At 73.9% G+C, this 208,494-nt stretch carries 176 protein-coding genes, 3 tRNA genes, 2 pseudogenes and 1 riboswitch; of the genes and pseudogenes, 64 read left to right on the top strand and 117 right to left on the bottom strand.

Annotated elements, in window-relative coordinates:
- Nucleotides 1-122 (bottom strand): acyl-CoA dehydrogenase family protein (locus IE287_RS24295; RefSeq protein ID WP_189851301.1); only part of this gene is annotated, 122 nt, incomplete at its 3' end.
- 126 nt (nucleotides 123-248) lie between these two features.
- Here IE287_RS24295 and IE287_RS24290 point away from each other — a divergent pair.
- Nucleotides 249-1,583 (top strand): UDP-glucose dehydrogenase family protein, encoded by a 1,335-nt coding sequence (locus tag IE287_RS24290; RefSeq protein WP_189851284.1) that lies wholly within the window; start codon nucleotides 249-251, stop codon nucleotides 1,581-1,583.
- Nucleotides 1,584-1,661: 78 nt separating this feature from the next.
- Here IE287_RS24290 and IE287_RS24285 read toward each other — a convergent pair whose 3' ends face one another.
- The 4 genes from IE287_RS24285 to IE287_RS24270 form a co-directional block, all read right to left on the bottom strand.
- Nucleotides 1,662-2,585: a membrane dipeptidase gene (locus IE287_RS24285; RefSeq protein ID WP_189851283.1), complete on the bottom strand. Its 924-nt coding sequence runs from the start codon at nucleotides 2,583-2,585 to the stop codon at nucleotides 1,662-1,664.
- Between the two features lie 259 nt (nucleotides 2,586-2,844).
- Nucleotides 2,845-4,041 carry a dipeptidase gene (locus tag IE287_RS24280; RefSeq protein WP_189851282.1) on the bottom strand — a complete coding sequence of 399 codons (1,197 nt, stop codon included), beginning with the start codon at nucleotides 4,039-4,041 and terminating at the stop codon, nucleotides 2,845-2,847.
- Nucleotides 4,038-4,535, bottom strand: a complete 498-nt coding sequence (gene purE, locus IE287_RS24275) for a 5-(carboxyamino)imidazole ribonucleotide mutase (RefSeq protein ID WP_189851300.1) — start codon at nucleotides 4,533-4,535, stop codon at nucleotides 4,038-4,040. The genes IE287_RS24280 and purE overlap by 4 nt, the downstream gene beginning before the upstream one ends.
- 19 nt (nucleotides 4,536-4,554) lie before the next feature.
- Nucleotides 4,555-5,694, bottom strand: a complete 1,140-nt coding sequence (locus IE287_RS24270) for a 5-(carboxyamino)imidazole ribonucleotide synthase (RefSeq protein WP_189851281.1) — start codon at nucleotides 5,692-5,694, stop codon at nucleotides 4,555-4,557.
- A gap of 184 nt (nucleotides 5,695-5,878) precedes the next feature.
- Between IE287_RS24270 and IE287_RS24265 the strand changes: the two genes are divergently transcribed.
- Nucleotides 5,879-6,421, top strand: a complete 543-nt coding sequence (locus IE287_RS24265) for a GtrA family protein (RefSeq protein WP_189851280.1) — start codon at nucleotides 5,879-5,881, stop codon at nucleotides 6,419-6,421.
- A gap of 72 nt (nucleotides 6,422-6,493) precedes the next feature.
- Here IE287_RS24265 and IE287_RS24260 read toward each other — a convergent pair whose 3' ends face one another.
- Both IE287_RS24260 and IE287_RS24255 read right to left on the bottom strand, forming a co-directional pair.
- Nucleotides 6,494-7,765, bottom strand: a complete 1,272-nt coding sequence (locus tag IE287_RS24260) for a sensor histidine kinase (RefSeq protein ID WP_189851279.1) — start codon at nucleotides 7,763-7,765, stop codon at nucleotides 6,494-6,496.
- A gap of 356 nt (nucleotides 7,766-8,121) precedes the next feature.
- Nucleotides 8,122-8,799, bottom strand: a complete 678-nt coding sequence (locus tag IE287_RS24255; RefSeq protein ID WP_043232119.1) for a response regulator transcription factor — start codon at nucleotides 8,797-8,799, stop codon at nucleotides 8,122-8,124.
- A gap of 440 nt (nucleotides 8,800-9,239) precedes the next feature.
- Between IE287_RS24255 and IE287_RS24250 the strand changes: the two genes are divergently transcribed.
- A complete protein-coding gene (locus IE287_RS24250) occupies nucleotides 9,240-10,745 on the top strand; it encodes a peptide MFS transporter (RefSeq protein WP_189851278.1) in 1,506 nt (501 codons plus the stop codon).
- Nucleotides 10,746-10,815: 70 nt separating this feature from the next.
- On the opposite strand, the gene IE287_RS24245 is transcribed toward IE287_RS24250, so the two are convergent.
- The 6 genes from IE287_RS24245 to IE287_RS24220 all read right to left on the bottom strand — a co-directional run bounded on the left by IE287_RS24245 (nucleotide 10,816) and on the right by IE287_RS24220 (nucleotide 15,692).
- A complete protein-coding gene (locus IE287_RS24245) occupies nucleotides 10,816-12,135 on the bottom strand; it encodes a hypothetical protein (RefSeq protein ID WP_229883686.1) in 1,320 nt (439 codons plus the stop codon).
- Nucleotides 12,132-13,145: a hypothetical protein gene (locus IE287_RS24240; RefSeq protein WP_189851277.1), complete on the bottom strand. Its 1,014-nt coding sequence runs from the start codon at nucleotides 13,143-13,145 to the stop codon at nucleotides 12,132-12,134. The genes IE287_RS24245 and IE287_RS24240 overlap by 4 nt, the downstream gene beginning before the upstream one ends.
- On the bottom strand, nucleotides 13,142-13,960 hold the full coding sequence (locus IE287_RS24235; RefSeq protein WP_189851276.1) for a COG1470 family protein: 819 nt from the start codon (nucleotides 13,958-13,960) through the stop codon (nucleotides 13,142-13,144). The genes IE287_RS24240 and IE287_RS24235 overlap by 4 nt, the downstream gene beginning before the upstream one ends.
- Nucleotides 13,957-14,646: a peptidase gene (locus IE287_RS24230; RefSeq protein ID WP_229883685.1), complete on the bottom strand. Its 690-nt coding sequence runs from the start codon at nucleotides 14,644-14,646 to the stop codon at nucleotides 13,957-13,959. The genes IE287_RS24235 and IE287_RS24230 overlap by 4 nt, the downstream gene beginning before the upstream one ends.
- Nucleotides 14,647-14,812: 166 nt before the next feature.
- A complete protein-coding gene (locus IE287_RS24225) occupies nucleotides 14,813-15,232 on the bottom strand; it encodes an ATP-binding protein (protein WP_189851298.1) in 420 nt (139 codons plus the stop codon).
- 79 nt (nucleotides 15,233-15,311) lie between these two features.
- The gene (locus IE287_RS24220; RefSeq protein WP_189851274.1) at nucleotides 15,312-15,692 is read right to left on the bottom strand and encodes an STAS domain-containing protein; all 381 of its coding nucleotides are present in this window, start codon (nucleotides 15,690-15,692) and stop codon (nucleotides 15,312-15,314) included.
- 206 nt (nucleotides 15,693-15,898) lie between these two features.
- Between IE287_RS24220 and IE287_RS24215 the strand changes: the two genes are divergently transcribed.
- The 3 genes from IE287_RS24215 (at nucleotide 15,899) to IE287_RS24205 (ending at nucleotide 20,323) form a co-directional block, all read left to right on the top strand.
- Entirely contained in the window at nucleotides 15,899-16,792 is an 894-nt protein-coding gene (locus IE287_RS24215; protein ID WP_189851273.1) for an RNA polymerase sigma factor SigF, read from the top strand.
- Nucleotides 16,793-16,985: 193 nt separating this feature from the next.
- Nucleotides 16,986-18,185, top strand: coding sequence for a DegT/DnrJ/EryC1/StrS family aminotransferase (locus IE287_RS24210; protein ID WP_189851272.1), 1,200 nt, complete (start codon nucleotides 16,986-16,988; stop codon nucleotides 18,183-18,185).
- Complete coding sequence (locus IE287_RS24205; RefSeq protein WP_229883684.1) at nucleotides 18,182-20,323, top strand: lipopolysaccharide biosynthesis protein; 2,142 nt, start codon at nucleotides 18,182-18,184, stop codon at nucleotides 20,321-20,323. The genes IE287_RS24210 and IE287_RS24205 overlap by 4 nt, the downstream gene beginning before the upstream one ends.
- Nucleotide 20,324: 1 nt before the next feature.
- Here the strand turns inward: IE287_RS24205 and IE287_RS24200 are convergent, their stop codons facing one another.
- The 11 genes from IE287_RS24200 to hutU all read right to left on the bottom strand — a co-directional run bounded on the left by IE287_RS24200 (nucleotide 20,325) and on the right by hutU (nucleotide 33,786).
- On the bottom strand, nucleotides 20,325-21,389 hold the full coding sequence (locus IE287_RS24200) for a glycosyl hydrolase (protein WP_229883683.1): 1,065 nt from the start codon (nucleotides 21,387-21,389) through the stop codon (nucleotides 20,325-20,327).
- Nucleotides 21,386-21,838, bottom strand: a complete 453-nt coding sequence (locus tag IE287_RS24195) for a hypothetical protein (protein WP_229883691.1) — start codon at nucleotides 21,836-21,838, stop codon at nucleotides 21,386-21,388. Before IE287_RS24195 ends, IE287_RS24200 begins: the two co-directional genes overlap by 4 nt.
- 114 nt (nucleotides 21,839-21,952) lie before the next feature.
- Nucleotides 21,953-23,986, bottom strand: a complete 2,034-nt coding sequence (locus IE287_RS24190; protein WP_189851271.1) for a hypothetical protein — start codon at nucleotides 23,984-23,986, stop codon at nucleotides 21,953-21,955.
- A gap of 112 nt (nucleotides 23,987-24,098) precedes the next feature.
- Nucleotides 24,099-24,908, bottom strand: coding sequence for a polysaccharide deacetylase family protein (locus IE287_RS24185; protein WP_229883682.1), 810 nt, complete (start codon nucleotides 24,906-24,908; stop codon nucleotides 24,099-24,101).
- Nucleotides 24,905-26,182 (bottom strand): glycosyltransferase family 2 protein, encoded by a 1,278-nt coding sequence (locus IE287_RS24180; protein ID WP_373307885.1) that lies wholly within the window; start codon nucleotides 26,180-26,182, stop codon nucleotides 24,905-24,907. The genes IE287_RS24185 and IE287_RS24180 overlap by 4 nt, the downstream gene beginning before the upstream one ends.
- Before the next feature lie 29 nt (nucleotides 26,183-26,211).
- On the bottom strand, nucleotides 26,212-27,303 hold the full coding sequence (locus tag IE287_RS24175; RefSeq protein WP_189851270.1) for a GNAT family N-acetyltransferase: 1,092 nt from the start codon (nucleotides 27,301-27,303) through the stop codon (nucleotides 26,212-26,214).
- Nucleotides 27,304-27,460: 157 nt separating this feature from the next.
- Nucleotides 27,461-28,228: a hypothetical protein gene (locus tag IE287_RS24170; protein ID WP_189851269.1), complete on the bottom strand. Its 768-nt coding sequence runs from the start codon at nucleotides 28,226-28,228 to the stop codon at nucleotides 27,461-27,463.
- An 85-nt stretch (nucleotides 28,229-28,313) separates the two neighbouring features.
- Nucleotides 28,314-29,483 (bottom strand): imidazolonepropionase, encoded by a 1,170-nt coding sequence (gene hutI, locus IE287_RS24165; protein WP_189851268.1) that lies wholly within the window; start codon nucleotides 29,481-29,483, stop codon nucleotides 28,314-28,316.
- A gap of 48 nt (nucleotides 29,484-29,531) precedes the next feature.
- A complete protein-coding gene (locus tag IE287_RS24160) occupies nucleotides 29,532-30,869 on the bottom strand; it encodes a formimidoylglutamate deiminase (RefSeq protein WP_189851267.1) in 1,338 nt (445 codons plus the stop codon).
- Complete coding sequence (locus tag IE287_RS24155; RefSeq protein WP_189851294.1) at nucleotides 30,860-32,050, bottom strand: allantoate amidohydrolase; 1,191 nt, start codon at nucleotides 32,048-32,050, stop codon at nucleotides 30,860-30,862. Before IE287_RS24155 ends, IE287_RS24160 begins: the two co-directional genes overlap by 10 nt.
- Nucleotides 32,051-32,067: 17 nt before the next feature.
- Nucleotides 32,068-33,786, bottom strand: coding sequence for a urocanate hydratase (hutU, locus tag IE287_RS24150; protein ID WP_189851266.1), 1,719 nt, complete (start codon nucleotides 33,784-33,786; stop codon nucleotides 32,068-32,070).
- Nucleotides 33,787-33,970: 184 nt separating this feature from the next.
- Between hutU and IE287_RS24145 the strand changes: the two genes are divergently transcribed.
- The 6 genes from IE287_RS24145 (at nucleotide 33,971) to IE287_RS24120 (ending at nucleotide 38,022) form a co-directional block, all read left to right on the top strand.
- Nucleotides 33,971-35,296: a type III PLP-dependent enzyme domain-containing protein gene (locus IE287_RS24145; protein WP_189851265.1), complete on the top strand. Its 1,326-nt coding sequence runs from the start codon at nucleotides 33,971-33,973 to the stop codon at nucleotides 35,294-35,296.
- Nucleotides 35,297-35,328: 32 nt separating this feature from the next.
- The gene (locus tag IE287_RS24140; protein ID WP_189851264.1) at nucleotides 35,329-35,796 is read left to right on the top strand and encodes an SRPBCC family protein; all 468 of its coding nucleotides are present in this window, start codon (nucleotides 35,329-35,331) and stop codon (nucleotides 35,794-35,796) included.
- A gap of 172 nt (nucleotides 35,797-35,968) precedes the next feature.
- The gene (locus IE287_RS24135; RefSeq protein ID WP_189851263.1) at nucleotides 35,969-36,373 is read left to right on the top strand and encodes a hypothetical protein; all 405 of its coding nucleotides are present in this window, start codon (nucleotides 35,969-35,971) and stop codon (nucleotides 36,371-36,373) included.
- Nucleotides 36,370-37,137 (top strand): transcriptional regulator, encoded by a 768-nt coding sequence (locus tag IE287_RS24130; RefSeq protein WP_189851262.1) that lies wholly within the window; start codon nucleotides 36,370-36,372, stop codon nucleotides 37,135-37,137. Before IE287_RS24135 ends, IE287_RS24130 begins: the two co-directional genes overlap by 4 nt.
- Nucleotides 37,137-37,571, top strand: coding sequence for a roadblock/LC7 domain-containing protein (locus IE287_RS24125; protein WP_189851261.1), 435 nt, complete (start codon nucleotides 37,137-37,139; stop codon nucleotides 37,569-37,571). The genes IE287_RS24130 and IE287_RS24125 overlap by 1 nt, the downstream gene beginning before the upstream one ends.
- A 79-nt stretch (nucleotides 37,572-37,650) precedes the next feature.
- Nucleotides 37,651-38,022, top strand: a complete 372-nt coding sequence (locus tag IE287_RS24120; RefSeq protein WP_189851260.1) for a hypothetical protein — start codon at nucleotides 37,651-37,653, stop codon at nucleotides 38,020-38,022.
- A gap of 10 nt (nucleotides 38,023-38,032) precedes the next feature.
- Here the strand turns inward: IE287_RS24120 and IE287_RS24115 are convergent, their stop codons facing one another.
- Nucleotides 38,033-38,881 (bottom strand): MurR/RpiR family transcriptional regulator, encoded by an 849-nt coding sequence (locus IE287_RS24115; RefSeq protein ID WP_189851259.1) that lies wholly within the window; start codon nucleotides 38,879-38,881, stop codon nucleotides 38,033-38,035.
- A gap of 279 nt (nucleotides 38,882-39,160) precedes the next feature.
- Between IE287_RS24115 and IE287_RS24110 the strand changes: the two genes are divergently transcribed.
- Entirely contained in the window at nucleotides 39,161-39,871 is a 711-nt protein-coding gene (locus tag IE287_RS24110; RefSeq protein ID WP_194690239.1) for a DUF4232 domain-containing protein, read from the top strand.
- Nucleotides 39,872-40,230: 359 nt separating this feature from the next.
- On the opposite strand, the gene IE287_RS24105 is transcribed toward IE287_RS24110, so the two are convergent.
- Nucleotides 40,231-41,619 carry a cystathionine beta-synthase gene (locus tag IE287_RS24105; RefSeq protein WP_189851257.1) on the bottom strand — a complete coding sequence of 463 codons (1,389 nt, stop codon included), beginning with the start codon at nucleotides 41,617-41,619 and terminating at the stop codon, nucleotides 40,231-40,233.
- 130 nt (nucleotides 41,620-41,749) lie between these two features.
- Here IE287_RS24105 and IE287_RS24100 point away from each other — a divergent pair, with 130 nt between their 5' ends.
- The 3 genes from IE287_RS24100 to IE287_RS24090 all read left to right on the top strand — a co-directional run bounded on the left by IE287_RS24100 (nucleotide 41,750) and on the right by IE287_RS24090 (nucleotide 45,458).
- A complete protein-coding gene (locus IE287_RS24100) occupies nucleotides 41,750-42,814 on the top strand; it encodes an SGNH/GDSL hydrolase family protein (protein ID WP_229883681.1) in 1,065 nt (354 codons plus the stop codon).
- A gap of 111 nt (nucleotides 42,815-42,925) precedes the next feature.
- Entirely contained in the window at nucleotides 42,926-44,146 is a 1,221-nt protein-coding gene (locus IE287_RS24095; protein ID WP_189851255.1) for an acetyl-CoA C-acetyltransferase, read from the top strand.
- Nucleotides 44,147-44,630: 484 nt separating this feature from the next.
- Nucleotides 44,631-45,458 carry a hypothetical protein gene (locus IE287_RS24090; RefSeq protein ID WP_189851254.1) on the top strand — a complete coding sequence of 276 codons (828 nt, stop codon included), beginning with the start codon at nucleotides 44,631-44,633 and terminating at the stop codon, nucleotides 45,456-45,458.
- Between the two features lie 33 nt (nucleotides 45,459-45,491).
- Here the strand turns inward: IE287_RS24090 and IE287_RS24085 are convergent, their stop codons facing one another.
- Together IE287_RS24085 and IE287_RS24080 are read right to left on the bottom strand one after the other, a co-directional pair.
- Nucleotides 45,492-45,821, bottom strand: a complete 330-nt coding sequence (locus IE287_RS24085) for a hypothetical protein (RefSeq protein ID WP_189851253.1) — start codon at nucleotides 45,819-45,821, stop codon at nucleotides 45,492-45,494.
- 53 nt (nucleotides 45,822-45,874) lie between these two features.
- Nucleotides 45,875-46,747 (bottom strand): alpha/beta fold hydrolase, encoded by an 873-nt coding sequence (locus IE287_RS24080; protein WP_189851252.1) that lies wholly within the window; start codon nucleotides 46,745-46,747, stop codon nucleotides 45,875-45,877.
- Nucleotides 46,748-46,850: 103 nt separating this feature from the next.
- On the opposite strand from IE287_RS24080, the gene IE287_RS24075 reads away from it, so the two are divergent.
- Nucleotides 46,851-47,408: a TetR/AcrR family transcriptional regulator gene (locus IE287_RS24075; RefSeq protein ID WP_189851251.1), complete on the top strand. Its 558-nt coding sequence runs from the start codon at nucleotides 46,851-46,853 to the stop codon at nucleotides 47,406-47,408.
- A 73-nt stretch (nucleotides 47,409-47,481) separates the two neighbouring features.
- On the opposite strand, the gene IE287_RS24070 is transcribed toward IE287_RS24075, so the two are convergent.
- Both IE287_RS24070 and IE287_RS24065 read right to left on the bottom strand, forming a co-directional pair.
- Complete coding sequence (locus IE287_RS24070; protein WP_189851250.1) at nucleotides 47,482-48,384, bottom strand: Bax inhibitor-1/YccA family protein; 903 nt, start codon at nucleotides 48,382-48,384, stop codon at nucleotides 47,482-47,484.
- A gap of 154 nt (nucleotides 48,385-48,538) precedes the next feature.
- Nucleotides 48,539-48,624 (bottom strand) — tRNA-Leu (locus tag IE287_RS24065).
- Between the two features lie 378 nt (nucleotides 48,625-49,002).
- Between IE287_RS24065 and IE287_RS24060 the strand changes: the two genes are divergently transcribed.
- Nucleotides 49,003-49,773 carry an ABC transporter ATP-binding protein gene (locus IE287_RS24060; protein WP_189851249.1) on the top strand — a complete coding sequence of 257 codons (771 nt, stop codon included), beginning with the start codon at nucleotides 49,003-49,005 and terminating at the stop codon, nucleotides 49,771-49,773.
- Nucleotides 49,774-49,854: 81 nt separating this feature from the next.
- Nucleotides 49,855-52,386, top strand: a complete 2,532-nt coding sequence (locus tag IE287_RS24055; protein WP_189851248.1) for an ABC transporter permease — start codon at nucleotides 49,855-49,857, stop codon at nucleotides 52,384-52,386.
- Nucleotides 52,387-52,455: 69 nt separating this feature from the next.
- Here IE287_RS24055 and IE287_RS24050 read toward each other — a convergent pair whose 3' ends face one another.
- The 9 genes from IE287_RS24050 to IE287_RS24010 all read right to left on the bottom strand — a co-directional run bounded on the left by IE287_RS24050 (nucleotide 52,456) and on the right by IE287_RS24010 (nucleotide 63,167).
- Complete coding sequence (locus IE287_RS24050; RefSeq protein WP_189851247.1) at nucleotides 52,456-53,760, bottom strand: SAM-dependent methyltransferase; 1,305 nt, start codon at nucleotides 53,758-53,760, stop codon at nucleotides 52,456-52,458.
- A 161-nt stretch (nucleotides 53,761-53,921) separates the two neighbouring features.
- Nucleotides 53,922-55,313 (bottom strand): NAD(P)/FAD-dependent oxidoreductase, encoded by a 1,392-nt coding sequence (locus tag IE287_RS24045; RefSeq protein WP_189851246.1) that lies wholly within the window; start codon nucleotides 55,311-55,313, stop codon nucleotides 53,922-53,924.
- Between the two features lie 370 nt (nucleotides 55,314-55,683).
- Nucleotides 55,684-56,598, bottom strand: a complete 915-nt coding sequence (locus IE287_RS24040) for a Ppx/GppA phosphatase family protein (protein ID WP_189851245.1) — start codon at nucleotides 56,596-56,598, stop codon at nucleotides 55,684-55,686.
- Nucleotides 56,595-57,137, bottom strand: coding sequence for a DUF501 domain-containing protein (locus IE287_RS24035; protein ID WP_189851244.1), 543 nt, complete (start codon nucleotides 57,135-57,137; stop codon nucleotides 56,595-56,597). The genes IE287_RS24040 and IE287_RS24035 overlap by 4 nt, the downstream gene beginning before the upstream one ends.
- A gap of 22 nt (nucleotides 57,138-57,159) precedes the next feature.
- Entirely contained in the window at nucleotides 57,160-57,630 is a 471-nt protein-coding gene (locus IE287_RS24030) for an FtsB family cell division protein (protein ID WP_189851243.1), read from the bottom strand.
- A 119-nt stretch (nucleotides 57,631-57,749) separates the two neighbouring features.
- Nucleotides 57,750-59,036, bottom strand: coding sequence for a phosphopyruvate hydratase (eno, locus tag IE287_RS24025; RefSeq protein WP_189851242.1), 1,287 nt, complete (start codon nucleotides 59,034-59,036; stop codon nucleotides 57,750-57,752).
- 289 nt (nucleotides 59,037-59,325) lie between these two features.
- Nucleotides 59,326-60,051 (bottom strand): LysM peptidoglycan-binding domain-containing protein, encoded by a 726-nt coding sequence (locus IE287_RS24020; RefSeq protein ID WP_189851241.1) that lies wholly within the window; start codon nucleotides 60,049-60,051, stop codon nucleotides 59,326-59,328.
- Nucleotides 60,052-60,056: 5 nt separating this feature from the next.
- Nucleotides 60,057-60,232: riboswitch (cyclic di-AMP (ydaO/yuaA leader) on the bottom strand.
- 264 nt (nucleotides 60,233-60,496) lie between these two features.
- A complete protein-coding gene (locus IE287_RS24015; protein ID WP_189851240.1) occupies nucleotides 60,497-61,633 on the bottom strand; it encodes a LysM peptidoglycan-binding domain-containing protein in 1,137 nt (378 codons plus the stop codon).
- Between the two features lie 142 nt (nucleotides 61,634-61,775).
- A complete protein-coding gene (locus IE287_RS24010; protein WP_189851239.1) occupies nucleotides 61,776-63,167 on the bottom strand; it encodes a cytochrome P450 family protein in 1,392 nt (463 codons plus the stop codon).
- A gap of 122 nt (nucleotides 63,168-63,289) precedes the next feature.
- On the opposite strand from IE287_RS24010, the gene IE287_RS24005 reads away from it, so the two are divergent.
- Nucleotides 63,290-64,507, top strand: coding sequence for a globin domain-containing protein (locus tag IE287_RS24005; RefSeq protein WP_189851238.1), 1,218 nt, complete (start codon nucleotides 63,290-63,292; stop codon nucleotides 64,505-64,507).
- Here the strand turns inward: IE287_RS24005 and IE287_RS39145 are convergent.
- The 4 genes from IE287_RS39145 to IE287_RS23985 form a co-directional block, all read right to left on the bottom strand.
- Nucleotides 64,504-64,770, bottom strand: a complete 267-nt coding sequence (locus IE287_RS39145; RefSeq protein ID WP_189851237.1) for a hypothetical protein — start codon at nucleotides 64,768-64,770, stop codon at nucleotides 64,504-64,506. The two genes, IE287_RS24005 and IE287_RS39145, sit on opposite strands and share 4 nt — an antisense overlap.
- Complete coding sequence (locus tag IE287_RS23995) at nucleotides 64,767-65,726, bottom strand: nucleoside triphosphate pyrophosphohydrolase (RefSeq protein ID WP_189851236.1); 960 nt, start codon at nucleotides 65,724-65,726, stop codon at nucleotides 64,767-64,769. Before IE287_RS23995 ends, IE287_RS39145 begins: the two co-directional genes overlap by 4 nt.
- A 25-nt stretch (nucleotides 65,727-65,751) precedes the next feature.
- Nucleotides 65,752-66,444: a SurA N-terminal domain-containing protein gene (locus IE287_RS23990; RefSeq protein WP_189851235.1), complete on the bottom strand. Its 693-nt coding sequence runs from the start codon at nucleotides 66,442-66,444 to the stop codon at nucleotides 65,752-65,754.
- A 122-nt stretch (nucleotides 66,445-66,566) separates the two neighbouring features.
- Nucleotides 66,567-67,562 (bottom strand): glycosyltransferase family 2 protein, encoded by a 996-nt coding sequence (locus tag IE287_RS23985; protein ID WP_189851234.1) that lies wholly within the window; start codon nucleotides 67,560-67,562, stop codon nucleotides 66,567-66,569.
- 126 nt (nucleotides 67,563-67,688) lie between these two features.
- Between IE287_RS23985 and IE287_RS23980 the strand changes: the two genes are divergently transcribed.
- Nucleotides 67,689-70,121 (top strand): YfhO family protein, encoded by a 2,433-nt coding sequence (locus IE287_RS23980; protein WP_189851233.1) that lies wholly within the window; start codon nucleotides 67,689-67,691, stop codon nucleotides 70,119-70,121.
- A gap of 14 nt (nucleotides 70,122-70,135) precedes the next feature.
- On the opposite strand, the gene IE287_RS23975 is transcribed toward IE287_RS23980, so the two are convergent.
- The 6 genes from IE287_RS23975 to IE287_RS23950 all read right to left on the bottom strand — a co-directional run bounded on the left by IE287_RS23975 (nucleotide 70,136) and on the right by IE287_RS23950 (nucleotide 76,788).
- Nucleotides 70,136-70,678 carry a GNAT family N-acetyltransferase gene (locus IE287_RS23975; RefSeq protein WP_189851232.1) on the bottom strand — a complete coding sequence of 181 codons (543 nt, stop codon included), beginning with the start codon at nucleotides 70,676-70,678 and terminating at the stop codon, nucleotides 70,136-70,138.
- 72 nt (nucleotides 70,679-70,750) lie between these two features.
- Nucleotides 70,751-71,923: a hypothetical protein gene (locus IE287_RS23970; RefSeq protein ID WP_189851231.1), complete on the bottom strand. Its 1,173-nt coding sequence runs from the start codon at nucleotides 71,921-71,923 to the stop codon at nucleotides 70,751-70,753.
- A 150-nt stretch (nucleotides 71,924-72,073) separates the two neighbouring features.
- On the bottom strand, nucleotides 72,074-72,463 hold the full coding sequence (locus IE287_RS23965; protein WP_189851230.1) for a VOC family protein: 390 nt from the start codon (nucleotides 72,461-72,463) through the stop codon (nucleotides 72,074-72,076).
- A gap of 58 nt (nucleotides 72,464-72,521) precedes the next feature.
- Complete coding sequence (locus IE287_RS23960) at nucleotides 72,522-74,090, bottom strand: serine/threonine-protein kinase (protein ID WP_189851229.1); 1,569 nt, start codon at nucleotides 74,088-74,090, stop codon at nucleotides 72,522-72,524.
- Nucleotides 74,087-74,617, bottom strand: coding sequence for a hypothetical protein (locus IE287_RS23955; protein ID WP_189851228.1), 531 nt, complete (start codon nucleotides 74,615-74,617; stop codon nucleotides 74,087-74,089). Before IE287_RS23955 ends, IE287_RS23960 begins: the two co-directional genes overlap by 4 nt.
- A gap of 113 nt (nucleotides 74,618-74,730) precedes the next feature.
- Nucleotides 74,731-76,788, bottom strand: coding sequence for an N-6 DNA methylase (locus IE287_RS23950; protein ID WP_189851227.1), 2,058 nt, complete (start codon nucleotides 76,786-76,788; stop codon nucleotides 74,731-74,733).
- A 187-nt stretch (nucleotides 76,789-76,975) separates the two neighbouring features.
- On the opposite strand from IE287_RS23950, the gene IE287_RS23945 reads away from it, so the two are divergent.
- Entirely contained in the window at nucleotides 76,976-77,707 is a 732-nt protein-coding gene (locus tag IE287_RS23945; RefSeq protein WP_189851226.1) for an Rv1352/Rv1906c domain-containing protein, read from the top strand.
- A gap of 145 nt (nucleotides 77,708-77,852) precedes the next feature.
- Here IE287_RS23945 and IE287_RS23940 read toward each other — a convergent pair whose 3' ends face one another.
- The 3 genes from IE287_RS23940 to IE287_RS23930 form a co-directional block, all read right to left on the bottom strand.
- Nucleotides 77,853-78,614 (bottom strand): N-acetyltransferase, encoded by a 762-nt coding sequence (locus IE287_RS23940; RefSeq protein ID WP_189851225.1) that lies wholly within the window; start codon nucleotides 78,612-78,614, stop codon nucleotides 77,853-77,855.
- A gap of 74 nt (nucleotides 78,615-78,688) precedes the next feature.
- On the bottom strand, nucleotides 78,689-79,429 hold the full coding sequence (locus IE287_RS23935; RefSeq protein WP_189851224.1) for an HNH endonuclease family protein: 741 nt from the start codon (nucleotides 79,427-79,429) through the stop codon (nucleotides 78,689-78,691).
- A 42-nt stretch (nucleotides 79,430-79,471) separates the two neighbouring features.
- Nucleotides 79,472-80,320 carry an SCO6745 family protein gene (locus IE287_RS23930; RefSeq protein ID WP_189851223.1) on the bottom strand — a complete coding sequence of 283 codons (849 nt, stop codon included), beginning with the start codon at nucleotides 80,318-80,320 and terminating at the stop codon, nucleotides 79,472-79,474.
- A gap of 97 nt (nucleotides 80,321-80,417) precedes the next feature.
- On the opposite strand from IE287_RS23930, the gene IE287_RS23925 reads away from it, so the two are divergent.
- Nucleotides 80,418-80,987: a TetR/AcrR family transcriptional regulator gene (locus IE287_RS23925; protein WP_189851222.1), complete on the top strand. Its 570-nt coding sequence runs from the start codon at nucleotides 80,418-80,420 to the stop codon at nucleotides 80,985-80,987.
- Nucleotides 80,988-81,039: 52 nt separating this feature from the next.
- On the opposite strand, the gene mfd is transcribed toward IE287_RS23925, so the two are convergent.
- The 3 genes from mfd to IE287_RS23910 form a co-directional block, all read right to left on the bottom strand.
- Complete coding sequence (mfd, locus tag IE287_RS23920; RefSeq protein ID WP_189851221.1) at nucleotides 81,040-84,567, bottom strand: transcription-repair coupling factor; 3,528 nt, start codon at nucleotides 84,565-84,567, stop codon at nucleotides 81,040-81,042.
- Nucleotides 84,568-84,988: 421 nt separating this feature from the next.
- Nucleotides 84,989-87,562, bottom strand: coding sequence for an ABC transporter permease (locus tag IE287_RS23915; RefSeq protein ID WP_189851220.1), 2,574 nt, complete (start codon nucleotides 87,560-87,562; stop codon nucleotides 84,989-84,991).
- The gene (locus IE287_RS23910) at nucleotides 87,559-88,347 is read right to left on the bottom strand and encodes an ABC transporter ATP-binding protein (RefSeq protein ID WP_189851219.1); all 789 of its coding nucleotides are present in this window, start codon (nucleotides 88,345-88,347) and stop codon (nucleotides 87,559-87,561) included. The genes IE287_RS23915 and IE287_RS23910 overlap by 4 nt, the downstream gene beginning before the upstream one ends.
- A gap of 196 nt (nucleotides 88,348-88,543) precedes the next feature.
- Between IE287_RS23910 and IE287_RS23905 the strand changes: the two genes are divergently transcribed.
- The gene (locus tag IE287_RS23905) at nucleotides 88,544-90,058 is read left to right on the top strand and encodes an MFS transporter (protein ID WP_229883680.1); all 1,515 of its coding nucleotides are present in this window, start codon (nucleotides 88,544-88,546) and stop codon (nucleotides 90,056-90,058) included.
- 9 nt (nucleotides 90,059-90,067) lie between these two features.
- On the opposite strand, the gene IE287_RS23900 is transcribed toward IE287_RS23905, so the two are convergent.
- The 5 genes from IE287_RS23900 to IE287_RS23880 form a co-directional block, all read right to left on the bottom strand.
- Nucleotides 90,068-92,350 (bottom strand): FG-GAP repeat domain-containing protein, encoded by a 2,283-nt coding sequence (locus IE287_RS23900; RefSeq protein WP_189851218.1) that lies wholly within the window; start codon nucleotides 92,348-92,350, stop codon nucleotides 90,068-90,070.
- 53 nt (nucleotides 92,351-92,403) lie between these two features.
- A complete protein-coding gene (locus IE287_RS23895; protein WP_189851217.1) occupies nucleotides 92,404-92,781 on the bottom strand; it encodes a VOC family protein in 378 nt (125 codons plus the stop codon).
- Nucleotides 92,782-92,968: 187 nt separating this feature from the next.
- Nucleotides 92,969-94,000 carry a cellulose-binding protein gene (locus IE287_RS23890; protein WP_308436879.1) on the bottom strand — a complete coding sequence of 344 codons (1,032 nt, stop codon included), beginning with the start codon at nucleotides 93,998-94,000 and terminating at the stop codon, nucleotides 92,969-92,971.
- Nucleotides 94,001-94,254: 254 nt separating this feature from the next.
- Complete coding sequence (locus IE287_RS23885; protein ID WP_189851216.1) at nucleotides 94,255-96,609, bottom strand: SUKH-4 family immunity protein; 2,355 nt, start codon at nucleotides 96,607-96,609, stop codon at nucleotides 94,255-94,257.
- 7 nt (nucleotides 96,610-96,616) lie between these two features.
- Entirely contained in the window at nucleotides 96,617-97,615 is a 999-nt protein-coding gene (locus tag IE287_RS23880) for an SMI1/KNR4 family protein (protein WP_189851215.1), read from the bottom strand.
- A gap of 308 nt (nucleotides 97,616-97,923) precedes the next feature.
- On the opposite strand from IE287_RS23880, the gene IE287_RS23875 reads away from it, so the two are divergent.
- The gene (locus IE287_RS23875; protein ID WP_189851214.1) at nucleotides 97,924-98,442 is read left to right on the top strand and encodes a YwqJ-related putative deaminase; all 519 of its coding nucleotides are present in this window, start codon (nucleotides 97,924-97,926) and stop codon (nucleotides 98,440-98,442) included.
- Nucleotides 98,439-98,930, top strand: a complete 492-nt coding sequence (locus IE287_RS23870) for an SUKH-3 domain-containing protein (protein WP_373307886.1) — start codon at nucleotides 98,439-98,441, stop codon at nucleotides 98,928-98,930. The genes IE287_RS23875 and IE287_RS23870 overlap by 4 nt, the downstream gene beginning before the upstream one ends.
- Before the next feature lie 28 nt (nucleotides 98,931-98,958).
- Here the strand turns inward: IE287_RS23870 and IE287_RS23865 are convergent, their stop codons facing one another.
- Entirely contained in the window at nucleotides 98,959-100,278 is a 1,320-nt protein-coding gene (locus IE287_RS23865) for a sensor histidine kinase (RefSeq protein WP_189851212.1), read from the bottom strand.
- 129 nt (nucleotides 100,279-100,407) lie between these two features.
- Here IE287_RS23865 and IE287_RS38685 point away from each other — a divergent pair.
- The 8 genes and pseudogenes from IE287_RS38685 to IE287_RS23830 all read left to right on the top strand — a co-directional run bounded on the left by IE287_RS38685 (nucleotide 100,408) and on the right by IE287_RS23830 (nucleotide 106,946).
- Nucleotides 100,408-101,113 (top strand): annotated as a pseudogene (locus IE287_RS38685) (hypothetical protein).
- 6 nt (nucleotides 101,114-101,119) lie between these two features.
- A tRNA-Gln gene (locus IE287_RS23860) sits at nucleotides 101,120-101,193 on the top strand.
- Nucleotides 101,194-101,300: 107 nt separating this feature from the next.
- A complete protein-coding gene (glmU, locus tag IE287_RS23855) occupies nucleotides 101,301-102,749 on the top strand; it encodes a bifunctional UDP-N-acetylglucosamine diphosphorylase/glucosamine-1-phosphate N-acetyltransferase GlmU (protein WP_189851211.1) in 1,449 nt (482 codons plus the stop codon).
- 121 nt (nucleotides 102,750-102,870) lie between these two features.
- Nucleotides 102,871-103,845, top strand: a complete 975-nt coding sequence (locus tag IE287_RS23850) for a ribose-phosphate diphosphokinase (RefSeq protein WP_031007234.1) — start codon at nucleotides 102,871-102,873, stop codon at nucleotides 103,843-103,845.
- 246 nt (nucleotides 103,846-104,091) lie between these two features.
- The gene (locus IE287_RS23845) at nucleotides 104,092-104,688 is read left to right on the top strand and encodes a 50S ribosomal protein L25/general stress protein Ctc (protein WP_189851210.1); all 597 of its coding nucleotides are present in this window, start codon (nucleotides 104,092-104,094) and stop codon (nucleotides 104,686-104,688) included.
- Nucleotides 104,689-104,775: 87 nt separating this feature from the next.
- A complete protein-coding gene (pth, locus tag IE287_RS23840; RefSeq protein ID WP_189851209.1) occupies nucleotides 104,776-105,372 on the top strand; it encodes an aminoacyl-tRNA hydrolase in 597 nt (198 codons plus the stop codon).
- Nucleotides 105,373-105,421: 49 nt separating this feature from the next.
- Nucleotides 105,422-105,865: a hypothetical protein gene (locus IE287_RS23835; RefSeq protein ID WP_189851208.1), complete on the top strand. Its 444-nt coding sequence runs from the start codon at nucleotides 105,422-105,424 to the stop codon at nucleotides 105,863-105,865.
- 142 nt (nucleotides 105,866-106,007) lie between these two features.
- Nucleotides 106,008-106,946, top strand: a complete 939-nt coding sequence (locus IE287_RS23830; RefSeq protein WP_189851207.1) for an LAVTG motif-containing sortase-dependent surface protein — start codon at nucleotides 106,008-106,010, stop codon at nucleotides 106,944-106,946.
- A gap of 67 nt (nucleotides 106,947-107,013) precedes the next feature.
- Here the strand turns inward: IE287_RS23830 and ppc are convergent, their stop codons facing one another.
- The gene (gene ppc / locus IE287_RS23825) at nucleotides 107,014-109,743 is read right to left on the bottom strand and encodes a phosphoenolpyruvate carboxylase (RefSeq protein WP_189851206.1); all 2,730 of its coding nucleotides are present in this window, start codon (nucleotides 109,741-109,743) and stop codon (nucleotides 107,014-107,016) included.
- A 241-nt stretch (nucleotides 109,744-109,984) separates the two neighbouring features.
- Here ppc and IE287_RS23820 point away from each other — a divergent pair, with 241 nt between their 5' ends.
- From IE287_RS23820 to IE287_RS23805, 4 genes are all read left to right on the top strand, one after another.
- Nucleotides 109,985-110,968 (top strand): acyl-CoA desaturase, encoded by a 984-nt coding sequence (locus tag IE287_RS23820; RefSeq protein ID WP_189851205.1) that lies wholly within the window; start codon nucleotides 109,985-109,987, stop codon nucleotides 110,966-110,968.
- Entirely contained in the window at nucleotides 110,965-111,660 is a 696-nt protein-coding gene (locus IE287_RS23815; protein WP_189851204.1) for a TetR/AcrR family transcriptional regulator, read from the top strand. Before IE287_RS23820 ends, IE287_RS23815 begins: the two co-directional genes overlap by 4 nt.
- A gap of 199 nt (nucleotides 111,661-111,859) precedes the next feature.
- The gene (locus IE287_RS23810) at nucleotides 111,860-113,572 is read left to right on the top strand and encodes an FG-GAP-like repeat-containing protein (RefSeq protein ID WP_229883679.1); all 1,713 of its coding nucleotides are present in this window, start codon (nucleotides 111,860-111,862) and stop codon (nucleotides 113,570-113,572) included.
- Between the two features lie 246 nt (nucleotides 113,573-113,818).
- Entirely contained in the window at nucleotides 113,819-115,471 is a 1,653-nt protein-coding gene (locus IE287_RS23805; protein ID WP_189851203.1) for an FG-GAP-like repeat-containing protein, read from the top strand.
- Between the two features lie 60 nt (nucleotides 115,472-115,531).
- Here the strand turns inward: IE287_RS23805 and IE287_RS23800 are convergent, their stop codons facing one another.
- Nucleotides 115,532-116,368, bottom strand: coding sequence for a trans-aconitate 2-methyltransferase (locus IE287_RS23800; RefSeq protein ID WP_189851202.1), 837 nt, complete (start codon nucleotides 116,366-116,368; stop codon nucleotides 115,532-115,534).
- Nucleotides 116,369-116,529: 161 nt separating this feature from the next.
- On the opposite strand from IE287_RS23800, the gene IE287_RS23795 reads away from it, so the two are divergent.
- Complete coding sequence (locus IE287_RS23795) at nucleotides 116,530-117,027, top strand: MarR family winged helix-turn-helix transcriptional regulator (protein ID WP_030494707.1); 498 nt, start codon at nucleotides 116,530-116,532, stop codon at nucleotides 117,025-117,027.
- Here the strand turns inward: IE287_RS23795 and IE287_RS23790 are convergent.
- The 8 genes from IE287_RS23790 to IE287_RS23755 all read right to left on the bottom strand — a co-directional run bounded on the left by IE287_RS23790 (nucleotide 116,986) and on the right by IE287_RS23755 (nucleotide 127,873).
- Nucleotides 116,986-117,747, bottom strand: a complete 762-nt coding sequence (locus tag IE287_RS23790; protein WP_229883678.1) for a LuxR C-terminal-related transcriptional regulator — start codon at nucleotides 117,745-117,747, stop codon at nucleotides 116,986-116,988. The two genes, IE287_RS23795 and IE287_RS23790, sit on opposite strands and share 42 nt — an antisense overlap.
- Before the next feature lie 276 nt (nucleotides 117,748-118,023).
- Nucleotides 118,024-119,163 carry a galactokinase gene (gene galK / locus IE287_RS23785; protein ID WP_189851200.1) on the bottom strand — a complete coding sequence of 380 codons (1,140 nt, stop codon included), beginning with the start codon at nucleotides 119,161-119,163 and terminating at the stop codon, nucleotides 118,024-118,026.
- Nucleotides 119,160-120,134, bottom strand: a complete 975-nt coding sequence (gene galE, locus IE287_RS23780) for a UDP-glucose 4-epimerase GalE (RefSeq protein ID WP_189851199.1) — start codon at nucleotides 120,132-120,134, stop codon at nucleotides 119,160-119,162. Before galE ends, galK begins: the two co-directional genes overlap by 4 nt.
- Entirely contained in the window at nucleotides 120,131-121,174 is a 1,044-nt protein-coding gene (gene galT / locus IE287_RS23775; RefSeq protein WP_189851198.1) for a galactose-1-phosphate uridylyltransferase, read from the bottom strand. Before galT ends, galE begins: the two co-directional genes overlap by 4 nt.
- Nucleotides 121,175-121,355: 181 nt before the next feature.
- Nucleotides 121,356-122,039, bottom strand: a complete 684-nt coding sequence (locus IE287_RS23770; RefSeq protein ID WP_189851197.1) for a helix-turn-helix transcriptional regulator — start codon at nucleotides 122,037-122,039, stop codon at nucleotides 121,356-121,358.
- A gap of 170 nt (nucleotides 122,040-122,209) precedes the next feature.
- The gene (locus IE287_RS23765) at nucleotides 122,210-124,090 is read right to left on the bottom strand and encodes an outer membrane protein assembly factor BamB family protein (protein ID WP_189851196.1); all 1,881 of its coding nucleotides are present in this window, start codon (nucleotides 124,088-124,090) and stop codon (nucleotides 122,210-122,212) included.
- A gap of 13 nt (nucleotides 124,091-124,103) precedes the next feature.
- Nucleotides 124,104-125,954: an outer membrane protein assembly factor BamB family protein gene (locus tag IE287_RS23760; RefSeq protein WP_189851195.1), complete on the bottom strand. Its 1,851-nt coding sequence runs from the start codon at nucleotides 125,952-125,954 to the stop codon at nucleotides 124,104-124,106.
- 113 nt (nucleotides 125,955-126,067) lie between these two features.
- A complete protein-coding gene (locus tag IE287_RS23755; protein WP_189851194.1) occupies nucleotides 126,068-127,873 on the bottom strand; it encodes an ABC-F family ATP-binding cassette domain-containing protein in 1,806 nt (601 codons plus the stop codon).
- Between the two features lie 227 nt (nucleotides 127,874-128,100).
- Here IE287_RS23755 and IE287_RS23750 point away from each other — a divergent pair, with 227 nt between their 5' ends.
- Nucleotides 128,101-128,394 (top strand): hypothetical protein, encoded by a 294-nt coding sequence (locus IE287_RS23750; protein WP_229883677.1) that lies wholly within the window; start codon nucleotides 128,101-128,103, stop codon nucleotides 128,392-128,394.
- Between the two features lie 233 nt (nucleotides 128,395-128,627).
- Here IE287_RS23750 and IE287_RS23745 read toward each other — a convergent pair whose 3' ends face one another.
- The 7 genes from IE287_RS23745 to rsmI all read right to left on the bottom strand — a co-directional run bounded on the left by IE287_RS23745 (nucleotide 128,628) and on the right by rsmI (nucleotide 135,685).
- Entirely contained in the window at nucleotides 128,628-129,914 is a 1,287-nt protein-coding gene (locus tag IE287_RS23745; protein WP_189851193.1) for an acyltransferase family protein, read from the bottom strand.
- Nucleotides 129,915-130,044: 130 nt separating this feature from the next.
- The gene (locus tag IE287_RS23740) at nucleotides 130,045-130,941 is read right to left on the bottom strand and encodes a 4-(cytidine 5'-diphospho)-2-C-methyl-D-erythritol kinase (RefSeq protein WP_189851192.1); all 897 of its coding nucleotides are present in this window, start codon (nucleotides 130,939-130,941) and stop codon (nucleotides 130,045-130,047) included.
- Entirely contained in the window at nucleotides 130,938-131,810 is an 873-nt protein-coding gene (rsmA, locus tag IE287_RS23735) for a 16S rRNA (adenine(1518)-N(6)/adenine(1519)-N(6))-dimethyltransferase RsmA (protein WP_189851191.1), read from the bottom strand. Before rsmA ends, IE287_RS23740 begins: the two co-directional genes overlap by 4 nt.
- A 52-nt stretch (nucleotides 131,811-131,862) precedes the next feature.
- Nucleotides 131,863-133,161, bottom strand: a complete 1,299-nt coding sequence (locus tag IE287_RS23730; protein ID WP_189851190.1) for a resuscitation-promoting factor — start codon at nucleotides 133,159-133,161, stop codon at nucleotides 131,863-131,865.
- 161 nt (nucleotides 133,162-133,322) lie between these two features.
- Nucleotides 133,323-134,192 carry a TatD family hydrolase gene (locus IE287_RS23725; RefSeq protein WP_189851189.1) on the bottom strand — a complete coding sequence of 290 codons (870 nt, stop codon included), beginning with the start codon at nucleotides 134,190-134,192 and terminating at the stop codon, nucleotides 133,323-133,325.
- Between the two features lie 40 nt (nucleotides 134,193-134,232).
- Nucleotides 134,233-134,646 (bottom strand): hypothetical protein, encoded by a 414-nt coding sequence (locus tag IE287_RS23720; RefSeq protein ID WP_189851188.1) that lies wholly within the window; start codon nucleotides 134,644-134,646, stop codon nucleotides 134,233-134,235.
- Nucleotides 134,647-134,839: 193 nt separating this feature from the next.
- A complete protein-coding gene (gene rsmI, locus IE287_RS23715; RefSeq protein WP_189851187.1) occupies nucleotides 134,840-135,685 on the bottom strand; it encodes a 16S rRNA (cytidine(1402)-2'-O)-methyltransferase in 846 nt (281 codons plus the stop codon).
- A gap of 262 nt (nucleotides 135,686-135,947) precedes the next feature.
- On the opposite strand from rsmI, the gene IE287_RS23710 reads away from it, so the two are divergent.
- The 3 genes from IE287_RS23710 (at nucleotide 135,948) to IE287_RS23700 (ending at nucleotide 140,840) form a co-directional block, all read left to right on the top strand.
- Entirely contained in the window at nucleotides 135,948-137,705 is a 1,758-nt protein-coding gene (locus IE287_RS23710; protein ID WP_373307882.1) for a dolichyl-phosphate-mannose--protein mannosyltransferase, read from the top strand.
- A 911-nt stretch (nucleotides 137,706-138,616) separates the two neighbouring features.
- Complete coding sequence (locus IE287_RS23705) at nucleotides 138,617-140,248, top strand: penicillin-binding transpeptidase domain-containing protein (RefSeq protein WP_189851186.1); 1,632 nt, start codon at nucleotides 138,617-138,619, stop codon at nucleotides 140,246-140,248.
- A 100-nt stretch (nucleotides 140,249-140,348) separates the two neighbouring features.
- On the top strand, nucleotides 140,349-140,840 hold the full coding sequence (locus IE287_RS23700) for a YbaK/EbsC family protein (protein ID WP_189851185.1): 492 nt from the start codon (nucleotides 140,349-140,351) through the stop codon (nucleotides 140,838-140,840).
- Between the two features lie 36 nt (nucleotides 140,841-140,876).
- Here IE287_RS23700 and IE287_RS23695 read toward each other — a convergent pair whose 3' ends face one another.
- The 6 genes from IE287_RS23695 to IE287_RS23670 all read right to left on the bottom strand — a co-directional run bounded on the left by IE287_RS23695 (nucleotide 140,877) and on the right by IE287_RS23670 (nucleotide 145,700).
- A complete protein-coding gene (locus tag IE287_RS23695; protein WP_189851184.1) occupies nucleotides 140,877-141,110 on the bottom strand; it encodes a hypothetical protein in 234 nt (77 codons plus the stop codon).
- A gap of 81 nt (nucleotides 141,111-141,191) precedes the next feature.
- Entirely contained in the window at nucleotides 141,192-141,935 is a 744-nt protein-coding gene (locus IE287_RS23690) for an SDR family NAD(P)-dependent oxidoreductase (RefSeq protein WP_373307881.1), read from the bottom strand.
- Nucleotides 141,935-143,095: a serine hydrolase domain-containing protein gene (locus IE287_RS23685; RefSeq protein WP_189851290.1), complete on the bottom strand. Its 1,161-nt coding sequence runs from the start codon at nucleotides 143,093-143,095 to the stop codon at nucleotides 141,935-141,937. The genes IE287_RS23690 and IE287_RS23685 overlap by 1 nt, the downstream gene beginning before the upstream one ends.
- Nucleotides 143,096-143,135: 40 nt before the next feature.
- Nucleotides 143,136-143,882: an energy-coupling factor ABC transporter ATP-binding protein gene (locus tag IE287_RS23680; protein ID WP_189851182.1), complete on the bottom strand. Its 747-nt coding sequence runs from the start codon at nucleotides 143,880-143,882 to the stop codon at nucleotides 143,136-143,138.
- 5 nt (nucleotides 143,883-143,887) lie between these two features.
- Complete coding sequence (gene cbiQ, locus IE287_RS23675) at nucleotides 143,888-144,649, bottom strand: cobalt ECF transporter T component CbiQ (RefSeq protein ID WP_189851181.1); 762 nt, start codon at nucleotides 144,647-144,649, stop codon at nucleotides 143,888-143,890.
- A 1-nt stretch (nucleotide 144,650) separates the two neighbouring features.
- A complete protein-coding gene (locus IE287_RS23670; RefSeq protein WP_189851180.1) occupies nucleotides 144,651-145,700 on the bottom strand; it encodes an energy-coupling factor ABC transporter permease in 1,050 nt (349 codons plus the stop codon).
- Nucleotides 145,701-145,867: 167 nt separating this feature from the next.
- On the opposite strand from IE287_RS23670, the gene IE287_RS23665 reads away from it, so the two are divergent.
- Nucleotides 145,868-146,215, top strand: a complete 348-nt coding sequence (locus IE287_RS23665) for an SsgA family sporulation/cell division regulator (protein WP_189851179.1) — start codon at nucleotides 145,868-145,870, stop codon at nucleotides 146,213-146,215.
- A 94-nt stretch (nucleotides 146,216-146,309) separates the two neighbouring features.
- Here IE287_RS23665 and IE287_RS23660 read toward each other — a convergent pair whose 3' ends face one another.
- Nucleotides 146,310-148,475 (bottom strand): MMPL family transporter, encoded by a 2,166-nt coding sequence (locus tag IE287_RS23660; RefSeq protein WP_189851178.1) that lies wholly within the window; start codon nucleotides 148,473-148,475, stop codon nucleotides 146,310-146,312.
- A 103-nt stretch (nucleotides 148,476-148,578) separates the two neighbouring features.
- On the bottom strand, nucleotides 148,579-149,151 hold the full coding sequence (locus IE287_RS23655; protein ID WP_189851177.1) for a TetR/AcrR family transcriptional regulator: 573 nt from the start codon (nucleotides 149,149-149,151) through the stop codon (nucleotides 148,579-148,581).
- A 168-nt stretch (nucleotides 149,152-149,319) separates the two neighbouring features.
- Between IE287_RS23655 and IE287_RS23650 the strand changes: the two genes are divergently transcribed.
- Nucleotides 149,320-152,610: a S41 family peptidase gene (locus tag IE287_RS23650; RefSeq protein ID WP_189851176.1), complete on the top strand. Its 3,291-nt coding sequence runs from the start codon at nucleotides 149,320-149,322 to the stop codon at nucleotides 152,608-152,610.
- Here the strand turns inward: IE287_RS23650 and IE287_RS23645 are convergent.
- The 5 genes from IE287_RS23645 to IE287_RS23625 all read right to left on the bottom strand — a co-directional run bounded on the left by IE287_RS23645 (nucleotide 152,553) and on the right by IE287_RS23625 (nucleotide 156,813).
- Nucleotides 152,553-153,083: a GNAT family N-acetyltransferase gene (locus IE287_RS23645; RefSeq protein WP_189851175.1), complete on the bottom strand. Its 531-nt coding sequence runs from the start codon at nucleotides 153,081-153,083 to the stop codon at nucleotides 152,553-152,555. The two genes, IE287_RS23650 and IE287_RS23645, sit on opposite strands and share 58 nt — an antisense overlap.
- A gap of 117 nt (nucleotides 153,084-153,200) precedes the next feature.
- Nucleotides 153,201-153,386, bottom strand: a complete 186-nt coding sequence (locus IE287_RS23640; protein WP_189851174.1) for a hypothetical protein — start codon at nucleotides 153,384-153,386, stop codon at nucleotides 153,201-153,203.
- A 120-nt stretch (nucleotides 153,387-153,506) separates the two neighbouring features.
- Nucleotides 153,507-154,388 carry an SDR family oxidoreductase gene (locus IE287_RS23635; RefSeq protein ID WP_189851173.1) on the bottom strand — a complete coding sequence of 294 codons (882 nt, stop codon included), beginning with the start codon at nucleotides 154,386-154,388 and terminating at the stop codon, nucleotides 153,507-153,509.
- Complete coding sequence (locus IE287_RS23630) at nucleotides 154,385-155,278, bottom strand: alpha/beta fold hydrolase (protein ID WP_189851172.1); 894 nt, start codon at nucleotides 155,276-155,278, stop codon at nucleotides 154,385-154,387. The genes IE287_RS23635 and IE287_RS23630 overlap by 4 nt, the downstream gene beginning before the upstream one ends.
- Entirely contained in the window at nucleotides 155,275-156,813 is a 1,539-nt protein-coding gene (locus IE287_RS23625; protein ID WP_189851171.1) for a flavin-containing monooxygenase, read from the bottom strand. The genes IE287_RS23630 and IE287_RS23625 overlap by 4 nt, the downstream gene beginning before the upstream one ends.
- Nucleotides 156,814-157,012: 199 nt before the next feature.
- Between IE287_RS23625 and IE287_RS23620 the strand changes: the two genes are divergently transcribed.
- Complete coding sequence (locus tag IE287_RS23620) at nucleotides 157,013-157,636, top strand: MerR family transcriptional regulator (protein ID WP_189851289.1); 624 nt, start codon at nucleotides 157,013-157,015, stop codon at nucleotides 157,634-157,636.
- Nucleotides 157,637-157,687: 51 nt separating this feature from the next.
- On the opposite strand, the gene IE287_RS23615 is transcribed toward IE287_RS23620, so the two are convergent.
- A complete protein-coding gene (locus tag IE287_RS23615) occupies nucleotides 157,688-158,491 on the bottom strand; it encodes an exodeoxyribonuclease III (protein WP_189851170.1) in 804 nt (267 codons plus the stop codon).
- 50 nt (nucleotides 158,492-158,541) lie between these two features.
- Between IE287_RS23615 and IE287_RS23610 the strand changes: the two genes are divergently transcribed.
- Both IE287_RS23610 and IE287_RS23605 read left to right on the top strand, forming a co-directional pair.
- A complete protein-coding gene (locus tag IE287_RS23610) occupies nucleotides 158,542-159,024 on the top strand; it encodes a GNAT family N-acetyltransferase (RefSeq protein ID WP_189851169.1) in 483 nt (160 codons plus the stop codon).
- 153 nt (nucleotides 159,025-159,177) lie between these two features.
- Nucleotides 159,178-160,395, top strand: coding sequence for an MFS transporter (locus IE287_RS23605; RefSeq protein ID WP_189851168.1), 1,218 nt, complete (start codon nucleotides 159,178-159,180; stop codon nucleotides 160,393-160,395).
- A 15-nt stretch (nucleotides 160,396-160,410) separates the two neighbouring features.
- Here IE287_RS23605 and IE287_RS23600 read toward each other — a convergent pair whose 3' ends face one another.
- The 8 genes from IE287_RS23600 to galU form a co-directional block, all read right to left on the bottom strand.
- The gene (locus tag IE287_RS23600; protein WP_189851167.1) at nucleotides 160,411-161,640 is read right to left on the bottom strand and encodes a helix-turn-helix domain-containing protein; all 1,230 of its coding nucleotides are present in this window, start codon (nucleotides 161,638-161,640) and stop codon (nucleotides 160,411-160,413) included.
- Nucleotides 161,641-161,740: 100 nt separating this feature from the next.
- Nucleotides 161,741-161,817 (bottom strand) — tRNA-Ala (locus IE287_RS23595).
- An 87-nt stretch (nucleotides 161,818-161,904) separates the two neighbouring features.
- Nucleotides 161,905-162,960 (bottom strand): divisome protein SepX/GlpR, encoded by a 1,056-nt coding sequence (gene sepX, locus IE287_RS23590; RefSeq protein WP_189851166.1) that lies wholly within the window; start codon nucleotides 162,958-162,960, stop codon nucleotides 161,905-161,907.
- A gap of 168 nt (nucleotides 162,961-163,128) precedes the next feature.
- Nucleotides 163,129-163,749 (bottom strand): GNAT family N-acetyltransferase, encoded by a 621-nt coding sequence (locus IE287_RS23585; protein ID WP_189851165.1) that lies wholly within the window; start codon nucleotides 163,747-163,749, stop codon nucleotides 163,129-163,131.
- Nucleotides 163,746-164,333: a MogA/MoaB family molybdenum cofactor biosynthesis protein gene (locus tag IE287_RS23580; protein WP_373307880.1), complete on the bottom strand. Its 588-nt coding sequence runs from the start codon at nucleotides 164,331-164,333 to the stop codon at nucleotides 163,746-163,748. The genes IE287_RS23585 and IE287_RS23580 overlap by 4 nt, the downstream gene beginning before the upstream one ends.
- Complete coding sequence (gene moaC, locus IE287_RS23575; protein WP_189851164.1) at nucleotides 164,330-164,815, bottom strand: cyclic pyranopterin monophosphate synthase MoaC; 486 nt, start codon at nucleotides 164,813-164,815, stop codon at nucleotides 164,330-164,332. The genes IE287_RS23580 and moaC overlap by 4 nt, the downstream gene beginning before the upstream one ends.
- Before the next feature lie 57 nt (nucleotides 164,816-164,872).
- Nucleotides 164,873-166,231, bottom strand: coding sequence for a molybdotransferase-like divisome protein Glp (glp, locus tag IE287_RS23570; RefSeq protein WP_229883676.1), 1,359 nt, complete (start codon nucleotides 166,229-166,231; stop codon nucleotides 164,873-164,875).
- Between the two features lie 4 nt (nucleotides 166,232-166,235).
- On the bottom strand, nucleotides 166,236-167,147 hold the full coding sequence (gene galU / locus IE287_RS23565; RefSeq protein WP_189851163.1) for a UTP--glucose-1-phosphate uridylyltransferase GalU: 912 nt from the start codon (nucleotides 167,145-167,147) through the stop codon (nucleotides 166,236-166,238).
- A 117-nt stretch (nucleotides 167,148-167,264) separates the two neighbouring features.
- Here galU and IE287_RS23560 point away from each other — a divergent pair, with 117 nt between their 5' ends.
- Nucleotides 167,265-167,849 carry a 5-formyltetrahydrofolate cyclo-ligase gene (locus IE287_RS23560; protein ID WP_189851162.1) on the top strand — a complete coding sequence of 195 codons (585 nt, stop codon included), beginning with the start codon at nucleotides 167,265-167,267 and terminating at the stop codon, nucleotides 167,847-167,849.
- A gap of 31 nt (nucleotides 167,850-167,880) precedes the next feature.
- Here the strand turns inward: IE287_RS23560 and IE287_RS23555 are convergent, their stop codons facing one another.
- Nucleotides 167,881-170,613 (bottom strand): penicillin acylase family protein, encoded by a 2,733-nt coding sequence (locus IE287_RS23555; protein WP_189851161.1) that lies wholly within the window; start codon nucleotides 170,611-170,613, stop codon nucleotides 167,881-167,883.
- Nucleotides 170,614-170,883: 270 nt separating this feature from the next.
- On the opposite strand from IE287_RS23555, the gene IE287_RS23550 reads away from it, so the two are divergent.
- From IE287_RS23550 to mscL, 6 genes are all read left to right on the top strand, one after another.
- On the top strand, nucleotides 170,884-172,410 hold the full coding sequence (locus IE287_RS23550; RefSeq protein WP_229883675.1) for a potassium/proton antiporter: 1,527 nt from the start codon (nucleotides 170,884-170,886) through the stop codon (nucleotides 172,408-172,410).
- 264 nt (nucleotides 172,411-172,674) lie between these two features.
- Nucleotides 172,675-173,967: an MFS transporter gene (locus IE287_RS23545; RefSeq protein ID WP_189851160.1), complete on the top strand. Its 1,293-nt coding sequence runs from the start codon at nucleotides 172,675-172,677 to the stop codon at nucleotides 173,965-173,967.
- Nucleotides 173,968-174,035: 68 nt separating this feature from the next.
- Nucleotides 174,036-174,353: an FmdB family zinc ribbon protein gene (locus IE287_RS23540; protein ID WP_189851159.1), complete on the top strand. Its 318-nt coding sequence runs from the start codon at nucleotides 174,036-174,038 to the stop codon at nucleotides 174,351-174,353.
- Between the two features lie 284 nt (nucleotides 174,354-174,637).
- On the top strand, nucleotides 174,638-175,507 hold the full coding sequence (locus IE287_RS23535; RefSeq protein WP_189851158.1) for an S-methyl-5'-thioadenosine phosphorylase: 870 nt from the start codon (nucleotides 174,638-174,640) through the stop codon (nucleotides 175,505-175,507).
- Between the two features lie 100 nt (nucleotides 175,508-175,607).
- On the top strand, nucleotides 175,608-176,144 hold the full coding sequence (locus IE287_RS23530) for a hypothetical protein (protein WP_189851157.1): 537 nt from the start codon (nucleotides 175,608-175,610) through the stop codon (nucleotides 176,142-176,144).
- Between the two features lie 138 nt (nucleotides 176,145-176,282).
- Entirely contained in the window at nucleotides 176,283-176,741 is a 459-nt protein-coding gene (gene mscL, locus IE287_RS23525; protein WP_229883674.1) for a large conductance mechanosensitive channel protein MscL, read from the top strand.
- Nucleotides 176,742-176,760: 19 nt separating this feature from the next.
- Here mscL and IE287_RS23520 read toward each other — a convergent pair whose 3' ends face one another.
- The 10 genes from IE287_RS23520 to nirB form a co-directional block, all read right to left on the bottom strand.
- A complete protein-coding gene (locus IE287_RS23520; protein WP_189851155.1) occupies nucleotides 176,761-176,979 on the bottom strand; it encodes a hypothetical protein in 219 nt (72 codons plus the stop codon).
- Nucleotides 176,980-177,036: 57 nt separating this feature from the next.
- Nucleotides 177,037-177,450: a hypothetical protein gene (locus IE287_RS23515; RefSeq protein WP_189851154.1), complete on the bottom strand. Its 414-nt coding sequence runs from the start codon at nucleotides 177,448-177,450 to the stop codon at nucleotides 177,037-177,039.
- Nucleotides 177,447-178,088 carry a QcrA and Rieske domain-containing protein gene (locus IE287_RS23510; RefSeq protein ID WP_189851153.1) on the bottom strand — a complete coding sequence of 214 codons (642 nt, stop codon included), beginning with the start codon at nucleotides 178,086-178,088 and terminating at the stop codon, nucleotides 177,447-177,449. Before IE287_RS23510 ends, IE287_RS23515 begins: the two co-directional genes overlap by 4 nt.
- A complete protein-coding gene (locus IE287_RS23505) occupies nucleotides 178,085-178,732 on the bottom strand; it encodes a 4Fe-4S dicluster domain-containing protein (protein ID WP_189851152.1) in 648 nt (215 codons plus the stop codon). The genes IE287_RS23510 and IE287_RS23505 overlap by 4 nt, the downstream gene beginning before the upstream one ends.
- 6 nt (nucleotides 178,733-178,738) lie before the next feature.
- Entirely contained in the window at nucleotides 178,739-181,051 is a 2,313-nt protein-coding gene (locus IE287_RS23500; RefSeq protein ID WP_189851151.1) for a molybdopterin oxidoreductase family protein, read from the bottom strand.
- Nucleotides 181,052-182,176, bottom strand: a complete 1,125-nt coding sequence (locus tag IE287_RS23495; protein WP_189851150.1) for a TMEM165/GDT1 family protein — start codon at nucleotides 182,174-182,176, stop codon at nucleotides 181,052-181,054. It abuts the gene before it with no gap.
- Between the two features lie 87 nt (nucleotides 182,177-182,263).
- Complete coding sequence (gene pflA / locus IE287_RS23490; RefSeq protein WP_189851149.1) at nucleotides 182,264-183,082, bottom strand: pyruvate formate-lyase-activating protein; 819 nt, start codon at nucleotides 183,080-183,082, stop codon at nucleotides 182,264-182,266.
- A gap of 96 nt (nucleotides 183,083-183,178) precedes the next feature.
- Entirely contained in the window at nucleotides 183,179-185,449 is a 2,271-nt protein-coding gene (pflB, locus tag IE287_RS23485; protein WP_229883673.1) for a formate C-acetyltransferase, read from the bottom strand.
- Nucleotides 185,450-185,649: 200 nt separating this feature from the next.
- Nucleotides 185,650-187,071, bottom strand: coding sequence for an MFS transporter (locus IE287_RS23480; RefSeq protein WP_229883672.1), 1,422 nt, complete (start codon nucleotides 187,069-187,071; stop codon nucleotides 185,650-185,652).
- Nucleotides 187,072-187,470: 399 nt separating this feature from the next.
- The gene (gene nirB / locus IE287_RS23475) at nucleotides 187,471-190,233 is read right to left on the bottom strand and encodes a nitrite reductase large subunit NirB (RefSeq protein WP_189851147.1); all 2,763 of its coding nucleotides are present in this window, start codon (nucleotides 190,231-190,233) and stop codon (nucleotides 187,471-187,473) included.
- Nucleotides 190,234-190,765: 532 nt separating this feature from the next.
- Here nirB and IE287_RS23470 point away from each other — a divergent pair.
- The 4 genes from IE287_RS23470 to IE287_RS23455 all read left to right on the top strand — a co-directional run bounded on the left by IE287_RS23470 (nucleotide 190,766) and on the right by IE287_RS23455 (nucleotide 194,739).
- On the top strand, nucleotides 190,766-191,470 hold the full coding sequence (locus IE287_RS23470; RefSeq protein ID WP_189851146.1) for a sirohydrochlorin chelatase: 705 nt from the start codon (nucleotides 190,766-190,768) through the stop codon (nucleotides 191,468-191,470).
- 34 nt (nucleotides 191,471-191,504) lie between these two features.
- Nucleotides 191,505-192,683: a low temperature requirement protein A gene (locus IE287_RS23465; protein WP_189851145.1), complete on the top strand. Its 1,179-nt coding sequence runs from the start codon at nucleotides 191,505-191,507 to the stop codon at nucleotides 192,681-192,683.
- A 15-nt stretch (nucleotides 192,684-192,698) separates the two neighbouring features.
- Nucleotides 192,699-193,820, top strand: coding sequence for a P1 family peptidase (locus tag IE287_RS23460; RefSeq protein ID WP_189851144.1), 1,122 nt, complete (start codon nucleotides 192,699-192,701; stop codon nucleotides 193,818-193,820).
- 142 nt (nucleotides 193,821-193,962) lie between these two features.
- Complete coding sequence (locus tag IE287_RS23455) at nucleotides 193,963-194,739, top strand: DUF6227 family protein (protein WP_189851143.1); 777 nt, start codon at nucleotides 193,963-193,965, stop codon at nucleotides 194,737-194,739.
- Between the two features lie 199 nt (nucleotides 194,740-194,938).
- Here the strand turns inward: IE287_RS23455 and IE287_RS23450 are convergent, their stop codons facing one another.
- Nucleotides 194,939-196,495, bottom strand: a complete 1,557-nt coding sequence (locus IE287_RS23450; RefSeq protein WP_189851142.1) for an MFS transporter — start codon at nucleotides 196,493-196,495, stop codon at nucleotides 194,939-194,941.
- Between the two features lie 62 nt (nucleotides 196,496-196,557).
- Between IE287_RS23450 and IE287_RS23445 the strand changes: the two genes are divergently transcribed.
- The gene (locus IE287_RS23445; protein ID WP_189851141.1) at nucleotides 196,558-197,514 is read left to right on the top strand and encodes a helix-turn-helix transcriptional regulator; all 957 of its coding nucleotides are present in this window, start codon (nucleotides 196,558-196,560) and stop codon (nucleotides 197,512-197,514) included.
- A gap of 123 nt (nucleotides 197,515-197,637) precedes the next feature.
- Here IE287_RS23445 and IE287_RS23440 read toward each other — a convergent pair whose 3' ends face one another.
- On the bottom strand, nucleotides 197,638-198,642 hold the full coding sequence (locus IE287_RS23440; RefSeq protein ID WP_189851140.1) for a sigma-70 family RNA polymerase sigma factor: 1,005 nt from the start codon (nucleotides 198,640-198,642) through the stop codon (nucleotides 197,638-197,640).
- Nucleotides 198,643-199,171: 529 nt separating this feature from the next.
- Between IE287_RS23440 and IE287_RS23435 the strand changes: the two genes are divergently transcribed.
- Entirely contained in the window at nucleotides 199,172-200,182 is a 1,011-nt protein-coding gene (locus IE287_RS23435; RefSeq protein WP_189851139.1) for a questin oxidase family protein, read from the top strand.
- Nucleotides 200,183-200,236: 54 nt separating this feature from the next.
- Here IE287_RS23435 and IE287_RS23430 read toward each other — a convergent pair whose 3' ends face one another.
- Nucleotides 200,237-201,025, bottom strand: a complete 789-nt coding sequence (locus IE287_RS23430; protein WP_189851138.1) for a dioxygenase family protein — start codon at nucleotides 201,023-201,025, stop codon at nucleotides 200,237-200,239.
- Nucleotides 201,026-201,123: 98 nt separating this feature from the next.
- On the opposite strand from IE287_RS23430, the gene IE287_RS23425 reads away from it, so the two are divergent.
- A complete protein-coding gene (locus IE287_RS23425; protein WP_189851137.1) occupies nucleotides 201,124-201,630 on the top strand; it encodes a MarR family winged helix-turn-helix transcriptional regulator in 507 nt (168 codons plus the stop codon).
- Nucleotides 201,631-201,753: 123 nt separating this feature from the next.
- On the opposite strand, the gene IE287_RS23420 is transcribed toward IE287_RS23425, so the two are convergent.
- Together IE287_RS23420 and IE287_RS23415 are read right to left on the bottom strand one after the other, a co-directional pair.
- A complete protein-coding gene (locus IE287_RS23420) occupies nucleotides 201,754-203,295 on the bottom strand; it encodes an MFS transporter (protein WP_189851136.1) in 1,542 nt (513 codons plus the stop codon).
- 141 nt (nucleotides 203,296-203,436) lie between these two features.
- The gene (locus tag IE287_RS23415) at nucleotides 203,437-204,117 is read right to left on the bottom strand and encodes a TetR/AcrR family transcriptional regulator (protein ID WP_229883671.1); all 681 of its coding nucleotides are present in this window, start codon (nucleotides 204,115-204,117) and stop codon (nucleotides 203,437-203,439) included.
- A gap of 269 nt (nucleotides 204,118-204,386) precedes the next feature.
- Here IE287_RS23415 and IE287_RS23410 point away from each other — a divergent pair, with 269 nt between their 5' ends.
- Complete coding sequence (locus IE287_RS23410; RefSeq protein ID WP_189851134.1) at nucleotides 204,387-205,658, top strand: M6 family metalloprotease domain-containing protein; 1,272 nt, start codon at nucleotides 204,387-204,389, stop codon at nucleotides 205,656-205,658.
- On the opposite strand, the gene IE287_RS23405 is transcribed toward IE287_RS23410, so the two are convergent.
- On the bottom strand, nucleotides 205,645-207,267 hold the full coding sequence (locus IE287_RS23405; RefSeq protein ID WP_189851133.1) for a class I adenylate-forming enzyme family protein: 1,623 nt from the start codon (nucleotides 207,265-207,267) through the stop codon (nucleotides 205,645-205,647). The two genes, IE287_RS23410 and IE287_RS23405, sit on opposite strands and share 14 nt — an antisense overlap.
- A gap of 192 nt (nucleotides 207,268-207,459) precedes the next feature.
- On the opposite strand from IE287_RS23405, the pseudogene IE287_RS23400 reads away from it, so the two are divergent.
- A pseudogene (locus tag IE287_RS23400) lies at nucleotides 207,460-208,494 on the top strand (RHS repeat protein); the annotation flags it as partial.

Raw genomic sequence — 208,494 nt, 5'->3', positions numbered from 1 at the left:
TCCTCGTCCACCGCCGCCGCGAACGGGGCGATCTTCGCCTCCGCCAGCGCACGCACCGACTCCCGGAGCATCTCGTGCTCCTCGGAGGTCCGGTACAGGTCGAAATCAGCAGATCCCGCCACGATCATCCACTCCCACGCTTGCTAACTACCGTTAAGTAACTCGAAGGGTAGGGCGTGACGGGGGGCTCTGTCAGGGCCCGACTATGCTCGGGCAGGCAGTTCCGCCCGACGTCCCTGGAGTCCCGCATGGCCCTGAAGATCACCGTGATCGGCACCGGATACCTCGGCGCCACCCACGCCGCGGCCATGGCGGAGATGGGCTTCGAGGTCCTCGGCCTCGACGTGGTGCCGGAGAAGATCGAGCTGCTCGCCTCCGGACGCGTCCCGATGTACGAGCCCGGCCTGGAGGAGCTGCTCGCGCGGCACGTCGCCGGGATCGAGGGCTCCAGCGGCCGGCTGCGCTTCACCACCTCCTGGGAGGAGGTCGGCGCCTTCGGCGACGTCCACTTCGTCTGCGTGAACACCCCGCAGAAGCACGGCGAGTACGGCTGCGACATGAGCTACGTCGACGCCGCCTTCGCCGCGCTCGCCCCGGTCGCCCGCGAGGGCTCGCTGGTCGTCGGCAAGTCGACCGTGCCGGTCGGCTCGGCCGAGCGGCTGGCGGGGGTGCTGCCGGAGGGCGTGGCGCTGGCCTGGAACCCCGAGTTCCTGCGCGAGGGCTTCGCCGTCCAGGACACCCTGCACCCGGACCGGATCGTCGTCGGCGTCCCCGGCGACGACGGCGGGCGGGCCGAGAAGACGCTCCGCGAGGTGTACGCGGGGCCCGTCGGCGAGGGCTCGCCCTTCGTCGTCACCGACTTCCCCACCGCGGAGCTGGTGAAGACGGCCGCGAACTCCTTCCTCGCCACCAAGATCTCCTTCATCAACGCGATGGCCGAGGTCTGCGAGGCGGCCGGCGGCGACGTCGCCAAGCTGGCCGAGGCGATCGGCCACGACGACCGGATCGGCGGCAAGTTCCTGCGGGCCGGCATCGGCTTCGGCGGCGGCTGCCTGCCCAAGGACATCCGGGCCTTCATGGCCCGCGCGGGCGAGCTCGGCGCCGACCAGGCGCTGACCTTCCTCCGCGAGATCGACTCCATCAACATGCGGCGGCGCGGCCAGATGGTCGAGATGGCCCGCGAGACGCTCGGCGGGAACTCCTTCCTGGGCCGCCGGGTCGCCGTCCTCGGCGCCACCTTCAAGCCCGACTCGGACGACGTCCGCGACTCCCCCGCGCTCAACGTGGCCGGCCAGATACACCTCCAGGGCGGCCAGGTCACCGTCTACGACCCCAAGGGCATGGAGAACGCCCGCCGGGTCTTCCCGACCCTCGGCTACGCGGACTCGGCCCTGGAGGCCGTCCGGGGCGCGGACGTGGTCCTGCACCTGACCGAGTGGCGCGAGTTCCGCGAGCTGGACCCGGCGGAGCTGGCCGCGGTCGTCTCCTCCCCGGTCGTCCTCGACGGGCGCAACGCCCTGGACGGCGAGCGGTGGCGGGCGGCCGGCTGGACGTACCGGGCGATGGGCCGCCCGCGCGCCTGACGGCACGGAACACGGGAAGGGGCGCCCCGTCGTGGACGGGGCGCCCCTTCCGGTACGCGCATCCGGTGCGCGCACGGGTCAGGCGGCGACCGGCCTGATCCGGTTGGTGCGGGCGAGGAACTCGGTCTCGCGCAGGGCCCGGGTGGCGTTGCCGTGGGCCAGGCCGACCAGGTCCCGGGCGGGCCAGTCGCGCCGCAGCAGCTCCGCGAAGAGCGGTACGTAGCCGGCCGCCGGGTCCGCCAGGTGGGAGAGGCCCGTGGAGCCGGGGCCGGCCCCGTCGCGCACCCGGTCGAGGAGGTCGGCGGTGGCCGCGGGGTCCTCCCCGACGGGGACCATGCAGACGGCGCCGTTCTCGCCGAGGAGACGGAGCACGTCGTCCGGGAGGGCGTCCGGGGCGGCCCGGGTGACCAGGGCGGGGGCCCGGGTGACGGCGAGGACCTTGCGGACGGTGTCCTGATCGGCCCCGGTGAGGTCCACCGCGAGGCCGATGCGGTTCATCTCCCGGACCGCCTCGCGGGCGAAGCGGTCGTAGCGGGTGAGGTTCACGGCCCGGACGCCCAGGGCGTGGTAGGCCCGCAGGGTGGCGGCGGAGCCGCCGAGCGCGGTCCAGCCCACCGGCCCGAGGAGGGCGGCGACCCGGCCGCAGTTGCGCGCGTGGACCATCTCCGAGACGGTGTGCGCCAGGCGCAGGTCCTCGGGGCAGGCGGCGACGAGCGCGCGGATGAGGTCGATGCGGCGCAGGGTGCCGATGGCCCCGTCGTCCGCGTCCACGTGCAGCGACCAGAACTGGGCGCCGGCCTCCTGGGCCCGGGCGGGCGGCAGGTCCTCGGGGTCGAGGAGCACGGGGAGTTCGGTGTGCCCTTCGAGGACGGGCTGGGCGGCGAGGATCGCCCGGGCGCGGGCGGTCTCGTCGAGCGGCTGGGGTGGTGGCTCCGGGGGTTCCAGCGCGCCGACGGCGCCGGAGGCGGCAGAGAAGGGGGGGTGGTCGTCTAGGTCTGCCATGGCACTACTCACACTTCCGAACTCGGTGATGCAGTACTACCCCGCCGAAGGGGCGGGGCAGTACGGTCCACCGTGCCAGCGGCCCCGGCCGGGGGCCCGCCGGGCTGCGCCGTCCGGGTGACGGGCCCGGGGTGCGGGCCGGGGCCGCGGGGCCGGCCCGGAGGAGGGGAACCGCGACCGGATGATCGACACCCGGACCGCCGCGCGGCCGCCGGCCCGGACCGCCGTGGCCCGGATCCCCCTCTCCCGGTCCGGGGGCTCAGGCCCCGTCGAGCTGCGCGATCGTCGCGTGCGACGGGGCCGTGCGGGCGGCCAGGTCGCGGGCGGTGTCCTCCGCGTCGCGCAGGACGCGGAGCGCGTTCGACCACGTCAGCTTGGCCAGGTCGGCGCGGGACCAGCCGCGGTGCAGGAGCTCCGCGATCAGGTGGGGGTAGCCGGCGACGTCGTCGAGACCGGCCGGGGTGAAGGCGGTGCCGTCGTAGTCGCCGCCGATGCCGATGTGGTCGACGCCGGCGACCTCGCGCATGTGGTCGAGGTGGTCGGCGACGGTGGCGGCGGTGGCGATCGGCCGCGGGTGCTCCTGGGCGAAGGCGGCGTGGATCTCCCTCGCCCGCGGGGTGGTGTCGAGGTGGTGCAGGCCGTGGGCGCGGAGGTTGGCGTCGGCGCGCAGGGTCCACTCGACGGCCGCGGGGAGGATGAACTTCGGGACGAAGGTGGCCATCGCCACGCCGCCGTTGCCGGGCAGCCGCTCCAGGACGTCGTCCGGGACGTTCCTCGGGTGGTCGCAGACCGCGCGGGAGGAGGAGTGCGAGAAGATCACCGGCGCGACGGAGGCGTCGAGGGCGTCGCGCATGGTGCCGTCGGCGACGTGCGAGAGGTCGACGAGCATGCCGCAGCGGTTCATCTCGCGGACGACGGCCCGGCCGAAGGCGGTGAGGCCGCCGTGCCGGGGCTCGTCGGTGGCGGAGTCGGCCCAGTCGTTGTTCTCGTTGTGCGTGAGGGTCATGTACCGCACGCCGAGGGTGTGCAGGGCGCGCAGGGTGGCCAGCGAGTTGTCGATCGAGTGGCCGCCCTCGGCGCCCTTGAGGGAGGCGATCCGGCCTTCCGCGCGGGCCTTGACGACGTCGTCGGCGGTGCGGGCGGGGGCGAGGTCGGCCGCGTACCGCTCGACCAGCCGGTCGACGGCGTCGATCTGCTCCAGGGTGGCGCTCACCGCGTGGTCGCCGGCGAACCGGCCCGGCACGTAGACCGACCAGAACTGGGCACCGACCCCGCCGGCGCGGAGCCGGGCGAGGTCGGTGTGGAGGGTGGCCGAGCGGTCGCCCGCGATGTCGAGCTTGTCGAGGTCGTAGCCGCACTGCTCGCGCAGGGCCCACGGGAGGTCGTTGTGCCCGTCGGCGACGGGCGCCTCCGCGAGCAGGGCACGGGCCTCGGCGAGCCGCTCGGCCGCGCTCACCGGGCGAACCCGAAGGACTCGGTGCCCTCGACCTTGGCGCGGAGCCGCTTGCCCTTCTCGGTGGCCTGGGCGTTGAGGTCCTGGAGGAACTCCTCCATGCGGGCCCGGAGCTCGGGGTCGGAGGCGGCGATGATCCGGGCGGCGAGCAGGCCCGCGTTGCGCGCGCCGGCGACGGAGACGGTGGCGACCGGGATGCCGGCCGGCATCTGCACGATGGAGAGCAGCGAGTCCATGCCGTCGAGGTACTTCAGCGGCACCGGGACGCCGACGACGGGGAGCGGGGTGACGGAGGCGAGCATGCCCGGGAGGTGGGCGGCGCCGCCGGCGCCGGCCACGATCGCCCTGAGGCCCCGGCCGGCCGCCTGCTCGCCGTACGCGATCATCTCGCGCGGCATCCGGTGCGCGGAGAGGACGTTCACCTCGTACGGGATCTCGAACTCGTCCAGCGCCTGGGCGGCGGCCTCCATGACGGTCCAGTCGGAGTCGGACCCCATGGCGATGCCGATGAGCGGGTTACTCAACGATCGTCCCTCGCAGGTAGTCGGCGGCGTGGCGGGCGCGCTCCAGCGTCTCGTCCAGGTCGTCGCCGTAGGTGTTGACGTGGCCGACCTTACGCCCGGGCTTCACGTCCTTGCCGTACATGTGGATCTTGAGCTGCGGGTCCCGGGCCATGCAGTGCAGGTAGCCCTGGTACATGTCGGGGTAGTCGCCGCCGAGGACGTTGCACATCACGGTCCACGGGGCGCGCGGGCGGGGGTCGCCGAGCGGCAGGTCGAGGACGGCCCGGACGTGGTTGGCGAACTGGCTGGTGATCGCGCCGTCCATGGTCCAGTGGCCGGAGTTGTGCGGGCGCATCGCCAGCTCGTTGACGAGGATCCGCCCGTCGGTGGTCTGGAAGAGCTCCACGGCCAGGTGGCCGACGACACCGAGCTCCTTGGCGATCCGCAGGGCCAGCTCCTGGGCCTGCCCGCCCAGCTCCTCGTCGAGGTCGGGGGCGGGCGCGATCACGGTGTCGCAGACGCCGTCGACCTGGCGGGACTCGACCACCGGGTAGGCGACGGCCTGGCCGTGCGGGGAGCGGACGATGTTCGCCGCGAGCTCGCGGACGAAGTCGACCTTCTCCTCGGCGAGCACGGGCACGCCGGCGAGGAAGGGGTCGCGGGCGTCCTCGGCGGTGCGGACGAACCAGACGCCCTTGCCGTCGTAGCCGCCGCGGACGGTCTTGAGGATGATGGGGAAGCCGCCGACCTCGTCGGCGAAGGCGACCGCGTCGGCCGCGTCGGCCACGATGCGGTGCCGGGGGCTGGGCGCGCCGATCTCGTCGAGCTTCGCCCGCATCACCCCCTTGTCCTGCGCGTGCACGAGCGCATCGGGCCCGGGGCGGACGGGGATGCCGTCGGCCTCCAGGGCGCGCAGGTGCTCGGTGGGGACGTGCTCGTGATCGAAGGTGATCACGTCGCAGCCGCGCGCGAAGGCGCGGAGCGTGTCCAGGTCCCGGTAGTCGCCGATGACGACCTCGCCGGCCACCTGCGCCGCCGAGTCCTGCGGGGTGTCACTGAGGAGCTTGAACTTGATGCCGAGGGGGATGCCCGCCTCGTGCGTCATGCGGGCGAGCTGCCCGCCGCCGACCATGCCTACTACCGGGAACGTCACCCTCTTAGGGTATCCGCACCATCGATGAACACGTTTCCGGCTGTGGATTGACACAAGGCGTGACGGGGTAAGGCTCGGTTTTCCACAGGTTTCTCGCCTACCCGGGCGGGTGACAGGGGAGGCTGGTTAGCATGAGTGGGTTGACGTCACCCGGACGTCACCCGACGGACGGACCGACCCCACCATGAGCGAACCCGGCGCGCTGCGCATGCGACTCGCCCTGCTCGGCCGAGAGGTCGCCAAGTTCGGCGTGGTCGGCGGCCTCGGTGTCCTGGTCAACCTGGCCGTGTTCAACCTGGTCCGGCACACCACGGAGCTTCCGGTGGTGCGGGCCAGTCTGATCGCCACGGTCGTCGCCATCGCCTTCAACTACGTGGGGTTCCGCTACTTCACGTACCGCGACCGCGACAAGTCGGGCCGGACCAAGGAGATGACCCTCTTCCTGCTGTTCAGCCTGGTCGGGCTGGTCATCGAGAACGGCATCCTCTACGCGGCGACCTACGGCCTCGGCTGGAACTCCCCGCTGGCCAGCAACTTCTTCAAGTTCTTCGGCATCGGCGTGGCGACCCTGTTCCGCTTCTGGTCGTACCGCACCTGGGTGTTCCGGGCCCTGCCCGCGAAGGAGGCCGTGCAGACGGCCGAGTCCTTCCTGGAGGCGGACGCGCGCAAGCGGGCCGAGCCCGCGACGCCGCGGCAGGCCCGCCGCCGGCAGCCCGATCGCGTCTGAGCCGCCCGCTCCGCGAAGGACCCGGACCGTCCTCGGTCCGGGTCCTTCGCGTTGCCGGGGGCGGGACGGCTCCTAGCGGACCGGGCGGTCCCGGGGCTCGTCGGAGGGGCTGCGGGCCTCGCGGCTGAGGAAGAGGGCGAAGACGGGCGGCTGCTGCTGGAGCAGCTCCAGGCGGCCCCCGTCGGCCTCGGCGAGGTCCCGGGCGACCGCGAGGCCGATGCCGGTGGAGCTGCGGCCGCTGACCGCCCGCTCGAAGATCCGCGCGCCGAGGTCGGCGGGGACGCCGGGGCCCTCGTCGGTGACCTCGATCACCGACTGGTTGCCGGTGACGCGGGTGCGCAGGGCGACGGTGCCGCCGCCGTGCATGAGGGAGTTCTCGATGAGCGCGGCGAGGACCTGGGCGACCGCACCCGGGGTGCCGATGGCGCGCATGCCCTGCTTGCCGGAGTGGACGACGGCCCGGCCGGCGCTGCGGTAGGCGGGGCGCCACTCCTCGATCTGCTGCTTGACGACCTCGTCGACGTCGAAGGCGACGGCGGAGCCCGAGCGGGGGTCGCGGGAGTTGGTGAGGAGCCGCTCGACGACGTCGGTGAGCCGCTCGACCTGGGTGAGCGCGATCGTCGCCTCCTCCTTGACCGTGTCGAGGTCGTCGGCGAGGGCGACCTCCTCCAGGCGCATGGAGAGGGCGGTCAGCGGGGTGCGGAGCTGGTGGGAGGCGTCGGCGGCGAGGCGGCGCTCGGCGGTGAGCATCCGGGCGATCCGCTCGGCGGAGGCGTCGAGCACGTCCGCGACCCGGTCGAGCTCGGGGACCCCGTACCGCTTGTGCCGGGGCCGGGGGTCGCCGGAGCCGAGCCGTTCGGCGGTCTCGGCGAGGTCGGTGAGCGGGGACGCCAGCCGGTTGGCCTGGCGTACGGCGAGGAGGACGGCCGCGATGACGGCGAGCCCGGCGACGGCGACGATGATCAGGGCCGTGCTGCCGACCTCGGAGGTGACGGCCGAGCGGGACTCCTCGACGACGACCGTCTCCCCGCGCTCGCCCTCGGCGTAGCCGCGGATGACGCTGCCGGTGGGGCGGGCGCCGATCTCGATGGAGGGCCGGCCGGGGATGGTGACCAGCGCGTACCGCTTGGCGCCGCTCTGCTCGGCCAGGATGTCCGGGTTGACCGGCTCGCCGCCGATCAGCCGGCTGTCGACGATCGACACGATCCGCAGCGCCTCGGCGTCCACGCTCTCCTGGGCGCTGCTGGTGATGGTCCTCGTCTCGACGAGGACCAGGGAGACCCCGAAGACGGCGATCACGACGAGGACGACGGCGAGGGTGCTGGTGATGAGGCGGCGACGCACTTGCCCTCCCGGGCGGGGGTACGGGGGTGGGTGGCGGGGCCCCCGTGCCGCGCGGGCTTCGGGAGGGGGCCCCGGCGCACGGGCCCCCGGCCGCGCGGGGCCGGAGGCCGGGGCTGCGGCCCCCGGGTCGTGGGCCCCTGGGTTCCGGGGCCGGGGCTCTGGGCCCCTGGGTTCCGGGGCCGGGACTCTGGGCCCTGGGCCCCGGGCCCTGAGCTCTGGGACGTGCGGGGCCCGGGGTGCGGGGACGGGGGTGCGGGCCCGGGGACGCGCGGCGGCCTCGGGCGCGGGCGGGGTGCCGCTCGGGGCGCCGTCACGGGCGGACGCCCGCCCCCGGGGAGGCGGGGCGCCCCGGGCCGTCAGCTCTTCTCGAAGCGGAAGCCGACGCCGCGGACGGTGGCGATGTAGCGGGGGTTGGCCGCGTCGTCGCCGAGCTTCTTGCGGAGCCAGGAGATGTGCATGTCGAGGGTCTTGGTGGAGGACCACCAGGTGGTGTCCCAGACCTCGCGCATCAGCTGGTCGCGGGTGACGACCCGGCCCGCGTCCCGGACCAGGACCCGCAGCAGGTCGAACTCCTTCGCCGTGAGCTGGAGCTCCTCCTCGCCCATCCAGGCCCGGTGGGACTCGACGTCGATGCGGACGCCGTGGGTGGCGGGGGCGGGGGCGGGCTCGGTGGCGCCGCGCCGGAGCAGGGCCCGGACCCGGGCGAGGAGCTCGGCGAGGCGGAACGGCTTGGTGACGTAGTCGTCGGCGCCCGCGTCGAGCCCGACGACGGTGTCGACCTCGTCGGCGCGGGCGGTGAGGACCAGGATCGGGACCGTGTGCCCGTCGGCGCGCAGTCGCCGGGCGACCTCCAGGCCGTCCATGCCGGGCAGGCCCAGGTCGAGCACGACCAGGTCGACGCCGCCCTGGAGGCCGGTGTCGAGGGCGGTCGGCCCGTCCTCGCGGACCTCGACCTCGTACCCCTCTCTCCGCAGGGCGCGGGCCAGCGGTTCCGAGATGGATGCGTCGTCCTCGGCGAGCAGTACACGGGTCATGGGGTGATGGTAGTCCGCACGGGTGCCGGGCCGGGGCGAGATCGCGCGGCGCCCGCGACCGGCTCCGGCCGCCTCCGAAGCAGGGCGCGTAACCTGGCTATCACCTTGGAATAGCGCTTGTTGGTTCCATGGTCACCTGTGATCCATCTCTCAAGTCCTTCCATATCCGGCACTGTCGTGTCGTATGGTGGCGAGACGTCTGTGGCGGTAATCGGGGACCTTTGGACTGCTTCGTCAGCCAAGGTCCTCTTTTCTGCTCAGGGTCGGCTCGGCCGGCCCGGTAGACGGTGAACGACCTGTGGGCCGGGTCCCGCGGCGCGACGACGCGCGGCGGGGCGTGGATCCCGGGCGGGGCTCGTACGTCCCGGCCGGTGCCGGCCACCCCCCACCGGGCGCATCACGCTCACGAGGCGTCGCGTCCCGACAGAGCAAGGATCGACATGGCGGCAACGACCGTTCCCGCGGGTTCGGAGAAGACCTTCTTCGGGCATCCCCGCGGCCTCGCCACCCTCTTCATGACCGAGATGTGGGAGCGTTTCTCCTACTACGGCATGCGGGCGCTTCTCGTCCTGTACCTGGTCTCCGGCGGCGCCGACGCGGCGACCGGCAGCCAGGGTGGCGGACTGGCCATGACGGCCGCTACGGCCACGGCGATCTACTCCGTGTACGTGTCGATGGTCTACCTGATGGCCATGCCGGGCGGCTGGTTCGGCGACCGCGTCTGGGGCGCGCGCAAGACCGTCGCGATCGCCGGTTTCGTGATCATGGCCGGTCACCTGTCCCTGGCGCTGCCGGGTCAGGCGATGTTCTTCGTCGGCCTGGCGCTCGTCGCCGCCGGCTCCGGTCTGCTGAAGGCCAACATCTCGACGATGGTCGGCCACCTCTACGACGGCCCGGACGACCCGCGCCGTGACGGTGGCTTCACCCTCTTCTACATCGGCATCAACCTCGGCGCCTTCGTCGCCCCCTTCGTCGTCGGCACCGTCGGCGAGAAGGTCAACTGGCACCTCGGCTTCGCGCTCGCCGCGGTCGGCATGGGCCTGGGCCTGGTCCAGTTCCTCATCGGCACGAAGAACCTGAGCCCGAAGAGCAACGTCGTCCCCAACCCGCTGAGCCCGGCCGAGCGCAAGAGCGTCCTGGTCAAGGTCGCCACCGTGCTGGTCGTCGCCGCCGTCTTCTACGGCGTCGTCGTGGCCCTGGGGATGTACACCCTGAACTGGGCGATCGTCCCGATCACCCTCGCCGGCCTGATCATCCCGGTCGCCGTCCTCGTCCGCATCAAGCGCGACAAGGACCTGTCGAAGACCGAGCAGTCGAAGATGACCGGCTACATCTGGTTCTTCGTCGCCGCCGCCGTCTTCTGGATGATCTACGACCAGGGCGGCTCGACCCTGTCGCTCTTCGCCGACGGCAAGACCGCCGACACCGTCCTCGGCTTCGGCTTCCCGGCCACCTGGTACCAGTCCCTGAACCCGCTCTTCGTCATGGCGCTGGCCCCGGTCTTCGCCTGGCTGTGGCTGTGGCTGGCCCGCAAGAACCAGGAGCCGAACACCATCGTGAAGTTCGCGATGGGCCTGGTCCTGGTCGGCGCCTCGTTCTTCGTCTTCGTCGTCCCGATGAACATGGCGGGCGACGGCACCAAGGTCTCCCCGATGTGGCTCGTCTCGATCTACATGATCCAGACCATCGGCGAGCTGTGCCTCTCCCCGGTCGGCCTCTCGGTCACCACGAAGATGGCGCCGCAGAAGTACGCCTCCCAGATGATGGGCGTCTGGTTCCTCGCCGTCACCGCCGGTGACTGCACCACGGGTCTGCTCTCGCTGGCCGGTGTGGACCTCAACGGCACGGGGGTGATCGCCATGGAGGCGAGCCTCGCGGTCGTCGCCGGCCTCGCGGTCTTCATGTACCGCAAGAAGGTCCAGGCGCTCATGGGCGACGTCCACTGACGCCGGACGCCACGCGCGGGACGGCCCCGGCACACCCCACGGTGTGCCGGGGCCGTCCCGTGTCCGCGGCCTAGCGCGCGCGCCGGGCCAGCCCGCGCCACGGCGTGAAGGTGAAGACCGCGCCGCCGAGGAGGATCACCGTGCCGGCGACGAGGCCGAGGGCGCGCAGCGCGCCGTCCCCCTCCGCGCCGGTCTCGGCGAGGTTCCCGCCGCCGCCCGGGCCGTTGCCCCCGTTGCCGTCGCCTCCGTCGCCGTCCGAGCCGCCGTTGTCCGATCCTCCGTTGTCGGAGGAGCCGGAGGCGCCGCCGGACTGCTTGGCGGTGTCCAGGGTGAGGGAGGCGGCGACCGCGCCCTTCACCTGGCAGGGGATCTTGATCGGGTCGGCGCCCGCGGCGAGGACCACCGAGATGGTGAGCGTGCCCGGGGAGAGCGTCGCCTTGCCGGTGGCGCCCGGGCGGTAGGTGCCCTTCATGTCGGTGAGGCTCACCGGGTCGTTCATCTTGAGCGCGGTGGGGTTGGGCGCGCCGGTGACCTTGACGGTTCCGCCGTCGTCCCCGCCGATCCTGATGTCCATGGTGGGCGTCAGGGCCTTCGCGGGCAGCGGGGCCGGGCTGTTCATGACGTTCTTGGCCGTCTTGACCGTGAGGTCGTAGGCGCCGCCGTTCTTCCGGGCGCTGATGGTGACCTTGGAGTCGATCGTGGCCGGGCCGGGGGACGTACAGGTGAAGGCCACCGCGACCTCCTTGCCCGGGAAGTCGGTCTGCCCGCCCCCGGAGCCGCCGCCGTCGGAGCCCCCGGAGCCGGACCCGGAGCCCGAGCCGCTGCCGGAGCCCGAGCCGCCCCCGCCGTCGGTCACCTTGATCGTGGCGCCGACCGGGACCTGCTGCTTCGGCGTGCACGTGGTGTCCGTGGACATCGGCTTCGACACGTTGATCGTGTAGGCGTCGGGCGTCAGGGTGACGTCGCCGGCCTCGGTCAGCTTCAGGGTGCCCTTCATCTCGGGCAGCTTCATGTCGGTGTTCTTGGGGATCGGCGGGTTCTGCCGGGGGCCCGTCATGGAGACCGTGCCGCTCTGCGCCCCGCCGACCTTCATGGTGCCGGTCGGCTTGACGGTGTTCTCGCCCAGGTCGATGAAGCCCGGGTTCTTGGAGGCGGGCTTCACGGTCTTCCAGACGACCTCGACGGTGTCGCCGACCTTCGCGGTCGCGGGCGCGGTGACCAGCACGGTGGTGGTGCCCTGGACCGGCGGGAGGCCGGAGATCGACGGCGGGATGCACTCCGTCGCGAACGAGATCTGGGCGGCCCGGGCGGGGCCGGCGGACAGCAGGATCCCCGCACCGCCCAGCATCAGCGCGACCCCGGCCGCGATCGTCCTCCGTTGCGTGCTCACGAATGTCCCTTCGTCGTCGGACTGTTCTCGGACGGTGCGGAGTCGGGGAGGAACCACGGCAGGACCGCGGTCGTCCCGGGGCCGTCCGCGTCCGCCGGTACGGGGACGGGGACGGAGTGGCGGTTCCGGCCGCCGGCCCGGTCGACGAGGACCATGCCGATCCGGAAGAGGGCGGCGGGCACCACCACGGCGAGCAGGGCCCAGAAGAGGACCACTCCCCAGGGGCGGCCCACCCGCCAGGGCTGTTCGGCCAGCAGTTTCCCGCCGTAGGAGACGGAGACCCGGTGGTCGCCGTGGGCTCCGGCGGGGAGCTCGACCTCCAGCTCGATGCGGGCCTTCTGCCCCGGCGCGATGGTGCCGCTCCACCGGTGCTCCTCGTCGGTGGGGGCGAGGACGCCGCGGGCGGTGCCGACCGTGAAGACCGGGTCGCGGACGGGCGCGGTGCCGAGGTTCCCGACGGTGAGGACGAGGGTGCGGGCCGGTGGCGCGCCGAACCAGGTCAGCACGCCTCCGGAGCCGTCGAGCCGGGCGGCGGTGAGGACGGCGAGCCGCCCGTCGCCGGCGGCGTCGGGGAGCGGGGCGGTGGCGTGCCCGGCGACGGCGAGGGCCGCGTCGACGACGTCCTGCTGTCCGGTGACGCCGGAGACGTGGACGACGCAGGGGCAGGGCCGGGGCGGGGCGACGACCGGCAGTTTGACGCTGAAGGCGCCGCGCGGGTCGACGGTGGCGGCCCGGCCGTCGGTGTTGGCGCAGGAGTTGGTGCCGCCGACGACGCCTTTCTCCGGGGTGCCCTGGCCGCAGAGCAGCACCATCAGCAGCGCGCCGGCCTTCCAGCCGGTGCCGCTGACGGTGATCTCGCCGCCCTTGGCCGCCTCGTTCTGCGAGACGGCCACGGCGGGGTCGCCCTCGGCGGGGGCGGGGTGCGCGGGCACGGCGGGGAGCAGGGCGAGGGCGAGGGCCGTGAGCAGCGCGGCCAGGGCCGCACGGGCGCGGGGGGCGGCCGGTCTCATGCGGGTGCTCCCTTCGTGCGCCGCCGGTCCCGGTCCCGGCGCCGGACCGCGCGGGCCGCGCCGCCCGCCGCCGCGAGCAGCACCGCGGCGGCGGAGGCGAGGGCGGGCCCGGAGGCGAAGACGGTCTCGGCGGTGGCGGTGGCGGGGGTGGCTCCCGGGGCGGTTGCGGTGAGCCGGACGGTGACGGAGTCGAGCGCGGGCGGGTCGGGCCAGGGCGCGGTGCGGGCGGCGCGCTCGCCGGGGCGCAGGGTGAGCGGCAGGGCCTGGCCGGGGCGGTCGAGGAGGGTGCCGAGGAGGCCGTCGGCGCGGACGGCGAGGCGGGGCCGGTCGAGGACGGTGCTGCCGCGGTTGACGAGGGTGTAGTGGAGGGTGCCGGTGGCGCGGTCGACCCGGGCGTCCTCGACGGTGAGGGCGGCGAGCCGCGGGCCGCTGACCTTCAGCCGGAGGTCGACGTCGGTCCGCCGGCCGCCGGCCGAGGCCCGTACCGTGCCGCGGTGTTCGCCGGGCGGGGTGGCGGCGGTGAGCGTGACGGCGAAGGGCACGTCGGCGCGGGTGCGGGCGGGCACGGTGACGGTGCGGGCGGCGAAGGCGACGGCGGCGGGGCCCTCGCCGGTGAGGGTGACGGTGAGCGGGCGGGCGCCGGGGTTGGTGACGGAGAGGGTGTCCTCCAGGACGCTGCCGGCCGGTCCTTCGAGGTAGGCGTAGGGCCGTCCGGCGGCGGGGGCCGCGGTCCACCCGTCGGGCGCGGGGGGCGCGGCGGCGAGCGTGCCGAGGACGGCGGCGGCGGCGAGGAGCGCGTACCGGGCCCTGGTCACGGGCGGGCCGGACGGGTGCGGGTACGGCGGGTGAGCCAGAGGAGTCCGCCGACGCCGCCGAGGAGGACGGTGCCGCCGAGGGTGGCGAGGGCGGTGGTGGTGGGGAGGCCGCCGGTCCTGGGCAGTTCGCCGCCGGGCAGGCCGTCGGCCCCGTCGGTCCCCCCGGGGTCCGCGGGGGGCTCCTCGTCCTGTCCGGGGAGGCCGGTGACGGTGAGCGCGAGGGAGGGGGCGGGCTTGTTCGCGGCGGTGCAGACGGCGGCGTCCATGCCGAGGGCGTGGACGGTGAGCAGTCCGGCGGTGAAGGTGACCGTGCCGTTGCGCTTCGGCGTGTAGGTGCCGGTGAGGGTGCCGATCCTGATCGGGGTGAAGGCGGGGATGGCGGCGGCGTTGGGGGTGCCGGTGACCTTGACGGTGCCCCGGTCGTCGCCGCCGAGGACCAGGTCGGCTCGGGGGGTCATGACGCCCTTGGGGAGTTCGACGGGGCTGTCGGAGACGCCCTTGTCGAAGGTCATGGTGAGCGTGTAGGCGTCGCCCTTCCGCTCGGCCGTGATGTCCACGGGGGAGACGGCGCCGCGGTCGCCGATCTTGGTCGTGCACGCGTAGGTCACGTCGACGACCTCGGCGCGGGCGGCGGGCGCGGCGGCCAGGCCGGCCGGTGCCCAGACCGCGACGGCGGCCGTGAGCACGGCGGCCGTCCTCCTCCGGTTCGGCTTCCTGTCCACCCTCGACCCCTCACCGCAATTTCCTGACGTCCCATCAGATTGGGCGTCAAGGTACGCCCGGGGCCGTACGGAGGGAAGAAGGGCGACGGTGAAAGTCCTGCGGTGCCCGCGCCGGGAACGCGGGCGACCCTCAGGCGGGAGAGGAGAGTTCGGCCCAGACCGTCTTGCCGGGGGCGCCCGGGATCCGCTCGATGCCCCAGTCCAGGCAGAGCCGCTGGACGATGAACATGCCGTGTCCGCCGGGGCGTCCGGCCCGGTGCGGGGTGCGCGGCGCGGGCTGCCCCGCGCCGCGGTCGGTGACCTCCAGGCGGACGGAACGGGTGAGGCGGACCACCCGGAGCCGCTCGGGGCCCTCGGCGTGCAGGCAGGCGTTGGTGACGAGTTCGGAGACGACCAGCAGGACGTCCTCGGCGGCGGCGCGGCGGTCGGCGGTGGCGGCGGGCAGCCAGCCCCACTCGGTCAGCGCGGTCCGGGTGAAGTCTCGGGCGAGCGGGACCGTGCCGCTGGTCTCGCCGAGCGCGAGCGTACGGACGTCGGAAGCCTGGTCCATCATCACTTCACCTCACCGGTCGACGAGACAGCAGGGGCAGGGGGCGGGGGGCGGGGGGCGGCGCGCGGGTGGCCCGGCGTCAGCCCGATCCGGGGAGGGCCGTGGCGAGGGTGTCGTGCACGGTGAAGACGGCCTCCGCGCCGGTGATCCGGAAGACCCGGGCCACCGCGGGCCGCATGGCCACGAGGTGGACCCCGCCGCCGGCGGCCTCGGCCCGGAGCCGTGCCGAGAGCAGCACGTTGAGCCCGGTCGAGTCGCAGAAGCCGAGCCCCGCGCAGTCCACGACGAGCCGGACGCGGCCGGCGTCGAGGGCCGCGTCGAGCGGGACCCTCAGCAGTTCGGCGGTGTGGTGATCGAGCTCACCCACCGGTACGAGGAGTTCCGCTTCGCCGTCCACGGCCCTTGCCTCGACCCGCAGGCGCTCGGGCTGCTGCGCACTGCCGATGTGCTGGCGATCCATGGTCGGGTCCCTCCTCGCTCGACTTGCCAGGAACCCTACTAGGGGGGCGCCTTCCGGCGCACACGAGGCCACCGCAAAGCGCCCATAACGGATTATTGGCACTTGCAACGATCACCGCCGAGCGGGTAGGGCTAGAGGTGACACCCGATTCAGCCGGCCTGGAGGCACCGCACACCGCACCGGACACCCACCCCTGGAGGAGACCCATGTCACCCCGGCTCGACGCCACGCGCACCCCCACCGCGCCGTCGACAGCACGCCTTCCCCGTCCCGCCGACCCCACACCCGCGCCGCACCCGGCGCTCGACGGCCCCCTCGACCGGGTCGCCCCCGCCGACGCGCGGGCCCTCTCGAAGGACCTCTTCGCCCGGCTCGCCGTGCTGGAGGAAGGCACCCACGAGTACGCGTACGTCCGTAACACCCTCGTCGAACTCAACCTGGCCCTGGTCCGCTTCGCCGCCGCCCGCTTCGGCACCCGCAGCGAGCCCATGGAGGACATCGTCCAGGTCGGCACCATCGGCCTCATCAAGGCCATCGACCGCTTCGAGCTCTCCCGCGGAGTGGAGTTCCCCACCTTCGCGATGCCGACGATCATCGGCGAGATCAAGCGCTTCTTCCGCGACACCTCCTGGTCCGTGCACGTGCCCCGCAGGCTCCAGGAGCTCCGCCTCGACCTGGCCCGGGCCGGCGACGCGCTCTCCCAGCGCCTCGACCGGGCGCCCACCGTCGCCGAACTCGCCGCCGAACTCGGACGCACCGAGGACGAGGTCGTCGAGGGCATGGCCGCCAGCAACGCCTACACCGCCGCCTCCCTCGACGCCCAGACCGAGGACGACGACCACGGGCAGAACGACACCACCCTCGCCGACCGGCTCGGCTACGAGGACCACGGCCTGACCGGCATCGAGTACATCGCCTCCCTCAAGCCGATGATCGCCTCGCTGCCCGAACGCGAACGGCTCATCCTCTCCCTGCGGTTCGTCACCGGACTCACCCAGTCGGAGATCGGCGCCGAGCTCGGCATCTCCCAGATGCACGTCTCCCGGCTGCTCTCCCGCACCCTCGCCAGGCTGCGCCGCGGCCTGACCCTGGAGGAATGACCGCCTCTCTGGAGGAACCGCCCCCACCGGCTCCCCCGAACCGCCAAAATGGCGACGGAAAGGGCCCGTTCACGGTCGATCGACCCGGACGGGCCCTTCCGCGCGAGCACGGCGGGGAGGCCGGCCGGACCGTTGTTGACGGACCGTCCGGAATGGGCGACATTGAGCCCGGGGATTCAGGGGGGAATCTGTCATGGTTTCTGCGTACGCGGAGCTGGAAGAACACATGCGCGCACGGCTGGGCGGCCGCGCGTGCCTCCACGTGCCGTCCTGCCGCCTCGGCCTCTACCTCGCGCTGCGCCGCTGGTGCCCGCCCGGCGGCCGGGTGCTGATGTCGCCCGTCAACGACGACGTCATCTTCTTCGTGGTGCTCGCCGCCGGACTCCGCCCCGTCCAGGCCCCGCTCGACCCGCGCGACGGCTCCCTCGACCCGGCCGCCGTGCCCGACTCCGTCTGGTCCGGGCTCTCCGCCGTCCTCACCACCAACCTGTACGGCAACCCCGACCCGGCACCCGAACTGCGCGCCCGCTGCGACCGGCTCGGCATCCCCCTCCTGGAGGACGCCGCCCACGCCGTCGGCACCACCGTCGGCGGCCGCCCCGTCGGCACCTGGGGCGACGCCTCCGTCTTCAGCCTCTCCAAGCACACCGGCGCCAAGACCGGGGGCTTCCTCTCCGTCGCCGACCCGGCGGAGCGCGACGCCCTCGCCGCCGAACGGGACGCCCTGCTGCGCCCCGCCCGGCTCGCGAAGGAGATCGCCTACCTGCTCCGCCCCCACGCCGAGTCCGCCGCCCGCGGACTGCGCCTGGCCCGGCCCGCGCACGCCGCCCTGCGCGCCGCCGGCCTGCACGAACGGCCGGGGATCCGGATGCCGCTACGCCCCGACGAGCTGACCCGGGCGCTCGGCGCGGCACCCGCCCTCGATCCCTTCGACTCCTGGATACGGGTCGACATGCACACCTACCGGCTCCGCCCCGGCGCCGCCCGGCTCGCCCGCACCCGCCGCAGGCTCGCCGCCCTCGACACCGTCCTCGACGCCCACCGCGCCGGCACCGCCCGCCTCCTCGCGAGCGAGTACTCCGGCCGGGGCCTCCCCGCCGGCGGCGAGGTCCCGCCGCTCTTCCGGGTGCCGCTCCTGGTCGAGGACCGGGACGCCGCCGTCGCCGCGCTCGCCCGCCGCCGGATCACCGTCGGCTACCTCTACGACCCGCCGCTCGACGCCTACGCCGGGGAGGCCTTCACCGACCCCTCCCCCGCCCCGGAGGGCGCCGCCTGGTTCGCCCGGCACGCCCTGCCCGTGGACCCGCGCCGCGCCGACGAGGCGCTCGCCGCGCTGCGCGCCCGCGGAGCCCGCCCCGCCGTCCCCTCGCCCGCCCTCGGCGGCGCCCGGTGACCGAGACCGTACGGACCCGGGGCGCCGACCCGGACGCCCCGGGGCAGCCCGGCGGCGGGACCACCGAGGCGAAGGGCGGCGACGGCGGCTCCACCGGCGAGGACTCGCTCTTCCGCAACGCCTACGCCCTCATGCTCTCCACCGGCGTCTCCGCCGCCCTCGGCCTCGGCTTCTGGCTGGTCGCCGCCCGCTACTACACGGAGGAGGCCGTCGGGCAGGGCTCCGCCGCCATCGCCGCCCAGCGGATGCTCGCCTCCATCACCGCGACCACCCTCTCCGGCGCGGTCGTCCGCTACGTCCCCCGGGCCGGCCGCGCCACCGGCCCGCTCGTGGTCCGCCTCTACCTGCTCAGCACGGTCGTGGTGGCCGCCGCCTCCGGGATCTTCCTGCTCACCCTGGACTGGTGGGGACCCTCGTACGCCCCGCTCGGCACCCTCTCCGCCGGGATCTTCTTCGCCCTCTCCTCCGTCGGCTGGGCGCTGCTCACCCTCCAGGACGGGGTCCTCACCGGCCTGCGGAAGGCCTTCTGGGTGCCGGTGGGCAACGCCGTCTTCTCCGTCGGCAAGCTGGTCCTGCTCGTCGTCCTCGCCGCCGCCCTGCCCGTCCTCGGCGTCTTCGTCTCCTGGGCCGCGGCGATCGCGCTCTCCACGATCCCGCTGGCCTGGCTGGTCTTCCGCCGGCTCATCCCGCAGCAGGCCCGCGCCGACCGGGACCGCGAGCCCCCCACGTACCGCGAGATCGGGCGGTTCGTCGCCGGGGACGCGGTCGGCGCCTTCTTCAGCCTCGTCATGATCAGCCTGCTGCCGGTCATGGTCGCGGTCCGCTTCGACGCCGCGCACAACGCCTTCTTCTACACGGCGTACACCGTCGGCGGCACCATGGAGTTCATGGCCATCAACATGGCCTCCTCGCTCACCGCGCACGCCTCCCACAGTCCCGAGTCCCTCGCCGAGGGGGTCCGGGGCGCGCTGCGCCGGATGGTGCTGCTGCTCGTCCCGGTCGTCCTCGTCCTGGTCCTCTTCGCGCCGCTGATCCTCGCCCCCTTCGGCCAGGGGTACACCGACAACGGCTCCACGGTGCTGCGGCTGCTCGCCGCCGGCGCGCTCCCCCGGGTCGCCGTGGAGCTGTACATCGGCGTCCTGCGCGTCCAGGGCCGCACCGGCGTGCTCGCCGCCGTCCAGGCCGGCATGTGCGTCCTGGTGCTGGGCAGCGCGGCCGTGCTGCTCGGCCCGTACGGCATCAGCGGGGCGGGCTGGGCGGTCCTCGGCGGGATGACGGTGATGGGCCTGGTGTGCGTGCCGGGACTGCGCGCGGTGCTGAGGGGCCGGACCGCGCGGGGCGGACCGACGGCACAGGACGCCTCCCCCGCCGCCGACACCGCCGCCGCCGCGGCCGCCGCCCCCTACGACGACGACTACTACGGCACCAACTGGGCCCGGCAGAGCGCCTACCTGCGCACCACCGCGGCCCAGGACACGGTGACGCCCGCGTTCGGCATCCCGGTGTTCGTGCCCCGGCCCCACCCGCCCGCACCCGCCCCGGCCCGCCGGACGGCACCGCCGCCCCCGCCGCCCCCGCCGGCGCGGGACCGGTCGGGGCCCGTCCGGTGGGCGCTGCTCGGGGTGGCGGCGGTGGCCTTCTGGCTGCCGCTGGCGGTCGCCGAGCCGCTCGGCCCGGACCCGCTGTCCGGCACGGAGCTGCTGACCGCGCTGCCGGCGCCGACCCTGGCGGCCGGTCTCGCGCTGGTCGCGCTCCTGGGCGCGGCGGTCGTGCCGCGCGCCTTCCACGGCGGCTACGCGGCGGCCGTGCTGCTGGCCACCTTCCTGGCCCTGCACTCCGCGCCGCCGCTGCTCGGCCTGCTCCCGCCGGTCGCCGCGGGCCCGGGCGCGGAGCTCCTCGGCACGGGCCCGGCGGCCCGGGCGGCGCCGGTGGTGGCGCAGGCCCTGTGCCTGCTGGTCGCCGCCGCGCTGCTGCGGGTGCTGGGGGCCCGCGGGCGGACCACGGCCGGGGTGGTGTGGGTGCTGGTGTGGGCCGGCTGGGCGGGGCAGCAGTTCCTCGCCGGGGCCCCCCTCCCGCCGCTCCTCGGCCTCGCCGGCATCACCATGGCGGCGTACGCGATCCGGGGCCTGCGCGCCTGAGTCAGCGCTCGGGCAGCGGCTGCCTGAACCACGGGGCCCGCCCGGCGGTCCGGTATCCCTCCAGTGCCGGACCGGAGTTCACCGTGAGGTCGCACCCGGGCCCCGGCACGGCCCGGTTCCAGTGCACGTACGCCTTGGCCTCCGGCAGGCTCGGCGCGACCTCCGGGATCTTCTCGTACCACTCGCGCTGCCGTTCGGGGCGGTCCGGGTCGGGGGCGGTGGAGAACTCGGAGAACATGATCGGCTTGTCGGCGGAGACGTTCTTCCTCAGCCAGTCGTAGCCCGGGCGCTGGCTCTTCTCGAAGTCCAGCCAGTCGGGCGACTTGTGGCAGAGGTAGTAGTTGTACTGGTCCATGCCGATCCAGTCGACGTAGGCGTCGCCCGGGTAGAGCGCCTTCATCGTGGCGGCGTTCCCGGTCCAGCCGGAGACGGTCCACACCCACACCACGTTGGTGACGCCGAGCTCGCGGAAGCGGTCGTGGAGGTGGCGATAGGCGGCGACGTACTCCTCGGGGGTGCCCGCGCCCTCCGGGATCCGGAAGTCGGCCTCCTGGTCGAAGGAGAAGAAGACCCGCTTGCCGTACTCCTTGAGGCGCCGGGCCTGCGGGTCGATGACGGAGGCGTCGTAGCGGCCGGAGGCGATGTTCTTCCAGCCGAGCTGCTTCTCGGTCCAGTTGGCGTGGTGCTTCTCGGTCCAGACCGTGGACTCCCAGGCGAGCATCAGGAGCCGGTCCCGGCCGAGCTCCACCTCGTCGGGGGTGAGCAGGGTGCCGTCCTCGGGACTCCCGGACATGTCGTGGTACGTGTAGACGAGGTCCAGCCTGCGGCCGATCCTCTCCTCGAAGGCGTACACCGGCCGGGTCAGCGAGCTGTCCGCGTCGTGCGGAACGTAGGCGCCCCACCAGGCCCCGCACGGCGCCACCAGGCGGGCGTCGGGGAGACAGCGGTCGTCGTCCTCGCCGAGGGCCGCCCACACCCCGATCCCGGCGGTCAGCGCCCCGGCGGCCGCGAGCGCCACCGCGATCCGGCCGGTGGCTCCGCCGCCCCGCGTGTGCCGCCCGTTCACCCGGTGCCGTCCCGACCCCGTTCGCGGAACCGGAAGGCGGTGCCGGCCGGCCGCGCGTCCGGCCCGGGCTCCTCGGGGCCGGAGCCGGCGGCGGGCAGCGGCACGCCGGGCAGCAGGGCGGCCACGGTGACGAAGCCGGCCAGGATCCCGAGGAAGGCGCCGACCGAGAAGGCGGCGGCGAGGAAGAGCCCGGTGGCGGTGAGCGTGGCCAGGGAGAGGCTGAGCGGGGCGGCGAAGGCGAAGAGCTCCAGGCCGGCGCCGGGGCGCGGGGCGGCCGGCCGCGGGAGCAGCAGGGCGAGGCCGGGCGCGAGACCGACGAAGGCGAGGACGGGGATCCAGCGCAGCGGCGAGCCGCCGGGCAGGGCGGTGACGGCGAGCGCGACCCAGCCGGAGGCGGCGAGGGCGGCTCTGCTGCGCGCGAGCGGGGTCGTCAGGCGTGGGCGGGCCATGGTGTGCCGGCTCCTTCGGTCGGGTCGGTGCGGGCGGGGCGGCGGGGTCGGGGCGGCGGGGCGGACCCGGCCGGTGGCGAGGTCTGCCGGTGGCGGGCCCGGCCGGTGGCGGGTTCAGCCGGTGGTGGTGGGCCGGTAGCGCAGCACGACCCCGAACCGGCTCTCCTCGACCACCGCGAAGAGCGGGGACTTCTTCAGGGAGTCGGTCAGGGTGGCGAAGCCGCCCGGCGGCAGGTAGCCCTCACCGATGACGGCCTCGGCCTGGGTGGGCGTGAGGATCACGTAGGCGGGGCGCCCGGCGGGGATGCCGCCGGCGAGGTAGCCCGCCGGGTCCTTCAGCATCCGCAGGTTCTCGTCGACCTCCTGCTCGGTGAAGAACCAGCGCTCGTAGCGGTCGTAGCGGTAGTACGCGTCGGTGAAGGCGCCGGTCGCGGCGAGGACCAGCGCGCCCTCGGGGGCCCGGTCGAAGGCGCGGCGGGTGAGCTCGATCTCGCCCGGCTGGACGTAGTGCATGCCCTCCTTGCCGTAGTACGAGGGCAGGAAGCCGGCCAGCATGGCGACCAGGGCGAGGGGCAGGGCGACGACGGCGGCCCGGCGGGCGGCGAGCGCGGCCCGGCTCGCGGCCCCGGCGGCGGGCACGATCGCGGCGGCGGCGAAGAAGGCGGCGCCGGGCAGGCCGAAGAGGTAGACCCGGAAGATCATCTCGCCGCCGTAGTCGTTGACGGCGACGAGCGGGGCGGAGGCGCCGGCGGCGAGGATCAGCGGCAGGGCGCTGCGGGCCAGCCGGCGGCGGAGCAGGACGGCCGCGACGGCGAGCCCGCCGAGGACGAGGATCATCAGGACGTTGGCGTTGCCGACCAGCTCCGGGCCGGGCCCGGTGGGGTCGCCGGCGAAGCCGGGGCGGGAGTTGCCGAGCAGGTCGCCGAGCTTCTCCCGGAGGGTGGCGAGGGTGCCGAGGAAGAGCTCCCGGCCCATGGTCAGGTACCAGGCCAGCATGAGGGCGCCGGAGACGGCGAGCAGCCCGAGGTTGCGGTAGCGGCGGGTGAGGCAGAGCGCCGCCAGGGTCATGCAGAGCATGAGCGGGGTGAGCTGGTGCGAGGCGTTGACGGCGGCGACGACCGGGACCAGGAGGACGACGGCGACGGCCCGCCGGCGGGCGGTGGTGGCCGGCGGGACGGCGGCTGCGGCCGGGTCGAGGAAGGCGCGGTCGCGCAGCGGTCCGGCCGAGCCGGGCCGCACGAAGTGGCGGACGACGACGGCGAGGACGGTCAGGTACAGCAGGTAGGAGAAGCCCTGCGGGGAGAGGTAGTCCTGGCCCACCCAGTTCGCCAGCTGGAAGATCCACACGGCGGTCCAGACGAGCCGCCAGTCGTCGCTGAAGGTGCGGTAGACGAGCAGCAGCAGGGGCAGGGTGAGCAGCCCGAGGACGACCGGCGCCCAGTTGATGAAGGAGGCGGCGGCCTCGACGCCGAAGGCCCGGACGAGGGCGGCGTCGAGGGCGAAGAAGCCGGGCCACTGGTCGTAGGCGGACATGCCGCCGGTCAGCTCGGCGCCGGGGTGGACGGTGCCCTCGGCGAGGAGCCGGGTGATGATCGCGTCGTGCTTCGAGGCCCAGGCGTAGCGGACGGTGTCGTAGAGGATCGCGGGCGGCGCCTTGAGGGCGAAGAGCATGGCCACGCTGTAGACGGCGGGCCAGGCGGGCGCGGTGCCGGCACGGCGGAGGGTGAGGACGAAGCCGAGGGTGAGGACGACCAGCGAGGCGTAGAAGGAGACCGGGAAGCGGTCGAGGAGGCCGAACTCGTCGATGCTCCGGAAGCCGATCCGGGACAGCGACCAGAGCCAGAGCGCCGCGGCCACGAGCAGCGGGGCGAGGGCGAGGGCGGCCGGGCCGCGGAGCGCGGCGAGGCCCCGGGCGGTGCCCGCGGGCGGGCGGGGCGGCGCGGCGCCGGCCGGATCCTCCGGGGCGGGCGGGGTGCCGGCCGGTTCCTCCGCGCGGGGCGGCGCGGCGCCGGCCGGATCATCCGGGGTGCCGGCCGGTTCCTCCGGGCGGGGTGGCGCGGTGTCGGCCGTGGCCGTGGCCGCCCCCTGCTCCCGGCCGTCCGGCCCGGTCCCCTCGCTCACCGCTCTCGACTCCTGGTCGTGCTGCACGAAGCCCTCTCCCCCCACGGTCCCCTGTGACGAAGCAAGGGAACGTACTTCGGTTCTGCGCGGTGGCACAACTCCCGCCGCGGCGACGATTCCTGACGATCCGGAAAACCGCTCAGCCCGCGAACTCGGGCCCCTTCACCCGTGCCCGGGCCCTGCGGTAGAGGCGCCAGCCGACGGTGGGGAGCGAGTCGGGGTACGGGGCGGAGCGGGCGCCCGTGCCCTCCATCCAGGCCTCGACGTCGGCGGCGGTGTGGCTCCGCCGGACGATGAGCCGGGCGATCCGGAAGAGCTCGTCGGTCCGGGAGCTGAGCGCGTGCCGGACGGCGACGGCGGAGGCGTAGCCGGCGGCCTTCGCGGCCCGGCGGACGGCGGGGCTGTTGTAGCCGTGCGGATAGGCGAGGTGGCGCACCTCGTGGCCGAGGACGTCCTCCAGCTCCGCCTTGGAGTCGCGCAGTTCGGAGCGGAGCGCGGCCGGCCGGAGGGTGTCGAGCTGGGGGTGGCTGACGGTGTGGCCGCCGACCTCCATGCCGTACTCCTCCAGGCGCGGGGCCTGGTCCAGGGTCATCATCGGCGCGGGCGGCAGCAGGCAGGGCCGGCCGGGGGCGAGGGCGCCGGTGGTCAGGTAGGCGGTGGCGGGCAGCGCGCGGGCGGCGAGCGCCTCCGCGGTGGGCCCGGCGAGGTCGGCGAAGCCGTCGTCGAAGGTGAGGACGACGGGCCGGGGCGGCAGCGGGGTGCCGGCGGCGAGGTGGCCGACGAGCGCGCCGACGGTGAGGGGGGTGCGGCCGCTTCCGGTGACGGCGTCCAGGTGCGAGGCGAACTGCCTCGGGGTGACGGTGAACTCGGCGATCCAGGACGGCGGGTCGTCCATCACCGGGTGGTAGAGGAGGACCGGTATGCGGGTGTGCGCGGGGGCGCCGTTCATCGGGGGGCTCCCGGGGAGAGACGCGCCTTGAGGTAGCCGACGGGGCCGTAGAGCATGCCGCGGCGTTCGAGGCGGGAGAGGGACGTGGGCCAGGGGTGGTGCCGGGTGCCGTGCTCGCCGGGCACGCCGTCGCCGTCGGCCGCGCCGCGTCCGGCCGTCATGGTCCGGGCGTGGGCGAGGCCGCGCGGCACCCGGGCGAGGAGCGCGGGCAGCAGGGCGGGACGGCGGACCAGCGTGGCGGTGAGGTACGCGGTGAGACCGGCGCCGTAGCCGTACGCCTGGTTCCTCAGGTCCTGCCAGGTCTCGCGGTGGTGGTGCCAGACGAGGGCGTCGGGGGTGTAGCGGAGCCGGTGCCCGGCGGCGAGGACGGCGACGAAGGCGTACAGGTCGTCGCCGCCCTTCGCCGGGGTCCCGGTGCCGGTGGCGGGGTCGAAGCCGCCCGCGCGGCGGAGCGCGGAGGCCCGGAAGGCCATGTTGGCGCCGGAGCCGAAGCTGCCCGCGGTGAACGGGAACAGCGGCTCGTCGGCGGGCGGCCGGGCCGGGTCGTACAGCCGGGGCGCGAAGCCCTTGGCGAAGCCGCCGTGGGACTCCAGGAGGATCTGGGCGGGGGTGGTGAGCCGGGCGGGCAGGATGAGGCCGGTGACGCAGCCGAGCCCGGGATCGGCGGCGAAGGGCGCGGCGAGCGCGCCCAGCCAGCGCGGGTCGGCGATCACGTCGTCGTCGGTGAAGGCCAGCACCTCGCCGCCGGCGGCGGCGACCCCGGCGTTGTGGGCGGCGGCCAGGCCGGGCCGGTCCTCCCGCACGTACCGCACCCGGCCCGCGTACTCCGTCGTCACCAGGTCGTGGGTGGCGGAGGTGGCGGGGGCGTTGTCGACGACGATCAGCTCGTGGTCGGGGTGGTCCTGGGCGAGCAGCGAGTCGAGCGCGCGGGCGAGGGAGGCGGGGCGCTCGCGGGTGGCGACGACCACGGAGGCGCGGGGCGGGACGACGTCCTCCGCCGGGCCCCGCGCCGCCGCGAGCCGTTCGGCGTCGGCGCGGGGCGCGGCGGATTCCGCGAGCCGTGCGGCCGCGAGCGCGGCGAGGACCCGGGCGGGGTCCTCGCCCTCCTCGTACCGGCCGAGGACGGTGGCGGCGGGGCGCCCGTCGACCCGGACGAGGGCGTAGACCTCGCCGGGGACGGGCTCGGGGGCGCCGGGGGCGGCGCGCAGGCCGACGGCGGCGCCGGACGCGTCGAGCTCCAGCTCGGCGACGGATATGGCGGGCTGCTGGTTCACGGGGTTCCCCCAGGGACGTACACCTGCGGCTACCGGTCGCCCTTGAGGCGGGCGACGGTGTTCAGGGCTTCTCGGGCGCGGGCCGCCAGGGCGGGGCGCTCGCGGACGTAGGCGTGGACCGCCCGGACCGGCTCGCGGCGCAGCCGGTGCAGGACGGTGCGCGGGTCGGGGCGGGTGACGGCGCCCTCGTGGACGGTGAGTTCGCCGGTCTTCAGGGAGTCCTTGTACTCGGCGGCGCCGCGCCCGAGGTCGAGCATGCCGATGCCCGCCTCCGCCGCGCCGGCGGCCATCCGCAGATGGAGGACGAGGCCCGGGGAGTACTTGGCGTACGCGGGGTCGTAGGCGGGGAACCAGCACGACAGGACGGTCGCCGAGCGCAGGCCGAAGTGGGCGGCGACGGGGCGGTCCCCGGCGTACAGCACGGACAGGACGCCGGAGCAGCCGGGCGCGCGCTGCTCGTGGAGCCGGCGGACCAGGGCGCTGATCCACTCCTGGGCGAAGCGGTCGCCGCGGCCGGTCCTGCGGTACTGGGCGGACTTCCACTCCATGAGGGTGCGCAGGGCGGCCGGGTCGCGCTCGTCGAAGACGAACCGCAGCTCGGCGCCGGACTGCCGGGCCAGCTTGCGGTCCTTGGCGAGGGTGGTCCTGAGGAACTTCGGCGACTGGACGCGCAGCAGCGCCTCGTAGGCCTCGTACCCCTCGCCGACGTCGATGACGGGCGAGGCGAAGGACTCGTCGGCGGCGCCCTCGAAGACGGGCTGCCCGGTCTCCAGGTTGTCGTACTCCCAGAGGACGAGGCCGCAGGCGCGGAGCAGCGCCCGTGCGCCGGGCCGCAGTCCGGGCCGGAAGATGCCGCCCTGGCTGTCGGAGACGCCGAAGCCGATGGCCCGGCCGCGCCCCAACGGGCCCTTCTCGTGGGGGAAGAAGCCGACGGGCTCGTCGCCCTCCCACCAGACGGCGACCCGCGAGCGGGGGCGTACGGCTCCGACGGCGAGGGTGAACTCCGGCTCCATGAAGGGGTTCGCGGGAGCACCGGACCCGGCCCGCAGCTCGCGCCACGCCTCGATCTCGCGCTCGCCCAGCTCCCCCGGCCGCACGACCCGCACCCGCCACGCACTCACCTAGCCGACCCCCCGGTCATCCCCCGAGCACCTTCTGGACAGGAAGGTACCGGCCCGAACCCCTCCCCGGCAGGCATACTCGCCCTTTGGATCACGGAGGGGGACGAGGGTGACCGGAGCACGGGTGGGGCGGGGGCGGGCGCCGGGGGCGTAGCGGTCAGGTCCTGCCGGTGCGGCGGATCTCGGTGATCTCCCGGTCGCGCCCGGTCGGGGCGCCGAAGGCGTCGACGCGCACGCCGCCGGCGGTGGCGGTGACCTCCAGGGCCAGGTTGTCGTTCGGGGAGAGGTCGCGGAGGTCGACGCGGACCCGGAGGGCGCCGCCGCCGGGCATCCGGTGGACGTTCTCCGGCAGGTAGTCGGCGCCGGCCAGCGCCTTCCGCAGGGCGGCCTCGTCGGCCGGGGGGCCGGCGGCGAAGGCCGCGCGGACGCGGTCGGCGTGCGCGTCGGCGGCGCACCGGTCGACCTTGTCCAGGGGCACCTCGTCGTAGGAGGCGGGCGCGTCGACGCCGGGCGGCTCGGGCAGGTCCGTGGGGAGCGGGACGGGCACGTCGGCGGGGGTCGGTGGCTCGGCGGGGACCGGCGGCTCGGCGGGGACCGGCGGCTGCTCGCCGCCCGGGGGTCCCTTCACCTCCTCCGCGAGGTCGGTCACCGCGGGCAGCGGGGGCAGCTCCCTCGCGGTACCCGGGGCGCAGGTGTTGGTGATGCGGATGGCGACGGCCTGGGCCCGCACCGTCGGGTCGGGGTGCCTCTCCAGCTCCTCGCCGGAGAGCATGCGGGGCGACGGGGTCGCGGACGGCGTCGCGGACAGCGCCGCCGGCGCGGGCTTCCCCGCGGCGCCCTGCGTGCCGCAGGCGGTCAGGGTCAGGGCGCCGAGGGCGGCGGCGGTCAGGGCGACGGTCGTGAGGAGGCGCTGCGGAGTGGGCATGCCGGAATCATGCGGGCGGGACCCGACCGCCCACATGAGTACCGCTACTCAACGGCCCCGTGCGCACCACCGGGTTGCCGGTGCGTCATGCGACGCGGACGCCTGCGCGCCAGACCTCCGACACCAGCGGGACGCCCGGCCGGTAGGCCAGGTGGACGGGGGAGGGGGCGTCGAGGAACGCGAGGTCCGCGCGGGCGCCGGCGGAGAGGCGGCCGACGTCGGTGCGGCGCAGGGCCGCCGCGCCGCCGGCGGTGGCGGACCAGACGGCCTCGTCGGGGGTCATGCCCATGTCGCGGACGGCGAGGGCGATGCAGAAGGGCACCGACGAGGTGAAGGAGGAGCCCGGGTTGCAGTCCGTGGAGAGGGCGACCGTCACGCCCGCGTCGAGGAGGCGGCGGGCGTCCGGCCACTGCGCCCGGGTGGAGAACTCGGCACCGGGGAGGAGGGTGGCGACCGTGTTCCCGGAGGCCAGCGCGTCCACGTCCGCGTCCGTCAGATGGGTGCAGTGGTCGGCGCTCGCCGCGTCCAGCTCGACCGCGAGCTGGACGCCGGGGCCGTACGAGAGCTGGTTGGCGTGGATCCTCGGCAGGAGGCCCTTCGCCTTGCCGGCGGTGAGGATCGCGCGGGCCTGGTCGCCGTCGAAGGCGCCCTTCTCGCAGAAGACGTCCACCCAGCGGGCGTGCGGGGCGCAGGCGTCCAGCATCGCGCCGGTGACGAGGTCGACGTAGGCCGCCGGGTCGTCGGCGAAGTCCGGGGAGACGATGTGGGCGCCGAGGTAGGTCACCTCGTCGGTGTGCTCGGCGGCGATGCGCAGCGCGCGGGCCTCGTCCTCGACGGTCAGGCCGTAGCCGGACTTGGTCTCGAAGGTGGTGGTGCCCTGGCGCAGGGCCTCGCGGAGGTAGCGGGCCACGTTCGCCGACAGCTCGGCGTCGGTGGCGGCGCGGGTGGCGGCGACGGTGGTGCGGATGCCGCCCGCCCGGTAGGGCTGCCCGGACATGCGGGCGTCGAACTCGGCGGTGCGGTCGCCCGCGAAGACGAGGTGGGAGTGGGAGTCGACGAAGCCGGGGAGGACGGCGCGGCCGCCGGCGTCGACCCGGCGGTCGGCGGCCGGAGCCTGCGCGGCGGGGCCCGCCCAGGCGACCCGGTCGCCGTCCAGGACGAGGGCGGCGTCCTCGACGAGGCCCAGGAGGCCTTCGCCGACGGCGGGGTCGTTCGTGACCAGGCTGCCGATGTGGGTGATGACCGTGGTCGTCATGGGTGCTCTCCGGTAGGGGCGTGGGGGGTGGGCGGGCCGTGGCCGGGGTCAGTCCCGCAGGGCGGCGATCGCGTCCGCCAGGGCTCCCGCCGCGTCCGGGACGGAGACGTGGACGCCGTCGCGGACCACGGTGCGGCCGCCGACCACCACGTGGCGGACGTCGGCCGCGCTCGCGGCGAAGACGGCCGTCTCCGGGGCGAGGCGCGGCAGCGGGCCCGCCGTGCGGACGGTGTCGAGGGCGATCGTGGTGAAGTCGGCGAGGGCGCCGGGCTCCAGGGCGCCCGCGTCGGACCAGCCGAGCGCCGCGTGGCCGTCGGCGGAGGCGGCGCGGAGCAGCGCGGCGGCGGTCCAGTGGCCCCGGATGTGGGTGCGCAGCCGCTCGTTCAGCTCCATGGCGCGCGCCTCCTCCAGGAGGTCGATCACGGCGTGGCTGTCGCTGCCGAGGGAGAGCGGGGAGCCGGCCTTCTGGAGGGCGGTGGCGGGGCCGATGCCGTCGGCGAGGTCGCGTTCGGTGGTGGGGCACATGCAGGTGCCGGTGGAGGTGGAGCCGACGAGGGCGATGTCGGCGTCGGTCATGTGGGTGTTGTGGACGCCGGTGGTGCGGGGGCCGAGGACGCCGTGGTCGGCGAGGAGCCGGGTCGGGGTGACGCCGTGGGCGGCGTGGCAGGCCTCGTTCTCGGCGGTCTGCTCGGAGAGGTGGACGTGCAGGGGCGCCCGCCGCTCCTCGGCCCAGCGGGCGACGGTGGACAGCTGGTCGGCGGGGACGGCCCGGACGGAGTGGATCGCCGCTCCGATCCGTACGCCGTCCCGGTCCTTCAGCGCGCCCGCCCGCTCGGCCCACCGCTCGGCGGTGCCGTCGGAGAAGCGGAGCTGGTGGTGTTCGGGGGCGGCTCCGAAGCCGGCGGAGAGGTAGGCGGTGTCGAGGAGGGTGATGCGGATGCCGGCCTCGCGGGCCGCCGCGATCAGGGCCTCGCCCATGGCGTTGGGGTCGGCGTAGGGGGTGCCGCCGGGGCCGTGGTGGAGGTAGTGGAACTCGCCGACGGCGGTGACGCCGGCCAGCGCCATCTCGGCGTAGACGGCCCGGGCGAGCGCGAAGTAGGAGTCCGGGGTGAGCCGCTGGGCGACGCCGTACATGACCTCGCGCCAGGTCCAGAAGGTGCCGGAGCCGACCTGGACGGTGCCGCGCAGGGCCCGGTGGAAGGCGTGGCTGTGGGCGTTCGCCAGTCCCGGGACCGTGAAGCCGCGCAGGACGACGGCGCCGGGCGGCGGGGCGTCGACGCCGGTGCGGACGGCGGTGATCCGGCCGTCGGCGGCCTCCAGGGCGACGCCCGGCTCGGCGTAGGTGCCGAGCCAGGCGTGTTCCAGCCAGTACGTCGTCAGCGGCACGCCAGCTCCTCCAGTACGTCGGCGAGTGCGCGGACCCCGGCCACGCAGTCGTCCTCGGCGGCGGACTCGGCCGGGGAGTGCGAGACGCCGGTGGGGTTCCGCACGAACAGCATGGCGGTCGGGACCGACTCGGACAGGATGCCCGCGTCGTGGCCGGCGCCGGTGCCGAGGACGGGCGTCTTCTCCCCGAGGACGCGGCTCAGCTCGTCGCGCAGGGCGTGCGAGAAGTCCACGACCGGGGTGAAGGACTCCCGGACGACGGCGAGGTCGATGCCGTGCCGGTCGGCGTACTCCCGGGCGGCGGTCTCGATGCCGGTCACGACGGCGTCCAGGGAGCCCTGGTCGGCGGCGCGGGCGTCCAGCCAGCCGCGGACCATCGACGGGATGGCGTTGACGCCGTTCGGCTCGACCGCGATCTTGCCGAAGGTGGCGACGGCGCCCGCGAGTTCGGCCTCGCGGCGGGCGGCGAGCACGGTCTCGGCGTAGGTGAGCATCGGGTCGCGGCGGTCGACGAGCCGGGTGGTGCCGGCGTGGTTGGCCTCGCCGGCGAAGTCGTACCGCCAGCGTCCGTGCGGCCAGATGGCGGAGGCGATGCCGACGGCGTCGCCGGAGAGGTCGAGGGCGCGGCCCTGCTCGACGTGCAGCTCGACGAAGGCGCGGATGCGGCCGAGCCGCTCCGGGTCGGCGCCGATCCGCGAGGGGTCGTGTCCGGCCGCCTCCATGGCCTGCGGGAGGGTGATCCCGTCGGCGTCGCGGAGCTCGTACGCCTGCTCCTTCGTCAGCCGGCCGGCGGTGAGGCGGGAGCCGACGCAGGCGAGGCCGAAGCGGGCGCCCTCCTCGTCGCCGAAGTTGACGATGGCGAGGGGCCGCCGGAAGGAGACGCCGCGGGCGCGGAGTTCGTCGAGGGCGGCGAAGGCGGAGACGACGCCGAGGGGGCCGTCGAAGGCGCCGCCGTCGGGGACGGAGTCCAGGTGGGAGCCGGTGACGACGGCGTCGCCGGCCGCAGGGTCGCCGAGCCAGGCCCACTGGTTGCCGTTGCGGTCGGTCTCGACGTCCAGGCGGCGGGCCTCGGCCTGCATCCGGAACCAGAGCCGGCAGTCGGCGTCGGCGCCCGTCCAGGCGTAGCGGCGGTAGCCGCCGGAGGCGGCGCTGCGGCCGAGGGGCCGCAGCGACCGCCACATGGCGTGGAAGGTCTCGCTCACGCCTGGTCGCCCTCGCGCATCGGGACGCGGACGCCCTTCTCGTCGGCGACCCGCTCGGCGATGTCGTAGCCGGCGTCGACGTGCCGGATGACGCCCATGCCGGGGTCGTTGGTGAGCACGCGGCGGATCTTCTCGCCCGCGAGCTCGGTGCCGTCGGCCACCGAGACCTGGCCGGCGTGGATGGAGCGGCCCATGCCGACCCCTCCGCCGTGGTGGAGGGAGACCCAGGAGGCGCCGGAGGCGACGTTGACCATGGCGTTGAGCAGCGGCCAGTCGGCGATGGCGTCGGAGCCGTCGAGCATGGCCTCGGTCTCGCGGTACGGGGAGGCCACCGAGCCGCAGTCGAGGTGGTCGCGGCCGATCGCGAGGGGGGCGGCGAGGGTGCCGTCGGCGACCATGTCGTTGAACATGGCGCCGGCCTTGTCGCGCTCGCCCTGGCCGAGCCAGCAGATGCGGGCGGGCAGGCCCTGGAAGTGGACGCGCTCGCCGGCCATCTTGATCCAGCGGTGCAGCGACTCGTTCTCCGGGAAGAGGTCGAGGATCGCCTTGTCCGTCTTGTGGATGTCGGAGGCCTCGCCGGACAGGGCGGCCCAGCGGAAGGGGCCCTTGCCCTCGCAGAAGAGCGGGCGGATGTAGGCGGGGACGAAGCCGGGGAAGGCGAAGGCGCGGTCGTAGCCGGCCAGCTGGGCCTCGCCGCGGATGGAGTTGCCGTAGTCGAAGACCTCGGCGCCGGCGTCCATGAAGCCGACCATGGCCTCGACGTGGCGGGCCATGGACTCGCGGGCGCGGGTGGTGAAGCCGGCCGGGTCCTTGGCGGCGGCGTCGGCCATGTCCTCGAAGGCCACGCCGACCGGGAGGTAGGAGAGCGGGTCGTGGGCCGAGGTCTGGTCGGTGACGATGTCGACCGGGGCGCCCTCGGCGAGCATCCGCGGGAGCAGCTCGGCGGCGTTGCCGAGGAGGCCGATGGAGAGCGGGCGGCGGGCGTCGCGGGCCTCGGTGGCCAGCCGGAGCGCGTGGGCGAGGTCGTCGGCCTTCACGTCCAGGTAGCGGTGCTCGATGCGGCGCTCGATGGCGCGCGGGTCGACGTCGATGCAGATCGCGACGCCGTCGTTCATCGTCACGGCGAGGGGCTGGGCGCCGCCCATGCCGCCGAGGCCGGCGGTGAGGGTGATGGTGCCGGCCAGGGTGCCGCCGAACTTCTTCGCGGCGACGGCGGCGAAGGTCTCGTAGGTGCCCTGGAGGATGCCCTGGGTGCCGATGTAGATCCAGGAGCCGGCCGTCATCTGGCCGTACATGGTGAGGCCGAGGGCCTCCAGGCGCCGGAACTCCTCCCAGTTGGCCCAGTCGCCGACGAGGTTGGAGTTGGCGATGAGGACGCGGGGCGCCCACTCGTGGGTCTGCATGACGCCGACCGGGCGGCCGGACTGGACCAGCATGGTCTCGTCCTGCTTGAGGGTGCGCAGGGTGCGGACCATGGCGTCGAAGGAGCGCCAGTCGCGGGCGGCCTTGCCGGTGCCGCCGTAGACGACGAGCTTGTCGGGGTGCTCGGCGACCTCGGGGTCCAGGTTGTTCTGGAGCATCCGGAGGGCGGCCTCCTGCTGCCATCCCAGGGCGCTCAGTTCCGTACCGCGCGGGGCCCGTACGAGACGGGGCCGCGGCCCGGAGGGCCCCGCCTGAGGGTGGCGGCGGGAGACGGGCGGGCGGGGTCCTGACATGGCGGTGCCTCCTCGAATGTCGTTCAGATATTCACATCCTGGCTTGCTGAATAGTTGTAGTCAACAGGGCGCGGCGCGACCGCCCGGTGCGCGGGGGCTCCGGCCGTCCCGCCACGCGCCCTGCCGCGCCCCCTCCGCGCCCCCCGCGTACGCCCCGGTGACGGGCCGCGCCCGGCCCGACAGGATGGACCCCATGGCCTCCCACCGCCGTGACCTCGCCGTCCGGGCCGCCGTCGCCCAGGGACTCCTCGCCCCCGACGCCCCCGTCGTCGCCCTCCTCGACACCGCCGGCATCCGCGCCTCCGCCGCCGCCCTGACCGGCGCCTTCGCCGCCGTCACCCGGGCCGAGGTGCTGCACGCCTTCGCCGTGAAGGCCGCCCCGCTCGTCCCCGTCCTGCGGCTGCTCGCCGAGGCCGGACTCGGCGCCGAGGTCGCGAGCCCCGGCGAGCTGGCCCTCGCCCGCGCCGCCGGGCTGCCCCCGTCGCGCACGGTCCTCGACTCGCCCGCCAAGACCTCCGCCGAACTGCGCGAGGCCCTCGCCCTCGGAATCGCGGTCAACGCCGACAACCTCCAGGAGCTGGAGCGCCTCGACGCCCTGGTCGCCGCCGCCCCCACCGCCTCCCCCCTCGGGCTGCGGGTCAACCCGCAGGTCGGAGCCGGCTCCATCGGCGCCCTGTCCACCGCCACCGCCACCTCCAAGTTCGGCGTCGCGCTGCGCGACGAGGGCGCCCGCGAGGCCGTCGTCCGGGCCTTCCTGGACCGCCCCTGGCTCACCCGGCTGCACACCCACACCGGCTCCCAGGGCGTCCCGCTCACCCTGATGGCCGAAGGCGTCCGGGCCGCCCACGAGCTGGCCGAGGAGATCAACGCGAAGGCCGGCCGCCCGCAGGTCGACACCCTCGACATCGGGGGCGGCCTCCCGGTGAACTTCGCCTCCGACGAGGAGACCCCCACCCACGCCGCGTACGCCCGGCTGCTCGCCGCCACCGCCCCCGGCCTCCTGGACGGGCGCTACCGCCTGGTCACCGAGTTCGGGCGCTCCCTGCTCGCCAAGCACGGCACGGTCCTCACCCGCGTCGAGTACACCAAGACCTCCGGCGGCCGCCCCATCGCCGTCACCCACGCCGGCGTCCAGCTCGCCACCCGGACCGTCTACGCCCCCGAGGCCTGGCCGCTGCGGATCCTCGCCTACGACTCCGAGGGCCGCCCCCGGACCGGCGAGGCCGTCGTCCAGGACGTGGCGGGCCCCGCCTGCTTCGCCGGGGACCTGCTCGCCGCCGGCCGCGCCCTGCCGCGGCTCCGCCCGGGCGACGTGGTGGCCGTCCCGGACACCGGCGCGTACGCCTTCGCCCACCACTACGCCTACAACAGCCTGCCCCGCCCCGCCGTGCACGGCTTCTCGCTCGCCGGCGACGGCACCGTCTCCTTCGCCCTGGTCCGCCCGGCACAGACCGCGCGGGAGATCGTCGCCGAGGCCGGCGGCGCCCGCGCCGACGCGCTCGTCCGGTAGCGCCGTGCCGGGACACCCCCTTCGATGGAGCCATGACCACCACCACAACCGTCGTCGTGGAGCGCCGGGTCGCCGCCTCGCCCGGCCGTGTCTGGGAGTCGATCACCGACCTGCCGGACATGCCCCGGGTGCTGTCCGGGGTCCAGCGGGTCGAGGTGCTCACGGAAGGCGGCTTCGGCGTGGGCACCCGCTGGCGGGAGACCCGGCGCATGATGGGCAAGGAGGCCACCGAGGAGATGACGGTGACCGAGTGCGAGCCGCCCGACCGGTACGTGACGGTCGCCGACTCGCACGGCATGCACTACGCCTCCGAGCTCTCCCTGCGCGCCGAGGGGCCGGACGCCAGCGTGCTGCGGATGGCCTTCTCGGCCACTCCGGCGGGGGGCCGCGGCACGGGCCTCGCCGGCCGCCTCCTCGCCCGCTTCGGCGCGAGGGCGGTCTCCAGGGCGCTCACGAAGGACCTGGAGGACATCGCGCGGGCGGTCGAGAGCCGGTACTGACCCGGCCCGGGACGCCCTCCGCCCGGGGCTCCACCCTCCATCGTCGGTCAATTCCGGCCTCCTGTGGGCATGTTCCGATGGAAAATGCCAGAACCCCCTCCGCGGGCCACGCCGTTCAGTAACGTCACCGTCACTGCCGTTGCTCGCACGCCGTATCGGGAGGGGAGCCCGCGTGCCCGGAATCGACGAGTGCCTCATGGAGGCCATGACCCTGCCGGGTGCTCGCGGTGCCTCCCTGGTCGACTGGAACAGCGGCCTCGCACTCGGGACCGCGGGCGAGTCGCCGGTCGGCGACCACGAGACGACCGCCGCCGAGACCGCCGAACTCGCTCGCGCCGCAGCCGAGTTCGACTCCTTCACCGCCGCCGCGGAGGAACCGCCGGCCGAGGACGGGGGCGTGCCGCCCGTCGAGGACCTGATCGTCACCACCCGCGCCGGCTACCACGTCATACGCTTCGTCCGGACCTCCTTCGACAGCAGCGTCTTCCTCCACCTCTGGCTCGACCGCGACACCGGCAACCTCGCCCTCGCCCGCATACGCCTCGGCGACCTCGCCGAAAAACTGGTCCTGGGATGAGCGTCTCCCCCATGCTCGTGCGGCTCGCGGCGGAGCGGGCCACCGGCGCCCTGCTCCGCGACCACGGCACCCTCTACCTCGTCGACGGCCGGGTGGTGCACGCCGAGAGCCCCGCCTCCCCCGGCATGGACGTCCTCCTCACCACCGCGGGCCGGCTCCCCCGGGAGAACTGGGACGAGGCCGTCGACCGGGCCGGAGCCCACCGCGCCGTCGGCCGCTTCCTCGTCGACAGCGGACGGCTGCGCGACGGAGAGCTGGAGATATGCCACCTCGGCGCCGTCTTCGACGCCGCCTTCTTCGCCCTCTCCCCCACCAGTGGCCCCACCCGCTTCCGGTACGGCGTCGGGCACTGGTTCGGCACGGTCCGCCCGGTCTCCGCCGAGGCCGTCGAGCGCGAGACCCTCCGCCGCCGCGAACTCCTCGACGCCGTCTGGCCGTACGCCTCCGTCGACAGCGCCCCCGTCGTGCCCCGCCCCGCCGCCCCCGGCCAGGGCGTGGGCGCCCGCCGCAGGGCCCTGCTCGCCGCCGCCGACGGGGTCCGCACCCCCGCCGAGCTGGCCCGGGTCCTCGGCCGCCCCGCCTTCCACACCCTCCTCGACGTCCGCAGGCTCGCCGCCGCCGGACTCGTCGAGACCCCGCTCGACGCGGCCCCCGACGCCACCCCCCCACCGCCGCCCCCGGAGTGGTCTCCGGTCCCCCCGGTGTCCGACCCCGACATCGCCCTGCTGCGCCGGCTCCGTGACGCCCTGGAGGCACACCTGTGATGAGGCGTGCTCTGCGCCTGCGCGCCGAGAGGAGACAGTTGATGACAGCCGAAGCAGAGGTGCTCGGCGAGCTCAGACGCCTGCGCGCCCGGCTGCCCCAGCTCACCGGGGCGCTCGCGGCCAGCGCCGACGGGCTGGTGCTCGCCCACGACACCGTGGACGGCGCCGCCGAGAGCGTCGCCGCGCTGACCGCCGCCGCGCTCGGCGTCGGCCGGCGGCTGACCGAATCCACCGGCCAGGGCGGCTTCCGGGAGCTGCTCGTCCGCGGCGAGGCCGGCTACGTGGCCACCTACGCCGCGGGCGGCTCCGCCGTCCTCACCCTGCTCGCCGAGCCCCGCATCAACGTGGGCCGGCTCCACCTGGAGGCCCGTCGCTCCAGCCTCCGCATCGGCGACCTCGTCGACGGCGCACTGGAGCGCAGGGACCTCGTCTGATCCACCGGTCCGGCCCCGCGAGGCGGCCGTTCCCCCACCCGACACCCGTCACACGCACAGAAGAAGGAAGTGGCACACCATGGCGAACACCGAGACCTCCCTGAAGGAAGCCTCCTCGATCGAGGGCTTCATCGGCGCGGCCCTCGTCGACTACACCAGCGGCATGGCCCTCGGCACCCTCGGCGGCGGCAAGGACCTGGACCTGACCGTGGCCGCGGCGGGCAACACCGACGTGGTCCGCGCCAAGGTGCGGACGATGGAGATGCTGGGCATCCAGGAGGAGATCGAGGACATCCTCATCACCCTCGGCAGCCAGTACCACCTCATCCGGCTGCTCAAGTCCCGCGGCAGCAACGGCCTCTTCCTCTACCTGGCGCTGGCCAAGGACCGGGCCAACCTGGCGATGGCCCGCCACCAGCTGAAGAAGATCGAGGCCGAGCTGGACGTCTGACCCCGCCGGCTCACTCCACGAAGAGCCCCCGCTCCGCCGCCTTCGCGTCGAAGCGCTCCAGGCGCGCCTGGGCGTCCGGCAGCTCGTCCGCCATGGCCTCCAGCAGGACCCGGCCGAGCAGCATCGGGGCACAGGCGGTGTCGAAGGCGAGCCCGGTGCCGACGGCGGCCGGGATGAGCAGGTCGGAGTGGGCGGCGACGGGCGCGAAGGCGGAGTCGGCCACGGTCACCACGGTGAGCCCGGCCGTCCGCGCGTACTCCAGCGCCTCGACGACCTCCCGCGGGTGCCGGGGCAGCGCGAAGCAGAGCAGCGCGGTGGCCCCGGCCCGGACGGCCGCGTCGATCCGGTCGTCGAGCATCGAACCGCCCTCGTCGAGCAGCCGCACGTCCGGGTGCACCTTGGCGGCGAAGTAGGCGAAGCCGCGGGCCTGCGAGGAGGCGGCGCGCAGACCGAGGACGGGCAGCGGCCGCGAGGCGGCGAGCAGCCGTCCGGCGCGCTCCACCGGCGCGGGGTCGGCGAGCAGCCCGGCGAGGTGCCGGAGGTTCTCGATCTCGGCGAGGACGGCCTGCTGGTACTCGTTGTGCCCGGCGTCCTCCCCCGGGGCGGCGGCCGGCCGCTCGGGCGGCGCGACCTCCCGCAGGTGCCGGCGGAGCGCCGGGTAGCCGTCGAAGCCGAGGGCGACCGCGAAGCGGGTCACGGAGGGCTGGCTGACGCCGGCGAGCTCGGCGAGCTCGACGCTGGAGAGGAAGGGCGCGTCGGCGGCCCGCCGGACCATGCAGTGGGCGATCCGCCGCTGCGTGGGCGTGAGCCGGTGCCCCTCGAAGAGCGCCTGGAGCCGCCCGGCCGGGCTGTCGCTCATGCCGTCCCCCTTCATCCATTCATCCCTGACCCTGTCTGCATAAGGATATGCAGAGGGGGTGCGGGGCGGGGAGGGAGCGGCGGACGGGCGGGCGCGGTCACGCCCGGACATCCGAATCGTGCGGGGGCTGTAACAAACGGCGGAGGCCGGTGAACCGGCTCCCCCGCGTGGCAACAATAGCCGTGTCGCAGACGTGACGACCGGCTCCGGGCCGGTCACGGGGGAAGAGGGATCGACATGAACGCGAGGACGACGAGAGCCGGTTCACCGCGGCGGCGCGTGCGCGGCGCCGTCCTGGGCGCGGCGGCGGTCGCGGCCCTGCTGACGACCACCGCCTGCCAGGGCGACGAGCCGGCCGCCGCCGGACCGAGCGCGACCGCCCCGTCGGCGGCCGCCCCCTCGGGCTCCGCGTCGGCCGGCGGGAGCACGCCGGAGGCCACCGCGCCCACGGGCGACTCCGGCACCGGCGGCGGCAGCCCGTCGGCCACGGGGACCGGGGACAGCGGCGAGACCGGCGGCGGCAACGGCACGGAGTACGCCGACTGCGAGGCCGACGGGCTCACCACCGCGGTCGAGCTCCAGGACCCGGCCGGGGAGACCCCCCGCCACTTCCTGCTGACGGTCACCAACGGCTCGAAGACGCCGTGCGTCCTCAACGAGGCGCCGATCCTGCGGCTCGAGGCGGGCGACGACGCCCCGATCGTCGAGACGCTCGGCGAGCCGGACTCCGAGCCCGTCGTCGTCGAGGGCGGCGGCAAGGCCTACGCGGGCCTGTACGCCTTCGGGAACGACGAGGGCGGCGAGGCCGAGTACGACCGGTCCGACCGCTTCACGGCGACCCTGGTCGCCGGCGAGGGCACCGAGCTGCGCGGCACGCTCGTCTTCGACCTGCCCGGCGGCCTCGGCACGATCTCGGTCGACGACGCGGCGCGGGTGAACGGCTGGGCCGGCACCGAGGGCCTGGCGATGCGGCCGATCACCCAGCTCTGATCCGGACGCGCTCCGGACCGGGGCGCTCCGGACCGGGTCGCTCCGGGCGGGAGGGTTCCGGGCCGTGGGCGCTCCGGACAGGGGCGCTCCGGGCCGGGAGGAAGGTGGCGCGGGGACCGCCGCACCCCCATCGCTGGGGGGCGGGACGACGGCGGTCCCCGCGGGGGACACGGGCCCGGGTCAGGGCCGGTCTCCGCGTCCGCGGCGTCTTCAGAGGTCCGGGAGCCGCTCCGGAAGTTCTGTGACGCCGACGAGGAACACTCTGCCGGAGGCGTGTTAAGCGGGTGCTGCGTGGACGTGACGCGCTCGTACCGTTTGCGCGAACGCCCCCGCGCGCACCCGCCGCCCCCGGCGGGGTGCTACTTCGAACCGCCGCCGGCCAGGAAGGCGAGCAGGTCCTGGCGGCTGACGACGCCGGTGGGCTTGCCCTCGACCAGGACGATCGCGGCGTCGGCGCCGCCGAGGACCGACATCAGGTCGGCGACCGGCTCGCCCGAGCCGACCTGCGGCAGCGGCGCGGACATGTGGCCCTCCAGCGGGTCCTCCAGCTGCGCCTTCTGGGTGAAGAGGTGGTCCAGGAGCTCCCGCTCCACGACCGAGCCGATGACCTCGGCGGCCATCACGTCGGGGTGGCCGGCGCCGGGCTTCACGATCGGCATCTGGGAGACGCCGTACTCGCGCAGCACCTCGATGGCCTGGCCGACGGTCTCGTCCGGGTGCATGTGGACGAGGGAGGGCAGGCCGCCCTCGTCCTTGTGGCGCAGGACGTCGGCGACGGTGGCGGTGGCGGTGGACTCCAGGAAGCCGTAGTCGGCCATCCACTCGTCGTTGAAGATCTTCGACATGTAGCCGCGGCCGGAGTCCGGCAGCAGGACGACGACGACGTCGTCGGGGCCCAGCTCGCGGGCGACCTCCAGGGCGGCGACCACGGCCATGCCGCAGGAGCCGCCGACGAGCAGGCCCTCCTCCTTGGCGAGGCGCCGGGTCATCTGGAAGGAGTCCTTGTCGGACACCGCGACGATCCGGTCGGTGACGTTCCGGTCGTAGGCGGTGGGCCAGAAGTCCTCGCCGACGCCCTCGACCAGGTACGGACGGCCGGAGCCGCCGGAGTAGACGGAGCCCTCGGGGTCGGCGCCGATGACCTTGACGGTCCCGCCGCTGGCCTCCTTGAGGTAGTTGCCGGTGCCGGAGATGGTGCCGCCGGTGCCGACGCCCGCCACGAAGTGGGTGATCTTCCCCTCGGTCTGCTCCCACAGCTCGGGACCGGTGGTCTCGTAGTGCGAGCGGGGGTTGTTCGGGTTGGAGTACTGGTCGGGCTTCCAGGCGCCGGGGGTCTCGCGGACGAGCCGGTCCGAGACGTTGTAGTACGAGTCCGGGTGCTCCGGATCGACGGCGGTGGGGCAGACGACGACCTCGGCACCGTAGGCCCGCAGCACGTTGATCTTGTCGAGGGACACCTTGTCCGGGCAGACGAAGATGCACTTGTAGCCCTTCTGCTGGGCCACGATCGCCAGGCCGACGCCGGTGTTGCCGGACGTGGGCTCGACGATGGTGCCGCCGGGCTTCAGCTCGCCGCTCTGCTCGGCCGCCTCGATCATGCGCAGGGCGATGCGGTCCTTGACCGACCCGCCGGGGTTGAAGTACTCGACCTTGGCGAGGACGGTGGCCTGAATGCCTGCCGTCACGTTGTTGAGCTTCACCAGCGGGGTGTTGCCGACGAGGCTGATCATCGAGTCGTGGAATTGCACCGTGTTCTCCGGGGTCTCCGTAATGGTGTGGCCAGCGTATGCGTAGTCGGGACGCCTTTCGGGGCAGTTAGACCCTGAACGGCTTGAAGGACGTGAGGACCTGTACGGCTCGAAGGAGGTGACGCCCCCGATGTCCAGGGCGAGGGTGGCGCGCCGGATCGCGGCGGGAGCGGCGTACGGCGGCGGGAGCATCGGCCTGATCGGCGTGGCCGCGGTGGGGGTCGTGCTGGCGGAGGCGCAGCTCGCGAAGCGGACGGTGGGCACGGGGACGGCCCCGCTGCCGCCGGCCGCGGACGGGCTGTACGGGAGGGCGTTCGGCACGGAGGACCCCCTGCGGCTGGCCCTTCTGGGTGATTCCACGGCGGCCGGCCAGGGTGTGCGCCGGGCGGGTCAGACGCCGGGCGCGCTGCTCGCCTCGGGGCTGGCGGCGGTCGCGGAGCGCCCGGTGGCGCTGCGGAACGTGGCGCTGTCGGGCGCCCGCTCGGACGACCTGGAGCGTCAGGTGTCGCTGCTGCTCGCGCAGCCGCTGGGCCCGCCGGACGTCTGCGTGATCATGATCGGGGCGAACGACGTGACGCACCGGATGCCGGCGACGGAGTCGGTGCGGCTCCTGGCGGCGGCGGTGCGGCGGCTGCGCACGGCCGGGGCGGAGGTGGTCGTCGGCACCTGCCCGGATCTGGGCACCATCGAGCCGGTCTACCAGCCGCTGCGCTGGCTGGCCCGGCGGGCCTCGCGGCAGCTGGCGGCGGCGCAGACGATCGTGGTGGTGGAGCAGGGCGGGCGGACGGTGTCGCTGGGCGACCTGCTCGGCCCGGAGTTCGCGGCGAACCCGCGGGAGATGTTCGGGGTGGACCTCTTCCACCCGTCGGCGGAGGGGTACGCGACGGCGGCGATGGCGGTGCTGCCGACCCTGTGCGCCTCGCTCGGCGTGTGGCCGGAACCGGACCGCCTGGAGCCGGGCCGCAGCGAGGACGTGCTGCCGGTGGCGAAGGCCGCGGCCGAGGCGGTGAAGCAGGCGGGCACCGAGGTGACCGGGGTCCGGGCCCCGTGGGCGCTCCTGAAGCACCGGCGCCGGCGGCGGCTGACGGAGGCGGCGGAGGCGGACGCGGCGGAGCCCCGGGGCCCCGCCGGGGCCGCGGAGGGGGCGCACGGGGGCCGTGGGGAGCCGCTGCCGCAGGATGCGCCGCGCACCTGAGCAAGCGCTTAGAAAAGAGGTCCGCATCACACGCCGATCCCGGTGACCCCGCCCGGTACGTGCGGGTAACTTCCCAAGGAGTCCGACCGCCACCAGCCCCCTGGAGCCGTGATGCCCGAAGCCGTGATCGTCTCGACCGCCCGTTCCCCCATCGGCCGGGCCTTCAAGGGCTCCCTGAAGGACCTGCGCCCCGACGACCTCACGGCCACGATCATCCAGGCCGCGCTCGCCAAGGTCCCCGAGCTGGACCCGCGCGACATCGACGACCTGATGCTGGGCTGCGGCCTCCCGGGCGGCGAGCAGGGCAACAACCTGGGCCGGATCGTCGCGGTGCAGATGGGCATGGACCACCTCCCGGGCTGCACCGTCACCCGCTACTGCTCCTCCTCGCTCCAGACCTCGCGGATGGCGCTGCACGCGATCAAGGCGGGCGAGGGCGACGTCTTCGTCTCGGCCGGCGTCGAGATGGTCTCCTCCTTCGTGAAGGGCAACTCGGACTCCCTGCCGGACACGCACAACCCGTTCTTCGCCGACGCCGAGGCCCGCACCGCCGAGGTCGCCGCCTCCGAGGGCTCCTCCTGGCACGACCCGCGCGAGGACGGCCTCGTCCCCGACGCGTACATCGCCATGGGCCAGACCGCGGAGAACCTCGCCCGCTGGAAGGGCATCAGCCGCCAGGAGATGGACGAGTTCGGCGTCCGCTCGCAGAACCTCGCCGAGCAGGCCATCAAGAACGGCTTCTGGGAGCGCGAGATCACCCCGGTGACCCTCCCGGACGGGACGGTCGTCTCCACCGACGACGGCCCGCGCGCCGGCGTCACCCTGGAGGGCGTCTCCGGCCTGAAGCCGGTCTTCCGCCCCGACGGCCTGGTCACCGCCGGCAACTGCTGCCCGCTGAACGACGGCGCCGCCGCGCTCGTCATCATGTCCGACACCAAGGCGCGCGAGCTGGGCCTGACCCCGCTGGCCCGGATCGTCTCCACCGGCGTCTCCGGCCTCTCCCCCGAGATCATGGGCCTCGGCCCGGTCGAGGCGTCGAAGCAGGCCCTGAAGCGCGCCGGCCTGACCATCGGCGACATCGACCTCGCCGAGATCAACGAGGCCTTCGCCGCCCAGGTCATCCCGTCCTACCAGGACCTCGGCCTGGACCTGGACAAGGTCAACGTCAACGGCGGCGCCATCGCCGTCGGCCACCCCTTCGGCATGACCGGCGCCCGCATCACCGGCACCCTGATCAACAGCCTCCAGTTCCACGACAAGCAGTTCGGCCTGGAGACCATGTGCGTGGGCGGCGGCCAGGGCATGGCGATGGTCATCGAGCGGCTGAGCTGAGCCGCAGCGGAGGGTAGGGGTCGCCCGAGGAACGAGGGCGGCACCTGCCCGCAGCGGAGGCGGGGCCCGGCGCGGCCGAAGGAATCGAGCGGCTGAGCTGAGCCGCAGCGGAGGGTAGGGGTCGCCCGAGGAACGAGGGCGGCACCTGCCCGCAACGGAGGCGGGGCCCGGGGCGGCCGAAGGAATCGAGCGGCCGGGCCGGTACGAGGGCGGTGCCCCGTCCCGTACGGGAACGGGTCCGCTCTCCACTCGCCGAGCGCGTCAACCTCACCGCGTCCCAGCCGTGACCGAATCTCCCCCAGGATGTGACCTATATCCCGGGGGAGTTCGTTTTCCCAGGTCAGAGCGGTTCCAGGACTAAACGCCCGGTCGAAATACCTGTCCAATTCGTGACGTAATGCACTGACAGGGAGCCCCGTCCCACGACAAGCTGATGTAGGAAGTCGGGGGATCGACTCGAACCGGGAGTACGTCAGTGAGCGCCATGTCTCTTGCCCTGCTGCTGACCACGGCCGCTGCCACGGCCGTGGGCGCCGCTGCCCTGCACCACGTGCGGGGTCTCCGCAAGGAGGTCACCGCCCTGCGCACCGAGCTGGCCGCCGGCCACGGCGTGACGGTCCCCGCGGCCCGCGCCACGCCCGCCGCCGAGATACGGGCCGCGGTGGCGGAGGCGCTGGCCGAGGAGCGCGAGCGCGAGCTCGCCGAGGCGCGTGCCTTCTGGGCCGCGCAGGAGGCCCGGGACGCGGCCGACGCGCCCTCCGCCCTCCTCGGCGGCCTGGGCGGCGAGGAGACCGGCGGTCTCTTCGTGCCGCGCCAGACGGACTTCGTGGGCCTGGAGGCGATGGCGCTGGAGGCCATGGAGGCCGAGGCGGCCTCCCTCGACGGCCTCGCGGACCCGGTGGACGACTTCCCGGAGTACCCGGAGGACTCCCCGGAGCTGGCCGCGGCCCGCCGCCGGCACCCCTCGCATCCGGACTTCGTGCCGGTGCAGACGCCGGTCGTGACGGACCACGAGCGCACGGTGGCGCGCCTGGAGGAGCTGGCCGACACGGCCACCGCCCTCACCGACGTGCGTCCGGGCCCGCTCGGCACGCTCGACGTGTACGTCTTCGCCGACGGCACCACGCTCTGCATGACCCCGGGGCACCGCGAGACCGCGGAGCGCCTGGCGGAGGCCCTCCGGGCCGGCCGCACCCCGGTGCTGCTCGGCGGCTCGGGCGTCTCGGGAGCCTTCGCCCTCACCTTCTCGTACGGCGAGACCGACGAGGAGAACGTCTACATCCTCGCGGACCGGGTCATCGCGTCCCTCTGACCGCCCGGCCGCCCGCCGCGCCGGACGCCCGGGCTACAGCCCCGACCGGTCCCGCGCCTCCCGCACCAGCCTCACGGCCTCGTCCAGCTCCCGCTCCCGGGAGTCGGCCGGGGCCGTTCTCAGGATCTCGGCCAGGTCGTTGCCGGCCACCGCGAGCTGGTCGGCGACGGTGAAGACGCCCGCGTCGGGGAGGGTCCGGGGCTCCCGGTCCGGGTCCTCGGCGCGCTGCGCGCGGACCGCCAGCTCCCTGGCCAGGGCCAGGCCCTCGGCGGCCGCGCCGCGCTGGAGGCGGCTCTGCGGGGCCGCCCGGAGCCGGTCCGCGAAGCGCTCCACGGCGGTGGTCAGTTCACTCGTATCCAGCACCCGCCCGACCCTACCGGGGTGGAGACCCCCGTCCCCCACCCCGGTCCGGCCCGTCACTTCGCGTGGCGTCCGAGGAAGTCGCGGACCAGGGCCGCGATCTCCTCGCCGTGGGTCTCCAGGGCGAAGTGCCCGGCGTCGAGCAGGTGGATCTCCGCGTCGGGCAGGTCCCGGGCGAAGGCCTCGGCGCCGGCCGGGCCGAAGATCTCGTCGTTGCGCCCCCAGACGGCGAGCAGCGGCGGCCGGTGGGTGCGGAAGTACTCCTGGAAGGCCGGGTAGCCGTCGAGGTTGAACTGGTAGTCCCAGAAGAGCTGGAGCTGGATCTCCCGGTTGCCGGGCCGGTCGAGGCCGGCCTGGTCCAGGGTCCAGGTCTCGGGGGCGATCCGGTCGAGCCGGTCGGCGGGGACGCCGTGGGTGTACTGCCAGCGGGTGGCCTCGGCGGTGAGCAGCTCCCGCACCTCCGCCTCGTGGGCCGCCCGGTCCCGGGCGTGGGCGAAGAGGACGTCCCAGAAGGGGGTGAAGCCCTCCTGGTAGGCGTTGCCGCTCTGGCTGACGATCGCGGTGACGCGGTCGGGGTTCCGGGAGGCGATCCGCAGGCCGATGGGGGCGCCGTAGTCCTGGACGTAGAGCGCGAAGCGCTCCACGCCCAGCCGGTCGAGGAGGCCCAGGGTGATCTCGGTGAGCCTCTCGAAGCCGTACGCGAAGTCCTCGACGGCCGGGGCGGCGGAGGCGCCGAAGCCGATGTGGTCGGGGGCGATGAGGTGGTAGGAGTCGGCGAGCTCGGCGATGAGGCCGCGGTACATGTGCGAGCTGGACGGGAAGCCGTGCAGCAGGACGAGGGTGGGGTTCGCCGGGTCGCCGGCCTCCCGGTAGAAGACGTCGAGCCCGTCGACGGCGACGGTGTGGGCGCGCAGGGCGAAGCTGGACATGGCTGACTCCCCGTTTCCGGTCTCCCATCGGGAGAACGATCGTTCTCCCGATGCCCTGTAGAGTACGAGAACGATGGTTCTCCACGCAAGGGGTGATCGGACGATGGACGCGGAAACCGCCGGGACGAAAGTGCTCGACACCGCGGAGCGGCTCTTCGGCGAACGCGGGGTGCAGGCCGTCGGCATGGACGCCATCCGCTCCGCGTCCGGCGTCTCGCTCAAGCGGCTGTACCAGGTCTTCCCCTCCAAGGAACTGCTCGTGGAGGCCGTCCTGAGGCGCCGGGACGAGGCCGTCAGGGCCTCCCTCGCCGCCCACGGCGCCCGGGTCGCCGGCGGGCCGTACGAGCGCGTCCTGGCGGTCTACGACTGGCTCGCCGACTGGTTCGCGGAGCCCGGCTTCCGGGGCTGCGCCTTCATCAACGCCTTCGGGGAGCTCGGCGGGGGCACCCCGTCCGTCGCGGCGATCGCCCGCGACCACAAGGAGGCCTTCCGGGCCCACCTCGCCGAGCAGACCGACGCCCTGGGCGCCCCGCCGCTCCTCGCCGACCAGCTGGCCCTGCTCGCCAACGGCGCCATGGTCCTCGCCGGCATCACCGGCTCCCCCGGGCCGGCCGCCCAGGCCCGCGAGGCCGCCCGGGTCCTGCTCGACGCGGCCCGGTAGGCAGCCCCCGGACACGCGGAAGGGCCCGCCCGGCGGCTGCCGGACGGGCCCCTCCCCCGAGTCGGGGGGTGCGTCAGTCGTCGCCCTGCAGGATCGACAGCAGACGCAGCATCTCCAGGTAGATCCACACCAGGGTCATGGTGAGACCGAAGGCGGCCAGCCAGGCCTCCTCGCGCGGGGCACCGTAGGTGATGCCGTCCTCGACCTGCTTGAAGTCGAGGGCGAGGAAGCAGGCGCCCAGGATGATGCCGATGACGCCGAAGAGGATGCCGAGGCCACCGCTGCGGAAGCCGAGGCCGTCGCCGCCGGCGAAGACCGCGAAGAGCAGGTTGACCACCATGAGCAGCATGAAGCCCATGGCCGCGGCCATCACGAAGCCGGTGAACCTGCGGTTCACCCGGATCCAGCCCATCTTGTAGGCGACGAGCACGCCGGCGAAGACCGCCATGGTGCCCAGGACCGCCTGGATGACCACGCCGTCGGCGATGTAGGTCGAGACCGCCGCGGAGATCACGCCGAGGAAGACGCCCTCGAAGGCCGCGTAGCCCAGGATCAGCGCCGGCGACGGCTTGCGCTTGAAGGACTGCACCAGCGACAGCACCAGGGCGACGAGGGCGGCGCCGATGGCGATGCCGTACGACTTCCCGAGGTTCGCCGGGTCGACCGGCAGCAGCAGCCAGGACAGGACGGCGGTGAGCACGACCGTGCCGAGCGTCATGGCCGTACGGCTCACGACGTCGTCGATCGTCATCACGTTGCCGCGCGCCTGCTGCGGGGCGCGCGCCTGGACGTCCTGCGGGGCGTAGGGGTTGGTGGCGTACGGGTTGGTCGCACCCTCGGCGTACGGGTTGCCGGTCGCGTACGGGTTCGCTCCGACGGCGGGGCCCCCGGCCTGCGGCTGCTGCGCGTTGAAGCCCGCGGAGCCGTTGTCGCGGCTGAACCCCCGTCGCGAGAAGACCGGGTTGCTGCTCCTCATCTCACTCCTCCATGGACGGCCGCACTGCGCGGCCTTGCGTCAAGGGTAATGCGTAGGCAAAAGAAACTCTCTAGTGCTCGGGGAGGATCTTTTGCGACAACTTTCGATCTTGACCGGCCATGGCCCCCGGACGGGGACGGCGGGAGGGGCGGGATGGTGCCCGGAACCGGACTTGAACCGGTACGGCCCGAAGGCCAGCGAGGTTTAAGCTCGCCGTGTCTGCTATTCCACCATCCGGGCGTTACCGCGAAGCTCCGCGTCGGCACAGGAGCCTATCGGGGCCCTTCCCTCGTTCAGCGGAACGAGCGACCGATGTTGTCTTATTTTATTGACGTCTGAGGGTGCGTCAGTGCAGGTGGGCGGGGTTTTCTCGAACTGTGACCGGGGTCGCAGGCGCAAAGCGCCACCCCCGGATTGACCAGATCTCGCCGCAGGTGTGTCACGTCCGTCCTCAGGGACGCCGTCATACCAGAGGAGGAGTCCCGGAGGCCGTGGTCCGACCCAAGAGGGCCCCTCGAACGGGCACGTGGACGGACGACCTCGACAAGAACGTTCGAAACGATGGAGTGGTTCCCGGGACACCGGGTTTCCGATCGACGTCGTGACAGGAGTCCCCTCGTGACCACCACCCCCACCGTGCCCCGCACCACCGCGGTGGCCGCCCGCGCCACGGAGCTCTCGAAGGTCTACGGACAGGGCGAGACCCAGGTGATCGCGCTGGACCGGGTCAGCGTGGACTTCCGCCAGGGAGAGTTCACCGCGATCATGGGCCCCTCCGGCTCCGGCAAGTCGACGCTCATGCACTGCGTCGCCGGCCTCGACTCCTTCTCCTCCGGCTCGGTCCGGATCGGCGAGACGGAGCTGTCCACCCTCAAGGACAAGCAGCTCACCCAGCTCCGCCGGGACAAGATCGGCTTCATCTTCCAGGCCTTCAACCTGCTGCCGACCCTGACCGCCCTGGAGAACATCACGCTCCCCATGGACATCGCCGGCCGCAAGCCCGACCAGGCGTGGGTCCAGAAGGTCATCGACATGCTCGGCCTCTCCGGCCGCCTCAAGCACCGCCCCACCGAGCTCTCCGGCGGCCAGCAGCAGCGCGTCGCCGTCGCCCGCGCCCTCGCCTCCCAGCCCGAGATCATCTTCGGCGACGAGCCCACCGGAAACCTGGACTCGCGCTCCGGCGCCGAGGTCCTCGGCTTCCTCCGGAACTCGGTCCGCGAGCTCGGCCAGACCGTCGTCATGGTCACCCACGACCCCGCCGCCGCCTCCTACGCCGACCGCGTGATCTTCCTGGCCGACGGCCGGATCGTCGACGAGATGCTGCGCCCCTCCGCCGACGGCGTGCTCGACCGCATGAAGGCCTTCGACGCCAAGGGCCGTACGAGCTGACGCACGGGCGCCCCCGCGGGCGCCCCGCACGCTCCGGCCCCGCACCCGACTTCCGTCCCGCCTTCCTCCAGGACCTCACCCATGTTCCGTACCGCCCTGCGCAACGTCCTCGCGCACAAGGCGCGGCTGCTGATGACCGTGCTCGCCGTGATGCTCGGCGTCGCCTTCGTCTCCGGCACCCTCGTCTTCACCGACACCCTCTCCCAGGCCTTCCGCAACCAGTCCGCGAAGAGCTACGACGACGTGGCCGTCGCCGTCAGCCTGCGGCCGAGCCCGGAGGAGGCCGCCAAGAACCCCGGCCTCTCCCAGGCCACCGTCGACAGGGTCGCGAAGCTCGACGGCGTCACCGGCGTCCAGCCGCGCGTCGACGGCTTCGCCGGCGTGCCGGACGCGAAGGGCAAGCTGATCGGCAGCGGCTGGTCCAACAAGGGCACCAACTTCGCCCCCGGCCCCGACGGCAAGGACCCCGCCCTCGCGTTCACCACCGGCGCGGGTCCCACCGCCCCCGGCCAGATCGCCCTCGACAAGGAGACCGCCGACAAGGGCGGCTACCGGGTCGGCGAGCCGGTCCGCGTCGCCACCAACGGCCCGGTGAAGGAGTACACCCTCTCCGGCGTCTTCACCACCGAGGACGGCGCCGTCAACGCCGGCGGCAGCCTCGTCGTCTTCGACGCCTCCGTGGCCCAGAAGCTCTACCTGAAGCCCGGCTACTACTCCGACCTGAACGTCTCGGCCGCCGCCGGCGCCGACGACGACAAGCTCCGCGACGAGATCCTGAAGGTCGTCCCGAAGGCCGCCACCGCCCAGACCGGCCAGGCCCTGGCCGACGAGCAGGCCCGCCAGATCGAGTCCGGCCTCGGCGCCCTCAACCAGATGCTGCTCGGCTTCGCCGGCATCGCGCTCTTCGTCGGCGTCTTCCTGATCTCCAACACCTTCACCATGCTGGTCGCCCAGCGCACCAAGGAACTGGCCCTGATGCGCGCGGTCGGCGCCTCGCGCAAGCAGATCACCCGCTCCGTCCTGGCCGAGGCCGGCATCGTCGGCCTGGTCGCCTCCGCCGTCGGCTACGTCCTCGGCATCGGACTCGCCGTGGCCCTGCGCTCCGGCATGGCCGCCTTCGACATGAAGGTCCCGGACGGCGACCTGGTCCTGGGCGCCGCCCCGGTGCTCTCCGCCTTCGGCGTCGGCGTGGTCATCACCATGCTGGCCGCCTGGCTGCCCGGCCGCCGTGCGGCGAAGATCCCGCCGGTCGCCGCGATGAACAGCGTCCACGCCACCCCGAACACCAAGTCGCTCGTCGTGCGGAACGCGATCGGCGCCGCCATCACCGCGATCGGCGCCGTGCTGATCGTGCTCGGCGCGAACCAGGGCGGCGACGACGGCCGCATGGTCATCGCGGGCGGCGCCTTCGCCACCCTCATCGGCATCATCGTCCTGATCCCGTTCCTCTCCCGGCCCGTGATCGCCCTGATCCGCCCCTTCTTCGTGAAGGCCTTCGGGATCTCCGGCAAGCTCGCCGGCCTCAACGCGGTCCGCAACCCGCGCCGCACCGGCGCCACCGCCTCCGCGCTCGCCATCGGCCTCACCCTGGTCACCGGCCTCACCGTGATCGGCGTCAGCGCCGGCCAGGCCCTCGACAAGATGACCGTCGACGGCATCAAGGCCGACTACATGGTCTCCATGGCCAGCGGCGACGGCCTGTCGGCCGAGGCCCTGACCGCCCTGGAGAAGGCTCCCGGCGTCACCGCCGTCTCCCCGCAGCAGGCCGGCGCCTTCGACATCAAGGGGACGTACACCTCCGTCTCCGGCGTCACCCCCGGCGACATCGAGCAGGTCCTCAAGGTCGACGTCGTGAACGGCTCGCTGGCCGGGCTCGCCGACGGGCAGATGGCCGTCGCGGAGAAGACCGCGGAGAAGCGCGGGCTCAAGGTCGGCTCCCGCGTCCCCGTCGAGTACCTCGACAAGAAGAAGGGCGAGCTGACCGTCACCGCCGTCTACAAGGACAGCGAGTTCCTCTCCCCCGTCCTCGTCGACACCGAGCTCCTCGACGCGCACGACCCGCAGAAGTACATCCCGCAGATCTTCGTCTCCACCGAGGGCGGACCCGGCGACGCCCACGAGCAGGCCCTGATCAAGGCCCTCGGCGACAACCCGGCCATCTCCGTCATGGACGAGAAGGACATCCGGGACACCTTCGGCGGCCAGATCAACCTGATGCTGAACATCATGTACGGCCTGCTCGCGATGGCCCTGATCATCGCCGTCCTCGGCGTCGTCAACACCCTCGCGATGTCCGTCTTCGAGCGCCAGCAGGAGATCGGCATGATCCGGGCGATCGGTCTCGACCGGCGCCGCGTGAAGCGGATGGTCCGCCTGGAGGCCGTCGTGATCTCGGTCTTCGGCGCGATCGTCGGCGTCGGCCTCGGCACCTTCCTCGCCTGGGCCATCGGCAAGACCTTCGAGTCCAGCCTGCCGGGGTACGCCCTGGTCGTCCCGTGGGACCGCGTCGGGATCTTCCTCGGCCTGGCCGCCCTGGTCGGCGTCCTGGCCTCGCTCTGGCCGGCCCGCAGCGCCGCCCGGCTGAACATGCTCGCCGCCATCAAGGCCGAGTAGCCCCGGCGGTACGACGGGAGGGCCGGTGCTCCCACGGGGCACCGGCCCTCCCGTCCTGTCCTCTCGTCCCTACTCGGTCCACTCCCGGGTGCGCAGCGGCAGCCCGCTCGTCCCCGAGGCCGGCGTCCGCACCGCAAGGAACTGGTTGACGCCGATCCGGTTGCGCTCGAAGGAGACCGCGGAGGCCGCCATGTAGAGCCGCCAGATCCGGGCCCGGCCCGGGGAGACGAGGCGGGTCGCGCGGTCCCACTCCCCCTCCAGGTTCGCCACCCACCGGCGCAGCGTCAGCGCGTAGTGCTCGCGGATCGCCTCCACGTCGCGGACCTCGAAGCCGGCGTCCTCCAGGGTCGTCAGGGTCCGTCCCATCGGGGCCAGTTCGCCGTCGGGGAAGACGTACGCGTCGATGAAGGGGTCGATCCGGTACGCCTCCTCGTCGGGCTCCGGACGGCGCGAGATCTGGTGGTTCAGGAGCCGTCCGCCGGGCTTCAGGAGGCCGTACAGGAGGCCGGCGTACTCCCGGTACCTCTCCGCCCCCACGTGCTCCGCCATGCCGATGGAGGAGATCGCGTCGAACGGTCCGTCGGGCACGTCGCGGTAGTCCTGGACCCGGATCTCGATCCGGTCGGTGAGCCCCTCCTCCGCGATCCGCTTGCGGGCGAAGGCGGCCTGCTCGCGCGAGAGCGTGATGCCGACGACCCGGGCGCCGTACGCGCGGGCCGCGTGGATCGCCATCGAGCCCCAGCCGCACCCCACGTCGAGGAGCCGGTCGCCCTCCTTCAGGGCCAGTTTGCGGGCGACGAGGTCCAGCTTGGCGCGCTGGGCCTCCTCCAGGGTGCCGGCGGCGCCCTCGGAGTCCCAGTAGGCGCACGAGTAGACCATCGACGGGCCGAGCACCAGCGCGTAGAAGTCGTTGCCCACGTCGTAGTGGTGGCTGATCGCCCGCTTGTCGCTGCGCCTGCTGTGCCGGCCGCCGCCCCGGCCCCTGGCCTCCTCGGCCGGCGGCTTCGGCGGCGGCAGCGGCCCGGCCAGCCGCAGCAGCTCCCCGGCGGCCGCCCGCGCCCGCGGGTCGCGCAGGGCGGTGAGCGGTCCGCCCTTCTCCCCGTCGCGCTCCCAGAGCAGCCCGGAGAGCAGGTCCAGGGCCTCGTAGAGGTCCCCCTCCACGTCGATCTCGCCGGCCACCCAGGCGCGGGCCAGGCCCAGTTCGCCGGGCTTCCAGATCACCCGGCGCAGTGCCCTGCGGTCCCGGATCACCAGCACGGGTCCGTCGCCCGCCGGGCCCGCCTCGCTGCCGTCCCAGGCGCGCAGGCGCAGCGGCAGGGGAGTGCCCAGCAGTTCCTCGGCGAGAGTCGCGAGCCGCCTCGCGGCGTCGGCCATGGTGAAACACCTCCGTGGTCCTTGCCCCAGATTCCTCCGTCACCAGGGGAACACCGTCGGTAGGGCTTTCCCATCCCGCCGCGACGCGGGAAAGGACCGGAAACACGCCGAAGGGCCGCCCGCACCACGGATGACGGACGGCCCTTCGGTACAGCGGGGTGTTACGACGCCTTGGCCTTCTCCGGGGCCGGGGCGGCCGCGGCGGGGGCCGGGGCGGGCTTGGCGGCCTCGTAGAACTCCTCGCGCGGCGTCTCCATGGCGCCGAGCGAGACGACCTCGCGCTTGAGGAACATGCCGAGGGTCCAGTCGGCGAAGACGCGGATCTTGCGGTTGAAGGTCGGCATCGCCATGCCGTGGTAGCCACGGTGCATGTACCAGGCGAGACGGCCCTTGAGCTTGATCTTGAACTTGCCCATGACGATCATGGCGACGCCCTTGTGCAGACCGAGTCCGGCCACGGCGCCCTTGTTGGCGTGGCTGTACTCCTTCTGCGGGAAGCCGCGCATGCCCGACACGACGTTGTCGCCGAGGATCTTGGCCTGGCGCAGGGCGTGCTGGGCGTTCGGCGGGCACCAGGCGCGCTCGGCCGGGACGCCGGCCTTGATCGCGGCCAGGTCCGGGACCTGGGCGTTGTCGCCCGCGGCCCAGACGTGGTCCATGCCGTTGACCTGGAGCTTCTCGTTGCAGTCCACGTGGCCGCGGGGGCCGAGCGGCAGACCGAAACGGGCGAGGGCCGGGTTCGGCTTGACGCCGGCGGTCCACACGATGGTGCTGGAGTCGACCTCGAGGCCGTTCTTGAGCACGACGTGGCCGTCCACGCAGGAGTCCATGGAGGTCTCCAGGTAGATCTCGATCCCGCGGCTCTCCAGGTGCTCCTTGCCGTACTGGCCGAGCTTGGGGCCGACCTCGGGAAGGATCTTGTCCGCGGCGTCGACCAGGACGAAGCGCATGTCCTCGCGCGAGACGTTCTGGTAGTACTTCGCGGCGTCGCGGGCCATGTCCTCGACCTCGCCGATGGTCTCGGCACCGGCGAAGCCACCGCCGACGAAGACGAAGGTCAGGGCCTTGCGGCGGACCTCCTCGTCGGTGGTCGAGTCGGCCTTGTCCAGCTGCTCGAGGACGTGGTTGCGCAGGCCGATGGCCTCCTCGATGCCCTTCATGCCGATGCCCTGCTCGGCGAGGCCGGGGATCGGGAAGGTGCGGGAGACGGCACCCATCGAGATGACCAGGTAGTCGAAGGGCAGCTCGTACGCCTCGCCGACGAGCGGCGCGATCGTGGCGACCTTGCGGTCCTGGTCGATGGTGGTGACCCGGCCGGTGAGCACCTCGGCTCCACGCACGACGCGCCGCAGCGGGACGACGACGTGGCGCGGCGAGATGCTGCCGGCGGCGGCTTCGGGGAGGAAGGGCTGATAGGTCATGTACGACCGGGGGTCGACGACCGTGACGGTCGCCTCGGCGTAACGCATCTTCTTGAGGATGCGCCGCGCGGCGTACAGGCCAACGTACCCGCCGCCTACGATGAGGATCCTGGGACGCTCCGTGGTGCTCATGGCATCGAGTATCCACCCAGTCGGGGGGGCCACCTCGTGCGCCCCTTCACAAGCTCCCCGGGGCGCTCTGCTACACTCCGCCGCCCACGTGATCCACGTCATGGTCGTGCAAAGGAACCGGAATGCAGTGGTGAACGTTGTTCACCCCTACTGAACTGGACCGGAGAGCCCCCGTTAACGCCCAAGCAGCGGGTGCGTTCACACGATGGAAACCTCGAGCGAAGTGGCCTCCGCGCCTGCGAAAGGGCCCCGAGGAGCCCCTCGGAAGGCCCAAAGACCTCCCTCCGGCGCCATCAGGGCCCTTTTCCTTGTGAAGAACTTCACGAAGCTGTTCCGGCGGGGTGTCGCCGGAGGCCTCGATAGCTGCCCGCTATGCCACGGATAGGGCGATCCCATCGAGGATGTCGTGCTCGCTGACCACGACCTCGGCGGCTCCGACCCGCTCGACGATCTCCTGGAGGACGAGCGCGCCGGCCACGATGACGTCCACCCGGCCGGGGTGGATCACGGGGATCGCGGCCCGCTCGGCGTGGGTGGAGGAGAGCAGCAGGCGGGTGACCTCGGCGACCCGGGCGGCGGGGATCCGCGCGTGGTGGATCTTCGTGGAGTCGTACTCCGGCAGCCCGAGGGCGATGGCGGCCACGGTGGTGACGGAGCCGGCGAGGCCGACGAGGGTCTCGGCCGTGCCGATCGGGACGGTCGCGGCGGCGAGGTCGAGGGCGGCGCGGACGTCGGCGCGGATCGCCTCGGCCTCCTCGGCGGTGACCGGGTCGTGGCGGACGTGCCGCTCGGTGAGCCGGACGCAGCCGATGTCGACGGAGCGGGCGGCCTCGACGTGCCGGTTGCCGACGACGAACTCGGTGGAGCCGCCGCCGATGTCCACGACCAGCCGGCGGTCGTCGCCGCGCAGCTCGCCGGTGGCGCCGGTGAAGGAGAACTCCGCCTCCTGGTCGCCGGTGATGACCTCGGGCTCGACGCCGAGGATCGCCACGACCCCGTCCACGAAGTCCTGCCGGTTCTCGGCGTCGCGGGAGGCGGAGGTGGCGACGAAGCGGATCCGCTCCGCGCCGAGCTCCTCGATGACGGCCGCGTAGGCGCGGCAGGCGGCGAAGGTCCGCTCCAGCGCCTCGGGGGCGAGCCGGCCGGTCCGGTCGACGTCCTGGCCGAGCCGGACGATCGTCATCCGCCGGTCCAGCTCGATCAGCTCGCCCGTCTCCGGGTGCACGTCGGCGACGAGGAGGCGGATGGAGTTCGTGCCGCAGTCGATCCCGGCGACCCTGGTCACTCGCCCTCCCCCTCTTCCCCGGTCGCGCACGGGGTGACGCACGGGCCCTTGGCCCACCACTCGGGGAGCATCGCGAGGGCCTCGTCGCCGAAGGGGTTGACGCCGGGGCCGGCGACCAGCGAGTGGCCGACGAGGACGTGCAGGCACTTCACGCGGTCGGGCATGCCGCCGGCGCTGGGGAAGCCCTCCAGGACCTCGATGGCGTCGCGGCGGGCGAGGTAGTCCTCGTGCGCGGCGCGGTAGGCGTCGGCGAGCTCCGGGTCGGTGGCGAGCCGGGCCTGCATCTCCTTCATGACCCCGTTGGCCTCCAGGGTGCCGATGGCCGAGGCCGCCCGGGGGCAGGTGAGGTAGTACGTGGTCGGGAAGGGGGTGCCGTCGGGCAGCCGGGGCGCGGTCTCGACGACGTCCGGGTTGCCGCAGGGGCAGCGGTGCGCGATGGCGCGCAGGCCGCGCGGCGGCCGGCCGAGCTGGGCTTCGAAGGCGGCGACGTCCGCCTCGGTGGGCTCGGTGCGTTCGGTCTGCGGAGGGGGCGTTTCCATCGTGGATCCTGAGTCGGGTCGGTCAGCGGCGGTCGGCGTTGTCCACGCCGTCCCAGAGGTTGTCGTACCAGGGGCGGTCCGCCGCGCCCTGGTCGGCGCGGGGGCGGTCGGCCGCCCCGGGGTCGTTCACGGTGAAGCCGGTCTCGCCGGGGAGCACGTAGTGGAGGTGCTCGCGGGCGAGGCGGCGCACGTAGGCGGGGTCCTGGAGGCGGGCCTTCTCGTCCCGCAGCTCCTCGACCCGCCGGGCGGCCTCGGCGGCCTTGCGCTCCTGGTCGGCGATCTCGCCCTGCTGGGAGACGTAGCTCCTTATCGGGTAGGCGAGGGCGACGACGAGGGAGCAGACCACGAGGGCGAGGAAGGCGGCGCGGCCGGTGAGCCGGGAGCGCCGGGCCTGGCGCCGGGTCTGGGAGCGGTAGACACGAGCCGCGGTCTGCTCTCCGAGCAGCCTGATCCGGGTCGCGGTGGAGAACCGGTCCCGGTCCTTCACGGGCATCTCGTGTCGCCTCCCCTGTCTCCGGTGTCCCTCAAACGTGCGTCCCCGCACACGGTACGGGACCGGGTGCGGGGACGGACGGAACTACGGTGCCGGGGCGGATGTCACAGCCCCGGCGATCAGCCCTTGAAGCGCGGGAAGGCGCTGCGGCCGGCGTAGACGGCGGCGTCGTCGAGGATCTCCTCGATGCGCAGCAGCTGGTTGTACTTGGCGACGCGCTCGGAGCGGGCCGGGGCGCCGGTCTTGATCTGGCCGCAGTTGGTGGCGACGGCGAGGTCGGCGATGGTGACGTCCTCGGTCTCGCCGGAGCGGTGGGACATCATGCACTTGAAGCCGTTGCGCTGGGCGAGCTCGACGGCGTCCAGGGTCTCGGTGAGCGAGCCGATCTGGTTGACCTTGACGAGCAGGGCGTTCGCGGACTTCTCCTCGATGCCGCGGGCCAGGCGCTCCGGGTTGGTGACGAAGAGGTCGTCGCCGACGAGCTGGACCTTGTCGCCCAGGCGCTCGGTGATGACGTTCCAGCCGGCCCAGTCGTCCTCGAAGAGCGGGTCCTCGATGGAGACGAGCGGGTAGGCCGCGACGAGCTCCTCGTAGTACTCCGTCATCTCGGCGGCGGAGCGCTCCTTGCCCTCGAAGAGGTACGTGCCGTCCTTGTAGAACTCGGAGGCGGCGACGTCCAGGGCGAGGGCGACGTCCTTGCCGGGCACGTAGCCGGCCTGCTTGATGGCCTCCAGGATGAGGTCGAGCGCCTCACGGTTGGAGCCGAGGTTCGGGGCGAAGCCGCCCTCGTCGCCGAGGCCGGTGGAGAGGCCCTTGGTCTTCAGGACGGACTTGAGGGTGTGGTAGACCTCGGTGCCCCAGCGCAGGGCCTCGGAGAAGGACTCCGCGCCGATCGGGGCGATCATGAACTCCTGGATGTCGACGTTGGAGTCGGCGTGCGACCCACCGTTGAGGATGTTCATCATCGGAACGGGCAGCAGGTGCGCGTTCGGGCCGCCGAGGTAGCGGAAGAGGGGGAGGTCGCTGGCCTCGGAGGCGGCGTGCGCGACGGCGAGGGAGACGCCGAGGATGGCGTTGGCGCCGAGCGACGACTTGTCCGGGGTGGCGTCCAGGTCGAACATGGCCTGGTCGATCAGGCGCTGCTCGGTGGCGTCGTAGCCGACGAGCTCCGGGCCGATCTGCTCGATGACGGCGAGGACGGCCTTCTCGACACCCTTGCCGAGGTAGCGGTTCTGGTCGCCGTCGCGAAGCTCCAGGGCCTCGAACGCACCGGTGGAGGCACCGGACGGCACGGCAGCACGGCCGGTGCTGCCGTCGTCGAGGCCGACCTCGACCTCGACCGTGGGGTTGCCTCGGGAGTCCAGGATTTCCCGGGCTACGACGACGTCGATGGACGGCACGAGCATCTCCTTCTGGGATGTGACGCTAGGTGTGACGCATGGGTCGCAAGGTCTCGTACGCCTTGCGACAAGAGCCTAACCGGCTCGGGCGCTCCGGCCAGCCGACCGCCCGTCCCCTGGGACGAAAAAGGGCCCAAGAGCACCCATGGAAGGACGAAAGACCTGGAATCTACTGGACGGTAACGGCAGGACCCCGGTCCGGAGCCACGGGGGAAGGGGGCTCGGGACCGGGGTGGTCACCGCGGGAGGGTCGTCGGGTACCGGTGAGCCGCCGGACTCACCGGGACCGCGGGGGTCACTTCAGGTGGAGCTGCTGGCCCGGGTAGATCAGGTCGGCGTTCTCGACGACGTCCTTGTTGAGCTCGAAGAGCTCGGCCCAGCCGCCGTCGACGCCCTGCGCCTGGGCGATCTTGCTGAGGGTGTCGCCGGCCGTGACCTTGTACTCGCCGTCGCCCTTCTTGACCTTCTTGCCGGTCGGGGTGGTGACGGTCTTCTTGGCGGCGGCCTGCGGCGCGGCCTCGGTGGTGCGCTTCGGGGCCTGGCGCTGCTCGCTGCGGTTGGCGGGCTGCTCGGCGGTGCGCTCCGGGGCGCTCTGCTTCGGGGCGCTCTGCTGCTGCGGCGCGGCCTCGGCGGAGCCGCCGTCGTAGGAGGCGGAGGAGAGGCCCACGCCACAGCTCGGCCAGGCGCCCTTGCCCTGGCCCGCGAGGACCTTCTCGGCGATGGCGATCTGCTGCGACTTGCTGGCCTGGTTGGCCGTGGAGGCGTAGGCGGTGCCGCCGTACGCGGCCCAGGTGGAGGCGGAGAACTGGAGGCCGCCGTAGTAGCCGTTGCCCGTGTTGATGGACCAGTTGCCGCCGGACTCGCACTGGGCGACGCGGTCCCACTCGGAGGCGGTGGCGGCCGAGGCGGTGCCGGCGGCCATCAGCGGGGCGGCGACGGCCGCACCGGTGACGCCGACGAGGGCGACGACGCGAGTGGCCTTGGAGGGACGACGACGCTTGCCCGTGCCGGAGAACAGCATGGAGTTTCCTCTTCTACCGACGCCTGTGAGGTGAGCTGTCGGGTTCGGGCCGGAAGAGTTCGCCCGGCCGCGCGTCCTTGCGCGCGGCTTCACCCCTAGCCGGTCGTCGGCCGTCGTTCTCGACGGCCGGGACCGGCGCAAACCTTGGGTCCCCCACTCCTGCCTGCGGCGCTTTCGCGACGACGGTTCCCGGCGGCCGACGGCAGGACTCGGCGTTTCGGTCGACGGGGCCCGCGGTGGCGAGCGGTGACGACCGTAGACACACACGTGCTCGAAGTTCAAAGAGGCTCACGTCGGACAAATCGCCCTTACTTGCACTCCGTCAGACCTCGTTTGCCCAGGTGAGGCCTGACGGAAGCAAAGTTTGCGGACGTGACACGCCAGTTGGGGCGAAGAGACCCATGTCTCACTTTCCCAAAACTGGACATAATCCCCTGAAACGCCCTCACTTCTCCGACGGAGGGGTCGTCAACTCAAGGCTCTGACCAGGGAGGATGAGATCCGGGTCGACGCCGACCGTCCGGCGGTTGGCGTCGTAGAGGGCGTCCCAGCCGCCGGGGAGATCGTTCTCCTGCGCAATCTCCGACAGGCTGTCACCCGGCTGCACCGTGTACGCGTCACTTGCGTCCGCGTTGACGGGGGTTGAGGTGACCTTGTCCTCTGCTGCGGCATGACGACCGGAATCGGATGCAGTGTCCGTTACGCCGGTTTCCTCCGGGGCGGCCTCGCCCCGGTGCTTGCCCGTCCCGGGCGCGGCCGGCGACGCGTCGGTCCCGTCCGCGCCGGGGGTCACCGGGGTGGTGGGCGCCAGGGGGGACTCCGAGCCCTCCGGGGGCGCCACGGGGGTGTCCGGGGCCTCCGGGGCGACCGGCGTGCCCGTGGAGGCGTCCGGGACGCCCGGCGTGGTGCCCACGGGGGTCTCCGGGGTGACGCCCGCGGGCGGCGGCGTGACCGTGCCGGAGGGCGCCGGGACCGAGGGCGCGCCGGAACCGGCGGGCGCGGTGGGCGTCGCCGGGGCGGTGACGGCCTCCTGCCGCTCCGCGGCCTTCTCCGCCTTCTCGCCCACCGCGGGGGCCGGCGCCGCCGTGGGGGCGGAGGAGGGGGCGGCTCCGGAGGCGGAGGCGCCGCCGGTCCAGTTCGACTCGGGGGCCACGCCGCCCTCGTCCTCCTGCTGGACGGCGGGACCCGGCTGGACGCCGGTCGCCCTGCCGTCGTTCTTCAGGCCGGCGATGGGGGCGCAGGTCGCCCAGTCCGTGCTGCCGGAGGCGAGCGCCTTGTCGGCGACGGTGATCTGCTGGGCGCGGCTGGCGAGGTCGGGGCTGGGGGCGTACGCGAGTCCGCCGTACCGCTCCCACGCCTCCTGCGTCATCTGGAGGCCGCCGTACATGCCGTTGCCGAAGTTGGCGCTCCACTGGCCGGCGGACTCGCAGGCGGCGACCCGGTCCCAGGTGGCCGCGTCGGCGGCGGAGGCGGAGCCGGTGGCGAGCAGCGGCAGCGCCATGGCGGATCCGGTCACTCCCGCGGTGACGACGAGCGCGGGAGCCTGACGGGGTCGACGGTGTCGTCCGTTTCCGGAAAGCATGTCGGGGCCTTTCGCGTGACGGCAGGGACGGTGGGGACGGCCGGGTTCCGGCCGAACGCTGGCGCGAAGGTAGCCGCATTCGAACGTCCGTCACAAGTCGATGGCTTCCCGATCACGTGAAGATCACATTTCTGACACGTCGTCACGTGACCTGCGGGGGTGCGGATGGGGTGAACTCCACCGGAAGCGTGCGCAACCCCCTCATGATGAGCCCGCCGCGCCACCGCAGTTCGTCCGGATCCACGCCAAGTCGCAGGTCCGGCAGGCGGGTCAGCAGGGTGGCGAGCGCGGTCTGCCCCTCCAGCCGGGCGAGCGGCGCACCCAGGCAGTAGTGGATGCCGTGCCCGTACCCGAGGTGCTGGTTGTCCCCGCGGGCGAGGTCGAGGGTGTCCGGCGCGCCGAAGCGGTCCGGGTCGCGGTCGGCCGCCGCCAGGACGACGAGGACCGGGTCCCCGGCCGGGATCGCCCGCCCGCCGAGGGTCAGGCCGGTGGTCGCGTACCGCCAGGTGGCCAGCTCGACCGGCCCGTCGTACCGCAGCAGCTCCTCGACCCCGGTCTCCAGGAGCCCCCGCTCCCCGGCGGCCAGCGAGGACTGGAGGAGGGCCCGCTGCCCCGGGTTGCGCAGCAGGGCGTAGGCGCCGTTGCCGATGAGGTTGATGGTGGTCTCGAAGCCGGCGAAGAGCAGCACGAAGCACATCGCGACGGCCTCGGCCTCGGTGAGGTGGTCGCCGTGGTCGGAGGCGCGGATCAGCCCGGAGATGAGGTCGTCCGACCCGTCCTCGCCCAGGCGCTCCCGCTTGCGGTGGATGAGCTCCGCCAGGTATCCGCGGATCTTCTTCACCGACCGCGCCACCCCGCCGCGCGGGCCCCCGCCGTGCCGGATCATCATCCCGGCCCAGTCCCGGAAGTCGTCCTGGTCCTCGGCGGGCACGCCGAGCATGTCGCAGATGGCGTAGATGGGCAGCGGGAAGGCGAACTCGTGGATGAGGTCGGCGCTCCCCCGCGCGGCGAAGTCGTCGATCAGCCGGTCCGTCAGCTCCTGCACGCGCGGCGCGAAGGCGGCGACCCGGCGCGGCGTGAAGGCCTTCGACACCAGCCGCCGCAGCCGGGTGTGGTCCGGCGGGTCGATGTTGAGGAGGTGGGTCATCAGACCGGCGCTGCGCTCGCCGGGAATGCCGGTCTTGCCCGGTTCGGCATGGTGGACCGGGTTCTTGGAGAGCCGCTGGTCGGCGAGGGCCTGCCGGGCGTCCGCGTACCGGGTCACCAGCCACGCGTCGACCCCGCTGGGCAGCGTCGTCCGGTGCACCGGCGCGTGCTCCCGCAGCCAGGCGTACGCCGGGTACGGATCGCTCGCGAACTCCCAGCTGAACAGCTCCGGCACCGGCCCGCCGCCGGGTCCGGGAGCGGCGCCGCCGTCCCCGGCGCCGCCGGAGACCGGGCAGGCGGCGGGGGCGGGGCCCGCGGCGGGGGGGCGGGGGGCGGCGGGGGCGCCCGGCGTGCCGGGTCCGGCGGGCGTACCGGGCGTACCGGGCATCGGGGCGGGTCCTTCACTCACTCCCCGACCGTACCGTCAGGCTCTCCGCACCCCTCCGGCCGACCTGACGTGATCACCGCCCGGTGATCACGTCGTGACGGCCCGTGCCCTACATTTCCCGCGTGGACCTCCCCTTGCTCAGAAGCACGTTCGCGGTCGTCGAGAGACGCGCCGAACACGCCGTCACGTACTTCTACTCGCACCTCTTCTGGCGCAACCCGGGGGTGCGCGAGCTCTTCCCCGAGGACATGGTCCCGCAGCGCGACCGCCTCTTCGCCGCACTCACCCACGTGGTGACCGGCCTCGACGATCCCGGCCTCCCCGCCTATCTGGGCCGCCTCGGCCGCGACCACCGCAAGTTCCTCGCCACCCCCGCCCTCTACGCGGCCGTCGGCGAGAGCCTCCTCGCCGCCTTCGCCCACACCGCCGGGGCGATGTGGACGGTCGAGGCGGAGAAGGCGTGGTCGGAGGCGTACGGGCTGGTCGCCGAGCTGATGCTGCGGGGCGCGCAGGAGGCCGTGGCGGCCGGGGAGCCCGCCTGGTGGGACACGGACGTCGTCGGCCACCGGCGGCACGGCGACGACCTGGCCGTCCTGACCCTCCGCCCCCGGCGGCCGTACCCCTACCTCCCCGGCCAGTACGCCGGCGTCAGCACGCTCCGGGTCCCCCGCGTGTGGCGCACCTACTCCCTCGGCAACGCGCCCCGCGAGGACGGCACGCTCGACCTGCACGTCAGCCGGATCCGGGGCGGGGCGATGAGCACCGCCCTGGTGGACGGGGTCCGCCCGGGCGAGACGCTGCGGCTGAGCGCCGCCGGCGGCACCGCCGTCTCCCGCACGCCCCCCGGCGCGCTCCGCACCTACATATGCGCCGGCACGGGCTGGGCGCCCGTGCGGGCGCTCCTGGAGGAGGCGGCCGCGCACGACCCGGCGGCCGAGGGCCGGATCTTCGTCGTGGCACGCTCCCGCGAGTACCTGTACGGGCGCGAGGACCTGGACCAACTGGCCGCCCGGCTCCCCGGCCTGAGCGTCACCCTCATCACCTCGGCCCCCCGCCACCCCCGCCGGCAGGCGACCGAACGCCTCCTCACCGCGCTGCGGGCCTGCGGCCGCTGGGCCGACCACGACGTCCACCTGGCCGGCCCGCCCGGCTTCCTCACCGAGGTCTCCGAGGTCCTGGCCGAGCTGGGCGCCGACCCGGCCCGCACCCACCACGACGTCCTCCCGCCGGCCGGGCGCTTCGCCACGCGTCCCGCGACCCGCGCCGAATGGCTCCTGGAGCCCCCGGCGGTCCACTGGCACGACCCGGCGGCCCGCATCCCGCACGAGGACCGGTCCTAGACCGTCCCCTCCGGATCCCGCCGGCCCCGCGGCGCCCGGGCCGCCCGCCGTCCGGAGCTGCGCGCCCTCCACCGCGCGAGGGCGGGACGGACCAGTTCCACGGCGCACGCGCCCGCCGCCAGCAGCAGGGCGCACCGCACCCAGACCGGTGTGTCGTCGCCCGACGACCACACCACGAAGGCCGACATCATCAGGACCGTGTGTCCCGGCTTGTCCGACCCGTCGCCGAACAGCCACCGCCCCGCGCGCCGGACCCGGCTCACAGCCCCTCCGCCGCCCGGATCGCGTCCCGGTACGCCCGCGCCGCCGCCCGCAGCGCCGCCTCCGGGTCGACGCCCCCGGCCTCCGCGCGGACCGCCAGGGCCAGCAGTTCGTAGCCGACGCCCGCGCCCTGCGGAAGCGGCACGCCGAGACCGGCCGTGCGGACGCGGCTCGCCAGCTTGGCCGCGAGCGCGAGACCCGGCTGCCCGACCGGCACCCCGTCCGTCACCGACTCCCGGCCCTTCTCGACCGCCTTGGCGCGCAGCCAGTGGGCGCGGACGTCCTCGGGGGTCTCGGCGGTCTCGTCGCCGAAGATGTGCGGGTGGCGCTGAATCAGCTTCTCGACGAGGGTGCCCGCCACGTCGTCGACGGAGAACGGCTCCTCGGCGTCCTCCTCCGCGATCCGCGCGTGGAAGACGACCTGGAGGAGGACGTCGCCGAGCTCCTCCCGCAGCTCCCGCCGGTCGCCCGCCTCGATCGCCTCGACCAGCTCGTACGCCTCCTCGATGGCGTACTTGGCGAGCCCCCGGTGGGTCTGGCGCGAGGACCAGGGGCACGCGCGCCGGATGACGTCCATGACCTGGACGAGGTCGAGCAGCCGCGCGCCCGGCAGGTCGTACGAGCCGGGCAGCAGCTCCAGGTCGGGCATGGCGGCCCGGCCGGAGCCGGCGAGCCGGGCGAGCCCGTCGGTGAGGGACCGGTCGCCCTCCCCCGAGGGCAGCACGACGACGGTCCGGCCGCCGGCGCAGGCGGCGACCAGCTCCTCCGCGGTGGGGCGGACGTGCTCGACGGCGACGCCCGCCTCCCGCAGGTACGGCAGCTGGGGGTGGTGCTCGTCGGGGCAGAGGACCCGGTCGGCGCCGCGCAGCGCCTGCCAGGCGGGCCAGGACAGCAGTCCGGGCGCCACCCGGTGGCTGGCGGTGAGCAGGACGGCGCGGCCGGGGTTCTCTGGAGTCACCCCTCGAACCTACCCCGGGCCCGGATCAGCCCGGCAGCTGCTCCGCCCCGGCGGCCGCCCCGTCCTGGGTGACCTTCAGCAGCCAGGGGGTGGTGTCGGCGCCGGTGTCGAGCTGGACCCTGGCGTCGTCCCAGGCGCCGTAGCGGGGGTTCACGTCGATGTCGAGGGCGGCGGAGGCCTCGGCGAAGAGGTCCTGGAGCTTCTTCTGGCCCTCGGGGGTCTCGGTGATCCCCAGCTTCTCGATGATCTTCGTCATGAGGACGTTGCGGCGGACGACGTCGTCGACCTGGCTCGGGGCGACGCCCTGCTGCTGGAGCAGGACGGCCCGCAGACCCTCCTCGCCGCCGTTCTCCCGGACGAACGCCGCCCGGGTCTGCTGGAGTTCGGCGCGGCTGGCGGTGACGCCCAGGTCGGCGGCGACCTCGCCGAGGATCCGGTCGAAGATCATGCCGTTGAGCTTCTGCCGGCCGAGGTCGCCGGTGGCGGCGATCAGCTGGGCGGACTGCGGGGACCGGGACTGCGCGTCGCGGGCCGCCTTCACCTCCGCCTGGAGGCCGGCGACGTCGATCCGCTCCCCCCCGACGACGGCCGCGGCCCCCGGATGGGCCTCGCCGCCGCACGCGGTGAGCAGGGGGGCCGCGGCGAGGAGCGCGGCGGAGAGGGCAAGCGCGGTGCGGCGGCGTGCGGAGCGGTCGTGGCGGCGGTCGCGGCGGTGCAAAGGAGCCTCCCGGGCTGGTCGTGCGTCAGTTGGACGACCTTGCGGTGATCGATGGTAGGGAGTCGCCGGGGCCGTAGCCACTACTTCGCGGCGACAACTTGCCCGTCACCGCGTCACGGGGGTCACTTCCGGACGACCGTCTCCCACAACGAGGCACCCGCCGCCCGGGTGTCGGCCCGGCCCTCGCCCTTCTCCCGGCCCGCGTGGGTCTCGGCGACCAGGTAGTGGGGCCGGCGCTTCACCTCGTAGTAGATGCGACCGACGTACTCGCCGATCAGGCCGACCATGACCATCTGGACGCCGGCGAGGGCGGTGACGGCGACGAGGAGGGTGACGTAGCCGGGCGTGTCGACGCCGTGGGCGAGGGCGTCGACGACGATCCAGCCCGCGTAGGCGAGGGCCAGCGAGACGAGCAGCAGGCCGAGGTAGACCGCGGCCCGCAGCGGCTTGTTGTTGAAGGACAGGAGGCCGTCGAGGCCGTAGTTGAGGAGCTTGCCGAAGGTCCACTTGGACCGGCCCTCCTCGCGCACCGCGTTCTCGTAGGCGAAGGTCGTGGTCCGGAAACCGACCCAGGAGAAGAGGCCCTTGGAGAAGCGGTTGTACTCGCCGAGACCGAGGACCGCGTCGACCGTGCGCCGGGACAGCAGCCGGAAGTCGCCCACGCCGTCCACGAGTTCGACGTCGACGAGGCGGTTGATCGCCCGGTAGTAGAGCCGGGCGGTGAGGGTGCGGGTGACCCGGTCGCCCTCGCGGGTGCGGCGGGCGACGACCTGGTCGTACCCCTCGGCGTGCAGCGCGACCATCCGGTGCACCAGCTCGGGCGGGTGCTGGAGGTCCGCGTCCATGAGGACGACGGCGTCCCCGGCCGCGTGGCGGAGCCCGGCCAGCATGGCGGCCTCCTTGCCGAAGTTGCGGCTGAAGGAGACGAAGCGGACCCGGGCCGGGTCGGCGGCGGCGAGGTCCCGCAGGATCGGGAGGGTCCGGTCGCGGCTTCCGTCGTCCACGTAGACGATCTCGAAGTCGCCCTCCAGGGCGTCGAGTTCCTTCGTCACATGGCTGTGGAAGCGGGCGAGGACGTCTTCCTCGTTGAAGCAGGGGACGACGAGAGAGAGCAGCACACCGGACACCCAAAGGCAGGGCGGTGTCCCTTCCGCCCCACCGGGGTGACGCCGAGGCGACCATTGCGTGAACTGCCCCGCGGGGGACGCCTCCGCCCCCTCCCGCGCTGCGATATTCGACCCGCCATGCGAACCGTCCCGCGCGTCTCCCCGCGCCTCTCCCCGCGCGCAGCCGCACGCACCGCCCCGCCCGGCGCACCCCCGGCCGGACCGGACCCCGCGCCGGCCCCGGGGCCGGCGCGCCGCGCCACGGCCGCCGCCTGCGCCCTGGCCGGCCTGCTCGCCGTCGCCGCCGTCTGCGCCGGGGACGCGGCGGCCCGGACCTTCCCCTTCGGCCCGCGCCACCGGTCGGTGAACGACCTGGCGAACCAGTTCGTCCCCTTCCACGCGCGCCTGTGGGACCTGCTGCACGGCCGCGCCGACGGCGGGATCACGCTCGACTGGGGGTCCGGCTGGGGCACGGGCTTCCTCCCCGACTACGGCACCTACCTGTCGAGCCCGCTGGCGCCGCTGGTGGCCCTGGCCCCCCGCGCGGACATCGAGTACGCCGTCTACGCCCTGACCGTCCTGAAGACGGCGCTGGCCGCGGCCGCGACCGCGCTCCTGCTGCGCCGCCTCTCCACCGTCCCCGCCCCGTGGTGGCCCGCGGTCCTCGGCGCCGCGTACGCCCTGTGCGGCTGGTCGCTGGCGGAGGGCGCCTCCAACCCGATGTGGCTGGACGGCCTGATCGCCCTGCCCCTGCTGTGCCTGGCCGCCGAATGGGCCCGCGAGGGCGTCCGCCCCGTCCTGTCCGTCCTGACGGTGGCGGTCTGCTGGACGGCGAACTTCTACACGGCCTGGATGGCGACCCTCGGCGCGGGCCTCTTCCTCCTCGCCCGCCTCGCGACGGCCGGCCCCTTCCGCCGCCGCGCGCCGCTCCGGGCCGCCGGCACGGTGCTGCTCGGGGTGGGGCTCGCCGCCCCCCTCCTCGCCCCCGTCCTGCTGTCGACCCGGCAGGCGCACCCGGGCGTCGTCCGCGCCTTCGAGCCGGCGGGCACGGCCGACGTGCTGGCCCGGCTGCTGCCGGGGACGTACGGCTTCTCCACCCCGGCCGCCTTCGTCGCCACGCCGGTGCTGCTCCTCGCGGCGGCGCTCGCCTTCCGCCGGGAGGTGCCGCGGCGGGAGCGGTGGGTGTGGCCCGGACTCGTCCTCGGCACGGCCGTCTCCCTCCAGTGGGGCCCGACCCACCTGGTGTGGCACCTCTTCGCCACGCCCAACGGCAGCCCGTACCGCCAGACCTTCGTCCTCGCCGGCCTCCTGGTGATCGCCGCGTACGCCGGCCTCGCCCACGGCCTCCCCGGCCGCCGCCCCCTCGCCGCGGGCTTTGCCGTCGTCCTCGCCCTCACGGCCGCCGCCCTCCCGAGCGGCCTCGCCACCCGCCCCGCGCTCCTCCTCGCCCTCGCCGGCCTCGCCGTGACGGCCGCCGCGCTGGCGCTCCCCCGGCGCCGCCGGTACGCCGCCGTCGCCGCGCTGCTCGTCACGGGCACGCTCCTCGGCCAGGCCGCCGCGACGACGGCCCACGCGGACCGGCGGCGCGCGGCGCACCTCGACGACTACCCGCCGTACGGCCCCGAGCAGGAGCGCCGGAGGGCGGCCCTCGCCGCGGCCGACGGCTGGCCCGCCCACCGCACCGACCCGGGCCTCCCCCGCGTCGCGGGCAACGACCCGCTCCTCCTGGGCGGCCAGGGCGCCGCCTACTACAGCAGTCACACCCCCGCCGTCCTCACCGGACTGCTCACCGCCCTCGGCGGCGGCTGGACCTCCCGGGGCCGCAACCTCCAGGGCCTCGACAACCCGGTGACCGACGCCCTGTTCGCCGTCGGCGCCCGGTGGCGGGACGGCGGGATCGTCCGTACGGGGACGGTGCTGCCGCTGGTGACGGTCCGGCCGCCGGGACCCGCGCCCGTCCTCGGCGCCGACCCCTTCCGGAACCAGGAACTCCTCCTGGGCGCCGAGGTGTACGCCCGCCCGGACCGGTCCGGCGCCTGCCCGGCCGGTACGGAGGTCTTCCTCTGGGCCCCCGACCGCACCGGCCCGGCCAGGCTCGGCGCGGGCGCCCCGGTCCGCCTCCTCGGCGGCGCCCCCCGGCGCCGGGCCGCGATGACCTCGCTGGGCCTCCAGCCCGCCCCGGGCGTCCGTCCCGTGCTCCCGCCGGGGAAGGGCCCGGCCCTCCTGGGCTGTCTGCGCCACGACCTCCTCCGCGCGGCGGTGACGGCCCTGCGCGGCCGGGCCGCCGGGACGGTGGAGACCACCCCCACGGGCCTGACGGCCCGCCTCCCGTCCGGCACCGCCGGCACGGCGGTCGTCGCCGTGCCCGCGATCCCCGGCTGGACCTGCCGGGGCCGCGCACCCCGGTCGTACGCGGGCCTGCTGGCCGTCCCCGTCACCGGAACGACCACGGTGAGCTGCGCCTTCCGTCCGCCGGGCCTCGTCCCCGGCCTGGCGGTCGCGGCCCTGTCGGCCCTGGCCCTGACCCTGGCGACCCGGCTCCGCCGCCCCGGCCGGCGGGGCGCGGGGTGACGGCGGCGGGGGTCCTACCCGGCGGCCGGCTCCAGCACGCCGAACCACTGCTCGGCGCCGTACTCCTCGAAGCGCTCCCGCTCGACGAAGCCGAGCTTCTCCGCGAGGCGCAGGGCCCGCTCGTTGGCGGTCCGCGTGGAGAGCACCACCGGCTCGCCGGGCCGCGCGCCCGCGAACCAGCCGAGCGCCGCCGCGCACGCCTCGGCGGCGTACCCGTGGCCCCACGCCCGCGGCAGGAACAGGTAGCCGAGCTCGGCCTCCCCGCCCTCCGGGAGGACGTGGCCGGGGCGGTCCGCACCGCGCGGGTCGAGCGTGACCAGGCCGATCATCGCGTCGTCGAGGACGACGACGAAGACGCCGGCGCGGCTGCCGGGCACCTCGGGCATCGCGCGGTCGAGCTCGTCGCGCGGCCGGGCGCCGCCGACGTGCGCGCCGACCTCCGGTGACGAGAACAGCTCGACGAAGGCCGCGCGGTCACGGGCCTCGGAGGCGCGGAGCACGAGCCGTCCGGTGCGTATCGGTGCGGGCGGCCAGGGGGCGGATGCGGGTGCGGTCATGGCGGGCAACCTATCCCCGGGTCCCCGCCCCGGCCACCGTTCCCGGCCTCCCCGGAAAGGGTTGCGGCACTTTCAGGCCGTGGCGTCCGGGCCGGCCTCGCCCCACCGCTCTCCCGACCCCGGGACGCGGAAGTCCTGGACCGGCGGAACGTGCCAGCGGGCCGGGTCGGGGAAGCGGGCGGCGGCCCGGGAGGCGACGAACGGGGCGGCGGCCAGGGCGACGGCGGCCAGCGCGCCCAGCCACGCGCTCGCCGCGCCGGAGACCAGGTCCAGCAGGAGCGGCGTCAGGGCCGCGAGCGCGATGCCCAGGCTCGCGAACAGGCGCCCGTGGAGGGGCGCGTGGAAGGAGGGGCGGTGCCGGAGGGGGCGGGCCGCCGCGCCGGGGACGGTGGGGAGGCGGTTCGCCGGGTCGGTCAGGTAGCGGTCGCTCCAGGTGATGGCCGAGTACCCCCAGACCATCTCGCCGGTCTCGGAGACCACGGCCACGGGGTACGACGGCGGGCCCTGGCGGCGGGCGACCGCGAGGACCGCCTCCCACCGGTCCGGCCACACGACCCAGACGGGCCCGCCCCGGAACGTGGCGGCGAAGAGGCCGAAGCGGCCGACCGGGCTCTGCCCGAAGAGCCCCGGGCCCTGCGGCTGGACGCCGTAGTAGGCGCCGTGCGCGTCGCGGAGCTTCAGCATCTGCGCGACGTCCGGCTCCGGGTCGACCAGCCGCCGGTTCTCCTCGTCGATGATCCGCACCCACTCGCCGGCCTCCAGCTCGAAGCGGACGGCGACGACCCGCCCCTCCCGCGCGTCCCGCGCGAGCAGCCGGTGGCGCTCGGGCAGCGGCCGGACGAGCAGGCTCCACAGCACGGGGAGGGGGACCAGGACCCAGAGGACCAGGGGCAGGGCCCCGAGGACCAGGGCCACCTCGTGCACCTCGCCGAGGGCGGCGTGGCGGTACGCCGCGAAGGGGGCGAGCGCCACGAGGACCATGCCCGTGACCGCGCACCAGTCCACCCGGTCCCGGGGCAGCACCGACGGCAGGCCCCGCCACGGCGCGGGGCCGGGCGGGGGCGGTGCGGGCGCGCCCCGGGTCATGAGGGCCCACGCCCCCGCGCACGCCGCGCCGGCCACCAGCGCGGCCAGCACGTCCAGGCGGGGGCCGTCGGCCCTGTCGCGGGCCAGGCAGAGGACGAGGGCGACGGCGGCGCAGCCGAACGCGGCGGCACGCAGGACTTCGGGGGCGGTGCGTTTCACGGGTCGAGTCTCCCGGTCGGTTCGGCGGGGCCGGCGGGCCCGGGCGGGCGAACGGGATCGTAGGTCCGCTCGTCCCGTCCGGACCCGCGCCGTGACCGGAAGGTTGTACGGACCCCGGCGCTCCGGGGCCGGCGCGCCCGTCCCGTCCCGTTACGGGCGCTCGTACCGGACCGTCATGATCTCCATGTTGTGCCCGTCCGGGTCGGCGAAGTAGGCGCCCCGGCCGCCGAAGAGGTCGTTGACCTCGTGCGGGTGGCGGTGGTTCGGGTCCGCGTAGTAGGTGACTCCGGCCGCCTCCAGGCGGCCGATCATCGCGTCGAAGTCCTCGTCCCGCACGAGGAACGCGTAGTGCTGTTCCCGGACGGGGCCGGACGTCTGGAGGAAGTCGAGCGTCACGCCGTTGGCGAGGTCGACGGGGAGGAAGGGGCCGAACGGGGCGCCCACCTCCAGACCGAGGATCCCGGCCAGGAAGTGGGCGGAGGCGGAGCGGTCGGTGGAGTGGACGACGGTGTGGTCGAGCTGGACCTCGGGAAGTGTCACCCTTCCGACCGTACGTGACCCGCCCCCGCCTCCGACCGATGCATATCGGCCGAAACGATCAGCCGTGGAGGCCGAGTTGGCGCTGGTGCTCCAGGGCCCGGCGCAGCTCCACCGCCGACGGGTGGTAGGGCCCGTAGAGCCGCTCCGCGTCCAGGAGGAGGCGGTTCAGCTCCGCCCGTCCCTCCGCGTGCCGTCCGGTGGCGACCAGCAGCAGGCCGGTGCGGCGCCGGATGTCGAAGGACCGGGCGGGGTCCGGCGCGGGTCCCCGCTCGAAGGCGGGGAGGACCGCGCGGAAGGCGGCGAGGGCCTCGGCGGTCTCGCCGAGCTGCTCCAGGCAGAGCGCGATGTCGTAGCGGAACTGCGCGTTGCCCGGGTCGTCGGCGGCGAGCCGGCGCAGCTCGGGCAGGGCGCGCCGGTACTGCCCGTCGTCCAGCAGCGTGGACGCGTACTGCTTGCGCAGGATGCGGACGACCGGGGAGGCCTCGCCGTGCTCGGCCGCGGCGGCCGGGAGGATCCCGCCGAGCATGTCGACGGCCTGGGTGAGGGCGCCCTCGCCGAGGAGCCGCTTGACCTCCTCCACGGCACCGGCCACGTCGGCGCCCCGGGGCACGGGGGGCGCGTGGGGCGGGAGCGGGGGGTGGGCGGGGGCGGCGACCCGGGGGTCGGCGACGGACGGGCGGGCGGCCGGGACCGCGGGGGCCGGGGCGGCGGGGCGGGAGGCGGCGGGCCAGGGGGCGTGCGGGCGGAGGAAGGGCCGGGTGGGGTCCATGGGGCCGGCCGGGGTGCCGCGCGCGGGGAGCAGGGGCAGCAGCGCCTCGTACACCTCGGGGGCGCCGGAGGGGCGGGCGGCCGGGTCCTTGGCGAGGAGCCGCAGGACGAGGGCCTCCAGGAGCTCGGGGACCTCGGGGCGGACCTGGCGGAGCGGCACGGGCGGCTCGTACAGGTGGCGGTGGAGGACGCCGAGGGCGGTGGATCCGGCGAACGGCACGTTCCCGGAGAGGAGTTCGTGGAGCAGGACGCCGAGGGCGTACAGGTCGGTCTGCGGTCCGACGGCGCCGCCCATGGCCTGTTCGGGGGCCATGTAGGCGGGGCTGCCGATGGGTTCGCCGGTGTGGGTGAGGCGGGTGGTGTCGGAGTCGAGGACGGAGGCGACGCCCAGGTCGAGGACGGTGAGGGTGCCGTCGGGGCGGATCATCACGTTCCGCGGCTTGAGGTCGCGGTGCACGATCGGCACCGCGTGGACGGCGGCGAGCACCGCGCACAGCTGCGCGGCGACGCAGACGGCCCACTCCCAGGGGTAGGGGTCGTGCTCGGCGAGGTGGTCGGCGAGGTCGGCGCCGTCGACGTACTGCATGACGAGGTACAGGTCGTCGGCGTCGCTGCCGGCGTCGTGGACGGTGACCAGGCCGGGGTGGTCGACGTGGGCGGTGACCCGGCACTCGCGGACGAAGCGGCGGCGCAGTTCGTCGGCGGCGGTGGCGGGGCCGGTGAGGGCGGCGGGGCTGAGGAGCTTCACGGCGACCCGGCGGTCGAGGCGGGTGTCGTACCCGGTCCACACCTGGCCCATGCCGCCCTGGCCGATGACGGTGGCCAGTTCGTACCGTCCGCCGACGACCCGTCCGTTCACTTCTCGCCCTCCTTGCGGAGGAGGTCGCTGAGCTCGTCCAGCTCGGCGCGGACCTGGTCGATGCGGGGGGACGGCGGGGGCGTGGGGGCGGACGCCGGGGGCGTCGTCGCGTACGGGTTCGGGGGCTGGGGCTGGGGCTGCTGCGTGTACGGGTTCGGGTTCGGGCCCGGCAGGGTGACGGCCGTCGCCGGGTCGACGGGCGGGTAGCCGTACGCGGGCGCGCCGTGCGGCGGGCGGGCGCCGGGGACCGCGGCCGCGCGGTGGTGCTTGATGTCCGTGGCCAGGTAGTGCCAGACCACGGCGGCGGCCATGGCGAGGACCACCGCCGCGCCGACGTTGATCTGCCAGGAGTCCTGGTCCTCCTCCTGGAGCAGGACGAAACAGCCGACGGTGAGCGCCAGCTGGGCCCAGAAGAGGACCCAGTCGCGGATGGTCCTGCGCATGATCGCGAGGCGGAGCATCGCCACCCAGGCGAGCAGCCCGAGGGAGAGCACGACGGCCGCCGTCACGAGGACGCGGACGGCCACCTTCCCGGCGGACGATCCGCCTCCGGGTCTCGGCGCGGGAGCGGCAGGCATCTGTCCGTACATGCGGATTCCCCCCTGGGACGGCTGATCAGGCTACGAGGGTAGCCCCGCCGTCACCCGGGTCGGACGCTTCCGTCCGCGAGGCCGTCGTAGAGGCCCTGGACCAGTTGTTCGCCCAGCCGGGCGGCGAGCCGCAGCGCCTCCTCGAACTCGGACAGGGAGCGGTAGCGCGCGCCGTGCCGGCGCTGGTCGGCGAGGGGGAGCCGGGGCAGCTGGAGGCGGCGGACGTCGAGCCGGGTGGCGGTGGAGGCGAAGCTGCTGGCCTGCCGGTTGTTGGCGGTGCCGCGCAGGAAGCCGGCGAGGAACCAGGGGTCGAGGGCGACGGGATCGGGGCGCAGCAGCTGGAGGCCGCGGCCCAGGGCGGCGCCGGCGGTGGCGGCGTCGACGACCCGGGCGGACGGGCCGCCGCCGAGGACGGGGACGACGACGTCGCCCTCGCGGACCAGGACGGGATCCTCGGCCGGGCCGTCGGCGGACTCCGGGAGGGTGCCGGAGGGGGCGGCTCCGGTCAGCACGTCGTGCTCGGTGAGGACGGGGACCTCGCGGCCGGCGGGGGCGGTGCCCTGGCCGCCGGTGCGGAGCTGGAGGGCGCCGGTGCGGGCCAGTTCGCCGACGGTGGTGTGGGGGCGGGGCGCGGGGCGGGCGGCTTCGGGGGCCGGGGCGAGGGCGAGGGTGCGGCGCAGGGTGGCGTCCAGGCGCTCGCGGACCGCGGCGAGTTCGGCGGCGGAGCCGCCCGCGTCGGGGGCGGTGAGGTAGCGGGCGGGGGCGAGGTCGACCTCGTCGTCGAGGAGGTCGATGACGGGGACCGAGCGGGCCAGGGAGCCGTCGCCGGCACGGCCCGCCCAGGCGTCGAGGACCGCGTTCTGCAGGGCGGTCCAGGGAAGCTTGTCGCGTCCGGCGTCGGGGGCGAGCCCGGCGGTGTCGACGAAGAGGGTCTCGGCCGGGGGGCGGCGGCCGGCGGCGGGGCGGACCAGGACCCAGAGGTGGAGCGGGATGCCGTAGGGGGGCGCGGCGCCGGCCGGGAGGGCGACGATCGCCCGCAGGGCGCCCCGGCGCAGGAGGTCGGCGCGGATGCGGCGGCCGGAGCGGCGGGAGGCGACGGCGGGGGGCATGAGGAGGACGGCGGTGCCGCCGTCGCGCAGCCGGGCCAGGGCGTGCTGGACCCAGGCGAGCTCGGACTCGGTCCGGGCGGGGAAGCCGTACTCCCAGCGGGGGTCGTAGGCGAGTTCGTCGTGGCCCCAGGCGCGCTCGTTGAACGGCGGGTGGGTGAGGACGGTGTCGGCGCGCAGCTCGGGGAAGGCGTCGGCGCGCAGGGTGTCGCCGGCGGCGGAGCGGACGTCGGCGTCGCCGTGGAGGGCGAGGCGGAGCGCGGAGAGCGCCGCCAGCTCGGGGTCGGCGTCCTGGACGGCGAGGGTGGCGGGGCGGGCGGCGGCGCGGAGGAGGCCGCCGGTGCCGGAGGCCGGGTCGAGGAGGACGCCGGCGGGCGGGTCGCCGGCGCTCGCGGTCGCGGCGGCGGCGAGGGCGGCCATCAGTTCGGCGAGCGGCGGCGGGGTGAGGGTGTACTGGCGCGGGTTGGCGTCCAGGTGGCGGCCGAGGAGGAACTCGAAGGCCTGCCGGGGGCCGCCCAGTTCGGCCGCGAGCTCGACGGCGGCGCGGAGCAGCGGGGCGGTGGGGGCGAGCGCGCCTGCGGTGGGGGTGGGGACCGCCCTGGGGATGCCGAAGCGGACGGTCAGGACCTCTTCGAGGGGGCCGGGCAGGGCCTCGGCGAAGCGGGGGTCGGGGAGGGCCGCGAGGGCGGCGAGGGCGGGCGGGCGCTCGCGCAGGAGCAGCAGGACGGCGCCTGCGTGGACGAGGCCGGTGAGGGTGCCGGCGGGGTGGCCGGCGAGCTGCTGCCAGACGCGCTCGCGGAGCGGGATCTCGGCGAGCTTGCCCTGCTCGCGGAGCCACCGCTCGACCTCGGCGAGGGCGAAGCAGGGGCTGGTCTCGGTGCCGCCCACGGGCTTGGGGAAGTCGGCGTGCCGACGGCGCCAGTTGCTGACGGCGGCCCTGCCGACGCCCGCGAGCCGGGCGATGCCCGCGGCGGTGACCTCTGTAGCGCTGTCCTCGGGCACCTGGACCCTCCGTCCTCCCGCTCGTACGACTCGTGAACGCCGAGCATACCGATCGAAGGGGTTCACGGCGTGAGTCGAGTCGATTCCCGCGAACGTGGTTGACTCGGTTCACAGGCTCTGGTGTGATTACGGCATCGGAACACGGAGTCCACAGGAACCTCTCGACACCCGAAAGGTGTTCACAGCCATGTCGAAGTCTCAGACGCAGCGCAGCTGGTTCGCCCGCCACAAGGTCCTCACCGCCGCCGGCGCGGTCGTGGTCGTCGTCGCCGTCGGCGCGGCGATGGGCGGGGGCGGGGACGCGGGCACCGCCGAGGCGAAGCCCTCGGCCACGGCGGCCGCGGGCGGGAAGACGACGGGGGCCGGCTCCGGGGCGGCGGGGTCGAAGGCCCCGGAGTCCGCGGCCCCGGAGAAGAAGGCCGTCACCCTCGACGGGGACGGCGACTTCGAGGTGGGCTCCGACGTGAAGCCGGGCCTCTACCGCTCGACGGGCAACGAGGACGCGATGTGCTACTGGGAGCGGGCGAAGGACGCCAAGGGCGAACTCGACTCGATCCTCGCGAACGACAACGTGACGGGCACGGCCTACGTCGAGATCCGGAAGGGCGACAAGCTCTTCAAGTCCACGGGCTGCGAGACCTGGGAGGCGGTGGACGCCAAGGCCGCCGGCACCCCCGGGGCCACGCTGAAGGGCGACGGCGGCATGTTCAAGGTCGGCGTCGACGTGGCGCCCGGCACCTACAGGTCGACGGGCAACAAGGACGCCGGCTGCTACTGGGAGCGCGCGAAGGACGCCGGCCACGGCATGGACGCGATCCTCGCGAACGACAACGTGACCGGCACGGCCATCGTCAAGATCACCGCCAAGGACGGCTACTTCAAGTCGGTCGGCTGCGGCGACTGGACCAAGACGTCCTGACGCCGCGGGCAGGAGGCCGGACGGGTCAGCCGGCGGAGACCGGATGCCGGACGGGTCGGCCGGCGGAGACCGGATGCCGGACGGGTCGGCCGGCGGAGACCGGATGCCGGACGGGTCGGCCGGCGGAGACCGGGTGACGGACGGGTCAGCCGGCGGAGACCGGGTGACGCACCCACACGTTGGGCTCGACGTAGACCGCGTAGCCGCGCGCGGCCTCGCAGTGGACGGGCACCAGCGCGCCCGGGACCTCGACCGGCCCGTCCGTGTCGAAGGCCAGCCCCGTCCACTTCCGCCACTGCTCCACCGAGCCGGAGACCGTCATCGACGCGGGCGCGACGGCCTCGATCCGGCCCCCCGCGCGGACGTGCACGCGCAGCCACGGGTCGTGCGGCAGCCCGTCGGACTCCCGGGTCCGGAAGGCGTACTCGTGGATGGAGGCCCCGGCCTCCAGGTGCTTGCCGTTGGGCCGGACCGGGGCGACGAGCTCCCGGAAGCCCAGCCGGCGCACGTTCTCCCGCATCGCGGCGAGCATCCGGTGCGAGACGCCGCGCCCGAGGAAGCGGGTGTCGACGGTGATCTCGATGGCGCTCACCGTGTCCGGCGCGTGGCCGTGCCGCAGGTCGGAGAAGGCCCACAGCAGCACCTCGTCCCACCCCCGCTCGGGCAGCGCGCGCCGCCCCTCCGCGTCGAGCCGGAAGGGCACGCCGAAGCCGCGGGCGACGACGGCGCCGTCCGGGTCGGTGGCGACGAGCACGTACTCGGGGAACTCGCGGACGATCCGGCCCATGTGGGACCAGCCCACCGGGTCGTACATCATGAACTCGGGCCAGAGGTCCTTCATCGACCACATCGGGCCCTCGAGCTCGGGGCGCTCGGCGAGCGTGGTGATCGTCAGTTCCTGGTTCATGACCGCAGGCTAGAAGGTCCGTTCGATCCGACCAACCGAATATTCGATCATGTCGACCGGATGGCGGACGCGCCTCAGCCGCCGCACTGCTCCAGCATCGCCTTCCGGTCCGGGGCGGTCACCGGCAGCGCGTACTTCTCCGCCACCTGCGCGAAGCGGACCGCGTAGGCGCAGCGGACCCCCTTGGCCGGCGGCAGCCAGGAGGCGGGACCGGAGTCCCCCTTCGAGGAGTTGGCGCGGCCCTGCACCGGCAGGAGGTTCAGCGGGTCGTTGGCGAGCCGCTGCCGCTTCGCGTCCGTCCAGCGCGAGGCGCCCATCTGCCAGGCGTACGACAGCGGGACGACGTGGTCGATCTGGACCTCGGAGGCCTTCTGCTTGCGCCAGTCGATGACGGTGCCGGTGTAGGGGTCGTCCAGCGTCATCGAGACGACCACGCAGTTCGAGCCGTCCCGGAAGCGGAGCTCCCGCCCGTCGCGGCGGAGCAGGTCGTTGCGGGTGTCGCAGCCGTTGCGCGCGAGCGGCACGCCGTCGGCCTTGTCCAGCCAGGCCTCCCCGAACTCGTCCCGCGCGTAACCGGTGCGCGGTCCGCGTTTCCGGGTGGCGAGCCCCTCGATGAGGGTCCGGGCCCGCGCCCGCTCGTCCTTCGCCGTCACCGGCGCCAGCCCCGGCTTCGTACCGTCCGGGTTGAGGAAGGGGCTCACGACCCGTCCGGTGGACCCGGACCCGCCGGACTCCTGGCCGGGCAGGGTGCACCCGGAGAGGAGGGCGAGCCCGCAGAGGACGGCGACGGGGTGGAGCCTTCGACGTATCAGCACGCGGGAATCCTAGGCCCGAAAGTGCCGATAGCGATCATTTCGTCAGATCTTGCCGATCCCGAGCGTGTTCTCCGAGGGCAGCAGCCCCGAGCCGATCGCGGCGAGCCAGGGGCCGCCGAGGAGCTCCGCGAGCCGCGCGGTGGCGTCGGGGCCCAGCGCGGCCCAGGGGGTGGCGGCGAGCTCGTCGGTGCGCCGCTCGATCCCGGCCCGCAGCTCCCGCCCGGCCGGCGTGGCGGCGCCGGCCGCGTCCACGAGACCGCGCCCGGCGAGGCGGTCCCGGGCGGCCGCCCACTCCCCCTCGCTCCATCCCCGGCTCGCGAAGACGCCCTCGGGCGCGGCGCCGACCGCGGCGAACGACACCAGCGCCTCCACCGGGTCGAGCCCGGCCGCGAGCAGCGCGGCGACGTGCCCGTCCCCCCGGTGCTCGCGCAGCAGGGTCGCGGCCTGCCAGAGCACCAGGTGCGGCGCGTCGGCCCAGGCGAGGTCGGCGTGGGCGGCGGCGAGCGGCCGCCCGGCGGTGTCCGCGGCCTCGGCGGCGCGCCGGGCGAGCGCGGCCGCCTCGTCGAGCCCGGCCACGCCGAACAGCCCCCGGTACGTCCGGTCCACCGCCCGCAGCCGCGCGGCGAGCACCTCCGCCGGCGCGGCGGCCTCCCAGGCGGCGGGGACGTACCGCCCCACCATGGCCGGGCTGAAGCTGTAGAAGGCGGAGGCGACCCGGCCGGGCCCGACGGCTCCCAGCGGCGCGGCCCGCCAGGCGAAGTAGGCGGGCCAGCGCTCCGCCGTGCCGTACCCGAGCGCGGCGGCCTCCTCGAAGGCCTCGGGGGCGTAGTAGTGCAGGGCGTGCAGCGGTTCGAGCAGGTGCCACATCTGTCGTACGCGAGCGGTGTCCATGGGGACCTCCGGGACGGCGGGCGCGAATCTAGCCACTGACAAGACTGCGCCCGCCCGGAGAACTTGTCAATGACTAGACACGGGTTAGGCTGCCGCCATGACACCTCGGAGCACGGAGCGGAGCAGCTACCACCACGGCGGCCTGCGGCAGGCGGTCCTGGCGGCGGCCCTGGAGGTCATCGCCGCCGAGGGCCCCGGCGCCCTGAGCCTGCGCGACCTGGCCCGCCGGGCGGGCGTCTCGCACGCCGCCCCCGCCCACCACTTCGGCGACCGGACGGGCCTGCTGACCGCCATCGCGGCCCAGGGCTTCGAGCTCCTCGCCGACACCCTCGCGGGCGGCACCACCCTCGCCGACCGGGGCCGCCGGTACGTCCGCTTCGCGGCCGGCCACCCGGCGCACTTCCAGGTCATGTTCGCGCCCGCCCTGCTGCGCGCCGACGACCCGGACCTCGCGGCGGCGCGCGAGCGGGCGGGCGCCGAACTCCGCGCGGGCGTCGCCGCCCCGCCCGGCCGGGACGCCCGCGCCACCGGCATCGCCGCCTGGTCCCTGGCCCACGGCTTCGCCACCCTGTACCTCACGCACAACGTGGACGACGCCGTCGGCGGCGTCCCGCCGGAGGAGTACTTCGACGGCCTGACGGGCTTCCTCACGGACCCGCGGGACTGACCCGCCGCCCGGAAGGACCGCCCGCCGGGCCGTGACCGCCCCCGGAAGGGCGTCAGTCCAGGATCGTCGTCAGGAACTCCCCGGTCCACGCCAGCAGTTCGCGTCCGACGAGCGGCTTGCCGCCGATCGGACGGGTGGCCGGGCGCGGCACCAGGATCTGGTGGACGGCCGGCTTGATCACGGACTTCGGGTGGAGGCGCTTCAGCCGGAGCTCCTGCGACTCCCTCAACTCCACCGGCGCGAAGCGGATGTTCGGGCCCTGGAGGACGATCTCGGCGACGCCGCAGGCACGGGCCAGCATCCGCAGGCCCGCCACCAGGAGGAGGTTCTCCACCGGCTCCGGCAGCTTGCCGTACCGGTCGGTCAGCTCCTCCCGCACCGCCTTGACGTCCTCCTCCGAGTTCGCCGAGGCGATCGCGCGGTACGCCTGGAGGCGCAGCCGCTCGCCGGGGGCGTAGTCGTGCGGGACGTGCGCGTCGACCGGCAGCTCGATCTTGACCTCCAGCGGCTCCTCCTCCTGCGCGCCGCCCTCCAGGGAGGCCCGGTAGTCCGCCACCGCCTCGCCGACCATCCGCACGTACAGGTCGAAGCCGACGCCCGCGATGTGACCGGACTGCTCGCCGCCGAGGAGGTTGCCCGCGCCGCGGATCTCCAGGTCCTTCATCGCCACGTACATGCCCGCGCCCATCTCGGTGTGCTGGGCGATGGTCGCGAGCCGCTCGTGCGCGGTCTCGGTGAGCGGCTTCTCCGGCGGGTAGAGGAAGTAGGCGTAGCCGCGCTCCCGGCCGCGGCCGACCCGGCCGCGCAGCTGGTGCAGCTGCGAGAGGCCGAAGTTGTCGCCGCGCTCCACGATCAGCGTGTTGGCGTTGGAGATGTCGATGCCGGACTCGACGATCGTCGTCGAGACGAGCACGTCGAACTTCTTCTCCCAGAAGTCCACCACGACCTGCTCCAGGGCGCTCTCGCCCATCTGCCCGTGGGCCGTCGCGATCCGCGCCTCCGGGACGATCTCGCGCAGCCGGGCCGCCGCGCGGTCGATCGAGTCGACGCGGTTGTGGATGTAGAAGACCTGTCCCTCGCGCAGGAGTTCGCGGCGGATCGCCGCGCCGATCTGCTTCTCCTCGTACGGGCCGACGAAGGTGAGGACCGGGTGCCGCTCCTCGGGCGGCGTGGTGATCGTGGACATCTCGCGGATGCCCGTCACCGCCATCTCCAGCGTCCGGGGGATCGGGGTCGCGGACATCGTCAGGACGTCGACGTTGGCCCGGAGCTTCTTCAGCTGCTCCTTGTGCTCGACGCCGAAGCGCTGTTCCTCGTCGACGATGACCAGGCCGAGGTCCTTGAACTTCGTCTCGGAGGCGAAGAGGCGGTGGGTGCCGATGACGACGTCGACCGACCCCTCCCTCAGCCCCTCCAGGGTCGCCTTCGCCTCCGCGTCGGTCTGGAAGCGGGAGAGGGCGCGGACGTTGACCGGGAACTGCCCGTACCGCTCGGAGAAGGTGCCGTAGTGCTGCTGGACGAGGAGGGTCGTCGGCACCAGGACCGCGACCTGCTTGCCGTCCTGGACCGCCTTGAAGGCGGCCCGCACGGCGATCTCCGTCTTGCCGTAGCCGACGTCGCCGCAGATGAGCCGGTCCATCGGGACCGTCTTCTCCATGTCCTCCTTCACCTCGGCGATCGTCGAGAGCTGGTCGGGCGTCTCCGCGTACGGGAAGGCGTCCTCCAGCTCCCGCTGCCACGGGGTGTCCGGGCCGAAGGCGTGGCCGGGAGCCGCCATCCGGGCGCTGTACAGCTTGATCAGGTCCGCGGCGATCTCCTTGACCGCCTTCTTGGCCCGCTGCTTGGTCTTCGTCCAGTCGGCGCCGCCCAGCCGGTGCAGGGTGGGCGCCTCGCCGCCGACGTACTTGGTGACCTGCTCCAGCTGGTCGGTCGGGATGTAGAGCCGGTCGCCGGGCTGGCCGCGCTTGGCGGGGGCGTACTCGACGAGCAGGTACTCGCGGGTCGCGCCCTGCACCGTGCGCTGCACCATCTCCAGGTAGCGGCCCACGCCGTGCTGCTCGTGCACGATGTGGTCGCCGGCCTCCAGGGTCAGCGGGTCGATCGTCTTGCGCCGCTTGGCCGGCATCCGCCGGCCGTCCTTGCCCGCCGCCTTCTGGCCGGACAGGTCGGTCTCCGTCAGCACGGCCAGCTTCAGCGCCGGGTCCACGAAGCCGAAGTCGATCGACCCGCAGGCCACGTGCACGACCGCCGGGTCAACCTCCCGCAGGTCGGCCGCCTGCCGGGCCGCGATGCCCTCGCCGCCCAGCACCTCCACGGTGCGGGAGGCGGGGCCGTGGGCCTCCGTCACGTAGACCGTCCGCCAGCCGTCGGCCAGCCAGCCCTTGGTGTCGGCGAGCGCCCGGGCCGTGTCGCCGCGGTACGTCTCCGGGGCGTGCATGCCCAGCGTGAGGGTGTCGGCCTCCCGGTCGAGGTCGGCGGCGAAGGGCGACACCGACCACCACATCATCCCGAGCTCCCGCGCCCGGTCCCGGACGTCCACGATCCCCCACAGGGAGGCCGCGCCCACGTCGATCGGCGCCTCGCCGCCGCCGGCCGTCGCCGCCCACGACGCCTGGAGGAACTCCTGGCTGGTGGCGACCAGGTCCGCGGCCCGGGTGCGGACCCGCTCGGGGTCGCAGACGACCGCCATCGACCCGGCCGGGAGGACGTCGAGCAGCAGCTCCATGTCGTCCACGAGGACCGGCGCGAGGGACTCCATGCCCTCGACCGCGATGCCCTCGGCGATCTTGTCCAGCATCTCGCCCAGCTCCGGGTGCTCCTCGGCGAGGGCCGCGGCCCTCGCCCGCACCTCGTCCGTCAGCAGCAGCTCGCGGCAGGGCGGCGCCCACAGGCCGTGCTCGGCCACCTCCAGGGAGCGCTGGTCGGCGACCTTGAAGTAGCGGATCTCCTCGACGTCGTCGCCCCAGAACTCGATCCGGAGCGGGTGCTCCTCGGTCGGCGGGAAGACGTCGAGGATGCCGCCGCGGACCGCGAACTCGCCGCGCTTCTCGACCAGCTCGACCCGGGAGTACGCGGCGGCGGCGAGCCCCTCGACGACCGCGCCGAGGTCCGCCGTCCGCCCGCTGCGCAGGGCCACCGGCTCCAGGTCGCCCAGCCCCTTGACCTGCGGCTGGAGCACCGACCGGATCGGCGCGACGACCACGCTGACCGGCCCCGCCGCCGGGTCGTCCGGGCTCGGGTGCGCCAGCCGGCGCAGCACGGCCAGGCGCCGCCCGACGGTGTCCGAGCGGGGCGAGAGCCGCTCGTGCGGCAGCGTCTCCCAGGAGGGGTACTCCACGACGGTGTCCGGGTCGAGCAGCGAGCGCAGCGCCGCCGCCAGGTCCTCGGCCTCCCGGCCGGTCGCCGTCACGGCGAGCACCGGCCGCCCCGAGTCCCGGGCGAGCGCGGCGACCGCGAAGGGCCGGGCGGCGGCGGGCCCGACCAGGTCCACGTGCGGGCGGTTCCCGTCGGACGCGGCCGTCACCGCCTCCGCGAGGGCCGCGTCCTTGACGACGAGGTCGAGCAGACCGTGCAGGCTCATGGAGCTTCCATCCCGGTACGTACGAGGGTGAACAGAGGAGCGGACGAGCGGACAACGCGAACGGCCCGACACGTCGCACGGGCCGGGGTCTCCACCCTACGACGACGCCGGACCCCCGGCGCGGGGTATCCCGCCACGCGCCGCCCCGCCCCGTCCCGGGCAGCCGTACGGCCCCGGGGCGGGAGAGCCGCTCCGGGGCCGTACGGGTGCGCGTCCAGGGGTGCTAGGGCCTGTCTGACCATGGGCGTCGGATCAGGCCGGGTCGTTCGGTGCGTGCGATCGGCGTGCGGCCGGGGCGCCCTTGTAGCGGAGCTACTCGGGCGTTTCGGCCGTGCGGCATGGGGGCACCTCCCGCGCCCGAAGGGCTACGGGGGAGTGCGTGCCGGGCGGGCCGGACCCGACGGGAATGGTCAGACAGGCCCTAGTCGCTCGCGATGGCGTTCAGGACGTTCATCCGGCCCGCCCGGAAGGCCGGGACCAGGGCGGCGAAGAGGCCGACGAAGGCGGAGCCGGCGAAGACCGTGAGGATCGTCGGCCAGGGGATCTCCAGGACGCCGAGGCCCTCCAGGGCGAGGAGCTTCTGCGCGGCCGTGCCCCAGCCCATGCCGAGGCCGAGGCCGAGCAGGGCGCCGAAGAGGGCGATCACCACCGACTCCAGGCGGATCATCCTCCGCAGCTGGCGGCGGGAGAGGCCGATCGCCCGCATGAGGCCGATCTCGCGGGTGCGCTCGACCACCGACAGCGCCAGGGTGTTCACGACGCCCAGGACCGCGACGACGATCGCCAGGGCCAGCAGGCCGTAGACGATGTTCAGGAGCTGGCCCACCTGGTTCTTCAGGTCCTCCTTGTAGTCGGCCTGGTTGGAGACCTTGTACTGGGGGTACGGGGCGAGCGCCGTCTTCAGGGACTCGTACGCCGCCGCCTCCTGCCCGTCCTTCGCGCTCGCGAGGAGCAGCGCGCTGGCCGGCACCCGCTCGGCCGGCAGGTGCGCCCGGGCGGTGGTGACGTTCGTGTACATGGCGCCGTTGTCGACGTTCCCGACGTCCGCCGTGATCGCCGCGACCCGCAGCTTCGCCGTGGAACCGTGGGCGAAGGAGACGGTGAGGGTGTCGCCGACCTTCACGCCGTGCTCGGTGGCGTAGTCGCTGCCGACGGACATCGCACCCGGCCCGTAGGCGGCCGCCAGGTCACCGGAGGCGACCTCCCGCCGCAGGTCCTGCGGGTAGGTCGGTTCCGTCGCCGCCAGCCACTCCTTCGAGACGGTGCCGCGCGGGTCGGTGATCCGCACGTCGACGGGCCGGTACTCGGTGACGTGGTCCAGGCCCGCGGCCTTCTCCACCGCGGCCTGCGCCTGCGGCACGATCGGCGCGCCCGTCTGGTTCTGCACGATGTAGTCGGCGCCGACGGACCGGTCGAGCTCCTCGGTGGCCGAGGCGACCATGGAGGAGCCGACGACGGAGAGGCAGGCGACCAGCGCCAGGCCGATCATCAGGGCCGCGCCGGTCGCGCCGGTGCGGCGCGGGTTGCGGAGGGCGTTCCGCTCGGCCATCCGGCCGACGGGCCCGAAGACCCGCAGGACGACGAGGCCCAGGACCCGCACGACCCCGCCCGCGAGGACCGGGCCGACGACGACGAAGCCGAGCAGCGACAGCACGACGCCGACGCCGAGCCACAGGGAGCCCGTACCGGCCTTCTCGGCCTGGGTCGCCGCCCACAGCGCGCCGCCGCCGGCGAGCGTCAGCAGCAGGCCGAGGGCGCCGCGGACCCGCCCGGCGCGCCCGTCGGCGGGGGTGCCGGCGTCGCGGAGGGCGGCCATCGGGGAGACCTTGCCGGCCCGGCGGGCCGGGACGTAGGCGGCGAGGACGGTGACGAGGACGCCGAGGGCGAGGCCGATGACGGGGGTGGTCCAGGCGACGGTGAGGTCACGGGTGGACAGCTCCATGCCCATGGAGGACATGAGTTCCATCAGGCCGACGGCGAGGCCGACGCCGGCGGCGACGCCGGCGACCGAGCCGATCAGGCCGAGCAGGACGGCCTCGACCAGCACGGAGCGGTTGATCTGCTCGCGGCTGGAGCCGATGGCCCGCAGCAGGCCGATCTCGCGGGTGCGCTGGGCGACCAGCATGGAGAAGGTGTTGACGATGAGGAAGATGCCGACGAGGAAGGCGATCCCGGCGAAGCCGAGCATCGCGTACTTCATGACGTCGAGGAAGCCGGCGACGTCCTCGCGACCCGCGTCGGCTGCCTCGGCGGCGGTCTGGAGCCGGTAGCCGTCGCCGAGCGCGGCGGCGAGGTCCGCCTTCAGCGCCTCGTCGCTGACGCCGGGCGCCGCGTCCACCATCACCTGGGTGAACAGGCCCTCCTTCCCGAGGAGCCGGCGCTGCGCGGTGGCGGTGTCGAAGTAGACGACGGTGGCGCCCGGGTTGGTGACCTCGAACTCGACGATGCCCGAGACGGCGGCGGTGAAGTCGCCGGCGGCGGAGATCGTGCGGAGGGGGGCGCCGAGCTTCAGGCCGTGCTTGTCGGCGGTGCCCCGGTCGACGACGACGTCGGTGGGGCCGCGCGGCTCGTGGCCCTCGACGAGCCGGACCGAACGGAGCTCGTACGGACTCCAGTTGACGGCGATCGTGGGGGCGCCGGTGGTCGGCCCGACGTTCTTGTCGTCCTCGTCGACGACGGTGACGCCCATCGAGGTGACGGAGCCCTGCGCGTCGGCGACGCCCTTCGCCTTCCGCGCCTCGTCGACGACCGAGGCCGGGAAGGACTCGGGGCGGCCGGTGTCCGGGGACTCGTCCTGCGGGTCGGCCTCCGCCGGGGAGACGGTGACGTCGGAGGCGGTGACGGCGAAGAGCTTGTCGAAGGTCGTGTTCATCGTGTCCGTGAAGACCAGGGTCCCGGACACGAACGCGACGGAGAGGAGGACGGCGACCGCGGAGAGCGCCATCCGGCCCTTGTGGGCGAGGAGGTTTCTCAGCGAGGTGCGGAAGACGGTCATGACGTCCGCCCGCGCGCGTCGAAGTCCTTCATCCGGTCGAGGACGGCGTCGGCGGTCGGCCGCTCCATCTCGTCGACGATCCGCCCGTCCGCCAGGTAGAGCACCCGGTCCGCGTAGGAGGCGGCGACCGGGTCGTGGGTGACCATGACGATCGTCTGCCCCAGCTCGTCCACGGACTGCCGCAGGAAGCCGAGGACCTCGGCGCCGGCCCGCGAGTCCAGGTTCCCGGTCGGCTCGTCCCCGAAGATGATCTCCGGGCGGGCGGCGAGCGCCCGCGCGACGGCGACGCGCTGCTGCTGGCCGCCGGAGAGCTCGGCCGGCCGGTGCCCCAGCCGCCCGGCGAGGCCGACGGTGTCGACGACCCGGTCCAGCCACTCCCGGTCGGGCCTGCGCCCCGCGATGTCCATCGGCAGCGTGATGTTCTCCAGGGCGCTCAGCGTCGGCAGCAGGTTGAACGCCTGGAAGATGAAGCCGATCCGGTCCCGGCGCAGCCGCGTGAGCTTCTTGTCCTTGAGCCCGGTGATCTCGGTCTCGTCGAGGAAGATCTGCCCGCCGGTGACGGTGTCGAGGCCGGCGAGGCAGTGCATCAGGGTCGACTTGCCGGACCCCGAGGGGCCCATGATCGCGGTGAACCGGCCGCGCGCGATGTCCACGTCGACGTGGTCCAGCGCGACGACCCGCGTCTCCCCGGAGCCGTACGCCTTGACGACCTGCCGCGCCCGCGCGGCGACGGCCGTCTGCCCTTCGGTACCCCCGTGCCGGGGGATGGTCACAGCCGTGGTCACGGTCTTCTCCTCAACGAGAGCGGGTGGTGTGTAAGAACAAGCTAAGGACGGCACCCGCTCCTTCTCGTCCTCCGCCGGGACGACCGCCCCCTGGCTCGCATGGGGGAGCTCCCCCTAGGGGTTCCTCGGCCCACGGTCGGAGTGAGACCCTGTCCGCACACATTTAGGTGTACGAAGAAAGAGAAGGGCGATCAGGGTGACGGACGGCAGAACGGCCCCGCGCGAGCGGTCCACCCCCCAGGCCCCGCCCGCGGACCGCCGCCGCGGTGCCGTCGTCGCCGCCCTCATGCTCTGCATGGCGCTCGCCGCCCTCGACGGCACCATCGTCGCCACCGCCGTTCCCCAGATCGTCGGCGACCTCGGCGGCCTCTCCGTCTTCTCCTGGCTCTTCTCCGGCTACCTCCTCGCCGTCACCGTCACCCTGCCCGTGTACGGCAAGCTCAGCGACACCTTCGGCCGCAAGCCGGTCCTCGTCGCCGGCACCGTCCTCTTCCTCGCCGGCTCCCTGCTCTGCGCCGCCGCCTGGAACATGGCCGCGCTCATCGCCTTCCGCGTCGTGCAGGGCCTCGGCGGCGGCGCCCTCCAGGGCACCGTCCAGACGATCGCCGCCGACCTGTACCCGCTGAAGGAACGCCCCAGGATCCAGGCGAGGCTCTCCTCCGTGTGGGCCACCGCCGCCGTCGCGGGCCCGGCGGTCGGCGGCCTCCTCGCCGGATACGCCGACTGGCGCTGGATCTTCCTCATCAACCTGCCGGTCGGCGGCGTCGCCCTCTGGCTGATCGTCCGCCACCTCGCCGAACCCGCACGGCCCCCGCGCACGGCCCCGGTCCGCGTCGACTGGAAGGGCGCGCTCGGCGTCTTCGCGACCGGCGCGCTGCTGCTGGCCGCCCTCGTCCAGGGCGGCGTCGCCTGGCCCTGGCTCTCGGCGCCCTCCCTCGGCCTGCTGGGCGGCGCGGCGCTCCTCGCCGCCGCGACCGTGGCCGTCGAACGCCGGGCGGCCGAGCCGATGCTCCCCGGCTGGGTGTGGCGCCGCCGCACCATCGCCGCCGTCAACCTGTCCCTGGGCGCCCTCGGCCTCCTCATGGTCGCCCCGACCGTCTTCCTCCCGACCTACGCCCAGTCGGTCCTCGGCCTCGGGCCCATCGCCGCCGGCTTCGTCCTCTCCGCGTGGACGCTGAGCTGGCCGATCACGGCCGCCTTCTCGAACCGCGTCTACACCCGCATCGGCTTCCGGCTGACCGCCGTCCTCGGCATCTCCGGCGCCCTCGCCTGCCTCCTCGCCTTCCCCTTCCTCCCCTACCCCGGCGAGGCCTGGCAGCCGGCCCTCCTGATGCTGGTGCTCGGCGGCTGCCTCGGCCTCTTCCAGCTGCCCCTGATGGTCGGCGTGCAGTCCACCGTCCCCTACGGGGAACGGGGCACCACCACCGCGTCCGTCCTCTTCTGCCGCCAGGTCGGCCAGAGCGTCGGCGCCGCCGCCTTCGGCGCGGTCGCCAACGGCGTCCTCGCCGCCCGCCTCGGCTCCGACACGGACCTCGACACCCTCGCCCGCTCCCTCGACACCACCGACACCATCCGCCGCGCGGTCGACGCGGCCGTCGACTGGGTCTACCTCGGCGCCGCGGCCGCCGCCGCCCTCGCCCTCCTGGCCCTCCTCACCCTGGCCCCCCGCCGCTTCCCGGTACTGAAGGAGACGACGGGCGAGGAGCCCTGACCCGGCGGGTCAGAAGAGGGTGTCGTAGGCGGAGTCCTGGGTCAGGGCGGCGGGGGTGCGGCGCTTGAAGGGGGCGGACCAGTCGCCGGTGCCGGCGTAGAAGGTCTCGTCGCCGTTCCAGGCGAGGAGGTCGGCGCGGCCGTCGCCGTTGGCGTCGCCGACGGCGGTGAGGCCGGTGAAGGCGCCCCAGCCGGCCCCGACCCGCTTGCGGGCCGTGAAGGTGCCGTCGCCCTTGCCGAGGTACAGCCACAGGACGCCGGAGCGGTCCCGGGCGAGGAGGTCGCCGGCCTTCGCGCCGCCGAGGTTCCCGGCGGCGGTCAGTTCGTTGTAGACGCCCCAGCCGGCGCCGACCTTCTTGCGGGCGGAGAAGGGGGCGCTGCTGTTGCCGGTGCCGGGGTAGAGCCACAGCACGCCGGTCCTGTCGGAGGCGAGGAGGTCGGGGCGGCCGTCGCCCGTCACGTCGCTGCCGCCGGTGATCCGGTCGTAGACCTGCCAGCCGCCGCCGATCGGCCTCCGCGCCGTGAACGGCGAGTGCCGGAAGCCGGTGCCGTGGTAGAGCCACAGCATGCCGGAGCGGTCGCGGGCGAGGGTGTCGGGTGCCGGGCCGCCCGCGACGTTCCCGACGGACGCCAGCCGGTCGTACGCCTTCCAGCCGCCGCCGACGCGGGAGCCGCCGGTGTCGGTGAGGGAGCCGCCGGGGGCGGTCGGCCGGGTGCCGTAGCGCCACAGGACGCCCTCGGGGTCCCGGGTCAGGAGGTCGGCGGTGCCGTCGTCGTCGTAGTCGTGCGCGGCGGCGGGACGGGTGACGGAGAACCGGCCGGTGGCGACGGCCTCGGGGCCGATGCCGTCGTCCGGGCGGGCGGTGAGCTTCCACTCGTACGCGCCGTTGCGGGCGGGCGCGCCCCAGTCCCCGGCCTCCAGGTCCTTGCCGTCCCAGTGCCAGGTGATCCGGCGGGGGGCGCCGGCGGCGCCGTTCGCGACGGGCCAGCCGCTGTACACGGTCGTCCCGCTGGACACGTGGGTGACGGTCAGCCACACGCGGCTGTCCCCCCGGGACAGGTCCCAGGCGAGGTCGACCCCGCGCGCGGCCTGTTCGCCGGTCAGCTCCTTCGGGACCGAGGCGCCCGTGACGGCGACGACGGTCGACTGGCCCGTCGACGCGACGAGTTCGACCAGCGGCCGGCCGCCCTCGGGGCTCGGCGAGATCCGGTAGAGGCCCTCGCCGCGGTCGGCGGTTCCGCCACGCACCAGGAGGGTGCCGCCGGGGCCGGGGACGGCGGAGGAGTGGGCGGTGAGGAGTTCGACGCGCGCGGCGTCGTCGACCGTGCCGCCGGTCCCGATCGGCCAGGCGGTGAGGGGACGCTTCCGGGGGTTGCTCGCGCCGTCGGTGAAGGAGGACGTCTCGATGTGGACGGGCTGGCCCTGGACGATCCAGCCGCCGACGAGGTGGAGCGGGTCGTACGGCACACCGGTCGCCCTGACCAGCGCGCGCTCGGTCGTGCCCCGCTTGTGCACGCCGAACCAGTCCGCGGTGGCGTCCGATTCGCGCCACACCGCGTACGCGTCGGAGACCGCGCCCCACATCTCGACGCGGCGGGGCTCGTCGGCGGGGGCCGTGTACTCCGCGGCGGCCGCGACCAGGTCGACGACCACCTTGCGGTAGCGCTGCTCCGCGTCCACGCAGTCGTAGACGGCGGCCCCGGCGCCGAAACCCCCTTGCAGGCTCGGCTCGCAGTCGCCCGAGATCCCGGTGACCGCCCGGAGGACCGGCTTGCCGTCCTCGACGGTGAGGAGGTGCGGCCGGTGCGTGCCGGTCGCGGAGACGACGGAGACCGCGAGGGTGGAGCCGAAGACGGCCGCGAAGCGGTGGCGGGGCCCGAAGGCGTCGAGGTCCACCACGACCGGGTCGGCCGCCGCCGAGGCGGGCGTCGACATGTCACGGAGCCTCAGCACGCGCTGGGACCGCAGCTCGGTCTCGTCGCCGACGGCGATCAGGTCCGCGGGCCCGCCGCCCACGAACGCGCCCGGCACGACGACCGAGGTCCCGTCCGCGTACCAGGTCCACCGGTACTCCGGCGTCTCTCCCCGCGTCTTCGACAGGAAGCCGCTCGGCCCCGCGCCCACGACGTCCGCGTTGCGCGGAAACGATACGGCTGTGTCCTGCTGGTCCTGGCCCGTGGCCGGCGCGGCGGCCGCCGTGAACGCCGGGGCGGTGACGCCCGCCGCGGCGAGGGCGACGGTGACGGCGGCCGCCGCGATTCTCCGGCTGGTGTACGCGCGCGCGTGGATCATGTGGTGGGTTCCCCTCCCCCTCGGAAGATCCGGAGCGTACCTCCTCCGGCCGCTCAGCTCCGAAGCGGTGTGCGGGGCGTCAGGCAGAAGGGGTGCCCGGCCGGGTCCAGCAGGACGCGCCACCGGTCGGGGCGGGGCTGCCCGGCCGGGACCGTGGCGCCGAGGGCGGTCAGCCCGGCCACCGCCTCGTCCAGGTCGTCCACCTCGAAGTCCAGGTGGAGCTGTTGCGGGACCTCGCCGCCCGGCCAGGTCGGCGGGCGGTGGTCCGCGACCCGCTGGAAGCCGAGGAGCAGCCGGTCCCCGTCCACCAGGCCCGCGAAGCCGTCGTCGGAGCGCTCGTGCAGGGGCAGGCCCGTGGCCTTCGCGTAGAAGGCGGCGAGGGCGAGCGGGTCGGGGCAGTCGAGGTTCACGGCCGTCAGTCGCATCTGCATGGGCCCGAGCCTAGGTTCCGTGCCCGCCCTCCGGCCCGGACTTTTCCCACGCCGGGGGCCCGCCCTCCGGCCCGGACTTTTCCCCACGGGGGCCGACCGGGCCCGAAGCCGGCGGGGTCCCCGGAGCCGGCGGGGTCCATGGGCCCGGCGGGGTCCACGGGCCCGGCAGGCCCCGGAGCCCCTCGGCTCAGGAAGCTCCCTGGGTTCCCTGGGTTCCCTGGGTTCCCTGGGTCCCCTCGGCCCCGCCGGTCTCGCCTGCGCCCTCGGTCTCGTCCTCCCCGCCGGCCCCGCCGGTGCCCGCGGTCTCATCCGACCCGCCGGGGCCCGCGCCCCGCGCCTCCCCGCCGGGTTCCGCGGCCGCCGCCACCGGGCGGCCCGTCAGCGCCGCCAGCGAGTGGCGGATGTGCTCCATGTGCGCATGGATCTCGTCGCGGGCCTCGTCGTGCTCGCGCAGCACCCGCTCCGTCTCGCGCTCGACGCGCTCGCCCCTCATCCGGGCCTCCGCCAGGATCTCCTCCGCCTTCGCGTCGGCGTCCTCCTGGCCGTGCCGCGCCTCCTCCTCGGTGCGGGCCAGCGCCCGGCGGACCTCCTCCAGGCGGGCCTCGGCCGCGGCGAACTGCTCGGCGTGACGGGCGTCGAGGCCGGCGGCGGCGGCCTCGGCGGCGCGCTCCGCGTCGGCGCGACCGGTGCGGTGCTCCTCGGCCTGGTGGGCGAGGAGTTCGGCGGCGCGGTGCACGGTCTCCTCGTACGCCTCCCCCGCCGCCGTCCTGGCGCCCTCGGCGTCGCGCCGGGCGATGGTGTCCAGCTCCCCGGCGCGCTCACGGGCCGCCTCCAGGGCGGCGCGGGCGTGCGCCTCGGCCGCGGTCCGCACCTCCTCGGCATGGGCGCCGGCCGCCTCGCGGGTCTCGCGGGCGGCGGCGTCGGCCGCCTCCGCGACGGCCTGCGCCTCGGCCTCTGCGGCCCGGACCAGCCGCTCGTCCTCCTGCTCGGCGAGCTTCAGGATCTGCCGCGCGGCCTCGCCCAGGGACTCGTACCGCTGCGGCTTCAGCGCCGCGACGGTCTCCCGCAGCGCGGCCAGCTCCGCCTCCGCCTCCTCGGCGAGGGCGGCGAGCCGCGAGGCGCGCGCCCACGCCCCGTCGCGCTCCTCGGTCAGCACGGCGAGGTGGCGGTCGACCTGCTCCGGGCGGTACCCCCGACCCCGTCCGACGGCAAAACTCATCCTTGGCGCCCCTTCCCTGCGGTCCCTCCCAGGATGCGCCATAAGAACGGACAAAAGGCGCCAGACGTGGTGACACGTCGAGCGCCCTTCGTCACATTCCGTCTCACTGAACGTCAGAAAACGTCAGAGAACGACATCGGGGAGGCCTCCCCCGGAGATGCCCGGGGATCCCGGGGATCTCCGGGGATCTCCGGGGATCTCCGGGGATCTCCGGGAACACCTCCGAGATCTCCGGAGATCCCCGGACGGAAACCTCAGAGGAGGCCGTCCCACATCTGCTCGAGCAGCACCGACCACCAGTTCTCCGGCGACGCCAGCGCCGCCGGATCCAGCATCGCCAGCTGCGCCTGGAAATCGACCGTCCACCGCCCCGCCTGCTCCGGCGTCAGCCCGAACCTCAGCCGCCACATCCGGCCCAGCAGCGCCATCGACCGGGTGAACTCCGGCAGCCCCGTGTTCACGAACTGCGGCGGCACCGACACCCCGCCCGGACCCGCCTCCACCGGCACCGCCACGATGTGCGCGGTCCCGTACTGGACACAGATCGCCCGCCCGAAGTCCGACCCCAGCACCAGGTACGAACTCGCGTCCGCGGCCGCCGGCACCTGCCGCTGCTGCGCCAGCTCGGCCAGCGTCGGCACCACAGGCATCGCCGGCTGCGCCCAGAAGAACGGCCCGAAGTCCGCCGGCAGCCCCGCCCACATGAGCGTCACCGCCACCAGCTCCGGCACGCCCTGCCGGGACACCGCCCGCTGGTCGAACCGCAGGATCCCCGGCCCGAACGCACCCGCCAGCTCCTGGGCCACGCCCTCCGGCGGAACCGGCGGCGCCGGCTGCACCTGCGGCAGCGGCGCACGCACCGGCGCGGGACGCGCCGGACCGTCCGCCACCTGGTGCAACTCGCCCTGATGCGTCAGGAGCTGACGCATCCCCTGCTGACGACCCGCGTGATCACGCCCGTACGGCGCGATGCTCGTGATCCGCGCCTGCGGCCACGTCTCGCGGATCATCCGCGCGCAGTACCCGCCCGGCAGCTCGCAGGACTCCAGCTCCGTGTGCAGCTCCAGCACCTGCTGCGGCGGCACACCGAGCCCGCGCAGCTCGTGCAGGATCTGCCACTCCGGATGCGGGGTGCCCGGCGCCGAACGCCGGATGATCTGCTGCTCCGAACCGTCCGGCGCCCGGTACCGCAGCACCGCCTGGTACCCGGGCCCCACCGTCGGCACCCCGGCCGGCGGCTGCTGCGGATACCCGTACGCCGGAGCCGGGCCGGGACCGGGCACCGGAGCCGGACCGGGCGGCTGCGGAGCCGCCGGAGCGGGCCCCGGCGGCGGCAGCGGCGCGCCCGGACCCGCGGGCCCCGGCTGCGCCAGCATCGTCGGCGCGTGCTCGATCCCGTGCGCCGGCGTCCCCGGACCACCCGGAGCCCCCGGCGGCGGGGGCGGAGGCGGCGGCGTCCCCGGACCTGCCGGACCCGCCTGCCCCGGATGCGCCAGCATCGTCGCCGCGTGGTGCACCGGCTGCGGGGGCGTCACCGGCCCCGGCGGCGCGGGCGGCGGAGGCGTCCCCGGCTGCCCCGGCACCGGCGGCGGCGTCTGCGCCACCAACTGCGTCGGCACGTAGGCCGGCGCCGGCCCACCGGAAGTCCCACCGGGCACCCCCGGCGGAGACGGCGGAGCCACCGGCCCCCGCGCGGCCGCCTTCTTCGGCGGCAGCGTCGCCTTGCTCGTCGCCGCGTCCGCGATGTCCCCCGCACCCGGCACCGACGGCGGAACCGCCGGAGGGGGCGGCGTCGCGCCCGGCGGCGGCGGAGCCGCCGGATCCAGCCGCGGCGCCACGGCCGTCTTCGGCAGCGCGCTCCCGCCCTGCATCAGCGCCGTCGGCGCGTCCGCGCCCACCACCGGCGCCGGCGCGTCCTCGTCATCGGCCCCCGACAACGGCGGCGCGAACACGGTCGCCGGCAGCGGCACGCCCTCCACCCCGCCCGCACTCGCGTTGGCGTCCGCCCACGGACTGCCCGACGACGCCGGAACCCCGTCCATCGCCGTCGGCTCGTACTCCGCGTCCGACTCCTCGAACGACACCGACGAGGAAGGAGCCCCGTCCGACGACACCGACGCCGACCCCCCGGACTCCGCCGACGACACCGACGCCGCCGGACCCGGCAGCACACCGGCACCCGTGTCCGGCTCGGACCCCCGCTCCTCCTGCGACGCGTTCGGCCGCTGCGGCAGACCGATCTTGTCCGCCGCGTCCTGCAACCACTCCGGCGGACTCAACAGGAACGACGTCTGATTCAGATCGATCCGCGCCGGCGGCGCGGCCGGAGCCGGCACCGCCGCCTCCTCCACCGCCCCGTACTCCTCCTCGTACCGCCGGATCACCTCACCCACCGGCAACCCCGGCCACAGCGTCGCCTCACCCGAATCCCGGGCGATCACCAACCGCTGCCGCCCCGCGTCCGCCGTCGGACCGCCCTCGCGGCCCTCCGCCCACACCACGAAACCCAGACCGAACTCCCGCACCCGCACCTCCTGGTGCTGGTACGGCGGCAGATCACCGTTGACCCACTCCTCGGCACGCTCCTGCGCCTGCGCGAACGTCACCACAGCCGGCTCACCCTCCCACCGGGGCCACGGGCACGGCGCGCGCGAAGCCGCCGTCCACCATCAGGTTCGCGACCGTCTCCAGCTCCGGCGGATTGCCGGCCAGCCGCAACAAGAACGCGTCGAAGTCCGCACCGCAAGGCAGCAGCAACCGCTCCACCCGCTCGTCCACCGACCACCCCGCGGCCTCCTCGCCGGAGTCCCGCACGTCGTCGTAGGCACAGAACCACACCGAACCGACCCCGGCGCCCCGCACCTTCACCGCCACCAGACCGCCCTGCACGAAAGCCACCCCCAGGTAGTCCTTCGTCAGATGGTCCCGCAGGCACTTGTTGACGTAGACGAGGTCGTTGACCCCCGCCTCCTCGCGCACCGTGAAGAACGGCTGGTCCACCAGAAGACCCAGCTCCGCGTCGAGCGCCGCGCCCACCGGGGCGCAGCCACCCGCCACCTTCAGGAACGAGCGGTACGCCCCCGGCAGCCGGTACCCCAGGTCCTCCTCGACGCCCTGCAACTGCTGCTCCGACACCGACATCCCGCTCTTCGGCAGCCCGAAGTGCACCGGCCGGGTCTCCTGCAACGGCCGCGTGCCCCGCTTCGCGTGGTCCACCGCCGCCGTCGCCACACCACCGTGATGCCGCAGCAACGCCTTCACCTCGACCGGCACCAGTTCGAGACGCCGCGAACCCACCACGTGGTGCCACGTCCAGCCGTGCGGCGTCGCCACCGCCGGAATCGTGTCCCACAACTCGTGTCCGGTCGCCGCCATCGCCGCGTTCGCCGACACGTAGTCCGTCAGCCGCAGCTCGTCGACACCGAAACCCTCCGGAGGCTCCGCGATCTCCGCCGCCGCACGCGCGTACGGCGAGAAGTCCGGGAAACCCCGCTCGTCCACCCGCACGCCGCGCGGATGCCGCGAGGCGCGCACCGGATCCGGGAAACGCACGACCTGCCCGGCATAGGCCGCGTTCGGTGGCGCGGTGGACTGCCCGAGCCGACCTGTCGTCATGGCGGTTGCCCCCTGCATGGCGTCACTGGCTGCTACTGCTTGCTCCTGCTGCCGGACCCCGCTGCGCACAGCTCGCCCGACCGATCCCGCACAGCCTATGCGCTGCCACAAGAGCACGAACCGGCCCTCGCCCCCGCACACCGTCCCCGCACACGCACCGTCACCAACCGTCACGAAGCCATGACGACCCGACCACGGCTCCGACACACCGGCATGTCGAAACCCCCACCCAGCTTCCCCATATGGCTCCCTATTTGGCAGGCTGTGCACCGCAACTCGGGGGATTGCAGGAGGGGAAGAACAGCACCATGTACACCAGCACGACGCCCACGCAGGGTGACCCACGCCTCAACTGGAGCAGCGACACCGACAACGGTCGCGCCCCCTTACTGCTCCACCGCCGCGACGGCATCCTGCCCGCCGTCGGCGCCGCCCTGTCCGTACGCGGAGAGACCCTCACCTGCACCGCCGGCCGAGGAGACGCCCCGCCCGTCCTCCACGCCCTCGTGCAGGACTTCCTCGACACCCTCACCAGCGGCCAGCGCGAACGCTTCACCGGACGGTGTCCCGAAGCCATCCTGCTCTCCCGGCACCTCACCGCCGCCGAGAACAACCGCTCCCGACGCGCCCAGCGCAAACCCCTCACCGCCGGAGAGGCCCGCCGCAGCCTCAAACACGCCAAGATCACCGCACGCCGCATCCGCGAGGACGGCGACCCCCTGCACGGCAGCTACGCCGCACCCTGCCGCTCCTGCGCCGCCCTGCTCGACCACTTCGGCGTCCGCACCGTCGACCCGGCCCCCGCACCACCCGCCCAGAACGGCTGACCCACGTGTCCGACACCACCCGCTTCCCCGTCAACGTCGACGCCGCCCTCCGCGACGCCGGCTGGCAGCCCGGACGCTGGGACATCAAGATCGCCGAGGAATGGGCCGACACCCTCCGCGCCCACGTCTCCCCCGCCGGCCACCGGCACAGCGTCTTCCCCGCCGCCGTCGAAGCCTGGGCCGAATTCGGCGGCCTCCGCCTCACCGCCCCCGGCCACGGACGCCAGATAGCACCCGCCACCCTCCGCTTCGACCCCCTCGCCGGCCTCCACCTCGCCCGCACCCTCGCCGACCTCGGCCGCGCCCTCGGCACCGAACTCGCCCCGCTCGGCGAAGAGGGCGACCACCAGGCCGTCCTCGCCATGGACGCCGAAGGACGCGTCTACAGCCTCGACCACGCCGGCGACTGGTACCTCGGCCGCGACATCGACACCGCCCTCGCCACCCTCGTCACCGGCACCCGCCCCGCCCGCCTCACCACCGGCTAGACCCGCGCCCCCACCCGGAGGACACCCCCTACACGCCGTCCCCCGCCACCGGAACCGACACCGGAATCACCGCCGACACCTTGAAACCACCCGCGTCCGTCGGCCCCGACACGAACACCCCGCCCAACCGCACGACCCGCTCCTTCATCCCCACCAGACCGTTCCCCCCGCTCGGCAGACCCGCGTCCGCCGCACCCGCGTCCGACGGACCGTTCTCCACCTGCATCGCCACCTCGGCCCCCCGGTGCGCCAGACGCACCACCACCTCCGCGCCCGGCGCGTGCTTGTGCACGTTCGTCAACGCCTCCTGCACCACCCGGTACGCCGTCCGCTCCACCTCCCGCGGATACGCCCCCGACTCCCCCAGCACCACCAGCTCCACCACCGCACCCGCCAGCCGCGACTGCTCGCACAACCCCTCCAGGGCACACAGCCCCGGCCCCTCCTCCGACGCCGCGGCCTGTGCCGCGGCCGCCGCGGCCCGCCCCACCGCCGCCAACGGCACCCCACCCGAAACCGCGGGAACCGACTCCTCCCGCAACACCCCCAGCATCTCCCGCAGCTCCGTCAACGCCTGGCGCCCCATGTCACCCACCAGCGCCGCGTTCCTCACCGCCTTCTGCGGATCCTTCAGCGCCACCGCCTGCAACGCCGCCGCGTGCACCACCATCAGCGACACCCGGTGCGCCACCACGTCGTGCATCTCCCGCGCGATCCGCCGCCGCTCCTCCTGCCGCGCCCACTGCGCCCTCTGCTCCGCCCGGTCCGCGAGCAGCGACAGCTCCTGCTCCAGCGAGTCCGCCCGCTCCCGCAGGCTCTCCATCAGCCGCCGGCGGGCCCCTATGTAGAGCCCGAACAGCACCGGCGGCGCGTTCAGCCCCAGCGTCATGAAGAGCGCCATCACCGGCACGTACCAGGTGCTCGGATCGAAGTCGTCGGCCTGCGCGGCGATGTCCCGCCGCATCTCCACCGCCGTCACGACGAACACGGCCACCGTCGCCATGCCCGCCAGCACCGCCGTGTACCGCCGCGGCACCTCCGACGCCGCCAGCGTGTACAACCCGACGATCCCCATCAGGAAGCCCATCTCGGCCGGCGCCACCGCGATCGACACCAGCACCACGGTGATCGGCCACCGCCGCCGCACCAGCAGCACGGACCCCACCAGGAACCCGAAGAGCGCCCCGAGCCCCTCCGGCACCCCCGCCTTCCCCGCGAACCCCACGCCCTCGACGGCGCACTCCGCCGCCGACACCAGCGCCAGCCCGACGTCGAGCACGGCGCTGCGCCGCCGCCCCCACCACCACAGCGCGCCCGGCGCGTCCCGATCTGCCCCCGTTGCAGTCATGCCCCCACCCTACGGGCGGCCCCCCGCGCCGCCCGAAGGACGTCAACCTCCCCGCACACCAGTCCCTCGAACCGTTGAACCGTCCGAACTTTCGACACGGGGGTCCGCATTCCGGACGACGCTTTTCACATGACCGCGGAAATGGACCGGTACGCGGACTTCGAGGGCCTGCGCGCCCAGGCGGTGGCCCTCCGCCGCGAGGGCCTCAGCCTCCGCCAGATCCGCGACCGCCTGAAGACCTTCGACAACGACCTCCTCCAGCGCCTCGTCGAGGGCGGGCCCCCGCCGGAGTGGACCCGGCGCCCCGACGCCAAGGACGACCTCCGCGACCGCGCCCGCGAGCTGCGGCTCCGGGGCATGACCCGCGACCGGATCCAGGTCGAGCCGGACTGCTCGAAGAGCTCGATCAGCCTGTGGGTACGGGACCTGCCGAAAGCCGACCGCCGGACACCCGCCGAGCGGGGGAGGGAGGCAGCCCGCGAGCGCTGGGTCCATGACCACCCCTCGCGCGAGGCGGCCCGCACGGCGATGGTCCAGGAGGCGGAGAAGGCGGTGGGAGAGCCGACCGCCCGGGAGCTCTTCCTCGCGGGCGTGGCGCTTCACCGGGCCGACGGATCCAAGAGCAAGCCCTACCGGCGGGACGAGACGGTCGCATTCGTCAACAGCGACCCGGACGTCATCAGGGCCGACCGTGCGCAAGAACACGGGCCCCGAGTACCGGGGATGCCTCGCCGTCCGCGTCTCGGCCGGCACCGACTTGTACCGTCGCATCGAAGGCTCCCGGTACGGCATAGTAGGGGCGGCGACCGCACCCGGTGTACCAAATCGGGCATAGCGGTAATCCCGGGTCGTCTAAGGGCAAGACGGTGTCTTTTGGTGTCACTTATGGGGGTTCGAGTCCTCCCCCGGGAGCCAGCTGGTTTCGGGCCCTGACCGCGCAGGTCAGGGCCCTTCCTCATGGGTGCCCCCCGGCCCACCGGTATCCTTCGTGCGTCCACCACCCAGAGCCGAAGGGCATTTCCGTGAGCGCCAACCGCCCGGCAGCCGTCGTCGTCCTCGCAGCGGGTGAGGGCACCCGCATGAAGTCCAAGACCCCCAAGGTTCTGCACGAGATCGCCGGGCGTTCGCTCGTCGGTCACGTCGTGTCCGCCGCGCGCGAGCTGGAGCCCGAGCACCTCGTCGTGGTCGTGGGACACGCCCGGGAGCAGGTGCGGGGGCACCTGGAGGAGGTGTACCCGGGGACCCGTACCGCCGTGCAGGAGGAGCAGAACGGGACCGGTCACGCGGTGCGGATGGCGCTGGAGGAGCTGGGCGCCGCGCCCCGGGGGACCGTGGTCGTGGTGTGCGGTGACACCCCGCTGCTGTCCGGCGCGACGCTGAAGGCGCTCGCCGAGACGCACGCCGGCGACGGCAACGCGGTGACCGTGCTGACCGCCGAGGTGCCGGACGCGACGGGGTACGGGCGGATCGTGCGGGACCTGTCCACCGGGGCCGTGACGGCGATCGTCGAGCACAAGGACGCCTCTCCCGGCCAGCTCGACATCCGGGAGATCAACTCCGGGGTGTTCGCCTTCGACGGGGCGCTGCTCTCGCAGGCCATCAAGCAGCTGCGGACGGACAACAGCCAGGGCGAGGAGTACCTCACCGACGTGCTGTCGATCCTGCGCGAGGCGGGTCACCGGGTCGGCGCGTCGGTCGCCGCCGACCACCGGGAGATCCTCGGGATCAACAACCGGGTGCAGCTGGCCGAGGCCCGGACGCTGCTGAACCGGCGGCTGCTGGAGGCCGCGATGACGGCCGGCGTGACGGTGGTCGACCCGTCCTCCGTGGTGGTGGACGTGACCGTGACCTTCGAGCCGGACGCGGTGATCCACCCGGGTACGCAGCTGCTGGGTGCCACGCACGTGGCCGAGGACGCCGAGGTCGGCCCGAACACGCGCCTGACGGACACGACGGTGGGCCGGGGCGCCCGGGTGGACAACACCGTGGCGGTCTCGGCCGTGATCGGCGAGGGCGCCTCGGTGGGTCCGTACGCCTACCTCCGTCCGGGCACCAGGCTCGGCGCGAAGGCGAAGGCCGGTACCTACGTCGAGATGAAGAACGCGACGCTCGGCGAGGGCACGAAGGTCCCCCACCTGTCCTACGTGGGTGACGCGACGATCGGCGAGTACACGAACATCGGCGCGGCGAGCGTCTTCGTGAACTACGACGGCGAGGCGAAGCACCACACCACGATCGGGTCGCACTGCCGGACCGGGTCGGACAACATGTTTGTGGCTCCCATCACCATCGGGGACGGCGTCTACACGGCCGCCGGATCCGTGATCACGAAGGACGTGCCGGCGGGTGCGCTGGCCGTCGCGCGGGGCCAGCAGCGGAATATCGAGGGCTGGGTCGCCCGGAAGCGGCCCGGCAGCGCGGCGGCGCAGGCCGCCGAGGCGAGCTCGGAAGGATCCGCCGGCGAAAGCTGACCGGAAACAGGTACGTCGAACGAGGCGTACCGTGATACGTGCACACAAATTCGGCTGGTTCGCACACGCGCTCGGGAGCGCGGGTCTTGCGGCCAGGGAACACGTCTGAGGAGACAGTGCTGTGACCGGGATCAAGACGACCGGCGAGAAGAAGCTGATGCTCTTCTCCGGCCGCGCCCACCCCGAGCTGGCCGAGGAGGTCGCGCACCAGCTGGGTGTCGGTCTCGTTCCGACCAAGGCGTTCGACTTCGCCAACGGTGAGATCTACGTCCGCTTCCAGGAGTCGGCCCGTGGTGCGGACTGCTTCCTGATCCAGAGCCACACGGCTCCGATCAACAAGTGGATCATGGAGCAGCTGATCATGATCGATGCTCTGAAGCGGGCCTCGGCCCGGAGCATCACCGTGATCGTGCCGTCCTACGGCTACGCCCGTCAGGACAAGAAGCACCGCGGTCGCGAGCCGATCTCGGCCCGTCTGGTGGCGGACCTGATGAAGACGGCCGGCGCGGACCGCATCCTGACCGTGGACCTGCACACCGACCAGATCCAGGGCTTCTTCGACGGTCCGGTGGACCACCTGTCGGCGCTGCCGGTCCTGGCGGACTACGTGGGCGGCAAGGTCGACCGCGAGAAGCTGACGATCGTCTCCCCCGACGCCGGCCGCGTCCGGGTCGCCGACCGCTGGTGCGACCGTCTGGACGCGCCGCTGGCGATCGTGCACAAGCGCCGCGACAAGGACGTCGCCAACCAGGTGACCGTCCACGAGGTCGTCGGTGACGTGAAGGGCCGCGTCTGTGTGCTGGTGGACGACATGGTCGACACGGGCGGCACGATCTGCGCGGCGGCCGAGGCGCTCTTCGCGCACGGCGCCGAGGACGTCATCGTGACGGCGACGCACGGCATCCTGTCGGGTCCGGCCGCGGACCGCCTGAAGAACTCCAAGGTGAGCGAGTTCGTCTTCACGGACACCCTGCCGGTGCCCGGCTCGCTGGAGCTGGACAAGATCACGGTGCTGTCGATCGCGCCGACGATCGCGCGCGCGGTGCGCGAGGTCTTCGAGGACGGTTCGGTGACGAGCCTCTTCGAGGAGCACTGAGCCGCGGGGTCCACGCCCGAGGGCCGTCTTCCCCGTTCGGGGGAGGCGGCCCTCGGGCGTTCTCCCGGGGGTGATCCATTTGGGGGGCCGGAGGCGGGCGGGTAGACTGCTGAGGTTGCTCGGCGAGGGAGGCCGGTACCCGTATCGGGTCGGCGCTCCGTTATCGACGCGCTCTTCGTAGCAGGCCATCGCCAGTCGGCGGCCGGGTGACAGTCGCAACCGTCACCACCACTACGAGGAGTGCACATGTCCGAGGTCAAGCTCGCCGTCTCCGTCCGTACCGAGTTCGGCAAGGGCGCCGCCCGCAAGATCCGCCGCAACGCCCAGGTTCCCGCCGTCCTCTACGGTCACGGCTCGGAGCCCGTCCACCTGACCCTCCCGGGCCACGAGACCGTCATGGCGCTCCGCACCCCGAACGTCCTGCTGTCCCTGGACATCGAGGGCAAGGGCACCGAGCTGGCCATCCCGAAGGCCGCCCAGCGCGACCCGCTGAAGGGCTCGCTGGAGCACGTGGACCTCATCATCGTGAAGCGCGGCGAGAAGGTCACCGTCGAGGTTCCGGTCGTCGCCGAGGGCGAGCTCGCCGCCGGTGGCAACCTGCTGGAGCACGTCCTCAACACCCTCTCCGTCGAGGCCGAGGCCACCCACCTCCCCGAGGCCGTCACGGTCTCCGTCGAGGGCCTGGAGGCCGGTGCCTCCGTCACCGCCGACGCCATCGAGCTGCCGAAGGGCGTCACCCTGGTGACCGAGGCCGACGCCGTCGTCCTGCAGGTCCTGGCCGCCCAGGCCGAGGAGCCGGCCGCGGAGTCCGCCGAGGGCGACGAGGCTGCCGCCGAGGCCTGAGCCGTAGGCTCTTGTCCGACGTGACGGGGTGACGGGCCGTGCGGCCCGTCACCCCGTTTCTCTTTTCCTGTGATCAAGGAGTTGGCGATGACCGACGACGCGAACGCGCCCTGGCTGATCGTCGGCCTCGGCAATCCCGGGCCGGAGTACGCGGGCAACCGCCACAACATCGGCTTCATGGTGGTGGACCTGCTGGCGGAGCGGATCGGCGGGAAGTTCAAGCGGGCGCAGAAGGCCCAGGCGCAGATCGTGGAGGGCCGGCTGGGACCGGTGGGCCCGGCGAACCGGCGGGTGGTGCTGGCGAAGCCGATGTCGTACATGAACCTGTCCGGTGGTCCGGTGACGGCGCTGCGGGACTTCTACAAGGTGCCGACCGCGCACGTGCTGGCGGTCCACGACGAGCTGGACATCGACTACGCGACGCTGCGGCTGAAGCTGGGCGGCGGGGACAACGGGCACAACGGCCTGAAGTCGATGACGAAGGCGATGGGTCCCGACTACCACCGGGTGCGGTGCGGGATCGGGCGTCCGCCGGGCCGGATGCAGGTCGCGGACTTCGTGCTGAAGGACTTCTCGTCGACGGAGCGCAAGGAGCTGGACTGGTTCGTGGACCGGTCGGCGGACGCGGTGGAGTGCCTGGTGACCGAGGGTCTGGAGCGGGCGCAGTCGGCGTACAACTCCTGACTTCCCGGGCCGTCGGGTTCCGGGGGGTACGACTGTACGATCGCGGGTCATGACGCACGTCCGGAACGCCGCCATGGCCCTCGTCGCCGTCCTCCTCGTCGTCGCGGGGGTGTGGGCCTCGTGGGGCGCCGCGCAGCACGTCCTGCTGGCGAAGGGGCGTGAGCACGGGACGCTGACGGTGGCGGGGTGTTCGGAGGAGCGGTGTTCCGGGAGCTACGTGCCGGACGATCCGGGGGCGCCGCGGCGGACGCTGGCGATCGGGCGGTCGGTGGCGGCGGGTCCGGGGTCGGTGATCCCGGTGGTGGTGAAGCCGGGGACGGACGAGGGGGTGCGGGCCGGCTGGGGCGGTGGGCTCCACGCGTGGCTGCCGCTGGGCGGGGCGCTGGTGCTGGCGGCGCCGCTGGTGGCGGGCGGGCTGCGGCTGCGCAGGACGGCGTGGTCGATGGCGGGCGCGGGTGCGGCAGTGTGGGTGGGGGCGTTCCTGACGCTGTGACGGGTGCGGTGGTCCGGCCGAACTCTCCGTTCTCCCGGCGGGATCGTTATCCCCCGCCGGGTCGAGGGTGGCTCGAAGAGGCGGATAGGCTGCGAGCGCCATCCCCCACGGCATCCCTCATTCCACAGATGGACGACTGCACATGCGACGCTCCTTCACACCCGCCGCCACGCTCGTCGCGGCCATGGCGGGCTCTCTGATCCTGGCGCCGACCGCCTTCGCGACGGGTTCGGACAACGAGATCACGCTGAACCAGAAGCTGCCGCTGACGGCCGCCGACGCCAAGCCGGGTGAGTGCCCCGACAGCATCCCCGCCGACCAGGACGGCTGGCACTTCGTCCTGCCCGGCAACAAGGGTGAGTTCGTCAAGCTGGAGGTCACCTTCAAGCCGGGTGGCACGCAGGTCATCGAGGACTTCAGTGCCTTCGGCAACCCGGCGGGCAAGCACGCCTACGTGGCGTCCCCCGCCGGCGCCGAGCTGACCGAGGCCTCGGCCACGATCAAGGGCACCACGCCGCAGGACGAGTTCCAGCTCTCCCACACCTGCGCGGCGGACAAGCCGGGCGAGGAGACCACCGGGGGGACCACGACGGGCGGGACCACGACGGGCGGGACGACGACCGGCGGGACCACCACCGGCGGCACCAGCACCGGCGGCACCAGCACCGGCGGGACCACGACCGGTGAGACGTCCTCCACGGGCGAGACGTCCACGACCGGCGAGACCACCACCACCGGCGGGACCACGACCGGCGGGACGTCCTCCACGGGCGAGACGTCCACGACCGGCGAGACCACCACCACCGGTGAGACCACCACCGGCGGGTCGGCCACGGGGGAGACCACCGCCACCGGCGGGACCGCCACGGGTGAGGCCACCACGGGCGGGACGGCCACCGGCGAGACGTCCGCCACCGGCGGGACCGCCGCGGGCACCGACACCCAGGGCGGTTCGGAGGAGGGCAACCTCGCGGAGACCGGTTCGAGCGCGCCGGTCGGCGTGATGGCCGGCGTCGCCGCCGCGCTCGCCGCGGCCGGCGCGTTCCTGGTGGTGCGTCGCCGCAAGGCCGCGCAGGGCTGACGCGCCCCGTCACGAGGAGTGCCCCCCACGGGAGTCCCGTGGGGGGCACTTCTGTCGTGCGGTGGGGTCAGCCGGTGTTGCGGAGGCCCGCCGCCACGCCGTTGACCGTGAGGAGCAGGGCCCGTGCGAGCAGCGGGTCCGGGTCCTCGCCGGCCTCGGCGGCGGCCCGCTGGCGGGCGATGAGGGCGACCTGGAGGTAGGAGATCGGGTCCAGGTAGGCGTCGCGGATGGCGAAGGTCTGCTGGAGGACCGGGTGGGAGTCGAGGAGCTTCTCGCCGCCGGTGACCTTGAGGACCTCCGCCACGGTGAGCGCGTGCTCGGCCTCGATGGTCTCGAAGACGTGCTTGAGCTCGTCCGGGACGAGGGTGTCGACGTAGTGGCGGGCGATCCGCAGGTCCGTCTTCGCGAGCGTCATCTCCACGTTGGAGAGGAAGTTGCGGAAGAAGTGCCACTGCTCGTGCATCTCGCCGAGGACGGCGTCGAGGCCGGCCTCGCGCAGCGCCTTGAGGCCGGAGCCGACACCGAACCAGCCGGGGACGATCTGGCGGGACTGGGTCCAGCCGAAGACCCACGGGATGGCGCGCAGGCCGTCGAGCGAGACGCCCGAGCCGGGGCGGCGGGCGGGCCGCGAGCCCAGGTGCAGGTCGGCGAGCTGGTCGACCGGCGTGGAGGCGAGGAAGTACGTCGGGAGGTCGGGGTCCTCCACGAAGGCGCGGTAGGCGGCGTGGGCGGCCTCGGAGGCGACGTCCATCGCGGCGTCCCAGCGGGCCAGGGCCTCGTCGGACTGGCGGGGAGCGGTGTGCAGGGCGGAGGCCTGGAGGGTGGCGGCGACCGTGAGTTCCAGGTTCTCCCGGGCCAGGGAGGGGATGAGGTACTTGTCGGAGATGACCTCGCCCTGTTCGGTCACCTTGATCTCGCCCTCCAGGGTGCCCCAGGGCTGGGCGAGGATGGCGTCGTGGGAGGGGCCGCCGCCGCGGCCGACGGTGCCGCCGCGGCCGTGGAAGAGGCGGAGGCGGACGCCGTAGCGGTGGGCGACGTCGCGCAGGCGGCGCTGGGCGCGGTGGATCTCCCACTGGGAGGTGGTGATGCCGCCGAACTTGGAGGAGTCCGAGTAGCCGAGCATGACCTCCTGGACGTCGCCGCGGAGTGCGACGAGGCGGCGGTAGGAGGGGTCGGCGAGCATGTCGTTGAGGATGACGTCGGCGGCGCGGAGCTCGTCGGTGGTCTCCAGGAGCGGCACGATGCCGATCTTGGCCCAGCCGGCGTGGAGGTCGATCAGGCCGGCCTCGCGGGCGAGGACGGTGGCGGCGAAGACGTCGTCGGCGCCCTGGCACATCGAGATGATGTAGGACTCGATGACCTCGGGGCCGAAGCGCTCGAAGGCCTCCTTGACCGTGTGGAAGACGCCGAGGGTCTTCTGGCCGGGGGCGTCGAGCGGTGCGGGGGTGGGGGCCAGGGGGCGGCGGGAGCGCAGTTCCTTGGCGAGCAGCCGCTGCCGGTAGTCGCGGGGCATGTCCGCGTATCGCCAGGACTCCTCGCCGAGGCGGTCGAAGAGCTGGCCGAGGGCGTGGTGGTGGGCGTCGGCGTGCTCGCGGACGTCCATGGTGGCGAGCTGGAGGCCGAAGGCGGAGAGGGTGCGGATGGTGCGGTCCATCCGGCCGTCGGCGAAGAGGCCGCCGCGGTGCTCGCGCAGGGAGCTCTGGATGAGGGTGAGGTCGCGGATGAGCTCGGCGGTGCCGAGGTAGTCGCGGCCGTCCTGGTGGGGGGTGCCGTGGGCGAGGCGTTCGCGGGTGTTGAGGAGCTTCTGGCGGACGCAGGTGGCCTTGAGGCGGTAGGGCTCCTCGGCGTTGAGGCGCTTGTAGCGGGGGCTGATCTCGGGGAGGAGGTCCAGGTCGCGCTGGAGGGAGTCCAGGAGTTCCTGGGTGGCTCCGGTGTAGCGGATGGAGTTGGAGAGCAGGCCGCGGAGGAAGTCGATGAGCTCCAGGGCGTCGGTGATGCCGTGCTCGTGCTGGAGGATCAGGATGTCCCAGGTCACCTGGGGGGTGACGTTGGGGTTGCCGTCGCGGTCGCCGCCGATCCAGGTGCCGAAGGTGAGGGGGCGGGTGCCGGCGGGGAGCTCGTAGCCGACGCGCTCCAGCTCGGCGGCGAGGTCCTCCAGGACGTCGCCGACGGCGCCCGCGTGCAGCTCGTCGAGGTAGTAGATGGCGTTGCGGGCCTCGTCGGCGGGCTCCGGGCGGACGACGCGGAGTTCGTCGGTCTGCCAGATGAGGTCGATGTTCTCGGCGAGCCGCAGGTCGTGGCGGCGCCGGTCGGCCTCGATGACCGGGCTCTCCAGGAGGGCGCCGATGCGGCGGAGCTTGTTGAGGACGGAGCGGCGGGCGGCCTCGGTGGGGTGCGCGGTGAAGACGGGGCGCACGTTGAGGTTCTTGACCGTCTCGCGTACGTGGGCGGGGTCGCCGTCCTTGAGCATGTCGGCGGTGCGGGCCAGGAGGCCGCCCTCGGCGGCGCGCTTCTCCCGGAGCTCGCGGCCGCGGTGGACCTGCTCGGTGACGTTGGCGAGGTGGAAGTAGGTGGAGAAGGCGCGGACGAGCTTGGCGGCCGTCTCCAGTTCGACGCCGCGGAGCAGCTCGGCTGCGGCGTCGCCGTCCTCTCGGGTGAGGCGGCGGACCTTCTCGACGAGGTCGAGGAGCTCGTGGCCCTCCTGGCGCACGAGGGTCTCGCCGAGCAGGTCGCCCAGTCGGCGGATGTCGGCGCGCAGCTCGGCGTTGGTGGTGGGAGTCTGGTCGGCACTGCTCACAGGTGCGGCTCCTTGCAGTGTTCAAGCACGTCTGGAGGGTTCTGGAGGCTTGCGGACCGCGCTGTCCGACGTCCCCAGGATAGGTGTCCAATCCCTGGACGTCGGGCAGCCCCCCGCTTGTGCCCTCTTGCCGCGTGCCGCCGCGCTGCCATACTTACGTCGCCGTAGGTTACGCAGGCGTAGCCTCGGCCTGTTTCCTCTTCGTACGTACCCCCCTCTCCTTCACCCCCCAGGGACACGCATGACCATCAGCCCCGAGGTCACCTCGGCGTCCGAGGCGACCGATCCGGCCCAGGCCCTGCCCTCCGCCACGCTGGGGGGTGACAGCAAGGGTTCCGTCGAGCAGTTCGCGCTGGCGCTGTTCATCGTGGTGCCGTTCGTGGCGCTGCTGGCGGCGGTGCCGCTGGCCTGGGGGTGGGGGGTGAGCTGGCTGGACCTGGGGCTGATGACGGCGATGTACTACATCGGCTGCCACGGCATCACGATCGGTTTCCACCGGTACTTCACGCACGGTTCGTTCAAGGCGAAGCGGCCGTTGCGGATCGCTCTGGCGATCATGGGGTCGCTGGCGGTCGAGGGGCCGCTGGTGCGGTGGGTGGCGGATCACCGCAAGCACCACAAGTTCTCGGACGCGGAGGGCGACCCGCATTCGCCGTGGCGGTTCGGGGAGACGGTGCCGGCGCTGATGAAGGGCTTGTGGTGGGCTCACATCGGCTGGATGTTCGACGAGGAGCGGACGCCGCAGCACAAGTACGCGCCGGATCTGATCAAGGACCCGGCGATCCGGCGGATCTCGCGGCAGTTCGTGCTGTGGACGGTCGTCTCGCTGGCGATCCCGCCGGTGGTGGGCGGTCTGGTGACGTGGTCGTGGTGGGGCGCTTTCACGGCGTTCTTCTGGGGTTCGCTGGTGCGGGTGTGCCTGCTGCACCACGTGACGTGGTCGATCAACTCGATCTGTCACGCGGTGGGCAAGCGGCCGTTCAAGTCGCGTGACCGTTCGGGGAACGTGTGGTGGCTGGCGGTGCTGTCGTGCGGCGAGTCCTGGCACAACCTGCACCACGCGGATCCGACGTCGGCGCGGCACGGGGTGCTGAAGGGGCAGGTCGATTCGAGTGCGCGGCTGATCCGCTGGTTCGAGCTGGCGGGCTGGGCGACCGACGTGCGGTGGCCGGCGCAGTCCCGTATCGACGCCCGGCGCCAGGCCGCCTCCGCCGACGCGGCATGATGGAAGACGTGGCGATCGACGGCAGTTCCAGCAGCACCAGCGGTACGGGCGGTACCGGAGCGAAGCCCCGGCGGAGCCGCCGGGTGCGGATGACCGGTGCGGAGCGCCGGGAGCAGCTTCTGGACATCGGCCGGACGCTCTTCGCCGAGAAGGGGTTCGAGGGCACGTCGGTGGAGGAGATCGCGGCGAAGGCCGGGGTCTCGAAGCCGGTGGTGTACGAGCACTTCGGCGGCAAGGAGGGGCTGTACGCGGTCGTGGTGGACCGGGAGATGCGGCAGCTGCTCGACGGGGTGACGGGGGCGCTGACCGCGGGGCATCCGCGTGAGCTGCTGGAGCAGGCGGCGTTCGCGCTCCTGGACTACATCGAGAACTACACGGACGGTTTCCGGATCCTGGTGCGGGATTCGCCGGTGGCGCAGTCCACGGGTACCTTCGCGTCGCTGATCAGTGACATCGCCACGCAGGTGGAGGACATCCTGGGTCTGGAGTTCAAGACCCGTGGCTTCGACCCGAAGCTGGCGCCGTTGTACGCGCAGGCGCTGGTGGGGAGTGTGGCGCTGACGGGGCAGTGGTGGCTGGACGTCCGGAAGCCGAAGAAGGCCGAGGTCGCGGCGCATCTGGTGAATCTGGCGTGGCACGGTCTGGACGGCCTGGAGCAGAAGCCGCGGCTGATAGGGCACCGGAAGAACTGAGCGGGTGGGGCCGGGTCCGTCGGGGTGTGACCTGACGGATTCGGAAACACTTCGTTGCCTGCTCAACGATCAGGGTTATGATCCCCCCACATCCGGGGGGGTGTCCGCCCTTCGCGCGTGCCGTGTTCCGCCGCGCGGAGGTGGTGCGGAGCCTCGCCCCTGGTACCTGTTCTCACGTTCCCCAGGGGGGGGATCACCTTTGCGTACCGCTTTCTCCCCGCGCGGCCGTCGTGTCGCCGCGTGCACCGCGCTCGTCCTTTCCGCCGGCATGCTGCTGGCGTCTCCCGCCGTGGCCGAGCCCGCGCCCCGGCCCTCCGCCGAGCTGCCGCGCCGGGCCGCGGCGCCGCTGCCCGACCTCGACCTGTCCGCGCTGCGCTCCGGTGCGGCGGCACGGACCGCGCAGGCGGGCGAGGTGCTGCCGTCCCGGTTCGACGTGGACGGCGACGGCCTCACGGACATCCTGTACCGCGACTGGAACTCCGAGCTCGGCGTGGTGCCGAGCAGCGACGCCCAGGGCGGGACCTGGTACCGCTCCGGGGCGTCCGAGGTCCCCATGGACCTGGTCCCGCTCGGCGACCAGGACGGCAACGGCCAGCCCGAGGTGCTGGTGCTGACCAAGTACGGCAAGGCCGAGCTCCAGGCCGACGCCACCCTGAGCGGCGGTTCGCTCTCCTGGACCGGCGGCGGCTGGGGCGTCTACAACAAGGTCTTCTCGCCCGGTGACGTCGACGGCGACGGGCGCTTCGACCTGCTGGCCCGCAAGCACAACGGCGAGCTGTACTTCTACCGGGGCACCGGCAACCCGTACGCGCCGCTCTCGGGGCCGGTGAAGGCGGGTGTCGGCTGGGGGGCGTTCGACCAGCTCGTCGGCATCGGCGACAGCGACGGCGACGGCCGGGGCGACGCGGTGGCCCGCACGCCCGACGGCAACCTGTACTTCTACGGCGGCACGGGCGTGAAGACGAGCCCGTTCAAGCCGAAGAAGCTGATCGGCGGCGGCTGGAACACGTTCAACCAGCTCCTGTCGGCCGACGACATCGACGGCGACGGGCACGCCGACCTGTTCGCCCGGTCCGTCGACGGCACGCTGTGGGCCTACCGGGGCCGCGGCAACGGCACCTTCACGGCCCGTACGCGCGCCTCGTCGGCCGGCGGGTACCTCTCGGTCGACCAGTTCGCCGGTTCCGGCACGATCGCCTCCGCGGGCAAGAACGCGCTGATGGCGCGGACGCCCGGCGGCACGCTGTACTGGTACGGGACGACGAACAACGGCAAGCTGACCGCGCGCGACCAGGTCGGCGACGCGGGCGGCTGGGCGGGTGCCCCGATGGGCTTCGCCTCCTCGCTCGGCGCGGACGCCTTCGGCGACCTGTACTTCACCATCGGCGGCACCCTCTACGCCAACGGCTGGACCGGCGGCGGCTGGAGCTCCTACAACCACATCTCCGGCCCCGGCGACCTGAACGGCGACGGCAAGGGCGACCTGCTGGCGCGGGACCGCTCCGGCGTGCTGTACCTGATGCGGGGCAACGGCGAAGGGACGGGCTTCGCGTCGCGGATCCGGGTCGGCAGCGGCTGGGGCGCGTACAACCGCCTGGTCGGCGCGGGCGACGTCTCCGGCGACGGCCGGGCGGACGTCCTGGCCCGGGACGGCTCGGGCACGCTGTGGCTGTACAGGGGGACGGGCGTGTCGACGCGTCCGTTCGCGGCCCGGCAGAGGATCGGCGGCGGCTGGAACGCGTACCGGCAGATCGTGGTCCCGGGCGACCTGGACGGCGACGGGCGCGCGGACCTGCTCGCGACGACGTCGGGGGGCACGCTGTACCGCTACCACGCGACGGGTGCGGGCGGCGTGTTCGCGCCGCGCGCCGAGGTCGGCGGCGGCTGGCAGGTCTACTCCGACCTGTTCTAGGCCGGAGGGGTTCCGGGGAGGGGCCCGCGCCGTCGCGCTGTCCGCGCGGTAGGGGTCCCTCCCGTTCGATATCCGTTCGTCCGGATGTCGGGGGCCGGAGGTACACTCACGGCACATCCGAGGGGGGTGCCCGCCCTCTGCGCGCGGACGCGCGGAGGCGCTGCGGAACCCTGCCCCGGTCCGGACTGTTTTCGTTCCCCAGGGGGGGAAATCTTGCGTTCCGCTTTCTCCGGGCGTGGCCGTCGTGTGGCCGCCTGCACCGCGCTCGCCCTCTCCGCCGGCATGCTGCTGGCGACTCCCGCGTCGGCCGCCGAGCCGGCGCCGCGCGCTTCCGTCGAGAAGACCGCGCCGTCCTTCACCCCGCCGAAGCTGGTCCGCCCCGACGCCGGCGGCACCGCCCGCGCCCAGGCCGAGCAGGGCACCTCGCCGCTGCTGTCGGACCTGAACGTCGACGGCAACGAGGACCTGGTCTTCCGCGCGATCGACGGCGAGGTCTACTCGACCGCGGGCAGCGAAGACCCGCTGGCGCTGTTCCGCTACGCCGACATCGCCAAGGACATCATCCCGATCGGCAACCAGTCGGGCGAGGCCGAGCCGGAGATCCTGGTCCTCTCCGAGAACGGCACGCTGACGATGTACCGGGACGTCGACCCGGCCGGCACCCCGTACGAGACGGTGCTCGGCGGCGGCTGGCAGGCCTACAGCAAGATCACCTCGCCGGGCGACGTGAACAACGACGGCCGCGCCGACGTGATCGCCCGCACCAAGGACGGCGCGCTCTACCTGTACCTGGCCACCGGCAGCACCACCAAGCCGCTGGGCACCCGCATCAGCGTCGGCGGCGGCTGGAACGCCTACGACCAGCTGATCGGCGTCGGCGACGCCAACGGCGACGGCAAGGCCGACCTGTACGGCCGGACCCCCGACGGCCAGCTGTACTTCTACACGGGCACGGGCTCCACCACGCGTCCGTTCGCGACCCGCAAGCTGATCGGCGGCGGCTGGGGCAAGTTCAACCAGATCCTTCCGGCGGGCCAGGACGGCTCCCTGTGGGCGCGGGACAACGCGGGCACGTTCTTCCTGTACACGCCGCGCGGCGACGGCGCCCTCAACGCCCTCGGGCAGCAGGGTGCGGCGGGCGACTTCGCGGGCATCGAGCAGTTCGCGCTCGGCGGCAACGTGCCGTACACGGGCAAGGACGGCTTCATCGCCCGTGACACGGCCGGCACGCTCTGGTTCTACCGCAGCTCCACCACCGGCAAGATCAACCGCCGCGAGGAGATAAGCGACCCGGGCGAGTGGAAGAACCGCACCTGGGCCGCCCTGTCCTCGCTGAACTCGGACGGCATGACGGACGCCCTGGAGCGCCTCGACGGCAGCCTGTACGTCGACATGCTGTACATCGGCGGCGGCTGGGGCGGCTTCAACGCCTTCGTCGGTCCGGGCGACCTGAGCGGCGACGGCAAGGGCGACCTGCTGGCCCGCGACAGCTCCGGCGTGCTGTGGCTGTACCGGGGCAACGGCGAGGGCGACGCCTTCGCGTCGCGCCTCAAGGTCGGCTCCGGCTGGGGTGCCTTCAACGCGCTGGTCGGCGCCGGCGACTACACCGGTGACGGCCGCGCGGACCTGCTCGCCCGCACCACCGGCGGCGTCCTGTACCTCTACCCGGGCACCGGCAACGCGACCGCGCCGTTCGGCGCGCGCTCCGAGGTCGGCTCCGGCTGGAACACGTACAAGTACCTGGTCGCGCCCGGCGACCTCAACGCCGACGGCAAGGGCGACCTCATCGGCATCACCTCCGCCGGTGACCTGTACACCTACCAGAACACGCTGCCGAAGAAGTTCTCGGCGCGCGTGAAGTACGGCCCGGGCTTCCAGATCTACAACTCGGTCTCCTAGCCCTCCCGCTCCACCGCGACGAGCCCCGCACCGGATCTCCGGTGCGGGGCTCTCGCCGTCTCAGGAGGGCTTGCGGGCCACCGCGAAGACGCGGCGGAAGGGGAAGACGGTGCCGTCGGGGCCCGCGGGGTAGGCCTCGCGCAGGAGCGCCCGGTACTGGGCGAGGAAGGCGGCCGCCGCCTCCCGGTCGTCGCCCAGGGCGGTGAGGACCGGGCGCAGGGCGGTGCCCTTGACCCAGTCGAGGACCGCGTCCTCGCCCTGGAGGAGCTGGCAGTAGACGGTCTCCCAGACGTCGGCCTCGCAGCCCAGGGCGGTGAGGCGGGCGAGGTAGCCGGCGGGTTCGAGGATGTGGACGAAGCGGCGGCCCTGGCCGCCGAGGCGGGTCCGCCACTCGGGAAGGGCGCACAGCTCGCCGAGGAGGGCGTGGCTGGGGGCGGTGAAGTTGCCGGGGACCTGGAAGGCGAGGGTGCCGCCGGGGCGCAGGCCGTCGATCCAGGCGGCGAGGGACTCGGGGTGGTTGGGGACCCACTGGAGGGCGGCGTTGGAGACGATCAGGTCGTGGGGCTCGGCGGGGGTCCAGTGGGCGGCGTCGGCGGGGCGGAAGTCGAGCCAGCCGCCGCCGGGGGTGGTGCCGGACCAGTCCTTCGCGGCCCGTTCGAGCATCTCGGGCGAGAGGTCGTAGCCGGTGATGTGGGCGTCGGGCCAGCGGTCGGCGAGGAGGGCCGTGACGTTCCCGGGTCCGCAGCCGAGGTCGGCGATGCGGGCGGGGCGGCCGCGGTTCGGCAGGGGCGGTATGCGCTGGAGGAGGTCGAGGAAGGGGCGGGTGCGGTGGGTGGTGTGGCGGAGGTACTGCCGCGGGTCCCAGACGGGGGCGGAGACGGAGTCGGCGGAACGCATGTGCGAAGCCTCCTTGCAGGCGTGAGCCGGCCCAGCGGAACCGGGTTTCGGCCGGGTCTCTTCCCCCTCGTCCCGCAAATATATCTCGATCTCAAGATTCATGGGATCGAGAAACTCGAATGCAAGAGACTTTATGTCAACAGACCCACTACACTGATCACATGGAGGACGAGGTCGACCGGCTGGTCGCTGCATGGCGCCGAGAGCGCCCGGACCTCGACGTGGAACCGTTGGAGGTCCTCAGCCGCGTCTCCCGGCTGGCCCGGCACCTCGACCGCGCCCGCCGGCTCGCCTTCTCCGAGCACCAGCTGGAGCCCTGGGAGTTCGACGTCCTCACCTCGCTGCGCCGCGCCGGAGCCCCGTACCAGCTCTCCCCCGGCCAGCTCCTCACCCAGACCCTGGTCACCTCCGGCACCATGACCAACCGCATCGACCGGCTCACCAAGAAGGGCCTGGTCGAGCGGCTGCCCGACCCCAGCGACCGGCGCGGCGTCCTGGTCCGGCTCACCCCCGAGGGACGCGACCGCGCCGACGAGGCCCTCGCCGGGCTGCTCGCCCAGGAGCGGGCCATCCTCGCCCAGCTCTCCCGCCCCCAGCGCGCCGAACTCGCCGCCCTGCTACGCCGGCTGACCGCCCCGTTCGACAACGTCCCCGGCTAGCTCCGGCAGGATCGCCGGGCCCACGCCCGCACGCCGGGCCAGCGCCACCGCCGCCAGGGTCGAGTGGACGCCCAGCTTCCCCAGCACGTTCTGCATGTGCGTGCGGACCGTGTGCGGGGAGAGGAAGAGCCGCTCCGCCACCGCCTTGCGGCCCAGACCCGCCACCATGCAGCGCAGCACCTCCCGCTCGCGCGGGGTCAGCGACTCCACCAGCCGCTCGCTCTCCGTCCGGTGCTTCCGGGCCGCCGTCAGCTCCCGCAGCACCCCCGTGAGCAGGGCCGGCGGCAGGTGGGTCTCGTCCCGCAGCACCCCCCGGACCACCGCCAGGAGCCGCTGGAGCGAACAGTCCTTCGCCACCCAGCCGGAGGCCCCCGCCTGGAGCGCGAGCGCGGCCCTGCGGGCGTCGTCCCGCTCCGCGAGCACCACCGCGCGGACCGCCGGCTGGGCCTTGCGCACCCCCGCCACCAGCGAGATCCCGTCCACGACGGGCTCGCCCTCCGGCACGGCCGCCGGGGCCGTGGGCAGCGCGCCGAGGTCGGCGTCGACGAGCAGCACGTCGAAGCGGCGCCCCTCGGCGACGCCCCGGTCCAGACAGCGCAGGGCGGCGGGGCCGCTGCCCGCCGCGGCCACGTCGACGTCCGGCTCGGCCGCGAGCGCGGCGGCCAGCGACTCGGCGAAGACGCGGTGGTCGTCGACCACCAGGACCCGGATTCGTGCCACGGACACCCCCAAGTGTCGAGGAGAGGCCGGCGCGGTACGGCGCCGGAGGCGGGGCCGTCGGGCGCCGGCCGCCGCCGTGCCCTGACTGCTTACCCCGCTCCCGGCGCCGTACCCGACGGGTCTCGCCCCCTGAACGGCACCGGCCCCCACCGGCGCTGCCCCACAGAGTAGGGGCGGGGCGGCACCGTGGGGGCCGATTGGCGGAAGTGTCCGAAGTCGACCGTACGTGTGACCCGGAAGACCACCCGCGGGGGACGTCCGGTCCTGCGGGGGGCGTCAGAGGCGGCGGGCACCCGCCGCGGGGACGGCCGGGAAGATCCCCGGCTCCGCGTACCCGGCGTCGGCGAAGGCCTTCCGGACCGCCGCGCCGACCTCCTCCGCCCCGTCCGTCCCCACGAGGACCACCGCCGAGCCGCCGAAGCCGCCGCCGGTCATCCGGGCGCCCAGCGCCCCGGCCGCGTTCGCCGCCTCGACCACCAGGTCCAGCTCCGGGCAGGAGACCCGCAGGTCGTCCCGGAGCGAGGCGTGGCCCTCGGTGAGGACGGGCCCGACCGCGCGGGTCGCGCCGGCGTCGAGCAGGGAGATCACCCGGACCACCCGGTCGTTGTCCGAGACCACGTGCCGGACGTACCTGCGCACCGTCGCGTCGTCCAGCCGGTCGAGCGCCGCGGGGAGGTGCGCGGCGTCCACGTCGCGCAGGGCGCGCACTCCGAGCGCCCGCGCGCCCGCTTCACAACCGGCGCGCCGCTCGGCGTACGCGCCGTCCCCGAGCGCGTGCTTCACGCGGGTGTCGACGACCAGCAGCGCGAGCCCCTCGGCGGCGAGGTCGAAGGGGACCTGCCGGTACGACAGGTCGCGGGTGTCCAGGTGCAGGGCGTGGCCCTCCTGGGCGCACGCGGAGGCCATCTGGTCCATCACCCCGCAGGGCACGCCGACGAAGTCGTTCTCGGCGCGCTGGGCGAGCCGGGCCAGCTCCGGGCGGGTGAGCCCGAGGCCGAAGAGGTCGTTCAGGGCGAGCGCGGTGACGACCTCCAGGGCGGCCGAGGAGGAGAGCCCGGCGCCGGTCGGCACGGTGGAGGCCAGGTGCACGTCGGCGCCGGTCACCGGGTGGCCGGCCGCCCGCAGCGCCCAGACGACACCGGCCGGATAGGCGGCCCAGCCGCCGCCGGAGAGCGGTTCGAGGGCGTCGACGCCGAGCTGGACGATCCCCCCGTCGGCATCGCCCGAGTGCAGGCGCAGGACGCCGTCGTCGCGGCGGGAGACGGCGGCGACGGTGGTGTGCGGCAGGGCCAGCGGCAGCACGAAGCCGTCGTTGAAGTCGGTGTACTCCCCGATGAGGTTGACCCGCCCGGGGGCGGCCCAGACGCCGTCGGGGGCGCTGCCGTACAGCGTCTCGAAGTCGGCGGCGACGGTCATGCGGGGTCCTCCTCGTGGCGGAGCCGGGCGAAGGCCCAGGCGTCGGCGACGACCTCGGCGAGGTCGGGTCGGGACGGCGTCCAGCCGAGCCGCTCGCGGGCGGCCTCGGACGAGGCGACCAGGACGGCCGGGTCGCCGGGGCGGCGTGCGGCGGTGACCTCGGGGACCGGGTGGCCGGTGACCTTGCGGACGGTCTCGATCACCTCGCGGACGGAGAAGCCGTTGCCGTTGCCGAGGTTGCAGATCAGGTGCTCGCCCGCCGCCATGGCGTCGAGCGCCAGGAGGTGGGCCTCGGCGAGGTCGGCGACGTGGATGTAGTCGCGGACGCAGGTGCCGTCGGGGGTCGGGTAGTCGTCGCCGTAGACGGAGATCGCCTCGCGGCGCCCGAGGGCGACCTGGAGGACGAGGGGGATGAGGTGGGACTCGGGGTCGTGGCGCTCGCCGATCGCCCCGTGGGCCCCGGCGACGTTGAAGTAGCGCAGGGAGGCGGCGGCGAGCCCGTGGGCGGCGCACTCGCCGGTGATCATGTGGTCGACGGCCAGCTTGCTCGCCCCGTACGGGCTGGTGGGGGCGGTCGGCGCGGACTCGGTGATCGGCACGGTCTCCGGCTCGCCGTAGGTGGCGGCGGTGGAGGAGAACACCAGCTTGCGGACGCCGGCCGCGCGCATGGCGGCGAGCAGCGCCATGGTGCCGCCGACGTTGTTCTCCCAGTACTTCTCGGGCCGGGCGACCGACTCGCCGACCTGTGAGAACGCGGCGAAGTGGAGCACTCCGTCGTAGGAGCCGTCGAGCCAGCGCGCGGCGTCCTGGATGCGGCCCTCGATGAACTCGGCTCCGTCCGGGACGCCCTCGCGGAAGCCGGTGGAGAGGTCGTCGAGGACGGTGACCCGGTGGCCCCGCTCCAGGAGGTGGGCGGCGACCACGCCACCCACGTACCCCGCCCCGCCCGTCACCAGATACCTCAGGGTCATGCGCTTGCCACCTCTCGGATGCGCCGGGCCGCGTCCTCCGGCCGGATGTCGTTCATGAAAGCGCCCATGCCGGACTCGGTGCCGGCGAGGAACTTCAGCTTGTCGGAGGCGCGCCGGACGGTGAACAGTTCCAGGTGCAGTCCGAAGTCCTCCCGCCGCGCGTCCGTGAACGGCGCCTGGTGCCAGGCGGCGATGTAGGGCGTGGGCGGCTCCGCCGGACCGAAGATCCGGTCGAAGCGCCTCAAGAGTTCCAGATAGACCTGTGGGAACTCCGCCCGGGCCGCCTCGTCGAGCGCGAGCAGGTCGGGCACGCGCCGGGTGGGGTGGAGGTGGACCTCGTACGGCCAGTGGGCGGCGTACGGGACGAAGGCGATCCACTGCTCGCCCTCCAGCACCACCCGTTCGGCGTCGGCGCGTTCGCGGGCGACGAGGTCGTCGAAGAGGTTGCGGCCGGTGGCCCGGCGGTGTTCGTCGATCCGGCGCCGGGTGAGGGCGGTGCGGGGGGTGACGTACGGGAAGGCGTAGATCTGGCCGTGCGCGTGGGGCAGCGTGACGCCGATCTCCCGCCCCCGGTTCTCGAAGCAGTAGACCTGCTCGACGCCGGGGAGGGCGGAGAGTGCGGCGGTGCGGTCGGTCCAGGCGTCGAGGACGAGGCGGCCCCGCTCCTCGGTGAGGTCGGCGAAGGAGGCGGTGTGGTCGTCGGTGAAGCAGACGACCTCGCAGCGCCCGACGCCGCCGGAGAGGGAGGGGAAGCGGTTCTCGAAGACCACGACCTCGTAACCCTCTTCGGGGACCTCGCTCTCGCGCCCCTCGCGGGCGGGGCAGAGCGGGCAGGCGTCGGCCGGCGGGAGGTGGGTGCGGCTCTGCCGGTGGGAGGCGACGGCGACGTGGTCACCGGTCAGCTCGTCGTACCGGATCTCCGAGCGGGAGGTGACGGGGGTGAGCGGGCGCGGGTCGACGGCGGTGCGCACGACGTCGTCGCGCATGTCGTAGTAGATGAGCTCGCGCCCGTCGGCGAGCGTGGTGACGGTCTTCTTCACGGGTGCCCTCCGGGCGGGATCAAACAGAACCACGCACAAAGAACCACAACCGAACATCGGAGTCAATGGCGCGGCCCGGCACCGCTCCTCGTCCGAGGGGATGCGCGGGTGCGCGGGTGCATGGGCGCGCGTGCGTGAGAGAGGGGGGACCGGCCGGCGGCCCGGCGGGACCCGCCCCGGTTCAGCGGGGCGTGCGCTGCACCGGCACCGCGCGCTCCAGGAGGCCCGTGCGGGCCGCCAGGGCCGCCGCCTCCAGGCGCGAGCCGACCCCCAGCTTCATCAGCACCCGCTGCACGTGGGTCCGGGCGGTGCTCGACGCGATGCCCATCCCGGCCGCGATCCCCCGGGTGTCCTCGCCCTCCGCGACCCGCACCAGGACCTCCACCTCCCGGTGGGTCAGCAGCCGCAGCAGCCGCTGCGCCTCGTCGTCCGGCTGCGCGGCGGGGTTCAGCAGCTCGGCGAAGGCCCCCGCGAGGAGCTGCGGGGCCACCGCCGCCTCCCCCGCCCGCGCCTTCAGCAGCGCCCGCTCGACGCCCTCGATCCGCTCGTCGTGCCGGACGTACCCCGACGCGCCGGCCGCGAAGGCCGCGGCGATCCCGCGGGGCGACGGCACCGGGCCGAGGACCACCACGGCCACCTGCGGACGCTCCCGCTTGATCCGGGCGACCGGCTCGAAGACCCCGGGCGCGGCGGGCGAGGCCGTGCCGAAGAGGCAGACCTCCGGGGCCCGGCCCACCACGACCTCCGCCGCCCCCGCCGTCGGCGCGGCCGCCGCGAGCACCCGGTGCCCGCGCAGCTTGAGTGCCGAGGCGAGCGCCTCCGCGAGCAGGCGGTGGTCGTCCACGACCACGAGCCGAACGCCCATCCCGTCATCCCCCATCCCCCGGGCGTGCCGTCCCCCGGCACCTCTGACCCGGCAAGCTACACGCTCCCCCGCCCCACGGCCCGTCAACCTCCGCGGCACGAACGGGGGACGGACGCGGGAAGGGCCTCCCCGGAACGTCCGGGGAGGCCCTTCCCGCGGCGGCCGCGGGGTCAGTCCTTCGTGGTGTAGGACACCGCGTGGTACTTCTTGCCCAGGGAGCCGTCGGACTCCCGGGGCTTGTTCGCGTAGGTGGCCGAGATGAAGAACCGGCCGTCGGCGTAGAGGAGTTCCGCGCCCGTGATCGAGAAGCTGCTCACGATGTCACGGTTCCCCTTGTCCGACGGGGTCTCCATGAGCAGGGTCTCCTTCATCGTGCCCGCGTTGACGGAGACGATCTGCCCGCCCTTGTCGTACGGGCCCACCTTGTACGCGATGATGTCGCCGCCGTCCATGCGCAGCGGCATCAGCGTGTACCCGTCGCCCGCGTCGGCCTTCTCGGGCGCGGTCCGGCCGGTGGCGAGGTCGAACGCGATGATCTCGTTCGTCTTGTCGCTGTACTCGCCGGTGGAGCCCTCGTGCTCCTCGGTCGGCACGTAGAGCCGGTCGTCGCCGACGAGGACCTGCCGGCACTCCTCCACCGAGGTGGCGCCGCACTCGGCACCGTAGCGGTCGGCACTGGCCGCGATCTTGGTGCGGAGCTTCCCGGTCTTCTCGTCGATCGAGAAGAAGTCCGAGATGCTGCTGCCGTCGTCGGCGGCGTCGCCGACGTTGGCCGCGACGACCAGCGGCTTGGTCGAGACGACCGACGCGTACTTCACGCCGGTCGGCATCTTGTACTCCGAGAGCGGCTTGCCCGAGACCGGGTCCAGGTTCTGGACGAGGACGGTCTCGGCGCCGTACCTGCCGCACTTGCGGACCGCGACGAGGCCGGCGCCGCCGCCGTAGCCCATGTCGTAGCAGTTCTGGTCGTTGGACTGCGGCTTCCAGCGGACCTTGCCGGTGGCCGCGTCGAAGGCCGCGCCGCCGCCGGTGCCGCCGGCGGCCACGGTCCCGCCGCCGAGCGTCACCTCGCTGAAGCGGGCCTTCTCGTCGCCGCCGGCGCCGACCGAGGCGGACCAGAGCAGTTTGCCGGTGTTCAGGTCGACCATGCCGACCTGGTTGCAGCTCTGGTAGTAGCGGGGCGCGACGCGCTTGGACTCCTCGAAGAGGATCGGCACCTTGTGGTCGGCGGTCATGTGCCGGGAGGCGCCGCAGACCTGGCCGGCCAGCGGGAGGGTCCAGGAGACCGTGCCCTTGTCGATGTCGTAGCCGACGATCGAGTCGACGCCCGACTTCACGTACGTCGTGTCGGTGAGCCAGGAGCCGTCGACGGGCGTGGTGTCCGGCACCTTCGGCACGTCGACGCGGAAGGCGAGGCGGGCCCCGGTCTTCGCGCCCGGCTTCTCCTTGCCGTTGCCGCCGAGGCCGTTGCCGCCGCCGGAGCCGCCGGCGGCGTCACCGCCGCCGTTCGGGGACTGGCTGGTGCCGCCGGTGGGCTTGGCGTCCGGCGGGGTGTCCGAGCCGGAGTTGGCGTACCAGATGCCGCCGCCGACGATCAGGGCGACGGCCACGACCGCCGCGATGACGATCTGCGCCTGCGCCGACAGCTTCTTCCCGCCGCCCGGCCCGGGGGACGGGACCTGCTGCTGCGGGGCGGTCGGGTAGCCGTACGGCTGCTGGGGCGGGGCCGGGTAGCCGTACGGCGGGGGCACCGGCTGCTGGTGCTGCTGGTCCGGGTAGCCGTAGCCGGGCTGCGGCGGCTGTTCCGGGTAGCCGTAGCCGGGCTGGGGCTGCGGTGCCTGCGGGTAGCCGTAGCCGGGCTGCGGCTGCTGCTCCGGGTAGCCGTAGCCGGGCTGCCCCTGCGGGGGCGGGGGCGTCGGCGCGCCGAAGCCGCCCTGGCCGGGGGCCGGGTCCTGCGGGGCGCCGAAGCCGCCCTGCGGCGGGTGGCCGCCGGGAGGCTGGTTCGGCGGCGGGCCCGGCGGCTGGTTCGGCGGCGGGGGTGGCTGGGTCATCGGTCCGCGTACCTCACTTGCTGAAGCCCATCATCGTCTTGGTCTGCTTCTCCTCGGCGTCGCTGGGCGCGGAGACGCGGCCCGCCGCCACCACGAACGTGCCGTTGCCGTAGGCGTAGCCCGCGCTGAAGAAGCTGCTCTCGATCTGCGCGACCGAGACCGGGTGCTTGAGGAGGATCTTCGGCGCGCCGCCGGCCGGGGCGATCGTCGCGACCGCGCCGCCCTTGTCGTACTTGGGCGAGACGTAGACCAGGACCTCGCCGCCCTCCATGCCCAGCGGCGTCATCTGCTGCTCGTCGGGAGCCTTCGAACGCCACTTGGGCTTGCCGGTCTTGAGATCGAAGGCGACGACCTCGTTGGAGGTGCCGTAGGAGGTGTCGGTCGACATGTAGAAGGTGTCGCCGGCGGCGGCGACACCGGTGCAGCCCTCCAGGTTGCGGCCGAAGATGACGAAGCCGCCGCCGCAGCTCGGGGCGAACTTGTCGGTGGCGCCGCCCTGGATCTGGGAGCGCACGGTGCCGTTCGGGTTGAGCGCGACGACCGACCACTTCTTCTGCTCGCGCTGGAAGGCCGAGACGACGAGCGGGTTCACGGAGTAGACCTTGTCGACCTCCCAGGTGGCGGCCAGCCGGTAGGTCCACTTGGGCTTGCCCGTGTTCGGGTCGACCTCGCTGACCGTGTGCTGCTCCTTGCTCGCGTCGGCGGTGCGGCACTGGTTGGCGGCGATCAGCTTGGTGGCGTCGCCGGCGTACGCGTACGGCTTGCAGTCACCGGTGGGGCCGGTGAAGACCTGGCGCCCGTCGGTGAGGGAGAAGCCGTAGGCGCTGCTGCTGCCGGCCGCGGTGACCGTGTTGCCGCCGATGGCGAGGGTGTTGTCGGAGAAGGCGAAGAGGCCGGTCGGCTTCGGGACGGCCTTCTTCCAGCCCGCCTTGCCGGTCTTGAGGTCGATCTGCTGGAGCATCGAGCACTTGGCGCCGTCCTTGGCGTTCTCCTCGTACCCGAAGACCATCAGGCCGCCGGCGCCGGGCCGGGCCGGGGCCGCGCACAGCTTGAACGGCAGGTCGACCTGCCACTTCTTGGCGCCGTCGGCGAGGCTGTAGCCGGAGACTCCCTTGTACATGCCCTTGATCACCGTGTCGCCGACGATCCAGGGGCCGAAGACCTCGGAGCCGTTGCGGGGCAGGTCGACGTCGTTGGTGGTGAGGAAGTTGACCTTCGCCTCGCCGTCCTGGCGGGCCGCGTTGAGGTCGTCCTCGCCGCCCTTGTCTCCGTCGCCGGAGCCGTCGCCCTGGTCGACGGAGTCGGACGGCTCGGGAGCCGTGGAGGCACTGGAGCCGGTGGACGGCGACTGGGCGACCGTCGGCTTCTCGTCGTCGCCCTTGCCGACGACCGCCCACGTGGTGACGCCCGCGATGACGACGACCGCCGCCGCGACGGCCGCGACGACACCGGTGCGGCCCTTGAAGGGGCCGCCGCCGGAACCGCCGGGCGGGGCGGGCGGCGCCGGGTAGCCCGGCTGCGGCTGGCCCGGGTGGCCGTAGGGACTGGTCGGCTGCCCGTAGGGTCCGGGCTGCTGGCCGTACGGTCCCGGCTGCTGCTGCCCGTAGGGGCCGGGCTGCCCCGGCTGCTGCGGGTAGCCGTACGGGCCGGGCTGCGGGGCCTGCTGCGGGTGGCCGTAACCGGGCTGGGCGGCGGGCTGGGCCGGAGCGGTCGGCGGCTGGGCGGGCGCCTGGCCCGGGGCCTGCGGCGGGACCGGCGGCATCTGCGGCGGCTGGGCCGGCATCTGCGGCGGCACGCCGCCCTGGCCCGGATCCTGGGGAGCTCCGAAGCCCCCCGGCGGCTGGTTGCTGGGCGGCTGGGTCATCAGCGCTTCCCCCTTGGCTGTGAGCGGGTTTTCTTTCTACCACTCACCCGGTGGCGCAAAAGCGACCGGTCCATCCCTTGTGCCCAAGGGAGGACCGGTCCGTGATGCCGTCGTTATGCGTTCTCGGCGAGTTCGAGCCAGCGCATCTCCAACTCTTCACGTTCTCCGCCGAGTTCCCTCAACTCGGCGTCGAGCTTCGCGACCTTCGCGAAATCGGTCGCGTTCTCGGCGATCTGCGCGTGCAGCTTCGCCTCCTTCTCGGCGATCTTGTCGATCTGCCGCTCGACCTTCTGCAGCTCCTTCTTCGCGGCGCGCGCGTCGGCGGCGGAGAGGCCCGGCGCGGCCTGCGCGGCGGGGGCCGCGGGCGCCGGGACGGCCGCCTCGATCATCCGCCGGCGCCGCTCCAGGTACTCGTCGATGCCGCGCGGCAGCATCCGCAGCGCGCGGTCGCCGAGCAGGGCGAAGGTGCGGTCGGTGGTGCGCTCCAGGAAGAAGCGGTCGTGGGAGATGACGACCATGGAGCCGGGCCAGCCGTCGAGGAGGTCCTCCAGCTGGGTCAGGGTCTCGATGTCGAGGTCGTTGGTGGGCTCGTCGAGGAAGAGGACGTTGGGCTCGTCCATGAGGAGGCGCAGCAGCTGGAGGCGGCGGCGCTCGCCGCCGGAGAGGTCGCCGACCGGCGTCCACTGCTTGTCCTTGCCGAAGCCGAACTGCTCGCAGAGCTGCCCGGCGGACATCTCGCGGCCCTTGCCGAGGTCGACCCGGTCGCGGATCTGCTGCACGGCCTCCAGGACGCGCAGCTGCGCCGGGAGCTCGGTGACGTCCTGCGAGAGGTAGGCGAGCCGCACGGTCTTGCCGACGACGATCCGGCCGGCCGGCGGCTGCTTCTCGCCCTGGGAGACGGCCGCGTCCGCCAGGGCCCGCAGGAGTGAGGTCTTGCCCGCGCCGTTGACGCCGACCAGGCCGACGCGGTCGCCGGGGCCGAGCTGCCAGGTGAGGTGCTGGAGCAGCGTCTTCGGACCGGCGGTGACGGTCACGTCCTCCAGGTCGAAGACGGTCTTGCCGAGCCGGGCGTTGGCGAACTTCATCAGCTCGCTGCTGTCGCGCGGCTCCGGCACGTCCGCGATGAGCGCGTTGGCCGCCTCGATGCGGAAGCGGGGCTTGGAGGTGCGGGCGGGGGCGCCGCGCCGCAGCCAGGCCAGCTCCTTGCGCACCAGGTTCTGCCGCTTGACCTCCTCGGTGGCGGCGATCCGCTCCCGCTCGGCCCGGGCGAAGACGTAGTCGGAGTAGCCGCCCTCGTACTCGTACACGTCGCCGCGCTGCACGTCCCACATGCGGGTGCAGACCTGGTCGAGGAACCAGCGGTCGTGGGTGACGCAGACGAGCGCCGAGCGGCGGTTCTGGAGGTGGCCGGCGAGCCAGGCGATGCCCTCGACGTCGAGGTGGTTGGTGGGCTCGTCGAGGACGAGCAGGTCCTGCTCCTCGATGAGCAGCTTGGCCAGCGCGATGCGGCGGCGCTCGCCGCCGGAGAGCGGGCCGATGACGGTGTCGAGGCCGTTCTCGAAGCCGGGCAGGTCCAGGCCGCCGAAGAGACCGGTGAGCACGTCGCGGATCTTGGCGCTGCCGGCCCACTCGTGGTCGGCCATGACGCCGATGACCTCGTGCCGGATGGTGGCCTTCGGGTCGAGCGAGTCGTGCTGGGTGAGCACCCCGAGGCGCAGTCCGCCGCTGTGCGTGACGCGGCCGGTGTCGGCCTCCTCCAGGCGCGCCAGCATCCGGATCAGCGTCGTCTTGCCGTCGCCGTTGCGCCCCACGACCCCGATCCGGTCCCCCTCGGAGACGCCGAGCGAGACCCCGTCGAGCAGGGCACGGGTGCCGTACACCTTGCTGACGTTCTCGACATTGACCAGGTTGACGGCCATTTCACTCCTGTACGGGGCTTGCGATCGACGTCCCAGGGTACGTCGCCCGGCACCGCCGCCGGGGCGCTCGGGCGGGCCCCCCGGGCCCTTCGGGCGCTCCGGGGGGGCGTCCGGCCGCGCGGGCGGTCGTCCCCGTGGCCGTCCGGGGCCGTCCCGGCGGGCGTCCCCGTGGCCGTCCGGCGGGATCGCGCGGCCGTTCACGCGCTCGGTTCACATAGGGTCCGGCCATGGCGGGCGGCACGCACGCGATGCCCACCCGGCACCCGTGGCTCGGGCAGGCGTTCGGCAGCCACCTGCTCTACGGCCCCGGGAAGTCCCGCTTCGACGACCACGGCCTCGCCCTGTACGAGCGGGCCGGTTTCGCGCCCGCCGACGCCGACCGGGCCGCCGCCACCGTCCTCGTCTTCGTCCTCGGCAGCGCCCTGGGCGCCGCGGCGCCCGACAGCACCTTCGACTTCGGCCTGCGGGCCGTCCTGGACGGCTTCGCGGCCACCCTCGCGCACCGGCGGGACGTCCCCTAGGGCCTGTCTGACCATGGGCGTCGGATCAGGCCGGGTCGTCCGGTGCGTGCGATCGGCGTGCGGCCGGGGCGCCCTCGGTCGGGGTCTCCCCCGCTCGAGCGAAGCCGAGAGCTCGGGGAAGGAGCTACTCGGGCGCCCCGGCCGTGCGGCACGGGGGCACCTCCCGCGCCCGAAGGGCTACGGGGGAGTGCGCGCCGGGCGGGCCGGACCCGACGGGAAGGGTCGGACAGGCCCTAGTTCCCGCGGCCGGCCCGTTCCACCAGGAACCAGCCCGCGAGGGCCATCGCGACGGCGGCCGGGGCGGTCACCGGAAGCGCGATCAGCGTCGCCGTCCGGCCCTCCAGGAGGCCGCCGAAGCCGGTCATCGACAGGCCGAGGACGCCGAGCAGCGCCAGGGTGATGCCGAGCGCCGCGGCCGGTCCGCCGGTGCCGGTCGCCGGGGCGGCGGGCACGGGGTGCTCGAAGCGGCGGAAGACGGCGACGAGCAGCGCCGTCAGGGCCGCCGCGGCGGCGATCCGCAGCGGGACCTGTGCCCACCAGGCGCCCGTCGCGGGCTCCGGGAGGCGGACGCCGGCGGCGAGCAGCGCCCCGTACACGCCGAGCATCGCGGTCAGGTGCCACAGGAACGCGGTCATCGCGATGCCGTTCGCGGCGACGACCCCGCGCCACACCCGGGCGCGGGCCGTGAAGCGGGCGCCCGGGCCCTTCAGGAGCTCGACCGCGCCGACCAGCCACAGGCCGTGGCAGAGCAGGGCGAGCGTGGGCGGCGCCATGTTGGAGACCTTCTCGCCGGGCATGCCGACCATGGACAGCGGATACGGCCCGAGGGCGACGAGCGCGGCGGCGCCGAGCAGGCCGGCGCCCGCGAGGACCGCCGGGCGGCGGATCATGCCGTCGGCGCGCAGGAAGCCGAGCTGGTGGACCGCCAGCCAGACGAGGGCGAAGTTCAGGAACTCGACGTACGGCACCCCGGCCGCGAACCGCGCCGCGTCGACCAGCGCCGCGCCCGCGGCGAGCGCGAGGAAGGCGCCCCACCCGTACCGCCCGTGGGCCTTCAGGAGCGGCGGGGTGAGGGCCACCATCGCCAGGTAGACGCCGATGAACCAGAGCGGCTGGGTGACGAGCCGCAGCGCCACCCCGGTCAGCCCCCCGTCGGCGCCGAGCAGCTGCACGGCGAGGGCGAGCGCGCCCCACGCCCCGATGAAGACCGCGGTGGGCCGCAGCAGGCGCTGGAGCCGGGTGCGCAGGAAGGCCGCGTAGCGGGGGCGGGAGCGGTGGGCGAGGGCGTGCGAGAAGCCGCCGACGAAGAAGAAGACCGGCATGACCTGGAGGCCCCAGGTCAGGACCTGGAGGCCGGGCACGACGGCGAGCAGGTTGCCGACCCGGCCGTCGGTGGTGACGGCCGCCATCAGCCAGTGCCCGAGCACGACGACCGCGAGCGAGGCGACCCGGAGCAGGTCGACGTAGCGGTCGCGGGTCGCCGGTGTCGCGGCGGCGAGGTCACGTGCGCTGGTTCCCATACCGGCACGATGCCGGTCGCCCCGCGACCACCGGCAGCGCTCGGATACTCACCTCGGACCTGAGTACGCCCCGGAACGACCGGGCCCGGGCCGGAGGCCGTGCTCCCGGGGGCAGCCGGGCCGGGCGGGGCTAGAGGAGCGTCGCCCCGGGGGCCGGGGAGGTCGCCGGCCGCGTCGCCCGGCAGGTGCCGGAGGCGGTGAGGGCGGCCGCGACGGCCTCGGCGGACTCGGCGTCCTTCACCAGGAACGCGGTGGTCGGACCCGAGCCCGAGACCAGCGCGGCCAGCGCGCCGGCCTCCGTGCCGGCCGCCAGGGTCGCGGCCAGCGAGGGGCGCAGCGAGAGCGCCGCGGGCTGGAGGTCGTTGACGAGGGCGGCCGCCAGGGCCGTGGTGTCGCCGGAGGCGAGGGCGTCCAGGAGCGCCGGGGAGGCCACCGGCTCCGGGATCTCGACGCCTTCCGCGAGGCGGTCGAACTCGCCGTACACCGCCGGGGTCGAAAGGCCGCCGTCCGCGACCGCGAAGACCCAGTGGAAGGGGCCGGCGACCGGCAGCGGGGTCAGCCGCTCGCCGCGGCCGACGCCGAGCGCCGCCCCGCCGACGAGGCTGAAGGGGACGTCGGAGCCGAGCTCCGCGCAGAGCTCCAGGAGTTCCTCGCGCGGGGTGCCGAGCCCCCACAGCGCGTCGCAGGCGAGGAGCGCGCCCGCGCCGTCGGCGCTGCCGCCGGCCATGCCGCCGGCCACCGGGATGGCCTTCGCGATGTGGAGGTGGACGTCCGGGGAGAGGCCGTGCCGGGCGGCGAGGAGCTCCGCGGCGCGCGCGGCGAGGTTGCCGCGGTCGAGGGGGACCCGGTCCGCGTCGGGGCCCTCGCAGGTGATCGTCAGGGTGTCCGCCGGGGTGGCGGTGACCTCGTCGTACAGGGAGACGGCGAGGAAGACGCTGGCGAGGTCGTGGAAGCCGTCGGGGCGGGCGGCGCCGACCGCGAGCTGGACGTTGACCTTGGCCGGGACCCGTACGGTCACTCCGCTCATGCCTTCGCCTCCGCGATCCGCGCGAACTCCTCCACGGTCAGCGACTCGCCGCGCGCCTGCGGCGAGATCCCGGCCTTCACCAGCGCCTCCTCCGCGGCGGCGGGCGAGCCGGCCCAGCCGGCGAGGGCGGCCCGGAGGGTCTTGCGGCGCTGTGCGAAGGCCGCGTCGACGACGGCGAAGACCTCCGCCTTGGTGGCGGTGGTGGCGACCGGCTCGGTCCGGCGGACCAGGGAGACGAGGCCGGAGTCGACGTTGGGCGCGGGCCAGAAGACGTTGCGGCCGATGGAGCCGGCGCGCTTGACGTCGGCGTACCAGTTGGCCTTGACGGAGGGGACCCCGTACACCTTGTTGCCCGGTCCGGCGGCGAGCCGGTCGGCGACCTCGGCCTGGACCATGACGAGGGTCCGCTCGATGGTCGGGAAGCGGTCGAGCATGTGGAGCAGGACGGGCACGGCCACGTTGTACGGGAGGTTGGCGACGAGCGCGGTCGGCGCCGGGCCCGGCAGCTCCTGGACGAGCATGGCGTCGGAGTGGACGAGCGCGAAGCGGTCCTGCCGTCCGGGCATCCGCGCGGCGATCGTCGAGGGCAGCGCGGCGGCGAGGACGTCGTCGATCTCGACGGCGGTCACCCGGTCGGCGGCCTCCAGGAGCGCCAGGGTGAGGGAGCCGAGTCCGGGCCCCACCTCGACGACGACGTCGTCCGGGCGCACGCCGGCGGTGCGGACGATGCGCCGGACGGTGTTGGCGTCGATGACGAAGTTCTGGCCCTTCTGCTTCGTGGGGCGCACGCCGAGGGCGGCGGCCAGCTCACGGATGTCGGCGGGGCCGAGGAGGGCGTCGGGGCCGTCGGGGCCGGTGGTGGTGCTCACCGGTACAGCCTAGGCCCTGTCCGGCGCCGATCGGCCGGACAGGGCCCGCCGCTCAGCCGAAGAGCCTGCGTCCGCAGTGCGGCCACGGTCCGGCGCCGCGCTGCACGTACAGCTTCTTCGCGCGGAAGGTCTGCTCGGCGGCGGGGGCGTCCTGGGCGACGCCGGAGCCGCCGAGGGAGCGCCAGGTGCCGGGGTCGAACTGGTAGAGGCCGCCGTAGGTCCCGGAGGGGTCGACGGCGTTCGGGCGGCCGCCGGACTCGCAGGCGGCGAGCGCGCCCCAGTCGAGGCCGTCGGCGCCGGCGACGGAGGCGGGGAGCGCGCGGGTGCCGACGCGGACCTTGCGGGAGACGGGTTCGCGGACGATCTCCTCGCCGGTGCGGCGGGGCTTCTGCCGGACGCCGTTGACGGACCGGAGGTGGTACGTGATCCGGCGCAGGCCCGGGACGCCCTGCCGTTCGACGACCTCGGTGCCGGCGAACAGGGCGGGGTCGCGGACGCGCTCGACGGCGTACGGCACGGCCTCCTCGCGGGTCTGGGTGGAGCCGGTGATCCGCAGCACGGTGACGGTCTGGCCGTCGCGGGGGAAGGCCTCGCGGGGCACGGAGGTGGTGTCCTCGCCGCCGAGGGTGATCCCGGCCTCGTCGAGGGCCTCGCCGACGGTGGCCGCGTTGGTGCGGACGGTCCGCTCGCGCCCGTCGGCGAGGAAGGTGACCGCGCGCTCGGTGCGGACGTCGAGGGCGAGGCCGGTGCGGGAGATCGCGGCGGAGCGGGAGACCGACAGGTGGGCGCCCTCGGCGCGGACGCCGAGCTGGCGCAGGGCGCCCTCGACGGTGTCGGCGGTGGTCCACACCTGGCGGCGGTAGCCGTCGAGGGTGAGGGAGACCGGCCGCCCGTACCGGAGGACGATCTCGTCGCCGCTGGCCAGCGCCTCGCCGGGGGCGGGGGCGACGATGTCGTGGGCGCCGACCGCGAGGCCCTCGTCGGCGAGGAGCTCGCCGACGTCGTCGGCGAAGGTGTGCAGGGTGCGCGGGACGCCGTCGACGGAGAGCCGGACGGCCTTGTCGTCGGCGACGAAGGCGCTGGTGCCGCCGGCCAGGAAGGCGACCACGAGGGCCTGCGGGACGAGCCGCCGCAGCCCGTCCCCGGCGGGGCGGGCGGCCTTGCGGCGGCGGGCGCCGCGGCGGGCGGCGGCCCGGCCCTGGGCGGGCACGGCGGCGGGCGCGGGAGCGGCGGGCGCGGGCGGCGGCGGCCCGGTGACGAGGGGCGCCGCCTGGGTGGGCTGCTCGTGGACGGGCAGCGTGGCCGCCGCCCCCCGCCGCCCGGCGCGGTGACTGGCCTGGGAAGTGCTCACGAGGCCGGGACCCTAGCCCCGGCGCCCGTCACTCTCCAAAACGACGCGACTACGCCACGTAACCGTTATGGATCGGTGATGCGGGCCGGCCGCGCACGCCCGGTACGGGGGCCGGCACAGGCCGCCGGTGCGGAGGCCGGTATAGGCGGCCGTCATGGGGGTCAGTAGTCGAAGGCGCGGGCCGTGTTCACCGCGATCGCCTCCGCCATCGCGTTCTCGTCGATCCCGCGCACGGCCGCCATCGCGCGGAGGGTGACCGGGATCAGGTAGGGGGCGTTGGGGCGGCCCCGGAAGGGCGCCGGGGTCAGGAAGGGGGCGTCGGTCTCGACGAGGACGAGCTCCAGCGGGGCGACGGCGAGCGCGTCCCGCAGCGGCTGGGCGTTCTTGAAGGTGACGTTGCCGGCGAAGGACATGTAGTAGCCCTCGGCGGCGCAGATCTCCGCCATGGCGGCGTCGCCGGAGTAGCAGTGGAAGACGGTCCGCTCGGGGGCGCCCTCCTCGTCGAGGACGCGCAGGACGTCGGCGTGGGCCTCCCGGTCGTGGATGACGAGGGTCTTGCCGTGCCGCTTGGCGATCTCGATGTGGGCGCGGAAGGAACGCTCCTGCGCGGCCATGCCCTCGGGGCCCGTGCGGAAGAAGTCGAGGCCGGTCTCGCCGACGCCGAGGACGTGCGGCAGGGCGGCGAGCCGGTCGATCTCGCCGAGCGCGTCGTCGAGGGCCGTGTCGCCGCCCGCCTCCCGGGCCCCCTGCCGGGACCAGCCGTCGGGATCGCCCAGGACGATCCTCGGGGCCTCGTTGGGGTGCAGGGCGACGGCCGCGTGCACGTTCCCGTACCGCTCGGCGGTCTCGGCGGCCCACCGGGAGCCCTTCACGTCGCAGCCGACCTGCACGACCGTCGTCACACCGACGGCCGCGGCCCTGGCCAGCGCTTCGTCGACCGTGCCGGACTGCATGTCCAGGTGGGTGTGCGAGTCCGCGACCTCCACCAGGAGGGGTTCGGGCAGCGGCGGCGGGGCGTCCTTGGCACTCATGGCCCCGATCGTACGAGGGCCATGGGCACGGGACTACCGGCTACTTCCTGCGGAACGGGTGGAGCAGGTCCGACAGGTGCCAGTGGTGCGGCACCGGCGGGATCTCGTCGCCCTCGGTCAGCTCCTGGCCGATGGGGCCGGCGGCCGAGACCGGCGCGGCCTCCTTGGAGCCGGGCCGGTGGTGCTCCGTCGCGGCGATCATGTCGAGGACCGAGGAGACCTGGCCCGCCCGCATGATCCGGACGACGTGCCCACCGCAGTTCATGCAGGTCGGACTCGACAGCGGGGACGGAACCCGCTCGCCCTCCGCCTTGTAGACGACGAACGCCTGACCGCGCGCGTCGACGTGGTGCTCGATGTCGTAGGCCTGCTCCCACCCGTACCCGCATCGCATGCAGGCGAAGGCGTAGGCCTCATGGGCGACGGATATGCCGGTGCCGGTGCTCTCGCTCATGCCAGCTCCTCTCCACTGGTCCAGTGGACGCCTTTTCGGGCCGGAGCGCATCAGCACGGAGGAAACCATGGAAGGTCCGTGGAGCGCTTTTGGCGTTCCCTTGCCACGCGCTTTCACCGCGGCTTCCCGGCACCGGTTTCGGCTTTGCCTTTCAGGTTAGCCCTTTACCGTTTCCGGGGCCCGGAGGCCTTTTTCACGACGCGTTCTTTGCCGCCACGACCGCATCGAAGACCTCCCGCTTGGGCAGCCCGGCCTCGGCGGCGACCGCGGCGATCGCCTCCTTGCGCCGCTCCCCCGCCTCCTCGCGCACCCGCACCCTGCGCACCAGCTCGGCCGCGTCCAGCTCCTCCGGCCCGGTCTCCGGGGCGCCCTCGACGACGACCGTGATCTCGCCGCGCACGCCCTCCTTCGCCCAGGCCGCCAGCTCGCCCAGCGGGCCCCGCTTCACTTCCTCGTACGTCTTGGTCAGCTCGCGGCAGACGGCGGCCCGGCGCTCGGCGCCGAACACCTCGGCCATCGCGTCGAGGGTGTCGTCGAGCCGGTGGGGGGCCTCGAAGTAGACGAGGGTGCGCCGCTCGGCGGCGACCTCCTTCAGCCGCCCCAGCCGCTCGCCCGCCTTCCGCGGCAGGAAGCCCTCGAAGCAGAAGCGGTCGACGGGCAGCCCGGAGAGCGCGAGCGCGGTGAGCACGGCGGACGGGCCGGGGACCGCCGTCACCTTGATGTCGGCCTCGACGGCGGCGGCGACCAGCCGGTAGCCGGGGTCGGAGACGGACGGCATGCCCGCGTCGGTCACCAGCAGCACCCGGGCGCCGCCGGCCAGCGCCTCGACCAGCTCGGGCGTCCGCGCCGACTCGTTCCCCTCGAAGTAGGAGACGACCCGTCCCGTCGTGTGCACGCCGAGCGCCCGGGTCAGCCCGCGCAGCCGGCGGGTGTCCTCGGCCGCGACGATGTCCGCGCCCTCCAGCTCGGCGACGAGCCGGGGCGGGGCGTCCGCGATGTCGCCGATGGGGGTGCCTGCGAGTACCAGCGTTCCTGTCACCCGCCCATCCTCCCAGCCCGGCCGGGCCCCCGCCGCCCCCGGGCGGGAGGCACCCCCGGGACGGTCCCGGCGCCGCCCCCGCACGCCCGCCCCCGCCCCCGGCGAGCAGCCCGCGCACGCCCGGTCCGCCCCCGGCGGGCGGCCCGCGGGGGCCGGGCCCCGCCGCGCGGCCGACCCGCACGCGCCCGGTCCCGCCCCCGGCGGGCGACCTGCGCGGGCCCGGTCCCTACGCGCGCACAGACGCAGTCCCTACGATGGCGCGGTGACCCGAACCGCACCCGAGGCCCCGGAGGGCCAGCACTCCATGGCGAAGACCGTGGCCGAGCCCCCTTCGTGGCAGCTCCGGCTGCGCCGCTTCGGCTACCGTCCGCCCGCCACCGGCACGCTCTCCCTCGGCACCAGGGACCGGCTCGACCCGCCGTACACCCGGCCCTCGCCGCGGGTCGTGTCGCTGCTCGGCCTCGGACCGGCCGCCGCCGACCGGCTGTGGCGGCTCGCCGCGTGGGGCGGACCGCTGCTGGTCGCGGCCGTCGCGGGCGTGCTCCGGTTCTGGAACCTCGGCAAGCCGCACGCGGTGATATTCGACGAGACGTACTACGCCAAGGACTCGTGGGCCCTGATCAACCAGGGGTACGAGGGGGCGTGGCCCAAGGACATCGACAAGACGATCCTGACCGACCCCGGCTCGGTCCTGATCCCGACCGACCCCGGCTACGTCGTCCACCCCCCGATGGGCAAATGGGTCATCGGCCTCGGCGAGAAGATGTTCGGCTTCGAACCGTTCGGCTGGCGGTTCATGGTGGCGCTCCTCGGCACGCTCTCCGTCCTGATGCTCTGCCGCATCGGCCGCCGCCTCTTCCGCTCCACCTTCCTCGGCTGCCTCGCCGGCCTGCTGCTCGCCGTCGACGGCCTGCACTTCGTGATGAGCCGCACCGCCCTGCTCGACCAGGTGCTGATGTTCTTCGTGCTGGCCGCGTTCGGCTGCATGGTCCTCGACCGGGACCGGACGCGCCGGCGGCTCGCCGCCGCGCTGCCGGAGGACGGGGAGGGCGTGCTCCGCCCCGACGCGGAGATCGCCGAGACCCTCCGGCTCGGCCTGCGCCCGTGGCGCATCGCGACCGGCGTGATGCTGGGCCTCGCGGCGGCCACCAAGTGGAACGGCCTCTACGTCATGGTCGCCTTCGGCCTGATGACGGTCCTGTGGGACGTCGGCGCCCGCCGCACGGCCGGCGCGGTCCGCCCGTACCTCGCGGTGGTCAAGAAGGACGTGCTGCCCGCCTTCGTCTCCGTGGTGCCGGTGGCCCTGGTGACCTACCTGGCGACCTGGACCGGCTGGCTCGTCACCGACAAGGGCTACTTCCGCGACTGGGCCGCGAAGCAGGACGCGCTGCCGAACGGCGGCGGCACCTGGTCCTGGCTGCCCGAGTGGCTGCGCAGCCTGTGGCACTACGAGACCGAGGTCTACAGCTTCCACGTGGGCCTCACCTCGCCCCACACGTACGAGTCGAACCCCTGGTCCTGGATCGTCCTCGGCCGCCCCGTCTCCTACTTCTACGAGTCGCCCGCCCCCGGCACCGCGGGCTGCCCCGCCTCCGCCGGCGAGAAGTGCGCCCAGGAGATCCTCGCCCTCGGCACCCCCCTCCTCTGGTGGGCCGCCTGCTTCGCCCTGGTGTACGTCCTCTGGCGCTGGGCGTTCCGCCGCGACTGGCGCGCCGGCGCGATCGCCTGCGCCGTCGCCGCCGGCTGGGTCCCGTGGTTCCTCTACCAGGAACGCACGATCTTCCTCTTCTACGCGGTCGTCTTCGTCCCCTACCTGTGCCTCGCGGTCGCCATGATGATCGGCGCGATCATCGGCCCCAAGGGCGTCACGGAGCGCCGCCGCACCTTCGGCGCCGTGGCCGCCGGCTGCCTGGTCCTCCTGATCGTCTGGAACTTCATCTACTTCTGGCCGATCTACACGGCCACCCCGATCCCGATGGACCAGTGGCGGGCGCGGATGTGGCTGGACACGTGGGTGTAGCGGCGGGAAAGCGGCGGAGGGCGTGAACGCGGTTCGGGCCCTCACCGGCGGCGAGGGACGTCCGTCTCGATGCGCCACGATTCGCCACCCCCCCAAAGCCCCTGCCTGCGGCTTCAGTTTGTTCCGCCAACCTCCGCCAGGGGCAGCCACGCTTTTTGCGCCACCGGCAAAAGCCTCATCCCTCCCATATTCGAGGGCTGGTGCTTGATGAAGCCGGGCAACTGCGGTTACCTCGTCCTGCGGCGGCTCCACGGCTCAGCGCCTGGGGCGCGTGCGCTGTACGCACGTCGGGCCCGGCTATGGGATGCCGCCCATAGCCGGGCCCGTGTGCGGGGCAGCGTGGGCCCGGCCGAGTACACGTCGGCCGGGCCCCTTCGATGCCCCGGCCAGCCGTCCAGTCCCTGCTGCCGCGTCAGACGAAGCGTTTGACGCCTTCCGCCATGGCAGTGATCGCCGTCGAAGCCGGCACCGCTGGTTCGGCCCGGCCTCGCGGCCGAGCGTCACGGCGGGGGTTCCTCTTTGTCGATCGCCCCATCAGGTCCGAGCTCCTCTCTCGACTCCCCGGCGGTACGGGGAACCTGTCGCACGACAGGTGCTCTGGGAGAGAAAGCAGCAGACACGTGCAACCTACCGCTACGCCGGAGCACTCCCGTGCGTGATCGACGGTTCGCCACTGTTCGCCACGCCCCGCCCGCGAAAGAGCCACCTCCCGCTCCGGCGACGGGGTTCGTGGCCGCCTCCTCCCGTCCGTCACCGCCCGCGGAAGGGCCCCGCCGTCCCCTCCGGGGGCACCCCGGAGGGGACGGGTGGGGTACGCGCTCCGAAGGTGACGGGAGGGGCGGGTGGTGCTCGACAGGTGTCGGAGGCGGCTGCTTGACTCGTGGGTCCACACGGGGAGGGGAACCCACATCATGCGCAGTGGAGCGAAAGTGGCCGTCGTCGGGGGCGTGTTCGCCGTCGTCGCCGGCGGGGTCGGTTACGGGGGCTACAACCTCTGGAACGGGGTCACGGGCGGCTCGGAGGACGTCGGTACGCGGTCGGCGCCGCGGACCGGTCCGGTGACGGCGGAGGAGGTCACCGCCACCGCGCGGGACTTCCTCGCCGCCTGGGCGGCCGGGGAGGCCGAGCGGGCCGGCGGGCTGACGAACGACCCGGTGGCGGCGGGCCCGGCGATCGCCGCGTACCGGGAGGGGGCCGGGGTCTCCGCGATGGAGCTCACGGCCGGGACGCCGGCGGGGACGGTCGTGCCGTTCACGGTGAAGGCGACCGTGACGTACGGCGGGGTGTCGAAGCCGTGGACGTACACGTCGAAGCTCGGCGTCGTCCGCGGCGAGTCCACCGGCCGGCCGCTGGTGCGGTGGACGCCCTCCGTGCTGCACCCGAAGCTGACGGCCGGCGCCACGCTGCGGACCGGCTCCGCGAAGATCCCGGCGGTGAAGGCGCTCGACCACGAGGGCGTCGCGCTGCCGCCCGAGAAGTACCCGTCGCTGGTGCCCGTCCTGGACGCGCTGCGGCAGCGGTACGGCGGGACGGCCGGCGGCGAGGCGGGCGTCGAGACCTGGATCGAGCACGCGAACGGCACGCCGAGCAGCACGCTCCTGGTGCTGTCCGCCGGGAAGCCGGGCGAGCTGCGGACGACGATCGACGCGGACGTGCAGGCGGCGGCCGAGAAGGCGGTCAAGGCCTTCCCCAAGGCGGCCGTCGCCGCCGTCGAGCCGTCGACGGGCGCGGTGCGGGCGGTCGCCAACAACCCCGCCTCCGGCTTCAACACCGCCTTCCAGGGACAGCAGGCCCCCGGCTCCACGATGAAGATCGTGACGGCGGCGATGATGATGCGGTACGGGATCGCCGGACCGGACACCCGGGTGGAGTGTCCGCCGACCGTGCAGTGGGACGGGGCCACCTTCCAGAACCTCGACCGCTTCGCCACCACCGGCGACCTGACCAACGCGTTCGCCATGTCCTGCAACACCGCCTTCATCAAGGCGATCACCCCGCTGAAGGACAAGGGCGTCCACAACACCGCGCTCGGCGACACGGCCCGCAAGTGGTTCGGCATCGGCGAGGTGTGGTCGGTCGGCGTGCAGACCAGCGACGGGTCCGTGCCCGAGTCCAGCGGCACCGAGACCGCCGCCTCGTACATCGGCCAGGGGAGGATCACCATGAACGCGCTCAACATGGCGTCGGTCTCCGCCACCGTGAAGGACGGCCGCTTCCGCCAGCCCTACCTGGTCCCGAAGGACCTGGACGGGCGGGAGTTCGCCACCGCCGAGCCGCTGCCGGGCGCGATCGCCTCCGGGCTGCGGGCGATGATGAAGGAGACGGCCACCGGCGCGCGCGGGACCGCCCTGCGGGCGATGGCCGGGGTGCCGGGGCCGAAGGGCGCGAAGACGGGCTCGGCGGAGGTCGGGACGCAGACCACCTCCAACAGCTGGTTCACCGGCTACTCCGGCGACCTCGCCGCGGCGGCCGTCGTCGAGGCGGGCGGGCACGGCGGCGACGCGGCGGGCCCGCTGGTGGCGAAGGTCCTGAAGGCGGGCTGAGCGCGGGCGGGGGCCGAGGCGGAGGCGGCACCGGGCCGGGGGCGGGGCCGGGTGGGGAAATGCGTCGCGTGTCCTCTCGACGCGCCGCTACCGTGCGGGCATGACGAACGACGCCACCGCCGCCGCCCATCCCCGTTTCGCCGCCGCCCTCGCCGAGTTGGGGCTCGACGTGGAGGTCCGCCGCTTCCCCGACGAGACGCGCACCGCGCAGCAGGCGGCCGACGCCATCGGCTGCGAGGTGTCCGAGATCGTGAAGTCGCTGATCTTCGCCGCCGACGGGGTCCCGGTGCTGGTCCTGATGGACGGGGCCTCGCGGGTGGACGTCGAGCGGGTCCGGCAGGCGCTGGGCGCGGAGGAGGTCACGCGGGCCGACGCGCGCGCGGTCCGGGAGACGACCGGGTACGCGATCGGCGGCGTGCCGCCCTTCGGGCACCTCGTCCGCACCCGCGTCCTGGCCGACGAGGGCCTCCTCGACCACGCGCGGGTCTGGGCGGCGGCCGGCACCCCGCACTCCGTCTTCGCCCTGCCGCCGAAGGAACTGGTCGCCCACGCGGGCGCGACCCTCGCGGACGTGCGCGAGCGCACCGCCTGACCCCGCCGGTCGCCTGCGTGGTGCTGGTCGCGGCGGTCACCACGCCCCGTGGACCGTCCCGGCCCACCGCATCCGCGGCCAGCCGCTCTCCTTCGCCCTCCTCGCGGGCGGCGGGGCGCCGATCGGTCCGGCGCCCGTCCCCTTCGTGCCCGCCCCGGCGGCCGGGGCGTGGCCGTACCCGATCGCCTCGGCGGTCCCGCACGTCGCGTACACGCACTGGTGGTCCGGCGCGGTGGCCTTCGGCGCGGCCGGGGCGCGGCCGGGGGACACGGTCCGGAGGCTCCTGCGGCCCACCGGGCGTGCGGCGCCTGCCGGGGTCGCGTCCCGGCCGGGGGATTCTCCGGCTCGTCCTCAGTCGCCCAGGATCTCGCGGAAGTGGCGGTTCACCGCCATCAGGCCGCCGTCGACGCGGAGGGTGGTGCCGGTGATCCAGGCGGCGTCGGGGGAGGCGAGGAAGGCGACGGCGGCGGCGACGTCCTCGGGGGTGCCGACGCGGCCGAGGGGGTAGGCCCGGTCGGCGAGGGCGGCGAGGCCCTTCTCCCTGCCCGCCCAGCCGGGGGTGGCGACGGTGCCGGGGTTGATCTGGTTGACGCGGACGCCGTGGGGGCCGGCCTCGCCCGCGAGGGTGCGGGTGAAGGAGCCCAGGGCGGCCTTCGCGGCGCTGTAGGCGTGGTCGCCGAAGTCGGCCTCCGCGTTGACCGAGCCGATGGTGACGATCGCGCCGGCGGTCGCCGTCAGGTGCGGGAGGGCGGCCCGGGAGCAGTGGACGGCGCCGAGGAGGGTGCCGTCGAGCTGGCGGCGCCAGTTGTCGTCGGGGTCGTCGACGAAGGGGACGAAGGCGTTGTTGACCAGCACGTGGAGGGCGGGGAGTCCGCCGATCAGCCGGTCGATCGCCGCGCGGTCGGTGATGTCCAGGCGGTGGGGCGTGGCGCGCGGGAGCTCCGCCGCCACCCGGTGCGCCGCCGCCTCGTCGATGTCGGTGACCAGGACGTGCGCGCCCTCCGCCGCCAGGCGGCGGGCGGTGGCCGCGCCGATGCCGCTGCCCGCGCCCGTGATCAGTGCCGTCTGTCCCTCGAAACGGTTCATGCCGCCCATCAGAGCAGGGACGCGACCGCCCTCACCAGTGCCTGGGCGCGGGGATCGGAGGTGACCGTCCGGCGCATGCCGTTGGTGACGTAGGCGAAGGCGGTGCCGGACTCGGGGTCGGCGAAGGCGAGGGAGCCGCCGCGGCCGGGGTGGCCGAAGGAGGTCGGGCCGAGGAGGGGGGAGGCGGGGCCGTGGAGCATGTGGCCGAGGCCGAAGCGGGTGCCGACCAGGAGGACGCGGTCGGGGCCCGCCGACTCCTCGGTGCGGGCCAGGGCGAGGGTGGCGGGGGCGAAGAGGCGGGGGGCGCCGTCGGCGAGGGGGCCGAGGGTGGCGGCGTAGAAGCGGGAGAGGGCGCGGGCGGTGGCCACTCCGGCCGCGCCGGGGAGTTCGGCGGCGCGGTAGGCGGGGTCGTTCTCGTCGGGCTTCGGGGTGATGACCTCGAAGGCCCGGCGGGTGAGGGAGGCGGGGTCCTCCCACGCCTGGGTGACCGAGCGCTTGGGGCGGAGGCGGAGGGCTCCGGTGTCCTCGGGGGCGTCGACCGGGGCGAGCCGGCCGACGCGGTGGGCCTCCGTCTCCGGGAGGCCGATCCACAGGTCCAGGCCGAGCGGGTCCGTGATCTCCTCGGCGATCCAGCGGCCGATCGTGCGGCCGGTGACGCGGTGGACCAGGCCGGAGAGGAGCCAGCTGAAGGTGTGGGCGTGGTAGCCGTGGGCGGTGCCGGGGTCCCAGGCGGGGGCCTGGGCGGCGACGGCGGCGGTGGACGCCTCCAGGTCGGTGGCCTCGGCGAGGGTGAGCGGGCGGTCGAGGACGGGGACGCCGGCCTGGTGGGCGAGGAGCTGCCGTACCGTCACGCGGTCCTTGCCCGCCGCCTTGAACTCGGGCCAGTACGTGGCCACCGGGGCGTCCAGGTCGATCCGGCCGCGCTGGTGGAGGAGGAGGGGGACGGCGGCGGCGACGCCCTTGGTGGCCGAGCGGACGACCTGGGCGGTGCCTTCCTCCCAGGGCTCCGTGCCGTCGGCGTCCCTGGTGCCCGCCCACAGGTCGACGACCTTGGCGCCGTCGTGGTGGACGGCGACGGCCGCGCCCTTCTCGCCGCGCTGCTCGAAGTTGCGCAGGAACGCGTCCCCGACCGGCTCCCAGCCCGGTGCCACCGTGCCCTGGACGTCCACCTGACCCACTCATCCTTTCGTACGAACGGGTCCCATGGTCTCAGGCGACGGAACCCGGCACGAAACCGAAGGGCAGTTCGAGGCGGTGGCGGGTCATGAGCTCCTCGTCGGAGAGGATCTCGCGGGTCGGGCCGTCGGCGGCGATCACGCCCTCGCTGAGGACCAGCGAGCGCGGGCAGAGCTCCAGGGCGTACGGCAGGTCGTGGGTGACCATGAGGACGGTGACGTCGAGGGAGCGCAGCACGTCGGCGAGTTCGCGGCGGGAGGCCGGGTCCAGGTTGGAGGACGGTTCGTCGAGGACGAGGATCTCCGGCTCGGTGGCGAGGACGGTGGCGACGGCGACCCGGCGCCGCTGCCCGAAGGAGAGGTGGTGCGGGGGCCGGTCGGCGTAGCCGGCCATGCCGACCTTCTCCAGGGCCCGCTCGACGACGGCGTCGAGTGCGGCGCCGCGCAGTCCCGCGGAGGCGGGTCCGAAGGCGACGTCCTCGCGGACGGTCGGCATGAAGAGCTGGTCGTCGGGGTCCTGGAAGACGATGCCGACCTTCCGCCGGATCTCCGCCATGTGCTTCTTGCCGACGGGCAGCCCGGCGACGGTGACGCTGCCCGCGCCGGCGGCGAGGATGCCGTTGAGGTGGAGGACGAGGGTGGTCTTGCCGGCGCCGTTGGGGCCGAGGAGGGCGACCCGCTCGCCGCGCCCGATGGTGAGGTCCACGCCGAAGAGGGCCTGGTGGCCGTCGGGGTAGGCGTAGGCGAGGCCGCGCACGTCAAGGGAGGGGGTGCTGGTCATCGTGGTCATCCCAGGAGGGCGAGGAGGCAGATCGGGAGGGCGGCGAGCGGCAGCGCGAGGGCGGCCGCCCACTGGGCGCGGTCGGCGGGGCGCTCGTCGAGGAGCGGCATGGTGCCGGTGTAGCCGCGGCTGACCATGGCGAGGTGGACGCGTTCGCCGCGCTCGTAGGAGCGGATGAAGAGGGCGCCGGCGGACTTGGCGAGGACGCCCCAGTGGCGGACGCCGCGGGCCTCGAAGCCCCGGGAGCGGCGGGCGATGGACATCCGGCGCATCTCGTCGGTGACGACGTCCCCGTAGCGGATCATGAAGGAGGCGATCTGGACGAGGAGCGACGGCAGTCCGAGGCGCTGGAGGCCGAGGATCAGGCCGCGCAGTTCGGTGGTGGCGGCGAGGAGCACGGAGGCGGCGACGCCGAGGGTGCCCTTGGCGAGGATGTTCCAGGCTCCCCAGAGGCCGGGGACGCTGACGGCGACGCCGAGGACGGTGGTCTGTTCGCCGGGGACCACGAAGGGCATGAGCAGGGCGAAGGCGACGAAGGGGACCTCGATGGCGAGCCGCCGGAGCAGGAAGCCGACGGGGACGCGGGCGAGCGCGGCGACCGCGGCGAGCAGGGCCGCGTAGCCGGCGAAGGCCCAGACGGCCTCGCGCGGGGTGGTGACGACGACCAGCACGAAGCCGAGGACGGCGACGAGCTTGGTGTGCGGGGGCAGGCCGTGCACCGGCGAGTCCCCCCGCCGGTACAGCTTGTGGGCGTGCCCCGCTCCCACGTCAGACCCGGGCGCCAGTGTCGCCCTGGGCGCGGCGGCGGCGGGCGGCCCAGAAGACGCCGGTGCCGGCGGCGAGGGTGAGGCCGACGCCGATCACTCCGGCGAGGCCGCCGGAGAGGCGGGCGGAGTCGATGCCGCGGACGCCGTAGTCGGCGAGCGGGGAGTCGGCGGTGGCGTGCTCGTACGCGTCGGCCTTGGCGTCGATGCCCTGGTCGGCGGCGACCTTCTCCAGGCCGTCGGGGCTGGCGGAGGCGTAGAAGGAGACGACGCCGGCGAGGACGAGGGCGGCCACGACGCCGCCGATCCACACCTTCTTCGGGGAGCCGCCGTCCGGGGACGGGGCGGGGGCGGGGGCCGGGGCCGCGTCGACGAGTTCGCCGTCGACGCGGAGCTTGAGCGGGGCGGCGAGGCCGCGGGCGCCGTGGACGAGGTCGGGGCGGACGGCGAGGACGGCGCCGACGGTGAGGGCGGTGATGACGGCCTCGCCGATGCCGATGAGGACGTGGACGCCGAGCATGGCGGTGAGGACCTTGCCGATCGGCACGTCCGTGGTGCCGCCGACGGCGTAGACCAGGGTGAAGGCGGCGGCCGAGGCCGGTACGGAGACGAGCGCGGCGACGAAGGCGGCGGCGGTGACGCCGCCCCGGGTGCGGGGCAGCACCGCCTGGAGGCCGCGGAAGAGGAGGTGGGCGGTGACGACGGTCACCACGCCCATGACGGTGATGTTGACGCCGAGGGCGGTGAGGCCGCCGTCGGCGAAGAGGACGCCCTGCATGAGCAGGACGACGGCGATGCACAGGACGCCGGTCCAGGGTCCGACGAGGATCGCGGCGAGCGCTCCGCCGAGGAGGTGGCCGCTGGTTCCGGCGGCGACCGGGAAGTTGAGCATCTGGACGGCGAAGACGAAGGCCGCGACGAGGCCCGCGAGCGGGGCGATCCGCTCGTCGAGCTCCTTGCGCGCGCCACGCAGGCTCACGGCGACGGCGGCGGCGGCGACGACGCCGGCGGCGGCCGACACGGGGGCGTTGATGAATCCGTCGGGTACATGCACGTCCCGCATGATGAGCGCTCCTGCAAAAGGCTCGCAAGAGCGTCCGGATCACAAGATGGCCACTGTGAGGCCGGACACTCTCCGTCCGCTTCGGGAGTGAGCGTGCGGCTCCGGGGGAAGAATGCCACATTGAGTAGCAAACCGTATCCCTACGTGAGGAGCCCGCGATGGCCGCCGTCGAGGACCACGCCCGGGGCCGGCTGATCAGCGACGCACCCGTGGCACGGGCCGTACCGGTCGCCCTCCGCTACGACCCCGGCTTCTCCCCCGCCACCGTCCGCTTCGTCCTCCCCGGCGGGGTCGAGTGGTCCTTTCCCCGCGCCCTCCTGGAGGACGGCCTGCGGGAGCCCGCGCACCGCGGCGACATCGCGGTCTGGCCGTGCGGGCGGGTCCAGACGGTCGTCGAGTTCCACGGCGAGGACCGGGTCTCCGTCGTCCAGTTCGACAGCTCCGCCCTGAACCGCTTCCTGGAACACACGTACGCCGCCGGCACGTCGTCACTGACGACGCGCTGACGGCGTACGGCCGCGTCGGCTCCCCGTCCCCACAGGTTCCGGCGCGGTCCGGGGCGCCCCCCGCTCAGGGGCCGCCCCGGGGACTACGGGGGTGTCACGCCTTCACGAGGTCCGGCTCCGGGGCGCCGGTCCGGTCGTCGTGCGCGGTGAGCCCCTCGCCCTCCACGTCCACGTTGGGCAGCGCCCGGTCGAGCCACTTCGGCAGCCACCAGGCCTTGTGGCCGAGGAGCGCGAGGACGGCCGGGACGATCGCCATGCGGACGACGAAGGCGTCGAAGAGGACGGCGACGGCGAGGCCGAAGCCGATCATCTTGATCATCTGGTCGGTCATGCCGATGAAGCCGGAGAAGACCGCGATCATGATCACCGCGGCGGCGGTGACCACCCGGGCGCTGTGCCGGAATCCGGTCACGATCGCCTCGCCGGGCCGCTCGCCGTGGACGTACGCCTCGCGCATCCGGGTCACGAGGAAGACCTCGTAGTCCATGGCGAGGCCGAAGACGACGCCCACCATGAAGATCGGCATCATCGACATGATCGGGCCGGTCTGCTCGACGCCGAACAGGCTGCCCAGCCAGCCCCACTGGAAGACCGCGACGACGGCGCCGAGGGCGGCGACCACCGAGAGCAGGAAGCCGAGGGCGGCCTTGAGCGGGACGAGCACCGAGCGGAAGACGACGGTGAGCAGGACGAAGGCGAGGCCGACGACGAGCGCCAGGTAGGGCACGAGGGCGTCGTTCATCTTCTCGGAGAAGTCGATGTTCATCGCCGTGGCGCCGGTGACGAGGACGTCGTCGCCGGTGGCGTCGCGGATGTCGTGGACCAGGTTCTCGGTGGCGCCGGAGGACGGGCGGTCCTTCGGGATCACCGTGATCATGGCGGCGTCGCCGGCCTTGTTGGGCGTGGCCGGGGTGACGGCGGCGATGCCGTCGAGGCGCTCGATGGTGGAGACCGTCTTGTCGGCGGTGGCCCTGTCGCCGTCCACGACGACGAGCAGCGGGCCGTTGAAGCCGGGGCCGAAGCCCTCGGAGAGCAGGTCGTAGGCGCGGCGCTCGGTGGCGGAGACCGGCTTCACGCCGTCGTCGGGCAGGCCCATCTCCAGGGAGGCGGCCGGGACGGCGATGGCGCCGAGGCCGAGGACGCCGGCCAGCAGGACGAAGAGCGGGCGGCGGATGACGAAGCGGGCCCAGCGGGTGCCGGCGTTCGGCTTCCCGGACTCCTCCGGGGACCCGGCGCCCTTGCGCTGCTTGCGGCCGATCACCTTGTCGCCGGCGAAGCCGAGCAGCGCGGGGATCAGGGTGAGCGCGATCAGGACGGCGATGACGACCGTGCCGGCGGCGGCGAAGCCCATCTTCGTCAGCATCGGGATGTTGACGACGGCGAGGCCGACGAGGGCGATGACGACGGTGAGTCCGGCGAAGACCACGGCCGAGCCGGCGGTGCCGGTGGCCCGGCCCGCGGCCTCCTCCTTGTCGCGCCCGTCGGCCAGTTCGGCGCGGTAGCGGGAGACGATGAAGAGGGCGTAGTCGATGCCGACGGCGAGGCCGATCATCATCGCGAGGGTGGAGGTGGTGGTGCCGAGGTCGAGGACGTTGGCGAGCGCGGTGATCGCGGAGACGCCGATGCCGACGCCGATGATGGCGGTGAGCAGCGGGAGTCCGGCCGCGACGAGCGAGCCGAAGGTGATGACGAGGACGATGCCGGCGATGACGACGCCGACGATCTCGCCGGCCCCGGTCTCGGGCATGCTCTGGAGGGCGTCGCCGCCGAGCTCGACGGTCAGGCCCTTGCCCTGGGCCGCGTGACCGGCCTGCTTGAGGGCCTCACGGGTCTCGTCGGTCAGCTCCATCCCGTTGACCTTGTAGGCCACGGAGACGTAGGCGGTGGAGCCGTCCTGGGAGACGGCCCGGGCCGTGTACGGGTCGGAGACGGAGACGATCTGGTCGGAGCCGGACTTCAGCGCGGCGACGGTCTCCTCGACGACGGCCTTGGGGGCCGCGTCGGTCATCTTGCCGCCGTCGGGGGCCTTGAAGACGATCCGGGCGGTGGCGCCGTCGGCGCCGGCGCCGGGGAAGCGCTCCTCGAGCAGGTCGAAGGCGCGCTGGGCCTCGGTGCCGGGGATGGAGAAGGAGCTGGAGGTCGCGGCGGGCGCGGTCGCGGCGCCGATGCCGGCGACGGCGAGGAGCGCCACCCAGAGGAGGGCGACGAGCCGTCGGCGCCGGAAGGCGGTACGGCCCAGTTTGTACAGGAAGGTGGCCACGGGTGCGTACTCCCATAGTGGGGCGGGACAGGGCATGGGGAGCCGGCCCGACGGCGTGAGCGGTGCGCAGTCAGGTGGAGCGGGGACGAACGGTGGTGCGGGGTCAGACGCCGAGTGAGGGGAGCACCACGGCGTCGACGTAGGCGAGCAGGAAGGCGCGGTCGACCGGCTGGTCGTCGACCAGCGGGCGGGCGACGAACGCCCCGATCAGCATGTGGGGGACGAGCTTGAGCGCGGGGTTGTCCGGATCGATCTCGCCGCGGCGGACCGCTCGGGCGAGGACCTCGTCGAAGCCGTTCAGCTCGGGCTCGATGAGCAGCTCGCGCAGGGCGCGGTGCAGGTCCGGGTTGTCGTGGACGGCATGGGCCAGACCCCGCATCAGCGCGGTGTCCTTCTCCATCTGGCAGTCGTCGGTCAGTTCCATGAGGGCCTGGAAGTCGCCGCGCAGCGAGCCGGTGTCGATCTCGGTGAGACTGACCGGCTTGTTGTGGCGCAGGGCCCGGGCGACCAGCTCCGGCTTGCTCCCCCACTGGCGGTAGAGGGTGGCCTTGCTGGAGTGGGTGCGGGCGGCGACGGCGTCCATGGTGAGGGCGTCGTAGCCGACCTCGCGGAGGAGGTCGAGGACGGCCGCGTACAGCTCGGACTCCCGCTCGGGAGTGAGTCTGCTGCGGGCCATGCCGTACCTCCGGACCGAACGAAACGGTTTCGTACTCTTCGTACGGTACGAAGGTACCCCTCCGTCCAGCGAAACGAAACCGTTTCGTACGTGTTCTGGGCCACACCGCCGGGCACACGCACTCCTGTACGAGTTGCCGCACCCCCTCCGCGCGGAAAGCATGAACGGGTGAGAGACGACGTGGCCTACCTCCGCTTCCCGCACCTCCACGACGACCTGCTGTGCTTCACGGCCGAGGACGACCTCTGGCTCGCGCCGCTCGCCCCCGAGGGGGAGAGCCCCGGACGCGCCTGGCGGCTCACGGTCGACCGCACCCGGGCCGGACACCCGCGCTTCTCCCCCGACGGGCGCCACATCGCCTACACGAACTGGCGCAGCCTGGACCCCGAGATCCACCTCGTGCCCGTCGACGGCGGCCACGCCCGCCAGCTCACCCACTGGGGCTCCGCCGACACCCGCGTCTGCGGCTGGTCCCCCGACGGGGACATCCTCGCCGTCTCCTCGCAGGGCCAGCCCTTCTCCTACTTCTCCTGGGCCCACACCGTCGCCACCGACGGCTCGCCCGGCCGCCGGATGCCCTGGGGCCCGGTCTGCGACATCGCCGTCCGGGACGTCGACGGCGAACGCCGCACCCTCCTGCTCACCGGCACCCCGCCGCACGAGCCCGCCGCCTGGAAGCGCTACCGGGGCGGCGCCACCGGCCGCCTCTGGCTGCACGGCGAACGGCTCCTGCCCGACATCGGCGGCCACCTCGCCGACCCCCTGTTCGTCACCGCGCCGCCCGGCGAGGAGGGCCACCGGATCGCCTTCCTCTCCGACCACGAGGGCATCGGCAACCTCTACTCCTGCCGCCCCGACGGCACGGACCTGCGCCGCCACACCGACCACGCCGACTTCTACGCCCGGCACGCCTCCTCCGACGGGCACCGGGTCGTCTACCAGTGCGCCGGCGAGCTGTGGATCGTCGACGACCTCACCGCCGGCTCCGAGCCGCGCCGCCTGGAGGTCCGCCTCGGCGGACAGCGGGCCGGCCGCCGCCCCTACCAGGTGCCCGCCGCCCGGCACGTCGACGCGCTCTCCGTCGACGAGACCGGCCGGGCCAGCGCCGTCGGGGTGCGCGGCAGCCTGTACTGGCTCACCCACCGCGACGGCCCCGCCCGGACCATCACCGACACCCCCGGCGTCCGCGTCCGGCTCCCCGAGATGCTCGGCAGCGGCGGCCAGGTCGCCTACGTCACCGACGCCGAGGGCGAGGACGCCGTCGAGATCGCCTACCTCCCCCGGGCCAGCGGCGACCGGGCCCCGCGCCGGCTCGCCGCCGGGGAGCTGGGCCGCGTCGAGGAACTCGTCGCCGACCCCGACGGCGAACGGCTCGCCATCGCCTCGCACGACGGCCGGCTCCTCCTCATCGACGCCACCGAGGACTCCAACGGCGAGGTCACCGAACTCATCCGCTCCGTCAACGGCCCCGTCCGCGACCTCGCCTTCTCCCCCGACGGCGCCTGGCTCACCTGGTCCCACCCCGGCATCGGCCGCTCGCTGCGCTCCATCAAACTGGTCCGCATCTCCGGACCCGGCCCGCGCGCGATCGCCGACGTCACCAACGGGCGCTTCGAGGACGAGAACCCGGTCTTCACCAGCGACGGGCGCTACCTCGCCTTCCTCTCCTGGCGCGGCTTCGACCCGGTGTACGACGTCCACACCGGCGACCTGTCGTTCCCGCTCGGCTGCCGCCCCTACCTCGTCCCGCTCTCCTCCGCGACCCCGTCCCCCTTCGCCCTGCTCCCCGACGGGCGGCCCGCGGCCGGCGGCATGGACCCGGCCGACGACGGCGCCGACAGCGGCGACGGCACGGTCACCGTCGAGATCGAGGGACTCCCCGACCGGGTCACCCCCTTCCCCGTCGCCGCCTCCAAGTACTCGGCGCTCGCCCCGGTCTCCGGCGGCGGCCTGGTCTGGCTGCGCTGGCCCATCTCCGGCGCCCTCGGCGAGACCTTCGCCAATCCCGCCGACACCTCGGGGCGCCCCACCCTGGAGCACTTCTCCGTCGTGAAGGCCCGCCGCACCGAACTCGCCCGCGACCTCGACTGGTTCGCCGTCAGCGGCGACGGCACCCGGCTGGTCGTCTTCGACGAGGGCGAGCTGCGGGCCGTCCCCGCCACCGAGCCCGGCGACGGCGACTCCACCGTCTACCTGGACCTGCGCCGCATCCTCCACGAGGTCGACCCCGGCGCCGAGTGGCGGCAGTCCTACGACGAGGCCGGGCGGATCGTCCGCGCCTACTTCTGGGAGCCCGGCATGGGCGGCGTCGACTGGACGGCGATCCTCGACCAGTACCGGCCGCTCCTCGAACGGGTCGCCTCGCCCGACGAGTTCGCCGACCTGCTCCGCGAGGTGATGGGCGAGCTCGGCACCTCGCACGCCTACGTCACCCCCGCCCGGCGCAACGAGGGCCCCCCGCACTACCAGCGCCCCCAGGGCCTGCTCGGCGCCAACCTGGTGCCCAGGGACGGCGGCTGGGTGGTCAAGCGGATCCTGCCCGGCGAGTCCTCCGACTCCAAGGCCCGCTCACCGCTCGGCGGCACCGGCATCCGCGAGGGCGCCGCCCTCACCCACGTCGACGGGCGGCCCGTCGACCCGGTCACCGGCCCCTACCCGCTGCTCGCCGGCACCGGCGGCACCACCGTCGAGCTCACCTTCACCCCCGCCGGCGGCGAGGGCCGCTCCCGCCGCGTCGCCGTCGTCCCGCTCGTCGACGAGCGCCCGCTCCGCTACCAGGACTGGGTCGCCAAGCGCCGGGCCGTGGTCCGGGAGCTGAGCGGCGGCCGCTGCGGCTACCTCCACATCCCCGACATGGGCGGCTCCGGCTGGGCGCAGTTCAACCGCGACCTGCGGATGGAGGTCTCCCGGCCGGCCCTCATCGTCGACGTGCGGGGCAACGCCGGCGGCCACATCAGCGAACTCGTCGTGGAGACCCTCACCCGCAGGATCATCGGCTGGGACCTCACCCGCGACGCCCAGCCCGTCAGCTACGCCTCCAACGCGCCGCGCGGCCCGGTCGTCGCCCTCGCCGACGAGGCCACCTCCTCCGACGGCGACATGATCACCGCCGCCTTCAAGCTCCTCGGCCTCGGCCCGGTCGTCGGGCAGCGCACCTGGGGCGGGGTGGTCGGCATGACCGGCCGGCACAAGCTCGGCGACGGCACCCAGATCACCGTCCCCATGAACGCGGCCTGGTTCACCGCGGGGGGCTGGTCCGTGGAGAACCACGGCGTCGAGCCCGACCTGGCCGTCCTGCGCACCCCGCTCGACTGGGCCGAGGGCCGGCACGCCCAGCTCGACGACGCCGTCCACAAGGCCCTGGCCCTGCTGGACGCGGAGCCGGCGGCGAGCCCGCCCGGCTACGAGGACGTGCCGGACCGCTCCCGCCCGAAGCTGCCCCCGAGGTCCAGCTCGTAGGCGGTGCCGAGTTCGCCGACCTCCAGGACCACGGCACCGACGGCACCGAAACCGGCGCGGGCGAGGACCGCCCGGGAGGCGTCGTTGCCGTGGGAGACGACGGCCGTCAGCCGGAGGAGTCCGTACTCCTCCGCGGCCCGCCGGATCACCTCGCGCACCCCGGACGTGGCGAGCCCACGCCCGGTCGCCTTCTCGGCGAGCCGGTAGCCGAGTTCGGCGGTGCCCGCCACCGGGTCCACCTCGTTGAGGTTGATCCGGCCCAGGACCTCGCCGTCCTCGCCGACGAGCACGTGGAAGTGGATCTCCCCCGCCTCCTGCGCCTCGATCAGCTCACGGTGCCGGGCGTCGAACTCGGCGAAGTACGCGTCCCCCCGGTCGGGGACGCGGCCGGCGAAGAAGGCCCGGTTCTCGCGCTCGAAGACGAGGAGGGCGGCGGCGTGGTCGGAGCGTATGCGCTCGAGTACGACGGACATGGGAGGAGCGTACGAAGATCCGCCCGGCGAGCGCGCGTGAGTTACGCCACCGCCCCCCGCACGCACGCGAGGGGCGCACCCGGCGTCCCGGGTGCGCCCCTCGTCGCAGGACGGGCGTCAGGCCTCGCGGCCGCGGTCGGTGCGCTCCCGCAGCTCGCGCTCGGCGCGCTCCTTCGCCTCCGGGGAGCCCTCGCGGCCCCGGGAGGCCCGCTGGGACGCCTCGTCCTTGGCGTTGCCCGTGGCCCGCTTGGCGCGCTCGGCGAGCTCCTGCGCCTTGTCCTGGAACTGGTCCTTGATGCCCATGAAGTTCACTCCTAGAGGGGTGCGAGGGGTACGGGGCGGCTTGCCCCCTGGGCCTCGACCAGCCTTGCACGAGCGAACATTCCACGCATTTCGATCAGTTGCCGGAGGTGCGGAGCACGGTCACGCGCGCTCCGTGCGGGCCTGCTCGTCCGCCGCGCCGCCCGCGCCCACCAGGCCCTTGGAGACCGTGGAGAGGCGGGGCCCGAAGCGGGCCACCTCGCGCTTGCCCACGGTGGCGATGAGGCCGGGCAGGTAACCGCGGACCGACTGCATCCCGCGCAGCCACCACTGCGCGTACACGTGGGCGGAGCGGCGCTCGACGCCCTCGACGATCCGGTCGACGGCGGGGCCGAGCGGGTAGGTGCGGTTCGCCGGCCAGGGAAGCCTCTGGCGCAGCTCCTTCATGACGTCGTCCTGGTCGGCACCGCGGACCATGTCGGTGTCGGTCCAGGAGAGGTAGCCGACGCCGACCTTCACGCCCTTGTGGGCGACCTCGGCGCGCAGGCTGTGCGCGAAGGCCTCGACGCCGGACTTGGAGGCGCAGTAGGCGGTCATCATCGGGGCCGGGGTGATCGCGGCGAGCGAGGCGATCTGGAGGAAGTACCCCCGGGACTCCATGAGGACCGGCAGGAAGGCGCGGCCGGTGACCGCGCCGCCGATCAGGTTGACCTCGATGACCCGGCGCCAGGCGGCGGGGTCGGAGTCGACGAAGGGGCCGCCCGCGGCGACGCCCGCGTTGGCGACGACGACGTCGACCTTGCCGAAGCGCTCCTTGACCTCGGCTGCGACCCGGGCCATCGCCTCGTGGTCGGTGACGTCGGCCTCCCACCAGTCGGCCTCGGTGTGCAGGCGGCCGGCGACCTCCTTGAGGAGTTCGGGCTCCAGGCCGACGAGCGCGATCCGCGCGCCGCGCGCGGAGAGCTTGCGGGCGAGGAGCTCGCCGACGCCCCGGGCGCCGCCGGTGACGACCGCGACCTGTCCTTCCAGGCTCATCCTGCTCATGCCCCTGCCTCCTTGACTCCGAGATACGTGAGCGTCAGTTCGCGGATCTGCGCGGTGACGGCCTCCGGGGCCTCGACCGGCGTCATGTGGCCCATGCCGGCCAGTTCGGTCAGGCCGGTGCAGTGCGGCAGCGCCTCGGCCAGGCCCCGGGCGTGGACCGGCGGGGTGAGCCGGTCGGCGGTGCCGACGAGGACCGCGGCCGGCACCCTGAGCTCCCGGACGTTCGCCTCCAGGTCCAGTCCGGCGAGCACCTGCGACCAGCCGTGGCGGGACGGGCGCGGGCAGGCGTGCACGATCCGGGCGCAGGCCTCGACCCGGTCGGGCGCCGCACCGGGACCCATCGTCGCGTACTTGAGGATGCGCTTCGAGAGGCCGTTGACCGGGCCCAGCGGGGCCTTCGAGCCGAGGACGGCGCCGGTCAGCCGGGTCCGCAGCCCGCCGGGGCCGAGCGGTACCACGGTGGCCTCGGAGGTGAGCCGGGACGGGCCGGTCGAGCAGAGCAGGACGGCGGCGGCGTGCCGGACGAAGCCGGGGCGGCCGGCCGCGGCCATGATCGTCATGCCGCCCATGGAGTGGCCGGCGACGACGGCCCGCTCGCCGGGCCCGAGGGCGGCGGCGAGCACCGCCTCCAGGTCGTCGGCGAGGGCGGTGGTCGAGTAGCCGCCGGACGCGGGGACCGGGGAGCGGCCGTGGCCGCGCTGGTCGTAGGCGACGACCCGGTGGTCGGCGGCGAGGGCCCGTATCTGCTCGGCCCAGAAGCCGGTGGAGCAGGTCCAGCCGTGGGCCAGGACGACGGCGGGCGCGCCCTCGGGGCCGTACACCTCGGCGTGCAGCTCGGCGCCGTCGGCGGAGCGGACGGTGAGGGAGCGGGGCTCGGGGAGGCGGATCACTGGGCGGCCTCCTTCGCGCGGGCGGCGCGGCGGGCGGCCGGCTCGGGGGTGGCCTTCACCGGCCGGGGGGCGCGGACGACCTCGTACTCGGAGAGGTCGACCTGCCGGGTCTCGCGGCGGAACTCGCCGGTGGTGCCGGGCCAGAGGGTGGTGTTGCGGCCGTTGGCGTCGAGGTACCAGCTGTCGCAGCCGCCGGACTTCCAGACGGTCCGCTCCATGCGGTTCTGGACCTTGCGGTTCCAGGCGTGGACGGCGGAGGGGCGGGCGGCGAGCGCGGAGCGGCCTCCGAGGACGTCCAGCTGGCGCAGGTAGTCGGCCATGTAGTTCAGCTGGGACTCGATCATGAGGATCATGGAGGAGTTCCCGAGGCCGGTGTTGGGCCCGATGATCGTCATCCAGTTGGGGAAGCCGTCGACGGTGGCACCGCGCAGCGACTGCACGCCGTCCTTCCAGTGCTCCGAGAGCGCGCGTCCGTCGGTGCCGAAGACGCGGTCCGCGATCGGCATGTCGGTGACGTGGAAGCCGGTGCCGAAGACGATCGCGTCGACCTCGGTCTCGGTGCCGTCGGAACCGACGACCACGTTGCCGCGGACCTCCTTGAGCCCGCCGGCGACGACGTCGACGTTGGGCCGGGCGAGGGCCGGGTAGTACGCGTTGGAGAGCAGGATCCGCTTGCAGCCGATGCGGTAGTCGGGGGTCAGCTTGGCCCGCAGCACCGGGTCCTTGACGGACTTGGCGATGTTGGCCTTGGCCAGCTTCTCGACCAGGCCGAGCTCGCCGGGGTGCTTGGTGAAGGCGCCGACCTGGAGCTCGCGGATGCCCCAGAGGATGCCGCGGCGCAGGGTCGCGGTGACCGGCAGCTTCCGGTGCAGCCAGCGCTCGGGGCCGCTGATGGCGCGGTCCATGCGGGGCATGACCCAGGGGGCGGTGCGCTGGAAGAGGGTCAGCTTCGCGACCTCGGGCTGGATCGCGGGCACGATCTGGATGGCGGAGGCACCGGTGCCGACCATGGCGACGCGCTTGCCGCGCAGGTCGTAGTCGTGGTCCCAGCGGGCCGAGTGGAAGACCTTGCCGGTGAAGCCGTCGAGTCCCGGGACGGCCGGGATCTTCGGGTCGGAGAGCGGCCCGGTGGCGGAGACGACGACGTCGGCGGTGAAGGAGCCGGAGCCGGTCTCGATGTGCCAGCGCAGCTCGTCGGCGTTCCACTCCATCCGCTGCACCTCGTGGCCGAGCCGCAGGTGCGGCCGGAGGCCGAAGGTGTCGGTGACGTGCTCCAGGTAGGCACGGATGTGCCGCTGCCCGGAGAAGGTGCGCGGCCAGTCCGGGTTGGGCGCGAAGGAGAAGGAGTACAGGTGGGAGGGCACGTCGCAGGCGCACCCGGGGTAGCTGTTGTCCCGCCAGGTGCCGCCCACCGAGTCGGCCCGCTCCAGGACGACGAAGTCGGTGATCCCCTCGCGGCGCAGCCGGACGGCGGCCCCGAGTCCTCCGAACCCCGATCCGATCACCGCCACCCGAACGTGCTCGTGCTTCGCCATGCCGCCTCCCGTGCGCCCGGCCAAGATTCCGCCAGCAATCACTGGCACAGTCGGGACTGTAGAGCAGCTCCATACCGAGCGGTAGGGGTCGCGCAAGGGAAAGTTACCGGCGGTACAACATAGGCTGGCGGGCGTGGCGGAACGATCAGGAGAACAGGCGATGCCCGCGCGGGCCCCGGAGGCCGCGCACGAGTACCGCATGGCCGAGCTGGCCGACGCGGCCGGGATCACCGTGCGGACCCTGCGCTTCTACCGGGAGCGCGGGCTGATCCCGCCGCCCCGGCGCGAGGGCCGGATCGCCTGGTACGACGAGCGGCACCTGGCCCGGCTGCGGACGATCGCGGCGCTCCTGGAGCGGGGCCACACGCTGACCGGCATCGCCGACCTCACCACCGCCTTCGAGTCGGGGCGGGACGTCGGGGAGGTCCTGGAGCTGGGCCCGCCGACCGAGGAGGAGCCGGTCCGGCTCACCCCCGAGGAGCTGGCCGACCACTTCGCCGGGGAGGTCACGCCGGAGAACCTCGCCGCCGCGCTCGACCTCGGCTACCTCGCCACCGACGGCGAGGACATCGTCCACGTCAGCCGCCGGCTGCTCGACGTCTCCGCCGCCCTGGTCCGCGAGGGCGTGCCGCTCGCCGAGGTCCTCAAGGCCGGCGCCCGCGTCCGCGAGCACGCGGAGGCGCTCGCCGCCCTCTTCGCCGAGGTGCTGGCCCCGCACGTCACGGACGGCGACTTCCAGCGGCTGCGGCCGCTCGCCAAGAGCGTGGTCGAGGCCGAACTGTCACTCGCCCTCGACCGGCTCCTCCGGGGCACGGGCGGCTGACCGGGGCCGGGCGGCCCGGAGCGCGGCGCGGGCCGTCCGGCGGGGTGCCCGCTAGAGCCGGTACGCCGCGGTGACGGGAGCGTGGTCGCTCCAGCGCTCGGCGTGGGTGGCCGCCCGCTCCACGTACGCCTTGACCGCCTTCGCGGCCAGCCCCGGCGTGGCCATCTGGTAGTCGATCCGCCAGCCGGTGTCGTTGTCGAAGGCCCGGCCCCGGTAGGACCACCAGGAGTAGGGGCCCTCCTGGTCGGGGTGGAGGGCCCGCACCACGTCGACGTACCCGCCGTCGGCCTCCTCCAGGACCCGGGTGAGCCACTCCCGCTCCTCGGGGAGGAAGCCGGCGCTCTTACGGTTGGCCTTCCAGTTCTTCAGGTCGGCCTCGCGGTGGGCGATGTTCCAGTCGCCGCAGACGACGACCTCGCGCCCGTCGGCGGCGGCACGGACCCGCAGCTCCTTGAGGTAGGGCAGGAACTCGCCCATGAAGCGGTACTTCTCGTCCTGCTTCTCGGTCTCGGCCTCGCCGGACGGCAGGTAGAGGCTGGCGACGGTGACGCCGGGCAGGTCGGCCTCGACGTAGCGGCCGGAGCCGTCGAACTCGCTCGACCCGAAGCCGACGCGGACGGCGTCGGGCTCCCGGCGCAGGTAGAGGGAGACACCGGCGCGGCCCTTGGCCGCGGCCGGGGCGTGGACGGTGAACCAGCCCTCGGGGGCCCGTACCTCCTCGGGCAGCTGCGCCTCCTCGGCGCGTACCTCCTGGAGGCAGACGGCGTCGGCGGGCGTCTGCGCCAGCCACGCGACGAAGCCCTTCTTGGCGGCGGCGCGGAGGCCGTTGACGTTCGCGGTCGTGACAGTGAACATCCCGGGAGAATACCGACACCCGCCACTCGCATACACGTACGATGTCGGGCATGCGCATCCAGCCGACGCCGTACGACCACCCCGACGCCGTGAAACTGCAGGACGAGGTGCAGGCCGAGTACGTCGTCCGCTACGGCGACGACGAGGGCGACGCCACACCGCTCGACCCCTCGATGTTCGTCCCGCCGCTCGGCCTCTACCTCCTCGCCTACGACGGTCTGGAGCGCCCGGTCGCCAGCGGGGCCTGGCGCCGCCAGGACGAGAACGAGGAGGGGTACGCGGACGGGGACGCCGAGCTGAAGCGCATGTACGTGATACCCGAGGCGCGCGGCCTGGGCCTGGCCCGCCGCCTCCTCGCCCTCCTGGAGGAGGACGCCCGCGCCGCCGGCCGGACCCGGATGGTCCTGGAGACCGGCACCGCCCAGCCCGAGGCCATCGCCCTCTACGCCTCCAGCGGCTACGAGCCCTGCGCCAAGTTCGGCCACTACCGGCACCACGAGGCCAGCCGCTGCTTCGCCAAGCCGCTGGTCTGACCACCGGTCCCCTCCGCCTGGGCACCCCCCGACATCCCCCCTCTTGGCAATTTCTTGCCAAGAGATTGCCGAGGCTGGCAACATCGGTCGGGCACCTTCGTGGCCGGGCACGCACCCGGCCGGCCGCGAGCCGCCGCGCCGAGGGGACGGACCATGGCCACCGACGTCCGGGCCGACCGCGCCCCCGCGCAGGCCGCCGCACCGCCCGGACTGCGCCGACCCACCGCACTGCTCTTCGCGACCGCGGGCGCCCTGACGGTCGCCAACGTCTACTTCCCCCAGCCGCTCCTGGACGCCATCGCGGCCGGTCTCGGGGTCTCCGACACCGCCGCCGGCCTGGTCGCCACCGCGGCCCAGACCGGCTACGCCCTCGGCATCGCCCTCGTCGTCCCGCTCGCCGACACCGCGCGGCTGCGCCGGCTCACCACCTGGCTGCTGGCCCTCACCACCACCGGCCTGCTCGTCGCCGCGGCCGCCCCGGACCTGCTCACCCTCACCCTGGCCACGGCCGCGCTCTCCACGACCACCGTGCTGCCCCAGGTGCTCATGCCCACCGCCGCCTCCCTGGCGGGGCCCGCGCACGGCGGCCGGGCCGTCGGCCTGATCGGGATCGGACTCACCCTCGGCTCGACGCTCTCGCGCACCCTCTCCGGCACGGTGGCCGCCCTCGGCGACGACTGGCGCGCCGCCTACCTGGTCGCGGCCGCCCTCACCGGCGCCCTGATCCCCGTCGTGCCCCGGGCCCTGCCCGAGCGGTCCCCCGGCGGCGGGGCGAGGCTGCCGTACGGACGGCTGATCGCCTCCCTGCCCGCCCTGCTCCGCACCCACCCCGAGCTGCGGCTCTCGGCCTTCCTGGGAGCGACGGTCTTCGGCGCCTTCAGCGCCTTCTGGGCGACCCTCGCCTTCCACCTGGCCGCACCGCCCTTCGCCCTCGGCCCGGCCGGAGCCGGGCTCTTCGGCCTGCTGACCCTGCCGGCCGCGCTGCTCTCCTACCGGGCGGGCCGGCTCAGCGACCGGCGCGGCCCCCGGTACGTCAACCTGACGGCGCTGGGCTGCTGCGCCCTGGCCTTCGCGGTCATGGGCCCCTGCGGCGACTCGCCCGCCGCCCTGGTCATCGGCGCCAACCTGCTCGTCCACGGCGGGGCCTGCTCCCAGGTCGCCAACCAGGTGCGGATCTTCCGGCTGCCGGGCGAGGCCCGGGCGCGCCTCAACACCGTCTTCATGCTGGCGAGCTTCTGCGGCGGCGCGCTGGGCTCCCTCGGCGGCACCGCCCTGTACGCCCGGCACGGCTGGGCGGGCCTGGTCCTGGGGTGCCTCGCCCTGCTCGCCCTGGCCGGCGCCGGCCTGTTCCGCGGCCGCCGGCTCGGCTGACGCGGCCCCGGGGGGTCAGGACCGGCCGCCGCCCGCCCCGCCCGGCCGCTCCGCGAGGAGGCGCCAGAGGTCGGCGGCCAGGTCGAGGTGGCCCGACGCCCGGGCCTCCTCGGCCAGGGCGCGCAGCCGGTCGAGCCCGGCCCGCTCCTCGCCCTCGGCGATCAGCAGCCGGCCGTCCAGGACGCCGAGCCGGGCCCGGTCGCGGTAGGCCGCCGGCAGGGCCGCTCCGCGCAGCCGGTCGAGCAGGGTCCGCGCCTCGGCGAACCGGCCGTCCCGGAAGGCGAGTTCGGCCCGGATGAGGGCCACCTCGCGTTCGAGGGCGGGGATGCCGAGGAAGGCGAGGCCGCTCTCGGCCTGCTCCAGGTACCGCTCGGCGGCGGCCGGCTCGGGCGGCGACTTCTCCGCGTGGAGCCGGGCGGCGGCGACCCGCAGCCGCGTCCACAGGTCGAGGTCGCCCGTGCCGGGGAAACCGGCGAGGGCCTCGCCGAGGAGGGCCTGGGCCGCGTCGGGCTCGCCCTGGCGGACCCGTACCGCCGCCCCGGTCCACAGGGCCTCCGCCCACAGCGCGTCCCCGCGTCCCGCGGTCAGCGCGGTCAACTCGTCGGCGTGGGCGCGGGCCTCGGCGAGGCGGCCCGCCTCGGTCTCCACGGAGACCAGGGCGAGCAGGGCGGCGGCCACGTCCGGCACGGCCAGACCGTGCTCGCGGGCGAGCCGGTGGGCGGCGGCGGCCGCGTCGACGGCCCGGCCGAGCTCGCCGCCCGCGCGCAGGCAGCGGGCGAGCCGGGCGAGGCCCCGGACCCGCAGGGCGGGCTGGCCGAGCCGCTCGCCGAGCGCGACGAGCTCCTCCAGGCGGGCCCGCTCGCGCTCCTGGCGGTGGTGGCGGCGGTGCCAGCCGGCCACCAGCCAGAGGGCCTGCCAGCGCAGCGGCGGGTCCTGGTCGGAGCCGGAGCCGTCGGCCAGGGCGCGCTCCAGCGCCTCCAGGGTCTCGTCGGACTCCAGGGAGGCGGCGATGGCGACGGCCTGGCTCAGCGAGTCCTCGGCGGCCTCCGTGTCGAAGACGGAGAGGTCGGCGCCGAGTTGCGCGGCGAGGTGCTCCACGGCGCGCGGGGTGGGCCTGCGGGCCCCGGACTCCAGCCGGGAGAGGTAGCCGGTGGACATGCCCTCCCCGGCCAGCGCGGCCTGCGACAGGCCCCGCTCGGTGCGCAGCCGCTTGAGCCGGCGCCCGAAGAACGGCTGCTCCAGCACGTGATCAACCCCAGGCGTCGGGCGGGCGGAAGGATGTCATGGGGCCTCAACGACGAAGATCCCGCCCGATCTCTCGATCGGACGGGATCCCGTCATCCGCTGGTGGACCTGAGGGGATTCGAACCCCTGACCCCCTCGATGCGAACGAGGTGCGCTACCGGACTGCGCCACAGGCCCCTGCGACGTGTGAAACATTAGCACCTCGGTCGGCGAGAAGAAAAATCGCTTACGCCGCAGGTCAGACGAGGAGCCGTCACGCCGCCGTCATTCGTTGGCGGCGCGGGGCCGGTCCTCGTCCGCGTACTGGTCGAAGAGCGGGGTCCGGCCCTGGTCGCGGCCGCGGCGCGGCGGGGCCGGGCGGCGGCGCGGGGCCGGCGCGGGGGCCGGCTGCTGCTCGGCGGCGGTGGAGGAGCGGGCCGCGCTCCAGGTCTCCGGGTCGGTGACGTCCACGCCGTTGGAGGCGCGCGGGGCGACCGGCGCGGTCACGTACGTCGGCAGCGGCACCGGCACCGGGTCCCAGCTGTCGCCGCGGGCCGGACCGCGCTCGCGCTGCTGGTCCACCCACTCCGCGTGGTCGGTCTGCTCGACCAGCGCGCGCCGGTCGGCCTCCTGCGGGGAGACCACCGGCGCGGGCGTCGGCTCCGGCTCGGGGGTCGGCGCGGCGGCCCGGCGGCTCTCGCGGAGCCGGGCGGCGGCCGCCTCGGCGCGGCGCCGGTCCATCACGTAGACGAAGCGGCGGCGCTCCTGTCCGCGCAGGTGGACGATGTAGGCGCTGAGCAGCACGGCGGGCACGGCGGGCGCCCAGAGGAAGGCGACGCCGCCGACGGCGGCGACCACGGCCCCGAGGGTGAAGGCGGAGAAGAGCACGATGGTGGTCCGCCGGCGGCGGGCCAGCGCCTTGCCGCGGCGGGCCCGTTCGGCGGCGCCGGCGGCCGGCCGGGCCGCCGCGGGGGCCGGTTCCGGCTCGCGCCCGGGCCTGCGGTCCGGTTCGGGCTCCGGGAGCGCGGGGAGTTCGAGGCGCGCCTCGGTCCTGTCCGGAGGCGCGGAGAAGGCCCGGACGTCGACCGAGCTCCATTGCTCGGTCGCCGCGTCCGGGTCCACGTCGGTCGCCGCCTCCAGGGCCGTACGGTCCCGCTCGCGAAGCTCCTTGGCGTAACGGCGCTCCATGCCCGCCCGTCCGGAAAGGAGCCGGATGGCGGTGCTGAAGCGTTCCGTCGGACGGGCCTCGTTCAGCTCGTCCTGCCTGCGGAGCCACATCGGCACCAGGTAGGCGGCCCAGGCCCCGACGATGACTGCGTAGATGAGGCCGCTGCTGCTCACGCCTCACACGGTAGAGGGGTTCGAGACGGGGCATCGGCCAATTGGCCCGGTGTGTCGCACGATCTGGCTGATATCACTGAACTTTTTTGTGATTGTTCAGATCGATCGGTGTTCATATGCCACTGGAATTCGAACAGTTATATGAATTACCGAGAGGTTGACCTCCCGTTAAGCGGCGTCCCGGCGCCGGGTGCGGTGCCAGCGGGCGAGCAGCCCCTCCGGAATCTCCTCCGCCGTCAGCGCGAAGACCAGGTGGTCCCGCCAGGCCCCGTCGATGTGCAGATAGCGCGGCCGCAGCCCCTCCTCGCGGAAGCCGAGCTTCTCCACCACCCGGCGCGAAGGGCCGTTCTCCGGACGGATGCAGACCTCCATGCGGTGGAGCCCCACCGCGCGGAAGCAGTGGTCGGTGGCGAGCGCGACCGCCGTCGGCATCACCCCGCGCCCGGCGACCTCGCCGTCCACCCAGTACCCCACGTGCCCCGAGCACATCGAGCCCCAGGTGATCCCGGCCACCGTCAACTGCCCGGCCATCCGGCCCCGGTACTCGATGACGAACGGCAGCATCCGGCCCGCGTTCGCCTCCGCGCGCAGGTGGCGCACCATCTGACGGTACGTGGGGCGCTGCACCGGCGGCATGCCCGGCGCGGGCGGCGGCACCGTCGCCTCCCAGGGGCGCAGCCACTCGCGGTTGCGGCGGTTCAGCTCCCGCCAGTCCCGCTGGTCGCGCATCCTTATCGGGCGGAGCAGCACGTCCCCGTCGACGAGGACGGCCGGCCAGGCCGTCGTCATGACGCCGGGCCCGCTTCCGCCGGTCTCGGGTGGTCGCCGCCGCGGATCTGGTCCACGGCGTGCCGCAGCAGCGGCTCCAGGACGGCGAGCCCGTCCCGCACCCCGCCGGGCGAACCCGGCAGGTTCACGATCAGCGTGCCGCCCGCGACCCCGGCGAGCCCGCGCGAGAGCGCCGCCGTCGGCACCTTCTCCCGGCCGTACGCCCGGATCGCCTCCGGGATGCCGGGGATCGGCCGCTCCAGGACCCGGGCGGTGGCCTCGGGCGTCTCGTCGGTCGGCGAGATCCCGGTGCCCCCGGTCGTGAGGATCACGTCGTACCCGGCCGCGATCCCGGCCCGCAGGGCCTCCTCGACGGGCGCCCCGTCCGGGACGACCCGCGGGCCGTCGACGGCGAAGCCCATCCCGCGCAGGGCCTCGGCGATCAGCGGACCGCCCTTGTCCTCGTAGACCCCGGCGGAGGCCCGGTTGGAGGCGGTGACGACGAGCGCCGCGTAGGGCGTGCGCAGGGCGGCCCCGGAGGGCTCCTCCGCCGCGTGGCCGTGCCCGTGGTCGTGCGCGCCCGCCGCCCGGCCGTCGCGCGTCACGCGTCGTCCCGGGTCCAGTGGCCCGACTTGCCGCCGGTCTTCTCCTCCACCCGCACGTCGGAGATGACCGCGCCCTTGTCGACCGCCTTGATCATGTCCACGACGGTCAGCGCGGCCACCGAGACGGCGGTCAGCGCCTCCATCTCGACGCCCGTGCGGTCGGTGGTCCGCACGGTCGCCAGGATCTCCACGGCGTCGTCCGCCACGGTGAGGTCCAGGGTCACGCCGGAGACGGCCAGCGGGTGGCAGAGCGGGATGAGGTCCGGGGTCCTCTTGGCCCCCATGATCCCGGCGATCCGCGCGGTCGCCAGGGCGTCGCCCTTCGGCACGCCCTCCCCGCGCAGCAGCTCGATCACGCGCGGCGAGACGAGCACCCGTCCGCTGGCGCGTGCCGTGCGGGACGTGACGTCCTTCGCCGATACGTCGACCATGCGGGCGGCGCCCGCCTCGTCGATGTGGGTGAGACCTTGCTGCGTGCTCATGGCCGTGACACTCCCGGTCGCTGTGTGGGACGACACCGTACCCCCACCTGCGCCTCCTCAGCCGAGAAGGACCACGTCCAGCTCCTCGCCCGGGTCGGCCGCGGTGCGCTCCTCCGGGACCACGAGCAGCGCGTCCGCGTGGGCGAGGGCGGCGATCAGATGGGATCCGGCGCCGCCCACCGGGGTGACGGTGCCGGACTCGGCGTCGTACGTCCCCCGGAGGTACTGGCGGCGGCCGGGCGGCGAGGAGAGCGGCGCGTCGGCCTTCAGGGTGGCGCGGACCACCGGGCGGTGCAGGTCCTCCAGGCCCATCAGGGCGCGGATCGCCGGCCGGACGAAGAGCTCGAAGGAGACGTACGAGGAGACCGGGTTGCCCGGCAGGGCGAGGAGCGGGATCTGCTCGGCGCCGATCGCGCCGAAGCCCTGCGGCTTGCCCGGCTGCATGGCCAGCTTGCGGAAGTCGACCTGCCCGTCGGCGGCCAGGGTCTCCTTCACCACGTCGTAGGCGCCGACGCTGACGCCGCCCGTGGTGACGAGGAGGTCGGCCCGGATCAGCTGGTCCTCGATGGTGGAGCGGAGCGACTCGGCGTCGTCGGCGACCGCGCCGACCCGGTAGGCGAGCGCGCCCGCGTCCCGGGCGGCGGCGGCCAGCGCGAAGCTGTTGGAGTCGTGGATCTGCCCGGGGCCCAGCTCCTCGCCGGGCTGGACCAGTTCGCTGCCGGTGGAGAGGACGACCACCCGGGGGCGCGGCCGGACCCTGACCGTGCCCCGGCCGATCGCGGCGAGCAGCCCGAGCTGCGGCGGCCCGAGGACCGTGCCGGCCGCGAGGGCGAGCTCGCCGGCCCGCACGTCGCTGCCGGTCCGGCGGACGTGGGCGCCCGCCTCCGCCGCGCGGTGCACCCGCACCTCGCCGGCGGCGCCCTCCGGGGCGTCGCTCGCGGCCCGCATGCCGGTGGCGGCGCCCTCGCCCGCGCCGCCGTCGGTCCACTCGACCGGCACGACGGCCTCGGCGCCCGGCGGGAGCGGCGCGCCGGTCATGATCCGGGCGGCCTGCCCGGGGCCGACCTCCGGCAGTCCGCCCGCGCCCGCGGCGACGTCGCCGACGACGGTGAGGACGGCCGGGAACTCCCCGGTCGCGCCCGCCACGTCGGCGACCCGGACCGCGTACCCGTCCATGGAGCTGTTGTCGAACGGCGGCAGCGCCACCGGCACCGTCACGTCCTCGACCAGGACGCAGCCCTGCGCGTCGAGCAGCTGGAGCTCGATCGGCTCCAGCGGGCGGACGGTCGCCAGGATGTCGGCCAGGTGCTCGTCGACCGACCACAGGCGCGCCCCGTCCCGCTCCGGTCCCGCGCAGGGGTCGCCGGGGCCGTGGTCGTGACCGTGGTCCTGGGACGGTGCCGTCTCGCTGCTCAAGGTCCTACATCTCCTCGCTGACATATCTCCGGAGCCAGGCCCGGAAGTCCGGTCCCAGATCTTCACGTTCGCACGCGAGTCTGACAATGGCACGCAGATAGTCGCCCCGGTCGCCGGTGTCGTAGCGGCGCCCCTTGAAGACGACGCCGTGCACCGGCCCGCCGAGCTTCTCGTCGCCCGCCAGCTTCTGCAGGGCGTCGGTCAGCTGGATCTCGCCGCCCCGGCCGGGCTCGGTCTCCCGCAGCGTGCCGAAGACGGCCGGGTCGAGCACGTAGCGGCCGATGACGGCGTAGTTGCTGGGCGCCTCGGCCGGTTCCGGCTTCTCCACCAGGTCCGTCACGCGCACCACGTCGCCGTCGATGGTCGGCTCGACCGCCGCGCAGCCGTAGAGGTGGATCTGGGAGGGCTCGACCTCCATCAGCGCGACGACGCTGCCGCCCTCGCGCTCCTGGACCTCGACCATCCGCGACAGGAGGGGGTCGCGCGGATCGATCAGGTCGTCGCCGAGGAGGACGGCGAAGGGCTGGTCGCCGACGTGCGGGGCCGCGCACAGCACCGCGTGCCCGAGGCCGCGGGGGGCGCCCTGGCGCACGTAGTGCATGGTGGCGAGGTCGTTGGACTCCCGGACCTTGGAGAGGCGTTCGTCGTCGCCCTTGCGGGTCAGCGCCTCCTCCAGCTCGTAGTTCCGGTCGAAGTGGTCCTCCAGCGGACGCTTGTTCCGGCCGGTGATCATGAGCACGTCACAGAGCCCGGCCGCGACGGCCTCCTCGACGACGTACTGGATCGCCGGCTTGTCGACGACCGGCAGCATCTCCTTGGGCGTCGCCTTCGTCGCCGGCAGGAAGCGGGTGCCGAGGCCGGCGGCCGGGATGACAGCCTTGCTGATCCGGCCGAGGCGGGGGAACGACTGAGTCATGCGGGCACCTTATCCGCTAGGGAATGAGAGGAAGATGTGGCTCCGATTAACTTTCTCCCTATAAATACGGTTACGAGAGTTTCCTGGGGATCACCTGTGCGGAAAGAGAATCCTGAGTTGTCCGAAAAAGCCCTCCTGCGCCGCCGTCTGCTCGACGCCCGCGCGGCCCTCGCCCCCGACGCCCTGGCGCGGACCGCCGAGGCGCTGGGCGGGCGCGGTCTGGAGCTGCCCGAGCTGGCCGGCGCCGCCACCGTCGCCGCGTACGTGTCGGTCGGGCGCGAGCCCGGCACCCGCGCGCTGCTCGACGCCCTCCACGCGCGCGGGGTGCGGGTCCTGCTGCCGGTGCTGCTGCCCGACAACGACCTGGACTGGGCGGCGTACGAGGGGCGCGGGGCGCTGGCGAAGGCCGGCCGCGGCCTGCTGGAGCCGACCGGCCCGCGGCTCGGCCCGGAGGCGGTGTGCGCGGCGGACGCGGTGCTGCTGCCGGGGCTCGCGGTGGACGCGCGCGGCATGCGGCTGGGCCGGGGCGGCGGTTCGTACGACCGGGTCCTCGCCCGGCTCGCGCGCGCCGGGAAGGACCCGGCCCTGGTGGTGCTCCTCTACGCGGACGAGGTGGTCGCGCGGGTCCCGGAGGAACCGCACGACCACCCCGTGCACGCGGTGGTCACCCCGGACGGGGTGGCCCGTTTCGGCCGTTCCTGATCACGGCCCGGGCGTTGCCCGGCTTCCCCGGTCAGGGCTTGAGCGTCAGCGTGTCCTTCGCCGCCGCGTCGACCGCCGCCTTTCCGTAGGCCCAGTCGTACAGCTCGCCCTTGGACCAGGCGTCCGTCTGGTCCGTGTAGTTGTCGTGGAAGGCGTGGCCGGAGGCGCCGGTCAGGTTGACCCACCGGGACTTGTCCCAGTCGCCGACGTTGACGACCATCCGCATCGACGGCACCCAGATGACCTCGTAGCCGCCGGCCGCGTTCCAGCCGGTGGCGTCGACGGCGGCCTCGCCGCCGCCGAGGTTCCACGGGCCGCGGTTGAGCATCCGCTGCACCGGGCCGGGACCGGCGGTGCCGAGGGTCTGGTTCTTCAGGGTCAGCTGGTGCAGCCGTCCCCAGCTCCAGGTGGAGACGTCCTTGCCGAGCTTGGCGGTCAGCTCCCAGCGGGCGTCCCTCATGGCGCGGGCGAGCAGCTGGTCGCGGGTCTCGGTGGCCGGGTCGGTGCGGGTGGCGGGCGTCTTCCACCACGCGCTCTTCTCCTGCTTGAGGAGCGGGCGGACCACCTCGTACCAGCGGTCGCCGCCGTCCGGCTGGGCCGAGTCGGCGTCGCGCTCGCCGCACTCGCGGACCAGCTTGTTCTGCTCGTCCACCGGGCCGGTGAAGTCGACCGGGCGCACCATGACGCAGTCGCCCTCGGCCCGGACCTCCTTGGGCAGCTTGTCGCCGAAGGAGAGCTTGAGGACGTTGCGCCAGACCGCGTTGAAGTACGCGGCGGCGGCCGAGTCGGGCTCCTGGGTGTAGTCCCAGCCCTCCAGGAGCTTCTGCGCCTCGCGGACGTAGGGGTCGGAGACGTCGATCTTCAGCAGCAGCGGGTTGAGCAGGGTCGCGATCTCGCTGCGGTTGTCGGTCTGCATGGTCCGCATGTCGTCCGGCGAGATCTTGCCGCCGTCCTTGGTCTTCGACTCGATGAGGTCGTTGATCCGCTGGCTGCGGGAGCCGTAGCCCCAGTCCTTCGTGAGCAGGTCGGGGTACTGCTCCGGGGAGATCACGGCCTGGTTGGCGGTGACGATGTAGCCGCGGTCCGGGTTGTACTCGTACGGCAGCCGGTCGAAGGGGATGTACCCCTTCCAGCGGTAGCGGGAGTCCCAGCCCGGGGCGGGCAGGGTGCCGTCACCGGTGGCGCGGCGCGGGATCTTGCCCGGCGACTGGTAGCCGATGTTGCCCTTGGTGTCGGCGTAGACGAGGTTCTGCGAGGGGACCTCGAAGTTCTTCGCGGCGGCCCGGAACTGCTTGAAGTCCTGGGCGCGGTTGAGCGCGAAGATCGCGTCCATCGACTTGCCGGGCTGGAGGGCGGTCCACTGGAGGGAGACGCCGTAGCCGGTGCCGCGGTCGGGGGCGGCGTTGCCGACGGGGGCCTTCTGGCCGACCTTCTCCAGTTCGGAGGAGCGGTCGGAGACGAGCGGACCGCGGTCGGTGGAGCGGACGGTGATGGTGCGGTCGGCGCCGCCGGCGACCTTGATGACCTCTTCACGGGTGTCGAAGGGCTTGACCTTGCCGTCGACCAGGTAGCCCTCGGGGCTGACCTTCTCCAGGTAGAGGTCGGTGACGTCGGCACCGAGGTTGGTGAGGCCCCAGGCGATGGAGTCGTTGTGGCCGATGATCACGCCGGGCATGCCGGAGAAGGTGTAGCCGGCGACGTCGTAGCGGCAGGTCGCCGAGACGGAGCGGCAGTGCAGGCCCATCTGGTACCAGAGGGACGGCAGCATCGGCGCGAGGTGCGGGTCGTTGGCGAGCAGCGGCTTGCCGGAGGTGGTGAGCTCCCCGGAGACGACCCACGAGTTGGAGCCGATGCCGTTGCCGTTCGGGCCGAGCAGCGCGGGGACCTCGTCGAGGACGTCGGAGAGGCCCGAGAGCGCGGCGAGCTGGGCGCTCGCGCCGCCGGAGCCGGAGCCCGTACCGCTGCCGTCCGCGTCCTCGCCGTCCTCCGCGCCGGCCTTCGGGTCGAACTTCTTCGTCACCGGGTCGACCGCGCCGCGGTCGAGGATCGGCTGGTGGAGGTCGTACGGGTACTCCGGGTAGAGCTGCTTCACCTGGGCCGGGGTCAGCCGGCTGGTGAGCAGCGAGCGGTCGATCTCGTCCTGCATGTTGCCGCGCAGGTCCCAGGCCATGGCCTTGAGCCAGGCGACCGAGTCGACCGGGGTCCAGGGCTCGATCGCGTAGTCGTTGGTGAGCGCCAGGGCCGCGTACTCGACGGAGACGTCCTTCGGCGCGCGGTCCTTCAGGTAGGCGTTGACGCCCTCCGCGTACGCCTGGAGGTACTTCTTCGTCTCCGGGGTCAGGACCTTGTCGTACTCCTGCTGCGCGACCTGGCGCCAGCCGAGGGTGCGCAGGAAGGCGTCGGTGTCGACCTGGCCGTCGCCGAACATCTCGGAGAGGCGGCCGGCGGTGAGGTGCCGCCGGACGTCCATCTCGTAGAAGCGGTCCTGCGCCTGGACGTAGCCCTGCGCGCGGAAGAGGTCGGTCTCGTTGTCCGCGTAGATCTGCGGGATGCCGTTGGCGTCCCGCTTCACCTCGACGTCGCCGGAGAGCGCGTCGATCCGGATCTCGCCGGTGGTCTGCGGGAACGAGGCCCGGACGGTGCCCACTCCCCACCAGCCGCCGAAGGCGACGGCCCCGACCAGCGCAAGGACCAGGAGCAGGACGATCAGGCGGGCGCGCCTGCCTTTCTTCTTGGCGGGGGGCGCGGTCGTGTTGGAGGGCATCGCTGTCCTTCGAGGGGCAGGGTGGTCCTGGAGTACGGGAGCAACCTTAGGCGCAGCACCTGGGCGCCCTGGACTCGGTGTCGGGGAGAAACCGCACTGATGACCGCACGGGAGAACGGCGGAGCGCAAAGAAGGCGTCAAGAAAGCGTTAAAGATTAGGTAAGGTAACGAAGTACCTGCGGCTGGAGGAACGATCCGGCGCGTGCGAGGGGAAGGAACGGCGCACTGACTGTCCACGAGCTCAACGAACTCCTGCTGATCAGCTCACTGGTGCTGCTGATCGCGGTCGCCGCCGTCCGGATCTCCTCCCGGAGCGGGCTCCCGAGCCTCCTGCTCTACCTCGGCATCGGCGTCGCCATCGGCCAGGACGGCATCGGCAACGTCGCCTTCGACAACGCCGAGCTCACCCAGGTCATCGGCTACGCGGCGCTCGTCGTCATCCTCGCCGAGGGCGGTCTCGGGACGAAGTGGAAGGAGGTCAAGCCGGCCCTGCCGGCCGCGGTCGTCCTCTCCACCGTCGGCGTCGCCGTCTCCGTCGGCATCACCGCCGCGGGCGCCCACTACCTCGTCGGCCTGGAGTGGCGGCAGGCGCTGATCATCGGCGCGGTCGTCTCCTCCACCGACGCCGCCGCCGTCTTCTCCGTCCTGCGCAAGGTGCCGCTGCCGTCCCGGGTCACCGGCGTCCTGGAGGCCGAGTCCGGCTTCAACGACGCCCCGGTCGTGATCCTCGTCGTCGCCTTCTCCTCCGCGGAACCCGTCGACGACTGGTACGTCCTCGTCGGGAAGATCGCCCTGGAGCTCGCGATCGGCGCCGCCGTCGGCCTCGCGGTCGGCCTCGTCGGCTCGTACGGACTCAAGCACGTCGCCCTGCCCGCCTCCGGCCTCTACCCGATCGCCGTCATGGCCATCGCCGTCGCCGCCTACGCGGCCGGCGCGATCGCCCACGGCTCCGGCTTCCTCGCCGTCTACCTGGCCTCGATGGTCCTCGGCAACGCCAAGCTGCCGCACGCCCCCGCCAACCGCGGCTTCGCCGAGGGACTCGGCTGGATCGCCCAGATCGGCATGTTCGTCCTGCTCGGCCTGCTCGTCACCCCGCACGAGCTCGTCAACGACTTCTGGCCCGCCGTCGTCATCGGCCTCGTCCTCACCATGGTGGCCCGCCCCATGGAGGTCCTGGTCAGCCTGCTGCCCTTCCGGATCCCCTGGCAGGAGCAGGCCCTGATGTCCTGGGCCGGCCTGCGCGGAGCCGTCCCCATCATCCTCGCCACCATCCCGATGGTGGGGCAGATCGAGGGCAGCGAGCGGATCTTCAACATCGTCTTCGTGCTGGTCGTCGTCTACACCCTCGTCCAGGGCCCGACCCTGCCCTACCTGGCGAAGGCGCTGAAGCTCGGCGACTCCTCCGGCGCCGCCGACCTCGGCGTCGAGTCCGCGCCGCTGGAGCGGCTCCGCGGCCACCTGCTCTCCGTCGCCATCCCCGAGGGCTCCCGGATGCACGGCGTCGAGGTCGCCGAGCTGCGGCTGCCCACCGGCGCCGCCGTCACCCTCGTCGTACGGGAGGACGCCAGCTTCGTGCCGGGCCCGGCGACCGTCCTGCGCAAGGGCGACGAACTGCTCGTCGTCGCCACCGACCCGGTGCGCGACGCCACCGAGCGCCGGCTCCGCGCGGTCGGCCAGGGCGGCAAGCTCGCGGGCTGGCTCGGCACCGGGGACGGACGGAAGGCGGTCACCACGACCGCGACCCGCTTCCACCGGCCCGCGTCCGTGACGGGAAAGAACAAGCCGACAGAACGTTAATCGCAGGCATTATTTCGGGGTCGGGAGCGTTCTTCCCTGTGGAATCACAGGCAGGAGAGCGCTCCTCCCTGTACCATGAAGGCACACTTGATCGAACCAACTCTGCCTGACGCAGAGCTGGCGCGACCGTATGGCGGCCGCGGTGCACCCTCCCGCAGTGGGGGCCCTCCCGGTATCTACCGCAGTTCCGCGCAAGAGGACAGCTCTCGGCGAGACCGGCACCACCGTGCCCGCGCGCTACCAGGCGGCAGAAAGGCCAGGACCGTGGCGTCCACGGTCGTCTCCGAGAAGCGGCCCGGCTACGGGCAGCTGCTGCGCACCCCCGGTGCGCTCTCCTTCCTGATCCCCGGGTTCGCCGCCCGGCAGCCCTTCGCGATGCTCACCATCGGCATCGTCCTGCTCGTCCAGCACACCACCGGTTCCTACGGCAGCGCCGGCGCCGTCGCCGCCGTCACCGGTGTCTCCATGGCGGTCTTCGCCCCGCAGTCCGGCAAGCTCGCCGACCGCTACGGCCAGCGGGCCGTGCTCGTCCCGGGCGTCCTCGTCCACTCCGCCTCCGTCTCGCTGCTCGTCGTGCTCGCGCTGGCCGGCGCCCCGCTGTGGGCGCTGTTCCTCGCCGCGGTGCCCGCCGGCGCCTCCGTCCCGCAGGTCGGTCCCATGGTCCGGGCCCGCTGGGCGGCCAAGCTCGACGGCACGCCCCTGATGCCGACCGCGGCGGCCTTCGAGTCGGTCACCGACGAGTTCACCTTCGTCGTCGGCCCGGTCCTCGCCACCGCCCTGTGCACCGGCGTCCACCCGGCCGCCGGCCTGATCACCGAAGCCGCCCTCACCCTCGTCGGCGGCCTCTTCTTCGCCGCCCAGCGCGCCACCCAGCCCGCGTACGGCCTGCTCGCCGCCGCCGGCCGCGCCGACGGCGAACCCCACCGCTCGGCGCTCTCCGTCCCCGGCGTCCGCGTCCTGATCGTCGCCTTCCTCGGGATCGGCGCCGTCTTCGGCGGCATGCAGGTCTCGCTCACCGCCTTCAGCGAGGAGATCGGCAACCCGGGCGCCAACGGCCTGCTGTACGGCGTCTTCGCGGCCGGCAACATGCTCGCCGGCATCGCCATGGGCGCCATCGCCTGGAAGTCCGGCCCCCGCCGCCGCCTGATCCTCGGCTACACCGGCCTCACCTTCGCCGCGTCCCTGCTGTGGACCGCCCACTCGGTGGTGCTGCTCGGCGCCCTCGGCCTCGTCGTCGGCCTCTGCATCGCCCCGGCCCTGATCACCGGCTACACCATCGTCGAGACCCTGATCCCGGCCTCCGCCCGCACCGAGGCGTTCACCTGGCTCACCGGCGCCGTCGCCCTCGGCCAGGCCCTGGCCGTCACGGTCGCCGGACGCCTCGCCGACGCCCACGGCTCCGGCGCCGGATTCCTCGTCCCGGCCGCCGGCACCGCGCTGGCCTTCGTCACGCTCGTCGCCCTGCGCGGGAAGCTCAGGCCGCGCGAGTCGAGCCGGGTCGCCGCACGGGTCACGGCACGTGGTGTCGGTCACCGCGTGCCGGTGACGGTGGACTGAACCCGCGGAATACGTCACTATGGAACGTCGTTAGCACTCGATGAGTGTGAGTGCCAGGAGGAAGACTAGTGCCGACCTACCAGTACCAGTGCACCGAGTGCGGCGAGGGCCTTGAGGCGGTCCAGAAGTTCACGGATGACGCGCTGACCGAGTGCCCCGCCTGCCACGGCCGCCTCAAGAAGGTTTTCTCGGCCGTCGGCATCGTCTTCAAGGGCTCCGGCTTCTACCGGAACGACAGCCGCGGCGCCTCGTCCAGCAGCTCCCCGGCCTCGAAGAGCTCGACGTCCACCACGACGTCCACCTCCTCGACCGCGTCGGACGCGAAGCCGGCCTCGTCGACGTCCGCCTCGACGTCCTCGTCGTCGCCCTCGACCCCGGCCGCCTGAGCCCACCCGCACAGCGCGCGTCACCCCGGCCCCGGCCCCCTCACGAGGGGGCCGGGGCCGCGGCATGCCCGGAGCGGGCCGGCGCCGGGCAGGGGTTCCTCGCCGGACGGCGGGGCCTGACGGAGGACAGGGTTCCTCCGGTGGGCCGGAGCCCGTCCGAGGGCAGGGATCCCGAAGGCCGGGGCTCGGCGGCGGGCGGGCGGCTGCGCAGGACCGGACTCGGCGGCGGGCGGCTGCGCAGGACCGGGCTCGGCGGCGGGCGGGCGGCTGCGTAGGGTGACGGCATGGCGACGACCGCGGGCACCGTCCCCGCCCCCGACGACGACCGCGCCGAGATCGGCGTGATCGGCGGATCCGGCTTCTACTCCTTCCTCGACGACGTCCGCGAGGTCACCGTCACCACCCCCTACGGCGACCCCAGCGACTCCCTCTTCCTCGGCGAGGTGGCCGGCCGCCGCGTCGCCTTCCTCCCCCGCCACGGCCGCGGCCACCGCATCCCCCCGCACCGGATCGACTACCGCGCCAACCTCTGGGCACTCCGCTCCGTCGGCGTCCGCCAGGTCCTCGGCCCCTGCGCCGTCGGCGGACTGCGCCCCGAGTACGGCCCCGGCACCCTCCTCGTCCCCGACCAGCTGATCGACCGGACGAAGAACCGCGCCCAGACCTACTTCGACGGCGAGCCCCGCCCCGACGGCGCCGTCCCCCGCGTCGTCCACGTCTCCTTCGCCGACCCCTACTGCCCCGACGGACGCCAGGCCGCCGTCAAGGCCGCCCGCGGCCGCGACTGGCAGGCCGTCGACGGCGGCACCCTCGTCGTCGTCGAAGGCCCCCGCTTCTCCACCCGCGCCGAGTCCCGCTGGCACGCGGCCAACGGCTGGTCCGTCGTCGGCATGACCGGCCACCCCGAAGCCGTCCTCGCCCGCGAACTCGGCCTCTGCTACACCTCCCTCGCCCTCGTCACCGACCTCGACGCGGGCACCGAGACCGGCGAGGGCGTCTCCCACACCGAGGTCCTGCGCGTCTTCGGCGCGAACATCGGCCGGCTCCGCGACGTCCTCTTCGACGCCATCGCCGCCCTCCCCGCCACGGTGGACCGCGACTGTCTCTGCACCCATGCCCACGACGGCTGGGACCTCGGCATCGAACTGCCGTAGAACCCGCCGAAACCACCTGGGGGAGTGGGCCCGTCGTCCACAACCGGCCGGCCGTCCACAGGCCGGAGCGGGGCGGCGGGACCGGCGGGAGAGTGGGCGCATGAACACGAACCGGCCGTCCACCCCCGTCCCCGCCCCCTGCGAGGTCCCGGACTTCCCGCCGCTGCGGGTCCGCGGCACCCGCTTCCGGCCCCGCGTCCGGCCCCGGCTCCGCCGCGCCCCCGGCGCGCTCCTCGCCCTGCCCGCCGCCGCCCTCGCCCTGGCCGCCGCGCTCCCCGGCACGGCCGGCCCGCCCCACCCCGGGTCACGCCCCGCGGCGGCACCCGCGGCCCGCTCCCCCGCCCCCGTCCGGCTCGTCTCCGCGCCGGTCCGGATCGCGGACGCGGAGGCCGTCCGGCTCCTGCGCGCCGGCGACCGGGTGGACGTCATCGCCGCCGCGGCCGCCGGCTCCCTCCCGGGCGGCGGCGGAAGCGCGGTGCGGGTGATGGCGCGGGGCGCCCGGGTGGCCGAAGTCCCGCGCACGGACGAGACTCGCACCGACGGAGGGGCGTTGATCGTCCTGACCGTGCCCCGGGCGACCGCGACGGCGCTGGCCGGTGCCGGTGTCACCTCCCAACTGGCGGTGACATGGCACTGATTCGCACTGACTCGCTGTCAAGTCACCGTCCCGTGTGTACGGATTGGACTGTTCTGCGCCCTCCACGGCCTAATGACTCCGCAGACAGCACCACACCCGTAGAAAGGCACCTCGGTGGCCGAGAAGAAGGAAAGCGTGATGGCGGGCTTCAAGGCCTTCCTGATGCGCGGAAACGTGATCGACCTCGCGGTGGCGGTCGTCATCGGTGCCGCGTTCACCAACATCGTGAACTCGGTGGTCAAGGGCATCATCAACCCGATCGTGGGCGCCTTCGGCACCAAGGACCTGGAGAGCTACGCGAGCTGCATCAAGGACCCCTGCCGGATCGTCGACGGGGAGATGCAGGGCATCCAGCTCCAGTGGGGCCTGGTGCTGAGCGCCATCCTCAGCTTCCTCATCACCGCGGCCGTCGTCTACTTCCTCATGGTCCTGCCGATGGCCAAGGTCCTCGCCAAGCGTGCCGCGCACGACAAGGCGAAGGAGGGCGTGGGCGAGGTGATGGAGGTCAGCGAGCTGGAGGTGCTCAAGGAGATCCGCGACCACCTGGTCGCGCAGCGCGGCCCGGGCGGCAACCAGGCGACGCACTCCACCCCCTGACCGGAGCGGCGCCCCGGCGTCAGAGGTGGTGCGGCGGCTTCTCGTCGAGGAAGCGCGCGAGGTCGCCGGCGCTCCCGCCGGCCGGAGGCCGCTCACCCCACCCGCGGTCCGTGTCGTCCGCGGACTGCGCGTCCAGCGGATCGTCGAAGACGATCACCGGCTTCGGAGCGTTCTCGGAATTCGGCCGAATGCCGTGCGGCTTCGCGTCTCGCGGTCCGTGGGCGGGGGCGGTGCTCATGTCTTCAGGGTACGCCCGCTCCCCCGCCCCCGGCCCTTCCCCTCGGCGGCCCCGCCGTCAGCGGTCCTTCGGGTCCAGCGCCCACAGACCCAGGACCACCAGGAACGACAGGACGAGGAATCCCGCGCCCCACCACGCGGTGCCGGTGTCGCCGGACATCCACTCGTCCACCACGATGGTCAGCCCCCACAGCTGGCCGATCAGCACCGTGAGCGCCAGCGCCAGCCGCGCCGACAGCTTCGAGGAACGCTCCGGTTCCTGCTCCGTGCCCGCCCCGGGCCCCGGCCCGGTGTGCCGGATCCGCGGGTCGCCGTAGCCGCTGGTGGGCCGGATCTGCGGATAGCGCTCGTACACCGGCCTGTTCAGCCGCGGCTGCGCGCTCCCGGGGTGGTACGAGGGCGGCTGGGCCGGCGGCGGGCCGGCCGGCGGCCGCGGCGCCTCCGGGTCCCGGGGGAAGGGTGCGTCCGTCATGACCGCTCACTCCTCTCGGCGGCGGCACCGGGTCCCGAGACGCCTTGGCACAGGCGCAGGGCGTCGCCCTGCTGGCGGCAGAGTCCCTCCTGGAGGCTCTCGCCGGAGCGGGCGGTGCCGATGGCCCAGACGCTGCCGTCGAGCTGCTCGATCAGGATCACCTTCGGCAGGCCGCGCGGCGGCGGCCCCGCGGTGACCGCTCCCGTACGGGCGTCGAAGATCCCCTCGTGGCAGGGGCAGTACAGCTCGCCCTCACTGCCCCGGTCCTTGCGCCACAGGACGGCGCAGGCCAGGTGGGTGCAGACGGCGGAGTAGCCGGCGAGGGTTCCGTCCTCCATGCGGACCGCGATGGCCCGGTCCTCGTCGCCGGGGTAGCGGAAGGCGAGGGACTCGCCGGGCAGGATCCGGTCGGCGATCCGCTTGGGCTGCGGGGTGCCGTCGGCGTCGCCGTGGCGGTGCAGGATGCCGGAGGCGACGGCGACACCGCCGACGGCGAGACCCCCGGAGACGGTGGCGACGATCCGCAGGTAGTCGCGGCGGGTGGTGAGGGAGTCGGCGGCGATCCGGTCGCGGAGCGCCTCCTGGGCGGCGTCGGCACCGGCGTCCGGCGCGGGCGGCTGCGGGTCGGTGACGCTCATCGCACGCCCTCCTGTCGCGCGCCGCCGCCCTGGTTCGGGTTCGCTCCGCTCACGTCCACTCCGTTGATCTCGACGACGGGAAGCCCCCCGGGCACGGGCCACTGGACCTTGTCGGCGGGGACGACCATGGCCACGCCGGTCTGGACGACGACGTCGCCGAAGGTGAAGGAGTCGGCGACCTGGACGCCGGGGCGCTCGGCACGGAGCTCGTCGAGGGTGCCGTAGAAGAGGGCGCCGGTGGGGCAGACGGTGGCGCACATGGGGGCGAGACCGTAGGCGGTGCGGTCGTAGCAGAGGTTGCACTTCATCTGGAGCTTCGCCTGGAGGTCGATCTTCGGGACCCCGAAGGGGCAGGCGTTGACGCAGTTGGCGCAGCCGATGCAGCGGGTGGTGTCGGCCTGCTGCACCACGCCGTCGGCGGTCACCAGGATCGCGTCGGCGGGGCAGACCTCGGCGCAGGGGGCGACGGGGTCCTCGCAGTGCATGCAGACGGTGGGGAGGGAGGCGACGGAGTGGCCCTCGTCGGTGTAGTCGAGGTGGATCATCGACTTGCCGCGGTGCGAGTCGCATTCGCGGCAGGCGGAGACACAGGCCTGGCAGCCGATGCAGCGGCCCGGGTCGATGAAGATCGTGCGGCCCATCATGTGCGGTCAGCTCCTCTCCGCGGTGCCCCGGCCCTGCGGGGACGTGGGCGGCAGGGGGTCGGTGCGGGAGACCTGGGTCTCGGGGTAGGCGGGCCGCCCCGGGGCCGTCGGCGGCGCGGGGACCTCGTCGACGCGTTCGGCGGCCTCGATGCGGGCCGCGCAGACCTTGTACTCGGGGATCTTCGAGCGGGGGTCGAGGGCGTCGATGGTGAGGGCGTTCGCCGCGGTGGGGACGGGCCAGTGGTAGGGGACGAAGACGGTGTCGGGGCGGATGGCCTCGGTGACCAGGGCCGGGAAGACCTCGCTGCCGCGGCGGGTGACGACGCGGACCGGGTCGCCGTTGCGGAAGCCGTGCGAGGGGTGGACCTCGACCCAGGGGCGGGGCGTCTGCTCGACGAGGGCGCCGAGCCGGCGGGTCTGGTTGCCGGAGAGGAAGTGGGCGACGGTGCGGCCGGTGGTGAGCGAGAGGGGGTACTCCTCGCTGTAGGGGTCCATCGGCGGGTGCCACTCGACGACCTGCATGTGGATCCTGCCGTCGGGGTGGTAGGTGCGTCCGTCCTCGAAGAGGCGGGGGGTGCCGGGGTGCTCGGTGGTCGGGCAGGGCCAGGCGATGCCGCCGGTCTCCTCCAGGCGCTCGTAGGTGATGCCGTAGTAGTCGTTGACGGTGCCGGCGGAGGCGATCCGCAGCTCCTCGAAGACGGCGCGGGAGTCGGGGAAGGCGAACTTGTCGCCGGCGCCGAGCCGCTTGGCGAGCTCGCACATGACCCAGGTGTCGGTGCGGACGCCGGCCGGGGGTTCCTGGGCCTTGTTGTGCTTGACGACGCGGGCCTCGGCGTTGGCCATGACGCCCTCGTCCTCGGCCCAGACGGTGACGGGGAAGACGACGTGGGCGTTGGCGGCGGTCTCGGAGAGGAAGAAGTCGAACTGGGCGTGGAACTGGAGGGTGTCGTAGCCCTCCTTGACCGTGGCGTAGTTCGGCAGGGAGACGAAGGGGTTGTTGCAGATGCCGATGAGGCCGCGGATCTCGGCGCGCTGCATCTGCCAGACCATCTCCATCATGGAGGTGCCGGCGGCGGGGAGTTCGGACTCCTCGATGCCCCAGATCTCGCAGATCTGGCGGCGGTGCTCGGGGTTGGAGATGGAGCGTCCGCCGGGGAGGAGGTCGGACTTCTGGCCGTGTTCGCGGCCGCCCTGGCCGTTGCCCTGGCCGGTGATGGTGCCGTAGCCGGCGCCGGGCTTGCCGATGTTCCCGGTGGCGACGCAGAGGTTGATGATGGTCAGGCAGTTCTCGACGCCCTGGGAGTGGTGCTCGACGCCGCGGGCGTGCCAGGCCATGGCCCTGTCCGCGCCGGCGAACATGCGGGCGACCTGGACGATCTGCTCCTCGGGGACGCCGCAGATCGGGGCGGAGCGGGACGGCGGGTACTGGGCGACGGTGGCCTTGACCTCGTCCCAGCCTGTGGTGCGGTCGGCGAGGTAGGCCTCGTCGGTGAGCCCCTCGGCGACGATGACGTGCAGGACGGCGTTGAAGAAGGCCGAGTCGGTGCCGGGCTTGAGGGCGACGTGGACGTCGGCGGTGCGGGCGATGGCCGTCTGCCGGGGGTCCACCACGATGAGGGTGGCACCGCGGTCGCGGGCCCCCCACAGGTACTGGGTCATCACCGGGAAGCACTCGCCGACGTTGGAGCCGGCGATGAGGAGGCAGTCGGTGAGGAGGATGTCGGAGAAGGGGTTGCCGGCCCGGTCGATGCCGAAGGCGAGCTTGTTGGCGCCGGCGGCGGAGACCATGCAGAGGCGCCCGTTGTAGTCGACGTGCTTGGTCTTCAGCGCGACCCGGGCGAACTTCCCGACGAGGTAGGTCTTCTCCGAGTAGAGGCTGGCGCCGCCGAGCAGGCCGAAGGCGTCGTTGCCGTACTCGCCCTGGATGCGGCGGATCTCGGCGACGGTGTGGTCGAGCGCCTCCTCCCAGCTGACCGGGCGGAACTCCTCGTCCCGGTTGCGGCGCATGAGCGGGGAGGTCAGCCGGTCGGGGTGGTTGACCTGCTGGTAGGCGTTGATGCCCTTGGGGCAGAGCCGCATCCGGTTGATGTCGTGGTTGCGGGGTTCGACGCCGAAGACCTTCCCCGCGCGGTCGACCCGCAGGTACATGCCGCACTGCACGCCGCAGAAGCAGCAGTGGGTGGGGACGAGGGTCTCCCCGTTCTGGTCGGCGTGCCAGCGGTCGGCGGGGATGCCCCCGGCGTCGCGGAAGTTCCGGGTGCCGGGCGGCGCGACGGAGGGATCGAGCGGCAGCGCGCGGGACGGGTCGGTCGCGGTCACTTACTTGAAGCCCTTCTTGACGTGGGTGAGGTAGGCGTTGCCGCGGAGGACGCGCTTGCAGCGGGGGCAGTACTCGGCCCACGCGTCGAAGTCGAGCTTGAGGTCCTGCATGGTGCCGCGCAGGTTCTCGACGTACTCGGGGGTGTCGATGGGTTCGTGGCAGCGGCGGCAGGTCTGGAGCTCCTCGCCGGCGCCGTCCTTGCGGCGGGAGGTGTACTTGAAGAGCTGCATGCCGACGGCGGCGGGCCGCTGGACGATGTGGAAGAACTTCCCGAAGGGGATGTAGATGAGGGTGAAGACGACCGAGACCATGTGGAGGATCGCCAGGAACTCGTAGCCGCCGCCGTGCAGGAAGATCGACGAGAAGGTGAGCAGCAGGCCGGTGACCGAGATGACGATCAGGGCGATCAGCGGGATCAGGTCGTAGGCGAAGCGCTGGCCGGTGACGGCGCCGCGGTCCTTCATGCGGCGCCACAGGAAGTAGGAGGCGCCGGCGATGACGAGGACGGCGGCGATGTCGAGGCCGTGGAACATCAGCCAGCCGATGATGTTGAGCGCGTTGAAGCCGAGGACCTTGATGCCCCAGATCCGCATCTCGTAGCCGGGGCCGTCGCCGGTGTTCGAGGTGAAGGTGAACCAGCCCCAGGTGAGGGGGAAGGTGATGAGCGCGGCGAGGACGCAGCCCCAGAAGAGGAGCTGGTGGGCGGCCCAGCGGGCGTGCGAGCGGGCGCCGAGGAACTTCTGGAAGCCGAGGTAGGTGGCGATCATCCTCGGCAGGGCGGTGGGCGCCCTGCGGAAGTTGGCGACGGAGAAGAAGGAGCGCCAGCCCTGCCGGAAGAGCCGCCGGGCACCGGGGGCGGAGACCCAGACGGTGTAGCGGTAGGCGACGCCGAAGGCGAGGAAGACGGTGGCGACGGCGTAGGGGAGCAGGGCCGAGTCGAAGTCGCGGAGCAGCCGGCTGCCGAAGACGATCGCGAGGATCAGCAGGACGGAGACGGCGGTGCCGGCGAGGACGGCGCGGCGGCGCACGGCGGCGGGGGTCTGGGGCGCGCGGGCTTCCGGGACCGGGGCGGTCGCCTCCGGCTCGGGAGTGGTGGGCTCGGCGGTCTGCGGTGGCTCGGTCACGGGGCCACGGTAGGACTTATGTGCCCTTTGAGCCCGTTTTGAGCTATTGGAGAGTGAACGCGTCGCCCGGGGTGCCGCCCGGGACCGTCAGACGGCGTTCAGGCCGTGGGAGCGGAAGACCTCGCGGACGGCCGCCACCTGCCCGGGGGTGGGCGACGGGGTGTCGTGGAGGGTGAACGGCATGTCCAGCGCCTGCCATTTGGCCTCGCCCAGCTTGTGGAAGGGGAGGACGTCGACCCGGGAGACGTTGCCGAGGCCGCCGGCGAAGGCGGCGACGCCCTCGACGTTGGCGGGGTCGTCGGTGAGGCCGGGGACGAGGACGAAGCGGACGTGCACGTCCCGGCCGAGGTCGGCGAGGCGGCGGGCGAAGTCCAGGGTCGGCTTCAGCGGCCGGCCGGTGACCCTGCGGTACGTCTCCGGGTCCCAGGACTTGATGTCGAGGAGGACGAGGTCGGCGTCGCGCAGCAGGGCGTCGGTGGCGCGGACGCCGAGGAAGCCGGAGGTGTCGAGGGCGGTGTGCAGGCCCAGCTCGTGCTTCATGCGGTGCAGCAGCTCGCCGGTGAAGACGGGCTGGAGGAGCGGTTCGCCCCCGGAGAGGGTGGCGCCGCCGCCGGAGGCGGAGATGAAGCGGACATACTTGGAGGCCTCGGCGATCACGTCGTCGGCGGAGGTCCGCTTGCCGCTGCGCATCTTCCACGTGTCGGGGTTGTGGCAGTAGAGGCAGGTCAGCGGGCAGCCGGAGAGGAAGGTGACGAAGCGGGTGCCGGGTCCGTCGACGCCGGTGGACAGGTCCCAGGAGTGCACCGAGCCCTCGGAGGGGCGGTGGGTCGCGGCGGCGGCCGGGGTGGCGGCCTGGACCGGGGTGGCGGGCCGGACGGGGATGTCCGGGCCGAGCAGCGTGGCCATGGCAGGGCCTCCTGGGAGGGAGCGGGGCGGGGGTGGTGGGGGCGCGGTCCCGGGGCCGGGGTGAGGGCCGTGGCCCCGGGCCGCGCGGAGGGGGTGCTACAGCGACCCGTGGAAGGTGCGGTTCAGCACGTCGAGCTGCTGCTCGCGGGTGAGGCGGACGAAGTTCACGGCGTAGCCCGAGACCCGGATGGTGAGCTGCGGGTAGTTCTCCGGGTGCTCCATGGCGTCCATCAGCACGTCCCGGTCGAGGACGTTGACGTTCATGTGGAACCCGTCGCTCGCCATGTAGCCGTCGAGCACGCCCGCCAGGTTCCCGATCCGCTCCTCGGGGGTGCGGCCCAAGCCGTCGGGGGTGACGGTGTTGGTGAGCGAGATGCCGTCCTCGGCGTCCTCGTACGGCAGCTTCGCGACCGACAGGGCGGAGGCGACGTAGCCGTGGGTGTCGCGGCCGTTCATGGGGTTGGCGCCCGGGGAGAAGGGCTCGCCGGCCCGGCGCCCGTCGGGGGTGTTGCCGGTCTTCTTGCCGTAGACCACGTTCGAGGTGATGGTCAGGACGGACTGGGTGTGCTCGGCGTTCCGGTAGGTGGGGTGCTTGCGCACCTTCCGCATGAACTCCTCGACCAGCCAGACGGCGATCCCGTCGACCCGCTCGTCGTTGTTGCCGTAGGCGGGGTAGTCGCCGTCGATCACGTAGTCGGTGGCGAGGCCGGTCTCGTCGCGGACGGGGCTGACCTTCGCGTACTTGATCGCGGCGAGCGAGTCGGCGGCGACCGAGAGGCCGGCGATGCCGCAGGCCATGGTCCGGCGCACGTCACGGTCGTGGAGGGCCATCTCCAGGCGCTCGTAGGCGTACTTGTCGTGCATGTAGTGGATGACGTTCAGCGCGTGGACGTAGACGTCCGCGAGCCACTCCATCTGCTCGTCGAACCTGTCCATCACCTCGTCGTAGTCGAGGACCTCGGAGGTGAGGGCGCCGGTGGCGGGACCGACCTGGGCGCCGGACTTCTCGTCGCGGCCGCCGTTGATCGCGTACAGCAGCGTCTTGGCGAGGTTCACCCGGGCGCCGAAGAACTGCATCTGCTTGCCGACCGGCATCGCCGAGACGCAGCAGGCGATGGCGGTGTCGTCGCCGAAGCGCGGCCGCATCAGCTCGTCCGACTCGTACTGGACGGAGGAGGTGTCGATGGAGACCCTGGCGCAGAACTCCTTGAAGCCCTGCGGCAGCCGCGGCGACCAGAAGACGGTCATGTTCGGCTCGGGCGCCGGGCCGAGGTTGTAGAGCGTCTGGAGGTAGCGGAAGGAGGTCTTCGTGACCAGCGGCCGTCCGTCCTCGCCCATGCCTCCGATCGACTCGGTGACCCAGGTGGGGTCGCCGGAGAACAGCTCGTCGTACTCGGGGGTGCGCAGGAAGCGCACGATGCGGAGCTTGATGATGAAGTCGTCGACGAGCTCCTGGGCCTGCTCCTCGGTGAGGAGGCCGGCCTCGATGTCCCGCTGGAGGTAGACGTCGACGAAGGTGGAGGTGCGGCCCAGCGACATCGCGGCGCCGTTCTGCTCCTTCACGGCGGCCAGGTAGGCGAAGTACAGCCACTGGATCGCCTCGCGGCCGGTGGCGGCGGGGCCGGAGACGTCGTGCCCGTACGAGGCGGCCATGGCCTTCAGCTCGCCGAGGGCGCGCATCTGCTCGGAGAGCTCCTCGCGGAGCCGGATGGTCTCCTCCAGCGAGCGGTCGCCGGCCGGGAGGACGTCGAGCTCGGCCTTCTCCTCCTTCTTGACCCGGAGGAGGCGGTCGACGCCGTAGAGGGCGACGCGGCGGTAGTCGCCGATGATGCGGCCGCGGCCGTAGGCGTCGGGGAGGCCGGTGACGATGCCGGCCTTGCGGGCGGCGCGGATCTCCGGGGTGTAGGCGTCGAAGACGCCGGCGTTGTGGGTCTTGCGGTACTCGGTGAAGACCTTCTCCAGCTCCTCGGAGACCGGGTAGCCGTAGGTCTCCAGGGCGCCGGCGACCATCCGCCAGCCGCCGTAGGGCATGATCGCCCGCTTCAGCGGGGCGTCGGTCTGGAGGCCGACGATCAGGTCCTTGTCGCGGTCGATCCAGCCGGGGGCGTGGGCGGTGATGGTGGAGGGGATGTCGTACGCGACGTCGTGGACGCCCTTGGCCCGCTCCTCCGGGAACCTGTCCGTGATCGCCTTCCACACGGCGGTGGTCCGCCCGGTGGGGCCGGCGAGGAAGGAGTCGTCGCCCTCGTACGGGGTGTAGTTCTGCTGGATGAAGTCGCGGACGTCGATGGCGTCGCGCCAGAGCCCGCCCTTGAAGCCCTTCCAGGCCCGCTCGGTCACCGTCGTCTCCGCAGGGGTCGCAGTCACTTCCCGCACCGCCTTCTTCGATTCATTCGATCGCGTCGTTGCTTACCTTCATTCCACTCCTTTTGATCGATCATTTGTGGCGGCATTGGTCACCGGCGGAGGGCCCTAGGTCCCCTTTCCGGGCATGCGGAAAGGCCCCGCCGTGGCGGGACCTTTCGCGCGGGTTTCCGGAGCCCGCCGGAGCGGACCACCGGGGTCGGTCAGCTGGGCGCCTCGGCGCCCTTGCGGGCGTAGAACCACCAGGTCACGACCATGCAGCTGACGTAGAAGGCGACGAAGCCCCACATCGCGCTGGTGACGGCGACCGAGCCGAAGAGCGCCGGGATGAAGAAGAATCCGTAGGCCGCGATCGCGGAGGTGAAGCCGGTGACCGCGCCCGATTCCATCTCGGCCTGCTTGAGGGCCTTGGTGTATTCGGGGGTGCCCTCGGCGAGGCCCTTCAGGTGGGTGCCGCGGAAGATCACCGGGATCTGGCGGAAGGTCGATCCGTTGCCGATGCCGGAGAAGAAGAACGCGGCGAGGAAGCAGAAGAAGAAGCCGTAGAAGTTGCCGCCGTCGCCGCCCAAGGGCAGGAAGTCGATCACGCCGATGATCGCGGCGGCCATGCCGACGAAGGAGAGGATGGTGACCCGGGCGCCGCCCCACTTGTCGGCGATCCAGCCGCCGGCCCAGCGGGCGAGGGCGCCCACGGCCGGGCCCATCCAGGCGTAGGTGGCGACCGAGTAGTCGGGGAAGGTGGTCTTGATCAGCATCGGCAGGGCCGCGGCGAAGCCGATGAAGGAGCCGAAGGTGCCGACGTACAGCCAGGTCATCAGCCAGTTGTGCTTGCGCTTGAAGATGACCTTCTGCTGCTTGAACGGGGTGGAGGCGACCTTCAGGTCGTTCTGGCCGAACCAGGCGACGGCGGCCAGGACCAGCAGGATGGGAACCCAGAGGAAGGCGGCGTTCTGGAGATAGACGGGGGTGCCGTCGGCCTTGTGCTGGGCGGAGCCGATCGCGATCGTCGACCAGGTGATGACGATCGGGGTCAGCAGCTGCACGACGGAGACGCCGAGGTTGCCGAGACCGCCGTTGATGCCGGTCGCGCTGCCCTTCTTCGCCTTGGGGAAGAAGAAGCCGATGTTGGCGAGCGAGGAGGCGAAGTTGGCGCCGCCGATGCCGCAGAGGGCGGCGATGACGACCATCACGGTGTACGGGGTGGTCGGGTCCTGGATGGCGATGCCCAGCCAGATCAGCGGGACGATCAGCACGGCGGTCGACAGGGCGGTGAACCGCCGCTGGCCGATCATCGGGCCGAGGAAGGTGTAGAAGATGCGGGCCGTGCCGCCGGTCAGGCCCGGGATGGCCGTCAGCCAGAACAGCTGCGAGGTCGAGAAGCCGAAGCCGACGTCCTTCAGGTTGGTCGCCGTGACGGACCAGACCTGCCAGACGACGAAGGCGACGAGGAGGGCCGGGACCGCGATCCACAGGTTGCGGCCGGCGACCTTCCTGCCGAACGACTTCCAGAACAGCTCGTTCTCCGGCTCCCAGTCCGTGATGGTCCGGCCGGGGCGGTACTGCTCCGCGTCGTACGAGGCGGGCGACCCGCCCGTGGTTCTGCTGTCCTGGACTACGGAACTCATGGCGCTTCCCTGACTTCCCTGACGTTTACGAGCCCTTTCGAGGCTTCTTCCTTGCCTTTCCAGGCTGCTCCTCGGTTCTGGCGCGTCGTCAGTGCCGATGGTCGCCGCCCCGGACGGGCCTAGGTCGGCTGCCGGGGCGGCCATAGGTCCCGGGGGCGGGGGCCGGTCGGACCTCCTGCGCGAGGGAGGGAGGGAGGAAGAGGGGGAGGCAGGGGAGACGGGGGTGCCCCCGGCCGGCGTGACGACCCCCGGAAGGGGTGTGGGGCCGTCGCGCACGGGCCGGGGGCAGTACGGGGAGGAGGGGGAAGGGGAGGAGGGGGAAGGAGGGAGATGCCGAAAGAGGGAAGGGGAGGGAAGGGGAGGCGGAGAAGGCCGGAAGGGGGCGAGGGGCGCGGGCGCTCAGGAGGAGCGCGGCGGCTCCGGTACCGGCAGCAGCGGCAGCGACACGTCCGGGTCGTCCAGGCTCGCGCCGGTCCGCAGGTCGAACTCCTGCTTGTGCATCGGCGAGGCCACCACCGGCACGCCGTCGCGGGTGCCCATGATGCCGTCGGCGATCACGTGGGCGCCCGAGTACGGATCCCGGTTGCCCACCGCGTACACCTCGCCCGCCGCGTCCTTGAACAGCGCCGCCTCCGTCCCGTCCGGCAGCACCGCCGCCCGCCCGCGCCCCGGCTCCAGGAACTCCGCCCCGGTCGCGTGCGGCGCGAAGCGGGCCAGCGCCGCCGGGTCCTCCAGGACCGCCCGCCACTCGTCGCGGTAGGCGGCCACGTGCCGCTCCATCTGCGCCTCCAGCTCGGCGCCGATGCCCAGCGCGTCCTCGATCAGCACCTCCCGCAGGTGCGCGATCCCGTCGCCGGAACCGCCGAGCCGTTCCAGCCAGGCCGAGGTGCGCTCCAGCCGCTCGCCGGTCCGCAGGTAGTACATGAGGAAACGGTCGATCAGCGCGAAGAGCCCGGTCGCCGACAGGTCGGAGGCGAGCAGGTCGGCGTGGCGCGGGGTCGCGCCGCCGTTGCCGCAGACGTACAGGTTCCAGCCGCCCGCGGTGGCGATGACGCCGATGTCCTTGCCGCGGGCCTCCGCGCACTCGCGCAGGCACCCCGAGACCCCGCCCTTGATCTTGTGCGGGGCGCGCAGGCCCCGGTAGCGGAGCTCCAGGTCGGTCGCGAGCTGCACGGAGTCGCCCTGCCCGAAGCGGCAGAACCTCGCGCCCACGCACGACTTCACGGTCCGCAGCGACTTGCCGTACGCCTGCCCGGACTCGAAGCCGGCCGCGATCAGCCGGCGCCAGATCGCCGGCAGGTCCTCCTTGCGCGCGCCGAAGAGGTCGATCCGCTGACCGCCGGTGATCTTGCTGTAGAGGCCGTGGTCGCGGGCCACCTCGCCGATGGCGATGAGCTGTCCGGCGGTGATCTCGCCGCCGGGGACCCGGGGCACGACCGAATAGGTGCCGTCCTTCTGGAGGTTGGCGAGGAAGAGGTCGTTGGAGTCCTGGAGCGCCGCCTGCTCGCCCTCCAGGACGTGCCGCAGGCCCAGTTCGGGAGCGAGGGTGCCCAGGACGTTGGCGACGACCGGCTTGCAGACCGTGCAGCCCGCTCCCCCGGCGCCGTACCGCTCCAGCAGCTCGGTGAAGGAACGGATCCGCTCGGTGCGGACCAGTTCGTACACCTCCGGCCGGGTCAGCTCCGGGAAGTGCTCGCACAGCCCGCGCCGCTTCTCCACGCCCGCCGCGTCGAGGACGGCCTGGAGGGTGCCGGCACAACCGCCGCAGCCCGTGCCCGCCTTGGTGCAGCGCTTCACGCCGCCGACGTCGGTCAGGCCGTGCTCGGCGATCGCCGCGCTCACCGCCCCCTTGGTCACGTTGTGGCAGGAGCAGACGACGGCGTCGTCGGGGAGGGCGTCCGCGCCCGGGAGCTGCGCGCCGCCGGCCGCCGCGGGCAGGAGGTACGCCTCCGGCGGGGCCGGAAGGCGCCGCCCGGCGTGCGGCTTCAGCGAGCCGTACGCCCCGGCGTCGCCGACCAGGATCCCGCCGAGCAGCTGCCCGTCCGGGCCCAGGAGCAGCTTCTTGTAGACGCCCTCGCGACCGTCCGAGAAGACGATCTCGGTCGCCTCCCCGCCGCCCGCGAACGGGTCGCCGAACGAGGCCACGTCCGCGCCCATCAGCTTCAGCTTCGTGGAGGTGTCGGCCCCGGTGAACTCCGTCGCCCCGTCGCCCGCCAGCTGGTCCGCGACCGTCTCCGCCATCTGGTGGCCCGGCGCGACCAGGCCGTAGACGCGCCCGTCGGAGGTCTGGGCGCACTCGCCGATCGCGTACACGTACGGGTCGGTGGTCCGGCAGTGCGGATCGACCGCGACCCCGCCCCGGTCGCCGACCGCGAGCCCCGCCTCGCGGGCCAGCCGGTCGCGCGGGCGCACACCGGCCGAGAAGACCACCAGGTCGGCGGGGAGCCGCTCGCCGTCCGAGAGGACGAGGGCGGTGGTCCGGCCGTCCGCGCCGGTCTCCACCGCGGTGGCTCCCACGCCGGTGTGCACGGCCACGCCCATCGACTCGATCGTGGACCGCAGGGCCGCCGCGCCGCCGTCGTCCACCTGGAGGGGCATCAGGCGGGGCGCGAACTCCACGACGTGCGCGGCCAGTCCGAGGGTGCGCAGCGCACCCGCAGCCTCCAGGCCGAGCAGCCCGCCGCCGATCACGACGCCGGTCCGCGCGTGCTCGGCGTAGGCGGTGAGCGCGTCCACGTCGTAGAGCGTGCGGTACGTGAAGCAGCCCGGGGCGTCGGCGCCGGGGATCGGCGGCACGAAGGGGTACGAGCCGGTGGCCAGCACCAGGGCGTCGTACGGCACGACCGCGCCGGAGGTGGTCGTGACCGTCCGGGCGGCGGTGTCGACCTGCTCGGCCGGGTCGCCCAGCCGCAGGTCGACGCCGTGGGCGGCGAGGAAGCCGGGCGCCGCGAGCCCGAGCCGGCCGGGGTCGGTGCCGGCGAACACGGAGGAGAGGTGCACCCGGTCGTACGCGGGCACGTCCTCCTCCGCCAGGACGGTGACGCGCCAGCCCGGCGCCGCCGGGTGCGCCGCCAGCGCCCCCCGCTCGGCGAGCGCCTCCAGCAGCCGGTGCCCGACCATGCCGTGACCGACGAGAACGAGGCGGGGGGTCGGGGACGGCATGGGGGCGCTCCGGGGGGTCTGTGGCCGGTGGCCGGTGATCGGTGATCGGTGGCCGGTGATCGGTGGGCGGTGCGGCCGGTGGGATCGGCGTGCGGTCGGCCCGCACCTTCGACCGTAGGCGGGGACGCGCGGGCGTCCGCCCCGAAAAGGGCCCGACCGGAAGGGACTTGCGGCCCCCTCGGCGGGGCCTTACGGCGTGCGGCGGCGCGGTGCGCGTCCCGTAGCGTGGAGACCACGGGCCGTCGGCGCCACGACACCGCCGTCGGCCGCCCCCGCCGCGACTCCCGGGCCGGTGCACCCCGGGAGCCCGCGGCGAACGGCACCGCCTGCCGCGCCCCGCGTGCCCCCGCGGCCCCCGACGGGACGGGGCGCCGTACCGCGCCCCCGCGTGCGCGCACCGCGCCCGGTGGGGCGGCGCCTTCCGCCGTACCCCGTGGGGCCCGCGCCCCGCGGAAACGGGGCCCTCCGCCGCAGCCCCGTGCGGGCAGGCGTCCCGCAGGGCGACGGGGGTCCGTGGAGAGAGGAGAGCGGAATGGTCCGGGAGGTCGTGGTGGTGGCGCACGGCAGCGGACTGCCGGAGGCCGCCACCGCGGTGGAGCGCCTCGCGGCGGGGGTCCGCGCCCTGACCCCCGCGCCCGTCACCGTCGCGTACCTGGACCACCGGACGCCGTCCCTGCCGGACGTGCTCGCCGGCCGCCCCGGCGCCGTGGTGGTGCCGCTGCTGCTGGGCGACGGCTACCACCGCACCGTGGACGTGCCGGCCGTCGCCCGGCGCTTCGCGTGCGTCGTGACGCCGTCCCTGGCGGGCGAGCGCGCCGTGTCGCTGGCGCTGTACGACCGGCTGCGCTCCGCCGAGCGCGCGGCGGGCGCCCCCGCGGACGCCGTCGTCGTCGCGGGCGCCGGCTCGTCCCGCCCGGCCGGGAACGACGGGACCCTCGCCGCGGCGGAGCAGCTGGGGCTCCTCCTGCCGGTGCCGGTGACCGTCGCGTACTGCTCGGCCGCGTCGCCCTCTCCGGAGGAGGCGGTGGCACGCGCGCGTGCGGCGGGTTTCCGGCGGGTGGCGGTCGCGGCCCACCTGCTGGCGCCGGGCCGGTTCGCCCGCGCCCTGGCGGCGCTGCCGGACGCGCACGCGGTGTCCGCGCCGCTGGCGGACCATCCGCGGCTGGCCCGGCTGGTGGCGGCCCGCCACGAGGCCGCGGCGCGGCTCCCGGAGGCCGTACCGCTCCGCGTGGCTTGAGGGGCCCCGGGGCGGGCTCTGCTGTGCTGGCCCCATGACACAACCCTTCCTGCCGCTGACCGCGCGCTCCCGCGAGGAGTCGCACCGGACCGCCACGCCCCTGGAGCTCTTCTTCGACCTGTGTTTCGTGGTCGCCGTCGCCCAGGCGGGCGCGGCGCTCGTGCACGCGGTCGCCGAGGGGCACGCGGGCGAGGGCGTCGTGAACTACGCGATGGTCTTCTTCGCCATCTGGTGGGCCTGGATGAACTTCACCTGGTTCGCCTCGGCCTACGACAACGACGACGTCCTCTACCGGGTCATCACGCTGGTGCAGATCGCCGGTGTGCTGATCCTGGCCGCCGGGGTCTCGCGCGCCTTCGAGGAGCACGACTTCCTCGTCGTCTACCTCGGCTATCTGGTGATGCGGGTGGCGCTCGCCTCGCAGTGGCTGCGGGCCGCCCGGCACGCGGCGTCGGCGGAGGAGCGGACGATGTGCCGCCGGTACGCGGGCGGGGTGCTGACGGTGCAGCTGGGCTGGCTGTCGCTGCTGTTCGTGCCGGACGGGGCGCTGCCGTGGGTCTTCCTGGTGATGGCGCTGGCGGAGCTCGCGGTGCCGGTGTACGCGGAGAAGGACGCGCCCAGCACCTGGCACCCGCACCACATCGCGGAGCGGTACGGCCTGTTCACGATCATCGTGCTCGGCGAGTCGGTGGCGGCGGCGACCGTGGCGGTGAAGTCGGGGGTGGTCGAGAACGACGCCCTGAACGAGCTGCTGCCGATCGCGGCGGGCGGGCTGCTCATCGTCTTCGCCGCCTGGTGGATCTACTTCGTCGTCCCGGCGCACGACCGGCTGACGGACAGCCGGCAGGGCTTCCTGTGGGGGTACGGACACTTCGTGATCTTCATGTCGGCGGCGGCGATCGGCGCCGGCCTGGAGATCGCCGTGGAGCAGGCCGTCGGCAAGGCCCACATCAGCACGCTCGCCGCCTCCGCCTCGGTGACGATCCCGACGGCCGTGTTCCTGCTGTCGGTGTGGCTGCTGCACGCCCGCTACTTCAAGGTCGGCCTCGCCCAGCAGGCGGTGCTGCCGGGAGCGGCGCTCGCGATCCTGCTCTGCTCCTTCGCGGGCGGCTGGGCGGTGCTCTCGGCGGGCCTGGTGGCGGCGGCCGCGGTGGCGGTCGGCGTGACGCTCGCCGCACGCGCTCCCGCCACCGGGACGGGCCGCGCCTCCTGAGGTAGGAAGGGGGGCATGACGGCAGAGCTGCTCTCCCCCGACGGCCTCACCGACGTGCCCGGCGTCCGGGTGGGCCACGCGCGCGTGGCGGGCCCCCGGGCCCTGTCGGGGACCACGGTCGTCCTCGCCCCCGAGGGCGGCGCGGTGGCCGCCGTGGACGTGCGCGGCGGAGGTCCCGGCACCCGGGAGACGGACGCCCTCGACCCGAGGAACGTGGTCCAGCGGATCGACGCCCTCGTCCTGACCGGAGGCAGCGCCTACGGCCTGGACTCCGCCGCCGGGGTGATGGCCTGGCTGGAGGAGCGCCGGCGCGGGGTCAGGGTCGGCCCCCACCCGTCCCACGTGGTGCCGGTCGTGCCGGCCGCCTGCGTCTTCGACCTGGGCCGGGGCGGCGACTTCGCGGCCCGCCCGGACGCGGCCACCGGCCGGGCCGCCGTGGAGGCCGCGGCGGCGTCCGGGGACCACGCGCGCGTGGCGACGGGCGCGGTCGGCGCCGGCACCGGGGCGGTCGTCGGCGGGATGCGCGGCGGGGTCGGCACGGCGGGCCTCCGCCTGGAGTCCGGGATCACGGTCGCCGCCCTGGTGGTGGTGAACGCGGTCGGCTCGGCCGTCGACCCGGCGACCGGCGTCCTGTACGGCGGCTTCTTCGAGGACGCCGCGGCCGTCGGCGGGGGCCCCGGCGGTGCCCGTGAGGGGTGGCCGGACCGCCCGCCGCGCGCGGTGCACGAGGCCGCGGTCCGGCGGCTCGCCGAGGCGCGCGCCGCCTCCGTCCGGCCCCCGCTGAACACGACCCTCGCGGTGGTCGCCACGGATGCCGCGCTGACCCGCGCCCAGGCCCAGAAGGTGGCGGGCACGGCGCACGACGGCATCGCCCGGGCGATCCGGCCGGTGCACCTGATGAACGACGGCGACACGGTCTTCGCGCTCGCCACCGGGGCCCGCGAGCTGCCGTCGGAGCCGGGGCCGCTCGCGCTGAACGGGATCCTGGCGGCCGGTGCCGACCTGGTGACCCGGGCGATCGTCCGCGCGGTCCTCGCCGCCCCGGGGGGCCTGCGCGGCCCGGGCGGCGACTTCCCCTCGTACGGGGAGCTGTACGACCGGCCGCACGCCTCGCCCGCCGCCCCGTACTCCCGCTGACGGCACGGGAGTCGGGGGTGCGCCGGAGCCGGGAACTTCCGTCGCCGGTCCCTCGTTTTCCGTAACCCCGACCCCGTTGTCGGACCCAGGGACTACGTTAAGCAAGCACCAAGTGACATGCGGCGACGGCCTGGAGACCCTCTTGAACGATCCGCGGGATCACCTCGATCCGTACGAGACGACCGAGACGCACGTCGAGCGGCTCCTCGGCCGGGCGCTCAACTCCTTCGACCTGCCCGACGCGATGGTGGAGCGCCTGGAGTCGGCGCTCGCCCACTCCACCGCGCTGCATTCCTCGCACCACGGCTCCTCGCTGCACCGCGCCACCTACCGCCACGCCTATCTGCTGTCCGACGGCAGCGCCCTCGTCCTCTGGGAGCTCGTGCACAACGCGGGCCGGGACGGCACCGAGCAGCACGAGCTGTACGCGGAGGAGACGGAGGCCCGGCTGGCCGCCTCCCGGCTGCCGGCCGGCCCGCTGCCCGAGTGGACCGTGGAGCGGACCGACGGGCGGCCCGCCGACGAGGACGACGACCTGGCGGCGCTGGGCGCCCTGCTGGCCCGCCCGATACCCGCCCAGCCCCGGATGTACGTGCCGGACAACTCGGCGGACCACGCCCGCCGCGTGCTGCGCCGTGCGGAGAACGAGGACCGGCCCGCCGAGCGGACCGCCCGCAGGCTGCGGATCGCCTTCGCCCACCACATCACCCAGGTGTTCGGCCGTCATTGCCCCGTGGAGGGCGGCCGGGAGGCCGGATTCACCCTCTACGAGCACCAGTTCCTGCTGCTCGACGGCACCGAGCTGAGCCTCTGGGAGGTCGAGCACACGGCCACCCCGGACGGCCGGCACATGTGCGAGGTGTACGAGACGGAGGCCGCGGCGCGCGGGGCGATGGAGGCCCGCTCCCGGGTCCGCTGAGCCGCTGCCGGGCGGCGGCCCGTGCGCACGCCGAAGGGCCCCGGTCGGAAGACCGGGGCCCTTAGGCGGTCGTGCGGGGAGGGGCGGGCCCGGAGACTTCGCCGGGAACCGCCCCCGGAGGCCCAGGAGGCCCGGGGAGCCCAGAGGGCTCAGGGTCCGAGGCCCGGGAGACTCGGCGGCCAGGAGAAGGACCGGAGGCTCAGGAGGTGAGCGCCGGCTCCTTCTCCAGCGGCGCGGGGCCGTCCCCGGCCGTGCCGTCGTCCTCGCCCGCGCCGCCCTCCAGGTGCTGCTTGGGCCTGGCCGGCAGGGCGAACATCACCAGGAAGATCCCGGCGAGGACCACCGCGGCCCAGCCGAGGGAGTTGCGGAAGGCCTCCGTGAAGGCCGTCGTGATCTCCTGCGGGGCCCGCTGGAGCCGCTCCTCGTCGAAGGTGCCGAAGAAGACCACCGACACCAGGCCGAGCCCGATCGCGTTGCCCATCTGCCCGGTCATGTTGATCAGACCGGAGGCCGAACCCGCGTGCTCCTTCGGGACCTCCGACAGCACCGCGTCGGTCAGCGGCGCCACGATCAGCCCCATGCCGAGGCCCATCACCACCAGCGCGGGGACCATCTGCCAGGACGTGATCTCCGCCCCGTACCGTCCGGCGACGAAGAAGTAGAGCAGGATGCCCGCGCCCATCGTCAGCGCGCCGGTCTGGAGCACCTTGCGGCCGAAGCGCGGCACCAGCAGCTGCACCGACAGGCCCGCCGCCATGGAGACGGCGATCGAGAACGGCACCCCGGTCAGGCCCGCCCGCAGGGCGCTCCAGCCGAGGCCGAGCTGCATGTAGAGCGTCCACACCAGGAAGAAGATGCCGAGCACGATGCCGAAGGTCAGCTGCACGGCGATGCCGGCCGCGAAGGACTTCACGCGGAACAGCGACAGCTCGACCAGCGGCGACCCGTCCTTCTTCGTCTTGTACCGCTCGTACGCCACCAGGACGCCGAAGACCAGCGGGCTGGCCGCCATCATCAGGTGGCCCCACAGCGGCCAGTCCAGCTCGCGGCCGCGCGTCAGCGGGTAGATCAGCAGGAGCAGCGCGGCCGTGACGAGCACCACGCCGACCAGGTCGAGCCGGAGTGCCTTCGGCGCCTTCGACTCGGTGATGTACTTCCGTCCGAGCAGCAGCGCGGCGATGCCCACCGGCAGGTTGATCAGGAAGATCGGCCGCCACTCCAGGCCCGCGATGTTCCACTCGGTGAGCAGCGCGCCGAGCAGCGGTCCGGAGACCGCGCCGAGACCGACGATGGCGCCGAAGAGACCGAAGACCTTGCCGCGCTCGTGCGCCGGGAAGGTGACGTGCACGATCGACAGCACCTGCGGCACCATCATCGCCGCCGCCGCGCCCTGGAGGAGGCGGGAGGCGACCAGCATCTCCGGGTTGGCGGCGAGACCGCACAGCGCGGAGGCGACGGTGAAGCCCGCCGTGCCGAACAGGAAGAGCCGCTTGCGGCCGTAGATGTCGCCGAGGCGGCCACCGGTGATCAGGCCGGCGGCGAAGGCCAGCGCGTAGCCGGCGGTGATCCACTGGATCGCGGTGGTCGTGGTGCCCAGGTCGTGCTCGATGCTGGGGATCGCGATGTTCACGATCGTGGCGTCGACCAGGTCCATGAAGGCGGCCGTCATGACGATGGCCAGGGCGATCCAGCGTCTGCTGTCCCCCGCGGTGCTGCTGTCCGCCCCCGTGGCGGCGTCGGTCTCGTGTGCGCTCATAGGAGAACCATAGGAGTGATGTAGGTCGGGTTACGTCCTAATTCCGGCGCATGATGGCGTGCATGACGGACACCCCGGCACGACTCCTCACTCTGCTCTCGCTCCTCCAGACCCCGCGCGAGTGGCCCGGCAGCGAGCTCGCCGACCGGCTCTCGGTCTCCGCGCGCACGATCCGCCGCGACATCGACCGCCTCCGCGACCTCGGCTATCCCGTCGAGGCGACCAAGGGGGCGATCGGCGGCTACCGGCTCGTCGCCGGCACGGCCATGCCCCCGCTGCTCCTCGACGACGAGGAGGCCGTCGCCATCGCCGTCGGACTCCGGGCCGGCGCGGGGCACGCCATCGAGGGCGTCGACGAGGCGTCCGTGCGGGCCCTGGCCAAGCTGGAGCAGGTGCTCCCGGCGCGGCTGCGGCACCGGGTCTCCACGCTGCAGAACGCGACCCTGCCGCTGACCCGTGGCGACGGCGCCACCGTCGCGCCCTCCACCCTCACGGCCCTCGCGGGCACCGTGACCGGCCGCGAACGGCTCCGCTTCAGCTACCGGGCGGGGGACGGCGCCGAGTCCAAGCGGCTCGTGGAGCCCTACCGGCTGGTGTCGACGGGCCGGCGGTGGTACCTCGTCGCGTACGACCTGGGGCGGGAGGACTGGCGGACCTTCCGCGTCGACCGGATCACCGACCCGCTCGCGACCGGGGCGCGCTTCACGCCGCGGGAGCTGCCGGAGGGCGACGAGGCGGCGTACCTCGCGCGCTCGATGGCGCGGGCGCAGGGGGAACTGGACCTGGACGTCACCTTCGGGGCGTCCGCGGAGACGGTCGCCGGACGGCTGCCGGCGCACCTGGCGCCGGTGGCCACGGGCGAGGACACGTGCCGGGTGCGGGGGCGGGTGCCCGAGTCCGTCGAATGGCTCGCCATCCGGCTGGCGATGCTCGACGTCCCCTTCAAGGTGCATGCGCCCGAGGCGCTCCGCACGCACCTCCAGGCCCTCACCACCCGCCTGGCCACAGCCCTCGCCTGACCCCCATCGCCCTGCGGGGCGCCTGCCCCACGGAGGTGCAGCGGAGGGCACCTCCGCCGGACGCGGGTGCGGGGCACGGGCGGCGGCCCGGTGGGGGGCGCCGCCCGCGGGGAGGGGCGGGGGTCAGGCGACCGCGTCGAAGCCGGTGTCGCGGGCCATCTTCTTCAGCTCCAGCAGCGCGTGCTTCTCGATCTGGCGGATGCGCTCGCGCGTGAGCCCGTGCTCCTTGCCGACCTCCGTCAGCGTCCGCTCGCGCCCGTCCTCGATCCCGTACCGCATCCGGATGATGGACGCCGTGCGGTGGTCGAGCTTGTCGATGAGGTCGTCGAGCTCCTCGCTCCGCAGCAGCGTGAGGACGGACTGCTCCGGCGAGATCGCCGAGGTGTCCTCCAGCAGGTCGCCGAACTGCGTCTCGCCCTCGTCGTCGACCGACATGTTGAGCGAGACCGGGTCGCGCGCCCAGTCGAGGACGTCGGTGACCCGCTCCGGCGTGGAGCCGAGCTCCTCCGCGACCTCCGCGGGCTCCGGCTCGCGCCCGTGCTCGCGGTTGAACTCGCGCTGGACCCGGCGGATGCGGCCCAGCTCCTCCACCAGGTGGACGGGGAGACGGATGGTGCGGGACTGGTCGGCGATGGACCGGGTGATGGCCTGGCGGATCCACCACGTGGCGTACGTGGAGAACTTGAAGCCCTTCGCGTAGTCGAACTTCTCGACGGCGCGCACCAGGCCCGCGTTCCCCTCCTGGATCAGGTCGAGCAGGGGCAGGCCGCTGCGCGGGTAGCGCCGGGCCACGGCGACGACGAGCCGCAGGTTGGACTTGATGAAGAGGTCCTTGGCACGCTCGCCCTCGGCGGCCAGCACCTCCAGCTCCTCGCGGGTCGCCCCGCCCGCCCCGGTCTCCTCCACCTCGCCGTCGAGGATCTGCTGGGCGTAGACGCCCGCCTCGATGGTCTGGGAGAGCTCGACCTCCTTGGCGGCGTCGAGCAGGGGCGTGCGCGCGATCTCGTCGAGGTACATGCCGACCAGGTCGCGGTCGGCGATCTCCCCGCCCACGACGCGAACGCTGCTTGCCCGGCCGTCCCCGCTCTTGGCGGCGGACTGACGACGGGCGACGGCACGGGTTGCCATGCGTGCTCCCTTGCTGAGTAGGTCGCGACACCTTTCGGGTGCCCTGCATCCGACGGAAACAACGACCGGAATCGGGACAGAATTCCCAGGAGACTCAGGATTTTCGCGATCATGCAGTATCCTGCGCCGCCGCCGCCCCGTCCGGCGGCTCGTCGCCGACGCGGATCCGCAGGTCAGAGCCTGCCGAGCGGCCTTCCGGGCCTTCCCCGACCGCACTGTCGGTGAGACGGCCGTCACACCGATGGGCCGTCCGCCCTTCTCCTTCTACGACGCCGGGCGGTGGCGTGAAGTTGCCTCGGCCACCTCCCGTCTCATCCCTCGGTCCCGCCCTTCGGTCCCGCCCCCGGCCTCACCCGCCGGGCGCCCGCACCGCCGCCCCCTCGTACCCGGTCGCAGCGACCTCAACCCGCGGCCGAGGCCCACGGCCTCGACCCACGACCTCGACCCGCGACCGAGGCGCGGGTCCGCCCCGCGGTGTAGGTCCCGGGCCCGTTACGGCCCGCCCCTCCCCCGCCCTACCGTCCGGTCCATGGACACCACCGGCATCCTCGACGAGGCCCTCGAACGGCTCCACACCACCGGACCCGAGCGGAACGGCTGGCTCACCAACCACGCGCCGATGGCCGTGGAGGCGCTGGCCCGCCACGGGCACGCCGCCGGCGTGCACCGCTGGCTCGACGCGTACGCGCCGAAGCTGGAGGAGGCGCCCGCCCCGTACGCCCCGGTCACCGCCGCGAACTGGCGGGAGGCGCTCGGCGACCCGGTCCGGATCACCGACTGGACGCGCCACTTCGCCCGCGAGCTGGCGGACCGGCCCTGGCGGGAGGTGCTGGCGGAGTGGTGGCCGCGGCTGCTGCCCGGCATCGCGGGCGGCGCCACCCATCCGGTGATCCGCACCGGGCACGCCGTACGGACCCTGCTGGCGCCGGGCGGGGAGACGGGGCCGCGGCGGGCGGAGCTGGCGCACGCCCTCGGGTACTGGGCGGCCCGGCACCGGCCGCTGCCCGCGCTCGCCCCGCTGGCCGCCGCGCCGGACGCGGCCGCCGCGCTCGCCGCCGTACCGCCCGTCCCCCGGCAGGAGGGCGGGATCCGGGAGCGGCTCGCGCAGCTGACGGGCTTCCCCGCCTGGGGCGCGGAGACCGGGCCCGAGGCGGCGCGGGAGCGGCTGGAGGAGCTGGTGGCGGCGGCCGTGCACCGGTACGCGACGCACGGGCACGGCGAGCCGATCATGCTGGTGCACGCGGCGACGGCGCCCAACGCCGTCCTGCGGACCCTGCCCGCCCTGCCCCGCGCCCTGTGGGCGCCGAGCCTGGCGGCGGCCTGGACGGCCTCGGCGGCGGTGACGGCCGCGTACGCGCCGCGGGAAGCCGCTCCGTACGCGCCGGCCGGCCTCACCGCGGAGGAGGTCTTCGCCCGGGCGGCGGCGCACGGCGACGACCACACGATCAAGTTCGCCGACACGGCGCTGGACGTCGGCGGCGCGCTCGCGCTGGCCGCCGCCGTCCGCTCGGTGGAGCTGAACCCGCCGGCGTACGGATAGCTCCGCCGGCCCCGCTCCGCCGGTCCCGTCAGCCGCCCCCGCCCCGCCGCCCGCTCAGCCGAACTGCACCGAGCGCTTCGCCAGCCCCATCCAGAAGCCGTCGATCACCGAGCGCTCGGCGTCGAGGTCGCCGGCGGCGTCGGCCGCGCCCATGGCGACGAAGAGCGGCGCGAAGTGCTCCGTGCGGGGGTGGGCGAGGCGGCCGGCCGGGGACTTGCGCTCGAAGTCGAGCAGCGCGTCCACGTCGCGGGCGGCGAGGGCCTCGTGCCCCCAGGCGTCGAACTCGGCGGACCAGCCCGGCACGCCGCCGCCGGTGTGCCGGAGCGCCGCGAGGTTGTGGGTGAAGAAGCCGCTGCCGACGATCAGCACGCCCTCGTCCCGCAGCGGGGCGAGCCTGCGGCCGATGTCCATGAGCCGGCGCGGGTCGAGGGTCGGCATGGAGATCTGGAGGACCGGGATGTCGGCCCCGGGGTACATCTCGACGAGCGGCACGTACGCGCCGTGGTCGAGGCCCCGGTCGGGGATGTCCTGGACGGGGGTGCCCGGCGAGCGCAGCAGCTTGCGGACGGACTCGGCGAGCGCGGGCGCGCCGGGGGCGTCGTACCGGACCCGGTAGTAGTGCTCGGGGAAGCCCCAGAAGTCGTGGACGAGCGGGATCGTCTCGGTGGCGCCGAGGGCGAGCGGGGCCTCCTCCCAGTGGGCGGAGACCATGAGGATCGCCCGGGGGCGGGGCAGTCCGGCCGACCAGGCGGCGAGCTCGCCGGGCCAGACCGGGTCGTCGGCGAGCGGGGGCGCGCCGTGGGACAGGTAGAGCGCGGGCATCCGTTCCAGCGTGGCGTCCATGGTGACGGCCTCCTCCTCCGGCAGAAGTCCTTGAAACTTCAAGCTCGATGCTCGCAGCGTAAACCTACATAGTTCAACTTTCAAGAATGGGTCGTACGATGGACACCATGGGAGACACGACCGAACCGCGCTGGCTCAACGACGACGAACAGCGTGTCTGGCGCTCGTACCTCCATGCGACCACGCTCCTGGAGGATCACCTCGACCGCCAGTTGCAGCGCGACGCGGGCATGCCGCACGTCTACTACGGGCTCCTCGTCCAGCTCTCCCAGGCACCGCGCCGCCGGCTGCGCATGACCGAGCTCGCGAAGAGCGCGAAGATCACCCGCTCCCGCCTCTCGCACGCCGTCGCGCGCCTGGAGAAGAACGGCTGGGTGCGGCGCGAGGAGTGCCCCTCCGACAAGCGCGGCCAGTTCGCCCGGCTCACCGAGGAGGGCATGGAGGTGCTGCGGCGGACCGCGCCCGGGCACGTGGCGGCGGTGCGCCAGGCGATGTTCGACCGGCTCGCCCCCGAGCAGGTCGAACAGCTCGGCGCGATCATGCGGGTGATGGCGGAGGGCCTGGAGCCGACGGACCCGGAAGCGGACCTGCCCTGGCTCCGCTGAGCGGAACCAGGGCAGGCGGGGCGGGAGGGCCGGGGCGGGAGGCCCGAGGCGGGGGGCCGGAGGCTGGAGGCTGGAGGCGGCAGCAGTCCCCGGCCCTCGGCACCGGCCCCCGCGGCTCCGGGCTCAGTGCGCGATGACCGGCACCTTCACCTCGTCCTCGGAGCCCGCGCCGGAACCGGCGACCACGCCCGTCTCCGGCTTCCCCGTGGTGATCAGCACCGCGGCGATGGCCGCGGAGACGGCCAGGATGCCGACCGCCCACCAGATCGCGGCGGTGTAGCCCTCGACCATGCCCTGGAGCTGGAGCAGCTTCCGGGCGGCCGGGGTGGTCGCGCCGGCCGCGTGGTCGACGAGGTACGCGGTCGTCGCCGAGGCGGCGATCGTGTTCAGCAGGGCCGTGCCGATGGCGCCGCCGACCTGCTGCGAGGTGTTGACCATCGCGGAGGCCACGCCGGCGTCCTTCGGGTCCACGCCGTGCGTGGCGAGCGACATGGCCGGCATGAAGGCGGTGCCCATGCCGAGGCCGAGCAGCAGCTGCGCGGGCAGGATCAGCCCCGCGTAGGAGGTGCCGACCTCCAGCTGGGTCAGGAGCAGCATGCCGACGGCGGCGGTCAGGAAGCCGGGGGCCATGAGCAGGCGCGGCGGGACCCGGGTCATCAGCCGCGTGCCGATCTGGGTCGAGCCGATGATCATGCCCGCGATCATGGGCAGGAACGCGAAGCCCGTCTTGACCGGCGAGTACCCCTTCACGACCTGGAGGTAGTAGGTGAGGAAGAGGAAGAGGCCGAACATCGCGATGACGGCGAGGCCGAGCGAGAGGTAGACGCCGCCGCGGTTGCGGTCGGTGAGGACGCGCAGCGGCAGCAGCGGGTTCCTCACCTTCGCCTCGACGAGGACGAAGGCGCCGAGCAGCACCACCGAGGCCGCGAACATGCCGATCGTGCCGGCGTCGCTCCAGCCCTCGGACTCGGCGCGGGTGAAGCCGTAGACGAGCGCGACCAGACCCAGGGTGGAGAGGATCACGCCGGGGATGTCGAGCGCGGAGCGGTTGCGGCCGCCGGCCGGCTCGCGGATCACCAGGTACGCGCCGACGGCGGCGACGATCGCGAACGGGATGTTGACGAAGAAGGTCCAGCGCCAGTTCAGGTACTCGGTGAGGAAGCCGCCGAGGATCAGGCCCACGGCGCCGCCGCCACCGGCGATCGCGCCGTAGATGCCGAAGGCCTTGGCGCGCTCCTTGGCGTCGGTGAAGGTCACCGCGAGCAGCGAGAGCGCGGCGGGCGCGAGCAGCGCGCCGAAGGCGCCCTGGAGCGCGCGGGCCCCGAGCATCATGGCCTCGCCGGTCGCCGCGCCGCCGAGGGCGGAGGCGGCGGCGAAGCCGATCAGGCCGACGACGAAGGTGCGCTTGCGGCCCCAGAGGTCCGCGATGCGGCCGCCGAAGAGCAGCAGGCCGCCGAAGGCGAGGGCGTAGGCGGTGATGACCCACTGCCGGTTGCCGTCCGAGATGCCGAGGTCCTGCTGGGCGGAGGGGAGGGCGATGTTCACGATGGTCGCGTCGAGCACGACCATCAGCTGGGCGAGGGCGATGAAGACGAGTGCCTTCCAGCGGCCGGGGTCGGGCTGGACGGCGGCCGTCGACCGTGCGGTCTCGGCGGTTTCGGGCATGGCGGGAGCCACCTCTTGGTGCGTAAGGGAGGAAAAAGGGCTTCTACGAAGGCCGCGGGGGCTTCCGGGAGGGCCGCGAAGGCCTCCGGGAGGGCGCCGAGGGCTTCCGGAAGGAAGTGATCGGGTCGGACCGCGGGTCCGTCACGCGTCGCGTCTCAGGTCCCCCAGGGTCGCCGTCGTCCCCGGCAGCTCGGAGCGGGCGGGGGCCTCCAGGCCGTCGAGGAAGAGCTGGAGGTGGCGGTGGACGAAGGGGGCGAAGGCCTCGCAGCCGGTGCCCGGCAGCGGCCGGGTCAGCTGGGAGACGCCGACCATCAGGTCGCCGACGCCGATGTCGGCGCGGAGCCGGCCGGCCGCCTGCGCCCGCCGGACGAGGCCCTCGACGGCCTCCTCCAGGCGCTCGCGCTCGACGACGAGGTCGGGGTGGTCCTTGTCGAAGGTGCCGTCGAGCATCGGGCAGAGCGCGCCGACCCGCTCGTCGGCGGCCGCGAGCGCGAAGCGGCGGACCGCGGCGAAGGTGTCGGTCTCCTCGGCGGCCGCCCGCTCGGCCCGCTCGGTGAGCCGGGCGAGGAGCGAGAGGACGACCTCGTGGACGAGCCCGGGCCGCTCGGGGAAGTTGCGGTAGAGGGTGGCGTTGCCCACTCCGGCCCGGCGCGCGATCTCGTCGTACGGCACGGAACAGCCGAACTCCACGAACATCTCGCGGGCCGCCGCCACCAGCCGCTCGCGGTTGCGCACGGCGTCGGCGCGCGGCCGGGGCACCCGGCGCGCGGGGCGCTCCGGGTCCGCGCCCTCCGCGGGGACTCCACCGTCGGTGCGGATCACGCCACGACCTCCTCGGCCACTGTCGGCTCCCCGCGCCTCTCGGCCTCGCGGAGCCATCCGGGGAAACTCTCCCCACTTCGTCGGACTCTCTCCTGAACGGGGAAGGAATCCCCGGTTATTTCGCCTCCAACTGTGACCTGGCTCACATGCACGCCGTGTCGCCGGATACCCACGATCGGTCCACCCGGCGCGCGCCCCCGCACCGCTCCGCACAGGCTGATCGCGCGGCACCACGCCGCTGACCTGGCCCCGACCGGAGAGGCGACCGCATGCAGCACACCCGCCGGCGGATACGCAGACCGGTCGCCCTCGCGGCGACCGCGGCCCTCCTGCTCACCGTCCTCGTCTCGGCGAGCACCACGCTCCCCGGGCCCGCCCCGGCCTCGGCGGGCCCGGTGGCCGCCGCGCCGGACACCACCCGGCTCGGACCGTGCCGCATCGCCACGACCATGGGCGTGCAGATGTCGGAAGGGCTGCCGACCGCCCCCGGGTACGCCCGCTCCACCGGCCGGGTCCGCGCCCTCACGCTGATGGTCGACTTCCCCGACGCGCCCGGCGAGGGCACCGCCACGGCCCGCTTCCGCGAGTTCTTCCCGCAGACCGCCGACTGGTTCCGGGTCAGCTCCTACGGCCGGCTCCACTACGAGGCCGAGACGCCGATACCCGACTGGCTGCGGATGCCGCGGCCGTTCTCCTCGTACGGCATCGAGCGCGGCGCCCCGTACGAACCGGGGTACCGCTCCTTCGTCGAGGACATCGTGAAGGCGGCCGACCCGAGGGTCGACTTCAGCGCCTACGACCTGGTCAACATCCTGGTGACGCCGAACGCCGGCCCCTCGGCCCTGGACACCGTCCTGTCCGTGACCTTCTCCGGCAACGCCGACGCGCCCTACGCCGACGGCGTCCCGCTCGCCAACACGTCCTTCGTCTACAGCCGCCAGGACGACGGCTCCGGCAGCTTCGCCGAGACCGGCTACCGCGTCCTCCCCCACGAGAACGGGCACGTCTTCGGCCTCCCCGACCTGTACACCGCCGACGGCGGCGGCACGGTCGGCCACTGGGACATCATGTCCGAGGACTGGGGGGCCAACAACGACCTGCTCGGCTGGCACAAGTGGAAGCTCGGCTGGCTCGACAACGACCAGATCCGCTGTGCCTCCGCCACCGGCAGCAGCGAGCACCTGCTCACCCCGCTGGCCGTCGCCGGCGGCCCCAAGCTCGTCTTCGTGCCGCTCTCCGAGACCACCGGCTACGCCGTCGAGGTGCGCACCCGCGAGGGCAACGACGAGGCCGTCTGCGAACCGGGCGTCCTGGTCTACCGCGTCGAGACCGACGTCGACACCGGCCACGGCCCGGTCACCGTCGCCGACAGCGACCACGCCAGCGGCGGCTGCACCCGCCGCCCCAACGTCCACGCGGAACTCTCCGACGCCCCCTTCCGCCCCGGCGAGACCTTCACCGACCGCGCCAACGGCATCCGCATAGGCGTGGTGGACGAGGACGCGACGGGCGGCTTCCGCGTCCGCGTCAGCCGCGACTGACCCGGCCGGAGCCGGCCAGGAGCTCCCGCAGCGGGCCCTTGAGGAGCTTCCCCGCCGGATTCCGGGGCAGCTCCCCGTCCCGTACGAGGACGTGCGCGGGCACCTTGAAGGCGGCGAGGCGCGCGGCGACGTGCGCCCGCAGCCCCTCCGGGCCGGCCGCCGCGCCCGGCCGGAGCCGCACGACCGCGCCGACCTCCTCCCCCAGGAGCGGGTGCGGCACCCCCAGCACGGCGGCGTCGAGCACGTCCGGATGGTCCTGGAGCACCCCCTCGACCTCCACGCAGTACACGTTCTCGCCGCCCCGGACGACCATGTCGGTGAGCCGGTCGACCACCGTGACCCGCCCCTCCCCGTCCACCCGCGCGAGGTCGCCGGTCCGGAACCAGCCGCCGGGCGCGAAGGCGGCGCGGGTGGCGGCCTCGTCCCGCCAGTAGCCGCGGAAGAGCGACTGCCCCCGCAGCCACAGCTCGCCGACCCCGTCCTCGCCGGGCGCCTCGATCCGCACCTCGGTGGCGGGCGAGGGCCGCCCGACGCTGCCGGGCAGGGCGCGGTACTCGGCCCCCACGTGGGCGAGGACCCCGCCGCAGGTCTCGGTGAGCCCGTACCCGTTCCGGGGCTCGATCCGCTCCCCGTACCCCTCCGCCAGCCCCCGGGTGATCCCGGGCGGCGCGGCGGCCCCGCCCGTGCTCAGCAGCGTCAGGGTCTCCAGCGGGTCACCGGTCTCCCGGGCGAGCGCGAGCAGCTGCAGCGCGGTGGTGGGCACCCCGGCGTAGTGCGTCACCCGGTGCTCCCGGACCAGCTCCAGCGCCCGCGCCGGATCCCACTTCCGCATCATGACCAGCGTCCCGCCCCCCGCCATCACCGCGTACAGCGAGGTGAAGGCGGCCACGTGGAAGAACGGGAAGGTCGTCAGCGACACGATCGGCGCCCCGCCCCCCGGCCGCTCCCCGCGGACCAGCGCCGCGCGGGCCGCGAAGTACCGCGGGTGGACGGCCGCACCCGCCTGCGCGAGATGCGTGGCGACGGCCCCCTTGGGCCGCCCGGTGGTCCCCGAGGTGTAGAAGATCGTGGCGTCGTCCTCGGGCAGCACCTCGACGCCGGGCGGCCCGGCGAAGGGATCGGTGTCGGGCTCGTACGCCGCGAAGCCGGGCTCCGCCTCCCCGTGGAAGACGATCCCCGGCACCCCGGCCCGCCGCGCCCAGGCCCGCACCCGCGGCACCCGCTCCCCGTCGACGAGGAGCAGCCCCGGCCCGCAGTCGTCGAGCGCGTACGCGCACTCGTCCTCGGTCCACCAGGCGTTCAGCGGCACGGCGACGAGCCCGGCGAGCTGGACGGCCCAGAAGGCGACCTGCCACTCCGGCAGGTTCCGCATGGCGATCACCACGCGGTCCCCGCGCCGCAGCCCGTACTCCCCCACCAGCCGGCGGGCCAGCCCGCACGCGGCGTCGAAGAACTCCCGGTAGCCGACCGTCCCCGCCTCGGAGACCAGGAACGGGCGGTCCCCGTACCCCCACACCACCTCGACGAACTCCCGCAGGGTCCTCGCCCCGCCCACGTAGACCCCGCCCCGCACCTCGAACGGCGCGCCCTCGGCCACCAGGCTCCGCATCCCGCCCCTCCTCGCACCGACACATAAAACGGATCTCAGAATTCCGATTGAATACGCATCTGACGTATTCGGTCCACCTTTCAATCCACCTCTTGTCGCCTCTCGCCGCGCAGCGCTTGGATGCCCCCTGATCAACTCGCCGAACACATGCACAGGGTGGGGATTCCCATAAAGTACCGCCGCGGTTCACTCATGCTTTTTTCCGGTAGTCCCGGAAAACGTCTCACCGACCGGACGAGGACGGGACTCGTCGGAGCCCTCTCCGTCGCGCTGGGCATCTCACTGCTCTCCGCGCCGTCCTGGGCCATGCCCGTCGCACCGCTCGTCCAGCCGGGCGTCCCGCCCGTGCAGAAGGCCGAATCCGTCGACGGGACCGACTTCCGCGCCACCGGCTCCCGGAAAAGACCCACCCCCTCACCACCCTGGAGAGCCGCACCCGTCACCTGGCCCGCACCGGCCACCGAGCAGCTCGCCCTCCGGCCCGGCACGACCAGCGCCACCACGGCGGGCGGACTCCCCGTCCGCCTCACGCCGCCCGCCGCACGCGCGAAGAAGGCCGGCGCGGCCGCCCCCGTGAAGGTGACCGTCGCGGACCGCACCACCGCCCTGCGGGCCGGCGTCGAGGGCCTCCTCGTGTCGCTGCGCCCCGGGACCACCGGCACCACCGGCGCGCCCGCCGGCACCGAGGTCGAGGTCGACTACGGCTCCATCCGCGGCGCCTACGGGGCCGGCTGGGCCTCCCGCCTGCGCCTGGTGACCCTGCCCGCGTGCGCGCTCACCACGCCCGACAGGGCCGAGTGCCGCGAGCAGACCCCCCTGGCGACCCGGAACGACGCCGACACCCACACGCTCCGGGCCTCCCTCACCGCCACGGACGGCGCCGCCGCGTCCGGCACCGCCAGGACGGCGGCAGCGGCCCCCACCGCGGCCACCGCGGCGGCGTCCGGCGTCACCGTCCTGGCCGCGACGGCCGGCACCTCGGGCGCCGACGGCTCCTTCACCGCCACCTCGCTGGCCCCGTCGGGCTCGTGGTCGGCGGGCGGCAACTCGGGCGGCTTCGGCTGGACCGTGCCGATCGGGGTGCCCACCGTCCCCGGCGAGCTCACCCCGAAGATCGCCCTCGCCTACAACTCCTCCGCCATCGACGGCCGCACGGCCTCGACGAACAACCAGTCGTCGTGGATCGGCGAGGGCTGGGAGTACGCCCCCGGGTTCGTCGAGCGCGCC

The organism is Streptomyces omiyaensis (genome assembly GCF_014650895.1).
Classification (GTDB): domain Bacteria; phylum Actinomycetota; class Actinomycetes; order Streptomycetales; family Streptomycetaceae; genus Streptomyces; species Streptomyces omiyaensis.
The sequence above is the reverse complement of the archived record's forward strand: the minus strand, read 5'-3'. Positions and strand labels throughout refer to the sequence as shown.

What these genes read in the sequence shown, in the direction of transcription:
- IE287_RS24290 (WP_189851284.1), top strand. Translation starts at nt 249, where the DNA reads ATGGCCCTGAAGATCACCGTGATCGGCACCGGATACCTCGGCGCCACC.
- IE287_RS24285 (WP_189851283.1), bottom strand. Translation starts at nt 2,585, where the DNA reads ATGGCAGACCTAGACGACCACCCCCCCTTCTCTGCCGCCTCCGGCGCC.
- purE (WP_189851300.1), bottom strand. Translation starts at nt 4,535, where the DNA reads ATGGGGTCCGACTCCGACTGGACCGTCATGGAGGCCGCCGCCCAGGCG.
- IE287_RS24265 (WP_189851280.1), top strand. Translation starts at nt 5,879, where the DNA reads ATGAGCGAACCCGGCGCGCTGCGCATGCGACTCGCCCTGCTCGGCCGA.
- IE287_RS24255 (WP_043232119.1), bottom strand. Translation starts at nt 8,799, where the DNA reads ATGACCCGTGTACTGCTCGCCGAGGACGACGCATCCATCTCGGAACCG.
- IE287_RS24250 (WP_189851278.1), top strand. Translation starts at nt 9,240, where the DNA reads ATGGCGGCAACGACCGTTCCCGCGGGTTCGGAGAAGACCTTCTTCGGG.
- IE287_RS24240 (WP_189851277.1), bottom strand. Translation starts at nt 13,145, where the DNA reads ATGAGACCGGCCGCCCCCCGCGCCCGTGCGGCCCTGGCCGCGCTGCTC.
- IE287_RS24225 (WP_189851298.1), bottom strand. Translation starts at nt 15,232, where the DNA reads ATGGACCAGGCTTCCGACGTCCGTACGCTCGCGCTCGGCGAGACCAGC.
- IE287_RS24220 (WP_189851274.1), bottom strand. Translation starts at nt 15,692, where the DNA reads ATGGATCGCCAGCACATCGGCAGTGCGCAGCAGCCCGAGCGCCTGCGG.
- IE287_RS24215 (WP_189851273.1), top strand. Translation starts at nt 15,899, where the DNA reads ATGTCACCCCGGCTCGACGCCACGCGCACCCCCACCGCGCCGTCGACA.
- IE287_RS24210 (WP_189851272.1), top strand. Translation starts at nt 16,986, where the DNA reads ATGGTTTCTGCGTACGCGGAGCTGGAAGAACACATGCGCGCACGGCTG.
- IE287_RS24195 (WP_229883691.1), bottom strand. Translation starts at nt 21,838, where the DNA reads ATGGCCCGCCCACGCCTGACGACCCCGCTCGCGCGCAGCAGAGCCGCC.
- IE287_RS24185 (WP_229883682.1), bottom strand. Translation starts at nt 24,908, where the DNA reads ATGAACGGCGCCCCCGCGCACACCCGCATACCGGTCCTCCTCTACCAC.
- IE287_RS24170 (WP_189851269.1), bottom strand. Translation starts at nt 28,228, where the DNA reads ATGCCCACTCCGCAGCGCCTCCTCACGACCGTCGCCCTGACCGCCGCC.
- hutI (WP_189851268.1), bottom strand. Translation starts at nt 29,483, where the DNA reads ATGACGACCACGGTCATCACCCACATCGGCAGCCTGGTCACGAACGAC.
- IE287_RS24155 (WP_189851294.1), bottom strand. Translation starts at nt 32,050, where the DNA reads ATGTGGCGGTCGCTGCGGCCCCTCGGCCGCAGCGCCGCCTCCGGCGGC.
- hutU (WP_189851266.1), bottom strand. Translation starts at nt 33,786, where the DNA reads ATGTCAGGACCCCGCCCGCCCGTCTCCCGCCGCCACCCTCAGGCGGGG.
- IE287_RS24145 (WP_189851265.1), top strand. Translation starts at nt 33,971, where the DNA reads ATGGACCCCATGGCCTCCCACCGCCGTGACCTCGCCGTCCGGGCCGCC.
- IE287_RS24140 (WP_189851264.1), top strand. Translation starts at nt 35,329, where the DNA reads ATGACCACCACCACAACCGTCGTCGTGGAGCGCCGGGTCGCCGCCTCG.
- IE287_RS24130 (WP_189851262.1), top strand. Translation starts at nt 36,370, where the DNA reads ATGAGCGTCTCCCCCATGCTCGTGCGGCTCGCGGCGGAGCGGGCCACC.
- IE287_RS24125 (WP_189851261.1), top strand. Translation starts at nt 37,137, where the DNA reads ATGAGGCGTGCTCTGCGCCTGCGCGCCGAGAGGAGACAGTTGATGACA.
- IE287_RS24120 (WP_189851260.1), top strand. Translation starts at nt 37,651, where the DNA reads ATGGCGAACACCGAGACCTCCCTGAAGGAAGCCTCCTCGATCGAGGGC.
- IE287_RS24115 (WP_189851259.1), bottom strand. Translation starts at nt 38,881, where the DNA reads ATGAGCGACAGCCCGGCCGGGCGGCTCCAGGCGCTCTTCGAGGGGCAC.
- IE287_RS24100 (WP_229883681.1), top strand. Translation starts at nt 41,750, where the DNA reads ATGTCCAGGGCGAGGGTGGCGCGCCGGATCGCGGCGGGAGCGGCGTAC.
- IE287_RS24095 (WP_189851255.1), top strand. Translation starts at nt 42,926, where the DNA reads ATGCCCGAAGCCGTGATCGTCTCGACCGCCCGTTCCCCCATCGGCCGG.
- IE287_RS24090 (WP_189851254.1), top strand. Translation starts at nt 44,631, where the DNA reads ATGTCTCTTGCCCTGCTGCTGACCACGGCCGCTGCCACGGCCGTGGGC.
- IE287_RS24080 (WP_189851252.1), bottom strand. Translation starts at nt 46,747, where the DNA reads ATGTCCAGCTTCGCCCTGCGCGCCCACACCGTCGCCGTCGACGGGCTC.
- IE287_RS24075 (WP_189851251.1), top strand. Translation starts at nt 46,851, where the DNA reads ATGGACGCGGAAACCGCCGGGACGAAAGTGCTCGACACCGCGGAGCGG.
- IE287_RS24070 (WP_189851250.1), bottom strand. Translation starts at nt 48,384, where the DNA reads ATGAGGAGCAGCAACCCGGTCTTCTCGCGACGGGGGTTCAGCCGCGAC.
- IE287_RS24055 (WP_189851248.1), top strand. Translation starts at nt 49,855, where the DNA reads ATGTTCCGTACCGCCCTGCGCAACGTCCTCGCGCACAAGGCGCGGCTG.
- IE287_RS24050 (WP_189851247.1), bottom strand. Translation starts at nt 53,760, where the DNA reads ATGGCCGACGCCGCGAGGCGGCTCGCGACTCTCGCCGAGGAACTGCTG.
- IE287_RS24045 (WP_189851246.1), bottom strand. Translation starts at nt 55,313, where the DNA reads ATGAGCACCACGGAGCGTCCCAGGATCCTCATCGTAGGCGGCGGGTAC.
- IE287_RS24035 (WP_189851244.1), bottom strand. Translation starts at nt 57,137, where the DNA reads ATGGAAACGCCCCCTCCGCAGACCGAACGCACCGAGCCCACCGAGGCG.
- IE287_RS24030 (WP_189851243.1), bottom strand. Translation starts at nt 57,630, where the DNA reads ATGCCCGTGAAGGACCGGGACCGGTTCTCCACCGCGACCCGGATCAGG.
- eno (WP_189851242.1), bottom strand. Translation starts at nt 59,036, where the DNA reads ATGCTCGTGCCGTCCATCGACGTCGTCGTAGCCCGGGAAATCCTGGAC.
- IE287_RS24020 (WP_189851241.1), bottom strand. Translation starts at nt 60,051, where the DNA reads ATGCTGTTCTCCGGCACGGGCAAGCGTCGTCGTCCCTCCAAGGCCACT.
- IE287_RS24015 (WP_189851240.1), bottom strand. Translation starts at nt 61,633, where the DNA reads ATGCTTTCCGGAAACGGACGACACCGTCGACCCCGTCAGGCTCCCGCG.
- IE287_RS24010 (WP_189851239.1), bottom strand. Translation starts at nt 63,167, where the DNA reads ATGCCCGGTACGCCCGGTACGCCCGCCGGACCCGGCACGCCGGGCGCC.
- IE287_RS23980 (WP_189851233.1), top strand. Translation starts at nt 67,689, where the DNA reads ATGCGAACCGTCCCGCGCGTCTCCCCGCGCCTCTCCCCGCGCGCAGCC.
- IE287_RS23975 (WP_189851232.1), bottom strand. Translation starts at nt 70,678, where the DNA reads ATGACCGCACCCGCATCCGCCCCCTGGCCGCCCGCACCGATACGCACC.
- IE287_RS23945 (WP_189851226.1), top strand. Translation starts at nt 76,976, where the DNA reads ATGTCGAAGTCTCAGACGCAGCGCAGCTGGTTCGCCCGCCACAAGGTC.
- IE287_RS23940 (WP_189851225.1), bottom strand. Translation starts at nt 78,614, where the DNA reads ATGAACCAGGAACTGACGATCACCACGCTCGCCGAGCGCCCCGAGCTC.
- IE287_RS23930 (WP_189851223.1), bottom strand. Translation starts at nt 80,320, where the DNA reads ATGGACACCGCTCGCGTACGACAGATGTGGCACCTGCTCGAACCGCTG.
- IE287_RS23925 (WP_189851222.1), top strand. Translation starts at nt 80,418, where the DNA reads ATGACACCTCGGAGCACGGAGCGGAGCAGCTACCACCACGGCGGCCTG.
- mfd (WP_189851221.1), bottom strand. Translation starts at nt 84,567, where the DNA reads ATGAGCCTGCACGGTCTGCTCGACCTCGTCGTCAAGGACGCGGCCCTC.
- IE287_RS23915 (WP_189851220.1), bottom strand. Translation starts at nt 87,562, where the DNA reads ATGACCGTCTTCCGCACCTCGCTGAGAAACCTCCTCGCCCACAAGGGC.
- IE287_RS23900 (WP_189851218.1), bottom strand. Translation starts at nt 92,350, where the DNA reads ATGATCCACGCGCGCGCGTACACCAGCCGGAGAATCGCGGCGGCCGCC.
- IE287_RS23895 (WP_189851217.1), bottom strand. Translation starts at nt 92,781, where the DNA reads ATGCAGATGCGACTGACGGCCGTGAACCTCGACTGCCCCGACCCGCTC.
- IE287_RS23890 (WP_308436879.1), bottom strand. Translation starts at nt 94,000, where the DNA reads ATGAGTTTTGCCGTCGGACGGGGTCGGGGGTACCGCCCGGAGCAGGTC.
- IE287_RS23880 (WP_189851215.1), bottom strand. Translation starts at nt 97,615, where the DNA reads ATGACGACAGGTCGGCTCGGGCAGTCCACCGCGCCACCGAACGCGGCC.
- IE287_RS23875 (WP_189851214.1), top strand. Translation starts at nt 97,924, where the DNA reads ATGTACACCAGCACGACGCCCACGCAGGGTGACCCACGCCTCAACTGG.
- IE287_RS23865 (WP_189851212.1), bottom strand. Translation starts at nt 100,278, where the DNA reads ATGACTGCAACGGGGGCAGATCGGGACGCGCCGGGCGCGCTGTGGTGG.
- IE287_RS23845 (WP_189851210.1), top strand. Translation starts at nt 104,092, where the DNA reads ATGTCCGAGGTCAAGCTCGCCGTCTCCGTCCGTACCGAGTTCGGCAAG.
- pth (WP_189851209.1), top strand. Translation starts at nt 104,776, where the DNA reads ATGACCGACGACGCGAACGCGCCCTGGCTGATCGTCGGCCTCGGCAAT.
- IE287_RS23835 (WP_189851208.1), top strand. Translation starts at nt 105,422, where the DNA reads ATGACGCACGTCCGGAACGCCGCCATGGCCCTCGTCGCCGTCCTCCTC.
- IE287_RS23830 (WP_189851207.1), top strand. Translation starts at nt 106,008, where the DNA reads ATGCGACGCTCCTTCACACCCGCCGCCACGCTCGTCGCGGCCATGGCG.
- IE287_RS23820 (WP_189851205.1), top strand. Translation starts at nt 109,985, where the DNA reads ATGACCATCAGCCCCGAGGTCACCTCGGCGTCCGAGGCGACCGATCCG.
- IE287_RS23815 (WP_189851204.1), top strand. Translation starts at nt 110,965, where the DNA reads ATGATGGAAGACGTGGCGATCGACGGCAGTTCCAGCAGCACCAGCGGT.
- IE287_RS23800 (WP_189851202.1), bottom strand. Translation starts at nt 116,368, where the DNA reads ATGCGTTCCGCCGACTCCGTCTCCGCCCCCGTCTGGGACCCGCGGCAG.
- IE287_RS23795 (WP_030494707.1), top strand. Translation starts at nt 116,530, where the DNA reads ATGGAGGACGAGGTCGACCGGCTGGTCGCTGCATGGCGCCGAGAGCGC.
- galK (WP_189851200.1), bottom strand. Translation starts at nt 119,163, where the DNA reads ATGACCGTCGCCGCCGACTTCGAGACGCTGTACGGCAGCGCCCCCGAC.
- galE (WP_189851199.1), bottom strand. Translation starts at nt 120,134, where the DNA reads ATGACCCTGAGGTATCTGGTGACGGGCGGGGCGGGGTACGTGGGTGGC.
- IE287_RS23770 (WP_189851197.1), bottom strand. Translation starts at nt 122,039, where the DNA reads ATGGGCGTTCGGCTCGTGGTCGTGGACGACCACCGCCTGCTCGCGGAG.
- IE287_RS23765 (WP_189851196.1), bottom strand. Translation starts at nt 124,090, where the DNA reads ATGACCCAGCCACCCCCGCCGCCGAACCAGCCGCCGGGCCCGCCGCCG.
- IE287_RS23760 (WP_189851195.1), bottom strand. Translation starts at nt 125,954, where the DNA reads ATGACCCAGCCGCCCAGCAACCAGCCGCCGGGGGGCTTCGGAGCTCCC.
- IE287_RS23755 (WP_189851194.1), bottom strand. Translation starts at nt 127,873, where the DNA reads ATGGCCGTCAACCTGGTCAATGTCGAGAACGTCAGCAAGGTGTACGGC.
- IE287_RS23750 (WP_229883677.1), top strand. Translation starts at nt 128,101, where the DNA reads ATGGCGGGCGGCACGCACGCGATGCCCACCCGGCACCCGTGGCTCGGG.
- IE287_RS23745 (WP_189851193.1), bottom strand. Translation starts at nt 129,914, where the DNA reads ATGGGAACCAGCGCACGTGACCTCGCCGCCGCGACACCGGCGACCCGC.
- IE287_RS23740 (WP_189851192.1), bottom strand. Translation starts at nt 130,941, where the DNA reads ATGAGCGGAGTGACCGTACGGGTCCCGGCCAAGGTCAACGTCCAGCTC.
- IE287_RS23725 (WP_189851189.1), bottom strand. Translation starts at nt 134,192, where the DNA reads ATGAGTGCCAAGGACGCCCCGCCGCCGCTGCCCGAACCCCTCCTGGTG.
- IE287_RS23720 (WP_189851188.1), bottom strand. Translation starts at nt 134,646, where the DNA reads ATGAGCGAGAGCACCGGCACCGGCATATCCGTCGCCCATGAGGCCTAC.
- IE287_RS23705 (WP_189851186.1), top strand. Translation starts at nt 138,617, where the DNA reads ATGCGCAGTGGAGCGAAAGTGGCCGTCGTCGGGGGCGTGTTCGCCGTC.
- IE287_RS23700 (WP_189851185.1), top strand. Translation starts at nt 140,349, where the DNA reads ATGACGAACGACGCCACCGCCGCCGCCCATCCCCGTTTCGCCGCCGCC.
- IE287_RS23690 (WP_373307881.1), bottom strand. Translation starts at nt 141,935, where the DNA reads ATGGGCGGCATGAACCGTTTCGAGGGACAGACGGCACTGATCACGGGC.
- IE287_RS23680 (WP_189851182.1), bottom strand. Translation starts at nt 143,882, where the DNA reads ATGACCAGCACCCCCTCCCTTGACGTGCGCGGCCTCGCCTACGCCTAC.
- IE287_RS23665 (WP_189851179.1), top strand. Translation starts at nt 145,868, where the DNA reads ATGGCCGCCGTCGAGGACCACGCCCGGGGCCGGCTGATCAGCGACGCA.
- IE287_RS23655 (WP_189851177.1), bottom strand. Translation starts at nt 149,151, where the DNA reads ATGGCCCGCAGCAGACTCACTCCCGAGCGGGAGTCCGAGCTGTACGCG.
- IE287_RS23645 (WP_189851175.1), bottom strand. Translation starts at nt 153,083, where the DNA reads ATGTCCGTCGTACTCGAGCGCATACGCTCCGACCACGCCGCCGCCCTC.
- IE287_RS23640 (WP_189851174.1), bottom strand. Translation starts at nt 153,386, where the DNA reads ATGGGCATCAAGGACCAGTTCCAGGACAAGGCGCAGGAGCTCGCCGAG.
- IE287_RS23635 (WP_189851173.1), bottom strand. Translation starts at nt 154,388, where the DNA reads ATGAGCAGGATGAGCCTGGAAGGACAGGTCGCGGTCGTCACCGGCGGC.
- IE287_RS23625 (WP_189851171.1), bottom strand. Translation starts at nt 156,813, where the DNA reads ATGGCGAAGCACGAGCACGTTCGGGTGGCGGTGATCGGATCGGGGTTC.
- IE287_RS23620 (WP_189851289.1), top strand. Translation starts at nt 157,013, where the DNA reads ATGGCCGAGCTGGCCGACGCGGCCGGGATCACCGTGCGGACCCTGCGC.
- IE287_RS23615 (WP_189851170.1), bottom strand. Translation starts at nt 158,491, where the DNA reads ATGTTCACTGTCACGACCGCGAACGTCAACGGCCTCCGCGCCGCCGCC.
- IE287_RS23610 (WP_189851169.1), top strand. Translation starts at nt 158,542, where the DNA reads ATGCGCATCCAGCCGACGCCGTACGACCACCCCGACGCCGTGAAACTG.
- IE287_RS23605 (WP_189851168.1), top strand. Translation starts at nt 159,178, where the DNA reads ATGGCCACCGACGTCCGGGCCGACCGCGCCCCCGCGCAGGCCGCCGCA.
- IE287_RS23585 (WP_189851165.1), bottom strand. Translation starts at nt 163,749, where the DNA reads ATGACGACGGCCTGGCCGGCCGTCCTCGTCGACGGGGACGTGCTGCTC.
- moaC (WP_189851164.1), bottom strand. Translation starts at nt 164,815, where the DNA reads ATGAGCACGCAGCAAGGTCTCACCCACATCGACGAGGCGGGCGCCGCC.
- galU (WP_189851163.1), bottom strand. Translation starts at nt 167,147, where the DNA reads ATGACTCAGTCGTTCCCCCGCCTCGGCCGGATCAGCAAGGCTGTCATC.
- IE287_RS23555 (WP_189851161.1), bottom strand. Translation starts at nt 170,613, where the DNA reads ATGCCCTCCAACACGACCGCGCCCCCCGCCAAGAAGAAAGGCAGGCGC.
- IE287_RS23535 (WP_189851158.1), top strand. Translation starts at nt 174,638, where the DNA reads ATGGCGACGACCGCGGGCACCGTCCCCGCCCCCGACGACGACCGCGCC.
- IE287_RS23530 (WP_189851157.1), top strand. Translation starts at nt 175,608, where the DNA reads ATGAACACGAACCGGCCGTCCACCCCCGTCCCCGCCCCCTGCGAGGTC.
- mscL (WP_229883674.1), top strand. Translation starts at nt 176,283, where the DNA reads ATGGCGGGCTTCAAGGCCTTCCTGATGCGCGGAAACGTGATCGACCTC.
- IE287_RS23520 (WP_189851155.1), bottom strand. Translation starts at nt 176,979, where the DNA reads ATGAGCACCGCCCCCGCCCACGGACCGCGAGACGCGAAGCCGCACGGC.
- IE287_RS23515 (WP_189851154.1), bottom strand. Translation starts at nt 177,450, where the DNA reads ATGACGGACGCACCCTTCCCCCGGGACCCGGAGGCGCCGCGGCCGCCG.
- IE287_RS23510 (WP_189851153.1), bottom strand. Translation starts at nt 178,088, where the DNA reads ATGAGCGTCACCGACCCGCAGCCGCCCGCGCCGGACGCCGGTGCCGAC.
- IE287_RS23505 (WP_189851152.1), bottom strand. Translation starts at nt 178,732, where the DNA reads ATGATGGGCCGCACGATCTTCATCGACCCGGGCCGCTGCATCGGCTGC.
- pflA (WP_189851149.1), bottom strand. Translation starts at nt 183,082, where the DNA reads ATGGCCACGCTGCTCGGCCCGGACATCCCCGTCCGGCCCGCCACCCCG.
- IE287_RS23480 (WP_229883672.1), bottom strand. Translation starts at nt 187,071, where the DNA reads ATGAGTTCCGTAGTCCAGGACAGCAGAACCACGGGCGGGTCGCCCGCC.
- nirB (WP_189851147.1), bottom strand. Translation starts at nt 190,233, where the DNA reads ATGCCGTCCCCGACCCCCCGCCTCGTTCTCGTCGGTCACGGCATGGTC.
- IE287_RS23470 (WP_189851146.1), top strand. Translation starts at nt 190,766, where the DNA reads ATGGTCCGGGAGGTCGTGGTGGTGGCGCACGGCAGCGGACTGCCGGAG.
- IE287_RS23465 (WP_189851145.1), top strand. Translation starts at nt 191,505, where the DNA reads ATGACACAACCCTTCCTGCCGCTGACCGCGCGCTCCCGCGAGGAGTCG.
- IE287_RS23460 (WP_189851144.1), top strand. Translation starts at nt 192,699, where the DNA reads ATGACGGCAGAGCTGCTCTCCCCCGACGGCCTCACCGACGTGCCCGGC.
- IE287_RS23450 (WP_189851142.1), bottom strand. Translation starts at nt 196,495, where the DNA reads ATGAGCGCACACGAGACCGACGCCGCCACGGGGGCGGACAGCAGCACC.
- IE287_RS23445 (WP_189851141.1), top strand. Translation starts at nt 196,558, where the DNA reads ATGACGGACACCCCGGCACGACTCCTCACTCTGCTCTCGCTCCTCCAG.
- IE287_RS23440 (WP_189851140.1), bottom strand. Translation starts at nt 198,642, where the DNA reads ATGGCAACCCGTGCCGTCGCCCGTCGTCAGTCCGCCGCCAAGAGCGGG.
- IE287_RS23435 (WP_189851139.1), top strand. Translation starts at nt 199,172, where the DNA reads ATGGACACCACCGGCATCCTCGACGAGGCCCTCGAACGGCTCCACACC.
- IE287_RS23430 (WP_189851138.1), bottom strand. Translation starts at nt 201,025, where the DNA reads ATGGACGCCACGCTGGAACGGATGCCCGCGCTCTACCTGTCCCACGGC.
- IE287_RS23425 (WP_189851137.1), top strand. Translation starts at nt 201,124, where the DNA reads ATGGACACCATGGGAGACACGACCGAACCGCGCTGGCTCAACGACGAC.
- IE287_RS23420 (WP_189851136.1), bottom strand. Translation starts at nt 203,295, where the DNA reads ATGCCCGAAACCGCCGAGACCGCACGGTCGACGGCCGCCGTCCAGCCC.
- IE287_RS23410 (WP_189851134.1), top strand. Translation starts at nt 204,387, where the DNA reads ATGCAGCACACCCGCCGGCGGATACGCAGACCGGTCGCCCTCGCGGCG.
- IE287_RS23405 (WP_189851133.1), bottom strand. Translation starts at nt 207,267, where the DNA reads ATGCGGAGCCTGGTGGCCGAGGGCGCGCCGTTCGAGGTGCGGGGCGGG.